Consider the following 230686-nt stretch of genomic DNA (forward strand, 5'->3'; position numbering starts at 1 on the left):
GCTTGAATATCGGCATCAGCCAGTAATTGGTCATCCACAACTGCGCCGTTGCTGTGAACTTCTTCATGCACCAACCAGCTACGGTTTTCTTTTGCGTCTGGGAGCTTAGTTAAACAATCTAAATTCAAAGCTTGGGTTTTGGTGAGATTGACATGAGAACGCACTGTTAACAAATCTCCCCTCCCAATCAATTCTGATAGAGAACGATAACCCAGCCTCGCTAACAGACTACGGACTTCTTCTGCGACAAAATAGAAGAAATTAACAACGTGTTCTGGGATACCGCTAAACCGTAAACGTAGTTCTTCTTTCTGAGTAGCAACACCCTTGGGACAAGTATTTAAATGACATACCCGCGCCATAATACAGCCTTCAGCAATCATGGCGATTGAACCGAAACCGAACTCCTCAGCGCCCATTAATGCAGCGATGAGAACATCCCAGCCACTCTTGAGACCGCCATCTACTCGCAGGATAACGCGATCGCGCAAACTATTTTCCATCAACACCCGATGGACTTCACTTAATCCGAGTTCCCACGGGCTACCAGCGTGTTTAATAGAACTCAAAGGTGATGCCCCAGTACCGCCATCATGACCAGAAATTTGGATAATATCAGCGTTGGCTTTGGCTACACCAGCCGCAATAGTACCAATTCCAATTTCTGCGACTAGCTTCACGGAAACTTGTGCTTTGGGGTTAATTTGATGCAGATCAAAAATCAACTGCGCCAAATCTTCAATTGAGTAAATATCATGGTGTGGCGGCGGCGAAATCAAAGTTACACCAGGCTTAGAACGCCGCAACATGGCGATATAAGGACTTACTTTTGGCCCTGGTAGTTGTCCACCTTCACCTGGTTTTGCACCTTGGGCGATTTTGATTTCAATTTGCTTGGCGCTGGCTAGATATCCGGGAGTTACACCAAAGCGACCTGATGCTACTTGCTTGATGGCACTGGCAGCCGTGTCACCATTCCGTAACCCATTTAAATGGGGGAGAGTGGGTGAATGACCAGATGAGTCAACATCATTTAACACATTGTAACGAACTGGATCTTCGCCACCTTCACCAGAATTAGATTTACCACCGATGCGATTCATCGCAATGGCAAGTGTCTCATGTGCTTCCCGTGACAATGCTCCTAGGGACATTCCCCCAGTACAGAAGCGTTTGACAATCTCGCTAACTGATTCTACTTCTTCAATGGGGATAGATGGGCGCTCGCTTTGGAAATCTAACAAATCTCGCAAAGCCGTTGTTGGTCTACCTTCTAAATGTTTTTTGTAAACTTCGTAATGGTCATAATGCTTACCGTCTACAGCCTTATGCAGCGCCTTAGACAGTTCCGGGCTATTCATGTGGTATTCACCACCGGGACGGTACTGGACAAAGCCCAGATTTTCTAACTTTTTGGTTGTTAGTTCTGGGAAAGCCTTGGAGTGGAAAGAAAGCACCTCTTGCGCTAATTCCATGCAACTCAGACCACCAATCCGGGAAGTAGTCCCCCAGAAACCCAAAGCTAACAAATCTCCACCGATACCAATGGCTTCAAAAATTTGTGCGGCTTGATAGCTAGAAAGCAGGGAAATTCCCATTTTTGAGAGAATTTTCAGCAAACCTGACTCTACAGATTGACGATAATTAGCGATCGCTTGTTCAAGAGTCAACAGATTAATTTTACCCCTTTCCATAAACTGTTGGGTTTTCGGGTCAGACCACCAATCCCGCACAGTATCCAAAGCCATATACGGACAAACCGCACCAGCACCGTAGCCCAGCAGACAAGCAAAATGATGAGTACTCCAACATTGAGCAGTATGCACTACCAGGGATGTTTTCATCCGCAAACCTTGGCGGATTAAGTAATGGTGGACAGCACCCACAGCTAACAAAGGTGGAATATAGGTTAATTCTGCACCAATCCCTGCACCTGCTTGATCACTCAATATCAAAATCTTCGCACCAGCCTGGACTGATTCTGCTGCTTGTTTTTGTAAAGATTTCACCGCAGCTTTCAAACCATCTGGCCCCGAAGCAATAGGGAATAAAGTTGATAACTCAGCCGTTGCAAATCCTGATAACTTAATTGCATCCAATTCTGTATCAGTTAGCACTGGTGACTCCAGCTTTAGTCTGCGGGCGTGTTCAGGCTTGGGTTCTAACAAGTTACCTCTCTCACCCAGTTCCACTGTCAAGGACATCACCAGTTTTTCCCGTAAAGGGTCAATTGGTGGGTTTGTCACCTGTGCAAAACGCTGTTTAAAATAGTCATACAGCAGATGTGGTTTTTCTGACAGCACAGCCAAGGGAATATCATCACCCATGCAAAAGGTTGGTTCTGCACCCGCACTAGCCATGGGCTGAATTACCATTTCCACATCTTCTGATGTGTAGCCAAAAGCAATTTGCTGTTGCAGTAAAGTTTGTTTATCGATTTTTTCAGTGATTAGTTGCTCGTTGTCAGTTGGATGATGACCGTTACCATTACCATTCCCGTTACCATTAACAGATGACGGTTTTACTAACTGTTTTAATTCTTGGCGGTACTGTTGCAGCCATTCTCCATAAGGATACTGTTTCGCAATCCGCTGTTTAATTTCCCAATTCTTGAGAACTTCCTGGGTTGTCAAATCTACCGCAATCATTTGTCCTGGCCCCAGTCGGCCTTTTTCAAGAATATTTGCTTCTGGGAAGTCCACTACACCAGCTTCAGATGCCACGACGATATAATCATCTTTGGTAATCACATAGCGAGCCGGTCTTAAGCCATTTCGGTCTAGTGTCGCACCAACTTTTTTGCCATCACTAAATACTAAAAGTGCTGGTCCATCCCAGGCTTCTTGCAGACCGCTGTAATATTCATAAAAATCAACAATTTCTGGATAATTCTGCAAAGAAGGTTGATTTTTGTAAGCCTCTGGAACCATCATCATTAAGGCTTCCAACGGGCTACGTCCAGAACGCACCAGCAACTCCAGGACATTATCGAGTGTGGCTGAGTCGCTACTGTCAATATTTACCAGTGGTTTGAATTCGTCAGCACGTCCATTCCACACCGGATGATTTAAAGTGGCTTCTCGTGCCATCATCCAGTTAATGTTACCCAACAGTGTGTTGATTTCACCATTGTGACCCAACAGCCGCATTGGTTGCGCCAAAGGCCACTTGGGCATAGTGTTGGTACTAAAGCGGCGGTGATAAACTGCAAAAGCACTTTTGAAAGCCGGATTTTTCAGATCCTCATAAAATTCTCCCAACACTGCTGAACGCACCATGCCTTTATAGACAATTGTCAGGTTTGACAAGGAGCAAACATAAAATTCTTCAGAAATATTTTTGGTTGCTTTAGCAATACGACGACGAGCAATATACAGTTCTCGTTCTAATTCATCACCACTTTTATCAGCCGAAGCTAGAAAAACCTGTTCTATTTGGGGTTGATTTTCTCTTGCTTGTACACCCAACAAATCTGCACGCACGGGGACTACTCGCCAGCCCAATACAGTTAAATTTTCCGACTCTGCAACTTGCTCAAATGTGGCTTTTGCTTGTTGGGCAGCAAGCTGATCTTGGGGTAAAAATATCATCCCCACAGCTATTTTATCAGTGTCGGCAACATTAATTCCTTCTTGTTGGAACAATGCCCAAGGAATTGCTGTCAAAATCCCTGCACCATCGCCTGAGTCTTGGTCGGCGCTACATCCGCCTCTGTGTTCTAAGCAAGTGAGGGCTGTTAACGCTTTTGCCAAAATTTCATGACTAGCTCGATTTTGGCGTTGGGCTATAAAACCCACACCACAAGCATCTCGTTCTTCTACTAACCATCTTTGTCCTTGGTATGTATCCTTGATTTCCATCTCTGATAATGTAATGTTCTGACCCTGATTCAACGATTGACGATTCATACTCTATTCCTGAAATATTGAGTTACGGATTTTGCCAATATTGCTACTGCTGAGAAGAAAAATTGCTAACTGTAACGATGGAGAAATACATAATCACGAAAATTTAGGGAAAAAAAATTTTAACTTCGGGGTTACTTTTATTGATTACCCTTGTTAAAACTACCGCGTTATTTTTTTAAGTGTTTATGTACTGTTAGAAAAGCTATCTTTGTCTGGATAATTTAGTTTCCCTGACATTACTTGTATTTAGATGCTGAATTTAAGTATTTCTATGCTTTTTGCAACTATTACACTATATGCCCATTTGACAATTCCTAAAATATCTCTGTTGTCTATATTATTGCTGCTTGCCCATTCCTACTAATTTTATTGGCAACTATACTTCACTGAATTTGCAACAATAGCAGCCATCGGTGAGGTTGGAAGATAATTTCAGTTGGCTTTAAACACTGGGACTACTATTATAGACTTTTTTTTTTAAAGTCTCATTTAGAACACTGACTGATAGTAGTCTTGGGGGAAAAGTTGGTTGCCAGTTTTTACTAGTTATAAAAATCCACCTTAAATAATATCACGGTTGTTGAAAAATAAAGTCATAATTTTTTAAGATTTCCTCATCATTGTTCAAGTAGCGCTGAGGGTGGTAATTTTCATAAGTACTGAAGTTAAGGATCGTAAAAATGCCGAATTCTTGCCGACGAGCAGATTTTAATACCATTACCCTCATTCTTAAGAACCGATTTTTCCGCTGTTCTGTGTCGCCAATTTTGTCAACAGCACTGTGCTTAACTGCTACTTATGCTACTAACGCCCAACCAGTTCGCATTCTTACTTCTCCGTTACCTACTTCCAGAGAAATCATCCCATCTGGTAATCAAATTTTACTCAACGGCCGGACTTTAACCGGGGCTTGGTTACAGCAATCGGGGGATACCGGTCAGGTGACAACTCATTTGAGTGATGGGGCATTAAGACAATTAATCGGGGTAGATTTATTAAATACCAGTAACCCTGCTCAACAACCAGTGGAGTGGTTTTCGTCAATCAAACCACCATTAGCTTTAAACGCCAAGTTGTCGGGAGGATATCGTTATTTAGATATTTCTAGTTTTGCACAAACAGCAGGCTGGCAAATGCAGGCTAATGGCAATATCTTGGTAATTTCTACCCCCCAAGCCAAAATCAACAATCTTCGTCTGGGAAAACGACCTGTGGGTGAAAGACTGGTTGTGGATTTAGATATTCCCACTCCTTGGCAAGTTTCACAAGGTCAACCTATCAAAAGACCTATCAACCCCAAGGAACCAACTTCCTCAACCACCAGACCCCTAAATAGAGAATGGACAATTACTCTAGATGGGATAGCAGATCCGGCCTTAATTAAACGTTATACTCCCCAATCAATAATATTACCGCCAACCAAGTTAAAACAATTACCATCAGCACCAACTCCTGACCCACTGATTCAAAAAGTGGAGATGGTCAATAATCAAACTATTATCAGTCTCAGTGTTCCCTTTGGTCTATCTCCGCGTCTTAGTGCGATCGCTAACCCGAATCGCTTAATTATAGATATTCAACCTGATGCTTTGGTAGCAAAGGATATAACTTGGGCAAAGGGATTGCGCTGGCAACAAAAGTTTGTCACTTTAGGTAAAGACAACTTTCCAGTTGTATGGTTAGAAATTAATCCCCGTGTAGTAGGTTTAACACTTAAACCTATGTGGGTAAATTCAGATATTTTAGCGGGTACTGCCCCCTTGATTCAAACTGCACAGCGTTATTTAGCAGTAGCAGGTATTAATGGTGGTTATTTTAACCGCAATAATAGATTACCTTTAGGAGCTATTCGTCGGGATAATCAGTGGATATCTGGGCCAATTTTAAACCGGGGTGCGATCGCTTGGAATGATTCAGGACAATTTTACTTTGGCCGTCTCACCTTAAATGAAAATTTAATCAGTGCCAATAACCAGTCTTTACCCATTCTTTTTCTTAACAGTGGCTATGCCCAAACTGGTATTGCCCGTTATACATCGGTTTGGGGCAGTACTTACACACCTCTCACAGACAACGAAATCCTTCTAGTTGTCCAAAATGACCAAATTACCAATCAGCTACCAGGTGGTAAAGCAGGTGTCACCCCCGTTCCCATTCCCCAAAACGGCTACCTCCTCACTTTACGCGGTACTGCTACTACTAACGCCAATAAATTGCCTCTTGGCACAAAAGTCAGTATTACCAGCAATACTACTCCCAGCGATTTTAGCCGTTATCCCCACATTGTCGGAGCCGGTCCACTCTTGATTCAAAATCGGCAAATTGTTCTCGATGCCAAAGCCGAAAAATTTAGCGCCGCTTTTATCTCCGAAAAAGCAGTTCGTAGTGCTATTTGTACCACCAATACAGGTAATTTGATGATTGCTGCCGTACATAATCGCGCTGGTGGAGCAGGGGCTACCTTAGCCGAACACGCCCAATTAATGCAGGTTATGGGCTGTGCTAATGCCCTGAATTTGGACGGTGGTAGTTCTACAAGTTTATACTTGGGAGGGCAATTACTCGACCGTTCTCCTAGTACTGCGGCTCGTGTCCATAACGCTATTGGTATTTTCCTGAACCCACAACCATAAGCCAATTGCAACTTAAAATGCAAAATTATAGAAAACATTTTTCATAATTTTGCATTATGATTCTTCCATCCCTTTTTAAAGCTGAGAACAAGCTGGCATTTTCTTTGATGAAGAGTTAGTATAGACCCAAAAGTTTTACTGGTAATGAGTTACGCCATGACATTTAATTTTGCTATGGTTAGCAAAGTGAAATTAAATTGCTAATTTTCACTCTTTAAATATCACGTCAAATTCTTGCATCCATTATTGAGAATAATAACTTTTTTGTATGTCTCCATCTGAGGTAACTATGGCTTCATTTACAGAAACAACCCCAACAAACACTCTTACCCTCAACGCCCCCCTCAATTCTAGAAGTATCGCTGCTAGTGAATTACGTCCTTGGGGTTCTTTTACAGTTTTGGAAGAAGGGCGCGGATATAAAATTAAGCGAATTGAAGTTAAGCCTGGACATCGCCTCAGTCTACAAATGCACCACCACCGTAGCGAACACTGGATTGTGGTTTCAGGTACAGCCAAAGTAGTTTGTGGTGATAAAGAAGTTTTACTCAGTAATAATCAGTCAACTTATGTCCCTCAATGCACTGTTCATCGTTTAGAGAATCCTGGGGTAATTCCCTTAGTCTTAATTGAAGTCCAAAATGGCGAATATTTAGGTGAAGATGATATTATTCGCTACCAGGATGACTATGCTCGTACTGAAAAGTAACTCTGGGAAATTAAAACAGCGCTGATATCCTTTCCAATTAGCTTACTTATCGGGAACCGCACGAGGACAAGGAGAGTTTTTGATCAGCAATTAGCCGCACTTGATATGATTGGACACTTCTCCTCCTCCAGTCCTGAACTTCTTGTCCCCAAGTGTCAAGTCGCTTCTCTACGAGACGCTGCGCGAACAGCAAGCCCCAATTAAAAATTAAAAATTATTAATTAAAAATTGCAATCAGCGGGGGCTTTTACCCACCACTGATTGTAGACCACTGAATCTTTGAGTCAGTGGGGGCTTGCACCCAAAATTAATTAATTAAAAATTATTAATCTTAAATTTTTAATTTTTAATTTTTAACTTTTAATTAAAAAAAGGTTCAACTGCCGTTAATATGATTATGGAGTTTGTGCAACAAAAATTCCATGATTCATTTGAGTTCAGCAGCCGCGAATGAAATTGGGCGATTAAAATCCAAGCAACAGCCAAATATCTTGTTTCGCTTGCAAGTAAAACCTGGTGGCTGTTCTGGCTTATTTTATGATATTTCTTTTGATGAAGTCATCAAAGTGGAAGATCAGGTTTTTGACGTTAATGGTACTCAAGTAGTCCTAGACGCTCAAAGCATGAATTATATCACTGGCTTGGTATTGGATTATTCAGAAGACCTGATGGGTGGAGGTTTTCGCTTCCATAACCCATTAGCGATCGCTACCTGTAGCTGTGGAAATTCTTTCTCTACTAACGTCAGTTGCTAGTTATAACCGTCAGAGAGCGATCAGGGGAGAAAAAAAATTCAGGCTTACGAAAGCACTCCAGATAGCGATGCATAGCGTAAGTCATACTAACAGCTACAGGATTTCCCTTAGATGTTGAGAATATACGTAGGGTGGACATTATCTACACTACTGAAAATTTTTCACAAATGATTTAGGATTTATATATAGAAATGCTGGCTGAATTTGTGAACACCTTGTAAGTTGGCTTCTTAGGCGGTAACTAACAGATACATGACCAAACCGCGCGGCCACGCTACATCCACTATCAAATATGTGTTCACAATTCATGTAGAGGATGTTTAGCAAGTAATAAAGTTTACCTAAAAACCTCTTTCCATATACCTGATAACTGACAAATGACGCAATGAGAAAATAATAATTGACAGAAAATCATGAAAAACGCTATAATCAGGATTTGTTAAAATAGACTATAAGCAGCAACACGCGCTGTAACTCATGCCAACAATACAGCAGCTAATACGTAATGAACGCGAACAAGCGCGTCAGAAAACAAAGTCCCCGGCTCTGAAACAATGCCCTCAACGTCGAGGAGTCTGTACCAGAGTCTACACAACTACACCAAAAAAGCCGAACTCAGCGCTCCGCAAAGTAGCAAGGGTCAGACTTACCTCTGGATTTGAAGTTACAGCTTACATTCCAGGTATTGGCCATAACTTGCAAGAACACTCTGTCGTGATGATTCGTGGTGGTCGGGTAAAAGACTTACCAGGCGTGAGATACCACATTATCCGTGGCACGTTAGATACAGCCGGAGTTAAAGACAGGAAGCAAGGTCGTTCCAAGTATGGAACTAAGCGTCCGAAAGCAGCAAAAAAATAGTAATAAAGCGATTAATCGCCTCAATTACGATTAATCGCCTTATTAACTAAAACTGCTTTCAACCCCAAGCAACAAGCGGCTTACTCTTGTTTAATAAAAAAAGTTGCTCTGTGCGCTAAACGAGCAAGTGTAGGGTTTTCAAGCAGAATAAGGTCAGCAATAGCAGCACTTTAATGTAAATATTAAAGTTTACTATGTTTTCGCCTTGTGTATGTGGTAGGGGAGCAGCAAGCCAATTAGTTGAGCCACGCTGCAACTAGAGCCAAAAACTCAAGGAAGTTAAAGCGGCTACTTACACCGCTTTTAGGTTCCTATGTTCTGATAGCATATAATTTCGTTGCCAAATTCCGAATTTAAGGATGAAGTATGTCTCGTCGTGGTGTTAGTCAAAGACGCCCAGTTCCGTCTGACTCAGTGTATAACAGTCGTCTGGTCAGCATGATTATCAGACGGATCATGCGTCATGGCAAGAAATCACTTGCCGCAAGAATCGTTTATGAAGCCTTGAAAACTATCGAGGAACGCACTGGTAATGGTGCTTTAGAAACCTTTGAAAGAGCAGTGCGGAATGCAACGCCTTTAGTAGAAGTTAAAGCTCGACGAGTAGGTGGAGCGACTTACCAAGTACCGATGGAAGTGCGAACAGAAAGAGGTACTACCCTAGCCTTGCGTTGGCTAGTGCAATATTCTAGAGCTAGACCAGGACGCACAATGGCTAGCCGACTCGCAAATGAGTTAATGGATGCTGCTAACGAAACAGGAAGCGCGATTCGTAAGCGGGAAGAAACGCACCGGATGGCTGAAGCCAATAAGGCATTTGCACACTATCGTTACTAACTAGAGCTAACGATATATCGCCACCGGAAAGCGGTATATCGTACAATTTCCCAAAAAGACGGTTTTCCGTAAAAGTATAGAATCTTAACAAAGAGTAATATACAAGATATCATGAGGCAAAAACTATAGGAGGTAACTGTGGTACGCACGAACCCGCTAGAGAAAGTACGCAATATCGGTATTGCGGCGCATATAGATGCGGGCAAAACAACGACAACAGAGAGAATATTATTTTACTCTGGGATAATTCATAAGATTGGCGAAGTTCATGAAGGAACAGCCGTAACAGACTGGATGGAACAGGAGCGGGAGCGGGGAATTACCATTACTGCCGCTGCGATCAGTACCAGCTGGAAAGATCATCAAATTAACATTATCGATACTCCCGGTCACGTTGACTTCACAATTGAAGTTGAACGTTCCATGCGCGTGTTAGATGGTGTAATCGCTGTATTTTGTTCTGTAGGTGGTGTGCAACCCCAGTCAGAGACAGTATGGCGGCAAGCAGATCGCTACAAAGTGCCTCGGATTGCCTTCATTAACAAGATGGATCGCACAGGAGCGAACTTTTATAGAGTTCACGAGCAAATGCGCGATCGCCTGCGGGCTAATGCCATTGCCATTCAACTGCCAATTGGTAGTGAAAATGACTTCTTAGGGATTATTGACTTGGTGCGGATGTGTGCATACATTTACAACAACGACCAAGGTACTGATATTGAAGAAACAGAAATCCCGCCAGACTTGCTAGAACAAGTAACTGAATACCGCACCAAGCTGGTAGAAGCAGTATCAGAAACAGATGATGCTCTGATGACTAAGTACTTCGAGGGTGAAGAACTCACAGAAGCGGAAATCCGTCTTGCCCTGCGTAAAGGCACAACTGCGGGTACGATTGTGCCAGTATTATGCGGTTCAGCATTCAAAAACAAAGGCGTGCAGTTGATGCTGGATGCAGTCGTAGATTATCTACCAGCACCAACTGAAGTGCCACCAATTCAAGGACTCTTGCCCACTGGTGAGGCAGTCGAACGCCGCGCTGATGACAACGAACCTCTAGCAGCTCTGGCATTTAAGATTATGGCTGACCCTTATGGTCGCCTGACTTTCGTTCGTGTTTATTCTGGTGTCTTGAAAAAAGGCAGTTATGTCCTCAACGCCAGCAAAAACAAAAAAGAACGGATTTCCCGCTTAGTGCTGATGAAAGCAGATGACCGACAAGATGTCGATGAACTGCGGGCAGGTGACTTGGGAGCAGCATTAGGATTAAAAGATACCTTGACAGGTGACACTTTATGTGATGAAGGATCACCAGTAATTCTGGAATCCCTATTCATTCCTGAGCCGGTAATCTCGGTAGCGGTGGAACCCAAAACCAAGAACGACATGGACAAATTGTCCAAGGCGTTGCAATCGCTCTCAGAAGAAGATCCCACCTTCCGTGTGCGTGTAGATCCCGAAACCAACCAAACCGTAATTGCTGGAATGGGAGAACTACACCTAGAAATTCTTGTAGACCGGATGTTACGGGAATTTAAAGTGGAAGCAAATGTCGGTGCGCCACAAGTGGCTTACCGGGAAACGATTCGCAAAGCCGTAAACAAAGTTGAAGGCAAATTCATCCGCCAAAGCGGTGGTAAGGGTCAATACGGTCACGTTGTCATCAATTTGGAGCCAGGAGAACCAGGCACAGGTTTTGAATTTGTCTCCAAGGTAGTTGGTGGTACCGTACCTAAAGAGTACGTTGGACCAGCAGAACAAGGAATGAAAGAATGTTGTGAATCCGGTGTTGTCGCTGGATATCCACTCATTGATGTCAAAGCTACTTTGATCGATGGTTCTTACCACGATGTAGACTCTTCGGAAATGGCTTTCAAAATTGCTGGCTCAATGGCAATGAAAGAGGCGGTATCGAAAGCTTCACCTGTCATCTTAGAGCCTATGATGAAAGTTGAAGTGGAAGTTCCCGAAGACTATATTGGGAACGTTATTGGCGACCTCATCGCCCGCAGAGGGCAGATTGAAAGCCAAAGCACAGAGCAAGGACTGGCTAAGGTGGCATCTAAAGTTCCACTGGCAACCATGTTTGGCTATGCCACTGATATCCGGTCGAAAACCCAAGGTCGGGGTATCTTTACAATGGAGTTCAGTCACTACGAAGAGGTGCCTCGGAGCGTAGCTGAAACTATCATTGCCAAAAGTAAAGGGAACGCTTAATTAAAAAAGGAAACGAGCATTCATGGCACGCGCAAAGTTTGAAAGAAATAAACCCCATTTAAATATCGGTACTGTTGGCCACGTTGACCACGGCAAAACTACTTTAACCGCAGCCATTACTATGACTTTGGCTGCTAATGGTCAAGCCATAGCCAAGGGCTACGACCAAATCGATAACGCACCGGAAGAAAAGGCACGTGGTATTACCATCAATACCGCTCACGTTGAGTATGAAACTGGCGATCGCCACTATGCTCACGTAGACTGTCCCGGACACGCTGACTATGTGAAGAACATGATCACAGGTGCGGCACAAATGGATGGCGGTATTCTTGTAGTTGCTGCTACCGACGGTCCTATGCCCCAAACCCGTGAACACATCCTGTTGGCAAAACAGGTGGGTGTTCCTAGTTTGGTTGTCTTCTTGAACAAAGAAGATTTGATGGATGACCCAGAACTGCTGGAATTAGTAGAACTAGAACTCCGGGAACTGTTAACTAGCTACGATTTCCCCGGTGATGATATCCCCATTATCAAAGGCTCTGGTCTACAAGCTCTCGAAGCAATGACCAAGAATCCTAAGACTCAACGGGGTGAAAATCCTTGGGTTGATAAAATCTACGAACTAATGGATGCAGTAGATGCCTACATTCCCACTCCTGAGCGGGATGTAGACAAGCCTTTCTTGATGGCTGTAGAAGACGTATTCTCGATCACAGGTCGTGGTACTGTGGCTACAGGTCGGATTGAACGGGGTGTAGTCAAAGTCGGCGATAACGTCGAACTAGTAGGTATCAGAGATACTCGCGCCACCACCGTAACTGGGATCGAGATGTTCAAGAAGAGTCTTGATCAAGGTATGGCTGGAGATAACGCTGGCGTACTGCTACGGGGTATTCAAAAGGCTGATATTGAACGGGGCATGGTAATTGCTAAACCCGGTTCTATTACACCTCACACTCAATTTGAAGGTGAAGTATACGTACTAACCGAAAAAGAAGGTGGTCGGAAAACACCATTTTTCGCTGGATACCGTCCTCAGTTTTATGTCCGGACAACTGATGTAACTGGCACTATCAAAAGCTACACCTCCGATGATGGCAAAGAGGTGGAAATGGTTATGCCTGGAGACCGGATCAAAATGACAGTAGAACTGATCAACCCGATTGCGATTGAGCAAGGTATGCGCTTCGCTATTCGTGAAGGTGGCCGCACTATTGGTGCTGGTGTAGTATCCAAAATCCTGAAATAGTAAGCACCTTTTTGCTTCTCATCATCAAGGAGCAGGGATGGTTTGACGCATCTCTGCTCCTTTCTCTTCCCCAAAACAATTTTGGAGTTTAAATTTTGGATTTGGCATTGCATCTAAAATTTAAAATCTAAGCTCTAAAATCTAAAATCTAAAATCTAAAATTCACAGAACCTGGAAAACTTTCATATGGCAACTCTACAGCAGCAGAAGATTAGAATTCGCTTACAGGCTTTTGACCGACGTTTATTGGATACATCTTGCGAGAAGATTGTAGATACAGCTAACCGCACCAACGCTACAGCTATAGGACCGATTCCTTTACCAACAAAACGGCGGATCTATTGCGTACTGAGATCCCCTCACGTGGATAAAGATTCCCGCGAACATTTTGAAACCCGCACCCATCGCCGGATTATTGACATTTACCAGCCTTCTTCTAAAACTATTGATGCGCTAATGAAGTTGGATTTACCATCTGGTGTAGATATCGAAGTCAAATTGTAAATTAATCATTAATCATTAGTCATTAGTCATTAGCACTAGGACAAATGATTAATGAAGTTTTTTGGTATGAATATTTACTTTGTCCTGGATAAAATTATCGAAAAGACGCTCTCAGAGGGAGACTCGCTGACAGGGAGATAAATTTCCCCTTGTCTACTTTCCCCGGTAAACTTGTCTCTTCTTCCACTCAGGGCTTTTTATTCGCTATTAAACAAATGATAGAATATAAAGAAATTACAGAAAAAGTAGGGAAAATAAATTTTTTAAGAATTAATAAGAATTAAATTTATACTCAACTAACAATGACATCTTCTTCTAAAATAGCAGTCCGTGAACTACCTCTTTTCCCTTTACCTGAAGTGGTTCTCTTTCCCACTAGACCTTTACCCCTACATATCTTTGAATTTCGCTACAGAATCATGATGAACACGATTTTGGAAAGCGATCGCAGGTTTGGAGTCTTAATGGTCGATCCAGTTAAAGGCACAATTGCCAACGTCGGCTGCTGTGCGGAAATTATTCATTACAAGCGAATGCCTGACGACCGCATGGAGATGCTAACTTTAGGACAGCAAAGGTTTCGCGTTTTAGAATATGTCCGCGACAAACCTTATCGTGTTGGGTTAGTGGAGTGGATTGAAGACCAACCACCATCCAAAGATTTGCGGCCTTTGGCTTCGGAAGTGGAACAATTACTGCGAGATGTTGTCCGTCTTTCAGGTAAGTTAACTGAACAAAATATTGAATTACCAGAAGATTTGCCTGATTTACCCACAGAGTTATCCTATTGGGTAGCCAGTAACCTCTATGGTGTTGCACCAGAGCAACAAGCATTACTAGAGATACAGGATACTGCTGCTCGCTTAGAACGGGAAGCCGAAATTTTAACTTCTACTCGTAATCATCTGGCAGCGCGTTCCGTTCTTAAAGATACATTTAAAAATTAATCCTTAATAGAGTCTACGTCACGAAGAGGAAAAGGGGCAGGGGGCAAGGGGGAAGACCGGGATGGAGCTTGGACTCCGCCCCGGATAAGCTTCCTAGAAGGACGGGGCTTGTACCCATGTTCCGCACCGAAAAGCGCGTTGGAGGAAAAGGCTTGTTCCCCCCTGCCTCTTGCGGTCACGATACGCGAACGTAGGCTCTATTAGGAATTAAGAATTATCTATTAATGTGACACTATAGCTACCAAAAAATTTTAGTATTTCTGTGTAATCACGTAACTCAGATAAAGCTGTTTGCACTTGAGTTGCACTTGTTTCTATGTCAATGAAAAATAAATATTCACCCAATGAGCGTTTTGTGGGACGAGACTCAATTCGACTGAGGTTAATACCTAAATGAGCAAATACTTGCAAAGCCTTAGCTAGTGCGCCAGGGACATTAGCAGGTAAGCTGAAAGCTATTGATGTGTGAGTAGGAGCGATTGCGCGAAGCGCAGTGCCAAAGGCAATCGCTCTAGAAGATATTTGATCACCAGCATCTCCTTGGCTGTGACTAATTACCCAAAAGCGAGTACAGTTGTCTGGATAGTCGTTAATACCAGTAGCTAATATAGGCAGATTATAAAGTTGCGCTGCTCTGCTAGAGGCAATCGCTGCGGTTTTTACCTCTTGTTTGAGTCCCTGAAGAGCCTCAGTAGTAGAGTTGCTAGGAATCAAATTCACATTAGGCAAAAATTGCCTCAACCATCCCTGACATTGTGCTAAAGCCTGGGGATGAGAATAAACAGTTTCAATGCTCTCTAAGTTATCAGCACAGGAAATTAAGGTATGGGAGATAGGCAGCACTAAAGCCAATTGAATTTGTAAAGTTTCCAACTGCCACAATGTATCCATTGTCATGGTGACACTGCCTTCAATGGAATTCTCAACAGGCACAACAGCTAACTGGGCTTGCTGTGTAGCTACCGCTTGCAGTGACTGGGCAATTGTGGGATAAGCACATAAGGTAGCCTTAACTGCTTGCGTTTTTTTCAGCCAGTTGAGATAAAAAAAAGCAGCTTGTTCTGCGTAAGTTCCAGGAGGACCCAAATGTGCGATCGCTAAAGGTGAACTTTTCTCCATGATTACAGTCATGCTTTTCGCCTGAAGTTACAAGTTTGATCGATAATTAATAAAGTTATAGTTTTTTGTAAACAAATTTAATTTATTAAAAAATATTAAAATTATAAAATAAAAGTTGTAATCTGCTCATGGGTACTAAGTTTACTGCCTCCCAATCGCTCGAAATTGCTGTCCCTAAGCAGCCTATTTCTATTCACCACTATTTGCGTCAGCCTCAACGTCTGGTGAAGACTTTGGCTGATAACAGCCGAATTGAACAGCTTTCTGAAGAAGTATTTCGCTTAAAAATGCGTCCTCTAGCTTTTATGTCACTAAGTATTCAACCTACAGTAGACATGAGAGTTTGGGCTGATTCCCAGGGAACAATTTATTTGCGATCGCTCGGTTGTGAAATCCTGGGTTTTGAGTACATCAACCAACGCTTTGCGCTGAATTTAAAAGGATACTTATCACCCTATCAACTAGGTGGTGAGACTCGCTTACAAGGCAAAGCCGATCTAGAAGTGCTGGTGGATATTCCCCTACCATTTTCCCTGACTCCAAAGTCGATTTTAGAAGCCACAGGTAATGGTTTGCTCAAAAGCGTGTTGTTGACTATCAAGCAAAGATTATTACATCACCTTTTAGCCGATTATCGTCGTTGGGTAATATCACAAACCGACAAAACAAGTATTGCAGATGATCATACTGAATTACCAATCCTGAACTTTGATTGACAAGGGAACGGGGAATTTTTAAAGGAGTTTACATCAAGTCAGGCGGCTAATTGCTGATCAAAAAACTCTTCGCGCCAGCCCTAATGCTCAGTATTGAACCGGACAAGATATTACATCATGTTCGTTTAATTACTTATTAAAAAAACTCTCCGCGTCCCCGCGTCAGTCCTAACTATAAGTCTTTAACCGAACACGATATTACCCACTTTTCCCTGCCTCATGACTGAATTTGGCAAGGACGAAAAGATAGACGATGCAGGGGTGAAGTTCCGTATTTTTGGAGAGCCAGTAAATGTTTCTGACTCCCATAACCTTTATTTTGCTCCAAGTTATACATGGGATACTTTGATGCCAGACGCACTACTAGATCATCACGCCAAACTTTTGCCATAATACTAGCAGCTGCAATGTTGAGCGATCGCTCGTCTCCCTTAACGATTGTTTGTTGTGGTATAAATAAATCCTTTACTAACTGATTACCGTCAACTAAACAGAGAGCAGGCTTTACCTTCAACTTCAGTACGGCCCGCTTCATTGCTAACAACGTTGCCTGTAAAATATTTAACTGATCAATTTCCGCAACTGAAGCATAACCAATTTTCCAATCTAAAGCCAGCCCATCAATTTGCTGCGCTAGTTGAGTCCTTCGAGAACTAGACAACTTTTTGCTGTCCTTTATGTTAGCTGCGATCAAATGTGACCAAGCCTGTTCTGGTAGGATCACAGATGCGGCGACTACAGGGCCAAATAAAGCACCTCGCCCCACTTCATCTATACCCGCAATCGACCCCTGAATACCTAAGCAGGTGGAAAACTCCAGCCAACTAGATTCACCTAAGGGTGCGGTTGACCAAACATCTGCATCTGTTTGCTCTGTTTTGGCCATAAATCCCGTTAGCTTTCCTCTAAGCTTGACGTATCTGCGTCTAATGCTGAGGAACGACGACGACGACGGCGATTAGCAGTGGAAGCGCTATTTATTTCATTTTCATCTGCGAAAGTCTCAAATTCTGTTCGCGGCGGATCTGGAAAAGAAGGCTCGATTGCTAATTTAGGGAAAGATGGTTCTTCTAGGTCAACTTTTGGTGTAGGCTTTTTGACTGCACTGACTTCAGGACTAGTTCTTTGAAGAACAGTTGGTTCGGCAATAGATTCAGTTGGTGAAGTTGGTATTTGTCCAGGTTGAACAATATTAAAAATCACTGATTTGGAATTCTTCACCTCTTGATCTAACTTCACCCCAGGAGAAATTCCCATCAAGGCAAACATATCTTGTTCCTGAAGTGTCATTTCTACAGAAACAATTTGTGGAGGCTCTACTACCGGTTTGACTGGATCAATCTTAACTTTTGTCCGTTCTACTCTTTCTGTCCATCCAGATTTGCCCAGACTAGGTGTGCGGGTAGCGTCTCTTGTTTCTCTCAGAGGAACTTCGCTAATACGTCGCGTTTCCGAGAGCAGAGAGGGAATTTCTGGTATTGCTGTTAGTTCACTGTCACTATCCAGATCCAAGTCTGGCTCGTTTACAAAACCCAGTGGATTAGGAACTAACCGGGATTCATCTTTTCCGTTAGCGCCATTGATACCAATGCGACTACGGCGAGTACGGGTACGACGCTTATTGTCGCCCAATTCTTGATAGCTGGGATGGTTAATCAAATGCATAGCACTCAATTCTGAGTCACCTTCAAATCCTTCCCCAAAGCCATCATAGGTTTCTCTTTCCCGTGGTTCTGGAATGCGATTAGTTGACAGACGCGGTTCTCTTTGCGGCGGTGGTGCAAACCGTTCTGGTATATCTGCTGCTGGGATTGGTAATCGGTTTTCTATTTCTCCTGGTAAGCGTACAGTATGCCCTAAACCGCCACAGGTTGGACAAGTTTCTCCAAACAATTCGTAAATGTTTTGACCTTGCCGCTTGCGAGTTAGTTCTACTAAACCTAGTTCGGTGAGTTGGGCAATTTGAGGACGAGCTTTGTCTGCTTTCAGAGCTTTGTTAAAGTGTTCTAATACTTGTAGTTGATCACGCCGTGATTCCATATCAATGAAGTCAACGACGATGACACCAGCAATATTTCGCAACCTTAACTGACGAGCAATTTCTGTTGCCGCTTCGCAGTTTGTCCACAACACTGTTTCTCTAGCTGTTGCTGATCGAGTGAAGGAACCTGAGTTAACATCAATTACTGTTAATGCCTCTGTCGGCTCAATAATGATGTAACCTCCAGAAGGTAAGTCTACTCTGGGCTTAAGGGCTTCACGAATAGCGGCACTAATGCGGAAGTATTCTAAAATAGGAGAGCGATCGCGATGGTGGTCAATCAGCAATCCCTGTGGTGTTTGTCCGCCGCTCCAGTTCTGTAAATACTGTTTCACGCGTCGCAAACCAGTACTGGAATCGACGACAATTCGATTTACATCCGCGCCATACATATCTCGCAACACGCGCTGGATAAAGTCATCATCCCGATTCAGCAATGCCGGAGCGCGGGTAGATTGAGCTTCTAGCTGGATTGCTTCCCACTGCCTTTGCAGTACTTCTAAGTCTTCAATAATTGCTTCTTCGGGCTTGCCTTCAGCTTCTGTCCGCACCAGCACACCCATACCAGCGGGTTTAATTAAAATTGCTAGGGCGCGTAAGCGGTTGCGTTCACTTTCGCTTTTAATCCGCCGAGATAAATTTACACCTCTGCCATAGGGCATTAGCACTACGTATCTTCCCGGTGAGGTGATGTTACCAGTGAGCCTTGGGCCTTTTGTTCCCGTTGGCTCTTTCATCACTTGCACCAATACTTTTTGCTGTGGTGTCAACAGTTCGGTAATGGCTGCGGCACTACGTTTGAGCTTCAATGGTCCCAAATCAGTGACATGAATAAAGCCGTTGCGTTCTGGGTCGCCAATATTTACAAAAGCCGCATCTATGCCTGGTAATACATTTTCTACTACTCCTAAGTAGATATCACCAATTTGGTGATGCCCCGTGGCGACAACCAGTTCTTGTATTTGATCTTCAGAAAAGACGGCAGCAATCTGATGCTGCTCCGCGATAATAATTTGTTTTGGCATTCAAGTTCCTCAAAAATTGGTAGCACCAACGGGTATTAGAAGAAGATCCTGTTATACCTCTAGTCCCTACGGTCACTGCTACAATGCGCTACTGGTAATAAAAATTGCAAATCTGGGGTAGCTTCCTATAATTGGAAGCTATGAAAACTGTAATTGCGTTTACACGCCTGATTATTCCAGAACGACTGCATATAGTTTTAAGTAGTTAAATCAACCGTCCGTGGTTGATTTCTAATGCAATACCTTCACCATCTAGGGTCATGGTATTAGTGCAGGTGTTGTAAAAAGCATAGAGTTAGATGTCAGGCGTGGAGCTATTGTCAGTTAATGATTCACGAGGTAGCTATAGAGTGTCTTCTTTAATCTGCTTTAGTTTGTCTGGGATACAATCCTAGAAGTTGCACTCTCATATCTTTGCTTTCGCTCCCTGGGTATCAGGGCAGTGAACCAAGTCATTCAATGCAGCGCCAGAAAATTTCTCTTCACTTCATTCTAACGCAACCTTGCTAAAAATCAATTCCCATGATGATGCTCATTCAGGACAACTACTAGCAAGTTGCCCTCTAGGGATTAGATCCCTAAAACTAGTCGATTGCGGTGGATATGCAGGAGGTGAAATTCTGCACTAACCACGATTTCTAGTATAGACAAAATTTGCTCAGGGCGCAATATTACTCCATCAGGGCGACAGCTACCCAAATAACGCAAGACGGCTTTTGATTCTGTTTGGGTGTTGTCTACCTCTACTAGTTCAAGCTCAAACAAGCGATCGCGCAGATTTATGATTTGGTGTTTTCCTGATTTGGTTATATGTTCTGACAATATCTCGTTTTTAGCTTTGATAGCCGCAATCCAGTCTTGCCATTCGGTTGCTGGTACTTCCCCAACTGTAGACACTGTTAGCAAATACTCTGCCGCTTCCATTGTTTGGGTAGCTGCACTAGCTTTTAAATCTATCTCTTCCACATTATATATGGCTATGTCTGTGGGCAATTGGCTCACTAGTTGCTCACGAAAACTTTCCACATCCATTGGTTGAGTTAATTCAAAATCGACAATTTCACCGCTGCTAGTAGCTCCCAATGCTAAGGCGCTGGTTAGGGAAATACGGGGATTCGGATGAAATCCACCACTAAAGGAGATTGGTAAACCTGCTCGGCGCATTACTCTGTCAAATAAGCGCATTAAATCGAGGTGACTTACCAAAGCCATATCACCCTGTTTCCCAAACCAAACCCGCAAGCGTTGTGCTTTGGTGGTGTTGGGGATAAAGGAGCCAGCAAATGGCGGAATTGCAGGTGGCTCAATCACGATATTATGCCCAAAATCAGTGCCACAGACACCGCAATGAGAACAACCTTCAAAAGAGCAATCGGGAACAATTGCCGCTTCTAGAGCGCGTTGTAAGTCTTCTTGCAGCCACTTTTTGTCAATGCCGGTGTCGATATGATCCCAAGGTAAAGGAGCGTCCAGAGGTGACAGGATTTCCTGTTCTCTGTTTTCTACAGAAAAAACATTCCATTCACCGTTTTCGACTAAGCGGTATTTCCAGTCTAGTCCAGCTTCAGCAATCGCACTTCCCCAAGCTGTAAAAGCCTGTTCTACATTGTCATACCACGAATCCATGCCTGCTCCCAATTGCCAAGCACGGCGCAAGACTTTACCTAAAGAGCGATCGCCCCGACCTATAAAGTCTTCCATTGCCGAAAGGCGAATATCAGTAAAATTCACCTTTGTATTCCGTATTCTCCTGAATTCTTGCCGCAGTAAGTTTTGCTTGCGCTTAAACTCTGAGGTAGAAACTGAATGCCATTGAAAAGGGGTATGTGGCTTGGGCGTAAAATTAGAAATCGTCAAATTAAAGTTGAGTGATCTTCTGCCTTTAGCCCAACATTCTCGCTGTAACCAGCTGACCGTCTCCGCAATCCCTAAAACATCATCATCAGTTTCACCTGGCAAACCGATCATGAAATACAGCTTAATTTTATCCCAGCCTCGCTCCCAAGCTGTTTTTACTCCTCGCAATAATTCTTCATTTGTTAAACCCTTATTGACAATATCCCGCATCCGCTGGGTTCCCGCTTCTGGAGCAAAAGTCAAACTCCCTTGGCGTGTTCCTCCCAGGATATTAGCAATATTCTCATCAAATCTGTCTACTCTCTGACTGGGTAAGGTTAGAGAAATATTTTCATTTTTTAACCGATTCTTGATTTCCATCCCTACTGCGGGGAGGGCTAAATAATCAGAACAACTCAGAGATAACAATGAAAATTCATTGTAACCTGTTGCCCGCATTCCTGCTTCAATCGCTTCTACTACTTTTTCTGGTTCTACATCCCGTGCTGGACGAGTTAACATTCCTGGTTGACAAAAGCGACAGCCACGAGTGCAACCGCGCCGAATTTCGATTGTCAAGCGATCGTGTACTGTCTCAACATAGGGAACTAAGCCAATAGAATAGGCCGGAATGGGTGTTGCTACTCTGCGGAGAATGCGTTTTGGTACATCTGGACGCAATGGATATACTGCACCTCCCTCTCCCATTTCATAAAACTGAGGCACATAAACACCAGGAATTTGTGCCAAGTCTAGCAACAGTTCTTCCCGACTCAAGAGAGCTTTTTTCCCTTCTTCTAATACCAAGCCAATTTCTGGTAAAAGTTCTTCCCCATCTCCTAAAACAATAAAGTCGAAGAAGTCGGCATAGGGTTCAGGGTTAGATGTTGCAGTCTGTCCACCAGCAAAAATTAGAGGAAATGCAGAGGAATCTTTATCTGTCTCTTGCCCCCTGCTCCCTGCCCCCTGCTCCCTGCCTCCTACTCCCTGCTCCCTGCACCCTGCCTCCTGCCTCTCTCTCCAAGTCAGCGGAATTCCTGCCAAATCCAACATTTCCAGGATGTTGGTTGCCCCTAATTCATAACTGAGACTAAAACCTAAAATATCGAATTCTGTTAGCCAGCGTTTAGACTCTACAGCAAACAAGGGTGTTTGGGTAGTACGGAGTTTAGCTGCTAAATCTGTCCCTGGTAAATAAGCGCGATCGCACAACTGATTTGGCTGGGCATTCAAAATGTTATAAAGAATGATATGCCCCAAATTAGATGCGCCTACTTCATATACCTCTGGATAGGTTAACACCCAGCGTATAGTTGCCGTATTCCAAGGCTTATGTGCTGCTAAACGCTCATTACCAAGGTAACGAGCGGGTTTTAAAATATCCGATGTTATTAATTGTTCGACTAAAACAGCCACCGATGCTCTCTTTTAGCTATCTTAAATTACAGCTAACCAAACATAACTTAGCATTGATTTAGGTTTTTAAATCGCATTCATCGTCTTAAATTACAACTGTTTTACAAAAATTTACTTCTCATCTGAAATTTAGGCTCATACACTACTTTGATTTTGGATGGCTTGCGTGGCGTAGCCACATTTAGTTGGGTAGGTAGAAGAGAATAGGGAACAGGTAACCAGAAAAGAAGCTTCTTCGCGTTGTACTGAGTTTTAAAGCGTCCGGCGCAGTCCATTGTGGCTTTAGCTGGCGTGGCGTAAATTATACGCTTCCGTAAGGGATACACAAAAATAAAATTAAATCAAAGTTGTAAATGATGCCAAAGCCAGCCAATACTAGAAGCTTTTTTTACTTTCAGACTTTGAGTTGTCAAATCGGAATCAGCTTAAAATATCTCAAAAACCCGATCAAGTTGGGTTAATTCAAAAATTATTCTGATCGTCGGGGACATAGCACTTAACCGAAAAGTCTGTCCTAAACTATCTGCGAGCTTGTGTGCAGACACCAAAGCCATTAAGCCTGCACTGTCTATGGCTTCTACTGAGCCTAAATCCACAAGTACAATTGTATTTGTATCTTGCGCCAAAGCAGATTTCATCTCTTGTTCAAATTCCCACGCGTTTGTGGCATTTAAACAGCCTTGGGGACGAATCACTGTAAGTTTTGGCTGGTTGAGAGTTTTCAACATAGTCACATCCTGATTCAAGCTGGTGAACTCCAGAGCGTAGTTTACTTGAACATAAACTGTTTTTCCCGGATTGGCTATACGTCTTTAGTTACTTTGCTGAATCTTTATTACTTTAGTGCTTCTATTTAAAGATTGTCATAATTACAAGATAAAATGTATTCTTATATACATTTTTTTTGTGCGAGTTAAAAAACAATCAACATAGACAGCCCAAATGCAGATTAATTTTATGTAGATATAGTGATAAACTCTGCCATATCTGTAAATTAAGAGGATCTGAGCAAAAGTATATGTATATCTCAACCCTAATTGTTACCTTTTGCAATGGCAAGAAACAGGGTTAACAACAAAGCGTGGGTTGAAAATTCGATAGTGATCTAAATCACTATACATCATGCATCCAGATCACTTTTTATACCGAAGTTTATCTTGGATAATGAGTAATAATGACAGTTGGTTTATTCCCTATGAACACTCGATACGCAATTCGTCAACTGGTAGAAAAAGCGTTACACATCAAAAAACTAACCCCAGAAATAGAAAACGAAATCAACTCAGAACTGACGCAACTGGGTTACATATCCGATGTTGACTACGAAGCCCTAGAATTGCTAATGGCAGAGATGGATGCTGGTCGAGTTAAACTAGTCCCTACCTGGGGATAATCATCCAAAATAAATCCTGAGTTATTAAATCTAGTATTTATAACTTCACAATTGTTTACCCTCTGGGAGAGATTGCCAAAATTGGTGAATAAACTGATTAAGATGAGCCTGAGCAACTGGGTCTATGTCAGCTTTTGGTTGTTTGGGTGAAAGTTGGCTGAATAGGGTAATGACTTCTGTATCCATAGCCGGTCGAAATAAATTTACAGGCCAAAACAGGTCAGGTGCATCTCGCAAATCGTTGATTAGCGGTGGTTCGTAGGTGAAGTTAGCCAACAATAAAGGACGAACCCAGCACAAATCACGAGAAATCACAACTTGAACGACTTCTGCGTAAAGATTTCTGTCACCATCATCCAAAGATACAATTTGTCCCGGCTGAAATTTGGGGCTAATATCCATAATCAGGAAGCCGCAGTGAGGGATAATTGTGTTGCAGCTTTCTTAATTTTAGAAGTCGGAAGGTAGTATTTTTGATAGATATTTTCGTACTACCCATGTAGTATAATGTAAGCGCCGAGGATTTCTTAGTTGTCACCACAAATAATATCCTGACAGCAAACATTTTTCTGCCTGGAATTAGAACAGAAATGTTATAAGATCAAGTAAACAACTGTTAAGCAAATGCTAAACAGAAACCTTGTTGTCATAAATCAAGTATAAAAGAGCAAAGAGTAGTGTCAGTCGAAACCATTGAGAAGCGTTCCACATCCCGCAAGCTCGCGCCTCGGTATCGCGTTTTGCTCCATAACGATGACTATAACCCTATGGAGTATGTGGTTCAAGTGTTAATGACTACTGTACCGAGCATTACCCAGCCTCAAGCTGTAAGCATCATGATGGAAGCCCATCAAAACGGGTTAGCCTTAGTAATTACCTGCGCTCTGGAACCGGCTGAGTTTTATTGCGAAACACTGAAAAGTCATGGTTTGAGTAGCACCATTGAACCTGACGAATAGTCATTAGTCATTAGTCATTGGTCATGAGGATAAATACATATACTGGACTAATGATTATTGACCTTTTTTTAATTTTTAATTGGAGCGTTCGCGCAGCGTCTCGTAGAGAAGCGACTTGACCCACTTATGATGAAAATCAACTTAGCTAAACTCGCCCAACGACCCGTCCTGGTTAGGTTGGGTTGTTTTATATTGGTTTTGTTATTATTATGGCTACCCCTAGCTGTACCAATTTACCGATTAGTGCCTGATACTAATTTAGCAAGTATCTTGACAATAGTGGCGCTGTATGTAGAGTTTATTTTTCTGCTCACGCTATGGGGAAAACAAGTCTATCAGCGATCGCAAATATTCAGCTATTATGGATTAGAATTTACACGCTTAAATGGCGTATATGCATTGCGTGGGTTAGCTATTGGACTACTTAGTGTTTTAGTTTTATTTAGTTTACAAGGTTTGCTAGGTTGGTTAGTATGGCAACAACCGAAAGTTTTTCTGCTAAAAATAGTTTTAGAAGGGTTGTTGGTAAGTTTAGGTGTTGGTTTTGCGGAAGAATTGTTATTTCGGGGCTGGTTACTAGATGAGTTGCAGCGAGATTACAAACCAGCTATAGCAATGTGGATCAATTCTATTTTATTTGCTATTGCCCATTTTATTAAACCTTTAGAGGCAATTATTCATACTTTGCCACAATTCCCAGCTTTAGTATTGCTAGGTTTAACGCAAGTATGGGGGAAAGATTCTTGTAGAGGGCGTTTGGGTTTACCAATTGGTTTACATGGTGGTTTAGTTTGGGGTTATTACATTATTAATGTGGGAGAATTAACAAAATATTCGGGAGTAGTTCCTGACTGGGTGACAGGTGTAAATAATAATCCTTTACAGGGAATAATGGGAGTGCTATTTATGAGTGGGTTGGCTTGGTGGATGCGAAGCAGAAGTACTAAATTTAATTAGGGCTTGCTGAAAAAGTCTTTCCGTTAGGGTTAGGAGTCAGGAGTCAGGAGTCAGGAGGAAGAATTAGAAGCAGCTTTTGAATAGTTGCTTTGGCGGAAAAGTGATAAGTTTTTGATGGGTAAAATGTCTATTCCTTGCACCAACTTAACTTTTTTAGCCCTGAATCCCTTGAGCTATCTAGGTTTTACATTTATATGCCTAACGGCACGCTCCGCGAACAGCAAGCCCTAATTATGATTAAATATCTTGTGATTTTACTGTTATTAATATGTTCTTTTTCTTTAGCATCTCCAGCTTGGGCTATAGTTTGTCACAATTATGATGGGCAGAAAATTTGTATTTTGAGTATCAAACGCAGTGCAAAAAAATATTGGGAATATAGAGCGGCTGTAAGTGTAGATGGGATGAAAACACCTGTGGAAATTTACAATTGTCGCGCCAAGTTTAAGGTGAATAAAGACGGGAGTTTAGCCCAATTTACAGAGAATAGTCCTGGTGAGATGATTTGTAGTTTTTTTAAGAAGTAACTATCATGTCTAGCCATTCAAACAGAATTAGGTTCATTCAGACAAGAAGAACAGGAGGACGTTATGCAAATTGTCACTAGTTGGATGAGACAAGGGATTGAGCAAGGGATTCAAAGAGAAAAAGATTTGGTTGTGCGTCAAATCAAGCGCAAACTAGGTGAAATTAATGCTGATTTAGAAGCTCAAGTTAGGGGTTTGGATGTTGAAAATCTTGAAATTTTAGGGGAAGCATTATGGGATTTTGCAACTGTGGAGAATTTGCGGGATTGGTTAGATAATCTGTAACCATTTAGCTGTCAGCAAATCAACTAAAAAATTGAGATGTTATTGCTCATTTCAGAAATACTCTAAAAGCGATACCTTTTCTACGAGTCACGTAAGGGAGACAGTCAGCTTCGCTATCGAACTCTCATGAAACAAATTCATAGATTCACTCAGCAACGCCATTTTATTTATTTTCAGGTGCAAATATACGCCAAATAATAAATAATGTAATCCCTAAATAGGCGAATACAGTTAGCCATTCTTGCCAACGACTTGATATATCATTCATAAGAAAAAATCAGAATTAAGAAAATACCTCCAGCATTGTACCTACCAAACAAGCCCGATCTAAATTAATTCCTCGCAAATTTGCAGCTTCTAACTCTGCACAAAGTAAATTAGCTCCTGTCAAATTCGCCCCAGCCAAATTTGCACCTCGCAAGTCGGCTTCTTCCAGGTTAGCTTCACTTAATAACGCCCCTTGTAAATCAGCACAACTCAAGTCTGCACCTTTGAGATTTGCCCCTGTCAGGTTAACACCACGTAAGTCAGCGCCTCGCAAATCAACGCCTTGCAAGTTAACACTCATCAAATTAGCACCACTTAAAAAAGCACCTGCTAAAGATGCGTCGCTGAGTGTAGCGCCCATGAAGTTAGCACCACGCAAATTACTACCTCGCAAGTCAGCACTAGTTAAGTCTGCTTGCATCAAATTTGCTCCCATGAGGTTAGCCCGCAAGTCAGTTTCTTGCAGGTTTGCTCCCATTAAGTTAGCACCTTCTAAATGCCCACCTTCCAGTTTAGAACCAGCGAAGTTAGCACCCACCAAGGTAGCACCGGCTAAGTTGATGCGGTTTAAATCTACTTGGGATAGTTCCTCATCTTCTAAGTTTGCCCCTGCCAGTTCTTTGATTTTTCCTAATCTAATAGCTTCAATGTTCATTTGGGGTAACTATTAATCTCCTGACTACTTTTGCTATGGCTATCCCATCGGGAATCAAGTAACCACATACTACTACTGACTTTGGGTGTCATTAGGGGTAAGTCTAGTCCCTGTTGTAAACCCATGACTAACAAAGTTAGGGTATCTACAAGTTTAGGATCAAAACGGGTCGATTGTTGCTTTCGACAATAATCTAAAGCTTGAGCAAATATATCTTGTCCGCTTTGTTCTGAATATTGTTGTTGACAAACTCGCCATTGAAAGTCTGCTGCTAAGGCTAAAATTCTTGATTCTAGGGGAATTTCATCTCCAGCTAAACCTGCTGGTTCTCCTGTTCCATTCCACCACTCTGTTTGGTGAGTGATAATTTGGGCAATTGCGCGCAGTCGTGGCATTGTTCTTAATACCTGCGCCCCTGGTACTAGAGGACAAGTTAAAGGACAACTGGGGGCTTCTTCATAACCTGTAGATGCACCGGCAGTGAAGACGCTTTCTGCTTTTTGTAGTGGATCTATGCGGTGTAATAAACCAGCAAGGCGCAATCTTTTAATTTGCCATGCGGGTAAATCCAACAACTGCCCCATTGTTTCACAAATTGCCACAACTTCTGCGGCAGCCATAGGGGTGTTGATATCTGCTAAATCCATTAATTGTGCCATTCGCAAAAATGCCTGGATTTCGTTAGAAACCAAGTTACGATCTAGGGCGACGGGAATAGAATTCTCTTGTCCAGTTTGCAGGTAATCGACAACGCGAGAAACGACTACACCTAAGTCTTTTGGTGAAATAATCGCAGCCTGAATTGCTTGTTTATGGGCGGTGAGTTTATTTGCCAGTTCTGGGTTATATTTTTCGATGTGAGCGATCGCAATTTCTGCTGTCTCTCTCACCAACTCCGGTTCAAATGTCCATAAACCATAAAATTTACGTTCTAAATCCGATGCTGGTAAACCACCAATCCCATAATCACCCTCTGATAATTCTTGACAAATTACCATCGCTGTGTATTTAGGTGAGAGAATAATTAAGTGCCACTCTTGTTCTACAGGATCACCCGCTTCTATAGGCACTAAATGGACATTAGGTAACTGGCTTGTAGTGTGTTCTGCAAAACCAGCATCGGCAGAGGCCATAATAGCAATTTCACGGCTGCGCTGGGCAATCTCTGCATATCTATTTGCTTCTTGCAAATACCATTTACCCATTTGGAAGGCCGTAATCACTAAAGGCTCTCCGTCCTCAGTTAATATATGGTCTTCTAAAGCATGACACAGAGCTACTAGGGTATTTTTATAGTACACGCCAAAGTGAATTGGCCTGGTGCTGTGACGGTGGGCTGTTTCCAGTTGTTGGAGAATTGAACCTTCTAACATGGGGATTGGGGAGAAAGAGGTGACAGGTGACAGGTGACAGGTGACAGGTGACTAGAGTTCAGAATATTGAATTTTCCTGTTCCCTGTTCCCTGTTCCCTGTTCCCTAGTTAATAGCTACAAGTTGCTTTTCTTTTGCTTCTATTGGCGCAGAAAGTGCTGTTTCTAACTCAGCACAACCCAATTTTTCTTCTAAGATGTTCATCACTTCTCGTCCGAAATCGTTGGGGTTGCGTCGCCAAGCTTGTAAACAGACTTCTCCAAAAAATGAACCGAGTGGTTCCGGGTTCCATAAGAGTTTTTTAGCTGTCCAAGGCATCAAACTCATCGGATCATAACCTGGTTTGAGGATACCTTCTTTGAAAGCATATTCTTCTAAATGGGTATGAGGTTGCAATCCAATGAAGAAAATAGCAGGTTCGACTTTATCAGCACCGAAAATCCGTTCTAATTCCCGATGATAAGCGATCGTTTGGCGAATGGTTTCATGACGTTCGTCAATGACGTTAAATGAGTAATTGACGGAAACTAAATCATTAAAGCCCGCTGCTTTTAAGTCACGACAGTTTTGTAACACAGTTCGCAGATTGTAACCCATCCGCATTTTACGTACAAGTTCTTGAGAACCGCTAGTAATGCCGATTTCAAAATAGTTCATCCCCGTTTTAGCCATCAACTCACACAATTCTGGTGTTAAGTTGTCTGCTCTAATGTATGCTGCCCAGTTAATATCTGTCATGCCAGAATCGACAATTTTCTGTAAAAGTTCGACAGCATCATCAATATATTTGCGGGCGGGGATAAATTGAGCATCGGTAAACCAGAAGTTACGAATACCACGATTGTATAATTGTCGCATCTCAGCTACGACTTCATCGGCAGGATTAATACGTACTTGTTTACCTTCAACCACTGTGTAAACGCAATAACAGCAGTTATGAGGACAACCACGTTTGGTTTGGACACCAACGTAAAAATCCTGATCTTGCAGGTAATAATTAAATTCCGGCCAGATGGTTTCGATATAGTCGTAGTTACAAGCAGTTTTTTCTAAGGGTGTCGGTTGTTCATGAATGAGGCGTTGTCGTGGTTGATTTTCTCCCACTACGTAACAGCGTTCATCTCGAAATTCTTGTCCACCCAGGAATTTTGTCAGCAAAGTTTCTCCTTCACCTACAGAGATTATAGTCCCTTTGGGTAAGCTTTTACCCAACTGCTGATAAAATACACTGACTGCACCACCACCAAGAACTACACGCGCTTGAGAGTGATATTGTTGGGCGCGTTTTAAACCACGTTTGACTAAGCCTAAGTTACGCCACAATTCTACATAGTAGGCGATAAAAATTCGTAAACCGCCTAATGCACCGCGTAATTTGATGAATGGGTTTTTGGCATAGTAAAATTCAAAGGCGTTTTGTAACGGATTGCCGCCCCGTCCACCCACTGGGGCATATATTTGAATATCTCGCCAAGAAAAGACTAGGAGTGTGGGTTTAAATTCATCAATACAGGCATCTAGGGCAGTATTGTATTCTAAAGGTGGTACTGTGCCTAAGTCAAAAATCCGCTGTTCAATATCAGGAAACTGCTTGTGGACGTGATCTGAAAGATAAACAACCCCAATAGGAAAGATGGGGTTACAGGGAAGGCGAACGTAAAGTATTCGGTTTTCCGTCATAGTTGTTTTAACTTCCATCTTACCGATTTTGAGGGAATTTGTGGGCTTAATATTAATTTACCAATATTTATTTTTATTTTGCTTGATTTATTGAATCAGCTAATTATTGAACTACGTAAATTTACTCGCTACCAAGAAAATTGCTTGCTCAATTGCTACTACTTTGGGGTGACAAGAAAGACAACAGAATCATATAAAATTTCGATAAAAATACTAGACACACTTGTTGTTTTTTTTTACAATGCAGTTAATACCTCAATGCTTGGGTGTCGAAGTTGTTTTCTGGACTTTGAATTACCGCTTGCTTTTTGTGACTGACGTTATTTGCATTGCAAACAAGAAAATAAAGGACAATGTGATGAAATTATCTCGAATTCTGCCATTGGTTGTTGGTAGTGCTGTGGCTGGTATGGTGGTTAGTGGTGCATCTCCAGCGCAAGCTTTGGATTGGACTTGGAGTTATACTGGTACGGGAGTTAATGCTGCGGGAACATTTACCACAAACGACACTCCAAACGGTTCAGGTTTTTACACTATTTCTGCTATCACTGGTACTAGAAATAGTAATACCATAAACTCCTTACTAGGAGCGGGAGTTTTTGGAAATAATAATCTGATTTCTCTGTCTTCACCTTACCTAACCAATGGCGGTGCTTTTGCTTACTTTGCAGGGGGTAATCCGTTCAATGTGTCTTATTCTTCTGCAACAGGCTGGAGAGACTCTAATATTAGTGTAACTTTCACCGCATCTGCATCAACACCCGTCCCCTTCGACATTCCCGGTGGTGCAACCATCCCCACAGTCGGTTCTCTATTTGCTCTAGGATTGATGAGACAAGCTAAAAAACGTCTAGCAGCAAAAACCCTCGTTGTTAACCCTGTAGTTTCATAGATTAACTGTCAGAATCAGGATGTCCAGGATTTAAGGATGTACAGGATGGTTTATTAGGGTGCGTTGGATATTTAAGAATCTGTTTATTTGATAGATTCTTGTAGTCTGATGCACTCTATTAACTGACTATTAAATCAGCCAGTTCTTAATAACCGTAAATTTACTTACCACAAAAAAATTGCTTGCACAAGTTCTGCTACTGTGCAGTGACGTGAAATATAACGAAACATAATAAATACTCATATAAAACTTCAGTAAAGATACTAGACAACTTTGTTGTTTTTTTTACAATCTAGTTAGTATCTAAATGCTCAGGTGTTCAATTTTTTTTCTCAACTTTGAATCACTGGTTGTTTTGTGCGGTTGATGTTATTTGCAAACAAGAAAAAAGGGAAACAGTGATGAAATTATCTCGGATTTTGCCATTAGTGGTTGGTGGTGCTGTTGCTGGTATTGTCATTAGTAGTGCATCTCCAGCGCAAGCTTTAACGTATAACTGGAATTACACGGGTTTATCAAACACTAGTGGAACATTCGATCAGACTGGTGGAACAATAACAAGTTTTACTGGTACAGTGGGTGGTACTGCCATAACTGGGTTGTTACCTATCGGTACTATAATTGGGGGAGCCGGTGTGGATAACTTATTTCCTCTTACAGGGCGTGGCGTGGGGTTCTCTACTGCAAGTGATACCTTTGCAATATATTTTTCTGGGGGTCTAACAAGTATATGGCAAGAGGGTTTAGAAGATATTATTGGGACTGGAGTGTTCAATGCCACTCCCGTACCCTTCGACATTCCCGGAGGTGCAACCATCCCTACAGTCGGTTCTCTATTTGCTCTAGGGTTGATGAGAAAAGCTAAAAAACGTCTAGCAGCAAAAACCCTCGTTGTTAACCCTGTAGAGACTGTCTGAATCAGGATGTCCAGGATTTAAGGATGTACAGGATGGTTTATTAGGGTGCGTTGGATATTTAAGAATCTGTTTATTTGATAGATTTCTGTAGCCTGACGCACTTTATAAACTGACAAAAATTCCTATCTTCTCAAATCCTCACACCCACAAAAAACCATCCTGTAAATCCTTAAATCCTGATTCAGACAAAAGCACAAAAAGAGAGTATTTAGGGGTTGACAACTGATTTGAAATTTGTTATCATGAACTCGATAAGGAAGAAGTATTTTAAATTAAATATGATAACGATAAATTGGATAGGGGTTTAGCAATGCTAAACCCCTAAATTAGTTTGATTCAAAAATGTGAAATTGATGTTTCTTGTGAGAATCAGGATTTAAGGATGAACAGGATAATACAGCAGATTGCAGATCAATGAGGTACAGAATCAAAATTGAAACTTAGACACCAAGCCAGTTTTACTCCTGACTCCTGACTCCTGACTCCTGACTCCTGAATTCTGCTGTAACAGGAATTAAAATTTGATGACTCGCTTTATACATGACCAATTCGCCAAACAATATCTAACACAACTATTAACACCTTACGGAGAAGTAGAAACCAGCAAAGATATCACCGCAGAAGTCAGACAAGTTGACGTATTGTTTATACCCTCACCCCAACCAACACAAACTTTAGAAACACTAGGAATTCTAGGACGAATGGCGACAAATTATGCCATATTTGAACCATTTCGTAACCCTGTCAGCAAAAGTGAAATTCGCAGTTGTATGGGTAAATTGTTTGACGTTCATGCAGACTTAGAACGGGAATCTAAACGCAATGATACGCGAATAACCGAAACAGAATTACCCCAATTATGGATTTTTACTCCTACAGCATCAGTAGAAATTCTAGAGAGTTTTAATGGTACTGTGGACGAAGAAAACTGGCAAAAAGGTCTTTATTTTTTGCCAAAAGGATTAAAAACCGTAATTGTTGTAATTCATCAACTTCCCAGTACACCCGAAAACCTGTTCTTGAGGATATTAGGTAGAGGAAAAGTACAAAGACAAGCAGTAGAAGAATTAGAAGCACTAGCAAATAATAGTCCGTTTCTTGCAGATGTCATAGAATTAGTACATGACCTAATTGCTGTGTTATCTGCACGTCAACGACAAGAACAAGATATTGATCAAGATGATCAGGAGTTAATTATGAAATTATCCCAGATGTATCAGCAACAATTAGAAGAGATTAAAAAACACGAACGACAAGAAGGACTTCAAGAAGGACGACAAGAAGGACGACAAGAAGGTATAGAAAGAGAACGACGCGCTATGATTGAAAGTATCCTGCAAGTACGGTTTGGTGCAGTTGATTCACAGTTAGCGACAATTATCAACCCTCTGATTGCAATGTCCAGAGAAGAATTTACTCCTTTGCTTTTACAATTATCTCGTGAGGAGTTATTAGCTAGATTTGCACAATAAACATCTGTTACAGAGGAAGAAGGACACTTAAATCTCTTTGAGAAACTTTTGGCTTTCCATCATTTCTGTTGTTGAACATAAAGTGTATTGGGGGATTGACAACAGATTAAAAATCTGTTATCATTAAATTGATAAGGAAGAACTATTTAAAATTCTAAAATATCCAGATACCCGGTTTCCTTGAGAAATCGGGTATCTATTCTTTTTGTCAGGAAATTTTTATAAAAAAGACATAACTTTAGATAGAAATAATGCAGAAAATACTAGTTGGTAGTCGGAGTTACAGCAACTGGGGATCGGGCGATGTTAGTTTTGCTTGTGTAATGTAAAATTGTGGCGTAAAAGCTCCTCAGCAGTTATGGCTCAAATATTAGATCCTCTACCACCAGAGCAATCGGGGAAAATTCTCTGCTGCTACGTCAATGCCACGAGTAAAATGCAGGTGGCTCGCATTTCCAATATTCCTAACTGGTACTTTGAAAGGGTCGTGTTTCCTGGACAAAGGTTAGTTTTTGAAGCCCCGAAAGAAGCTCAGATGGAGATTCATACGGGAATGATGGCAAGTGCAATTTTATCAGATACAATTGGGTGCGATCGCCTTGCTCTCAGGGAAACTACTAGTGATGAGTGTGATGATACAGACTCTTCAGAAGAAATAAACTCGATAAATAACACTTCGATGGGTTCTTCCATAAATACAAAAGTTGAAGATTCTACAAAACCCTTACAAATTCTGGGATTAGCATCGGTTGATTGAAAAAAATTTTCTCAATTTTTAGGGTTGCTGAATTCAGCAGCCTTTTTTGTTTAGCTTAAACAGTAGAAACCTCTCACCTACCCGAAAGAGAGGTGATGAACACTTCTTGGTTTTTTGACAAAATGATATAATTTTATACAGATGGGTGTAACTCAATTAAATGCTGAAAAGCAGCCTATCAAAAAAAGTTAAAAATTATCTCCAAAAGTCCCTAGGGCATAGGGCTTTAAAGCTCGGTTAATGTCTTTATAGAAGAGTCGCCGAGAAGCCCACACTCACCTGTTCGCGTAGCGTGCCGCAAGGCATAAGGGGGTATGTGGAGTATGTCACTAAAGTGATCTAAACTCTGATTACTTTGTAATTGGAATATGACTTATCCCTCTGTCAACTGGTTCGCTAAAACATTCGCCAATTTGCCTCTACGAACCCTGTTGATTGTGCCGTTTGTTTTGCAAACTGTGGGAGTGGTGACGCTAGTGGGTTATTTTTCCTACCGTAGCGGAGAGGAGGCTGTAGAGAAGCTTGCAGATCAGTTGATGATGGAGGTGAGCGATCGCATTGATCAACATCTGAATAGTTATTTAGGGAAAGCCCAGGAAATCAACCGCATAAATGTAGATGCCTTCGAGTCGGGAATTTTAGACTTGAATGATTTTAACACCTTGGGAAAATATTTTTATCGTCAGGTGCGATCGCCTATGGTGGGGCGTAGCCCATCGCTCAATTTTGGTTATGTTAACTTTGGCAGTGAAAAGGGAGGATTTATTGGTGCTGGTTATGGACTGGGTAATAAGTTAGAAATAGCAGAAATTCCCCTATCTGACCAAAGCAAATTCCGCTTTTACTCAGTAGATGACCAGGGTAATAGGCTCTCTTTAGTAGCTACGCTGAAAAACCCCCAATATTCTAATTTTGCCTGGTATTCAGATGCAGTCAAAGCTGGTAAGCCGATTTGGAGTTCAATTTACACCTGGGGCGGTTTACCTAATCGCATCAGCATTTCAGCAAGCACTCCAGTGTATGACGAGCAGAAAAAGCTGCTAGGTGTACTCGGTATTGATTTGGAACTCTATCAAATCAGTCAGTTTCTGAAAACACTGGATCATAAAAGATCCGGTCACACTTTTATTATGGAGCGATCCGGGCTAATTGTTGCTAGTTCCGAAGATGAATCTCCAGCCCCCATCATCAATGGTACAGCTACAAGACTCAAAGCCTTAAATAGCAGTGAACCTGTGATCCGCGAGGTAACGCAGGATTTAATGCAGCGGTTTGGCAGTTTAAATACCATTACTCAGCCTCAAAATTTCCGCCCTGATTTAGAGCAAAAACCCTTTGTGAGAGTTACGCCTTACCGCGACGATTACGGCTTAGATTGGCTCGTGGTGACGGTGATTCCTGAATCAGAATTTACGGCAGAGATTCATGCTAATGCCCAAACAACCTTTCTGTTTTGTGGTTTAGCATTGGTAATTGCTATTGGCACGGGTAGCCTCACTGCATACTGGATAGCTAAACCGATTTTGCGATTGAGCCGAGCTAGTCAAGCTATGGCTAAAGGAGAGTGGCAAGAGCCTTTATCTGAAGATATAGCCATAGCAGAACTGAAGGTTTTAGCAACATCCTTTAACCAGATGTCTGCTCAAGTCAAAAAATCATTTCAGGAATCGGAAAGCAAATTTTCGACCATTTTTCATACCACTCCTGACCCCGTTTGGATTGCTACATTAGCTGAAGGAAGGTGTTTGAATGTTAATGAAAGTTTTTGTAATTTTTGGGAAGATACCCCAGAAAATATCATCGGTAAAACCTGCGTAGAATTGGGATTGTGGGAAAATATAGAAGATTTGCACCACTTCAAACAGACGCTAATTAATAAAGGAATTCTCCAGAATTTTAAAGTAGTGATTCGCACTTACTCAAAGCAAAGCAAGACCGTTCTCATGTCAGCTAGGGTGGAACGTTTAGATGGCCAGGATTGTGTGATTGGGATGATGAAAGATGTCACCGATCTCTACAACGAGCTTCGTTTACGCAAACAAACCGAACAAATTTTATTAGAGAGTGAATATCGATTTAGAAGTTTATTTGAAAATTCCCCTGTTGCTTATCAATCCCTCGATGAACAGGGATGTTTTATTGATGTCAACTCGCAATTTTGTAACTTATTGGGATATACCCCAGCAGAACTCATAGGTAAGCCTTTTGGCGAGTTTTGGTCACGGAAGACACAATTATATTTCCCAGAAGCATTTGCACATTTCAAATGTAATAAAAAGGCAAGTGCAGAATTGTATCTAACAAGAAAGGATGGTAGTGAGATTGTCGCTCTGCTCGAAGGTCGTGTTCAGTATGAACCAGACGGTCAATTTGTGAGGACACATTGCGTTTTATACGACATCACCGAACGCAAGTACATGGAGGAAGCATTACAGTATAGCCAGAATTTACTCCACACATTAGCGTCTAATATCCCTGGAACTATGTACACTCTTGTACAACATTCTGATGAATCTGCAACTTTTGAGTACGTCAGCTTGGGTTGTCGATATCTTTTAGAATTAGAACCAGAAGAAATTTTAGAAAATGCTAATCTTTGTTTTGCACAAATTCATCCTGATGACCGGGTGGGATATCATGCAGCAGCAGCCCTTAGTGCCAAAACTCTCAAGCCATTTTTTTACGAATGGCGACTAATTACACCTTCGGGAAAACTCAAGTGGGTACAAGCAAATTCTCGTCCTGAACTGCGACAGAATGGTGATATTGTTTGGCATGGTGTTTTACTCAATATCACTAAGAGTAAACAAGCAGAAGAAGCTCTGCGCCAGAGTCAGCATTTTATTGAACGGATTACAGAACTAACGCCAAACCTACTTTATATTTACGATCTCACCGAACAGCGTAATGTTTACATAAATCGCTCTGTTGCGGAAATATTAGGATATTCAGCCGCAGAAATTCATAAAATGGGAGCTAATTTGTTTCCCACTATCTGTCATCCTGATGATCTAAATCGGGTCTATACGGCGATACAACAGACTATTTATCTGCAAGATCATCAGTTCATTGAAATAGAATATCGTGTTAGGGATACTCAAGGTCAATGGCGTTGGCTTTATAGTCGCGATACGGTTTTTTCTAGAACTGAGAATGGCAACGTTAAACAAACTTTAGGAACATCCCAAGATATTACTGATCGCAAACAAGCAGAGTTAGAACTAAGGAAAAGTCGAGATTTTAAAGAAGCTATTTATAACGAATCTACCGATGCTATTTTTCTGGTTGATGTTCCCAATCCATTAATTCTTGATTGCAATAGCCGGGCTGTGGAGATGTTTGAAGTTGCCAACAAAGAAGAACTGATTGGCACACTAGGGCAAACTTTACAAAAACAGCGATTTACCGATGATGAAATGGTAATGATTGTTGACGATATAGCTAAATTAGGCTTTTGGAGTCAAGAAGTAGAATATGTGACTAAAAAAGGTAATATTTTCTGGGGCAATCTGTCGGTAAAACGCATCAATATAGCGGATCAAATTATTGATTTGGTGAGAGTTACGGATATTAGTAAACGCAAGCAAGCAGAATTAGCCTTACTGAAAAGCGAAAAGCGATTCAAAGAGATTTCTGCATCTTCGCCAGGAGTAATTTATATTACGGTTAGTGGGTTGGACGGCTCTTGGTATTATGAATATATGAGTCGTGCGTTTGAGGATATTCATGAAATTACTGTTGAACAGATACTTGAAAATCCCCATCTCTGTTTTGAGCAGTTTCATCCTGATGATTGCCTTGGCTATGAGGAAGCAGTGGCTCACAGTCTGGAAAATATGTCTCCTTTTAACTATGAGTGGCGCATTATCACCCCTTCAGGAAAACTCAAATGGATAAAAGCGAATTCAAGACCAGAACGGAGGGAAAATGGAGAGATTGTATATTATGGTGTTGTGTTAGATGTGAGCGAACGCAAACAAGCCGAATTAGCTTTGCAGCAAGCGGAATATAACCTCAGACTGGCAAATCAGGAACTGGAACAACTGGTAAATACTGATGGATTAACGCAAATTGCCAATCGTCGCTGTTTTGACAATCGCTTAAAGCAAGAATGGCAGCGACTCTACCGAGAACAGCAACCGCTATCTTTACTGTTATTTGATGTTGATTATTTTAAACGCTATAACGATACCTACGGTCATCAAATGGGGGATGAATGTCTGATTAAAATCGCTCAAGCAGTGCAACAGGTAGTGTGCCGTCCGGCTGATTTAGTCGCTCGCTACGGTGGGGAAGAATTTGTGGTTATTTTATCTAATACTAATGTTGAAGGGGCGATAGCGATCGCTCAACGAATTCATTCTGCAATTAAAGATTTAGCAATTCCTCACCAAGCCTCGGAAGGGCGCGATACAGTTACAATTAGCCTTGGTATTACTAGCCAGATACCTACTTTTCAAACATTACCAGCCCACCTAATCGAGCAAGCAGATCAGGCACTCTATCGCGCCAAACAACAGGGACGCAATCAGTCTGTAATGTTCTGTTAATCTCTAGGACTAGCTGACCAGGAGGAACTATTATTTGTTTTAGAAAACTCAAGAATGACCAAGCCCCGAAGGGGCGAGAACAGGGTTGAAAGTCTTTTGTTATATGGCTTTTTTCTGAAATTTTGTACTTCATTTACCTGAAATCTGCTGTATTTGTAAGTAGCCATCATAAACTGCGTACACCAGGACACATGAAAAAACTTCTTATTCCCCTCCTTGCTTGCGGGGAGGGGTTAGGGGTGGGGTCTTATTTTCAAGTCAGGTGAACAGAAAAAATTAAAGGTATGTGAAGAAAAGCAAAGCAAGCTGAAACTCTTTTCCCCTGCGCCCTGCTCCCCTGCCTTATCTCAACGACAATTTTTAACGCTCACTTACTTATGAGTTTAATTTTCCAATGCAGAATTATAAGCTTTAACTAACAAATCAATCCCCGTAATTGCCCCACCAACAACAACAGCATTAGCACCTAAATCTAAAGCTTTTCTGGACATTTCTGGTGAAGAAATACCGCCTTCACAAATTATAAAGGCATCAAGATTTTCTACTATCTGTCTGAGTAATTCCCAACCAGGAGGAGCAAAAGTTTTAGTTTCCGCAGTGTAACCAAAAAGAGTAGTCCCCACAATATCCGCACCAGCATCAACCGCTAATTTTGCTGCTGCAAATGTATCCACATCTGCCATCACTGGTTTACCCAATTCTTGATGAATACGGTTAATAATATCAATTAACTTTTCATCACCGGGACGATTTCTGGTAGTTGCATCTATAGCAATAATATCTGCACCGGCTTGTGCGACAGCAACAGCATGGTGAAACTGTGGTGTAATGTAAACATCAGAACCAGTTATGACTTGTTTCCAAAGTCCAATAATTGGTACTTGTACTTTTTCTCTCACAGCTTTAATATGGTTTGGCGTATCAATTCTCACACCAACAGCACCATTATTAACCGCAGCTTGTGCCATTGCAGCAATTACATAAGCATCATGTAATGGAGAATCTACAGGTGCTTGACAGGAAACAATTAAACCTTTTTGTAAATTAGTCATTTTTGATTTTTATTTTTAATTGTTTAACAAATTCTGGAAGTTTAATTCAATTTACGAATTACGAATTACGAATTATTTTAATTGATTTGGTATCCAAACAGTAAAAATTGAACCCATACCTACAGTAGATTCTACTTCAATTCGACCGCGATGAAGTTCTACAAGTTGTTTAGTTAAAGCTAAACCAACTCCTGTACCTTCGTAGCGACGACGATAGGGTGTATCCAGTTGCTGAAATTTCTCAAATAGTAGTGGTAATTGATCTTCTGGTATGCCAATTCCAGTATCTTCTATTTGAAAGATGGCAGTGTCATCTTCTACCCACAAACGCAAAGTGACGCTGCCACTTTCTGGGGTAAACTTGATCGCATTAGTTAATAAATTCCAAAGAATTTGTTCTATTCTTCCAGAATCGGCTGTAAAGCGATCGCGCAAAGGGTTAATTTGCAAATCGAGTTTAAGAGTGACTTTTTCGCTCTTGGCTTTTTCTAATAAGCATTCTAGGGTATTTTCTGCTATCTTGATTAAAGAAAATTCAGAAATATTTAATACTGTTTTTCCAGCCTCAATTTGCGATAAATCGAGGATGTCATTAATCATTTCTAATAAATGTTCACCACTATCATGGATAGTTTGTAAATAATTCCGTTGTCGTTGACTTAACTCACCTAAAGGCCAACGTAATAATGTCGAAGACATTCCAATCACATAAGTTAAAGGTGTCAGCAATTCATGGCTGATTGTAGCCAGAAATTCACTTCGGAGACGACTTGCAGCTTCAGCAGCTAGTAGTGCTTCCCGCAGTGCCATTGTGCGTTCAATAACTCGTTGTTCCAGAGTTTGTTTTTCTTGAGTCAGTATTCGCGTAGCGTCTTGCAGAGATTCCATTAGCTCAGTTTGATGAATAGCGATCGCTAATTGTTCTGCAATTGAGTTTAACAAGTTTTTTTCACTTTCCTGCCACTCACGGGGAACGTGGCACTGGTGAGCAATCAATAACCCCCAAAGTTTTTCTTCAAACATAATCGGGGCTGCCAATTTTGCCCGAATTTGGTTCGCTCGTAAAAAATTTAATAAGCACTCTTCTAGTGCATAGGTTTTTTCTACATCATCAACAGCTAAAATAAAACCTTGACGATATTTTTCCCAACAGTGAGAAATGCGCGTCAGACAGTCTTTTTCTTGATAATTTAATACTGAGGTAATATTGTCTGTAGCCATTGCTTCATAAACTATACAACCCCAGCCATTTTCATTATTCTGTTCTAAGGATTGAGAATTAACTGAACTTAGGATTAAATCTTGTGTATGTTGAGTCTTGACTTTAAGCGGCTCAAATTTATAAATTACTAATCGGTCTAATTCTAGAAATTCACGTACTTGTGTAATTGCCGTAGCCATAATTAATGGCAAGTTTAGGCTTTTACGGATTTGCGTTGTTACTTGATTCAACAGACGTTCCTGAGCAATCTGTTTTGTCAAGGCGTTTTCCACCGACTGACAACTAAAACCCTCTGGAGGAATTGAACTTGCAGGTACTGTTAAATTTGGGTTGAAATCAGGGAAAAAATATTCTAACAATAACAGAGTAAATTTACTTTGGAGCGTGACATCATTAGGAGCAAGAAGTTGCCGATAATGTTCAAGATTTTGGTATGTGTAAGAATTACAGCCAAACAAATCTCGCAATTTCGAGACAAAAGCAGCGATCGCTTCTTCATTAAATGTCAAACTAGCATTTAGGGCTGAGTCAATTTCTTGCTTCCCCGGCTTTTGGGTTCCCACCAACAGTGCATTAAATCCCTGAGAAACCACCAGCTTAAACCTTTGCCCTTGCCACTCTACAGGCAGTTTCATCCGCACCAGCACAGCTTCTGTCAACACTAAAGCATCACTTTCTACCGCCTGAACCATTTGCTGTAATAATTCTCCAAGCTGATTAAATACACTTAAAGGAAAGGTTCGAGAAAAGCCCAAATCAGGAGAAATAAGCATTTTCAAAAATGTAGTGAGAGGGGCTAAAAGCTGGATTGAGAAGTTGTTTTTGATTGTGTACTAACCAACAGTGTAAAACGGTAAAAGAGAATTATGCATCGTATAAGTGCTACACCAGGGGGATGGAATCAGTCGGAAGGCTTAATTTTCCTTGAACAAACCCCATCACCTTTTGTGTTAATCACGGCTGCCGATACCGACATTCAAACCCTAGCAGCTGTCGTTACAAAATTACCTGCCCAATTTCCACAAATTAGAGTAGCCAACTTATTACAACTACAGCAACAAATAAGTATAGATGCTTATGCTGAACAAGTATTAGAATCAGCCCAAGTGATCGTTCTCCGTTTAATTGGCGGAAGTTCCTACTGGGGTTATGGCTTAGAAGTGGTACAAGAAATTGTGCAACGTAATAGTACAACCCTTATTGTAATGCCAGGAGACGACGGACTTGATCTTGATTTAATCTCTAAATCTACGATTTCTTTAGAAATTGTTCAGCAAATTTGGCAATACTTTCAGGAAGGTGGTATAGAAAATTTCCTGAACGCCCTCCAATTTATCGCTGATACAGCCTTGTCTACCTCGTTTAATCCCCCACCACCACAACCTGTTCCTCGTGTGGGAATGTATGAGTGGGGAAGCTCTTGTGCAGGGAGCAGGGTGCAGGGTGCAGGGGAAGAGCTTTCTTCTACACTGTCACCTGTCACCTGTCACCTGTCACCTGTCACCTGTCACCTGTCACCTGTCACCTGTCACCTGTCACCTGTCACCTGTCACCTGTCACCTGTCACCTGTCACCTGTCACCTGTCACCTGTCACCTGTCACCTGTCACCTGTCACCTGTCACCTGTCACCTGTCACCTGTCACCTGTCACCTGTCACCTGTCACCTGTCACCTGTCACCTGTCACCTGTCACCTGTCACCTGTCACCTGTCACCTGTCACCTGTCACCTGTCACCTGTCACCTGTCACCTGTCACCTGTCACCTGTCACCTGTCACCTGTCACCTGTCACCTGTCACCTGTCACCTGTCACCTGTCACCTGTCACCTGTCACCTGTCACCTGTCACCTGTCACCTGTCACCTGTCACCTGTCACCTGTCACCTGTCACCTGTCACCTGTCACCTGTCACCTGTCACCTGTCACCTGTCACCTGTCACCTGTCACCTGTCACCTGTCACCTGTCACCTGTCACCTGTCACCTTCCAAAGTTGGTATTTTGTTCTATCGCGCTCATTATTTGGCGGGAAATACCAAGGTTATTGAGGCTTTATGTGCGGCTTTGGGGGAAAAAAATTTACAACCTGTGCCAGTGTTTGTATCGTCATTGCGTGAACCTGGTGTGAGCGAACAGTTGTATGAGTTGTTTCAGCCGAAAGATGGACAGCATATTGATTGTTTACTTAATACCACCAGTTTTTCCCTAGCGCGGTTGGAAACAGAAACACCACAAATCGAACTTTGGGAAAAATTAGATGTACCGGTTTTACAAGTAATTCTCTGCGCTAGTTCCGTGGAGCAGTGGGAGTCACAGTCACAAGGTTTGACTCCCCGTGATATGGCGATGAATGTGGCATTACCAGAGGTTGACGGGAGAATTATTAGTCGGGCTGTGTCTTTTAAAACTTTGCAAACTCGCAATCATGACTTAGAAACCGATGTGGTAGTTTATGAACCAGTGAGCGATCGCATTGAGTTTGTCGTACAGCTGGCAGCTAATTGGGTTCGATTAAGAGTGAAACCACCCCAAGAACGTCGTATAGCCTTAATTTTAGCAAATTACCCCAACACCAATGGTCGCCTTGCTAATGGCGTAGGACTCGACACTCCCGCCAGTTGTGTAGAAATTCTCAAAGCTTTACAGTTAGCTGGTTATGAAGTGGGAGATATCCCAGCTACAGGAGATGAATTAATTCAACTTCTCACATCTGGCGTTACCAATGATCCAGAAGGAAGAGATTGGAAACCAATACAGCAAAGTCTTTCAGCCGAAGAATATCAAAAGTATTTTGCAACTTTACCAGAATCTGTACAACAAGAAATTATTCAACGTTGGGGATTTTTTGGAGAAACGAACCGCAGAGGCGCTGAGGTCGCAGAGGATGGGGAGATTTTACCTATTTCTGGGATTCAATTTGGTAACATTTTCGTAGGAATTCAGCCTTCACGGGGTTACGATCTTGACCCTAGTTTAAATTATCATGCACCAGATTTAGAACCAACACACGCCTATTTAGCTTTTTACTATTGGGTGCGGGAAAAACATTCCAGTTGTTTTGGGGCTGATGCGATCGCTCATGTCGGCAAACATGGAAACTTAGAATGGCTACCTGGTAAAAGTATTGCTTTATCTAATACTTGTTATCCCGAAGTTGCTTTTGGGGCAATGCCGCACCTGTACCCATTTATTGTCAATGATCCTGGAGAAGGTTCTCAAGCAAAACGTCGCGCCCAGGCGGTAATAATCGACCATCTCACACCGCCCATGACTCGCGCTGAATTGTATGGACCCTTGCAACAGGTAGAAAATTTAATTGATGAATATTATGAAGCCGAAAGTTTAGATCCTACCCGTTTACCAACAATACGCGATCGCATTCAGGAACTAGTCATCAAAGAAAATCTCTATAAAGACTTAGGAATTACCGACGAAAAAGACATCGCCAACTTTGAAACCTTAATCTTAAATTCCTTAGATGGCTATTTATGCGAACTCAAAGAAGCCCAAATCCGCGATGGCTTACACATTTTCGGTCAATGTCCCCAAAATAGACAACTCCGAGACTTAATAATAGCGATCGCTCGCCTCCCCAACCGCCATTCCATCGGCATTACCCGCGCCATAGCCCAAGACTGGGGCTTAGACATAGACCCCCTCACCTCTAACTTCAGTAACCCCTTTATCCCACCGATAACCCACTTTGCGCCTCTGCGCCTTTGCGTGAGACTTAACTCTTCCCGCATCATCGGCGATGTCGTAGAACTCCTAGAACAAGAAGCCGCCTTTTTAGTAGAAAAAATTACTGAGGAGTCAGGAGTCAGGAGTCAGGAGTCAGGAGAAAGAATAAAATTACCAATTACCCAAACTCTTAACTGGATAGAATCCAAACTCCTCCCCGCACTGCAAAAAACCGACGAAGAAATCACCAACTTCTTACGCGGACTTGATGGAAAATACATTCCTAGTGCAGCTTCCGGCGCACCCACACGCGGCAGGCCAGAAGTCCTCCCCACAGGTAAGAACTTTTACGCCGTTGACATTCGCGCCATTCCCACAGAAACCGCTTGGGATATCGGCAGAAACGCAGCCGAAACCCTCATTGAAACCTACACCCAAGAACATGGAGAATATCCCCAAACATTAGGTTTATCATTATGGGGAACTGCTACCATGCGGACTGGTGGCGATGATATGGCCGAAGCTTTGGCTTTAATCGGTGTTCAACCTGTTTGGGATGGTGCAGCCAGAAGAGTAGTAGATTTTGAAATTCTGCCCTTATCTATTTTGGGTCGTCCCCGTGTGGATGTGACTTTAAGAATTTCGGGATTTTTCCGAGATGCTTTTCCCAACTTGATTGATTTATTTTCCCAAGCTGTAACAGCCGTAGCCGCATTAGATGAACCGGCAGCAGAAAACCCCTTAGCAGAAGCAGTTCGTCAAGATACTGACTTATGGACTCAACAGGGTTTAAGTTTAGAAGCGGCACAAGAGCGATCGCAATATCGCGTCTTTGGTTCTAAACCAGGTGCTTACGGTGCAGGACTTCAAGGCTTAATCGCCTCCCAAAACTGGCAAGATGACAAAGACTTAGCCCGCGCCTACATGAATTGGAGTTCTTACGCTTATTCTGGGGGAACAGGGAACAGGGAACAGGGAACAGAAAATATTGCTGTCACCTCTACCGCCGCATTTGAGCAACGCTTGAAGCAAATGCAAATTGTGTTGCACAATCAAGACAACCGGGAACATGACTTACTCGATTCCGATGATTATTACCAATTTCAGGGTGGTTTAACCGCAGCGGTGCGTTCTCTCCAAGGAAAAAATCCTCAAACCTATTTTGGTGACAATTCCATTCCCAGCCAGCCAAAAGTCCGCCAACTCAAAGCAGAAATTGCGCGGGTATATCGTTCTCGTGTAGTTAATCCCAAATGGATTGCGGGCGTTATGCGTCACGGTTACAAAGGTGCATTTGAAATGGCCGCGACTGTAGATTTCTTATTTGCCTACGATGCTACCGCTCAATGTGTAGAAGATCATATGTATCAGGGTATCGTCCAGGCATATTTACAAGATCCAATTGTCTGTGAATTCATCCAAGAAAAGAACCCCTGGGCGTTGCGTGATATTTCTGAAAGGCTACTAGAAGCACATCAGCGCGGTTTATGGCAGGATGTCAGCACACAGACATTGGACGATTTGCGAAACCTAGTACATCAAGCTGAAGCAGCAATTGAATAAATATAAAGTGGTGTAGGAAACAAATATGGAAAATATAGCGTATTTGCACCTAGCTTTTGCCTATGAAGATAGTGAATTTGGTGAATTAGCTTTTCTATTTCACCCAGCAGCCGTACCAGATTGGAAACGTCTTTCTAGCAAGGCTTGGAAGTATATGCTTCCCCTTGTTTTAATTCTTTCTATTTTCAGTGCTGTTGGTAGCGTTTTAGCATTAGAAAAAGGCGATCAAGGCCCTTCTGTCAAAAATCTGCAACAAAAGTTAAACTCAGCCGGTTTTTATCGAGATCCTATCACTGAAGTCTATGATTCTCCCACAGAAGATGCTGTCCGACAGTTTCAAAAAGCTGCTGGTTTACCGATTAATGGTGTTGTTGAAGTTAAAACTTGGCAAAAATTAGAAAGTTGGCAGAAAAAGCCAGAGAGTAAAAAAACTAAAACTGCTACAGCACCAACACAAAGAACCACAACCAGTACTCCTCGTTCAGCAACTAACAAGCGCCAAAATCCCAACCTCATTACTAAAGGTGATGAAGGTGAAAATGTCAAAGTTTTACAAGCACGCTTGCGAATTGCTGGTTTTTATTTTGGGAATCCGAGTGGCATATTTGGTCCAATTACCGAAGAAGCTGTCAAGAGATTCCAAAAAGCTTATAAGTTAAGCGCTGACGGTGTTGTTGGACCGACTACACTCGCCAAACTACCCCCAGTAAATGCAGAAAGTGGCGAAGATACTTCCCAACAGGAAATTAATCGAGATCAACTTAGTTTAGGCGATCGCGGTGAAGCTGTCAGAATTCTCCAAGAACAATTAATCAAAGCCGGATATCTAGACGGACCGCCCAATGGTTACTATGGTTCCTACACAGCAGATGCTGTTAGTCGCTTTCAAAAACATCATCACTTAGAAGCCAACAGCATTGCGGGAACTACTACTCGCTCTAAGTTACATAACTTAGTCAAAACTTCACCTAAGAGTGATTTTAATGTCTTAGAAGTTCAAATGCGACTACAGGAGAAAGGTTTCTATAAAGGCCTACTCAACGGCATCATGGCAGAAGACACCAAAAAAGCCATCAAACGCGCCCAAGAATTTTACGGCGTTAGCCCCGGTGACATCATCAGCGGCAACTTCTAGCACAGTACGACGGAAGTAGCTATCCAGTTAAAAAAGGTTAAAAAGCTGATGAAACAAACTTTATGTCCTCCAGTAATACTGGCTCATTTCCATTAAATTCGCTTAAACGTGGCAGATGATTCCCCCACTCACTGATTATATCGTGTCTGCTTAAATACTAATAATTAGGCTGACACGGAGACACAGAGGATTTTTATCTAGTTATCCCACCTCGGTGCTAAAGCGGCATTAATGCCCTTTGGCATTTGGGGCAGACTGCATGAATTGTCAGCTGACAGTCAAGTAGGTGAAACCCTTCTTTTTGGGCTGTTTTTGTGCCAATTTTTAAAATTGACTCGTTTTTGAACTCAATAGTAGCGTTGCACTTGACACAAATGAGGTGATGGTGATGATGGGGGTAGGGCTGGTTAAGTTCATAATGTTTATGCCCTTCACCCAGTTCTAGTTCCCGCAAAATCCCCATTCTCGCCATCAACTTCAACGTCCGATAGATAGTTGATAGACTTATACCTTCACCGTCAGTTTCTAAGCGATGATAAAGATCCTCGGCGCTTAAATGTTCACCTTGCGGAAGTTCTTGGAAAATATGTAGAATTATTTCTCGCTGTGGTGTTAAACGCCAGCCTCGGTCGTTTAGTTCTGCCTTGAGTGAACCAGTTGTGTAGACAGTCATACTAAATTTTCTCAACAAAGCCTGTTAATTGAGAATATAGCAAATGTTAGGCTGGATTTGCAACAATTACAGCTTAATGATAATATTTGCTATTTGTCTTTTGTCAGATGACAATCTTAAATCTCAAGGTTAAAATTCGATAATGATAGCTGTTGCCAGGTATCGCCTTCACACCTGTTAAGATTTCCTGGCCATAGTAGAGAATAGCAAAAATAACTTAAATCCAGAAAGGTAGCAAAAGCTGATTTCACCAGCTTTTCACCTTCTGTCTATGGTACTAAGTTAGAGACTCTAAATAGTCGCGGATGAGGTTACGGCGTTTGGGTTGGCGCAACTTTTGCAAAGCCTTAGATTCAATTTGCCGGACACGTTCTCTGGATAAGTCTAGGGCGCGACCAATCTCAGCTAAAGAGTAAGAATGACCATCGGATAAACCAAAGCGCATGAGGATGACATCACGCTCACGGCTAGTTAAATCTTCTAATAAATTGTGCAAATCTTTTTGTAAAGATTCGCGCATTAACATCTCTTCTGGAGTGACACTATCAGTCTCCAGCAATTCGCCCAACTCAGTATCTTTATCTTTACCAACTTTGGTTTCTAAAGAAACTGAACGAGGTACACGCAACAAAACTTCCCTGACTTGGGCAGGTGTCATGTCTAATTCAATTGCTAAGTCTTCTAAGGTAGGAGTGCGACCTTTTTCTTGAGCAATTTTCCGTTGGGCTTTTTTAATTTTGTTAAGTTTTTCTGTAATATGAACAGGTAAGCGGATTGTGCGGCTAGAAGTAGCGATCGCTCTGGTAATTCCCTGCCGAATCCACCAATAAGCATAAGTACTAAAACGATAACCCTTGGTGGGGTCAAATTTTTCTACGGCTCGCTCTAAACCTAGAGTACCTTCTTGGACTAAATCCAACAATTCTAAGCCCCGATTTTGATACTTCTTGGCCACAGAAACCACAAGGCGCAGATTGGCCTTAATCATGTGTTCTTTGGCTTGGAGTCCTTGGGACTGAACTTTTTCTAGTTCTTCCACTGTCAATTTAGCAATTTCTGCCCAGCGACGTTTACCTTCTGATAAAGTCGGCTTGAGATCTGCTAAGTTCAAACCAGCCGTAGTAGCCCATCTTTCTAAAGACGGCCGATGTCCCAGCGAAGATGCTAACTGCTCCTGAACTTCGATTAACCGAAGATAAGGTACAATCACAGCATCACCTTCCTTGGCAGCGTTAGCAAGCACTATCCGCATCCGCAAATATCGCTGCACTTTTTGGGCTTCTGCAACTTCTTCATCTCTTCCTAATAACCTTACCCGACCAATTTCTTGAAGATATAGACGTACTAAGTCTGTACTCCGACGGTTGTTGTTAGCCGCTAAATTATGAGAATCAACAGCAGCTATTTCCAAATCTTGCAGATCATCTAGGGACAAATCACTGTCATCAATCGTTAGATCAGAGTCTAATGTGGGTTTAGACTTTTGAGAATCGTAGGCGGCATCTGTATAAAAAGAGGTTGCTGGCATAATGTCTTAATTGCTCCAGGTGACAATAGATTACGGTCAGCTAAAATTACGGTCAGCTAATCAACTGTTGCTATTATTCCCGTAATTCACGATGAACTAACATTGTTGATGTTTACAGTACAATTCTTTGCAAATTATTGTACTATGTTATTTTTATTACACTTTACTTATTTCGATAACTATGGTTTTTTGATTAAACCAATAGCTATGATGAGCTAGGGCTATTACAGCGCTGCGTCAATCAGCCACTCATGGGAAATGTCTAAAGCCCTGACGGAACAGTCATTCAAAATTACAAATTCCGCAAAGCGGTACTAGGCTGTAAATTAGGAATTACTGAGTTAACATTGCACTTTTGAGCTAAATTAGCTGTTATTTTTATAACCCGGTATAAACATATTCCTAGTAATTTTGCTGTTTATAAAGTACATAGTTATATTTACACGACTGGGGAGGTAATTTCCTGACGATTTAACACTTTTTTTTAGTGATTAATTGGTCATGAGTTGAGGTGAGTTACGAAATAATGCTGATAGCGCGCAGTGTGAGGCATAACTCTATTGGTTATACTCTGGCTTGATATCTCGTAACATGAGTTCATCCAATGCTTCTTGAGGTGTAACCTCAGCCTCAAGTAACCGATAAACTTGTTCAGTAATAGGGATAGCGATATTTTGCTGCTGGGATATTTGCATCAAAACCCGGCAAGTGTTCACTCCTTCAGCGGTTCCTGGTAAAGTGGCGAGAATTTCTGTGAGCGTTTTGCCACCAGCTAATTGGTATCCAACTTGGTAATTGCGACTTAAGGGACTATTGCAGGTGGCTAACAAATCCCCTAGACCCGATAAACCGTAAAATGTTTCCGTCTTTGCACCAAAGATGTTACCAATGCGAACCATTTCTGTCAAGCCACGAGTGACTAAGGCTGCTTTAGCATTGGTTCCTAGGTGCAGTCCATCACATACCCCAGCTGCGATCGCTATGACATTCTTGATTGTACCCCCCAGTTCTACACCCACGGGGTCAGGGTTCGTATACACACGAAACCGATTGGAAGAAAATACCAGCTGCACCATTTGGGCAGCAGCAGTATTTTTGCTGGCTACTACCGTTGCAGCTGGTAATTCCTGTTCGATCTCTTGAGATAAATTTGGACCAGACAGCACAACTATTGGATGATCAGGAAATTCGGTTTGCCAAATTTGCGACGGTGTGCAAGTAGTTTGCGGTTCTAGTCCCTTTGTGGCTGTGACAAAAATTGTCTCTGGAGATAAGGGGAAAGACTTGACTAAAGCGGCTACACTACTTACCCCTTTTATGGAGATAGCAGATAGGATGATTTCGGCATCTGATAACACTGTTTCTAGAGTCTGGGAACCCTGACGCGACCACAAGCACACTTGATGACCGTTTATCTGTGCCAAATTTGCTAAGGCTGTACCCCAAGCACCAGCACCCAGAATAACAACAGATTTTCGATTTTCGATTTTAGAATTAGTCATTGGTCATTAGTCATTGGTCATTGGTAAAAGACAACAGGTAATAAAGTACTTCTTCCCCCTGCTCCCTGCTCCCTGCTCCCTGCTCCCTGCTCCCCTGCCCCCTTATCGCGGATAGCGTTCTATTAATTCCCTAACTTGCTCCGCATGATATGAGCTTCTTGTCAATGGTGAAGAAACAATTTGTAAAAAACCTAGTTCTTCCCCGTACTCTTTCCAATCTGCAAATTTTTCTGGAGTGATAAAATCTGATATTTGCAAATGTTTTTGACTCGGTTGGAGATATTGCCCAATTGTCAAAATATCACAATTCACTGCTCGTAAATCTTGCATGACTTGGCGAACTTCAGCATCAGTTTCACCTAAGCCTACCATGATACCGGATTTGGTATAGGTGCTGGGAGCTATTTGGTTCGCTCGCTTTAATAATTCCATGCTTCGCTCATAATTACCTTGAGGACGTACCCGACGATACAAGCGTGATATCGTTTCTGTGTTGTGGTTGAGTACCTCTGGTGCAGCTTGGAGAATGATTTCTAGTGCATCCCAATTTCCGCATAAATCAGGAATTAGCACCTCAATTGTAGTATTAGGTGAGACGCTACGAACTGCGGTAATACAATGTACAAACTGAGATGCACCACCATCTGCTAAATCATCCCGATTGACAGAAGTGATCACCACGTGATTAAGTCTCATTCGCCGCACAGCTTCGGCCAGTCGCGTCGGTTCGGTAGGATCTAATGGTTGAGGTTTTTTCTCAAAATCAATATCGCAATAAGGACAAGCCCTGGTACAAGCTGGCCCCATAATCAAAAATGTAGCAGTACCAGCATTAAAGCATTCACCAATATTTGGACAGGACGCTTCCTCACAAACCGTATTGAGGGCTAAATCCCGCAAAATTTCTTTAACGTTACCAACGCGCTCCCACTGAGGCGCTTTTACCCGCAACCAGTCTGGTTTTACAGTCACAATCCACTCTTACCACTGAAGTTCTACACATCTAATCCTAGCAAGCAAAGACCTCTGTGAAAGATAGAATATTTGTGATTTTTTGCTGATTGTGGTATACTTTTCTTAAATTGTCATATTTATAGCGGGATGTGGCGCAGCTTGGTAGCGCACTTCGTTCGGGACGAAGGGGCCGCTGGTTCGAATCCAGTCATCCCGATTTGTCACTTGCCAAATTATTTGACCGCGTTGCCAAATTACCTAGTCATTACGGTGTATTGGCGTTGAAGGCTATTACAATGATAGCTTTTATTTATTTGTATTGCTTTAGTCAGGGAAAATCCTGAACGAAGTGCGCCTTTCAACCCACCTAAAATTTTTTATATCCTTTCATGAAGTTCTTTCAACCCACCCCACTCCGGGAGGGGTGTTAAAACCAGAAGCTACATTTTGCTCGATATCATTTCTAGCCTCACATCTTTCAACCCGCCCCACTCCGGGAGGGGTGTTGAAACATCCATACTACAACGCGCCCAAATTTGTGGATTGCGCCTTTCAGTTCCTGTAATTAGTGATACGGGTACGGGACGCAGTATTTATTACTCCAGGTCTAATTTGGTGGAACTGGCTGCTTTGGTATATTAGCTGTCTACGGGGATAAGTTTTGATATTGCCTGTGAAACGCTGAAACAACTGAAGGAACAAGAACCGGAGTTGTTTATTTCTGGTCAGGGGAAGCGGTTTATGTTGTTATCGGCACAGGATGCTTCGCTTTCTTTGGTAGAATTTGACAGGAAAAGAGCGATTCCTACGGAGCGCTTCGCTATCGCATCTCTGGATGAAGGTAAGGCTGTGATTCCTGTGTGGTTAGATGTAATTTATCAGAGGTTAGCAAGCAAGTTACCAAGGTAGCGATTCCTACGGATCACTTTGCGATCGCATCTCTGGATGAAGGTAAAGCTGTGATTCCCGTGTGGTTAGATGTTATTTATGAGCAGTTGACAAGCAAATTGTAGGTTATAACATTTTCACTAAATTTATTGAAGCAGTTAATTCTCAAACCAATTTTCCTGGCGTGCTACTTCTCCAACTTTAACTATCTTGGATGCAACAAGATTCCTACATTTTGCCTCAGCAGTAGCAACTAAAAAGCCCGGATAATTTTCTGGTTGTCTGGCAATTTTCTGTGCAATATCATCAGATAGGCTTTCTATTGATACTGTACGAATAAATCTCTGATAAGCATAACGTTCGCAGTCCGGCTAAACCTTGTTCTTCCCATTTTTTAACCAGTCTGCGGACTGTTCGGACTGACTTACCCAGTTTTGCTGCTACCTCCCTTTGTCTTTCTCCATAGGTTTTGCGTTAGCGAAGCTTACCGAAGGTATCGCATGGTTCGAGTAATTTTTGGATTAGTTCCAAATAGGATATTTAATGATGCTGTAGGTTTACTTGATCTCTTAGCTCGGTTTCTACATTTGCAAACAGAAGAAAAACGAGACGATGATGGACGCAAATTCAAAAAAGAAACCATGATATTTCCCCGCTATCATCAACTTAAAATCTTCCAAAAAACATTTTTCCAATAATTTTTATTTTTTTATCCAGATGTAGAGTTATTGAAGTATTCAATTATTTTGGCGTTTTCTGGTAATTTCGCATTTCGTTGTCCCTGAGAACGCGCATTAGCAGTAAATAAACCAATGGGAGTATCTAATAAGTCTACAATACCAGCTTTACCAAGAATATTTTTAATAATTGCTTTTGGTAATTCTTTTAATAACCAACGTAATACGCGATAACGATATTCTCCTGGTGTCATCTCTCGCATTAAATCTACACCATGTAATTCATGTAAATAACGATTAGAACGTCCATAACGTCGCCATTGACTGGCTAATTCTTTCATTGTCACTCGGTGACGGTGCTGAACAATAGCATTCGGCGCAAATTCTAATTTCCCTAAATTACCTTTGAGAATGCGCCAACAAATATCTGCATCTCCCCCTGTGCTAAGATAGGGACGAAATAATCCTGAACTGTTAAAAATGCTACGACGAATTGCTAAATTTGCAGTTTGTCCGTAGGGGCAAAATTTATGAGCAAGGGTATGTTTTTGGGATAACGTTTCTTGTTTATCTGCGAATTTTTCCAGAATGTTTTTTCCTGGTAACGCCTCAATTTCACCAGCGACAATTACAACTTCTGAATTAATAAAAGGCTGAATTAATGTGTTTAGCCATTGGGGTTGAGGACGACAATCGGCATCGGTAAAAGCGATAATTTCACCAGTAGCGGCTTTAATACCTGTATTGCGTGCAGCGTAGGAACTTTGAATATTATTTTCACTTAAGGGACGGATAGTAATGGGGGAATTTTCAGCGGTTGTGTTGAGAATGGAGAGAGTGCGATCGCTGCTGTTATTATCTATGAGTAAGTACTCTACCCGGTCTTGGGGATAAGTTTGCCCTAAAAGACAACTCAGTAATTCTGGTAACTCTGTTTCACCATTATAAATAGGAATCACCACCGAAACTTTGGGGAGAAAGCTTTGAGAGGTTTTTTGCATAAGTCCTATATCTGTCTCAATCATTGTTCAGGTTGGTATTATATTTATAACAGGAGTCAGGAGTAAAACCCTGTTGTAGTGGGAGTTTCATTATCAATTGATTATAAAATCTAGACACCAAAAGACTTATAAGACTGTCACCTGCTATATCTGTGGGAATCCGTATTTGGTTGTTTTTGAAATCTAAAATTCCTAAAGAAATCCCACCCTTGATTCTCAGAGTGGGAGCAAGTTAATCACAAAAATACATGAACACCTGATCACAAAGCTTAAAATTTCAAGTCTTCAGCACGACTGCTCAGAGGTTGTGAGTTAGGAACTGTCACAGGTTGAGCAAATTTGCTATTAGAAAGAGCAGCAATAGCACGGGCATATTGAGGATCACTCTGAGTCCCGATTAAATCTGGATTAGAAGCTAATTGACGCTCTTGTGCTTCTGTCAACTCTAGTTTGATATCGGGGGTAATTCCCTTATGGTTGATATCTGTGCCTTTGGGGGTGTAATAGTGGGCAATCGTGACTGCTAACCCAGAACCATCAGCCAATTCATGAACTGATTGAACTAAGGCTTTACCAAAAGTTTGACTACCTACAACTACTGCGCGTTTATTGTCCTTGAGTGCGCCGGTCAAAATTTCACTCGCACTAGCGGAGTTACCATCTACTAAAACTGCCAAAGGACGATTTGTTAAAGCTGTGCGATTGGCTTTTGTTTCTTCACTACTGCCTACACGATCTACAGTTTTGACAATTCCACCATTGTCATACCACATCCGCGCAATTTCTATGCTTGCTTGCAGTAAACCTCCTGGATTTCCTCGCAAATCTAAAACATAGGAATCGGCTTTTTGATTGTCCAAGTTGCGAATAGCCCGTCGCATTTGATCAGCTGCGTGGGCGCTAAATTCTCTTAAGCGAATATAGCCAATCCGACGACCACCTTCTTGCTTGAGGGTATAACGGACTGTGGGGACTTCAATTGTTGCCCTTGTCAGTTTCAAATCAAAGGCATTTTTTCCGGTTCTTCCCAGTTTCAATGTGACGGGGCTACCGGCTTTACCGCGAATAAGACTAGAGGCATCATCTACTTTCATCTTGAGAGTAGGTTTACCGTCAATTGCCAAAATCTCATCACCGGTTTGAATACCTGCTCTGAGGGCGGGGGAATTTTCGATAGCTTCGATGACAGTTAAGCGCTTGGTTTTTTCATTTATTTCCATGCGAATGCCAATTCCTGAAACTTCCCCAGATGTTTGGCTGGTGAGGGTTTCAAACTGTTTAGGCTCCATAAACCTTGTGTATGGATCTCCCAATTTTTGTAGGGCTTCGCGGATAGCTACATAAGCTTGTTCGTTAGAAGTATAGTTTTTGCTTAACAGACTCTGCCTGGTTGCTTGCCAATCTTGTTGATTAAATTTGCCATCAACATATTCACGATTCACAAGTTGCCATACTTGGTCAACTAACGCTTTGGGACTATCTTGTAAAGCAGCGTGAACGGAGCGAGTCCAAGCTTGACTAAATACAGATAGAGTAGCAGTTGTAGCGATCGCTCCACCAATCAAGGCTGCTTGGAGCGGTGAGTGACGTTTCACAGATTGGTTCATGTATGGAGATAGTTGTATTGTTGACAGTTTAACAATCAGGCTTTCCTGAGATTTTCAAGCTTTTATACCCTCAATTTCAGCTATGCTTAATTCATCATTTGTTCCTTTGTAAATGATGTGGATATTACTGTCTATTTTATTAGCAATAATTGCTTTTTTTCAGTTTTACAGTAAAAATAAACACGGCACTCTTGTGACAGGGGTCACTGTTTCATCTTTACACCCTAAATTCTTTTACTAAGATAGCACTTTGTTGAGTTGATGGCAGAATTTTTCAATATTAGATAATAAAGCTTTATTTTTTTATGTTATGAAGCACAAATTTACCATTAATTTATCAATTTCTTTGAAGGGTAGATTTAGAAAAATCAGGAGTTTATTAAAAAATATTACTTTTGCTGTGTGCTTTATCCTGGTTAGTTGGTTAACTTTCACCACTATAACCTTAGTTTCTGCTTCTTCACAGCAGGTAGATGCCTTTTTTGTGCTGGGAGGGAGCATTCGTAGGGAAATTTATGTAGCCCAACTAGCAAAACAATACCCACAAACCCCAATTTTAATTTCTCATGGTTCTCCAGATCCATGTATTTTGCAAATTTTTCAGCGAGAAGCAGCAGATTTACAAAATATCTGGTTAGAAAATTGTGCCAATTCTACCTTTGAAAATCTTTATTATGGAATACCAATTTTGCGGGATTGGGGTGTGCATAAGGTAAAATTAATTACTTCAGGAACTCATGTGTTCCGAGCCAAGTTGATGGCGCAAATCACTTTAGGCGCTCATGGTATCTGGGTAGAGCTTGATGTTGTTAAGGAAAAAGGTATTCCTGGTAATCGTGAGTTTTGGCTAAAAACTTTCTTAGACGTTATCCGCAGCTTATTGTGGGCGATTTTAAGTCAAATCATTCAACCCCAATGTTCACAAATTACAAAACTGGTTGATGTGGATATGCACGCTTGGGAACAGAGAGGCTTTCAGTGTGAATATCAGGGGAGAATAATTAACAGGATTCAACATTAAGTTGTTGCTAAGTGAGAAGATGATTTTATCTGACGCTCTAGATGCTCCAGACGCAGATAGTAAGAGTTTGTGAATAGTTGTGTGCTGGGTTAGTTTTGACTTACGGATATTTGCGGTTAATGCCTTTGCATAAAAAATAAATTATGAAAAGATGAAAAAGGTCTAAAACGACGTATTGTCAAACCTTGCAAAGCTTAAAACTTTTGGAAGTAATAAGGTATAAACAAATATTAATGTATATTCCGAGTACGTATTTATCCTTTTTGTATAACTACCTCAAAGAGTATGGAGATTTTATCTAATACCGTAGCGTTATCGCGGATGCAATTCGCATTTACAGCGATTTTTCACATGATTTGGCCTGTATTAACTACAGGTATGTCTATCTACTTAATTGTAGTGGAAGGATTATGGTTAAAAACCAAAAATCCTACTTATTATCATCATGCTCGTTTTTGGTCAAAACTGTATTTACTAAACTTTGGAATCGGTGTTGCATCAGGTTTACCAATGGGTTTTCAGTTTGGGACTAACTGGGCTCCATTATCAGAAGCGGTGGGAGATTTCTTAGGTAGTATTCTGGGGTTTGAAGGCTCAATGGCATTTATGTTAGAGGCTTCTTTTCTGGGAATTATGATGTTTGGTTGGGAACGAGTTCCTCCCGTAATTCACTATTTAGCAACTATTCTCGTAGCTTTTGGGGCGAATCTTTCCACATTCTGGATTTTGGTTGCTAATTCATGGTTTCAAACTCCTAGTGGTGGAGAAATGGTGAATGGTAAGTTTATTGTTGATGACTATTTTCAAGCAATTTTAAATCCCTTCATGGTGAATAGTGTTCTCCATATGTTCTTAGCAACATTGGAGACTTCTTTATTTGTCATTGGTGGCATTAGTGCTTGGTATATTCTCAATAATCGCCATCAAGAATTTTTTAGCAAATCATTCAAAATAGTTTTAGCGATCGCACTTTTTGTCGCTCCTTTACAAGTGTTAATTGGTCATGCTAGTGGCGATCAAGTTTATCAATATCAACCAACTAAATTAGCAGCAATAGAAGCTCAATGGGAAACTGTACCTGCTGGTGAATCTGCCAAATGGAATATATTAGCAATTCCTAATAGAAAGGCAGAAAAAAATGATTGGGAAATTTCTGTTCCTAATGGTTTAAGTTACATTTTAGAACTAAAACCCAAACTTTCTCAACCTGTATTAGGACTCAAAGAATGGAAACCAGAAGATCGTCCCCCAATGATTCCTTTGATCTTTTATTCTTTCCGAATCATGGCAGGAATCGGATTTTTCTTAGTAGGATTAATGTTGTGGAGTATTATTCAATGGCTCAGAGGTAAATTGAGTGAAAATAATATCAATCAACAAAAATGGTTGTTACGGGCTTGGATTTTAGCTGCACCTTTAGGCTATTTGGCAATTGAATCAGGCTGGATTGTGCGCTGTGTAGGAAGACAACCTTGGACAGTATATGGACAAATTCGTACTACTGATGCAGCGTCTCATTTAGAACCAGGTGAAGTATTATTTTCACTCACGGTTATTGCCCTTCTTTACAGTGTTTTGTTTGTCTCAGCCATGTTTTTTGGTAGCCGCATTATTCGCAAAGGACCAGATTTGAATTTACCCATACCAGGAAGTGAGATCAAAACAGTAATTGCTACTGAATCTGTGAGTCATATTCCCGATAGTCGTCCTTTGGAAACACCGCAATAGGAACAATTACATGGAAGCTTTACTACACTTTTTACCACAAGTTTGGTTTGTAATTCTGGGGTTATTTCTGTTTCTTTACGTGCTTTTAGATGGCTTTGATTTAGGCGTTGGTATCCTCTCTTTGACTTCTTCTGATGAGAAACGCCGTAGTTTATTAATGACCAGTTTAGGCAACGTTTGGGATGCTAACGAAACCTGGTTAGTTTTGATGGCAGGTGCATTATTTGGAGCTTTTCCTTTAGCTTATGGAACAATTTTAAGTGCGCTTTATCTGCCTTTGATGGTAATGGTTGTAGGGTTAATTTTGCGGGCAGTTGCTTTTGAATTTAGGGAACATTCTGATAATAAAAGTTTCTGGAATTTTGCCTTTGGAATTGGTAGTTTTATTGCTTCTCTATTTCAAGGATTTGCCTTGGGTGGTGTATTAGCAGGAATCAAAGTTGATGCGGCTGGGCATTTTATTGGTGGGATATGGGATTGGTTAAGTTGGCAATCATTACTAACAGCATTGACACTTGTGCAAGGTTATGTATTGATTGGTTCAACTTACCTGATTCTGAAAACAGAAGGTACATTACAGGAAACTCACTTTCGCACAGCCAAATTAGCAGCTTGGACAACTTTCATTGGAGCAATTTTAATTACAATTAGTACACCAATTGTCTATGAAAATGCCAGAGCCAGGCTATTTCATCAACCAGAGGTTTATATTTTTGCTTTGATTCCTTTGTTGGGTATGCTGTTGATTTGGTTGCTGTTGCAAAGCCTAAACCGGAAAGAGGAAGTTGCCTCATTTGTCTATACAGCATTAGTCTTTCTCCTGACATTTATTGGTTTGGGATTTATTGCCTTTCCCTACATTATTCCCCCGACTATTACCATTTATCAAGCAGCATCTTCTGCCACTTCAATGGTATTTATGATTACGTTCATTGGGTTTTTGATTCCAATTATGTTGTTTTACAACATCTACAATTACTTTGTCTTCCGAGGTAAGGTAGTCACCAGTGAGGAAAGAGAATAAATTTCTAGTGATTTGAAAAGATTCTCGATTTCTTGGAGAAGTCGGGAATGTTTTTTTTTAAATCACAACTATAAAAAATCCAAAAATTTCATGAGTTCATATAAAGAATAATGTGTAGACACAGTTTTATATTTCCTGACTTTCCAAAAAACCTCTTGAGGACTAGAAATAACTTCTACTGTGATTTGTGCAGATTTACCACCTTGTAAAACTGTAAATCCAACTCTTTGTAAAGCACGACTAGTCCAAATAGCAGCAACACCTTCACCTATCAAATTAACTTCCCCTTTGTATGGTATATGCAGATTAAATTCCCCAGAAAAAATATTAAATTCCACACCCTCACTGCGGAAAGTATCAGCAAATGCACCACTTAATATCAAATCTTCTGGTGCGCCAACATGGAGAATACCATTAATCCCTAACAGCCAAATTTTATCAGCAAGGCGCAAAGCTAAATCTAAATCATGGGTAGAAAGCAGAATCGCTTGATTTGTATCCCGCGCTAACTGACGTAACAATTGCATAATTTCTACCCGACGTGGTAAATCTAAAAATGCTGTTGGTTCATCCAATAACATCACCATAGGTGACTGTGCTAAAGCACGAGCAATCATAATTTTCTGTCGTTCACCATCACTTAATTCGCTAACATTACGGTGGGCTAAATTTACCGCTCCCACAGATTTTATCGCCCAATTAATTATATCTTCATCTTCAGATGATAACTTTCCCCACCAGTCAGTATAAGGATATCTTCCCATAGTTACCAAAGCATAAGCTGATAACATTCCCACATCAACTTTTTCAGTCAATACCAAACTTAAACGTTTTGCTAATTCCTGTGGTGGTAACTTATAAATATCATCTTCTAAAAGTTTAACTTCCCCAGCAATTGGTGGTTGCATTCCTGCCAGAGTTCGCAATAAAGTAGACTTACCCGCACCATTAGCACCTAGTAAACAAACCAACTCCCCCGCTTGCAAAGATGTAACAATATTAGATGCAACATTCCGAATAGTTTTATGGGAAGTCTTATAACCAATAGTCAAATTATGAGTTGTCAGAATTGAATTACTCATGAAGGGAAAGATTTTTTTGAATTACGTTTGAGAATTACCCAAGTAACAACAGGAGTTCCTATCAAAGCAGTAATAGCATTTAAAGGTAAAACCATCTGACTGATTAAAAGCTGGGAAAACAAATCAGCAAATAAAGCTAAAATTGCCCCCATAATTATGACACTAGGAATTAATATCCGATGATCTGAAGTATTAAAAAAACTGCGGCAAAGATGGGGAATTGCTACACCTAAAAATGCTATCGGTCCACAAAAAGCAGTAATCGCTCCCGCTAATATAGAAGCACTACTAATCACAGAAAATCTAGTTTTCTGCACTGTTAACCCTAAACTGCGTGCATAAGATTCACCTAATAAAAGTGCATTCAGAGATTTTGATTGCAGCACCGCTATTAATAAACCTACACAAATAACTGGAGTTAAAATAGCTAATTGTTGCCAAGTTACCCCAGTGAAACTACCAAAAGTCCACATTATATAACTTTGAATCCGTTCTTTTGAACTAAATTGCAACAAAATACTTACCATTGCACTTGTCGCATATCCAAATAATAAACCTAAAATTAACAGCGTCATTGTGTCTTGCACACGACGAGAAACAACTAACATTAACCCTAATACTGATGCTGCACCAAAACTTGCCGCTATAACTAAACTAAAATCACCAATCATTCCTAAATCAGTTAATAACGTCGGTACAGTCAAACTTGCTGTCAGTAAAACCAACGCTACTCCTAAACTTGCACCGGAACTAATTCCTAATACAAAAGGACCCGCTAAAGGATTTTTAAATAGAGTTTGCATTTGCAAGCCACTTACCCCTAAAGCTGCACCGGCTAACGTTGCAGTTAAGGCTTTAGGTAGACGAAATTTGAGAATAATATTTGTCCATGTTGTCTTTTCTGCTTCTTGTCCCAGCAAGATATTCATAACCTCATGAATGGGAATATTCACAGCCCCAAATCCTAAATCCAGTAAGAATGCCAAAATTAAACATAGTAGTAAAATCGAGAAAATCAAATATTTCTTATTAATAAATTTCCAGAGTAAAAATTTATTAATAACCTCATGCTTTTTGATTAACATTATTTATTCACTTTTTGATAGTAAAATAGGTTATAATTTGGTAATATTTCTGGATGAAATATTTTAATTAAATCAGATAAAACTACATCTGGGTTACTAATTCCACTTTGCCAGTAGTCATTACCACCATTAGCATTAACACGAGCATTATTATTATAAAGATTTCCTTTTTTGAAAGCATTAAAATCACCATAACGATTATCTTCAGTCACAACATCTTTTAAACTTAGCCAAGATTGTCTAAGATTCAACCAATAATCAGCATTAGCAGCGCGTTCAAACACAGCTTCAAAAGATATAGGTAAACTACCAGAAGATTTATCCTCACTCCAAAGATAATTTGCACCTGCGTCAGCGAGATATTTGGCTACATAACTATTACCACCTGGTGTGTGCCAAGTCCCTTTAAAATTGAAGCCTACAAACACAGTCGGACGATTTTTAACAGCTTTAGCTTTAGTCGCAATATCTTCGTATTTCTTAGCAATTTCAGCAAATATTTTCTCCACCTCTTCCTCCTTATTAAAAAATAAAGCAGTAAATTTTAACCATTCACTTCTTCCCAATGGTGTATCTTCCATATATTCAGCATTTATAGCCACCTTTAACCCAGCTTCCAACAACTTAGGAAAACTATCAGTTTGTTGATTTCCAGTACCAAAAGTGGTAACTAACTCAGGATTAAGTTCTAAAACTTTCTCCACATTCACAGTAGAATTATTGCCAACAGATACCACCTTACCAGCCTTGATTCTGTCAATAAAATCTGGTGTAGTTACTTGTTTAATATCGCTAACACCGATTAACTTATCAACAACATTTAACTTAGAAAAATGTGGTAAATGAGTTGTAGAGAGAGAAATCACAGAACTGACAGGTGTAGTAAATACTTGGGACTTTTCAAACCCTGGTGGTGTCGGTGTACCGCATTGAACCAAAACATATTTAAAACCTGTTTTAGCATCTTTCCAGGGATTTTTAATCGTCACGACTTTGTAGTTTTTATAATATTCAACTGCAAAGCCGATAGCATGATTAACCTTCACCTTATTGGGAAAATAATCAACATTAGGATCATACTTTTGAACACAACCATTATTAGCAGAACTAACAACCAGACTATTCTGAGAACCTTGACAAGAAACAACCAAAACAGCAACTAAAAACAACTGACATAGAAAAATAATAACCTGATACTTCCTAAAAATCATCTTCCATATTTCTCTCTGCGTCTCTGCGTCTCTGCGTCTCTGCGTGAAAAAATCACCCTACCCAAACACCAACTAAGGATATATATATTCAACAACCTTATTTCCCTCAACCAAATGTTCCTGTACAATTCTTTCCGCAACTTCCGGTTTAACACGACTATACCAAGTTCTATCAGTAGAATGATAAACAACAGGACCTAACTTACAAACTTGTAAACAACCACTTGTTCTCACTTCCAAATCTAATTCCGCTTTTTCAACAGCAGTCTTTAAAGCCTCAAAAGTAGGTTGCCATTTTCGAGAAGGATAACAACGTCCAGAAGTACAAACTGCAATATAGGCACATTTGAGAGGATTTTTAGCAAAAGGAATCGGCTTTTTACCTAATACATAAATATCCCTAAGTTCCTGATAAAAATCCAACTTTGTAAAATCTCCCTTCCCTTCAGGAAGCAAATTTTCATCTTCTACATAGGGATTAGGTAAAAATATCGTCATGGCTTTTTCACCAGCACCATTCCAAAATTGAATACCCCAACTTCTCGGTTCACCTTCGGGATTTATCCTTCTATAAAATGCACCCTTATTAATCAAACGTTGCTGTCTTACTTCGATAGAAGTTTCAGCATTAGGACCACCTAAAGTTTCCTCAATACATAAATGAAAATGCCAATCTCTAGTAATAACAGTTAAATATCCATCATAGAGAACGCATTTTTTAGGTGCTTCGTGAAACTCCAACTCTAAAACACTACCTTGTTCCAAATGTCCTAAACCAACTTGATGCCAATTTTCTTGAAATAAAGTATAAGATAAACAAGCCAGAACATCACCTTGACAATCAAAAAACTCATATTCAATTTGCCAATCATTTCCCGTCGCTTCAATTGTCTTTTCATTTACTGGTGTTACCCAACAATTAAAATCAGCCATAAACAACCCTCCTTGTATTAAACTTTTGTATTACTCTCTGCGTCTCTGGGTGAGAAAAAATATTAAAACGTAGAACTCAAACCAACTTGAAAACCTCTACCTCCGTCAGGAAAACCAGGAAACAACTGATAACGCTGATTAAAGATATTTTCCAAACTACCTGTAACTACCAGTTTATCACTTAAAGGTACACGCAGTTTAAAATCAAAAGTCGTATAACCAGATAAAAATTCTGTATTTGTATTATTAGTAGGATATCCATTTAAGGAATTCATTAATAAACCCAAATACAAACCTTGAGGATTTTCATAAGAAACTCCCAAATTTAATTTATCCGCACCAGCAAAGCGTAGTTCTTTGTCAATTTCCGCCGCATTAGAACTTTTCAAAATACGTGGATCATTTGCCGTGTAATTAACAAAAGTATAAATATTTTTGGCAAGTTGCAAATTCAAACTAGCCTCAATTCCTGTAGTTTCCACCAGTCCGATATTTTCCCAAGTTCCTGTATTACCATTTACTGGTGGTGTCAGTCGCTTAAAGGCAATCGTATCTGATACACTATTGTTGAAAAAAGTTAATCTTAGCAAACCAATATTACCAAGTTTTTGGTCAATGCCAATATCAAAACTATCACCTCTTTCGGGTTTAAGTTCTGGGTTGCCAATATTGCTAGGATTGACATTAAATAAATTAGCAATAGTAGGAACTCGGAAATTTTTGATGTAATTTGCTCTTAAGGTAGTTGAATCAGAGACAGCAAATTTTGTTCCTACAGATGGAGATGTAACAGAACCATTTACTAAGCTACTAAAGTCTTGACGTAACCCTAAATTAACAGTCAAATTAGGGATTAATGCTACTTCATATTTGCCAAATAATGCTCCTTGATTAATATCATTATCATAATTCAATCTTTCTATATTAGTAGCATAACTAAAAGAAGTATTACGAACATTGACAGTCCGATAATCAAAGCCATAAACTAAACTTTGATTTTTAGAAAAATTCCAACTATGTGTAGTTTGAATTCCGTAGGAAGTTTGATTAGTCTCAAAGCGATTTTGAAATGAAATTGAACCAATAGGATCAAAACGAGTATTCAAAAAATCACCATAAACTCTAGCTGTTAATAAAGAATCATCCCCACCTCCTAATTTTGAATTCCAGGTTAAATCAGTCAAAACTTGATCTGTATATTTGCGATTTCTATCTGTAAGCGAATTAAAAAACCCTTGTCCATTGACAGGAAAAGGAATTGGCACTCCTCCCGGTGTTCCTTGTTCTTTATTTAAGTATAAAGTCGAGAAACTGAGAGTATTTCGTTTTCCTAAATCTGCCTCTAATTTGACATTGAAATTGTTATAAAGTGCATCATTATTCTTCCTTGTTCCTGAAAAATTAGCTTCAGGAATAGAAAAAGGATAATTATTTTCTGCTTGGGTACGGTTATAACCTACAACCCAAGAAATATCACCTTTTTTACCGCTATTTTGAATACTTTGTTGATTGAGTCCATAAGCACCAATATTGACTTTTGCCTCTGTGGTAATTTTCTCTGTAGGACGACGGGTGATAATATTAATTACTCCCCCAATTGCATCAGAACCATAAAGAGTTGAACCTCCCCCCGGTAATACTTCAACTCTTTGAATATTATTAGTTGTAAATTCGGAAAGATCGAAACCACCACTTCCTACATTATTAATTGGTCTACCATCAAGTAATATTAATACTTGACCAGTATTAGAACCACGAATAAGTTGACCACTTAAAGCATTAACTTCTGTTCCCACTGTACCATCACCTAATATACCAGGCAGAAATTTAAGTGCTTCTCTGATGGTTCTCGCACCTTGTGCTTCCATTTCTTCACCAGTAATTACATAAATTGGCCGGGTAGAATCTTTCACTGTTCCTTCCTGACGAAAGGGTGAAAAAACAGGTTCATTTAATAGCTTCTCAATGACATTTATTTCAATATCAGCTTCTTGTTCTTCCGTATCTGCTGATGTATTTTGAGTAATTTCTGCCGCGACTGGTTGTAAATCTTTTGCAGAACCTTCGTGTTGGGGAATTTCTACTCCTATAACTTTGTAGTTATCACATAACATACCCAAAATTATAGTCACACTAGATGCAACAATTTGAACTCTCCGTTTTACCACAAAATTGGTAGACATTTTTGATCTAAACCCCTGTATAACTAAAAATTTAAACAAGACAAAGTTGCAGTCTTTTTCATGAACAAAACGGTAATTAACTAAATTACACCTCAGAAAAAAACTGCGACAATCTATCAAGAAAGAAGCCGCACTATATTTAAAGAATAATAATCATTCTCACACAGAAAATCAAAAATAGCAATAGACATCTGGTGACAAAGATTATACAGAACTGAATATTCTTTTTATACCGATATTAAGCGAGCAATTAACTACAAGTGATGGTCAATTGCGCCCACTTATTTAGTGCAGGAATTTTTGCTAAAATGCCCTTTTTTAAAGGTTCTGGTCGTTCTGACCAAGGTAGTGAACCATCCGTTTTAGCATAATATTTAGTTGCACATTCTAGTATTGCAGATGTACTTCCATCTACGGGTAAATCACCAAAGAGATAGGTTGATTTTCCTTCTCCTGTCAAAGCAATGACGCAAGAATGACTACAAGCACTCATACATTCAACCCCTTGAATGCAGAATTTATTGTGGAGTTCGCTATCTTGTGCCAGTTCTTGAAGTTGTAGTAGTAGTTTTTCTCCACTACTTTCACCAACTCGCTTACCGTCTTCCCACTTTCCACCACAAGTTGTGCAGACAAATAGAGTATGTTTTTGATTGAGCATTGATTGAAAAATGTGTAAGAATTAGTCGAGAACGCAAACATGAAAGTTTTTACAGCAAAACTACACCAGCAAACTCTCCTGCAAACAAATAATGTTTGAAATCATTGCTTCCCAAGCTAAAAAAGGGCTGATATCAATTGATACAGCGGTTCCCAATTATATAAGGTGTATCATAGCCCCCCTCATCGCTTGCGGGGTGGGGTTCTTGTACCTCATAACACCGGAAAGTGCTGTATATTTGATTGAATGGAAAACTGCTATGTCTATTTAAAATTGGCAGAAATCTATTGAAGATATGAGTAAGCGTCACTCATATACGCTTCCCGTCTTCTTGGATAAAAGGTTGCAAAAAATTCAATTGACTATTAATACTCTCAGAGTAATACACAATCTGTAGCGAATCTCTGGAGCGAAACTGATTAATTTTGATAGAAATATTCATGATTTTACTCATCTGTACCACGCAGATGGATGTGAGTTGTTTTACTTTCGGCGGGCATTCTGACTTAGAGACGTAAGTCTCATTACAGCTGCGGGACAGCGCTGGATTTACACCAGACTTTCCCCCTTGCGTTTAATGGTTGCTTTCCATTAAAACCGACATATAGATGAAGCTACTATACTTTTTGTCTATTGTCAACAGGCATGGCAGAATAATATTTGTTTATCCTTTTTGTGAAAGGCTTTTTGGGAATAAATTAATCATGATGATGCTGGATTCTATAAAAGAATTGTAGTCAAATTGAGTAGTACTTTGGAGAAAAAAATTTTGGAAAGGACTTGTAAATCTATTTGAATCCTAAGCTTGATAGTTGAATATGAATATCAACTTCCCAAACCAAATACTCTCAAATATTACACTCTATGACTCTGAACCACTGGGGGCTATTATAATTTCATCGCACACAAATCAGCCAATTCACAAACATTACAACCAGGAGAACGCGCCTTACAAACAGCCCGTCCGTGATAAATTAGACGAATTGACCAATTTTCCCAATCTGGTTGGGGTAATAACTTCATTAAATCTTTTTCAATTCCTACAGGTTCAGTGTTTTTTGTTAAGCCCAAACGCTGACTCAATCGTTTAACATGAGTATCTACTGTCACTCCCGCATTGATACCATAAGCATGAGCTAAAACCACATTTGCAGTTTTCCGCGCTACTCCTGGAAGCTTTAAAAGTTCTTCCATATGATTAGGAACCAGAGAATTAAAATCACTGACAATCATTCGACAAGCGCCTTGAATATTCTTGGCTTTGTTGCGATAAAAACCAGTCGAACGCACCAATTCTTCTAACTCTGATAAATCAGCATTTGCTAAACTTTCAGCATCAGGAAATCTACCAAATAATGCTGGTGTCACCTTATTCACACGCTCATCTGTACATTGTGCAGAAAGAATAGTTGCTACTAGCAGTTGTACAGGTGTTGAATAGTCCAAAGAACAAGTCGCATCTGGATAAAGAGACTGGAGACGCGAAAGTATTTCTAAAGCGCGTTGTTTTTTAGATAATGATTTAGGAGTCAATCAATTTTAGATGTTGAATTTTGAATTTGTTTCCTAGTTTAAACTAGATTGGTATATTTTTTTAGATTGGGGATTTTTAATGATTTAATCTCATCTCAAATCCTCAATCTAAAATTCCGTTATGATTACTGTAACAGTTTTTGCACCCAATCTAACTGGAAGGTTAACTGAGTGGTTTCTTTAACTATCAGGAAAATTCCTAATCCTAAGAGTAACACCAAACCAGTTTGCATCACGCCTTCTTGAATCTTGGTCGGTAAAGGCTTACCAAATAAACCTTCAATGAGCAGGAAAGCCAGTTGACCACCATCTAAGGCTGGTAAAGGCAAGATATTGATCACTGCCAAGTTAATGCTAATAATTGCGGCAAAAGAGAACAAATTAGCAATATTATCAGATGCTAATTTTGCCCCAATTTTGACAATATTAACTGGGCCAGAAACTTGTCCAACGGTTTGTTGAAAGTTGGTAGCTAATTGTCCAAAACCTTTAACTGTGCCGACGATTAACTGTTCAAATCGATTAGCTGCAACGCTGAAAATCTCACCAATATTTTGGGGACGACGATAAACTGCTTTACCATTAGGGCCAAGTTCTATCCCAACTAAACCTTTACCATCTGCACCCAGTTGGGGAGTTAATGTTAAGGTTCTTTGTTCGTTTTGATGTTGAACTTTTAGGTTGATTTGCTGATTGGGATGAGTTTGGATTTCTTTGGTCAGCAATAAGGTGGAATTGCTACCAGCAACTAGTTCTTGACCATTAACAGCCAGAATAATGTCTCCTTCTCTAAGCCCTGCTTGGTAGGAAACAGATTGTTCATTCACTGGTTTGACAATTACACCTGGTTGATACTGGAATTCCTGGGGGATACCGACGATACCAAGTTGCAACGCCAACATCAAATAGGCGAAAATTAAATTGGCGATGACTCCGGCACTAATGACAATGGCTCGATCTAAAACTGGACGGTTCCGCAGCAGATTTGGGTCATTGGGGGGAACTTCACTATCTGGGTCATCATCAGGAAAGCCGACAAAGCCACCCAAGGGGAAAGCGCGGATAGCATATTCCGTTTGTGATCCTTGGTACTTGAAAATCACGGGGCCAAAACCGAGGGAAAAGCGGTTAACGTAAATACCTTGAGAACGAGCGGCTATAAAGTGTCCAGCTTCGTGTACCAAAATCAAAATAGCCAAGACTGCGATCGCTGCTAAAACTGACATAGAGCAAATTTAGTCAAAATATTGAAATATATATTCTTATTGTAGTTTGCTTGGCAACGGTCAGACAAACCCTGTTGGCGGTGTTGGTTCTGTTTCAACTTGATCTCAATGTTCTCTTGCCGTTATGGTAATCGGATTTTCACGGGTGAGTGAATATTGCTTTTTTTCGCGCCTTAGCGAAGCGTATCCCTAACGGGAGCAGTAGGCTCTAGTACGAAGTATGTTAGTTGCAAAGGAAGAGGAGATAGCTTTTTTACCTCACGCAGAGACGCATTAGAAGCTGAGTATTGGGAAGAAATTCGGACTGCTTTGGATGTGGTTTTGGGGTTTAAATTGAGCGAACTGACAAGTCAGCGATCGCATATCTTCCCCCAACATCCCTTTTTACCTCACGCAAAGACGCAAAGTAAGAGCGATACCTTCGGTCAGCTTCGCGATCGCACTCCCTCAACTTCCCAAACAGCGATTCCTACGGAGCGCTGAGTGCAAGGCACTCCCGTCAGGGATACGCTATCGCACTCCCTCACTCCCCAAACGGCGAACGGCTATGAAAATAAAAGCACTTATTTGGGAAGAAGACGGTGTATGGTGTGGTTCTGTACCAGCTTTACCAGGATGTCATACCTGGGGTGAAAATTACGAACATTTATTAGAAATGTTGAAAGATGCTGTTCAAGGTTGCTTAGAAGTTGCTAGTCAACAAGAATTGGATTAAATTTTATATAGTTAATGATGATGGAATTGGTATTTTACCAAGGAGAAAACTATGACACATCAATCTATGATATTAACTAATAATCTTTATGCAGAAGATTATAATTTATGGATTGAAAAAACCGCTTCTTTATTAAAGAATAAGCAGTTCTTAGAATTAGAATTAGAAAATTTAATTGAAGAAATTGAAAGTATGGGAAGAAGTGAAAAAAATGTTTTAAAAAGTAATTTACGAGTTTTAATTATGCACTTGCTTAAATACAAGTTTCAACCTCAAAACAGGTCAAATAGTTGGTTGTATACAATATATGAACATCGTCAAAGATTACAAGAAACGTTTTTAGATAGTCCTAGTTTAAAAGGCTATTATCTAGAAGTTTTGGATAATTGTTATCAACACGCTCGTAAAGAAGCATCTATTGAAACTGGACTTCCTTTATCTATTTTTCCTCAAGATAATCCTTTTTCCTCTGATGAAATTTTAGATGCTGATTTTTTTCCAGTTTAATTATATTTGTTGTTCTATGCGATCACCTACAATAACCTACGCGATCGCACTCCTTCACTCTCCTAACAGCGAACTGACAAGTCAGCGCTTACGCTATCGCACCCCCTCCAACTTCCCAGCATCCTTTTTTTTACGTTCGCGTAGCGTGCCGTAGGCATACTACTTCCAGACACAGAGTATTTGCAAATTGTCAAAAAAGTGGTATGATTGATTGGTAAGATGAATGAGTCATACACAATGATGAAAGTCACAATTACTTTAGAAGAAGACATTCTCCAATTTATTGATCAACAAGCAAAAGGTAATCGTAGTGCCTATATTAACGCACTATTAGCAGAACAAAGACGCAAAATTTTAGAGACAGAAATAATTGCAGCACTCCAAGAAGATGCGAAAGATTTAGAATATCAAAATGAGATTTCTGCTTGGGATAATGTAGCTGGAGATGGTATTAATGCCAGAGGGTAATTTAACTTATAAACGGGGTGAAATTCGCTGGGTAAATCTTGATCCAACTGTGGGAGCAGAAGCACAAAAAATCCGTGCTTGTTTGATAGTTCAAAATGATATTATGAATCAACATGGATTATTAACTATTGTGATGCCATTTCGACCAGGAAGTAAGCAAGCTCCCTATATTGTCAATATCAAAGCAACAGCAACTAATGGATTAGATAAAGAGCGTTTTATTGATGTTGCTCAAATTCGTGCTGTTGATTATCGTCGGGTTTTAGGGTTTGTGGGTATTTTAGAAGCTGAATATTGGGAAGAAATTCGTACTGCGTTGGATGTCGTTTTGGGTTTTGGGGTTTAAGTTGAGCGAACTGACAAGTCAGCGCTCGCGCTATCGCACCCCCTTAACCTCCCAAACAGCGATACTTCGGTGTTTAAATCTGATATACTTTTAATAGATCAAGTTAATCATAAGTTTTACTTGATATTAATTAACTAGAATCTAAGAAGATGAAACAACATAAAACTATACAGCTACAATTGAAACCAGAAATAGAAGCTCGTCTGATTACCCAAGCTACTAAACAAGGTTTATCAATTGAATCTTATCTTGAATCTTTGATTGAAGATAGTTTAAAAAATCAAGAGGAAAAATCTTTTTCTCAAGTAACAACTGAGGAAGATTGGGAAACAGCACTAATGAATTTAATCAATAGTCCTGCTTTTGCTGTAGCACCACCACTTTCAGATGCAGCTATTAGTCGGGATAGTATTTATACCAGAGAAGACGAAATGTTATGAAATATCTGGTAGATACTAATATTTTACTGCGTTTGGTACAAAAAAATAGTCCCATGCACCTTGATACTCAAAGAGCAATTTTAACGCTCAAAAAGCAAGGTGATTTTTTATGTATTATCCCACAAAATATAATTGAATTTTGGGCTGTTGCTACAAGACCTCTTGATAAAAATGGCTTAGGTTTATCTATCACTCAAGCTGAAGAAGAAAGCGAAAAACTTAAAAAGATATTTATATTAGAATTGGATACACCACAAATTTTTACTGAGTGGGAATCTCTTGTGATTAAATATCAAGTGATGGGAAAACAGGTACATGATGCTCGTTTAGCTGCGGCTATGTTAGCTCATAATATCACACATTTATTGACATTTAATGTTGATGATTTTAAACGGTTTTCGGATATTGTAGTTGTTGATCCACGTAGTATTGTTTAATTATATTAGAAAAGCGATCGCACTCCCTCAACCTCCCAAACAGCGAACTGACAAGTCAGCGCTTACGCTATCGCATCCCCTCAACTCCCCAAACAGCGATAGCGAAGCGCGACCTAGGAATCGCTTGACAAAGTTACAAGTTTTTATAAACTTCATCATCATTACGTTTACCAACCCGAAAAACATCAACTAATTTATTATCATCATCAATGGTGTACAAAATTCTGTATTCACCCTGATCAATACGATAACCACCTTGATAACCTTTTAAAGCTGCATAGTCTTGAGGACGAGGATTACCCTGAAGTGATAGTATTTTAGAAACAACTTGTTTATATTGTTTTGGTTGCAAGTCTAATAAATCTTTTTCCGCAGTTCTAGCAATCCTCAATGTATAACGTTCACTCATTGGGATATTTGGCGATGATTTCTTCTATGGTGGTAAATCCTTCATTTTCTTCAATTGCACGTCTCAATTTAGCAGAATCAATTGCATCTTCCATTGCTTCTAATAGTTTTAAATCTTCAATACTAATCATCGCTACCGCAGGTTTACCATGACGTTGTATTAATATTCTTTCTCCACGATATTCTGCACGGTTCATAATATCGGGAAAGTTAGCACGCGCTTCACTTGCACTGATGACAGACATAGCGCCTCACAAAATTTATAGTGTTAAATATGATTATAGATTGTTTGTCTGTTTTTTGCAAATTGTACAAAATTTAAGTTTTTGAGCAATAGTGGAGCGATCGCACCCCCTTCAACTTCCAAAACAGCGAACTGACAAGTCAGCGCTTACGCTATCGCACCCCCTCGCTCCCCAAACAGCGATTTTTACGGAGCGCTTCGCTAAAGCCTGAGTATATGATATAATTGTACTATTAAGATTAATTAGTATTTACTAAATATTATCAAGAAAACAATGCCAGCAAAAGATATTTACCATGATGCTGTTAAAAATGCTTTAATTAAAGATGGTTGGACGATTACGGCTGATCCTTATAAAATCAAGTATAAAGATGCTGAATTATTTGCCGATTTATCCGCAGAAAAACCGATTGCAGCCGAACAAAGTGGACGAAAAATAGTTGTTGAAATCAAAAGTTTTCTTAGTCCTTCTCCTATGAGAGATTTTGAACTAGCTTTAGGGCAATACATTTTATATCGTAATTTAATTAACCTCACAGAACCAGACTATACAATTTATTTAGCTATTAAAGAAAGTACATACGAAAACTTTTTTACCAGAGATTCAATCAAAGAAATTGTCCAATTAAATCAAATTTTGATGATTGTAGTTAATATAGAAAAAGAGGAGATATTACAATGGATAAACTAGAACAATATCAAATAGCAATTAAACAAGTTCTCACAGAATATCATAATTGGGTTTCTGGTGCAGCAAATTTAACTGATGAAAGTTGTTTGATTTTTGATGATAATAATCACCACTATATTTGGTGTTTTTTGGGTTGGGATGGCAAAAAAAGAACAAATAATATCCAAGTTAATATCAGAATTAAAAATGATAAAATTTGGATTGAAGAAGATTGGACTGAGGAAGGAATAGCGAATGAATTAATGAAGTTAGGTATTTCTAATCTTGATATTGTCTTAGCTTTTCATCCTCCTGAAGAAAGGAAATATACTGCATTCGCTACTGCTTAAATGTTATAGCGATCGCACTCCCTCAACCTCACTAAAAGCGAACTGACAAGTCAGCGCTTACGCTATCGCATCCCCTCAACTCCCCAAACAGCGCTCGCACTCCCTCACTCTCCAAACAGCGAACTGACAAGTCAGCGCTTACGCTATCGCACCCCTTCAACTCCCCAAACAGCGATTCCTACGGAGCGCTTCGCTATCGCACCCCTTCAACTCCCAAACAGCGAACTGACAAGTCAGCGCTTACGCTATCGCACTCCCTCAACTCGCCCAAAGTATCGTTATTTGGGTAAGTTACACTTGCTGATTCTGATCTGATATACTGATAATATGTAAAAATAATCAAATCTAGTATTTTATGATTAATAATCACCAACTCATCACAGAAACATCCTCAACTACACCCTGGAATGATTTATTATTAGAAATTGCTCAAACTCCCCAAGAATATATACCGGAAATATTGGAAATTGTCCGTTTATTTCGTCAAAATTTGATCAATAAACCAACAACTTTGATAACTACAGAAAAACACAAATTAGACTGGCAAGAATTTATTAATCAAACAGCAGGTAGTTGTGCTGATGATCCAATTATTCTGGATAATTTAGGAATTGATGATAGTTTAGAAGAAATGATTAATAGTTAGGAATACAAACTGATGAAATATTTATTAGATAGTAATGTTTGTATTCAATATTTGAATAAAAGATCAGAAAAGATTATTCAGCGTCTTCAAGATTTATCTGATATAGATATAGTAGTTTGTTCTATTGTAAAAGCTGAGTTATTTTATGGTGCAATGAGAACTCATAATCCTGCGAAAACTATGCAAAAGCAGCAGGAATTTTTAAATCGTTTTATTTCTTTGAAGTTTGATGATGAATGCGCTGTAATTTATGGTGAAATTCGTAGTAAATTGGCTGCTAAAGGTACTCCTATAGGAAATAATGATTTACATATTGCTGCTATTGCTATAGCTAATAATTTAACTTTAATTACTCACAATACTAGAGAATTTAGTAGAATTGATAATTTAAAATTAGAAGATTGGGAGATTTAGTAAACAGCGATCGCATCTCCTCAACTTCCCCAAAAGCGAACTGACAAGTCAGCGCTTACGCTATCGCACCCACATCCCTACAAAACATTTGACATCCCAAACAGCGAACTGACAACTGACAAGTCAGCGCTTACGCTATCGCACCCACATCCCTACAAAACATTTGACAAAAATTGACAATATTTGCCATAATTAAAGAATCAGAAATATAAAGACTTATTAGCTATGACTACAGTAAATATTTCTCTTCCCGATTCCATGCGGGACTTTATCAATGAACAGGTTGCAAAATGTGGCTACAGTACCACAAGCGAATATATTCGACATTTGATTCGTCAAGATTTAGAAAAAGTGGCACAAGCACGACTAGAAACATTGCTATTAGAAGGCTTAGATAGTGGTGAAGCGATTGAAATTACGGATGAGTGGTGGCAACAAAAACGCACTCAGCTTCTGGAGAGACTCCGCAAGTAATAGCAATGACTAGACGAATTGTAATTAGACCAAAGGCTAGTGTTGACCTTGATGAACAGTTTGCTTATATTGCTGACAGTAATTTTGATGCAGCATTGAGTTTTTTTGATGCTACGAGGCAGACTTTTTCACAATTAGCACGACTACCTGGTATTGGTAGTGTTTATAATGTTAAAAATCCGCGTTTAGTTGGTTTGCGGAAGTGGGGAGTTAGAGGATTTGAAAAGCATCTAATTTTTTATTTAGAAGGGGATGAGTATATTGAAATTGTTCGGTTAATTCATTCTGCACGGGATATTTCACAGATTTTAGCAGAAGAAGAATAGCTATAGTCATCAGCTATGCGATTCATAGGTCGCGCTTCGCTATCGCATCCCTTCAACTCCCAAACAGCGATACCTTCGGTTTTTAAATCTGATATACTTTTAATAGATCAAGTTAATCATAAGTTTTACTTGATATTAATTAACTAGAATCTAAGAATATGAAACAATATAAAACTATACAGCTACAATTGAAACCAGAAATAGAAGATCGTCTAATTACCCAAGCTAATAAACAAGGTTTATCAATTGAATCTTATCTTGAATCTTTAATTGAAGATAGTTTGAAAAATCAAGAGGAAAAATCTTTTTCTCAAGTAACAACTGAGGAAGATTGGGAAACAGCACTAATGAATTTAATCAATAGTCCTGCTTTTGCTTTAGCACCACCACTTTCAGATGCAGCTATTAGTCGGGATAGTATTTATACCAGAGAAGACGAAATGTTATGAAATATCTGGTAGATACTAAATATTTTACTAATTTTTTGATATACTGATAATATACTAAAATAATGAAATCTAGAATTTTATGATTAATAATCACCAATCCATTACAGCTAAATCATCAGCAAAACCCCGCAATGATTTATTACTAGAAATTGAACATACTCCAGAAGAATACATACCCGAATTACTACAAATTGTCCGGTTATTTCGTCAAAGTGTGACGATGAAACAGTTATCTTTAAAAAACTGGGAAAATGCCATTAATGAAATTAATGAAAGTGACGCAATTAAAAAAGAATACAGAAAAACTAATATTAAAAGATTATTCGAGTCATGGAATGAATCAGATGATCAACAAGAACAACAAGAAAATTTAGAAATTATTGAATCTATGAAGGGTATTTCAATTTAAAATAAAATGAGTAAGGTTATTGTTTTAGATTCTGCACCTGTGGGATTAATTACTAATCCTAAAGCGAATCCTCTAGCTGTGCAATGTCAAGAATGGTTTTATAGTCTTTTTGAAAGAGGTTATGAAGTAATTTTACCAGAAATTATAGATTATGAAATTAGACGGGAATTATTAAGAGCAAATAAGTTATCAGGGATTAGAAAACTGAATCAACTTAAATCAGAAATTATTTATCTTCCTATTACCACAGAAGTAATGTTAAAAGCAGCAGAATTGTGGGCTGAGGTGAGAAATAAAGGTAAATCTACAGCAGATAATAAAGCTTTAGATGGTGATGTTATTTTAGCTGCTCAATCTATTTTAGTTGCTAATTATGGAAATGAGGTAATTATTGCCACGAGTAATAAAAAGCATCTTTCTCTTTTTATTGATGCTAGAGAATGGGAAGAAATTTAAACGGTGAGAGCGATCGCATCCCTCACCCCCCAAACAGCGATCGCATCCCTTCAACCCCCCAAACAGCGATCGCACTCCCTACAACTTCCCCAAACAGCGATCGCACTTCCTCAACTTCCCATCATCTCTTTTTAAACGAACCGCAGAGACGCAGAGAACGCAGAGGAAGAAGAGAAGAGAGAGCGATCGCACTTTAGAAGTTTTGGACATTGCAAGCCCTCAGTAGTATACTTTAATTAAAGCAAGATTTTTGGTATAATAAATAAATTACTTTACAAGTATCGGCTATACAATTTTATTCTTTCCATTAATAGCTAATAGTAACCAAAATGAATCACAATAAGCAGCCTGGGTGTTTATCTACTATCTTAATGTTATTGTCTTTGATATGTTTTATTTACTGTTTGTATCTGAATTGGTGGGTTACTATAATACTGATGATGTTTTCTGTATTTATAGCTGATATGATCACTCAAAGAATAACTGGTAAAAATTCCGAGCAGATAAAGAAGGATGAGAAAGCTAAAGACCTCAGTTTAAACTTAACATTGGTAATTTTTCTTTCAATTATAATCTCTGGGGTGCTTTATGTAATGATGAATCCCCAGCAATTTGAAAAGTCTTCCTATCAAAAGTATCAAGAATGCTGGGAACAAGATAGACGAGAAAGAGCCAAACAAATGTATGGAGGTGTTCCTAATTCACGTCAATGTGATGAATATAAATAATGTTAAATTTTATAGGGAAAATTATAAACTATTAGGACTTACGCATTGACAAAAAATATCATCTATGTAGTCTAGATAATGGCATCCTTGCGAAGGTTGGCAAAAATATGCTCACGGACAACAGAAGTAAACAGATTCCTTTGTACTTCATACCAATTGCTAATTATATTTTCAGAGCGCATAAACTCCAATTTCACAAAAGCTTGAAGTGAACAAAATATATGAGTTTTGATTGCACAGGTATCTCTAACCATGAACCGACAAATTCCACATACTTGTTTTATGGCTCGATGAAATGTTTCAATACCCCAATGGGTATCATGAATTGTGATAAAGGTACTTCTGGTTATGTCTTTGATTTTCTCCTCATCTAGTAGATATAAAATATAATGTCTAGAGTCTTCCTTTTTAAAGTCTTTCCTAAACAATTTTATAAATCCAAATTCTTTCAGATGAGTCCTTAATCCTTCTTGGGGAATAGCCAGAGTGCTTACTTGACAATACTTGTGTGGCTCATTTGAAACAGTTCTATTTTTTTCAATTCCGAATAGGAAACCCAATTTCTGGTTTTTTAGAAATTTCAAGTTTTCTACTCCAGAATACCAACTATCTCCTGTTACCATTCTGGGTTTGACTCCCCAGCTTATTATTTCAATTACCATTTCTCTAAAATAATCGTTTTTTGTTTTTCCCTCCTTTTTATCATATATTCTATAATTTATTGGTACTGAATTACCATTAATATCACTGTAATATAGACTAATTAAATTTAAGCCAATAATAGTTTTATGGGCTTTCCCTGACCAAAAATAACTGATTAATTCCGCATTTTTAGGGTCGCTGTAAATCTTTTCTATGACTGTATCGTCTACACTTAATATCCCTCCTTCCAGATTGATAATTTTCTCTATTATGCTGAATAAATCTTTGGGTTCGTATCTCTCTCTCAATAAAAAGCGGTTTACACTATCATGTGAAACATCTCCCAATATCTCCGCTAACCTACTGCACCCTCCATACTTTGGCTCTGACAGCAAAAATAAGGTGTAGATGTCTAGATTGCATTGTGCTGTCGAGGGTTTAGTAATTTCTCTCATTCTCTCATACCCATTACTCGACGACTCTTATTTATCAATGCACTATTTTGTTATTCTGTCAATGCGTAAGTCCTAACTATATTTATTATATAAGACTAACCAAGGTCTTTACTTATGTTACCTTTAAAATGTATATAAATTGAGTTCAAAAATTTCTAAAAAATGAGCATTACTACCAACTTTTATCCTAGTTTTCCTGTATCCAATTTTGAGCGTAGCTTGGCTTTCTATGATATTGTAATGGCAACATTAGATGTTCCACGCTGTAATCAACTTGAATCACAAGGTATACGTGAAGTAGAATACGGTTTAAATGAAGATTTAAAAAGGTTGTCCATTATTGAATCTCCAAATTATTCTTCTGAAAATATCCAAATTTTTAGCCGTTCGGTTAGTTTTCAAGCTAAGGATAAAAGTGCCATAGATGCGTTTTTTACAACTGCTATTGCAAACGGAGCTAATGAAGTTCAAAAACCTGGCTTCAGCGCAGATAATTCTTATAGTGCTTCTGTTAAAGACCCAGATGGTCATGAAATAGGAGCTTATTGGCCTAACTCAAATTGATTATGCCAACGAATCTACCACTTCTTTACTTAAATAAAAAACTTGCCTTTTAATTTGAGAATTAAAAGGCAAGTTAATTCTTTCGTTCTTTTTCTTCGTGTTCTTCGTGCCTTCGTGGTTCGTTTCTCTTAAAGTTGCTTCACCTCCGAAACCAACTTAGCCACCATATCCTTAGCGCTACCAAACAACATCGTCGTTTTAGCCTTATAAAACAACTCATTATCAACACCAGCAAAACCAGCACTCATACCGCGCTTAATCACAATAGTCTGCTTTGCGCGATCAACCTCCAAAATCGGCATCCCATAAATAGGACTATTCTTATCACTACGCGCCGCCGGATTGACCACATCATTAGCACCAATCACCAACGCCACATCAGCCTGTTCAAACTGGGGATTAATATCCTCCATATCATACAACTGCGTATAGGCCACATTAGCTTCCGCCAATAATACATTCATGTGTCCCGGCATTCTCCCCGCCACCGGATGTATCGCATATTTCACATCTACACCCATGCGCTCTAATTGATCAGCCAACTCCCGGACGCTATGCTGTGCTTGAGCAACCGCCATACCGTAACCTGGGACAATCACCACAGAACGGGCATAACCCAACATCATCGCCCCTTCTTCCGCATCAATACTGCGAACAGGTTGATTACTAGCACCAGCAGCCGCACCACCAGTAGCAGTAGAAACAGAACCAAAAGCACTAAATAAGACACTGAACAAAGAACGGTTCATAGCCTTACACATAATTTCCGTGAGGATTAAACCAGAAGCCCCCACCAAAGCACCGGCGATGATTAACATATTGTTCATCACCACAAACCCAGCCGCAGCCGCAGCCACACCGGAGAGGGAGTTTAACAGGGAGATAACAACCGGCATATCACCCCCACCAATGGGGAGAACGAACATGACACCCAACACCAAAGAAACAGCCACCACTGCTAAAAATACGGGGAGGCTATCTGGTGTGATAATTAAATAGGCACTTCCAGCTAAATAAGAACCCAAAAGCAGGATGTTAAAAGGTTGTTGTAAAGGAAAGGTAATCGGTGTACCGCTAATTAAACCTTGCAATTTGGCAAAAGCGAGAAAACTACCTGTTAAAGTCACGCCACCAATTAACACATCCAATAACATGGAAATGTTGACATCGAGGGGGATAGGTTGAGAACTATCTAATAACCGCCAAAATTCAGCTACAGCGATAAGTGCGGAAGAAGCACCACCCAAACCGTTGAGTAAACCCACCATTTGGGGCATTTCCGTCATTTGCACTTTGTAAGCAATAACTGCGCCAATTACCGAACCAATAGCCAAGCCTACCAAAATCATCTCGTAATTTAATACGTGCTGATCTAGCATTGTGGCAACAATTGCTAATAGCATTCCCACCGCAGCGACAAGATTACCGTTTCTTGCACTAGCGGGAGAACCGAGTTTTTTCAAACCCAGGATAAATAACGATGCAGCGACTAAGTAAGTTAGCTGTATCCCAGTTGGTAAAAAGTCGCTCATGCTTTAACTTCCTTTTTTTTGAACATTTGCAGCATTCTGTCAGTTACCAAAAAACCACCGACAACGTTAACCATTGCCAATATCACTGCAATTAAGCCGAGAATTACGGATAAATTGGTGTTTCTCTCCCCAGCAGCGAGAATTGCACCAATTACGGAAATCCCGGAAATGGCGTTTGAACCGGACATTAAAGGAGTGTGTAACGTCGGGGGAATTTTGTTGATGACTTCAAAGCCGATAAATGAGGCTAAGACGAGTACGAATAAAGCGGGAAGTAATGCTTGTGTCATGTGATTTTTGGATTTTAGATTTTGGATGTTTAGAGGATATTTGTAAAGTCAAAAAGTTTACTAAAAAACCTCTCTCCAAACCTCTCTCCTACCTCTCCCTAACCCTCTCCTACAAGGAGAGGGAAAAGGAATAACTTTTAATACTGGAGAGGCTTTAAAATCCCCATTCCCTTGTAGGGAAGGGGGGTAGGGGGGTTAGGTTTTTCATTAAACTGCTACCGCTTGCAAAGCGTCTTTTACTCGTTGGTTTCTAATTTCTCCACCATGAGTCACACAAGCAGCGTCAACGATATCGTCACCAAAGTTGATTTCTAAGGCTTTGTCTTTAATCAACAGTTGCATTAATGAGGTGACGTTTTTTGCATACAGTTGGCTGGCGTGTACTGGCATGGATGAGGGTAAATTAATTGGTCCGATAATAGTTACGCCGTTCCAAACAATATCTTTACCTGCTTCTGTACAAGCGCAGTTTCCACCTTGTTCTGCGGCTAAATCCACTATGACTGAACCGGGTTTCATTTGCGCTACCATTTCTTCTGTCACCAGTCTGGGGGCTTGTCTTCCTGGTACTTGGGCTGTGGTAATGACGATATCGGAGTTTTTGACGTGGCTGGCTACTAGTTCTTGGGTACGCTTTTTACTGTCTTCTGAGATTTCTTTGGCGTAACCACCGGCTGCTACGGTTTCTTCTTCGAGTTTGACTTCGACGAATTTCGCCCCTAAGCTTTGCACTTCTTCTTTAACGGCTGGGCGAATATCAAAGGCTTCTACTACTGCACCTAATCTTCTGGCTGTAGCGATCGCTTGCAATCCTGCCACACCTGCTCCCATAATAAATACTTTGGCGGGAGCAATTGTCCCCGCAGCGGTGGTTAACATCGGGAAATATTTCGGTAATGCCGCCGCCGCAATCAATACGGCTTTATAGCCTGCCAGTGAAGCTTGGGAGGATAAAGCATCCATGCTTTGCGCCCTGGTGGTACGGGGGATTAATTCCATACTCAAAGCTGTAATTTGCCGATTTGCCAATTGTTGAGCGACTACGGGATTTCCTAGGGGATTAAGGAAGCTAATTAATACAGATCCGGATTTGAGTAAATCAATTTCTGAACGTCCATCTTCTCTTTCTTGAGGAGGACTAACTTTGAGTAAAATATCTGCTTCACTCCATAATTGAGCAGAATCGCTGATAATTTTGGCTCCTGCTGCTTCATAATCAGCATCACTGAAAAATGCTTTTTCTCCCGCACCTGTTTCTACAAAAACTTCTAAGCCTTGTTTGACTAATTTGGCTACGGTGTCGGGAATTAAGGCTACACGACGTTCACAAACTTCAATTTCTTTAGCAACTGCTATTTTCATGCAATCTCCTGAAGATAAATACCTAAATATCTACTAACTATGGAATTTCTCTGTTGATGAAGGATTCACCGCACTTATAGAAGAGCATAGGTGAGTAATCTCAGCCCTGAGTTTTTCTGGTGGATTTAACCTTGAACTTTGTCTTTCTCACTCTTATTTTTTCCAAGCAAAGTTTTACTCTGCCGCTTACATAAGTCACAATTCCAGATATTTACACACAAACTATTTTACTTACTGCACATCTTATGGTGATTTCCTGATGTTATATCTATGTCTTCAGATTATTTTTGGGATTGATAATTTCTTGGGATTCGTTTCTGGCATCTTGCAGTATTCATCAAATTTTGCCAAATTGATATTTTTTCAATTAATTCTTAATGATTGAGACTGGCTTTCCTGTAGTTGAAAACTTTACAAAGTCCACAAACACTGACAATTTAGATCATATCCGGCACATTAGTTGTAATTCTCGTGTTTGTGCCGATAAATATCAGTTCAATCTCTTTCACCCTGCAAGAAAGCACCCTGCCCCCTGTCCCTAGTCATCGCTAAAGGCATAATTTAACATTACTGGGAAAAAATAAATTTAAATCCTGTTGTTTCGGCACTTTTGGCGGCCATTTAACGTCTATTTTCACTCATACAGTAGTAAAGTTTGTTTACAAATACTAAACTCTTTGTTACGTAAGCTGATAAATCTACTATCCACTAAAGGAAGTCCAACTATGAGACGTGTATTTTCTGCCTTAGCCGTAACTAGCTGTTTGTTGACTAGTTTTTCGGCTACGACTTGGGCGCAGAGCCTACCTGGTTTAACACTGTTTAGCGGTGTCAAAAGCGAAAATCAACTGCCGTATCGGTTAGATTTTGGCGGACAAACCAATAGCTGGGATAGATATATATTAAGACTTCCAGCAAAAAAAATGAAATTGGCAGTGGCTCAATTTGCCATTACCTATCCTAATTATTACAAAGGAACTTTTGATCCCAAAAAGGTTGAAGTCAGAGTCAAAGGTAAAAAGGTTCCCCTGTCAGAAGTGAAATGGGACAAGGAAGGCCGGGTGTTGGAGATATTTCCCGAAGAACCAGTCCCAGCCGGTAGTGCTGTTGAGTTAGTCTTATCCAACGTCCAAAATCCAGCCTTTGGGGGAATTTACTATTTCAACTGTCAAGTTCTTTCCCCAGGTGAGGTGCCATTACTGCGTTACCTCGGCTCGTGGATTATCAGTATTTCTTAAGAAGGGAACAGGGAACAGGGAACAGGGAACAGGGAACAGGGAACAGGGAACAGGGAACAGGGAACAGGGAACAGGGAACAGGGAACAGGGAACAGGGAACAGGGAACAGGGAACAGGGAACAGGGAACAGGGAACAGGGAACAGGGAACAGGGAACAGGGAACAGGGAACAGGGAACAGGGAACAGGGAACAGGGAACAGGGAACAGGGAACAGGGAACAGGGAAATACAAGCCTCTGGCTTTAAATATAGCCGTGGACAGGGTGGTTAGGACATCAATTGATAATGAAACTCCCACTACAAGAGGGTTTTACTCCTGACTCCTGACTCCTGACTCCTGACTCCTGACTCCTGCTATATGACAACTCCATCCAGAAATATGTTTCTATTGCCTGTAAAGTGGTAATATTGCAGATTGTGACTTTTTATAAAAATCGTCTAAGAGGAGAAGGGTATGCAAAGAACGCTAGGCGGCACTTGCCGTAAGAGAAAAAGAACCTCTGGATTTCGCGCCAGAATGCGGACACCAGATGGCAGAAACGTGATCAGCGCTAGAAGAAGAAAAGGTCGTCATCGTCTGAGCGTTTAGGGTAAATCTAGCAAATACAGCAGCTGTGCCTTTACCCAAAGCACATAGATTAAAATCCCGCAAGGATTTCCAGGCAGTTTTCCGAGAAGGAATTCGGCGACATAGTTCTCATTTTACTTTGAGAGCCTTAAGTCCGTCGCGTTCAAGAGAACCTTCTTTGGATACTGCCCCTAACAATCCACAACCAAATGGCTGTGAAAGTTTAGCCAGCACGCAAATTGGAATTTCCATCAGCACCAAAGTTAGTAAACGAGCAGTAATTCGCAACCGAATTAAACGGCAAATTACAGCAGCTTTGTATAAATTGTTGCCTCAAATATCCCCAGGATGGCGGTTAGTGCTAATTGTTAAGCCAACAACAGCAGAATCTGAGTGCGTAAGCCAACAATTTCTGCAAGAATTAGAGCAGTTGTTGGCAAAAGCTGAGGTCTTCGATGGGCATTCGTGAAGAAATTTATTATGAAGGTGGTCCCCATATAGGGGATTTAATTCAAAACCTAGTCATAGGGCTAACCATCATTGGTATACCATTAACGATTGGGGCTATTGTGAGGGCATTGTGGCTGCGCTTCCGCATCACCGACCGGCGAATTTCTGTGATTGGTGGTTGGATGGGAGGCGATCGCACTGACGTAATTTATTCAGAAATTGTCAAAGTCGTGAAAGTCCCTCGTGGCGTTGGCCTGTGGGGAGATATGGTACTTACCCTCAAAAATGGAACTCGGTTGGAAATGCGGGCTGTTCCCAAGTTTCTGGAAGTCTATGACTACATTAACGAAAGAATCGCTGCTAAAAACCCCGAATATAGCAGTGCCAATTAGTAAAAGTTCTGATTTTCCAGTGATGAGTCCTGAGTTAAAAGCTTTCTCATCTGCGGCTTTTTTACTCTTTCACTATTTACTGAGTCAGCACTCATTACGCTCATTTAGCATTCTTTTTTTCAAATCATGTGCGGCTATCCGTAGCTTGTGATAGTCGCGCCCAAATCACGATTTAGATAAATTAGATTCAGTTCAGTTTACAGTACCTCAGGTTGAATTCAGAATAATGGATTTTGGTATCGGGTTTCTCTCGAACAACGTGATGCTGCCAATCATAGACTTTTTCTATGGTTTTTTCCCCAGCTATGGATTGGCGATCGTTGCCTTAACATTGATAATCCGCTTTGCGCTCTATCCCCTGAGTGCTGGCTCCATTCGCAGTATGCGACGAATGCGGGTTGTCCAGCCTGTCATGCAAAAGCGGATAGCAGAAGTCAAAGAGCGCTATAAGGATGATCCGCAAAAGCAGCAGGAGGAAATGGTTAATGTCCAAAAAGAATTTGGTAACCCATTAGCAGGATGTTTGCCTCTGCTGCTACAGATGCCAGTATTACTAGCACTGTTTGCGACTTTACGGGGTTCGCCTTTTTCTGGTGTTAACTATTCAGTTAACCTAGAAGTCTTTCCCGCTGAACAAATTGAACGTATTCAACCCCAAGCCTTTGCCACAGCCCCACAAAACATCTACATTGCCGATGGGGAACACACAAAAATCACAGCGATTTTACCTGGTGGCAACAAGTTGGTGGTAGGAGAAAAGACTAAGATTCAATATCAGACAATGGAGGGCAAACCATTTGATTTGCTCTTAGCAGAACATCCAGAAACTAAGTTGACCCCTGAATGGAAAATCATGAAAGGGGAAGATCGAGTTAAAATTGATGCAGAAGGTAATGTAGAAGCCTTACAGCCGGGAGATGTGACAATTCAAGGCTCTATCCCTGGACTGGCAGCTGATAAAGGATTTCTGTTTATTGATGCTTTAGGTAGGGTAGGCGCACAAGATCCAGATGGCACAATCCACTGGGATATTGTGGCGATGATTGTCTTCTTTGGTATCAGTCTTTACGTTAGCCAATTGCTTTCTGGGCAGAATTCCAGCGGTGGCAACCCACAACAGGATACAGTAAATAAAATCACACCAGTTATTTTTTCTGGGATGTTTTTGTTCTTCCCCCTGCCAGCTGGTGTGCTGATGTATATGGTGATTGGTAACGTTTTCCAAACTCTGCAAACTTACATTCTTTCCCGCGAACCGCTACCAGAAGAATTACAAAAGCTGGTGGAAATACAAGAGAAAGAAAAAGAAGCAGCCAGCGCCGAACCAAAGAAATTGCCGTTTGAACCAAAAAGTTCTAAGAAAAAAGCTACAGGCTGATCATGACTAATATTCCCATGCAGCGGGGTGAGCAGTGGTTAAAAACACTGCTGCATTTCACTAATATATCTACTGAAGTCAAGTGTAATTTAGAAACTGCTCCGTTGTTAGACGCAGAGTCTCCCCAATCTGATAGCTATTGGTTGACGATTGATCAAACCAGCTTGATGTCAGAACAAATCAGGATTTTAATTGGTGCTGATGGTTCTGTGCTAGATGCGATTCAGTATTTAGCCAATTCGGTTCTTAACTTGAACCAACCAGAGGAGCAGCAGGCATCTTATACCATTGAGTTGAATGGCTATCGTGTCAGACGAGAAGCGGAAATTCGCACCTTAGCAGAAGTGGCTGCCCAAGAGGTGCGCTTAACTGGTAAAGAGGTGGAAATTAAATCGCTTAGTTCGGCTGAACGGCGACAAATACACACGTTTTTCCAGGATTTTCCTGATTTAGAAACCTTTAGTCGGGGTAAAGAACCTCATCGGCTGTTGGTAGTTCGTCCGGCGACGGAATCACCAACAGATCCGGGCTATTAGAGCTAAAATCAGAGATGTAGTATCAGCACAATTGCTGATCATCAACCCTACTTTTTCGTGAGGATGTCTCACAAGTCCTATGGACGCTATTTTTATTCCGCAGCTAACTAAAGCCCCGGAGCGAACAGAGGAAATTCAAGTTAATGAGTCTCTGCCTGGTTTGGAAACTTTAACCCCGGTGCGTGGCACTATCCGTGTGCAACATCTAGGTACTTACTTAGAAGTTTCCGGTCAGGCAGAAGCAATTATTACTTGTACCTGTAACCGCTGCTTGCAGCAATATAATCAACGTTTGGCTGTTAATACTAAAGAAATAATTTGGTTAGAGGAAAATGCTAATCAAGCGGAACAGTTACCTTTAGAGATGGAAGTGGCTGTAGAAGATTTAGTGGAAACTTTATCACCTGATGGTCATTTTTATCCCACAGAATGGCTGTATGAGCAGATGTGTTTAGCAATTCCTCATCGTCAGTTGTGCGATCGCAAATGTCCAGGTATTTTGGATACTGTTGCTAGTTCTGAGGAGATTATTGATAGTCGTTGGGCTTCTTTACAAAGCTTGAAAAAGCAACTTCCAGAATAATTGTAATTTGATAGAAACTTGCGAGGCGAAAAAGGGTTAGAAATGCTGTATGAATCCTCATTTCTACCTACTGTATTCGCTTTTTTTTATATTCTTTTATTGTACTATTGCTAAATATTCCTTTCTTTAAGATCATCACCTTCTAATGGCTAGTTAGTTTCAAACAGAGAACGAGGTAAACCAGACTGTCTGATAATGGATTGAAGTGTGCCAATCTTAATTTCTGAGTAGTTAGGAACAGGAACTGTAATTGTGGAATCATCAATTTCCTTTTGCATAATTATATGACTACCTCGCTGTCTGACTTGTGCGAAACCATGCTCAGTTAGGATTTGACAAACTTCTTTTGCAGAAAGAACTCGTAGTTTACCCAATTGCTACCTCAATCTGCGTTACATAAATTTCTGAGTAAATCTTGGCTAAAACCTCATTTGGACTTGCTGTTTCAAAGAATAATTCAATCGCTTCAATCAAATTATTTTTTGCCTCTTCTACTGAGTCCCCTTGACTGGCAATATCTATCTGTGGGCAAAGAGATACATAGCCATTGCCTTCACGTTCAATAATGCAGGTTAGTTGTTTAACTTGTTTCATAGTTTTATAGCTCCTTCTTTCATTATTTTACATTGAGTCGCATCGCTCCTTATTTCTGCACCAATCATTTGCTTTTTATACTTATTATTCTCTTGTTCTAACTAAATATTGACTCAGATTATGTAATAATCTTTGATGCCTTTCTGTTGAAATTGAGCCAATTGAGCCAATTATATTGTTACGAGTGATGACAGTTAAAAAACTTAATCTAATCACAGATTGACTAACTAACCCACTGGATTGAAAATCATCATCATTAGGTGAAACTATTTCATCAAAATTAGAAATATATTGTTTTAATTGGCTACTAATTCCACAGACCAAAAAGTCTTGATATTTTGGCATTTCTTTCAAAATCAGCGCAGGACGGTTTTTTATTTCTCCATTTGCTTGCGGAATAGGAGTTAATATAATATTACCTTCTTTCATAATTAGGGTTATATTCTTTTATTGATTCTAGAGTATATTCTGGTTCATTGTCTGCATAACATTGATTTAAGTTATTTAAAGAAAAAATTTCCCAATTTTCTCTTTCTTCTGTATCGGGTTCTAAAACAATAGGAATAATAAATACTTTTGTTCCTTCTGGGATAGATACGGGATCGAGTAATTCTATTTTCCCATCTTTAACAATTGCTAAATGTCCTGATGTCATTGTGTTAGCTCCTTGTTTTTCTGTATTTTAGCACCATTAAAATTCAGCCAAACCACGGGAAGATTTTATTATAGCCAAACATTCTTTAAGATCATCACCAACCCACTTTCCAGCATGACGTAGAATTGATTTACCTGATCCTTGACGATGAGGTGGTTGAGGTTTTGAGAATTTGGTAGACTGTTTGTTTTTTATTGATTGGATAATATTAAGCGTTTCTATAAGCTCTGTTTCTGACATTGAGCTAATTTCTTGTATAAGTAATTCCTTAGTTGACATAATTTTTATCTCCCTATTTTCTGTATTTTAGCATTTTTGATATCAGCGATATCTACGGTAAGCTAGGTTAACTCTATTCGTCATTAACATCTGTCAAGTGTCTAACGCACTACTATACTGACTTTATTTAATTTTACTTGGCAAATTAGGTGAAATCGCCAATAATATAATTAACTGAGTAAATAAATGACACAAGATGTATATCAATAAGCTGCGAGTATATAATTATAAGTCTTATTTCGACTCTGGGGTAATGGAATTTACACCAGGTGTCAATATTATTGTTGGAAAAAATAATGCTGGTAAAACATCTTTACTTGAGGTGCTGACTCTGGATTTTGAAAATCAACCGCATAGAAGTTTAAAAACTTTGCCAAATAAGAGTTCTAGGATAGAAGAAAAGTCAAGAATAGAAATTACTTTATGTATAGAAAAAGAGGAATTGCAAAATTTTATTAAGGAGATTTATTCTAATACTCATATTGGTCTTCCTCAACTAGACTATGATGATTATGAATATCATTGTGCAACTTCGCCAGGAGAACCATTAACGGAAGTAGAATTTTTTAATGACAAAACAAAGGAAGCATTTAAAAAATTTCAAGATTTTCTAAAAAACTCAGATACTTGTAAATTACATTTAACTCTAAATAGCTCTAAACAATTAGAGACAACAAGTCTCATTAAATTACTTAATTTTGATTCTTATGAAACAACTTTTAATTTTGATAGCGGAACATTTTACAAACTTAATTATGATGATAATGGAAAATTGAAACTTGAAACTATTGAATATGATGATGATGATGATAGATTAGGAGGAGAATTTTCTAATTATAAAGGAACAGTTGAGGACAGCATAGGCAAGAAATTATTTGACATTTTTGTAAGCCGTATTTATAGGTTTAAAGCTGAACGCCTCAATATTGGTAGTTGCAAATTTGAAAATAATGAACAACTAAAATCAGATGCTTCTAATCTGGCTGAAGTATTATTTATATTGCAGGGTAAAAAACCAGGAAGTTTTGCACAATTTAATAAATTTGTTTCAAGTATTTTAGATGAAATCAAGTATATTTCTGTAGTAATGGGAGATAATTCAGAAGTTGAAATTAAGGTTTGGATGACCGAAGAACTTAATAGAGATGATTTATCCTTTCCTCTCTCTTCATGTGGAAGTGGAGTTGGTCAAGTATTAGCAATTGTATATATTTTAGTTTCTTCAGAAGAACCTAGAACATTAATTATTGATGAACCACAATCATTTTTACATCCAGGTGCGGCTAAAAAGCTGATAGAGACTATTAAACAATTTCCGCAGCATCAATATTTTATTACTACTCATTCACCAGACATTATCACAACGGCAGATCCTTCTAATATTATCAAGCTGAAATATAAAAATTGTGAAACAACTGCATCAGTTATAGATGCAAAAGATATAGAGTTGCAAAAAGAGATTTTAGATGAACTAGGAATTAGATTATCTGACGTTTTTGGTGCTGATAGTATTCTTTGGGTTGAAGGAGAAACTGAGGAAGAATGTTTTCCAATCATCCTTGACAAAATATTAGATAAGCAGTTGAGAGGTATTAAAATTCTTGCAGTTCAGCAAACTGGTGACTTTGAAGGGACAAAGGCTAATCTTGTATTTGATATTTATAAAAAATTGAGTGAAGGAAGCAACTTATTTTCTCCTGCAATTGGCTTCTTATTTGATTCTGAGGGGAAATCAGAAGAAGAGAAAAAAATCTGGCAAGAGAGAAGTGAAAAACCTGTTGAATTTTTGTCACGGCGAATGTATGAAAATTATCTACTTGATCCAGAAGCAATAGCAGCAGTCTTTAATGAAGAAAATCAAGCTCGACGAGAACCACTATCAACAGATATTACTAAAGTTGATGTTGAGGAATGGCTAGAGAAGAAAAAGCAAGAAGAAGGACTTTCAGAAGAAGAATGGTTATATAAAGTTCATGCGTCTAATATTCTTAAACAACTTTTCTCAAATTTTTCTCAAAGAAATATTAAGTTTAGAAAACCTAAACATCCCTACCAACTTACAAAGTGGCTAGTTGAGAACAAACCTGATTCTTTGTCTGGACTTGCTAACGAAATTGCAAATATGCTTAATTATGAAGAGCGATCGCACCGACAACCATAATTATCGACTATCGCCCATATCCGCCTGAGATTGAAATCTCAGGCTAATAGCAAAAGTCGTCTTTAGACGACTGAGAAAATATTGAATTATTAAGCTGAATTATTGAGTCCGTTTTAACGGACTTCCGCTATGAGACTGGGAATTAATTCCCAGGTGAATCTAATTTTGTTGACTACGCAATAAACGCAAAATTTCATCTATACTCGATTCTAAATTTCTGATATCTGACTTTATTTGCCGGATGTCACTTTTAACCTCTTTCATATCTGAAGTCAAGCCAGTAGCTAAAGTTAATGTTGTAGCGATCGCAACTTGAGCAGTCATAAACACTCAATAATTCTAGTTCTGCATTCTATGTTGACATGATTTCAACGCAAATCATCAACCCCCTCTTCCTCTGTGGTTCATTACCTTAAAAATAGGAAAATAACAAAAACCACCAAAAACCTAGATCATGAACTTCCGAGACGAATTTAAACTCCTCCTCCGCGCCCGCTACCCGCTAATTTATATCCCCACCTACGAAGAAGAACGGGTAGAAGCCGCTATCCGCGAAGAAGCCACAAACCAAGGAAATCGCCCCGTATATACCTGGGATTTTGTCGATGGTTATCAAGGAAACCCCAATGATGTCGGCTTTGGAAAACGCAACCCCTTACAAGCTTTAGAATTTATCGAAAAATTACCAGCTTCCGCCCCAGCAGTGTTGATTCTCCGGGATTATCACCGCTTTTTAGATGATGTCGCCATTTCTCGCAAACTCCGCAACTTAGCCCGACTCCTGAAATCCCAACCGAAAAATATTGTTTTATTATCGCCACGTATCGCTATTCCTGACGATTTAACGGAAGTGTTGACGGTGGTTGAGTTTCCCTTACCCGCAGCACCGGAAATTAAAGCCGAGGTAGAACGATTATTACAAGCTACTGGTAACTCTCCATCTGGTAAATTTCTCGATGACTTGGTGCGTTCTTGTCAAGGATTATCTATGGAACGGATACGCCGAGTTTTAGCCAGGGCTGTAGCATCCCACGGACAATTACAACCAGAGGACGTTGATTTAGTTTTGGAGGAAAAACGCCAAACTATCCGCCAAACCCAAATCCTGGACTTTTACCCAGCCACTGAGCAGATTTCTGATATAGGAGGACTTGATAACCTTAAAGATTGGCTGATTCGTCGGGGTGGTTCATTCACAGAAAAAGCTCGACAGTACGGATTACCGCACCCCCGTGGTTTAATGTTGGTGGGGATTCAAGGAACAGGTAAATCATTAACAGCCAAAGCGATCGCACATAATTGGCATTTACCTCTGTTACGCTTGGATGTAGGGCGGTTATTTGGTGGTTTAGTTGGTGAATCAGAATCCCGCACTCGCCAAATGATTCAGGTAGCTGAAGCCCTTGCACCTTGTATTTTGTGGATTGATGAAATTGACAAAGCCTTTTCTGGTTTAGGTAGTAAAGGTGACGCAGGAACAACTAGCCGGGTATTTGGTACTTTTATCACCTGGTTAGCAGAAAAAAAATCCCCCGTGTTTGTCGTCTGTACCGCTAACGATATTCAAGCCTTACCCCCAGAAATGTTGCGGAAAGGGCGATTTGATGAAATTTTCTTTGTCGGTTTACCCAGCCAAGAAGAGAGAAAAGCCATTTTTAACGTCCATTTGTCCCGATTGCGTCCTCATAACTTGAAAAGCTATGACATTGATAGGTTAGCCTACGAAACCCCTGATTTTTCAGGCGCAGAGATTGAGCAAACCTTAATTGAAGCGATGCATATCGGATTTAGCCAAAATCGTGACTTCACCACCGATGATGTTTTAGAATCTGCTAGTCAAATTATCCCTTTGGCGAAAACTGCGGTGGAGCAAATTCAAAAACTGCAAGAATGGGCGGCTGCGGGGAGAGCGCGACTCGCTTCCAAGTATAATCCTTTGAATGACACCTTCTCTTCGAGACGCTAACATCTTCAGCGCCATCAGTAGACGTATTCAATGCCAAATGCCATCATACAAGGAGGTAGTCTGGCGGGAGGCTGAAGACAGCTATGCAGCAGGGAAGAACGCTTGTTTAATGAGATGAGTAAACCTTTTTTAAGTGGATAGTGATTTTTGCCCTGCCGCACCCATAATAATTTAGTCAATCTTACTTAATCAATAGTTCGTAGTTAATCATGAATTAATTAATCATGAATTAATATGGACTATTGATTAAAAAAGGCAACAGGGAACAGGTGACAACTGATAACTGTTAACTGTTAACTGATAAATGACTAGAGGTTATAACTATGCTTTCTGGCTTACTTAAATTTATACTTGGTTTTGTCCTAGCGATCGCAGTCTTATTAGGTAGTGGACTGACAGTAGCGCTCTATTTTGTCAATCGCAACTCTATACCCCCGGAAAGACCTAAATTTGCTAACGATAATCCCAAACCCAAACCTGACAAACCAAAACCAACTCCGGTAAAAACCACATCCACTCCTAAGCCTACACCTAAGACAGAAGCTACTCCCAGTCCTACTCCTACCCCCACAGAATCACCTGATTCATTACCACCAGGGGCTTACCGAGGAATTGTCACTTGGTCTCAAGGTTTACGTTTGCGAACCGAACCGAAACAAGATGCTGAACGTAATGGTGGTGTTGGGTTTAATCAAAAAATCATTGTTTTAGAAGAAAGTGCAGATAAAGTTTGGCAAAAAATTCGCGTTGAAGATAGTGGTCAAGAAGGTTGGGTAAAAGCAGCCAACACTAAACGATCTGAAGAAGAACCAGACACAACAGAACAACCAGAGAACCCACAATAATAACATTGACAATTCCGGTTGAATACTTATCATTAGGACTGACACTCCGACGCGGAGAGTTTTTTTTGATCAGCAATTAGCCGGACTTAATATTAGATACAGCAGATTGCAGATCAATGAGGTACTCAAAATTGAAACCTAGACACATTCGCCAGTTTTACTCCTGACTCCTGACTCCTGACTCCTGACTCCTGACTCCTGACTCCTGACTCCTGACTCCTGACTCCTGACTCCTGACTCCTGACTCCTGACTCCTGACTCCTGACTCCTGACTCCTGACTCCTGACTCCTGACTCCTGACTCCTGACTCCTGACTCCTGACTCCTGACTCCTGACTCCTGACTCCTGACTCCTGACTCCTGACTCCTGACTCCTGACTCCTGACTCCTGACTCCTGACTCCTGACTCCTGACTCCTGACTCCTGACTCCTGACTCCTGACTCCTGACTCCTGACTCCTGACTCCTGACTCCTGACTCCTGACTCCTGACTCCTGACTCCTGACTCCTGACTCCTGACTCCTGACTCCTGACTCCTGACTCCTGACTCCTGACTCCTGACTCCTGACTCCTGACTCCTGACTCCTGACTCCTGACTCCTGACTCCTGACTCCTGACTCCTGACTCCTGACTCCTGACTCCTGACTCCTGACTCCTGACTCCTGACTCCTGACTCCTGACTCCTGAATTCTTAAAATTTTCCTGATCAACCTGAAGATAATTCTATACAACTAAAAAGGAGTTCCTAACTCTTTTTGGTTGATATTCTTTCAGCATGATTGTGGCATCCTCTGCTGATAAGGGATAACTAAACAGATACCCTTGCATAACTTCACAGTCTAGAATTCGTAATAAATCAAATTGTTCTTCAGTTTCTACTCCTTCGGCAACCACTGCTAAATTCAGTTCATTAGCCAATGCAATTATCGCTGTTATAATTGCTGTATCGCTATTGCTATTTGCTAGATTGCGGACAAAAGACCGATCAATTTTTAATGCATGAATGGGAAAATCTTTTAAATAACTTAAGGAAGAATATCCTGTACCAAAGTCATCTATTGAAATAGTAATTCCTATATCACCTAATTCACTTAAAATTTTTTTAGTTAATTCAACGTCTTGCATAGCAGCAGTTTCCGTAAGTTCTAGCTCCAAGTATTGGGTTTTTAATTTTGTTTCTGATAATATCTGTTTAATCATGCCAACCAAGTTTGGTTGCTGGAATTGTCTAGTTGATAGATTGACAGCAATTGATAGAGATGGCAAATTCAAATCATTTTGCCATGCTTTAGTTTGTAAACAGGCAGTTTTTAAAACCCATTCAGAAATCGGCAAAATCAATCCAGTTTCTTCAGCAATAGGGATGAAATTTGCTGGAGGAATTAAACCTATTTCTGGATGTTGCCAACGCAACAAAGCTTCCATTTTGGTAATTTCACCTGTAGAACTATTTATCTGCGGTTGGTAATAAACTTCAAGTTCTTGTCGCTCTAAGGCATTATGCAAGCTATTTTCTAACATGAACAATTCTGAAGCTTGTGGATTTATACCTGTGTGATATAGTCCGTAATTATTGCGTCCCTGTAATTGCACACTATATAAAGCTGCATCAGCATTTTTCATCAATGTTTCTGCATCTTTTCCATGCAAAGGATAGATAGCAATCCCAATACTAAGGCTAATATTTAAGTGATGATTTCCAATCTTAAATCCTTGTTTAAAAGCTGCAAATATCTGATCTTGAATGAAATTTACATCCTTGACATCACTTATTTCTGGTAACAAAATAGTGAACTCATCACCTCCCCAACGCCCAACAATGTCACCTTCACGCAAACATTCAGTTAAGCGTTGGGAAACCATTTGTAATAGTTGATCACCAATAGCATAACCTAAAGTTTCATTGATTTTTTTAAAGCGATCTAAGTCCAAAAAACACACAGCTAATTTACAATTTTTGCGGATTTTTTCTAAAGATGCGATGAGGATATTTTTGAATAATTCTCGGTTTGGCAAATGAGTTAAAGAATCATGTAAATTTTGATAATTAACTCTGTCCAATACTAATTTTTCAGCCGTGATATTGTGAAAACTCCAAACTGTGGCAAATTTTTTTTCACTAATATAAGTCCATTGGGAATAAGGTTCAAATACTTTTCCATTTTTAAAAAAAATAGCATCAACAATTTGTGTATCTGGATTTTGACTAATTTTTCGGAAAATGGTCAAATAATGTCTGGGATTTTTGAGTTGTTTGATTGCTAATCTTAGTATTTGGCTATAACTTTCTGACTTAATTAATAATTCGGGAATCTGCCACATTTGCAGAAAAGTTTGATTATAGGCTAAAATTTTACCTAGATTATCTACTATTAAAATACCGTCTGTAGTTGAGTTTAGCGTTGCTTGTTGTAAAGCTAAAATTTTTTCTAATTCTATTTGCAGGCGCTGGCGTTCAGCACTTTCTAATCGCATTTTTTTAAATAAAGACTCTTCATATTTATGGGAAATTTCATAATTCTCTAATGTTTGATGGCGAAATTTAGATAATACAAAATTTAAGATGCCTAAAATAATTAATTGAATTCCCAAGCAGATGAATACCCCAAATATTAAAATCATCATAGTAGTCTTTGCTCTAGTAGAATGCTTTTGTTTTTTATTTATTTTCGATTCTGCATGAATAACCCTGATTGATAACCTAGTACAGTTTCCTAAAAGCTAAAATTCCTAAAAGTTAAAACAATCGCCAGGAATATACTTGTCTAAACAAACTGATATGCAAAAAGCTGATAAGGTTCGCTTTTTGTTAACTTTGTGGGTGACTTTCCCATAGTAATATGTGTTTTAATTGCAGCTTTTATCTACTAACAGAGATGGGTTTAATCACACTCTGTAAACGCACTAATATGTATGTTTTTTGTAATTAAAACTTATTGTATAAAATGCAACAAGATTATTTAACCCTGTTCAGATGCTTCAGGTGATTTATTGATAAGCTAGATTGCATATACAATCAGTTTCTCAAACAGTTGTTTTTTAGGGAACACTATCATAAATAGGGAAGACAAAAGCATCACATCACAGACGTGCAGTAATATACAGTGTGTACGATGTGATTGCAGCGTAATCTGCAATATTAAATGCTTGTTAGTGAACGTTTAGCTCTAGCACCCGTATTATTACTAATAAACTTACATAATGTCAAGTTACAGCAGTTTTCATATTTTAGACCGCACGCTTGATTTTTTAGGAAGACTTGTCAAAATCATTTTTTTTTAACTAACCACAGAGGCTTAGAGGACTCAGAGACAGAAGAAAGAGAAGGAAAAAATTGCTTAACTGAAGTGTATTGCGGTATAATTGCTTCTCAAAAATAAATTTGCGTAGTTGAAGTAAAAAATGCATTAACAATTGTTTAAAAAAACAGAATACTGATTTAGTAGACTAAATGAGCAAAGATATCTGTGAACCTTGCTGAGTTTTATTAACTTCAATCCGGGCTTGAAAAGCTTCTTTGAGGTGTGGCATATGGGTTACAGTGAGGATACAGGCGAAATCAGTAGCGATCGCATTAATCGCTGCAATCAAGCGATCGCAGCCTTCCCCATCCTGAGTTCCAAACCCCTCATCAATAATCAACAACTGCAACGCCGCACCCGCACGCTGCGCCAATAATTTCGCCAACGCTAACCGAATCGCAAAGTTAATTCTAAAAGCTTCCCCACCAGAATAAGTTTCATAAGCTCGCGTCCCCCTAGCATCAGCAATTAAAATATCTAATGTATCTATCAACTTGGCATTTTTCTTACTAGACTTCCCACTCCTTCCCGCCTTCTGTGTCACAAATTGTACGTGCAACTGATTTGCACTCAATCGCGAAAGTAGTTGATTTGTCTCAGCTTCCAGTTGCGGTAACACATTTTCAATCATCAAAGCTTGGATACCATTTTTACCAAAAGCCTGCGCTAATTCCTGAAAAACACGCTGTTGCTGCTTAGACGCTTGCATCTGCTCCTGCTCTTGCTCATACTGACTTTGCAGCATATCCAATTGGTGCGCCATTTGTTCTAAACGCCCCAACTTAGCGATTTTTTCATCAAGTTCGCGCCTACGAATTGCTAATTGCTGCTCTAAAGCCTGAATTTGGGCGACGGGATTAGCTGTTGCTTTTAACTGCTCGACAATAGCGTCAATTTGTGCAGCGAAATTTTGCCGTTCTGCTAATCTGCTCTGTTGAGAAGTTGCCAAATCTTGCAATTTTGTTTGTAATTGAGGATACTGCTCCTGAGCAGATAATAATTGTTGATAACGCAAATGCCAAGATTGAAGCTTACGTACAGCTTGGCGGAGGCGATTATGTTCTTCACCACTATAATTAAGTTCAGCAATTTCCTCAGTTAAAGCTTCTATCTGTTTAGCAATATCAGAATTTGTTTGTTCTTCTTGAATTCTAGTTTTAAGTTGGTCAATATTAGTTTGCAGTTCCGGCTTTCTAGCAGCTAATTTAGTTTGACGTTTAATTGCTTCTTTAATTTGCCCTTGTTTAATTTCTGCCCACCGCCAACGCTCAACTTCACTTCGAGCCAAAGCATGATCTTGTTCACTATAATTAAGTTGTTGCAAATATTGGTTTAACTGTTGAAGTTCTGCTTGTTTTTCAGGTGCGTAATTACCTTGCAAAGAACTCTCTAAATGTTCTTTTTCTAATCCAATTTGTTGTAGTTGTGTTTGGATATCCGTTGTCGCTTGCAACTGTGCCGCTAATTGTCCCCGTTTTTCTCTTAAAGCATCATAAGCTGATAATTGCTGGGAGATATCCCGATATTCTTGTCTTAGCACCTGAATTTCTTTATCTGAAACCGCCATTTGTTCTCGCACTACCCAAAATTGTCCTTGGGTATCGTCGTATTCAAGTTGCGTTTTTTCAATGACTCGATTCCAGTGATGTTCGTCTAAAGGACGTTCGCACAATGGACACAGTGCATTGGGATTTTGGAGCATTTGCAATTTTTGCTCTAGTTCTGAAAGTAATTTTTCGTAGTCCCGTTGGTGAGCTTGCAAACGTTCGATAAAATGTCTGCGTTCCTGTCCTTTTTCTTGCACTCTTTGTAAATAAACCCGTTTTTTCTCCAATGCTTCAATTTGGACACCCACATCCATTACAGCTTGTTGTAGTTGGGGTTGACGACGATGTTGGTTTTGAAGTTGGTTTTCTGTATTTTGCAGTTGTTCTAGTCGCGCTAATAATCCAGCATGAGTGCGATCTAATTGACTTTGTAAAGTGGCTCGTTGTTGTAATAAAGGATTCACTTGCATTTGCAATTGATCCAAATTAGTCAAATGATGGCGTGCGGTAGCTAATTGCGCTAAAGCCGTTTCTACTTCCGAGGATTTAGTGAGAGTTTGCTGAATTTCTCGCTCTTGTTGTTCTAAAGCTTCTAATTGAGCTTCGGCTTGTTGCAGTTGACGTTCAATTTCTTGAATTTGTTTATTCAGCTGTTTTTGCTGTTGTTGTTGCAAACCTGTAGCGCGGGTATGTTGTTCAAATTTAGCAGCAAAAGCTTCTTCTTGAGAGCGCAGACTTTGATATTCGCTGTATCCAGCTTGAATTTCGGCTGTTTGACTGAGAATTGCTTGTAAATCTGCAAGTTGGGATTTTGCAGCTAATTGGTCTTGATGCAAGCGATCGCAATCTTGGCTAAGATTCTGATATTGTTGCCGCACAAAACTCAGTTGTTGTTCCCAGTTTTGGTGTTGGTGTTGGACAACTTGCAAACTTTGTAATTGAATATTGTCCAAAGCTTGCATCTGTTGCAGGTTATTCAGTTGAACTTCTAACTCTGTTCTTTGCGTCTTTGTCATCTCCCGTTGTTGGAGTTGAGTTTTAATTCCCTCCAAAGAACGCTCTAAATCCTCGATTCGGAATTTGTACTTTTTAAAACTGTCCTTGGCTCGTTCTTCTAATTCATCATATTGATTGAGTTTTAATAACTCCGCCAAAATTTCCTTGCGCTCATTGGGACGTTTGAGCATGAATTCATCGGCTCGTCCTTGACGTAAGTAAGCAGAATTAATAAAAGTATCGTAATCGAGCTTGATATGTTGTATGATCACATCCTGGGTTGCTCTGACTCCTTTACCAGTTAGGGGACGAAAGCCCGCAGGAGTTTCAATTTGAAATTCTAAGACGCTAGTTCCACCTCGCAAACGGGTACGAATCACCCGATATTGTTGTTGGTTATTATGGAAAGTAAAATCAACTCTGACTTCTTTTGCTCCAGAATAAATCACATCATCTTCCACCGTGGCACGGCTTTCACCCCAAATTGCCCAAGTGATAGCTTCGAGCAAAGAAGATTTACCCGCACCATTGGAACCGCAAATACAAGCCGTATGCAAACCGCCAAAATCTAAAGTTGCATCACGGTAACTAAGAAAGTTTTTGAGGATAAGTTGTACTGGGATCATTCAGGCTATAGCGCCACATTTACAATTTTCATAATTAACAGTACAGATGCACTTCTTTGTTAGTTTAGCGATTCAAACAACAGGTTTCTAGTCTTGAAGACATCTATTTTACAAAAATTTACAATACACATCTCCAGAAATGAAATATGCGTATCCTATAGGACTAATATTTGATTTTTGAAAGATACGTAGGGTGCGTAAAGCCCTTGCGGGCATGGCTACGCTTAGAGCGATAGCGTAACGCACCGTAAACTTGATTAATAGTGCATCAGGGCTTTGCCTAACGCACCCTACAAATACTTAGATGTTTTCAAAATTCAAATACTATTGCTATAGAAAACGCATATTTGATTTTCACTGCTATGTCTAATAGAAAAAACTTCAGGAACAATCTCTGCAACCTTACGTCATAGGAGACTCTAATCAGCCATTACTAGACTCACATTAGATAAGCTCAAAAGTTGGCGTAATAATCGCACATTAACCACATCATTCAGACTTCTGGACAGGAGGAAAATGTGGAATCTACAGTTGAAAAAATATCAGAAACTATCCTAGTAAATCCACGTCAAAACAGATATCAATCAGACATTATTGGAACCCACCTTATGAGTCGTCTTCATCGTTGGAAATCTAGCACTGCTGCACTCATGGCAATAGCAATTACAACTGGTGCAGCTACACCCTTCTTTACCTTTGCTCCTGTTCAAGCACAAGGATTCAATCTTAATCAATCCAGAACAACTACTATTCGTGCAACAGCCACCTTACCTGTGACTTACGAAAAAGAGAAAGTAATTGTCACCCCTGGGGAAACTTCACCCCTAACATTGAAAATACGCAACAACATTATCGACAGTAACAGAAATGTTTTAATTCCCGCTAATACACAAGTTGTGGGACAGCTAGAACCTATTAACCTGTACAATAATTATCCGAACGGTAACAATAATAATAATAAAGGTGTACGCTTTGTAGCCAAAGAATTAGTATTTTCTTCTGGACGGCGGTTACAGATTAATGCCAATTCCCAAACAATCACCCGAACTCAAAGAATCTCCAAAGGAAGCGATACTGGACAAATATTAACTGATGCTGCAATTGGTGCTGGTGCTGCTACCGTCATTTCATTGCTGACAGGTAACAAAAAAATTGAAGCGTTAGAACCCATTGCCGGTGGTGCTGCCGGTGCTTTAGCCAGTGTGCTGCTGCGGAAAAAATCCGTTGATGTCTTCGTTCTCCAGCCAGAACAGGATTTATCTATCACACTTCAGTCCAATTTGGTGATACCTCGTAACTAGACTTAACTTAACTTAAATTAAGTCGTGACTTTAATAACTCTTAAATAGCGATCGCCACTGTAAATATTGTGTGCGATCGCTTGATTTTATGGACTCAGTCATGTCTACTAAGCTTATTGCTCAAGACCTACAGCCCAAAACCCATATCATAATTTCCGCCTTTCCTTCCCAGTTACTGTGTCAATTCCAATGATTAAGTATTCAACCAGACATGATACTATGACTATTGGTACAGAAGCTATCAGTAAAAGTAGTTACCAAATATATAAACTGGTGGGAACCGTTTATTGTCAAAATGGTCTAAGTAGTTAACAGATGTAGTTAACAGAAAGAAAAAATAATTTTAGAGGAGTAATACCAATGTTTACTTTAAATCGATGGCAATCAAAAACAGCCCTGATCATGGCTATGAGTGTAACAGCAGGTACTGTAGCACCCTTATTTACAGTTACACCCACATACGCTCAAACTAGTTTTTCTGATGTTTCCTCTAACTACTGGGGATCACAGTTTATTCAGCAATTATCGCAGCGGGGTGTAATTGCCGGATTTCCTGATGGTACATTCCGTCCAGAAGAGCCGGTCACACGCGCCCAATTTGCGGCGATGATCAATAAAGCTTTTAACAAATCAGCACAACGGCCAGCAATCAATTTTAATGACGTACCCAGAAATTTCTGGGCTTACAACGCCATTCGCCAAGCCTACACCATCGGTTTCTTATCTGGATATCCTGGCAACCAATTCAGACCTAACCAAGCTATTCCCCGTGAACAGGTTCTAGTTTCCCTTGCCAATGGTTTAGGATATGCTACCACTGGTAATGTGGAAACAACTCTGCAATATTTCAACGATGCCTCTAGTATCTCTGGCTATGCTCGTAGTCCTATAGCAGCGGCAACTGATAGAAGAATTGTCGTCAACTATCCTAATGTCAGGTTCCTCAATCCCACCGTAACAGCTTCTAGAGCGCAGGTAGCAGCCTTTATTTACCAAGCCTTGGTGAGTTCTAATCAAGCCACAGCAATTAACTCACCTTATATTGTCTCTCTGGTTACAACTCCACCACCACCCATATCTGTCACCATTCCTCAAGGAACTAGTATCCCTGTGAAGTATGAACAGGCAGAAAAAATTCTCGTCACTAAAGACGAAACCGCACCTTTAACTCTGACAACATCACAAAATGTAATTACCCAAGATGGCACAGTGGTGATACCCGCTGGTAGTCAAGTTATTGGTAAACTTCAACCGGCTCAAGGTGGTTCTCAATTTGTGGCCGAGAAATTAATTTTGACCACAGGTAAAGAATATAACCTTAATGCTTCTTCTGAAGTAATTACCAGAACTGAAACTGTCAGAAAAGGCAACAGTACTAGTTCAATTATCAAAAATACCGTCTTGGGAGCAGCAGCAGCAGCAGGGGTATCTGCGGTTACAGGCGATCGCGCTATTGCCACAGAAGAAGTTTTAGGTGGTGCTGGTATTGGAGCCTTAATTGGTCTGTTCTTTGGTAAAACTAGTATTGATTTAATTGCCATTGAACCTAACACCGATTTAAACATGACAATTAATCAAAATCTCGTAGTTAATCTTCGATAGTGATTGGTTATTTGCTCATGTCCCATAAATCATGATTAATAACTGATAGACAAAAGATTCAGAGGGAACTCTTAACAGAAAAAACTCATGTTTAAAAACATGAGATTGAATAATGACCGGAGGCGGAGTGGCTCCGGCTCCGCACTGTTTTTTTTTGACTGAGCTTTAAACTCAGAACTAAAGTTTCTTATCTGTTCCCTGTTCCCTGTTCCCTATTCCCTGTTCCCTTTTTTTGTAAGAAATACCAAAAAAAGAATAATTAACAGCAGCTGAAATACATTTTTCCTAGGTTTCTATTCTTTCTTGGCACTTTCTAGTGAATTACTTCAAGCAACCAAATTATCACAGTGGTTCCTGGAGTTGATGAGGAAGTAAAATCTGATGAAAGTGCAGGGCTAAAAACCTCAATTTCGCCCTGCATTTGCTCTATTAATTGTTTAGCAATCGCTATCCCTAAACCTGTACCAGGAATTTCTGTTTGCGCCTGTACACCTCGGTAATGTCTTTCTCCCAAATGAGCTAAATCTTCAGGAGGAATACCAGGGCCAGTATCACTAATAGCTATACCTTGAAAATTTCCTCTTTTTTGTCCGGCTTGAATCCCAATCTTCCCGCCAGCCGGAGTATATTTTAAAGAATTATCAATAATATTACTTAGCACTTCTCGTAATGCTTTGATATTAGCCTGTACCACTGGTAAGTTGTCAGGAATATCTGTGATCAATTGCAGATTTCGCTCTTGGGCAACAGCTTGAGCCGATACTATTAATGGTGCTAATAAATCTGCTAATGAACAATCAGTGATCTTTTCTCCTGTACCAGGCAATAATAATACTACTGGCTTGGGAGATTTTTGCACAGATGCCTCAACAACAAACTCTGATTCTGGCAAAGAAATTGCTGTTAAATCTGCTTCTGTTAAGTCAATGACTTGATCAAACTGTTGCAGCAACTCTTGGAGGCGATCGCTCTCTCGCACTATACTAGTCGCTACATCTCGGTTAGGCTCTGCCAATCCCAGTCGCTTCAATAGCAGTTTACCAAAAGTTCTAATAGTTGTTAAAGGGTTACGAAACTGGTGTAAAAGGTTATCTAATAAATCTCGTTGCTGTTCTTGCAGAATCTGTTGTTGATGTAGCTGCTGCTGCAACCAAGCTCGACGTTGATCTAAAATACAAGCGATCGCCATACTCTGAGCTATCCGCTGGATTTGACTTTCTTCCCGTTCATTCCAGGCTCTGTCTTCCCTAGCAGTCACCAATAACCCCATCATCACACCTTCATAAATCAAAGGTAAAACAATTTGATTACCACTGAGTAGATATTCTTCTTCCTGAAAATTATTTTTATCTGTATTCCTCTTCCCAGAATCCTGTGATGAATTAGAAGACAATCCTCCGGCTGTCAGTAACTTGCGACGATGATTCGGTAATGCCAAAACATTGCCAGTTTTTATTTGCCTGTGTACAGTTCCCTCAGCCGATTCATCCCCAGGCCTTAATACTCCCGTCTCTGGATAGACAACCACAGGAATCAATTGCGCCTCACCTGTTGACGTTTCTACCAATTCTTGAGTTAAATAGACAACACTCAAAGAAGCTCCCAGCCCTTGAGTTAGTAACGATATTTGCTCTCGACACAGAGCAATAAAATCCGAACTGGCAGACATTAACATTTTTTAGCTCTTGCTCAGGATTACAGACTTGCCGGGAAAATTTAAAAAATTCTCTGTTTTTCCGACCTCATTTCATACAGCTTAACTAAATCTTCTCCCTCATGCTTTATTCTGGGGAATGATATTACCACTATAATTTGTCAGCAATGCTGCCAGCAAAAGGGAATAAAGCTTGTTTTTTGAGAAGGATGAACAGTTTTAACTAGATATTTATTTATTTTTACCCGGCGGCACTAGTACATGACGGTGCAAATAAACCAACCATTTAAAATATACCAAAAGCCTCCGTCATCAGCTTTGCGAATTTTGTATCCCTGACGGCAGATGTAGGCTCTATTTTGAATTCACGGTGGTATTAGTTACTCTTCGAGCAGATGAAATAGCTACTGAGAATTACTCTAAATTCGAGCATATTATATTCCTTGTATCAAAACATTAAAAACCATTGATTTTTTAAAATATAACTTATATAATTACGACGGGTTTTGTAGCTATCACTACAATCTTATAGCTTGAAAGAGGAGGACAATAGGTTGGCAAGGAGACGTAAAAGGAAAAGTCGTCGTCGCCAGGAAGGACGGCGAATTCTGGAGCATGTGCCTCAATATAGCATCGAAAGCGGCGAAGATAAACCTGTGACAGCAGCACGAAAATTCATTCAAGCTGAAGGTATTTTGCCACCTGCCTTGCTACTTGTAAAACGGAACGAACACACAACAGACCGTTATTTCTGGGCAGAAAAAGGACTGTTTGGCGCTCAATACGTAGAAGAGAATCATTTCTTGTTTCCCAGCCTGCGAGTTCTAGAACCTCCGACTGGACAAGAACTAGTTGCTGTAGCTAGTCGATAACCTGTAAATGGTTATTTACCGGATTGAATGTGACTTCTGACTTCTAACTTCTGACTCTGACAATAATTAACTGGCCAAATTGATCAGTTTATGCAAAAATTCCATTTTTTTTAAGTTTGTAGCTGAAAAACCGCCAGTCAAGCTTCTCCACATTAGAGGATCAACTCCTTTTCAGCCTGCTTAGTTGGGGGAGTTGATATCTAGTATGCTGATGCAGCGGGGAGTAGCGACAGAGCCAAAGGCATTAAAAAGCGAAACTGTAGAGTGGTACTCTCATAGCTTAAATCGCCAAGACACTCAGTCAACGAATCTCAATTTTCCTTACGAAACTACTCGTCAGGCAAACTGGCAATCCCCGATTTGTTTTGCCTCCTCCCTACTATTTCATGTCCTCAAAAGTCAGTCAGAAGTCTCCCTCATTAATTGAGTGATGATTTGAAAACCCAACCTTCAGTCATCCGTCTTTAACTGTAAAGCCTTTTGTAACTCAGCAAGTTCATCTCGATGGGCAATTACAGTGATTTTGGTTGAGGAGTGTTGTTCGCCCTGGATTGTTTCCAATTTGAGTGACACTTTCTCAATTCTTCCAGCTTTTTGCCAATAAAATAACCCGCTCAAAGGTGAAAGTAGGACTAGTAACAACAAAAATTTACTTTGGCTAGAAAAAAGAAACGACAAAACCAGGGATAAGCAAACAAGACCTACCGCTGCCAATAACGTCAAAAATATGGCTAAAAACCAGCTAGGTCTAACAAAACCTTCAAAAGCTACTTGGTTCTTTTCTCTGTCTACGGATGTTACTTGGTAAGAACGAGAGCGAAAATACTCCTTTAATTGGTTCATCAGCGTCGTTTCATCTTGCTCAGAAACTAATTGCGCTCTTTCGGTCCGGTCTTTGGTAGCAGCACGAATAAAGAAAAATAGTCCAACCGATAATAACAAAGTTAGCAGCAGCGTAGATTGCACAATAGCAGTATCCATAAATAATTCTTAATTTTTGACTGTTCAGATTTATCTATTATCAATTATTCTGGAATTTACGGACAACAGAAAAAAACCCGCAAATTTATATTTGGGGTAATTTTTAAGTTTTAAGTTTTAAGTTGTAAGTTTTAATTTTTAATTTATCCCCAGTCCCTTATGTCACAAAACTCCGAAGCTCCATCCTCTAATCTCCGGATCATTGCCCAAACGTTTCGCTTGGCAGGTTGGATTAGTTTTTGGATTCAACTAGTACTGGGTGTTATCTCTGGGATTATAGTTTTATTATTCGCCATATTCAGTCAAAGAGCAGGTAGTCCCAATAATAATCCAGGAACAGGATTTGGTGTATTTCTGGCAATTTGTGGAATAGTGGTGTTAGGTGGGGGCATTTACTTAGCCTATCGTTACACTAGAATTGGCAAACAACTAGAATCCCCCAATCCTAGCAATCGCCCGCGTAAACTTGAAACTATGCAGGTAATCCGCTTGGGACTATGGGTGAATTTAGGAGGGATACTAGTGACTTTGTTGGGGGCGCAAGCAATAGTCGGTACACTGGTAGCGAGATCGATATCTCCCCAAGCTGTAACTACCCAACTATTTGACCCCACCCGGATTATTAGCGGTTTAGATATGCTGGTAGTGCAGGCAAACACAAACACTGTCTCAGCCCACTTTGCAGGACTGGTTGTGTCCCTGTTTTTACTAAATCGCATTACCAAGTGAGAATTTGACAAAGAAATGATATAACAACTTAGAACCGGACAATAACAACCAAAAAATGCTAGATATTAAACAAATAAGAGAAAATCCTCAACTCGTACAAGACAAGTTGAACACTCGTAGTGGTAAATACGATATTCAGCCTATTTTAGATTTAAGCCAACAACAACGGGAATTAGAAGGAAAACGGAATCAACTCCAAGCGCGTAGTAATGAAATTGGTAAACTGGTCGGACAAAAGGTAAAATCTGGTGTTAATCCTCAAGATCCAGAAATTCTCGCTTTAAAGGAAGAAGGTAACTCTCTCAAAACCACATTAAGCGAACTTGAACCCCAGGAAAAAGATTTAAAAGCACAAATTCAAGATTTACTTTTAGCACTTCCTAACTTACCCAGTGATTCTACCCCCATTGGTCAAAGTGAAGAAGATAACCCAGAAGTGAGAAAATGGGGAGATGAATATAAACCCGAAAACCCGAATATTTTACCTCATTGGGAAATTGGCGAAAAGTTGGGAATTTTGAATTTTGAAAGGGCGGTTAAAATTGCCCAAAGTCGGTTTGTGAGTTTGATAGGTGCGGGTGCAGCTTTAGAAAGGGCGTTAATTCAATTTATGCTTTCTAAGCATATTGAAAATGGCTATATAGAAATTAGTCCACCGTTGTTAGTAAATACAGATTCTTTAACGGGAACCGGACAATTACCGAAGTTTGCAGAAGAAAGTTTTAAATGTGCAGATGATGAATTGTGGTTAATTCCAACTGCGGAAGTTCCTGTTACTAATTTTTATCGGGGGGAAGTTATCAACGCAGAAGAATTACCAATTTATCACTGTGCATATACGCCATGTTTTCGTCGAGAAGCGGGAAGTTATGGACGAGATATGCGGGGTTTAATTCGGTTGCATCAATTCAATAAAGTGGAGTTGGTGAAGTTAGTAAAACCGGAAGATTCTTTTGAGGAATTAGAGAAGTTAGTTGCTAGTGCAGAGTCAATTTTACAGGGTTTAAAGTTGCCTTATCGAGTGATTAATTTATGTACTGCTGATTTAGGTTTTGGGGCAACAAAGACTTATGATTTAGAGGTTTGGTTGCCATCTTCTGGGAAGTATCGAGAGATTTCTAGTTGTTCTAATTGTGTGGATTTTCAAGCGAGAAGGGCGGATATTCGGTTTAAGGAAGCCGGTAAGAAAGGGACGCAGTTTGTACATACTTTGAATGGTTCTGGTTTGGCTGTGGGAAGGACTATGGCGGCTATTTTGGAGAATTATCAGCAACCTGATGGGACGATTCAAGTACCGGAGGTGTTGCAGGTTTATTTGGGTAGAGAGGTTTTGTAACAAAGAAACGTTACATAGAGAAGGATACTTATAGGGTAAAATTCTGTATAATCACCCTTAACAAAGTGATTATACAGAAAAATTTTGTATATTTTGTTAGAATTTTCTATAGTTTACTAGATAAATAGGAGTAGCTACTATAAATGCCAGCCAATCGCCCCTACCGGAGAACTTATCGTCAGTTTGTGGATGGAAATTACACTGAGGGTGGACGTTCTCAGTACATAGTTCATCCCAAATTTGCTCAATCTCCTAAAAATTATATTCGTGGATTTCTTCTCTTACAAAATGATCTACAAGAACTCTTTGATTATATTGAACCATCATACACAAATCGAGACTGCTTTTCATATAGAATTCATGCTCTTTTGGTTCGAGCGTGTATAGAGGTGGAAGCAAATTTTAAGGCCATTCTGAGAGAAAATGGATATAGTAAACGTTGTATGAATATTGAAAAAGACTACTATAAAATTAATAAAACGCATCTACTTTCTTATTATCAGGTAGAAGTTCCTTACTGGAAGGGAGAACACAATATACGGCAACCTTTTTCGGCTTGGTTGTCAACTAATTATAACCCTCTACCTTGGTATCAAGCTTACAATAATACAAAACATGATCGGCATTCTAATTTTGAACAAGCAAAGTTCGAGAATCTAATAGATGCCTGTTGTGGCCTGCTTGTACTTTTATCATCACAGTTTGGAACAGAGGACTTTTCTCCAGGAAGTGCTTTCTTAGCTTTAGAATCTTCAAACGATACTATTGGTAGTTACTTTAAGGTTACGTTTCCAGAAAACTTTCCGCTAGAATCGCGATACGATTTTAATTGGCAAGTTTTAAAACATCAAGATGATCCTTTTGAGAATCTTAATTACTCAACCTAAGGACTGTATTATGTTCTTCTGAAAATGTAATGCACTATTCTTTATCTAGATTTAACTTGTGTGGAATAAGAATGAATTATCTAATACATCATAAAATGTATTTCAAAGTTGCTAGAGAAAATCTAGAACAAGCTCTGTTATCTGAAAAATCAGTAAGAAGCTGGATGCTAGATTCTAGTAATTGGATCAAACAAGAGTCAATTGATAAAAGCTATTCTGAGTTTTCGGAGTCCGCTATAACCTCCATTATTTTCTCTGGACTGACTGTTGAATCTTTTATAAATTATTATGGGATATCCAGGCTTTCTAAAAACGAGTTTGATAACTATTTGGATAAGCTAGATTTACTTTCTAAGTGGATTGTTATTCCAAAATTCGTAACAGGTAACTCGATTGACACGGGATCTCATGCTATTTCCTTATTAAAACAATTAATACGGAGCAGAAACAAGTTAGTCCATTACAAATCATCAAAAATTAGTCCTCATGATTTCTATAGTAGTTTGAAAAATTTCCAACCTACTGATCCTAAAAGTCGTCTTCCTTGGATAGAAGATGCTGAAATAGGCATTCAAGCAATCTATAAATTATTGAGTGAGATTGTCAAAATTGATAGCAGTATTAGCCGTGAAGAAACCGAATGGGAGGAGGAATCTGACAAATGTTTTCAGATGTGGTCTATTTTTGATTAGTGCGATCGCTCATCTTGTAGAGTGCGTTAATGAAATGTAACGCACCGTTTTTTATTAATATTTAACTATCTGAATCAGGATATCCAGGATTAAAGGATTAACAGGATTATATTTGAGTTCGATATTCTGGGGTGTTTGAATTAGTGCAATTTCTGAAAATGTAGAGGAATATTAAAAAACCATCCTGTACATCCTCAAATCCTGCACATCCTGATTCTGACAAAAAGCAACTTCTGAAAATATAGATGAATTTAAAAAAAACATCCTGTACATCCTGATTCTGACAAAAAGCAACTTCTGAAAATATAGATGAATTTAAAAAAAACATCCTGTACATCCTGATTCTGACAAAAAGCAACTTCTGAAAATATAGATGAATTTAAAAAAAACATCCTGTACATCCTGATTCTGACAAAAAGCAACTTCTGAAAATATAGATGAATTTAAAAAAAACATCCTGTACATCCTGATTCTGACAAAAAGCAACTTCTGAAAATATAGATGAATTTAAAAAAAACATCCTGTACATCCTGATTCTGACAAAAAGCAACTTCTGAAAATATAGATGAATTTAAAAAAAACATCCTGTACATCCTGATTCTGACAAAAAGCAACTTCTGAAAATATAGATGAATTTAAAAAAAACATCCTGTACATCCTGATTCTGACAAAAAGCAACTTCTGAAAATATAGATGAATTTAAAAAAAACATCCTGTACATCCTGATTCTGACAAATAATGTTAAAAATTCTATTAGCGGAAAATGGTAAAAAAAGATAAACTGATTGAAAAATTAACAAATAGTCCCAATAATGCCAAATTTAGTGATATTCGTAAACTGTTAGAATTAGATAACTTTGTATTAGATAGAATTACAGGTAGTCATCATATCTTTATCAAAGATGATATAATTTTAGTAATTCCCGTACATAATAATCGGGTAAAATCAGTTTATGTTAAACGAGTATTAGAATTAATAGAAGGAGCGTAATTATGAATTATCCCATAGTTGTTTATCCCTGTGAAGAAGGCGGTTTTGTAGCTGAAATTCCAGCATTAAAGGGATGTTTAGCACAGGGAGAAACTTTAGAAGAAACATTACAAGAATTGATCATTGTCAGAGATTTATGGTTAGAAACAGCAGAAAAACATGGTCAACAATTACCAGATGTTGAACGTGCTATTTCTCAAGTTAAAGCACTCAGTAATGTATAACTAACTGTCAGAATCAGGATAACCCGGATTAAAGGATTAACAGAATTATATTTGATATTGATATTCTGGGATATTTGAATTATCGCAATTTCTGAAAATCAATGATTTTTTGACTTTTGACTTTTGAATTTTGACTTCCCGAAGGGTGTCCTGATTCTGACCAAAAAATGATATACTAAAATATAGTGATTCAAGCAAATTAGCTAGATAAAATAATATGTTAACCCTGAATTACCCGCATATTGAAAAAACCGAGAATCAACCAGCAAGATTAAAGCGTTTTCCAAGAATTAGAGTAGCACAAATTGTCATGGATTATCTTGCTTATGGTTGGTCAGTAGAAGAAATGTGTCGTCAGCATCCTTATTTAACTCAAGCTGAAGCTCATGCTACTATGGGTTATTACTTTGACCATCAAGAAGAAATTGACCAAGAAATTAAAGAAGAATGGGAACAAGTACAACAAAGCAAAAATGAATTAGTATCATCTCCATTTTACAGCAGAATGAAAGCCAAAGGACTGTTGTAAATGACTATTGCTTTATATATGGATGTTCACGTACCTCAATCTATTACATCACAATTGCGTCGTCGGAGTGTAGATGTATTAACTGCTTTTGATGATGAAACCCAAGAACTTCCTGATGATAAATTATTAGAAAGAGTGACGGAACTTAAACGAGTTCTATTTACTCAAGATATTCGTTTTCGAGTTTTAGCGGAAACTTGGCAAAAAGAAGGAAAACAGTTTTCAGGATTAATTTTTGGACATCAACTAGGTGGTACAATTGGTCAATTTGTGCAAGATTTAGAATTTATTGCTAAAGCTTCAGAGATTGATGAATGGATGAATGTTGTTGAATATATTCCTTTTAAATAATATTGCTCTTAGGGTGCGTTAATCAATTTTATTTAATGCACCGTTTTTTATTATTTTTATAATATATTTAACTGTCAGAATCAGGATAACCAGGATGAAAGGATTAACAGGATTATATTTGATATTGATATTCTGGAATATTTGAATCAGTGCAATTTCTGAAGATGTAGATTAATATTAAAAAATCATCCTGTACATCCTCAAATCCTGAGCATCCTGATTCTGACAAATTTGGTATAATTAACATAATCATTTACTAATTAAGTAAACTATGAAAACACTAGACATAAAAGTAACTATAACAAATGATGGCAAATTATTAGTCAATTCTCCTGTAGATATACCAATGGGAGAATATAACGCTGTTCTTGTATTAGAAGATCGCCCAATTGATCATCATGTTCAAACTTCTGTACAAAATGCTCAGGCTATTTTTAGAAAATATATTCCTGCTAGTAGAAAACTTTCTGAAGAATTAATTCAGGAACGCAGAGAGGAAAGTTTGAATGAGTGAAGTTGTTGTAGATGCTTCTGCTATTTTAGCTTTACTCAATCAAGAAACTGGTAGCGAAGAAGTTTTAAAATTTATTGGTAAAGCTGCAATTAGTACAGTGAATTTATCTGAAGTTATAGCAAAATTAGCCGATGCAGGAATCCCTGAAGAAGATATTAGACAGATTATTTATAATCTCAATCTTGAAGTTATTAATTTTAATGAAGAACAAGCATTAAAAGCGGGAATGTTGCGCCCAAATACTAAATCAATTGGGCTTTCATTTGGGGATAGAGCTTGTTTAGCATTAGGTATTATTCTTAATCAGCCTGTTCTCACAACTGATCGGTTGTGGGGTAGTATTAATGTGGGGGTTGAAGTTAGAGTAGTGCGTTAGGTGTTAATGAAATGTAGCGCACCATTTTTTATTAGTATTTAACTGTCTGAATCAGGATAACCAGGATTAAAGGATTAATAGGATTATATTTGAGTTTGATATTCTGGAATATTTGAATTACTGCAATTTCTGAAGATGTAGATTAATTTTAAAAAAACATCCTGTACATCCTGATTCTGACAAAAAGTGATAATCTATAATATAATTACACTATAATCCTAGAGGTAAAACTATGACTATTGAACAAGCAGTTTTAGAGAACTTCCGAGAATTACCAGCCGAGAAACAACAAGAAGTTTTAGATTTTATTCAATTTCTCAAACATAAATTACCATCAAAAAAACGCCGCATTCCTCCTAGTTCCATTGCTGGTAAAGGTAAAACATTGGGTGATATTATTAGTCCTACTGTCAATGAAGAAGAGTGGGAATGTCTCAAATAATAGTCCTTGATACTCATATCTGGTTTTGGTTTATTAATCAACAATTTGATAAATTTCCTACCTACTGGAGAGAAGCTATTGAAAACGCTCGGTTTTATATTAAAATTTAACGCGAAACAGGATGCTAGAGATGAAATGGGTAAAAAACCAGAAATTATTGCTTTAAGTTGGGATGAGGTTTTTGAAGAAATCTATACACTTTGGGAGGATTAGAAAATTTATATCTAGGAAAAGTCACAAATCCAATCATCTAAAATGCCGAATCACCTCAGCCACAGACCAAGCTTGAGCGATCGCTCCCCTAGATATATGCGGTGCATCACCATCAAAAATTTCCGAAATCGAATTAATACAAGCACTAGCGAGAAAATGATTTATTAGTGGTTCCCAATCAAAAGGTAAAGTTTTCTCTGGGTAAAAACGTTCCCAAGCCCGGATGTATGAACCTATCAACCAAGTCCAGACAGTACCTTGATGATAAGAACGATCGCGCTTTTCTGAATTCCCATCATATATGCCTACATATTCTGGATCACCAGGATCAAGACTACGCAAACCATAGGGAGTCAATAAACTAGACGTAGCCAAATCTAATACTAGACGACCTTGCTGCTCAGAAAAACCACAATGGCGTAAAGATAACGCCAAAACTGCATTAGGGCGAATTTGCGAATTCCGTCTATCATCTGGAGCAATGAAGTCGTAAAAATAGCCTAACTGGGGATTCCAGAACTTTTGCAACGAAGCTTTTACTTGCTGTGCTTGCTGTCCATAGCGTTGGGCTTGATTATTTAAACGTACAGAATTGCCTACATCTATTTGGCTCAAACGTTCTGCCCATTGACTCAACCAACATAAAGCTGAATACCATAAAGCATTGATTTCTACTGGCTTACCACGACGGGGTGTAACAGGTAATCCCCCCACTAACGCATCCATCCAAGTCAGCGCGACACCGTTAGCATCCCAACAAATTAGCCCATCAATGGCATCCACTTGAATATTGTAGCGAGTACCACCAACAAAGGCTTTGTGAATTTGCTGCACAACTGGGAATTGCTCTATTAAAAACTGCCAATCTTCAGTAGCTTCTAAATAAAGTCCTAAAGTTTCAATCCACCACAACGCTGCATCAATACTGTTATAGAACGGTTCGCTGTCAACATTGGGAAAGGCATTGGGAATAAGTCCATGACGACAGTAACGCCCAAAAGTTTTTAATATACCTTTAGCTAAATCAAAGCGCTGTGTAATTAGTGTCAATCCCGGTAAAGCAATCAAGGTATCTCTTCCCCAATCATTAAACCAGTGATATCCAGCAATTACTGTCGGTCCGGTAATGGAAGCACGATAGACAATAAATTGATCACTAGCTTTAAGCAGTTGTTCCCTCCTTCCTGCCCCCTGCACCCCTGCTTTTTCTAGTCTCCAGCCGAAAATTTGCGAAAGTCTCTCTTGTTCGGCTTCTACGGCTTCTACAAAGCTATCAGAAGAGAGAATAGGTTGCTGGGGGTTGGGTAAACCTACGTTTGCTTCTAGGGTGACTGTATCTCCTGGTTGGAGATTAGCTATTAAATAACCAGGACTATAGAGGTCTTCTCGATCTCCTAGCCCCCGTTTTGTTTCTTCTGGTAAACTATAATTCCTGTACCAAAATCCATCGGCTTGATATTTTCCTTGTGTCCAGCGCAAATACCAAGGTGTAGCAAATTCCCCGCCAATGTTCGCTTGTAGACAAACTAGGTGTTGATTGACCAATTGGGAAAATTGCAATTTCTCGCTTTCAGATTGCTGATGATGAAAATCGCGATCGCCTATCAACAGTCTTAACCTCAAAATCCCCTCTTGTTTACCCTCATACCGATACTGGATTAAAGTCCTTTGGGCGTTGGGCATTGGTAATTTATTCTCCCTACCTGCCCCTACCCACCCATAAGGCATCACCAACTGTCTACTTAACTGCCAATTCTCCTCACCCCAAACCCATTTGGGAATTGGGTTAATATCAAAATTGTGCAGCAGTTTATAGCCTTGTGGCTCAATTTGACCACCACCCCAACAATTTGTCCCCAGTGCTATGACTTTTCCTGGTATTTCCAGACTTGCTTCCAAGTGAGAAAGCAGTAATTTCCGCCCAGTAGGGGGATTTGTCGCCGCGAACAACCAACCATGATAAGTCCGTGTCCGAACATCAGAAACTGTACCACTGGCAAAACCACCCAAGCCATTGGTAAGTAACCATTCTCTTGTGTCTAAATCAGTCATTAGCTACTCAAAATCGTTATGACTATGATATAGTCGTAATAGATCGTAATTAAACTGTGATAGCTTGGCTGGGTGAGTTTTTACTGACCCGAATCCCAACGCTGAAAAATAGATATAAGTTGAAGGAGAACTAGGTTAATGACCCTTACTTACGGAACAGAAGGATGCCTCCGCGTTGGCCAACAGGCTCCAGACTTTACAGCAACAGCTGTGGTAGATCAAGAATTTAAGACCATTAAACTTTCCGACTATCGCGGTAAGTATGTCGTCCTGTTTTTTTACCCCTTAGACTTTACCTTTGTTTGTCCCACTGAGATTACAGCATTTAGCGATCGCTACGAAGAATTCAAAAAGCTTAACACGGAAGTACTTGGTGTTTCCGTTGATAGCGAGTTTTCTCACCTAGCTTGGATTCAAACAGATCGCAAATCTGGTGGTGTCGGTGACTTAAATTATCCTCTAGTTTCTGACATCAAGAAAGAAATTAGTAGCGATTACAACGTCCTTGACCCCGCAGCTGGTATTGCTTTGCGCGGTCTGTTCATCATTGATAAAGATGGTGTTCTCCAACACGCTACCATCAACAACCTAGCCTTTGGTCGCAGTGTTGATGAAACCTTGCGGACATTACAAGCACTTCAGTATGTTCAATCTCACCCTGATGAAGTTTGCCCCGCTGGTTGGCAACCTGGTGACAAAACCATGAATCCTGATCCAGTGAAGTCTAAAATCTACTTCTCTGCTGTTTAAGAAGTAAGAGTTTTTTAATTTTTCAAAATTTTGAATTTTGGGTTGAAAGATTCAAAATTCAAAATTTAAAAAGTTTCAATATTAACATTGATACAGCGTTTTCCTTTGCTGTATCTCGACTTTATGAGGATAACAAAACTCAAAGCGAAAACTTCAATAAAAACTCTGCGTCACTTTGCGTTTACCTCAGCGAACCTCTGCGTTTAAAACAAAGTGTACCTCATTACACCGGGAATTACCGTATTATCTAATATTTGTTAATTGCTGTAATTTTATGCTTACCTCCACAGATTTTACAGGTTTATTTAATGAGCGTTTCTTTCGTAATTTTTTACCAAAACCAGCATTAGATGATATTCGACTGGGAGTAGGAACGCCAGATTTTAAGTTGACAGATATTACAAATAACCGCACATTAAAATTATCTGATTTTAAAGGTAAACAACCGGTTGTCATTGCCTTTACGCGGATTTTTACCGAAAAACAATATTGTCCATTTTGCTATCCCCATATCAAAGATTTGAATGAAAAATATGAACAATTTAAAAATCGCGGCATAGAAGTTTTACTGATTACTAGTACTGACAAAAAGCAAAGTCAAATAGTTGTCAAAGATTTAGACTTAAAAATGCCATTGTTAAGTGACCCAAGCTGTTATGTATTTCGTACCTATCAAGTAGGACAAGCTTTAGGAGCGCCTTTACCAGCACAGTTTGTATTAAATCAAGAAGGAAAATTAATCTATCGACATTTATTCTCCTTCTTAGATCACAATGCTTCTGTAGAAACATTGTTAGAACAATTTAATTAATTGGAGTTTAAACTCCAATCCGGTTAATTTCAAACATTAACGCACCTCGTTCAGACTCTCGATTTGCTTGGTAAACATCTCAGTGAACAAACTCATTACTGTTCGTTCTTCACGCACTTTAATATTGGCAGTAATTGACATACCGGACTGTAAAGAGATATTTTTACCTTGCGTTCCCAGGGATTGTCTATCCAAACTGACTTTCGCGGGAAATCTGTAAAATTGATGATTTTGATCTGGGGGTAAAGCATCTGAACCAATATTAATTACCTTACCTTTGATATCTCCAAACTCGCTGAAAGGAAAAGAGTCTATTCTCACATCTACGTTCATGCCTTTGCGTACAAACCCAATATCTTTATTGGTGATAAATACCTCAGCGACATATTTATCATTTGGCACGATTTGCAGTAGCTTTTGTGTGGGGTTCGCTACAAAGCCAGGATTCTTAGCTTGCATATCAAATATAGTCCCCGCAACAGGAGCGCGGAGTTCTTGATATTTGACATTTAATTGTGTCTGGGAAATCTTGCTGGTGATATCTGCCAAACGCTGCTCGTTATCGAGAACAACCTTCATAAATTGGCTATCAATTTCCGCAATGCGTTTTTTGTTGTCACCTATCCTATCCAGAATGTTTTTATCAGAGGCTGCTACTGTATTAGTTGCTTCCTGTTGTCCTTTCTGAATATCAAACTGGAGGCGTTTTTCTTCTTCAAATAATTGTGAAATTTCTGCCTTGAGAGTTTGTACCTGTTGTTGCTGATTCAGGTATTGAAGCTGAGAAATTCCCCCTTCTATTGCTAATATTTTTATTTTCTCTAAAATACCTTGTTGAATTACCAAACTATTTTGAGTATCTTTTCTTTTGAGTATTGTTTGAGATAGTTGTTTTCTGGTTTTTTCAATTTCTAACTTGGCTGCGGCGGACCGAGAATCTAATTCTGTTTTAGCGGTGATGAGAAGTTGTTCTTCATCGATTCCGTTCCCTGCATTAGGTGCTGAATTTCTTAATTGAGCGCGCAGTAGTTCATTTCCTGCTACTAATGAGGCTCTACTTTTGAGAAGAAAAGCAGCTTCGGCTGGCAATTTACTGCGTAAAAAGTCCAATTCTGATTCTATACCTGTACTTGCTCCCATTAAACGCCGATAAATATTGTTTTCTTGAATTAAGGCGCTGCGAATTTTATTTAACGAACTTAATTCAGCTAAGGTGGCAATAGAATCGAAAGTCAAGAGTAAATCTCCTGGCTTTACTGATTGTCCATCTTTAACATAAACAGCTTTAACAACACCGCTAATAGGAGCTTGTACTTCTTTGACTGTTCCTTCTGGTTTTAATTGACCTGTGGCAGGAACTGTTTGCTCGATTTTGGCAAAATTAGCCCACGCAATCCCAAAACAGGCTAACCCCATCAAGGTGATCATGATGGTACGTGACCACATGGGAGATTGACGCAAGACTACAGACGACTCAAAGTTATCCTGATAGGCATTAATTAAAGAACTTTTGGCCGCTTTTTTTGGCAGTGTCAGCATCTGGGAATCTTGCTTTTTTCCGTTGCCGTTACCGTTACCGTTGATGTGATTACCATTAAGTTGAGTCATAACAATTTTAGATTTTAGATTTGGGAATGAAAATTTAAGTCAACAGTTTAAATAAATAACTTCAAGGGTGAGGAAATCCCACCCTTACAAATTACAAATTGACTTCTTGTTGTTGATAAAGATAGAAATAATGACCTTTAGCCGCCATTAATTCGTGATGGCTACCTTGCTCTATCACCCTACCGGCATCCATGACGATAATCGTATCTGCATTACTAACAGTATTCAGACGGTGAGTAATAAAGAAGACGGTAGTTCCTTGAAAAGCTCTAGCTAAATTTAGTCCTATTTGTCTTTCGGTAGGATAATCTAAGGCGCTGGTAGCTTCGTCTAAAACTAATAATTTGGGTTTTTGTAAAATCGAACGGGCGATCGCAATTCTTTGTCTTTGTCCACCAGATAGGGCTGAACCTCTTTCTCCTACTCGCGTGTTGTAACCATTGGGTAAATTCATAATAAACTCATGGGCTACAGCAATCCGCGCGGCTTCGATAATTTCCTCGGTTGTCGCTTCGGGATTTGTCAGGGCAATGTTTTCTTGAACTGTGCCATCAAACAACAATGGATCTTGAGGAACAACACCCATTTGCCGGCGTAGAGAATAAAGTTCTACTTTGCCAATGTCGTAACCATCGATTAAAATTCTGCCGGACTCAACATTGTAAAGTCTCAGCAGTAACTTCATCATTGTGCTTTTACCTGAACCGCTCTGCCCGACAATACCCACAAATTTACCAGCCTGGAAATCGAGGCTAACATTGTTCAGTTGCAGTGGTCCACTAGGGGCAAATCGGAAGGAAACATTTTCATATTTGACTGCACCAGTAATTGCAGGTAAGGGAATGTTGTTTTTGTCTATTTCTGCTTCTTGTGGTGTATCAACAATATCGCTGAGACGTTCTAAAGATAACCCAGTTTCTTGGAAGTTTTGCCAGATTTGTGCCAAACGTAATATTGGGCTAGTAACGTAACTAGAGATAATTCTAAAGGCGATTAATTCCCCTAAAGTTAATTCTCCTTGCAATACTAAATAAGCTCCCACCCATAAAACTAGTAAGCTGCTGAGTTTGTTGAGAAACTGACTAGTTGAATTAGCCAGGGTGGAAGTGATCACAGTTTTAAAGCCTGCGGACACAAACCGAGCATAACGTTCTTGCCAGGAAAAGCGCGATCGCAATTCGATATTTTGCGCTTTCACTGTTTGAATACCTGACATGACTTCAACCAAATAAGATTGAGTCTCGGCGTTGCGTTCAGCTTTGGCACGTAACTGTCGGCTGACTGTGGGGGCGGCAATTAATGTAATCACCACAAATAGGGGAATTGTTCCTAAACCGACTATGGTTAGTTGCCAACTGTAAAACACCATGACGACGATATAAACTACCGAGAACAATGCATCTAATCCCACCGTTAGCGCCGTACCTGTGAGAAACTGGCGAATATTTTCTAATTCATTGATGCGAGTAGATAGTTCACCAACCGGTCGCCGTTCAAAATAGCGGAGTGGTAATCGGAGTAAGTGGTCAATAATTTGTGACCCCAAACTCATATCAATGCGGTTGGTGGTATCTACAAATAAGTAAGTCCGCAGTGTAGTTAGTATTGCTTCAAATACACCAACTGCTAATAGTAAAACTCCTAAAATATTCAGGGTACTAATACTATTTTGGACGATGACTTTATCAATAATCAACTGAATAACTAGGGGATTGGCTAAAGCTGCTAGTTGTACGAAAAAGGAAGCAATGAAGACTTCTATGAGGACGCGTCGGTATTTTGATAAATAGGGTAAAAACCAGCGTAACCCAAAGCGTTCTTGGGGCGTTTCTTGGGTGGCACTGAGTAATAATACCCTAGCTTGCGGCTGCAAATTACTGTCATCAGTTTCTAATTCTTCTAGTAGTTTGCCCGGTTTGCAGCGGATAATCCCTCTAGATGGCACACCTAAAACTACTGTATGGGCATCGACTGCATAGATAACAGCATAACTATCACTATATTGAATTAGTGCTGGTGTAGGGATGCGTGTGATGGAAGCAGCGGGAACATCTACTAATTGGGATCTGAGTCCGATTAATTCGGCTAAATAAGCGCAAAGTTGAAAGGATATACCACCTTGGCGTTGAATTTGCTCGTTTAAGATGCGACGCACTACCTCTTTCCGCAAGGGAATTTCTAAGTGCTTGGCGACCATTTGAAAGCAAGCCAGGGTAGAATTTAATTCGCCCTGTCCGCGAAAAAATGGGTAGTTTTGATGTTTTTGCTTAACTTGTGGTGTGTCAGATGGTGATGGAAAAACTTCCTCTGTTGTGGCGTAGGGAATTTCTAAGTCATCGATAATTACGCTTTGATGGGCGGGAATTTCTGCCTCGGTTTGATGATCATCCAGGAATAATAAATCTATGGGATTTATACCCACTAAACGGGCGGGAACATTCCCCGTTACTTCCAAAACATCTTTGGCGCTACTAGATTCTATCCGAGAACTAGGAGGAAAATTAGTTACTGTACCACCACCGCTGACAAACCAGATCCGGTCACTGTCTAGTTTGCTAACAGGGGTTTTTCCCGGTGGGAGTTGATGTATTTTCGCTCCTAATAATGCTTGTTGAGTGATTTCTTTGAGATTTAAACCAGCGTTAGCTTGTTGGGCTAACTGCGGGCTAATAACATCGAATAGTTCTATAATGTGACTACAGTTTTGACGCGCCTGGGCAAATGCTGGATTCTGAGAAAGAAGACGTAAATAATCTGCTGTACTAAAAGTTAAGCAGATAACTTCGGTCGATGCGATCGCTGTTTCACAAGCAATTTGCCGCAATAAACTCATCTCACCCAGTATTGCTCCTGGTTCTAGGATTTTTAAAGTAATTGGCAATTGGGTCTGAGGGTCATATGCCAACAGCCGCACTCGTCCTTCGTACAGAATTGCTATGCGGTCGGGTAGCCTTTCTTTACTAATTATTTTTTGACCTATACGGTAGCGTAAAGCTTGCTGTTGTGATAATAGATTGTTTGCTTCCGCTGCTGATAATTGCTCAAAGCCTTCAACAGTGCTGAGAAATTCTTCAAAAGTATTCTTAATATAAGTCATGTTTATGAAAATTAATTAATTTACTATGGTTTATATTCCAGCTAATTCACACCTCTGATGTTTGAATTTGCCAGTTTTGTGCAGCTATTTGTGTTTGCAGCCAAGTTTGAAAACGTTCGTTTAGTAATCGTTGACGGGTTCCTCTATCCATTTGCGCCGGTAATAGCCTTTCTAATCGCACTATTACTATGCGATCTCCTATTTGAGTAGGCGGAAAAACTTGCTGTGGTTGGCTAACAGATAAAATTTTCACCAGAGATTGATGGAGCGATTGTAATTCTACAGGACCGACTAAACCATCTGTCTGGGCTTCAGGTCCTTCGGCGTATTCCCGCGCTAGTTGAGCAAAGGACTGTTCTCCTTCTTGGATGCGGAAGTAGATTTCTTGGGCGATACCGATATCAGAAGTTGTAATCAGCGAATATATAACTCGATCCAACTGAGGTTTGCGTTGGTAAAAGTAAGAGTCTATATCTTGTCCCCAAGTCGCTTCTTTGAACTTCTCTAGTTTTAATTGGCGAATAGCGAGGATATTCAACTGTTCGGAACTTATTCCCTGTTCTTGTCGCCCTTGATATTGTTGGGCTAACTGTTCACAGGCCAGTTGCTCTTCTTGTGGCGTACACTCAATCTGTGCGATCGCTTGATCAATCACCACCTCTTTGAGCAATAGCGGCATTAACTGATATTTTGCCAATGATTGCAGAACGTCTGAGGCTGTGAGTATGCTATCGCCAAATTGCAGAACTGGATTCATATCACTTGTAAGCAGATTTACCACCGTTATTAGTCGTTGTCAAAAAAATAGTAGAAACAGATTGCAGCTAGTTTATCTATGGGTTAAGGTTACATATTTATCTATAACTTAGTCCCATTACTTTTTCACTGCGTACTTAGATGTTTGCTAAACATCATGACAAAAACCGAATATGCTCTTGTCAAAGTTAATAACAAGGGCATCCGTATTTGCATATTATCGTACCAAACTATCACAATTTTTTGAATTTGCAAGCTTAAACTGGCAGTAAATCCACAAAACTTTCAAATCTAGCTGGTAACTTCACGAAATCCATTATCTCCTGACAATACCTTCACCAAATTCTGAAAAGCTTTTCAGAATCAGCGCCTGTGGCTAAACTCCAGTAGGATCAGCCGGAGAGGAGGGTAATCCTCTTGCGTGGCTAAAAGCCTTACAGCCAGAGGAGATTGGCTTTTTACTAAGCCCCCCACTCTTTTAAAGTGAGGACTTGTGGTGAAGGTTTTGTGTGTATAGCGGCGACTGTAGTTGCCAGGGCTAGTATGAAATTAGACTTCTCCCATTAGGCAATCACAAAGAAGTCACTATTACTGAGAGTAGGTAGTCCAGAGAGTATGGCAATTTGAATCTTATTGCTAACAGTGCCATTACCGTCAGCATCAAAGAACAAAGCACCGTTGCTAGTGTTGTAAATAAATCTTTGGAATTCATTATTAGCTGCGGTTATCCCTGCACCAAAACGGAAAGCAGAAGGATCAAGAACCGCGTTTGGAGTTAAAATATTACCAAACCCACTAGCAGATATCTGAATAACGTCATTACCAACTACAAAGTCTTGAATTCTATCAATACCTTCATTCAAGGTAGCGTTATTGAAGCGGAAAATATCATTACCCGCACCACCAAAGAGGTTGTCATTACCCAAACCACCAATGAGGGTATCATCACCTGCTAGACCGTAAAGATAGTCGTTGCCACCATTACCAGTCAGGGTATTATTGCCAGAATTGCCTGTGAGATTGTTATTCAGGACATTACCTGTACCGTTAATATTGCCGATTCCAGTTAAAGTCAGACGTTCTACGTTGTTGCTTAAAGTGAAGTTGACAGTGGAGTTAACTGTGTCTATGCCCTGATTGAGATTTTCGGTAACTGTGTCACCGGCATCGTCAACAAAGTAAATGTCGTTGCCGTTACCACCAATGAGAGCATCAGCACCTTCACCACCAAAAAGGTTGTCATTACCATCACCACCAATGAGGGTATCATTACCTGCTAAACCGTAAAGAGAATCGTTACCACCACGACCATCAAGGATATTATTGCCTTCATTACCTGTGATATTGTTATTCAGGGCGTTACCTGTACCGTTGATATTGTTGGTTCCACTTAAAGTCAGACGTTCTACGTTGGCGGGCAAGGTGTAGCTGACTGAGGCTCTAACTGTATCTGTGCCACCATTCAAAGCTTCATTAATGTTGTCACCTATACTATCAACGATGTAAGTGTTATTGCCACTATTCCCCACAAAAGCATCTCCGGTCGTTGTATTCAACAGCACCGAAATAGTGTCGTCGAGTTCGTTACCTACGACTAGATCAAGTTTGCCATCATCGTTAAAGTCTGCTACAGCTACAGCGCGAGAACCATCTGCCGCAGCATAGTTAGTCGCAGCGCCAAAACTTCCTGTGCCATCGCCTAATAGTAATGAAATATTATCATCATCACTGTTTGCTACTAATAAGTCGAGAAATCCATCACCATCGATGTCAGCTATGGCTACTGACCGAGGTTGTGCGCCTACGTTGAATCCACCGGGAGTCTTAGAAAAGTCAAAGGAAGTTGGTTGACCAAGGTTATCTGGGTTACGTCCTAATCCCACGAAAACTTTGCTTAGACCAGACTTGACCTGTGCTATGTCTACAATGCCATCATCGTCGAAGTCAGCAAGAGCGAGCGCATGGGTAGTATTACCAATAGTATAATCAAAAACAGTTGAAAAGTTGGATACACCATCGCCCAAGAAGATTGAGACATTATTGCTGAAAATTGTACCCGCTGCCAGGTCTAAAATGCCATCGTTGTTGTAGTCTCCTAATGCGATCGCATTCAGTCCACTCAGTCCAGAAACATCATAGTTGGGATAGTTGGGATTTGTGCTGAAAGTACCTGTACCATCACCCAATAATATGGAGACATCACTGTTAGCAACAAGAAGATTTGACAAGTTTACGTTTGCTGATGCTAAGTCTAGGTTGCCATCACCGTTCAAGTCTAATACAGCTATGGAAATCGGATTCCATGTAGACCCTACATTATAGCTACCGGCTGAGTTGAAACCACCTGCACCATTACCCAATAAGATGGAGACAGTTTTATCATCAGCGTTTGCTACTGCTACATCGAGGTTGCCGTCTTTGTTAAAATCTGCTATCGCTACAGAATAGGGGCGATCGCCGGCAGACAAGTTGTTGGGTGCGCTAAATGATATTGTCATTTCTTTGTTCCTTGTTAAAAATTCAACACTGTATTGATTTAAACTGAAAACTGCAAAATCTGTCTGGATGACGGTCACTTATAAATTAATATTCTTACTTCTGGCTCTTGACAAATCCTGCCTTTGCTTAACTTCCCATCGATTACTGTAGGATGAAAACTTTTAATAGTCGAGAGATAACATGATATTTTTACTAAAAATTTATACTAGTTAGTCTTTAAGGCTAATACAAGGCAAAAGCTTCTTTATAGATACATATAAAGAAGCTAAAACTGTATTTATTAATAATTATTTCACCGGCAACAAACTAATTAAGATACAGCATACATCAGCGGAATAACCGAGGATTGAGGATAGTACGGTTCCGTGGTGGAGACTGACGACCGATAGATACTCCATTGCGGAGATTTTTGGCTGTACCACCATCTTTGGGATCTAGAAAAGGTTTCAAATTAATGCCACGTCTGGAGGAATTTACCCGGTTGTTACCACCTAGAAGGGTGCGACCTAAGTTGAATAATTCGTTTGTGCCTCCCCTACTGCGATTAGCATAAGTATTCACAGCTACGGTTTGTTGTCCGTTGTCAGCAGTAGCTAAATTATTGAAAACACTGCTGCGAATAGCGTAGGGGTCTTTATTGCGGGGGACGGTGAGCAGAATTCGACAAGCGGAGTTAGCTTCAGTGGTGACACAGATAATGTTTTCGTTATTTTCTCTGGCTATATCCAGTTCTTGTAAGCCATCGGGGCGATATAATTCTAAGCGAGATGCGATCGCTTCACAACGTTTTTGGGGAGTCCAACCACCACCGAGAGAAGCAGGTGCAGCCCAAGCAAAAAATTGCCCTGGTTGACTTTCTGGCTGATACATGACAGTATATCTACCATTGTAGGATTGGCAGCTAAATCTTGCTCCACTGTTAGATGTGGTATCAATGGGCGTACCTCCTGTAGATGTATCAACTGGTGTTGATGAGCCTGATGGTACTGTTGGCACAACAACACTGTCAGTTTGGGCAAAGGCTACAGAATTACCAAGAAGCAAGGATAAGCTCAAACTACTCAAAAATAAAACTTGGCGTGATGGCACTAACATAATACAACCTCTAAAATCTCTTCATACCTCCAGTGACGGAAAATTTTAGAATTGGTTCATTTTAAAAGTGTATTTTTTTCTTCTGGTTGAGAACTTACGCAGGAGTTACGGAATAGCTAACCGCAGATAAGGCAGAATAAAGAGAGGAATCAGAAGAAAGGAAGAGTTTTTGCATAAGTCCTATTTTAATTTTTAATTCTCCAGAAAGCGGTACTAAGTAGGTGGACGGGGAAAAACAGAAATATGTAACGAAAAGTAAAATTGGCTCAAAACCTCTTCCCTGTTCCCTTTTCCCTGTTCCCTTGTCATAACGACAATTTTTAACGCCAACCTGACTTGAAAATAAGACCCCACCCCTAACCCCTCCCCGCTGTTTCGTGGAGGGGAATAATAAGTTTTTTTTCATGTGTTCTGGTGTACACAGTTCATGATGGCTACTTAGTGCCTTAACCCTGCATGACTGCATCTAACAACATACCACCACCAAAACGCACCGGATCTGTACAAGGTAGACTGGTTTCGGCTATAGTTTGAGCGATCGCATTCTTTGCCCCAGATTCATCCAAATATCTAGTATTCAAAGCTATCCCCACTACAGGAACTTTAGCAAAAGCACCTCCCCCACTAGCCACCATTTCATACATCCGAATTACTTCTGGTAAAGGTGGAATGGGGACATGAGGATTATTGCGGTTATGAGTTTGTCCAGCTTGATGAACTAGTATTAAATGGGTTGGTTGAGAACCACGAATTAGAGGTAAAGTGGCTGTTGAACCAGGATGTAACAGAGAACCTTGTCCTTCAATTTGCAGAATATCGTAGTGTTTACCAAAACGCATTACCAACTGTTCTACAGCACCAGCTGCAAAGTCTACGCGGACAGCATCCAAAGCCACACCATCACCTTCTAACATTAACCCAGTTTGACCGGTTGCCAAAAACTTAGAACGCCAACCTCGCAATTTTGCAGCCCAATGCAATTCTAAACTAGTGGACATTTTGCCAATAGCCATATCTGTACCCACCGTCAATACCCGACGACAGGGAAGAGTCCGTGCTAACCCCGAAGCGACATCTAAATTAGCAGGTTCTTTTCGTACATCCCAAATTATTTGTCCTGGTTTTAGGAGATCATTTAAATCCGGGATATTAGCTAGAGGTGTGTGTAAACCATTCACCAAAGACATTCCTGCTTTTAGAGCATCTTTAATGTCAGGCCAGTAATGATCTGGGACTAAACCACCTTTGGGAGCGATTCCAATTACCAGCACTTCCGGCTGATACTGTAACGCTGCGGTTAATGATGCCACAATTGGCACATCACGCTTGATACCTGTTAATTCTGGTAAAAATTTACCAACAGATTCCCGATCTATGACTGCGACAACTGGGGCTTCACTGTAGCGTAAAATTGATAACCCCGTTTTACCATTAGCCCCACTCAGTCCTTCATGTAATAAAATTGCTGTTTTTTGATTAAGCGGCAAACGCACTGTATTGTACCCCCAAACCAGGTAAATCGTTCGGCAAAATTCGCCCTTCTTTAACTAATGCACCCGTAAATGGGTCATCAATTAAGTTAAGGTGACTATCTAAATCTAAATAATCAGCTAGGGGTGCAAGCTGTGATGCTGCTGTATTTGCCAGAGTACTATCAGAATAACAGCCAAACATCACTTTTAAATCATGCGCCTTTGCTGTATGTACCATTCGCATGGCTTCACTCAATCCCCCGGATTTCATCAATTTGATATTAATTCCATCTACATAATTGGCTAATTCGGGAATATCTGCGCTAGTAAAGCAACTTTCATCGACAAAGATTGGTAAAGGTGAATGCTCCTTGAGAGTGGCTAAATGTGTTTCCTGTCCGCGTGGTAATGGCTGTTCTATATATTTTATACCCAAATCAGCTAACCAAAGAGACATTGCGATCGCATCTGCTAAACTCCAACCACCGTTAGCATCTACAAATAACTCTTTTCCGGCAATTTCTTCACGCACAGCTAATAGCATTTGTCTATCGGCATTTATCCCTTCGATTGAACCTAACTTCACTTTGAACAAACTCACATCCATAAATTGTAACCAGTCTCGCGCTCTAGCCGCTGCACCTGCTGGGGAATTAATGCCAATTGTTACCGAAGTTGGGACTATAGCATCTCGATTTAACCCCCAGATTTGCCACAGAGGTAAGTTTATACTCTTACCCATCCAATCATACAGCGCCATATCCAAAGCCGCCCTCACAGCCGAAGGAACCCGCTGTTGAGTTAATAATTCTTCAATTTCCTGCCTTTGCCAAGGGTGGAATTTTTGCAATACTGGTGTTATTTGCAGCAAACTTTGTTGGATCGTATCAGTAGATTGCCGATGATTACCCACACCAAAGGGTGATGCTTCTCCCCAACCTGCAATTCCATCTTCGGAAATTTGCACCCATATATTTGTCGTTTGTACCGTTGTTCCTCGACTAATTGTTAAGGGAAACCGCTTGTTAACAGTAAATATTTTGACATTAATTTGCATAAATATACTATTTTATTCGAGTTAGGGCAAGAAAACAGTTTAGTTTCTGATTGTAGATTATTTAGGGTGTCTGTTATACTTTTTTACATTTTATTATCCAATTTTTTATACAACTATTGATAATTTTCTATTTTTGCTAGAGTGAGAAGTGTCAGCAGTGCTGATATGAATAACAGTTCTTGCTCTGTTGTCTTTAGTTAGGAAAGTTATGTTGAAGAGCGTAAAAATAGAGAATTTTCGAGGTTTCAAATCTTTTGAGCTTCAGCAGCTTGGTAGAATTAATCTGCTTGTATAGTTCAAACGGTTGGAAACTTTACTTTTAAACGCAGAGGTTCGCTGAGGTAAACGCAAAGTGACGCAGAGTTTTGATTGGAGTTTTCACTTTGAATTTTGTTATCCTCATAAAGTCGAGATATTAACCGTTTTTAGTATAGGTGAAAATAATAGCGGGATATAAATCCACATATTGATAAAGCTTTCATTGACTCTTGGTTAGCATGGCAAAATGAACCAGGAAAACAAATACATCAAGCTATCAAGTACAATATTTTAAATCCACATTTTAAATCCACAAACTCCCAAAGTACAAGGATTTATAAATTGGTTTAAGAATTTATACGACTTATAATTTTGTAATATTTTGAATAAGCAAACCCCACCATATTCATAAAAACTTAGATACAATCAATAAACTGATATAACCTCGACTTAACCAAAATGACAAGCATCTCCACCCCTATCCTCAAACTCCCCGAACTCCTAGCACCTGCGGGTAATTGGGAATGCGCGAAAGCCGCAGTAGAAAATGGTGCTGATGCAATTTACTTTGGTTTAGATAAGTTTAACGCACGGATGAGGGCTGAAAATTTCACAGAAGCAGATTTACCTGAATTAATGGAATTTCTGCACCTGCGAGGAGTCAAAGGTTATGTCACCCTGAATACCCTGATTTTCCCCCAGGAACTGACGGAAGCACAGCAATACCTCAAAACTATCATTTCTGCGGGTGTAGATGCTGTCATCGTTCAAGACGTAGGAATCTGTCGTCTTATTCGTCATCTTTCCCCCGACTTTCCCATTCACGCTTCCACTCAAATGACAATTACCAGCGCTGCGGGGGTAGAATTTGCAAAATCTCTCGGTTGTCAATTGGTAGTTTTAGCGCGGGAATGTTCGATTACAGAAATTAATAAAATTCAACAACAAATTACCCAAAAGAATACTTCTTTACCTTTAGAAGTTTTCGTCCACGGTGCTTTGTGCGTCGCATATTCTGGACAATGTTTAACCAGCGAAGCATTAGGAGGACGTTCTGCAAATAGAGGAGAATGCGCTCAAGCTTGCCGAATGCCTTATGATTTAATTGCAGATGGAGAAGTTGTCAATTTAGATAATCGCAAATATTTATTAAGTCCTCAAGATTTAGCAGGGTTGGAAGTATTACCTGAATTAGTAAAATCTGGAGTTACTTGTTTAAAAATAGAAGGACGTTTGAAAGCACCAGAATATGTTGCTAACGTTACCCAAGTTTATCGAAAAGCGTTAGATAAAATAATGAAAACGAATGTAGAGATGTTTCATGAAACGTCTCTACAACATAAATCATCAGGGTTGGGTAAAGACCAATATAATTTAGAAATGGCATTTTCTCGCGGACTATATACAGGTTGGTTTGAGGGAATTAATAATCAAGAACTCGTTCACGCAAGATTTGGAAAAAAACGCGGTGTTTATTTAGGAGAAGTTACCCGCATTTACAATGAACAAATTACCGTGAAACTGGAAGCACCAGTTAAACCAGGTGACGGGATTGTTTTTGATTGTGGACATCCAGAAACGAAGGAAGAAGGAGGAAGAATATACGCAGTTATCCAAAAAGGTAAAGACGCAATATTAAGTTTTGGCAAAAATAATTTGAATTTTCGACAGATAAATATAGGTGATAAAGTTTGGAAGACAAATGATCCAGAACTGGATAAACAAATCCGTCAAAGTTATGCTGGAGAAAATCCCCAATTTCCCAAACCTATTAATATAGCTGTATATGGGGAAATTGGCGAGAAATTAATAGCGATCGCTCGTGATGAATTTGGTAATATAGTTCAAGTAGAATCAGAAATATTGGTGGTAGAAGCACACACCAAACCCCTGACAACAGAAAGGATAAAAGAACAATTTGGACGTTTAGGGAATACTCCTTTCTATTTAGACACTTTCATCAATCATCTCAACGGTAATATCATGTTACCCGTGAGTGAATTAAACCGAATGCGTCGGGAAATAGTCTCCCAATTAGAAGAATTAAGAAAGAAACCCAAATTTTGGCAATTAAATCATCATGGGAAATGGCAAGATTTAATTAGTTCTAAATCTACAACTATTCCAGCTTCTCCTTCCCTGATTATTTTAGTTAGAAATATCAAACAACTAAAAGCAGCATTAACAGCAGATATCAAAACAGTTTATTGTGAATTTGAAAATCCTCGCAATTATCAAGAAGCAGTAAAAATAGTGCGGGAATATGAAGAAGATGTCAGCATCTTTGTAGCACCACCTCGGATAACTAAATCTGGAGAAACCTGGATTTTAAAACAAGTTCGTGCTGCTAATGCTGATGGTTATTTAATCAGAAATTATGATCAATTAGAATATTTTGCCAATGAAAGATGTGTGGCTGACTTTTCCTTAAATATTGCTAATCCCTTAACAGCAGATTACTTTAAACAACGCTTTAATTTAGAACGATTAACAGCATCTTACGACTTAAATATTAACCAACTAGAAGCTTTAATTACAAATTACCCAGGACAAAATTTTGAAGTCACAATACATCAACATATACCTATGTTTCATATGGAACATTGCGTATTTTGTGCTTTCCTCTCTACAGGAACAGATTACACCAACTGTGGTAGACCTTGTGAAAAACAAGAAGTCAAAATTAAAGACAGAGTAGGTAGTGAACACATCCTCAAAGCCGATTCAGGATGTCGAAATACAGTATATAACGGCACTGCACAAACTGGTGCAGAATATGTACAAAGATTAATAAGTTTGGGTTTACAACATTTGAGAATTGAATTTCTTAATGAAACCCCAGAACAAGTGATAAAAACAATAGATTATTATCAACAACTTTTGCAAGGAGAAATCACAGGTTCTCAAATTTGGAGAGAGTTGAAATTGCAAAATCAATTGGGTGTAACTCGTGGTTCTATGAGGGTGATGTAGCTAAATTAATTGGTGAAGAAGAGGTATAATATTTTGGGTGAATTCAGGGTTTTTCTGTGTTCACCTATGATGTGATTTTCTCACGCAAAGGCGCAAAGACGCAAAGGAAGAAGAAATGGAAGATAAGTTTCAAATTTTAAATTCTGAACAAGGTGATATTATTATTGCTTTTGAAAATAGAAGTTTCAAATTAAGTCAATTAGTCTCCTTGATGACTGAAGTAGTTTTAACTAATCAACTAAAAGAGTTGAATGATAAACTAAGTTATCACGGTAGTGGGAAATTTCCATCTTATAAAGATTCATATTGGATGGATAAAGGTGTTTCTTGTGAAATTTTAAAACCTGGTAAAAATTGGCGGAAAGGAAAAGCAAGAATCAAAGTTACTCTTGAATTTTCTCCTGATGAATTGGAAGTTGAAGAAACAACAGAAATTGAAGAAACAACAGAAATCCAAGAACCAGAATCACCTCTTGATGATTTACGTCGTATGATAAATGATGCTACATCATAAATTAATTAGTCCACGTAGGTGGACTTTGTTTGTGTAGACGCGATTTATAATCGCCGGGTTCAAGATAAGAATTTTCTCACGCAAAGAAAGAAAGAAAGAAATGGAAGATAACTTTAAGTTGATAGAGTTTAATGAAGATGATGTGATTGAATGCAATGATTTAATATATAAAGTTAGTAAATTGCAAAAAGCATTAGAAATACTTGCTGATAATGAAGAATTTTTACAACAATTCTGGAATTTATTAAGGGAGGAAAATATTGATTATTTAGAAGAAGGAGATTATAATACCGAATGTTTTACAGAAGGGATGGATGTCAAAATACTAAACTTAGGTTCTAAATCTTGGAAGAAAGGTAAATTAAAATTTAAACTCAGCGTTGAATTTTATGCTGAAGAAGAGATAGAAGAATCAGGCGAGAAAGACGTAATCACAGAACCAGAATCACCCCTTGATGATTTACGTCGTATGATAAATGAAACTACATCATAACTCTTACCTTTGCGTCTTTGCGCCTTTGCGTGAGATAAAAACATGACCAAAACCCCACGTATCAACATACCCCCAGAAGTCAGAACATACGTTTTCCAAAGGGATAAATATCAGTGTCAAAGCTGCGGTAAAATCTCTGGAGAAACTCATCTCAGCATTGATCATATTATCCCTTTGTCTCGTGGTGGTAAAAACGATATTAGTAATTTACAAACTCTCTGCTTAACTTGTAATCAGCAAAAAACAAATAATATCGACAATCGCTTTCACCGACATTTCGATATTTAACCCAAAATGCAACCAGTACGCGGGGGAATGGTTAAACCCACAAATTTACCATTCCATTCTACCTCTCCATTACCAAATAAAACTTGATGCGGTTGAGTTTGTAAACTGCTACAATCTACGTTACCCTTTGCAGTTTCTGTACCCACATTAACCGCAATAATTAATTCCTCAGTTCCCAAAGTTCTGGCAAAGATATATAATTCTCCTAGTGCATAAAGAACTTGATATTCACCAATTCGCAAAGCTTCGTATTTGTGACGTAGAGAAATTAATTGTTTGTGAAGATTGAGAATTTCTAAATTCCAATTTTCTGCTGACGGAAAACCACGACGACAATCTGGATCTAATCCACCAGGTAAACCAACTTCATCACCATAATACACACTTGGCGCACCAGGAAAGGTTAATAAAAGCAAAGTTGCTAATTCCACACTTGCAATATCACCACCCGCAATGGTAATCAATCTGGCTGTATCATGACTTGCTAATAAATTAAGTTGTGTTAGCTGAATTTCCCACGGATAAAGTTTTAATAAATCTTCTATTTTTTCGGCGTAGTCAGCAGCAAATAACGGTGGATGAGTTTTATAATCACGTCCTTTTACTTGTTCTAAGTTTACACGATCACCTGCGGTAAAGGCAATAGTTGGCCCAGTAAATAAATAATTCATTACCCCATCAAATTGGTTTCCATCTAACCACTCACGGGAATCTTTCCATACTTCTCCGACAATATAAGCATCTGGATTTATGGCTTTTACTCTTTGCCGAAATTTTTGCCAAAATCCAGGAGTTTTGATTTCAAAAGGTACATCCAAACGCCAACCATCAATACCGAATTTAATCCAATATTCGGCAATTTCCATAATGTATTCGCGCACATCTGGGTTATCATGGTTGAATACTGGTAAAGAACGAATTCCTGCCCAAGCTTCGTAGTTAGCAGGTGCATCACCTGTGTAAGGTGCAAGTGGCCAACCTTCGATTTTAAACCAATCTACCCAAGGTGAATGTGGTCCATTTTCTAATATGTCGTGAAAAAAGAATATACCCCGACTCGCATGATTAAAAACGCCATCAAGAACTACTTTAATATTACGTTGGTGGGCTGCATCTAGCAATTCTTTAAATGCTTCATTTCCTCCCAATATCGGATCAACTTGATAGTAATCATGGGTGTGATAGCGGTGATTACAAGCTGATTGAAAGATGGGAGTAAAGTAAATGGCATTAATTCCTAAACTTTGAATATAGTCTAATTGTTCTAAAATTCCCCATAAATCTCCACCTTTATAACCTTGGAGTGTGGGTTCTGCATCCCAATCTTCCCATTTTGCATTATTTAATAATCGTTTGTGTGGTTGTTGGCTTTTAGCGAATCTATCGGGGAAGATTTGGTAGAAAACTGCGTGTTTAACCCAGTCTGGTGTTTGAATTTGCATAATTACTAAGAAATCATGAACCTATCAATATATCCAATAAATTCTCCAAGACTAGGAACACTATTAGCAAGTTTTATATATATAAATTCATAATCTAAATTAGCTGCTAGTCTATTAAGTTGTTTTTCACTTTTATCGTAACCTTTTCCTACGTAATTATAAATGTTTTTGATATCATCTGAAGGCTTAAGTCTCGCTTCCATATCATCTGTTTGAGGATTAAAATGAAAAAGTTCCTGAATTTTATCTGGTGTTAAAATGGTATCTATTTTAAGAAAATGATTATATTCTGCTAAAAACCACGCTTCGATTTCCATAACAGCAAGAACTATATTTATAGGGATTGATCCTTTTGGTAAAGAATAATTCAAACCTCTTTGCAGTTTGGATTTTTCAGCTATAGGTATGGGATAAACATCTCTTAATCCTATAATTCTTTCATATCCTTCTATAGATAAAGAATTATGTAGTTCTCTAATGTCTGAAACAACAGTTTCATCATTACATGAATTATAAAGTAAAACATAAAATTTTGTTACTGAAGTAACAGAATCTTTCATGATTACTTTCGCTGAGTTACTGTTTTTTCTGGATTTAATCTCTATAAAAATATGTAATTTACCAGCAATTTCTGTTAATAATTTTTTGACAAAAATCTGTTCTGTTTTCCCCTCTACAAAAATAGCTAATTTTTTCACTGTTCTATATTATCCTCATTACCAAATCCTTCAATGTAGAATTGAGTTGCAAAAAAATCGAAATTATTTAGTCCAGTGAATTTAAAATCATCAAATATTTCTTTTGAATTATGTATATTATGAAGTTTGGCTAATCCTGGTTTTCTCTCAATCACTGACCAATATTCCAAAGGAATACCATTCATGATAAATCGGTCATTTGTTGTCATGATTAACTGAACTAATCCATTTTCGGCTTCAGCTTTATTAATAAGTAACTTAATCATTGCTGATGATCTTTCAAAGTCCAGTCCTTCTCCAATATCATCTATTAAAATACAACTAGGTTTTTTAGCTAAAAGTGCGTAGTTTAATTGAATAATCAGGGATAATACTCTAAACATCCCTTGGGAAATTAATCCTTGTTCAGTTTTTGCTTTTAAACCGCTTTCCTGAACATAAAGACATTGTAATTTCATGGGTATTTCATTATCTTCTGCAAATAGAAATGCGCCTGGTGCTTTAGTTTCTATTTCAGATATATTGTAACCTATAGATAACATATCTGATTTTATAGCTGTAATGAAATCCACTCCAAATTCATTTTGTCCTGAAATGAATATATCAACTACTCTATCTGTATCTTTTAAATCTATATTTTTTGCCTTAGCGTTAGCTGAACCAAGATATCTTTTTCCTAATTCTGTCCCAAATTCATAATATCTCAATAGGGTCGCCCAATTGTAAATTTCTTCAAATTGAGGATGCTGGATAGAATCTCTACGTTTGAAAATAGCTACTCCATCAAGGGGAGTTTGAAAATCCATATCTTGTCCTAATTTTTCAGCCCAAACTTTACCCTCTCCCGATTCTTTTCTATCCAGGTAAGTTTTAGAACCAATGGTAAAAATTTCTTTGACTACCTGACCATTTTCAATTGTCAAAATGTAGATTTTTTTCTGTTCTTCCTGATCAGAATCAAAAATTAATTTCCACTCTCTTAACTTACCGTCAGGTTGAAGAACTTCATCACCTGAGAGTAAATTAGATATTAGGTTAATAGCTTTGAGGGTTCTCGATTTCCCAGAGGCATTTTTACCAACTATTAAGTTGACATTACCTAATTGAAAACCATCTAAACGCCACTCACTTGGTAAATCTTTATCTTGACAATATTCTACTAAGTCTAATCTCATACAGTTACACTTTTTACGCTGAATTAAAGGAGATAAGAGCCTATTATAGTTCTTTCGCAATTATGCTGATTTTATTTAATGCTATAGGAAAACATTAGTTCGTCGTTTAGGTTTCCCTATTGCTTAAGCTAACATAATCAGCTTGGTTGTTTGTAATGCGATCGCATTCCATTCCCCCCATCCTTCCCCACCATTAATACATCAGTTCTACTTTCCGTACCTAAGCCCCATCTCAAAAATTCCTTCTCAAGATTCTTTGATCCCCCCTTATCAGCTGCCACATACAGTCCTAAACTGTAGGTGAGAGTTGAAAGGCAGTTCGGAGAAATTTTGTGAAAAAAGTCTTAGCAATCATTCTTGGTGGGGGTGCGGGTACTCGACTTTATCCGCTAACCAAACTCCGCGCTAAACCAGCAGTACCAGTTGCTGGGAAGTACCGCTTAATAGATATCCCTGTTAGCAACTGTATCAATTCAGAAATCTTTAAAATCTACGTTCTCACTCAGTTTAACTCAGCTTCTCTGAATCGGCATATTGCCCGTGCTTACAACTTTAGCGGGTTTAGCGATGGTTTTGTGGAAGTGTTAGCAGCACAACAAACCCCTGAAAATCCTAACTGGTTCCAAGGTACGGCTGATGCTGTGCGTCAGTACATCTGGATGTTACAGGATTGGGATGTAGATGAATTTCTGATTCTTTCTGGTGATCACTTGTATCGGATGGATTACCGCCAGTTTATCCAGCGCCACAGAGATACAAATGCTGATATTACCCTTTCTGTCATCCCCATAGACGATCGCCGGGCTTCAGATTTTGGCTTGATGAAAATCAACGATTCTGGTAGGGTGATTGACTTTAGCGAAAAACCCAAAGGTGAGGCTTTAGCCCAAATGCGTGTAGATACTACCGTACTGGGGTTGACAAAAGAACAAGCCGAATTACAGCCATATATCGCCTCGATGGGGATTTATGTCTTTAAAAAAGATGTTTTGATCAAGTTATTGAAAGAATCTTTAGAACGGACTGATTTTGGCAAAGAAATCATCCCTGATGCGGCAAAAGATCACAACGTTCAAGCGTTCTTGTTTGATGATTACTGGGAAGACATTGGAACCATAGAAGCTTTTTATGAAGCGAATTTAGCTCTAACCCAGCAACCAATGCCGCCCTTTAGCTTTTACGATGAAAAAGCACCAATTTATACTCGCGCTCGGTACTTACCCCCATCGAAACTGCTAAATTGCCAAATCACAGAATCGATGATTGGCGAAGGTTGCATTTTGAAAAATTGCCGGATTCAGCATTCAGTGTTGGGAGTGCGATCGCGTATTGAGTCAGGCTGTGTGATTGAAGAATCCCTACTCATGGGTGCAGATTATTACCAACCCTCTGTAGAACGCCAATGTAGCCTAGAAGTAGGTGATATACCTGTAGGCATTGGTACAGACACGATCATTCGTCGTGCCATTATTGATAAAAATGCCCGCATCGGTCACGATGTGAAAATTATCAATAAAGACAACGTGCAAGAAGCCGAACGAGAAAGTCAAGGTTTCTACATTCGCAGTGGGATTGTCGTTGTACTGAAAAATGCTGTAATTCAAGACGGTACAATCATTTAGTTAGTTGTCATTAGTCATTAGTCATTGGTCATTAGTTAAGGACGAAGGACAAAGGACAAATGACAAAACTGATCTTACTGATTGGTCTTCCTGGTAGCGGTAAGTCAACGTTAGCAAAACAATTACTGACAGAAAGCCCCCAGATGCAGCTAATTTCTACAGATGCTATCAGGGGGCAACTCTTTGGCTCAGAAGCGACTCAAGGGGCGTGGCTGTTGATTTGGGGAGAAATACAGCGGCAATTTCAACAAGCTATAGAGGCAGATAGAGGAGTAATTTTTGATGCCACTAATGCCAAAAGATGCGATCGCCGTAAACTCATTATCCAAGCCCGTAATTTGGGTTTTACTCACATTACAGGGATTTGGGTGAAAACCCCAGTTTGGCTATGTTTAGCACGCAATAAAAGGCGGATTCGCCAGGTTCCAGAGGAAATTATTTTGCGAATGCATCGCCAACTCCGGGATGCACCCCCCAGCTTAGAAGAAGGATTAGACAGGCTGATTTACTTTCCTGAAAGCGAAGTAGTACGGGAATTGCCCTGGCAGTGAGAGCGAGAACCCCACTTGAGTTTTGAGATTGTTTGTTAATTTATTATCAGAATCTTTTGCCCAGAATTATAGTAGCTGGCAAAGAGTAAATCTCATATCTTAGAAAAAAACATAACGGAAATTTGTATAGGAGGCTGGTAGATGGCTGCAACCGACTTTAAAGACTATTACGCAATTTTAGGAATCAGTAAGACTGCCACGCCAGAAGACATTAAACAAGCTTTTCGTAAACTCGCCCGCAAGTTTCACCCTGATGTCAACCCCGGTAACAAACAGGCAGAGGCAAGCTTCAAAGAAGTAAACGAAGCTTACGAAGTTTTATCAGACCCAGAGAAGCGCAAAAAGTACGACCAATTTGGTCAATACTGGAAACAAGCTGGGGAAGGCTTCCCCGGAGGCGGTGCTGGTGTTGATATGAACGGTTTTGACTTCAGTCAATACGGCAGTTTTAATGACTTTTTAAATGAATTATTTGGTGCTGCTGGCCCTCGCAGTGGGCGACAAAGTTCTTCTTATCGCACTTCCGGCAGACCTGGTGGTGTCGGCGGTTTTAATGATTTTGGGTTTCCAGATGCTGGTGTAGGTGCTGCCCAAGATACGGAAGCTGTAATCAAGTTAACTTTTGCAGAAGCATTTGCTGGAGTTCAAAAGCGGTTTAGCTTGGGTAATGAAACAATTGATGTCCGCATCCCCGCTGGTGCTAAATCTGGTACTCGTCTCCGGGTGCGAGGTAAAGGTCAAATCAACCCCATGACTCAACAACGGGGAGATTTATATTTAAAGGTGGAACTCCAACCCCATTCTTTTTTCCAAATTGAGGGTGATAATCTAGTTTGTGAAGTGCTAATTACACCAGATGAAGCTACATTAGGCGCTACCATTGATGTACCTACACCCGATGGCAATGTCAATGTTAAGCTGCCGGCAGGTGTGCGTTCTGGTCAATCCCTGCGCTTACGTGGTAAGGGTTGGCCTCTAGCTAAAGGTGGACGTGGTGATCAGCTTGTAAAAGTAGCGATCGCACCTCCAAAAGACCTCAGCGCCCAAGAGCGGGAATATTATGAGAAAATCCGGGCTATCCGTACATATAACCCCCGTAGTCATTTGGAGCAAGTTAAATTATAACCACCATCAAACTAAACCATTTTCGCTAGTTCATCTTGGAGACGGGAAATTTCCCGTCTTTATATTTTTTTATATTTGTAAAGTTTTGTAAAGATATAGATAACATAACTCTGCATTCACAGAAGAACTCATAGAACCAAAAATTAATTCCCAAAATCTATGAATCTTCAACCAGCAGAATTATATCAACGTCTCCAAGAATTTTCTTTAGATGAACAAAACGTTTCCTTCTCTTTTAGTCAGAGATTAGCAAGGGAAAATAACTGGACAATTGAATATACTCGACGTGTAATTGATGAATATAAAAAGTTTGCAGTTATTGCAGTTTTCGCAGGACATCCAGTTACACCATCTGATCAAGTAGATCAAGTTTGGCATTTACATTTAACCTATACTCAATCTTATTGGGATGATTTTTGCGAAATATTGGGTACACAACTAGATCATGGTCCTACTCGTGGTGGTGACAAGGAATATAATAAATTTAATAATTGGTATCTAAATACTGTAGCCAGTTACGAACAGTTTTTTGGAGAAACTCCACCCATAGATATTTGGCCAGCTTCTCATATTCGTTTTGATAAAGAAGCTAATTTTCAGCGTGTAGATACTCACAAAAATTGGGTTTTACCCAAACCTGTATTTAAGTTACCAAACATAAATATTTCTCGTTTTCTTCCCCAAAGATTGTATCTGGCATTTTTGTTTACCTTGACATTAATTCTCATCAATTCTCGGATTTTATTAGCATCAAATAATAGTAATTCCCAAAGTTTTCAAAGTTCTCAAAATTCCATAGGATTCTGGTTTTTCTTGATAGTAGTTGGTTCTGTGATCTTTGTGATATTTACATCTGCTAGAAGTGGTGGTGGTGGTAGCGGAGGAGATGGTGGCTGCGGTGGTGGCGGTTGCGGTAGTAGTGGTTGCGGTGGTGGAGGTTGTGGTGGTGGCGGAGGTTGTGGTGGTGGTGGCGGTTGCGGTGGTGGTGGTTAATCGTTTTCTAGGCTATTGATTTTTGTCTCACGCAGAGAAAAGGAAAATATGAATAAATTTTTGATGAGAAAAATTGGGTTTTCTTTAATAGCTGTATTAATGACAGTTCTGATTACATTTACTCATGCTGTTGCTCAGGAATTGCCATTTTATTGGGACTATATCAATGTTAACATCGACGTGCAAACAAACGGAGATATGTTAATCACAGAAACACAAAAATATGTATTCAAATCTGATCACTCAAATCAACGATATCGCTATATTCGTTTAGATAAAGTTGATGAAATTAAAGATGTAACAGTTGAAGAAAATAATCAAATTATTCCTAGTGAAACCGGAATTGAAAATCATCAATTTTGGATTCGTTGGCAACATCCATTAAAAGCACCAGAAACACATATATTTGTTTTGAAATATCGTTTAATTGGTGGATTACAAATTAATAATGATAATACTCAGGTTTCCTGGAAAGCGATTTTTGCAGATCGCCAAGCCCCAGTTCAAGCAGCAAAAGTTCAGGTACAATTACCGGAAGCTGTATCTGGTAAAGTCTTAGAATTTAAGAATTTTGGTACTGCGGCTACAGCCCGTCAAGTAAATCAGAAAACATTCGAGTTTGTTGCTAATCAGCCTATTCAACCACAAGAAAACTTAGAAGTTCAGATTACATTTCCTAGCAACATTCTCAATATCACTAAACCTAATTGGCAACAAGGTAACTTCTGGGACATTATAAGCTTTTTGTTTCGGATAATTATGATGATTTTGCTTGCGCCCTTAGCCATTGTTATAGGTTTATTTATACTGATGGTTGTTGTACAGATTGTTTTTTTCATAATACAATATATTGCTATGATGATTGTTATGGCAATCATGATAATAAGCAGCATTACCGGTAAATGAGGTACAGATGTTTATGATTCCTAGATTTATAGCAATCTCAAAAAAAATGGTATTATGTATCACGATTAAATTAACCTAATCAAATGGATGAATTAGAAGCAAAAATCCTGCAATTTATTCAAGAAACCTGTCAACATCCTAGCGGTAGTCTTGCCCGTCAAAAAGGACTCAATCAAATTATTTTACTGATTCAAAAAACAGGTAAATTATTGCGCGGAGTTGGTATACCTGATGCAGAAGAAGCTTTACAGGAAACTTGGTGGTTTTTTTGCCGAAATCTTTGTGAAGCGACTACTGCAAAAGAATCTTATAATCCTGAGAAAAGTAGCGTTATCACTTGGATTAATAATTACTTAAGTTATCGTTTACAAGATAAAAGAATCAATTATTATGAACAAAAAAATAAATTTGATTTATTCCTAGAAGACAATGAACAACAAATAGATCCTGCAAATTTAATTCCTGCACCACCAGAACCAAGACCAATATTAAATGAAATTCAAGAATGGTTAAAAACAAATTCTCTAGAACTACAACGTATTCATATAAGAGATCGTCCAGATGTTAATTGTTACGTTTTAATTGCCCGTCGTTTACCACCGGAAACATCTTGGATAGATTTATCTGTAGAGTTTGATATACCTGTAGCAACTCTGAGTAATTTCTATCAACGTCAATGCTTTCCCCGTCTCCTCAACTTTGGTAAATCCCAAGCTTATTTTGATAGCGAAGGTTACTTTGATATATAACAAGTCATGAATTATCCTACTGAACAACAAAGCATTTCTATTCCTATTTCCGCAAAGTTCCGAGATACAGCCTTACAATTTGCCCAAGAACAACCAAATCAACAAAAAGCTAAACTCGTATATCTGAATACTTTAGCTGTGCAAGTTGTAAATAATTATTTGCAAATGTTAGATATTTCTACAGCATTAGAAGCCAGCTATAGTTGGGATTGTTGGGGAAGAATGGGTGCAGATGTGGCAGATTTAGTATTAACTGGAATCGGACATTTAGAATGTAGATATATCAGAACAGGAGAAGAAGTTTGTTATATTCCTCCTGAAGTTTTGAATCATCGTTTTGGTTATGTGGTAGTTGAAATTAATCAAACTTGCCAAGAAGGTAAAATTAGAGGATTTTTACCCGAAGTTACCACAACGGAAATTAACCTAGAACAGTTACAAACATTAGAATTTTTCATAGAACATTACCATCAATTTTCGGGTGTTCAATTAAGACAATGGTTAGAGGGAATATATACATCTCAATGGCAAGGTATTGAGGAATTAGCTTTACAAAAAATCCCACAATTAGCCTTTCGTTCTTTAAAAGTGCGGGGATTTGAAATAGATACACCTAAAAAAGTTTGGCAAGTTATTGAACAATTATATCCTCAGCGCAGTTGGGAAAAAATCTTGCCATCAACATTATTACCTAATTCAGATGTAGAAGTAACGGATATTCTTGTTCATCTTTTACAAACTACCAACGATGAAGAAATTCGTTGGACTCTAGCAGAAGTGTTATGGACAATAGCACCAAATCATCCTGTAATTACTGCTAGACGAATTATGGATTTAGGAATGCAGTTAGCGGGAAATCCTGTAGCTTTAATGGTGGCTATTTTACCCAAACAAGATAAAAGTTTGGCTGTGCTTTTGCGGGTATATCCAATGGGAAATCAATCTTACTTACCAACAGGTTTAAAATTAGCAGGATTATATGAAAATGGAGAGCCATTTTTAGAAGTTCAAGCTAGACAACAAAGAGATAATTACATCCAATTAAAATTTTGTGCTGAATTAGGTGAAAAATTCCAAATTCGGGTTACTCTAAATAATGCAACTATTACAGAAAAGTTTGTCATTTGAACCAATACAGTTTAGTTAAGAAAATTGTAGGTTGGGTTGAACAACGTGAAACCCAACATTAGCGGTAGGAGAGTAAGAGTTGTTGGGTTTCGTTCCTTAACCCAACCTACATGGACTATTATAAAAAGTTTGTCATTTAACCAGACGAATCAATAAGGTAACAACAGTGGGTAAGCTGGTAATATTTGAAATTGGGGAAGGTAGTTTTGAAAAAGGGTTTCCTGTTAAAATCAGAATTGGGGAAGACGGTAAACCCCATTTCGCAGAAATTTCTGGTAGGTTTCCAGCAGATTTGGAAATTCCTCAAACTTATTATGAATGGCAATCAGCTTATTATAACTTACCTGGTAATTGGTTAATTACTGTTCCCGAAACGCAAATAACTAATGTATCTACTACTGAAGTTTGTGATACTGCTGCTCAAAAATTCCAATCTAGTTTTCATGATTGGTTAAATCAACCATCTGTAAGAAAGTTAGAAAGGCAATTTTTACAAAAAATTGGTGACTGGGATAATGTCCGTTTTATTTTAGAAACACAAGATTCACTGTTAAGAAGACTTCCTTGGCATTTATGGGAAATATTTCATACCAGTCATATTCAACCAGAGGTTGTGATTAGTTCAGAGTATAAACCATCAAAAATCCAATTAAAAAGTCCGGTGAAAATTCTGGCTATTTTAGGTAATAGTCAAGGAATTGATATTCAACCAGATTTACAAGCGTTGACAGCAAAATTACCAGGTGCAATTATTGAACCTTTGTTGCAACCTTCACGTCAAGAAATAGTAAATAAATTATGGCATCAATCTTGGGATATTTTATTTTTTGCTGGACATAGTTCTAGTAAAAAGGATGATGCTTGGGGAGAAATTCAAATTAATGAAAATGAAAGTTTATCACTTTTAGATTTACGTCATTCTCTGGGATATGCTCTTAAAAAAGGATTGAAATTAGCAATTTTTAATTCTTGTGATGGTTTAGGATTAGCACGCAATTTAGCTGATTTGCGAATTCCTTATATAATTGTGATGCGAGAACCTGTTCCTGATATTGTCGCTCAACATTTTCTAGAATATTTTCTCACAGTTTTTGCATCTGGTGAATCTTTATATACTTCTGTTCAACAAGCGCGTGTGCGTTTACAGGAAGAGTTAGAAAATCAATATCCTTGTGCTTCTTGGATACCTGTAATTTTTCAAAATCCAGCCGCAGCATTACTTAAATATCCCCAACCTCGTAATTTACAAAAGATAGCTTTACAGTCAATCATAGCTACGATGTTATTCGCAATCATTGGTGTTGTTTTTTGGCTGAGTTTAAAGGAAATCAAATTGCAAAATCGGTTTAGTTATGGGGAGAAAATATTATTTAGTTCGGTGACTAATTTAGATAAAGAAGAAGCTATAAAAGCATTTTGGTGGAAGAATTACAATCAAGCAATTAGAAGATTTACTACTTATTTACAGGAATATCCCCATGATCCAGAAGCGAAAATATATTTAGAAAATGCGAAGATAGGTAATAAAGAAGTAATCAAAATTGGTGTAGCTGTACCTATAGGTAATAATCCTCTTGTAGCGCAAGAAATTCTGCGAGGAGTTGCACAAGCGCAACAAGAGATAAATAATAATGGTGGGGTGAATAGTAAGTTTTTACAAATCCAAATTGCTAATGATGATAATAATCCAGAAATAGCAAAACAAATTGCTCAAAGATTTGTAAAAAATGCGGATATTTTAGCGGTAGTTGGTCATAATAGTAGTGATGCAAGTGTACCTGCTGCTGATATATATCAAGCTGGAAAGTTGGTGATGATTTCCCCAACTAGTAGCTCTACAAAATTAACAGATCGTCAAGATCGAACTCACGGTAATTATATTTTTAGGACTGTAATTAGTTTTAATGCTACTGCGGAAGCTCTGGCTGAATATGCCAAAAACACTAAAAACAGTAAGATTGTTATTTGTAGTGATTCTAAAGCCACAGATCAGTCTTTTGATCAAGCTTTTGTTAATGCTATGAATAGCAGAAACTTGGAATTAGTGAGTGAGATTAATTGTGATTTTGCCTCTGAAAATTTCCAAAGTGAGCAGATTATTCAAAAAGCAATTGAGCAAAATGTAAATACTATTCTGCTGAATCCTCAAGTTGACAGAATTAATCAAGCTCTTGAACTTGCTAAAAGTAATCAAGGCAAATTATTATTATTAGGAAATCCCAGTTTACAAACTCAAAAAACTATTGCGGCTGGTAATGCAGTTAATGGTATGATATTGGCAGTTCCTTGGCAAATTACTGTTGCCCAAAATCAACAATTTGTGCAGAATGCCAAACATCTTTGGGGTGAACAAAGTTTAATTACTTGGCGTACAGCTACGGCTTTTGATGCTACTAAAACAGTGGCTATTGCTATCCAAAAAAAAGGTAGTACGAGATTAGATATTGAAAAGGCTTTGATTAATAATTTTTCCTTTCCAGGTGCTACAGGTACAATCAAGTTTTTATCATGGGGCGATCGCACTGGTGATAGAATCGGTAAAGCTGTTTTAGTCCAAATACAACCAGATTCTAGTACAGGCACTGGCTACAACTTCGTAGCAAAATAGGTGATTTCTGATGTGTAGAGACGTTATAGCAGGTGCCAAGTGACAGAGTTGAAAGTCGGTTTGTGTGTAAGTTTTATCCTCTGTTGATGTCCTAACCACCTTGGCGGTTGCTATATATACATCACACATCTGGTGATAAATAATGTAGAGACGTTCCATGGAACGTCTCTACAAAGATTCTAGAAAATGCACATTTAATTCTTGAAGATGTTTAACATCGTCTACAGAGGTTGAAGGTAGCTGAATTATCTCAAATGATTACGCTGTAACCTTTTCACTTTCCAGACGAGCCAATCTTTCTGCTAGTAGTTGTTCTAAAGCAACTAGTGCTTTGGTGAAACCATCAATACCTTCTGAAAGTTTATCAGATGCCATGCGGTCAGCAGTGTGCATCTTATCAAAGGTGGCTTTATCAACGGAGATTTTTTCAAGAGACAAACCTGATACCTTAGCGGGGTCAAGTTTGCGGGGTAATTCGGCAACAGTATTTTGCAATTCTGTCAACAAACCTGGAGAAATAGTCAACAAATCACAACCAGCAAGTTCAGTAATTTCGCCGATGTTACGGAAGCTTGCGCCCATAACTTCAGTTTTGTAACCGAACTTTTTGTAGTAGTTATAGATTTTAGTGACTGATAATACACCTGGGTCTTCCGCTGCGGGGTAGTTGTCCCGTCCGGTATCTTTCTTGTACCAGTCAAGAATGCGACCAACGAAAGGAGAAATGAGAGTGATACCAGCTTCCGCGCAAGCGATCGCTTGATGCACACCAAATAGTAAAGTCAGATTACAGTGAATACCTTCTTTTTCCAGAATTTCCGCAGCCTTGATACCTTCCCAAGTAGCCGCAATTTTAATCAAAACGCGCTCTTTAGAAATACCAGCCGCTTTATATTGAGCAATCAAATCCCGTGCTTTAGCCAGAGTAGCTTCTGTATCGTAGGATAAACGAGCATCTACTTCAGTAGACACCCGACCGGGGATAATTTGCAAAATCTTCAAGCCAAAGGATACCGCCAAACTATCAAAAGCTAAAGAAACTACCTGTGATTGGGTAGCACCTGCACCCGCATCTTTCTTAGCTTTGAGTAAAGTTTGATCAACAATTTCCTGATATTCTGGCATTTGTGCCGCAGCGGTAATCAATGAGGGATTGGTGGTAGCATCTTGGGGCTTAAACTTGCCAATAGATTGGATATCACCTGTATCCGCTACTACTACGGTTACTGCCCGCAATTGTTCTAGTAAATTCTTAGGCATAACATACTCCATGATTTTTTTTGGTTTAGGATTTACCCAATCCCCAGTTATAAGGAAAATGCTGAAAACCCCTGAGAAACAGCAACACAGTTGCATATTTCGTGCTTTAGACAGGGGATGAAAGCTAGTGGCAGGATAAATCCTGCTTCGATGGTAGAATAGTATCAACAGGAACGGTAATCAACCTGTATAAAAACCCAACTGCTTAACAGCAATCTGTACCTTGACAATTGAAAATATAGGGTTCTATTCCATAGTTTTAGTTCCTTCCCAGGAATAGGTAAAATTTTCATGGGGACTAAACGACACAGAATTCAAACAAAACAAATTTTGGAGCAATCCAACTACCAAGGGGCATTTGGAAAGTTAACGCTTGAGGAGAGAACCACCTCTGTGTTAGATACCGCAAGGGGTCTAATGTAAGTGGACTCGTTGAACCAAGAATCTCCGTGTCTTTAGACCTGAGAGTGTCAATTAAACTCTTTCATCTTCCACACAATTCCGATTCTGGCAATTTTTCTTAACGATTGCCTAATTTTCCTGACTTGGCTTAGGCCTCAGCCCTATTTTAGATGCGTCATGCTGTAATTGGCTGTCCAATAGAATGCACTTTAATTAAACTAGTTGTTCCTGATTGACCAACTGGGATACCAGAGGTAATGACCACTTTATCACCGTCCTTGGCAAAACCCCCTTCCACAACGCTGTTGACGACTTTCATAAACATCTCTTCAGCACTATGTACAGGTGGAATCAGTAAAGGTTCCACACCCCAAGATAGTGCTAACTGACGGTAAGCAATAGCCTCTGAGGTAAGGGTAATAATCGGAGTCAGAGGACGATATTTAGAAATCAGTCTAGCTGTATTCCCAGAAGTGGTGTTACAGAGAATTGCTTTAGAACCGGTTTCATAAGCAATCCGACAAACTGCTTGGGCTACAGATTCGGTAACACTCAGACAACCGGCTTCATGATTCCAGGAATGTCTACTACCCGGTTTGAGCGCCGTTTCTGTTTGTACAGCGATATTGTGCATCATCTGCACAGCAGCAATAGGATATTCTCCCACAGCAGTTTCTCCAGACAGCATCACAGCATCCGTACCATCTAAGATAGAGTTAGCAACGTCGGTAGCCTCTGCGCGGGTGGGGTCCGGGGCGCTAATCATCGACTCTAACATTTGGGTAGCAGTAATTACCGGCTTACCAGCATGATTACAGCGACGAGTGATGTCTTTTTGAATTAAGGGGACTTCGTGAATTGGTACTTCCACTCCCAAATCGCCACGAGCGATCATAATTGCGTCAGCAGCATTGAGGATAGAATCTAGCTGTTCTACGGCTTCTGCGCGTTCGATTTTGGCAATGAGGCGGATTTTTGCACCAGCAGCTTCAATCATTCTTTTGGCAGGTTCGAGGTCTTGAGGCGATCGCACAAAAGAAACTGCCACCCAGTCTACACCCAACTGAATCCCAAACCGCAAATCCATTAAATCCTTTTCTGTAATCGAACTTACAGGTAAAGGAGTTGCGGGTAAATTCACACCTTTATGAGTCGAAACCAAACCCCCAGTATTGACATGAGCGCGAATTTTATCAGCATCACGACTCGTCACAGTCAACTTCACCCGACCATCATTAATTAAAATTGGTTCACCAGGACGCACCATAGCGAACAACGTTGGTAGCGGTAGAGGTAATTCATCAATAGTTTCACCCTTATCTTGCAACAGAAAAGTCACTTCGCTACCAGCTTCTAACATTAATCCTTCTGGTGGTAACTTCCCCAGACGGATTTTCGGACCACACAAATCTTGCATAATAGCGATCGGTCTTTGTAAGTCGCTACTAATGCGCCGCAAATGGTGAAAAGTTTGGGCGTGAGCCTCATAAGCCCCATGAGAAAAATTCAGCCGCGCCACATTCATTCCCGCCCTCACCAAAGCTTCTAGCTTTTCAGGTGTACAAGTAGCAGGACCAACAGTACAGATAATTTTAGTTCGACGCATAACAAAAGTAGGGAGTAACGGTAAAGTAGCGCACCCCGTTAAGCCCGTTTCACTTTAAGATTGATACAAATGGACAGACGCGGGGACGCGGGGATGGGGAGACGCGGGGACGTGGGGACGTGGGGACGTGGGGATGGGAAGAATAACCTTCTAACTCTTGCCTACTCCCAGTTCCCCATTCCTTATTCCCTTCTTAACTGTCACCTGTCACCTGTCCCCTGTCACCTAAATCAATCCTTCTTTCTGTGCCATTGACAACATCAAATCAACAACACGGTTGGAATAACCCCACTCGTTGTCATACCAGGAAACAACCTTAAAGAAATTGGAATTCAGTTCAATTCCTGCACCTGCATCGAAAATGCTAGAGTGGGCATCACCTTGAAAATCAGTAGATACTACCTCTTCATCTGTATATCCCAAAACACCTGCTAACTCACCAGCAGATGCTTTTTTCATCGCCGCACAGATTTCTTTGTAAGTAGTAGCTTTGGTAGTTTTGAAAGTTAAGTCAACCACCGAGACATCGGGTGTAGGAACTCGGAAAGCCATACCAGTTAACTTACCTTTCAACTCTGGTAACACCAAAGCCACCGCTTTCGCAGCACCTGTAGCTGAGGGAATAATATTTTGAGCCGCACCCCGTCCACCGCGCCAGTCTTTTTTGCTGGGGCCATCTACCGTGGGTTGGGTGGCTGTTGTCGCGTGAACTGTAGTCATTAACCCTTCAGCTAAACCGAAGTTATCATTAATAACTTTAGCAATAGGCGCTAAACAATTTGTAGTACAACTAGCATTGGAAACAATTAAATCCTTTGCTGGATCAAACAAATGATGATTTACACCCATCACCATTGTTTTTACTCGATCTGGTTCTTTGGTAGGTGCAGAAAGTATAACCCGCTTTGCACCCGCTTTGAGATGGTTTTCTGCACCAGCGTAATCTGTGAAAAGTCCTGTAGATTCCACAACATAATCTACACCCAATTTAGCCCAAGGCAATTCCGCCGGATTTCGCACCGACACACAAGGGATAAAATGACCATCAATGACCATTCCATCTTCTCTAGCTTCCACCTTACTTTTTAATCTACCGTGTGTAGAGTCGTACTTTAAAAGGTAAGCGAGATTATCAGGTGGAACTAAATCATTAATTCCTACAAACTCAATATTGGGGTTAGTAATACCAGCACGAAGTACCAACCGTCCAATACGACCAAATCCATTGATACCAACTTTCAACTTCGTCAAAATTAAACCTCCTGTTTTTGGAACTGCAACCAAGGATGATTGGCCGGGTTAATTCTAATCTGACTTAGCTGATCGTTACAGTCACAAAAGGCATAAAGCCGATTTAGCTGGCATATTTTAAGGTTTAGTTATTGGTCATTGATCATTAATCATTGGTCATTAGTGATTATTGGATACATCATTTAAATAACGGTGTATCTGTGTTAAAAATAAATCTGTTTATAATTTTACCTTTTACCTAACTTCCAATCTTCACCACCAGGTAATTGAATTAAAAGTTGAGCAATAGCGGCTGGTAACTCCTTAATAGAATGTGCATAAGTCAATTCTATAAATTTCAAAGCAGTAGAAATTACCTGATTTTTATCTACCATTTCTGCTAGTTGAAATTCATTATAAACTCCATTTAATACTTCTAAACTTGCATCAGCTATTGCTAGTTCAATTTCATCTTCTAACCAACTATCCCATTCATCTTGATTGATATAATAGGATTTTTTATTTTCTTTGAGATTTACTTTTTTAATTTCTATGAGCGAATTACGAATAGATGCAACCCAAGAATTAGTTAAGCGTTGTTCCACTTGATTCTTAATCAAATGAATTAACAGAATCCTTAAAAAGGCTTGGATATTCCGTAAAATAGCTTGTTTACTCATCCCCTCCAACTCATCCACAATAGCCAAAGCATCAGCATAACGTCCTGTTAAAATACTGTTTCTGAGGTCTATTAATTCCTGAGTCATATTTTATTACCTCTTAGCTTTTACCTAATTTCCAATCTTCACCACCGGGTAAATCACCTAAATATTCATCTATTGTATCAGGTAATTCTTTGATTTGATAGTTATAGGTAAATGTGAGTAATTCTGTAGCGGCTAATATTAATTGTTCATGATTTAAAAGTTGTGAAAGTTGTTTTCTAGTAAATTTACCATTCATCACTTCTAAAGCAGCATCAGCTATTGCTAATTCAATTTCTTCTTGTAACCAACTATCCCATTCATCTTGATTAATGTAATAGGATTTTTTGTTTTCTTTCAGATTAATATCTTGAATTTCCACCAGGGAGTTACGAATAGAAGCAACCCAGGAATTGGTTAACTGTTGTTCTATTTGATTTTTTATTAAATGTATTAACAGCACCTTGAGAAAAGATTTGATTTGTCGTAATATCGCTTTTTTACTCATCCCCTCTAACTCGTCAACAATAGCTAAAGCATCGTGATAACGTCCTGCTAAAATACTATTTCTGAGGTCTATTAATTCCTGTGTCATCTCTATGAACCTTGAATTTAAAACTTACTAATATCAATATAACAAAAATATCAAGAGGCAGATCCCCGACTTCTTCGAGAAGTCGGGGATCTTTAGCATCTAGGGTCTAATAAGTCCACTTCCAATCGCGGATTTCTGGCATATCTTCGCCGTGAGTCTCGATATAATGCTTATGTTCAATCAAAGTATCTTGTAATCTTTGCTTCACATAAGCAGCTTTAGAACCTAATTTTGGTACACGATCTATGACATCCATTACTAAGTGGAATCTATCTAAATCATTCATCACCACCATATCAAAAGGTGTTGTTGTTGTTCCTTCTTCTTTATAACCACGAACATGAAGATTTTTGTGGTTAGTATGACGATAGGTGAGACGATGAATTAACCAAGGATAACCATGAAAAGCAAAGATAATTGGTTTATCAGTTGTGAAAATAATGTCAAAATCTTTGCTGCTTAAACCGTGAGGATGTTCACTTTGTGGCTGTAGTTTCATCAAATTAACTACATTCACTACCCGCACTTTTAAATCTGGGAAGTTTTGGCGCAAAATATCTACTGCTGCTAGAGTTTCCAAAGTAGGAATATCCCCAGCACAAGCCATAACTACATCAGGTTCACCATCTAAATCACTGCTCGCCCATTCCCAAATTCCTAAACCTTTAGTACAGTGTTTAATGGCTGCATCCATGTCTAAATATTGTAATGCAGGTTGTTTGCCGGCAACAATAACATTGACATAATGACGACTTCTTAAACAATGGTCAGTAACAGATAGCAAAGTATTAGCATCAGGTGGCAGATAGACGCGAACAATCTCGGCTTTTTTGTTAATTACGTGGTCAATAAAACCGGGGTCTTGGTGTGAAAAACCGTTGTGGTCTTGTCGCCAAACATGGGAAGTGAGAAGATAATTTAATGATGCAATTGGTCTTCTCCAGGGAATTTCCAGAGTTGTTTTTAACCATTTGGCGTGTTGGTTAAACATCGAATCAATGATGTGAATAAATGCTTCATAACAGGAGAAGAAACCATGACGACCTGTAAGCAGATATCCTTCTAACCATCCTTGACAATTGGTTTCACTAAGCATTTCCATGACTCGACCACTTGCTGATAAATGGTCATCTTCCGGGAGAGTTTCGGCTACCCAAGTGCGGCCTGTGACTTCTAATACTGGATCAAGACGATTTGATGCGGTTTCGTCAGGACCAAAAACTCGGAAGTTGCGGCTTTCTTCATTGAGTTTCATGATATCCCGCAGGAACTTACCACTAACTTTAGTAGCTTCTGCGATCGCTTTCCCAGGAGAAGGAACAGCTACAGCATAATCTTCAAATTCGGGCATAATCAAGTCACGCAGCAATATACCGCCGTTGGTGTGGGGGTTGTCTCCCATGCGACGTTGACCTTGGGGTGCTAGTTCTGCAAGTTCAGGAATTAGTGTACCGTTAACATCAAAGAGTTCTTCTGGTTTGTAACTCTTCATCCAGTCTTCGAGGAGTTGCAGATGTTCTGGATTACCAACTACATTACCAAAGGGGACTTGATGCGATCGCCAATAATCTTCTGTTTTCTTCCCGTCAACTTCTTTCGGCCCAGTCCAACCTTTAGGAGTCCGCAAAATAATCATCGGCCATTGCGGGCGTTCTTTGAAACCATGTACCCGCGCTTCTCTTTGGATACCTTGAATTTCTTGAATGATTGTATCTAAAGTTGCCGCCATTTTTTGGTGAACTTCAGCAGGATCTGAACCTTCCACAAAGTAAGGTTTATAGCCATAGCCGATAAACAAGCTTTCTAATTCATCATGAGGTATCCGTGCTAATACTGTAGGATTGGCAATTTTATACCCATTCAAATGCAGAATTGGTAAAACCGCACCATCAGTAACAGGGTTGAGGAATTTGTTAGAATGCCAACTGGTAGCTAATGCGCCAGTTTCTGCTTCTCCGTCACCAACAACCGCAGCGACGATTAAATCAGGGTTGTCAAAAACAGCACCAAAGGCGTGTACCAAAGCATAACCGAGTTCTCCCCCTTCATGGATAGAACCGGGGGTTTCGGGTGCGACGTGGCTGGGAATACCACCAGGGAAGGAGAATTGTTTGAACAGTTTTTGCATTCCTCCAGCATCTTGGGTGATGTTGGGGTAATATTCGCTATATGTTCCTTCTAAGTAAGTGTTGGCGACAAGTCCGGGTCCACCGTGTCCGGGTCCAGCTATGTATATGGTGCTGAGGTCGTATTTTTTAATGACTCTGTTCAGGTGGGCGTAAATCAAGTTTAGCCCTGGGGTAGTTCCCCAATGTCCTAATAGTCTGGGTTTGACGTGTTCTTGTTTGAGTGGTTCTTTCAGTAGGGGGTTGTCGAGGAGGTATATTTGTCCGACTGAGAGATAGTTGGCTGCACGCCAATAAGCATTGATTTTCTGTAGTTCTGTATCTGATAATGGCTTGATTTGTGGAGTGCTGGCTAATGTCATTTGAAACTCCGGTAAGAGGTAGTTACACCAATGTCAGTGTAATGCTTTGCTATTGCTGTGTCATCTTACCTATGATTAGTTTTTCTGGGGGGAAGTTACATATTTTTTTTATCTCACGCAGAGGCGCTGTGTTTATTAGGCGTTTGCGTAGCCTGTCATAATTATTCATGAGTTTTTATCTTAACTTATTGACTTTTATTCCTAAAACCTCTAAATTCATTTATGGAAATAGTTGAAACTAATTTGCAAAAATACTGGGAATTATTCTTAATGAAAAGTCAGAAAATGAGTGTGAGCAAAAAAGGCTTATTATTGGGTGCTAGTGGGGCATTTGCAGCCCTCACAGGTTTTTTTGTCAGCACCTTGGGGGGAATGCAAGCCACAGTGGCTAACCCCAATTTGAATCAACCAACACCACGCTTACTTGCCCAAAAACTCAAAACTTTAACAATAGTTTTTCCTAGTCGTTCTGATTCTACAGATTTGCAAACTAAAGCCAACGCTGTAGGTAGCTTTTTGTCAAAAGAATTGGGAATTCCTGTCAAAGCCCAGATCGGTGATGATACAGCAGCAGTGGAAGCATTGAGAGCAAATCGCGCTGATGTGGCTTTCTTGAGTAGTCGTCCCGCTTTGAAAGCTGAACAATTGGCAAATGCTCGTATGTACTTAGCTGAAGTTCGTGCCAATTATTCTGGTAGATTTACTTACGACTCCATATTTGTTGTCCCCGCAAACAGCCAACTGAAAAGTAAGACTACCCCAAAAGCAACTTTAGAACAACTGCGGGGTAAAAAAATGGCTTTTACTTCTCCTACATCCGGTTCTGGGTTTATTTTCCCCGTGGGTGAGTTGGTAAAGCGGGGTTTTGTGCCTAATAAAGACCGCATGGATGGTTTCTTTGGTCAAATTACCTACGGTGGTAATTACAGCAAAGCTTTAGATGCGGTAGTTCGCGGTCAAGCAGATGTGGCTGTTGTATCAGAATATGCTCTGTTCCCTCCCTATATCTCCGCTGAAGACAGAAGTAAGTTAAGAGTTCTGCATAAAGTTTCTGGTGTTCCTGCTCATGGTATTGCTATTGATGATGATGTTCCAGTAGTAATGCGGGAAAAAATTATTAATGCTCTCCTGAAGTTAAACAAGCCAGAAAATAACGCCATGTTCAAGAGCTTGTATAATTCTACAGAATTGGTCAGAGTTGATCACAATCGTCACCTCAAACCTGTCCGCGAAGCCCTCAAAAATGTAGGTATGGAACCATAATTAAGAAGGGGTAAAGCGCAATGCTCAACCCCTAAAATAATTACTCCCTAAGTCAAATTACCAATTACTAATTAACTGATACCAGCGTGAAACTGATTGAATGTCATAATTTAGAGACAGCTTATACTGCATCTTTGAACCGTCCCATCCTCAATGATATTAATCTTGATATACATCAAGGTGAGTTTGTGGTGTTATTGGGACTCAATGGTGCTGGTAAGTCTACATTATTGCGATCGCTGGTAGGGTTAGTGCCATTGGTACAGGGAGAAATTCACATTAATCATCTACAAATGACCCCCCAAACATTGCCGAAAATTCGCCGAGATATTGCCATGTTATTTCAAGGTGGTGGACTAATTCGCCAATTATCAGCAATTGAAAATGTTTTGTGTGGTCGTTTGGGTGTGAGAACAACTGCACAAACTTTGTTTGGTTTTCCTAAACGCGATCGCATTCTTGCTCAAGAATTATTAGAACAATTGGGTTTAAAAGATAAAATATATCAAAAAACCAGTCAACTCAGCGGAGGACAGCAACAAAGAGTAGCGATCGCTCGTGCTTTAATTCAATCCCCACAAATACTGTTAGCAGATGAACCTATTACCGGTTTAGATGTAGTTGCATCCCAACAAGTGATGGAAACTTTATCTCAACTCAATACCCAGCAAGGCTTAACTATTATTGCAGTTTTACATGATTTAGGCATCGCCGCAGCATACGCTCACCGAGCTATAGTTTTAGATGCGGGACGTATTATTTATGATGGAAATTGTGATAATCTACAAGAAAAATTTGCCCAGGTTTTAAGTTATTAGAAATATAGCCTTGGACAGGGTGGTTAGTACATCAATTGATAATATAACTCCCACTAAAAAACATTTTACTCCTGACTCCTGTACGGGCGAACGGCCGTTCGCCCCTTCTGACTCCTGACAAAAACCTTATGAAAAAATCTGTTAAACCACAATTACTACATAATTACTCTTGGTTAATTAATCTAGCCATTCTATTCTTAATAATAGGGGTTTATATTTGGGCTTTACAAGGCTTACAAGTTGATTTTAATCTACTAAAAGATAGCTGGCCTTATATAATTGATTTTATTGTCAGGTTATTTCCCCCAGATTGGAAAGTTGTAGATATAGCAATTAAGGCATTAATTGAAACTGTGCAAATGTCACTGTGGGGAACTTCTATTGGTGCTATTCTCTCCCTACCAATTGCGATCGCTAGTGCTAATAATATTGCTCCCCTCTGGTTACGCTGGTTAGCAAATTTACTGCAAAATGCCGTTCGTTCCGTTCCCTCTATTATCCTGGGTTTAATCTTCGTTGCCGCTACAGGCTTAGGCGCACCCGCCGGAACTTTAGCATTATCAATCTATACTATTGGCTACCTTGCTAAATTTTATCAACAAGCAATTGAAGACGTAGATTCTCGTTCTTTAGAATCTTTACAAGTTGTTGGTGCATCGAGAATCCAAATAGCCCAATATGGAATATTACCCCAAGTATTACCCTTGGGATTAGGTTATACTTTTTGGATGTTTGAGTACAATATCCGTGCAGCTTCTGTACTTGGTGTAGTTGGTGCAGGTGGAATTGGTTTTCAGTTAAAAAGTTATATAGATGGTTTTGAGTATAATAAAGCCACAACTATGATGTTAGTGCTTTTGGTGGTGGTGACGCTAATTGATATTTTTAGTAGCAAATTACGTCGTTATTTGGATTCAATGTAGAGTTATCTTTAATATTTTTGTGGTGGGATGTTAGAGATTTTTTTTATGTCACGCAGAGGAGGAGGAGTTAAGTATTTAAGCATCTTTAAAAAAGACAGCAGGAGAAATATGAAAGAATTTAGCTAGTTTTTCTATGTGATTTACTGTCATTTGTTGCTTTCCACTGAAAATGTCAGATAAAACTGTTTCTTGTTCAAAAATTGGTATTAAATCTTGGGGTTGTAAATTTAATTCTTCAAGTAATACTTTTAATAATTCGCTTCCATAAATATCAGCTACAGGATAATGTTCTTCTTCATATTCAGATACTACCAATCCTAATAGATGAAGATAATCTCGTTCGTCAGGAGTTAGCCTTTCTTGATCTAGTAAGGAATCAATGATATTTTGAGTGGTAGCTAGTTCTTCCTCTGATGTAATTTTGCGGGGAGGAAAAGCGGTAATCAATTCTAGATAGGTTTTAGGTGTACCAAGGGTCTTGTTTCCAATTTTGTTTGTCATATTCTGCATGGGTAAGGATATGGCGAATATAAACTTTTGCTGATAATGTGCATATCTAGAAGTTAAGCAATTTTTTGATAAACAACATTAATTTTAGGTTGAGATGTTTCTGTTTCTTGAGTGTCAAATAAATTAGCGTCAACTTCAATATAATCATTTAAAACATTAACAGGTAATAATTCTGTTAAACCTAAAATATCTACAGAATAACCATCCCTGATAAAAATAGTAATAATTTCTTGAGTATTTTTAACTAAAGTAGCTTCTAAATCTATGACTTGTCCTTCCTCCTGTAAAAGTTGTAAAAAATCTGGAGAAGAAATAGTGATATTTTCTTGATTATTCAAAATAGATGTTAAACGATTTCCTAATAATTCTGTTGCATCTATTTCAGTAATCAGCCATTGTGATTCAGGAGAGGTTTTAGCTAGATCATCAACAATAATATAAACACGATTTTCTATTTTTTCTTCTGGTTGAATAACTAGGGTAAAAGCCGATTTTTGGAAGTTATTCATAGAGGTTGTGGTTGTTTACTACTGAAACTAACCAGCAATCACCTTTTTATCAAGACGTTCAGCCAGCCATAATTTAATAATAGAATCAGAAGTTACACCTAAACGTTTGGCTTCTTGTTCTAATGCTTCTATCATCCACACAGGAAAATCAATATTCACTCTTTTTTGTTCATAACCGGGACGACGTGCTTGAGATAGGTCTAAAAACTCAGTGATATCTTCATCATTATCAAATTTAGTATCAAATTCTTCAGCTTTCATAAATTTTTACCTCTTCAGTACGAGAACGACGAACAGAAATAATCCTTATTTTATCACTACGATAGGTAATGACTGCTGACCAATGTTTATCGGATAGTACCAATCATAGAATGTTGCTTTTATAACCCTGTCTCTGTATATCATAACTCAGAGATCCCCGACTTCTTCAAGAAGTCGGGGATCTGAAAAATTTACTGATTATTATTAAATCGGAAGAATTACAAATTAACACTTTACCAAAAAACGAAAAATGCAAATTGTTAAACGCAATATTGAATTAAGAGTAGATGATAGTTTAATGCGGGTTTATGTCGCATCTCCTAAACCAGAGGGTAAATATCCAGGAATTGTTTTTTACAGTGATATTTATCAATTAGGTGATGCCATAATTCGGTTAGTTAATTATTTAGCTGGGTTTGGTTATGTTGTCGCAGCACCGGAAATTTTTCACCGGATAGAACCTGTGGGTTCAGTAATTGAACCTAATGATCTTGGCAGAATGCGCGGTAATGATGATGCACGACGGACGTTAATTTCTGAATATGATGCTGATACTCGTGCTGTCATTGATTTTCTCAAACATGACAGTTCAGTTATTGCTGATAAAATCGGAACATTGGGTTTTTGTATTGGTGGACATTTAGCTTTTCGTGCTGCTTTTGAAAGTGAAATTGAAGCCGCTATTTGTTGTTATCCTACAGGTATTCCTAGCGGTAAATTAGGTAAAGGTGTCGCAGATACTATTCACAGAGTTAATGAAATTAAAGAGGAAATGTTGTTAATTTTTGGTACTCAAGATCCGCATATTTCTGAACATGACAGACATACAATAATTAATGCTTTAGAAAATGCTAAAGTACCTCATCAACTTTTCTGTTATGAAGCGGAACATACTTTTATGAGAGATGATGGTTATCGTTTTGATGCTGTTGCGGCTACTTCAGCTTGGAGGGAAATTATCGCTTTTTTGGAGAGGAAGTTTAAAAGGTAATCATAAACATAATTGTAGGTTGGGTTGACGTTAGGAAACCCAACATTTACAGATTTTTGTTGGGTTGCGCTGTCGCTTAACCCAACCTACAATTATCTAATCATTAATTGACAACAAACCGGGGGGAGGAGTGATTTCAACTCGACGGGTTTCTAAATCGACAACAGGAACAATTTCCATAACAAAAGGAATTAAAACATTTTTTCGTTCTTTTTCTGTTGTTGGTTCTTCGTCATTAGCTGCAAAAGCTGGATCTAATTGTACTTCTAATAAATCATGACCTGAAGGTAATAAATCCACCACCGTTCCTACAAATTCCCCCGATTCCTGCATAAAGACTTGCAATCCTATCAAGTCTAAAACATGAAATTCACCTTCGTCTAATTCTGGGCGATCGCTAATTGGCACAAAAAATCGACAATCACGCATATTTTCAGCAGCAGTGCGATCGCTTACTCCCTTCAATTTAATCACATAAAGATTCTTATTCTCAATATACCGCCCATCTAATAACTCTACCTGTTGCAGTTCTGTTTCTCCTGGACGTAATAACCAGCGTGTTCCCGGTTCCTCAAAGCGTTCGGGAAAATCAGTATTAGGATAAACCCGCAACTCCCCAGTTAAACCTTGAGGAGAGACAATTTTACCAATTTCCAACCAATCATCAAGATTAGGGCTTGGTTGAGAACGGGGTTTCTCAGCCCTTACAGCACTAGGAACAGATGCTTTTTGAACCTTCCCCGGCTGTTCCCCCGCTTCCCTACTTCCTTGCTTTTTCTTCTTCGCGTTCTTCGTGCCTTCGCGGTTCATTTCTCTTACACACTCACAGGCGCAACTTGATAAACTCGTTCAGCAACCTTAGCTAAACGCTGCATACCGATAGTAATATCCTCATCACTACCAGTTAAACTAATTCGCAGACATTGATGCTTGTGTTCCCACTCTTCTTTTAAACCAGGGAAGAAACTACTACCAGGAACAACAATCACACCCACCTTCTTTAATTCCTGGTAAAATTCCCAATCAGTCATAGGTAAATCTTGCAACCACAACCACCCAAAAATTGCTCCTTCACCACGATGTAAAAACCAAGGTAAATTTTTGGGCATTGCTGCTTCTAAAGTGCTTTCTAACACATCAAACTTTTTCTGGTAGAAAGGACGAATTACATTTTCAGCAATATTCGCTAATGTACCTGATTCTATCGCTCTGGCTGCGATCGCTTGACCATAACGAGAAGAATGAATTCCCACATTGGTTTGGAAACATTCCAAAACCTGAATTAGCTTTTCATCTCCAATCGCTACCCCAATGCGTTCCCCCGGCAAACCCGCTTTTGATAAACTCATACAATGCAGGATATTTTCCCCAAATACCGGAGTCATTTCTGTGAAATTCAACGCTGGGAAAGGAGGTGCATAAGCTGAGTCTATAAACACAGGTACATCATAAGGTGCAGCTAAAGCCGCAATTTTATGAACTTCATCATTAGTTAAAACATTACCCGTAGGATTACAAGGACGGGAGAAAATCACACAACCAGTATTTTCCGTAATCGAAAGTTGGTTAAAATCAGGACGATATTTAAATCTGTGTGCGGCTGCATCAATATCTAAAGTAGGCTTGTAAGCTACCAAGGCTTCTGGGAATAAACAAACACCACCATAGCCAGTATAATCTGGACTTAATGGCAGCACAATTTCTTTTAAACTGCCGTTTTCAGTATATCCACCAAAAGCATTAGCTGCGTAAAAATAGATAGTTTGACTACCCGCAGTGATTAAAATATTCCGCTCAGTTAAACTTAACCCATAACGCTGGTTAAAATCCTTGACAATTGCGTCAATTAATGGTGAATAACCTTGACTAGAACCATAACGACAAACAACTTCACCATATTCAGAACTAGCTAATAAATCTGCCGTGCAATCCCGCCATAACTGTTCTACCTCTGGTAAAATCAACGGATTGCCAGCACTCAAATTATATAATTCCTGTCCCTTACTTGCTCTGAGGGTTTCGTTAATATCTTTCATAATCGCTCTCACGCCAGTTAAGTTGGACATTTGAGCGCCAATTTTAGTAAGGGCAGGTTTCATAGGCTTTTTTACAGACTTAAATAATCGCAAAAGTGGATAGTTGATTGAGTGATTGCAGCTAATACCAAGTTTATTATAGTTGCCAAAACAGCCAATCCCTTTAACCAATCTAAACCAGTGAATGCGATTTTAACAAAATCTGGTAATTAATAAAGCCCCACTTGTGAGGGTGGGGGATTTCTCTTGTAATAGGTACTAATGTACTATACATAGAATCACTTGACAAGCAATTATTGAAAATATTCCTCTCTGAGACTCTGCGCCTCTGCGTAAGATAAAATTACGTAAATCCTAACAAATACGGAGAACTATATCTTGGAAGTCAAAGCAGCAGTAGCTTACAGCGCAGGTAAACCCCTAACTATCGAAACCGTACAATTAGCAGCACCACAAGCTGGAGAAGTATTAATTGAGATTAAAGCCAGTGGAGTTTGTCATACTGATGCTTTTACCCTTTCTGGTAATGATCCTGAAGGCTTATTTCCGGCAATTTTAGGACATGAAGGGGCTGGTATAGTTGTAGAAGTGGGGACTGATGTCAAGAGTGTAAAACCTGGAGATCATGTAATTCCTTTATACACGCCTGAATGTCGGCAATGTGATTATTGCTTAAGCTTCAAAACTAACCTTTGTCAAGCAATTCGCGGCACACAAGGACGGGGTTTAATGCCAGATGGTACTAGCCGTTTTAGTATCGGTGGCGACATGATTCACCATTATATGGGTACATCCACTTTCGCTAATTATACGGTATTACCAGAAATCGCCGTTGCTAAAATTCGGGAAGATGCCCCCTTCGACAAAGTTTGTTATATCGGTTGTGGTGTCACAACAGGTATAGGTGCGGTGATATATACAGCTAAAGTAGAAGCAGGCGCAAATGTGGTAGTTTTCGGTTTGGGTGGGATTGGTTTAAACGTCATCCAAGGGGCGCGAATGGTGGGCGCAAATATGATTATTGGTGTCGATATTAATCCCAAAAAACGGGCTTTAGCTGAAAAATTTGGCATGACACATTTTGTCAATCCTAATGAAGTTGCAGGTGATTTAGTTCCTTATTTAGTAGATTTAACAAAAGGTGGTGCTGACTATTCTTTTGAATGTATTGGTAATGTCGATATCATGCGTCAAGCATTGGAATGTTGTCATAAAGGTTGGGGTGTCAGTGTCATTATTGGAGTTGCTGGTGCGGGTAAGGAAATCAGCACTCGTCCCTTTCAATTAGTGACTGGTAGGGTTTGGAAAGGTTCGGCTTTTGGTGGTGCAAGGGGGCGGACTGATGTACCAAAAATAGTAGATTGGTATATGGATGGTAAAATTAATATTGATGATTTGATTACTCATGTGATGCCGATTGAAAGGATTAATGATGCTTTCGATTTGATGCACAAAGGGGAATCTATTCGGAGTGTGGTGACTTTTTAGGTTTTATGTCTCACGCAAAGGCGCAAAGGCGCAAAGGAAGAAAGGAGTTATAATTAATTCAAGTTTGCTAGGTTTGAATTATGCAGTCACCAAGGGCGAAAGAATCGGCAGTAAACTTGAATGATAATCTTTATGAAAGCGATATTCACTCACCTCGCCCACTGCTTTAATATATAATCGTAAAAAGCTTTTTTATCTACTTGATCCATAGCATAAATTTTTCTGCCACCGGCGACTACTTTTGTTCGCCCTTGACTCACACCACTAGTGACAATTTCTGTTTCCCATTCTTGCAATTGATAAAATTCTGGATGTCCGAGATAAGCAGTTGCTAGAACATCCCAAAAGTAATAATCTTGGGGAATAACTAAAGCATAACATTGTCCAGCTAAATCAGAAATAGGATAATGTCGTTGTTTCCCCATTTTCTGCACTAACTCTGATGTGACAGGTACATTGTTAGTTAAATCCAAAGGACACATAATAATTTCAATTTGGGTTTCCCATACCCGCGCTGCTGAAACTGCATCCCAATAAACGTTCCATTCGGCAGAACCATCTTGTCCTACTTCGATACTTTTTTCCACATTACCAGGAACATTTAATGCACCACCCATCCAAATAATCTTTTCAATCTTGGTTTCAATTTCTGGTGCTATATCTAATGCAGTTGCTATTGTTGTTAAAGGTCCTGTTACCATCAATGTTACAGGTTCCGGTGCTTCTCGCAATACCCGCACCATAAAATCTTGCCCTGTTTCTGCAACCAAAGTCGTGATTATATTTTCCTGTTGATTGAGAATTGGTAAATGATCAACAATCACAGAATCACGACGATAAAGACGAGGGAAAGGATTAATTCCGCGCACCGTACTTTCTGCAACCGGAATGTGAGAGAATTTCATTAAATCTATAATTTTTCTAGTTGCGCTAACAGCGGGTTGAATATAGCAATCTGCTGGAGTAACGACAATACCAAGAAGTTGGATATGTTCCATTGTCAATAACAGCATAGTTGCTAAATAATCATCTACACCGCCATCATGATCCATTAACACAAGTTGTTTTTTCATATTGAGGAGAATTTACAAATGGACGAATTTATGCAAGCTGCCATTAGGGAAGCACAACAAGGTAGGCAAGAAGGAGGAATTCCCATTGGTTCTATTCTAGTCAAAGATGGTAAAATTCTCGGCAGAGGACACAACAAACGTGTGCAAGATGGTGATCCTGTTACCCATGCGGAAATTGATTGTCTTCGCAATGCTGGCAGAATTGGCAGCTATAGAGGTACAACATTATATTCAACTTTAATGCCTTGCTATTTGTGTGCTGGTGCTGTGGTACAATTTGGCATTAAAAAAGTAATCGCTGGAGAATCAAAAACTTTTCCGGGTGCGAAAGAGTTTATGGTTTCTCACGGTGTGGAAGTTATAGATTTGAATTTGCATGAATGCGAACAAATGATGAGTGAATTTATTCAAGAAAAACCCGAATTATGGAATGAGGATATTGGGAAATAAACATATTTCATAAAATCCCTTTTTCTTTTAAGAAATTATCAAAAGTCACTCGTTCAGGAAGTGATGTTTGTGCGCCTCTTTTTGTAGTTGCTAAAGCCCCTGCTGCTGCACCCCAAACTACTGCTGTTCGTAAAGGTAGTTTTTGAAAAAGTGCTGCTGCTAAACCACTATTAAAAGCGTCACCAGCGGCAACGGTATCAACTGCATGAACTGGGAAAGCAGGTGTAAAGAAAGCTTCTTCAGCATTGGCACAATAAACACCTTTTGCACCCAATTTTATCACTGCACACTTTACTCCCCGTTGCAGTAAAATACCTGCGGCTTTTGCGGCTGTCTCTTCTCCATTTACAGGAAAACCCACCAACTTTTCTGCTTCTAGTTCATTGGGTGTGATAATATCAATTAAGGGGTAAAGTTCATCTGGAAAATGAGTTTGTGCCGGTGCAGGATCGAGAATGACGCTAATATTGGCATTTCTCGCCGCTTTGGCAGCAGCAACTACTGTATTGATGGGAATTTCCAATTGTAAAAGTATTGCGGTTGCTTCTGGTAATAAATGGGATAATCTTTCTACATCTTCATCATTTACGCGCCCATTTGCACCGGGAATAATAATAATTTGATTTTCTCCACTATCCTCAACCGTGATGATAGCAATTCCCGAATTAATGTTTTTATCTATGAAGATATTTGCAGTTTTTAAGCCTGATGATTGCAAATTTTCAATTAATTCTACACCGAACGTATCCCCACCTACACGCCCTACTATATGGGTAGGAATTCCCAATTTTGCCAGTGCTACGGCTTGATTTGCACCTTTACCTCCAGGTGTTGTCAAAAAATCTTTCCCCGTTAGTGTTTCTCCGGGAACTGGTAAGCAAGGTGTTGTGACTACTAAGTCTATATTGATACTGCCGAATACGATAATGGTCATCATAGTGGTTTAATTGGCAAAGATATTAGTACACATTTACTAAAATATGGTACTCTAGTATTAATGATAAATTGCTATCAGTACGCGTTCTTTGGTATTCCCTCGGTTGGTTACTGGGGGATTTTTATCGAATAGAATTCAGGAGTCAGGAGTCAGGAGTCAGGAGGAAGAATTAGAAGCATTAACTGCTATAAATGGCGAATAATGTGGCAAGGATTACCCGCAGCGACGACATTTGCAGGTATATCTTTAATGACTACACTACCTGCCCCAATGGTAGTATTATCACCAATGGTGACACCTGGACAAATAATTACACCACCACCTATCCAGACATTATTACCAATTTTAATTGGTGCAGTTAGTTCTCTACCCGTTAGTCGAGTTTCTGGGTCTGTGGGATGATAAGCTGTGTAAATCTGCACGTAAGGAGCTATTAACACATTTTCGCCAATATGAACTGTATTGCAATCTAAAATTACACAACCATAGTTTATGTATAAGTTATTGCCAGCGTAAATATTACCGCCATAGTCGCAGTGGAAAGGTGGAATAATTTTGATTTTTTCTCCTATTTCCGCAAATAAGTCTTGTAAAATTTGCTGTCGCTGCTGTTGTTGTTCTGCGGTTGTTGAGTTGTACATTTGCAGTAGACGACTAGCACGCTGACTTTCAGCAACTAATTCCGCATCTTCTGATAAATATAACTCTCCTGCCAGCATTTTTTGTTTTTCTGTTTATTCCATGACATGGTAGTTAATTAGACTTGCTTCGTGTTAACTCAATGCTAATTTTGCCACTAAAGTCAGGTATGGGTGCAGCGGGTTTACTGAGAATGACTTGTACTTGATTAATACCATCGCTATCTTCTAAAATACTATCTGCGATCGCACCTGCTAATCTCTCTACCAATGCAAATTTTGAGGTTTTGACTAAATTTTGAATTAAACTAATTGTGCGACGATAATCTATTGTATCTTCAATATTATCTGTGTTAGCGGGTTGAGAAAGATCTAACCATAATCTCACATCTACCTCAAACCATTGTCCTAATACCTGTTCTTCTGGTAAAAACCCAGTATAGCCGTAGCAGCGAATTCCTGTTAAATGAATAGAGTCCATAAATTAATGATAGGTGACTGGTGATAATTTTACCTAATTAGCAATTACTTAATAAATGCAACTTAGTTTTTATAATCTTAATCAACTTTGGTCTTATGTATTAACGGAAACCCTAAAACGCTTGGGTTTAAATTGTGCTGTTATTTGTCCTGGTTCTCGTTCTACACCTTTAACTTTAGCATTTGTCCAGCAAACGCCGGCAATTGAAGCTATTCCGATTTTAGATGAACGTTCTGCGGCTTTTTTTGCATTGGGACAAGCTAAAGTAACGGCAAAACCTGTAGTATTAGTTTGTACTTCGGGAACAGCGGGAGCAAATTTTTACCCTGCGGTAATTGAAGCTAGAGAAAGTCGTGTACCTTTATTAATTTTAACCACTGATAGACCAGCAGAATTACGAGATTGTCATTCTGGCCAAACTATCGACCAAGTAAAATTATACGGTAATTATCCCAATTGGCAAACCGAGTTAGCCACACCTGTTGCTGAGATAGAAATGTTAAGTTATCTCAGACAAACGATAATTTATGCTTGGGAACGTTGTCAATTTCCCAATGGGGGAACAGTGCATCTAAATATACCATTTCGTGATCCGCTTGCGCCAGTTCCTGATGGTATAAATTTTACCTTAGATGTTGAAGATTTCTTCTCTGGAATAGTATCGACTCCATTACCAATTACCCATTACCAGCTACCGATTACCCATCACCAAAAAGGTATTATTATTGCTGGTGTAGCTCAACCACAAGCACCTGAAGAATATTGTAGAGCGATCGCACAACTTTCTCAATCTCTCCAATGGCCTGTTTTAGCAGAAGGACTTTCCCCAGTTAGAAATTACGCAGATTTAAATCCCTATTTAATTTCTACCTACGATATCATTTTACGTAATCAGCGACTTGCTGAAGAATTAACACCAGAAATGGTAATTCAAATCGGAGAAATGCCTACAAGCAAAGAATTGCGTAATTGGTTAATTGCTACTAAACCTCAACGTTGGATAATTGATAGTTGCGATCAAAATTTAGATTCTTTACATGGGAAAACTACACATTTAAGAACATCGATAGAGTATTTAAAGACTGAAAATTGGAAACTAGGAAATGAGAACTTAGAATATTTACAAAAATGGTGTGATATAGAAGCAAAAGTTAGAAAAAATATTGATGTTAATTTTGGAAAGATGGAAGAATTAATTGAAAGTAAAGCAGCTTGGTTAATTTCGCAAATTATCCCAGATGAAACACCGCTATTTATTGCTAATAGTATGCCTGTGCGAGATGTGGAATTTTTCTGGAAACCAAATAATTTAAGAATCAAACCTTATTTTAATCGAGGTGCAAATGGAATTGATGGTACACTTTCCACAGCTTTAGGAATATCACATTATCAAAGAAGTAGTGTAATATTAACAGGAGATTTATCTCTATTACATGATACAAATGGTTTTTTAATTAGAAATAAATTTATTGGACATCTGACAATTATCTTAATTAATAACAATGGTGGAGGCATATTTGAAATGTTACCAATTTCCAAATTTGATCCACCTTTTGAAGAGTTTTTTGCCACTCCACAAGATATTAATTTTGCTCAGTTATGCGCTACTTATAATGTACAGCATGAGTTTATTAGTTCTTGGGATGATTTGCAGGAAAGGTTGAATGTTTTACCAAAGACAGGAATTCGGGTTTTGGAAATCAAGACAAATCGGAAAAGGGATGCGATGTGGAGAAAGGAGAATTTAGGAAAGTTTAGTTTTGATATTGGGATTTAATTATTAAGTTGGGTTTGACTGAATGCTGGAACATCACATTTTCTACAATTATTATATCGCATCAAATTTTTCAACAATTACAGCGGTTTCCGCTCTTATGAAGTACATCTTAGCCCCCTCATCGCTTGCGGGGAGGGGGTTGGGGGTGGGGTTCTTGTACCTTATAACATCGGGAAACGCTATATATTCCTCAACTTGGATGAAAATAATCATAAATATCTTGTGCTAAACGCGTCCCAATTCCCGAAACTTCAGCGAGTTGTGCAGGTGTCGCTTGACGGATATAATCAACAGAACGAAAATGGGCTAAAAGCAACTTTTGACGATGATTTCCTAAACCGGGAATTTCATCTAAACGCGATCGCTTTAATTTATCACTTCTCTGCTGACGATGGAAACTCACAGCAAACCTATGTGCTTCATCTCGCAACCTTCGCAATAACTGTACTCCCGGTTGTTCTGCGTCTGTTTTTAAAGGTTGAGATGAGTCTGGTAAAAAGATTTCTTCTCGCTTTTTTGCTAAACTGACAACCCGCAAATCTTCTAATAAATTCATTTCTTGCAAAATACCAACAACCGCAGATAACTGACCTTTACCACCATCAATCATAATTAAATCAGGCCAGTCAGCATTCCCCACTCGTGATAATTGGGGATTTTCAATATATTTTCTAAACCGTCTATTAATAACTTCCGATAAACTTGCAAAATCATCTGAATGTCCGATCGTAATATCGGGATTTTTGATTTTGTAATGACGGTAATATTGTTTAGCAGGTAAACCATCAATAAACACAACTTGAGACGCTACCGCATTAGAACCTTGAATATGAGAAATATCATAACCTTCAATACGATGGGGTAAATCTGGTAAATCAAGAATAGCAGCTAAATCTTCTAGAGATTGTTGATTAATTGCACCCAATTTTTGGCTTCTCTGTAATTCATATTGAGCATTTCGCTCCACCATCTCTATTAATTCTGCCTTAGTTTGTCGCAAAGGAGCTAAAATTGTCACTTTTCTACCTTTGCGTTCAGTCAAAACATCTGCCAAAATTTCACTATCTGGTAAATCATGTTGTACCAAAATTTCGCTAGGAATTTCTACACTTTCCGCAGTTTGATAATGTTCTTCTAAAACTCGTTGTAAAATAGCTCCAGGTTCAGCGTGAGAGTCAGCCATAAAAGCTAATCTTCCTACTAACTGACCTGCACGAATTTGGAATAATTGAATATGGGCGTGTTGGTCATCTGTTGCTAAAGCAATCGCATCCCGTGATACAGTATCATCTGGTAAAGATACCTTTTGCTGTGCATTCAGAGATTTTAAACCGGTAATTTGGTCACGAATTCTCGCTGCATTTTCAAAATTCAATTCTTCTGCTGCCCCTGCCATTTGTGCTGTTAAAATATCAATTAGTTCCTGAGTTCTCCCTTGAAAAACCATCGCCACTTTTTGGACAATTTTCCCGTATTCTTCAGCCGAAACTAATTTTTGACAAACACCAGGACAGCGGCCAATATCATAATTTAAACAAGGACGGTCTTTAAATAGAGGTTGGGGTCTTTGTCGCAGGGGAAAAATGCGTTTACACAAATGAACAACTTCCCGTAATAAACCAGAATCTGTATAAGGTCCGTAATATTTATCTTTGGCTTTACCTAATTGACGTTTACGGGTAATGAAAATGCGCGGATATTCTTCTGACCAAGTAATGCAGAGATAGGGATATTTTTTATCATCTTTGAGTAGGACGTTAAAATATGGCTGATGCTGTTTAATTAAATTTGCTTCTAGTGCTAAAGCTTCTACTTCCGTATCGGTGACAATGAATTCAATCTCTGTCACCAGCTTAACCATTGTGTTGATGCGTTCCGTCTTGTTAGTGGAGTCACGGAAATAGGAACGGACACGCGATCGCAATTTGCGAGATTTACCTATATATATTATGCGATCGCTCCCATCCCGCATCAAATAAACCCCCGGTTCTGGGGGAATCTCCCCAAGACGGTTTTCCAGTCTTTCGGGATTTTTAACTAGTGGTAGTGTTTGAGCAGATAAAGTCACGGTTAAAGTTAGGTAATTTTATAAATATACCCCAACTCTATTTTAAGAAATATTTCTGGAAAATTGGCTAACCCAATGATAATGTCAAAGAATTGTTTGTAATACATAAAATTTGTAGGGGTTTAGCACAATCGCTTTACCCCTACTTGCTGGACTTATAATAATCAGTCTTAGTTAAGCAGACGCTTTTTTCAACTTGCGTTTTGCAGCAAAGATACCAGCGACACCAAGGATACCAAAAATAGCAGAAGGTTCTGGTGTTGTTTTATATCCAGGTGTATTCCAGGTATAAATTGCGTTGTAAGATACGCCGTCATCAGAGGCTGTAATTCCAGATGCAGTCGGGTTAAAACTGTAAGCGTAGTAAGTTTGACCACCAGTTACAACCTTAGCAATTTCACTCGCTTGGAGTAGACCTTGGTATCCGTTTAAGGTTGTTTGTAAAGTCAGTACGTCCTTGAAGGATGTCAATTGGGTTGTTTGAGCTTGCAGGGTTGAGTTTAGAATATTTAGGACATTTATTCTCGTTGTCAGTTGGGTTTTCACCGCTGCGGGTGTAGTAACAGCATCTCGAATCGCTGTAAGTTGTGAAATCTGATTTGGAAGTGCTTCAATTTTTGAACTCAGGTCTGTAATTTGTGAAAGGGTTGGTAAACTGGCTTGGGTTGAAAGCGTTGAAAGCAGTGTTGAAAGTGCTGAAAATTGTGTCGAAAGGGTTGAAAGTGCTGGAAGTGCTGGAACACTGGGAAGAGTTTGAAGTGTTGGAAGTTGTGAAAGTTGTGATTTTACTCCATTCCATGATTCAGAAGCTTTACTAGAAATGGTAGTCGATAGTTTGGATTTCACATCCAAGTGACCAATCAATTTCAGTTCCACACCACCATTTTGACCAAACTCAAAATTACCAATGTTAGGATCTCCCATGCCCAATAGAGGAAAATAACCTGTAACTAATGATTTGGTATTTGCCGAAAAACTATTCCATACTGATTCAAATGGTGTGTATGTACTTAATAAATCACCTAGCCATTGAGAGCCAAAAGTATTCCAGTCACTAGCTGTAACACTGCTGACGGTAGCACTATATGCTCCTTGTGTAGCGGTAAAGCCAACATTGGCTGTAGGATTTTCGTCAGAATACCAAAGCTCTACGTTTGAGGTAACATCACCATCCGTCAGGGCTTTGGTCGCTGCTGCGGTATTATTGGGGATGAAAACTCCATCTGACCCACCTGTGTAGGTTTTAATTTGATTGGGGCTGTTGTAACTAAAGGACACAGCTTGTGCTGGGGTAGCAGCAACTACACCGAAACCAATAGCCATTGATGCACCAACTAACAATTTCCCAAAAGTGTTTTTCATTTTTTTAGAGTTGTGTTTAATACTGTGTCTATGTTTGAGCCGAGTTAGCCTAATATTGCTTTATTAATAGGGTTGCGAGAAAGCCGCACTGCTATTACCGATTTAGTAGCTGAACACACAAATATATCTTACGAGAATCTAGCAGCTTATTTGATAAAGATACTGTATTTTTTCTATAAAAAGATGAGGAATATAGCTAAATATTCCTACGTCGAATTACTTAAATTACTCAACCACGTGAAATTACGGTTGCATGATAGCCGTTGGAAGTAAACTCTATCCGAATATTATTTGGCGTTAAGAAAATTGTAGGTTGGCTAAAACGTAGACACCGAAAGGGGAGGGGGTAGAGGGTGGGGTTAAAGTATCTCACTCAACCGAGAACCGCTATATACGTAATTTATTTAAGAAACTCAGCAATTCTTTCTACTGCCATTTCTAAGATTTTTGGTTCTTGTACCAACGCAAAGCGAACATAGCCTTCCCCAGCTTTACCAAAGCCTGCACCAGGGGAAGCCGCAACACCAGTCTTTTTAACTAATTCTGTACAAAATTCAATGGAATTATTACTCCATTTTGTAGGTAATTTTGCCCAAATGTACATTGTGGCTGGGGGTGTGGGGACATTCCAACCAATGCGGTGTAAGGCATTAATGAAAGCATCTCGACGTTGACGGAATGTATCAACAGCAACTTTGACACTCTCTTGATTTCCTGTCAGCGCGGCGATCGCACCGTTTAATATTCCTAAATACTGATTAAAGTCAACAGCAGCTTTTACTTGCCTTAAAGCTTGAATTAGTTCTGCATTACCAATCGCATAACCAATACGGAAACCGCCCATATTGTAAGACTTGGACAGGGTAAAAAATTCAATTGAGACGCTTTTTTCTGGGTCAGCTTGCAAAATTGAAGGAACTGGAGATTTTAGATTTTGGATTTTGGATTTTGGATTTTGGAATTCGGTTTCTGTAAAAACTAAATCGACGTAGGGGAAATCGTGAACAAGAACAATATTATGTTGTTGACAAAAAGCCACAGCTTCTTGGAAAAACGATAAAGGAGCGATCGCACTGGTAGGATTGTGGGGATAACTCAACACCATCAACCGCGACTGAGCCAAAACTGAAGCGGGAATATCAGCCAATACTGGTAAAAAATTATTTTCTGCCTTTAATGGCATTGAGTAAATTTGCCCACTAGCTAAATAAACTCCGCCCATATGGGAAGGATAACCAGGATCTAATAATAGAGCAAAATCGCCGGGATTGAGGATTGCTAAAGGTAAATGGGCTGTTCCTTCCTGAGAACCAATTAGGGGTAAAACCTCAGTTTCGGGATTTACTTTGATACCAAATTTTTGTTCATACCATTGGGCTGCGGCTTGGCGAAATTCTTGCGTACCGCGAAACAGCAAATAGCCGTGAGTACTGGGATCATAGAGAGATTTAGCGATCGCTTCAATTACATGATTCTGGGTTGGCAAATCCGAAGATCCCAAAGACAAATCAATTAATTCTCTTCCAGCAGCCACAGCCGCAGCCTTGGACCTGTCCATATCGGCAAATACATTAGATTGTAGAGGTTGTAAACGCTTTGCAAATTGCATTTTAGTTATTAGTCATTGGTCATTAGTCATTGGTCATTAGTCAGTTGCTAAGGGACAGCCAATTTTTTGTCTTCCCTAAAGATTACTGACCCCTGACCATCGACTAGTTTTTATTTAATTTAAATGCTGATCTAGAATACTGAGTAATTTCACTTTATTAACCACTCCCTCAATTGATTCTAATAGTTTATCTCCTTTCACTAGTCTGAGAGCGGGGACACCTTCCACCTGGTACTGTTTGACAGTTAAGGGATTAGGGTCAATTTCCATTTTTACGATTTTCAAGCGATCGCTGTACTTAGTAGCAGCTAAGTTAATCACTGGTGACATCAATTGACAAGGACCACACCAGGAAGCCCAAAAGTAAACTAATACAGGCTGCTCGGCTTTCAACACTTCGGTTTCAAATTCGGCATCAGTGATAGTGATTACACCCTTACTCATGACAGTCTCCATTAGGCGGCATTGATCAAAGTTGACACACAGAATACTCTATCCCAAAAAGTGCTGAGTTCCGAGTCCTGAGTTGTTAGAAATCAGCATCTATATTGTTTTTTCCTACTAACTAATAAGTAGCCATCATGAACTGCCTACACCAGGATGGATGAAAATAAGTCCTTTCACCTTCCCCGATTTTCAAGTCAGGTCGGCGTTAAAAAATATAATATAAACCTAACCCCCCAACCCCCTTCCCTACCAGGGAAGGGGGAGTCAAAGCCTCTCCAGTATTAAGAGTTATTCCTTTTCCCTCTCCTTGTAGGAGAGGGTTAGGGAGAGGTAGGGGAGCCAGTGCGTTGCGGGGGTTCCCCCCGTTGTAGCAACTGGCGTGAGAGGAATGGAAGCGAGGTTTTATATTTAATTGTGCCAAGTTACTTAAGTAGGTCGGTGTAAATGTTTGTCGTTGGGCTAAGGGAGGGGGCTGATCTTGTAGGGAGAGGAAAAGTTGTTTTGATTCTGTGAAATGGGATAATTTATTTTTTGGAGTTCTCTAAATACTAATGTAAAATCCCACAACCAAGAGGCGTGGGATTCTCTCCAATGATGTTTCTGCAAAGGTTACAGTTGATCTAATTGCTTCTTCAGGGCTTCCAAATCACGATCAACAGGTTCAGCAGGTTTAGCTGTACTTGTTGGTTGTGTTGGGGATGCGGTACTTGGTTGTTCTGGGGTGAGTAATTTTGGCTCTGGGGCAGGTGCTAAGGATGCTTTTAACGCTGCCAATTCATCATCTACATCACTACCAGATTCTAATTTTGCAAATTGTGTTTCTAAATCTGCACTTGCCAACTCTCCCATAGACTGATCTTACGAGAATCTAGCAGCTTATTTGATAAAGATACTGTATTTTTTCTATAAAAAGATGAGGAATATAGCTAAATATTCCTACGTCGAATTACTTAAATTACTCAACCACGTGAAATTACGGTTGCATGATAGCCGTTGGAAGTAAACTCTATCCGAATATTATTTGGCGTTAAGAAAATTGTAGGTTGGCTAAAACGTAGACACCGAAAGGGGAGGGGGTAGAGGGTGGGGTTAAAGTATCTCACTCAACCGAGAACCGCTATATACGTAATTTATTTAAGAAACTCAGCAATTCTTTCTACTGCCATTTCTAAGATTTTTGGTTCTTGTACCAACGCAAAGCGAACATAGCCTTCCCCAGCTTTACCAAAGCCTGCACCAGGGGAAGCCGCAACACCAGTCTTTTTAACTAATTCTGTACAAAATTCAATGGAATTATTACTCCATTTTGTAGGTAATTTTGCCCAAATGTACATTGTGGCTGGGGGTGTGGGGACATTCCAACCAATGCGGTGTAAGGCATTAATGAAAGCATCTCGACGTTGACGGAATGTATCAACAGCAACTTTGACACTCTCTTGATTTAGTAGGTCGGTGTAAATGTTTGTCGTTGGGCTAAGGGAGGGGGCTGATCTTGTAGGGAGAGGAAAAGTTGTTTTGATTCTGTGAAATGGGATAATTTATTTTTTGGAGTTCTCTAAATACTAATGTAAAATCCCACAACCAAGAGGCGTGGGATTCTCTCCAATGATGTTTCTGCAAAGGTTACAGTTGATCTAATTGCTTCTTCAGGGCTTCCAAATCACGATCAACAGGTTCAGCAGGTTTAGCTGTACTTGTTGGTTGTGTTGGGGATGCGGTACTTGGTTGTTCTGGGGTGAGTAATTTTGGCTCTGGGGCAGGTGCTAAGGATGCTTTTAACGCTGCCAATTCATCATCTACATCACTACCAGATTCTAATTTTGCAAATTGTGTTTCTAAATCTGCACTTGCCAACTCTCCCATAGACTGAGCGCGGGCTTCCTGGATCATAACTTTTTCTTCCATTCGCTCAAAGGCGGACATGGCGCTGCTGGTATTCATACCACTGACCATGCTTTGAAGTTGCTCTTGGGCTTTGGCGGTTGTAATCCGAGCCTTGAGCATTTCTTTCTTAGTCTTAGCTTCCGAAATTTTGCTCTCTAACTGGATTAAATTGCGTTTGATGGTATCTACCTGAGTAACTTGCTGATCAAGGCTGGCTTTGAGAGCGATACTAGTTTCTGTGTAAGTCTTTTTGCGCTCCAAAGCTTGGCGTGCTAGGCTTTCATCACCTTTTTGGAGAGCTAGTTGGGCATTACGTTGCCATTTATTGATTTCATTTAGGGCATCATTGTACTGTTTCTCAGTGCGTTTTTGGGCAGCGATCGTTTGAGCAACGCCCTGACGCAACTGCACCAAGTCTTCCTGCATTTCCAGGAGAGCTTGTTCCAGCATTTTTTCTGGATCTTCGGCTTTACTAATCAAATCGTTAACATTAGCACCAACTACTCGTTTAAGGCGATCAAATAATCCCATAACTTTTTTTCCTTTTGAGGTTTACGCGCTTTGTTGGACAATTAGCTTTTTTACTGTTTAATAGCTACCTATTTCAATTTAATCTTTTCTGTTTGGCTTGGTATTCTCTCTCCATTCTGAATCATGATGCGATGAATCAGCCACATTAACTTTCAAATTTATAATTCTGGACTTTTGGGTAACTCCTGTTCCTGTGTCAGCACCTGACTGGTTTCTGCTTCTGTGTTGTTTACCTCACCTAAAATCTGAGTTTTCATCACTGCCAGTTCAGCATCAATGTTATTCATAGATTTCAACTTAGCAAATCTTGTTTCCAGATCGTCACTACTGAGTTGAGAAATTGCTTCGGATTGCGCTTCCATCTGTAAAACTTTTTCTTCCATTCGTTCCCATGCATTCAAACTTGTTGTAGCAGAAACTCCCTTGAGCATTTCCTGAAGTTTATACGATGCTTCAGCAGAACGAGCGCGAGCAATATACATATCTTTTTTGGTTTTTATCTCCACAATTTTCAACTCCATCGTCCGCATATCTTGTTTGAGCTTGCCTACCACATCTTTTTGCTGCTCTATTTGCTTAAACAGGGCTGTAGCAGTTTCTTGGTAAGCTTGGCGTTTTGTGAGAGCTTCCCGTGCTAGATGTTCACTACCCTGTTGCAGCGCTAGTTGGGCGCGGCGATACCATTCTTCAGCTTGGGATTGGGCGGCTGCGGCTTGGCGTTCGGTGCGTTTTTGAGTAGCGATCGCTCCAGCTACACCTTGCCGTAATTGCACCAAATTTTCCTGCATCTCCAGAAAGGTTTGTTCGAGAATTTTTTCCGGATCTTCTGTACTGCTGACCAAACTATTGAAATTAGCACGAATCACCCGCAGGATACGCTTCATCACTTCCATCTTGGCTTTGCTCCATTCACTTTTTGCCAGCTGCTGCTCCCTCAATTGAAGAAGACACGGGGACACGGGGATAATCTCTCCGCGTCACCGCGTCTCCCCATCTGAAGCGTCCTCTTCGGTCATTGCTGTACGCGGGCTTGAATTCCATTTGCCTGTAGCTGCTGCAACCTCTGTTTTACTTCATCTTTGGTCTTCAATGCACCTAAATAAATATACTTTTGGTTAGGAGATAAATAAGCATCAGGAACAACTTGCTGCGCCTTAGCTAAAGCACCATCTCCTTTATTATCAATTACTACATAATAGAATCCATCCGCTGACGGTTTAATTTCTGCATTTGCTGCTATTGAGGTTTCTGGTTTCTGAATCTCAGGTATGGGTGTAACAAGAGGAACTGAAGTGAGGGGGGGAACTGGTTTTAGGGATGGTTGGATAGTGATAGGTTTAGGTATTATTGTCGGAGTTGATTGAACTTTCGGTTTTAAAGCGACAACATCATTAGGATCTCTCACCTTGGGAAATTCACGAGCAGCTAAATCAGGATATTTCGGTATAGAGGTGATTTCTGGAACTGCTACAGGTTGGGCATTATTAATTTCTTGAGGGTTTTGAGCAGGTGGCAAAGAACTGTTATTAAAAAATTTACCTATATTCAACTGTGGCCAAGTTTTGGGATTCAGGACGACATAGCCTAACATCAGGCTGGCTAATAATAGCAGCAACATAATGCCCAAAGGAGACAGTAGACTGTCGCTGACAGGACTAGATTTCTTGGGTTGTGGTGGTTTTTCTTTCAGACTCCGCAGCAGTGCTTCACTAGATTCTAAATAGTCATCTGGGTGTTGGGGAGGATCTTCTTCTGTGGGCAGGATATTTTCGCTTTCAGCAGCCTGAATTTTGGTGGTAACTATACTACTGCTGAGGGATTTTGGCGCTGGTGGAATTGGGGTTTGGGGAGACTCTGGTAGAGGAGACATCAGGAGATGATTTAGCTCCGGGGTGTCTTCCTCTGCTGGTTTTTCCCAAGAAATTGCGCTAGTGTTGATTTCGGCTACAGATGGCTGAGTGTTTCCCACTGTGGCAGTCATAGCCTTTAGCTGTGGGGATGGGTTAGTACTATAAGTTTCTGTACTGAACTGTTTCGACTGCCTCAATACATTGCGTGTGCGTCGGTATCTGGTTAACTCTTGATCTAGCTGCACTTCTAAACTAGCCAGTGATAAAGCTAGTGCAGGCTTTAAGCCTGGTGTTTTTTTAGACGATGGACTGCCGGAATCGATGATGGGATTTTGACTCATTGCCACTGTGCCTGAAACGAAGACTGCTGGATGAATTTTAGTTGATTTGAGAATTAAGCTAAATTTTTGCTCTTTTGAACAATGTCGTTGAAATCAGTTAATAGTATTTTAGGCATTCTGGAACAAGAAGCCAAATGGCAACAGCAACCGTTTCAACTTTTGCTCAAATCTTGGGGAGACGTTGTTGGTACTGTGGTTGCTGCCCAAACTCGGCCTTTGTCAATTCAACGTGATGTTTTGTGGGTGGCAACTGCTAGTGCTGCTTGGGCGCAGAATTTGACTTTTGGACGCAAAACTATACTTTTGAAATTAAATCAAAAGCTACCTATGGCTTTGATTGATATCCGCTTCTCTACTGCTGAGTGGAAGATCTCGCCGATTACACCAAAACCACAGACTGTTACACCTCAAGAACATCCTAGTTATTTAGGGGCGAGAATTGGTGATTTTGCGGTTAAAACCTCTGTTAACAATGCTAATGCTGCTTTTGAGGATTGGGCGAGGGTGAGGCAAGAGCGATCGCAAGGTTTGCCCTTTTGTCCTCATTGTCAATGTCCCACGCCACCAGGTGAACTCCAGCGCTGGGGTGTTTGTTCTCCCTGTGCCGCCAAGCAGTCGTCAAATACGTTTTAGAATAAATTCATCCAATTTTTTGCGAACAGACTAAAATTATCTGCTACTATATCCATCCCTGTTTAAGGATAAATACTAATTTAGGTCATATAAAGTGATTTTAGTCTGTCTCAAGGATGAGTTGAAAATCCTAGTGAAATGTAAAATTAGAGTTTTAGCCTTGATCCCCAATCAGTTTTAGTTAAATCTTTGTATGTGAACACTCCCATAATCATTTACAAATATAACAAGATTATAAAGACATCCTAAAGTTTATTTACCTACAAAAATGGCTGGAACCCAGATAAAATAATCACTTGTCGGCTTTGATCCCCGTTTTGTAATAGAAGGAAAATATTAAGTGTGAAAGTTAGCCCTAAATGACACTAAAGATGAACCCAAATGAAACCTATTAAACATTTAACATCTGCCTGTCGATATTGCCGTCATTACCAGCCAGAGGGTCGTCGCGGTGGAATGTGTCAACAGTTAGGCGCACCAGTGCAAGCCTGTTGGAAAGCGTGTCCTTTAGCTCTACCTGCTTTTGCTCCTTCCTGGGAAACTTTAGAAGATGCTTGGAGTTTACCGGTAGCACAACCGCTGGTATCGGCTTCTCACACTATAAATTCAGATTTAGACAATCTTGCACTTCCTCCTGTGGAGGTAGCACCTACTTGTTCAACACAAGAGGTAGCAGCCAAGGCAATCCTCATTTAACTACCCATCATTACTGTAATAAATTTTTTGTTCACTTAACATAATATTTGATTTTAAATTTTTGATCCGGTCAAAGTTAATATCAACAAATATCGCACCTTGTCGTAAGGTGCGATTTTAAACAATTTTTAAGGCAACCAAGGAAAATCCCGAAAATTCGGAGGACGTTTTTCTAAAAATGCTTGTTTTCCCTCTGCTCCTTCTTCTGTCATGTAATAGAGGAGGGTAGCGTTACCGGCAAGTTCTTGTAAACCAGCTTGTCCGTCACAGTCAGCGTTAAATGCTGATTTTAGACAACGAATGGCAATGGGGCTTTTTTCTAAAATTTCTTGCGCCCATTGTATACCTTCTGTTTCTAGTTGTTCTACAGGAACGACGGTATTAACTAAACCCATTTCTAAGGCTTGTTCGGCATTATATTGACGACAGAGGAACCATATTTCTCTGGCTTTTTTTTGTCCGACGATTCTAGCTAAATAACTTGCACCAAAACCACCATCAAAACTGCCAACTTTGGGGCCTGTTTGTCCAAAAATGGCGTTATCAGCGGCAATAGTCAAGTCACAAATTAAATGTAAAACATGGCCTCCACCAATAGCATAGCCAGCAACTAGGGCAATGACTACTTTGGGCATGGAACGAATGAGACGCTGTAAGTCTAAGACGTTTAAACGGGGAATGCCTGCGTCATCTACATAGCCGGCTTGTCCGCGTACACTTTGATCACCACCTGAACAGAAGGCGTATTTACCGTCTGTGTGGGGGCCAGCACCCGTAAATAGAACTACTCCAATACTGGTATCTTCACGAGCGTCCCAAAAGGCTTCGTATAGTTCAAATACGGTTTTAGGACGGAAAGCGTTACGTTTGTGGGGACGGTTGATGGTGATTTTGGCGATACCATCGGCTTTTTGATAGATGATGTCTTCGTAGGTTTTGACGGTTTTCCAGTCGATTTGCATGGTTATAAGTAGGTGGGCGTTAAAAATTGTCGTTGGGGCAAGGGAACAGGGAATAGGGAACAGGGAACAGGAAGAGAGCTTTGGGCGATTTTACTTTTCTTCACATACCTTTAAATTTTTCTGTTAACCTACTTACACAGTCATATCCTGCTTTTTCAAAGCCTAATCTAAAACCTCCAATACCTGCGAAGAGATCAGCAAATTTAAGTTTAAATTTTTCCATAAAAAATCAGTCAAATAGTATTTTATACAAAGAGATTTAGTATTATAGCAAAGTTGAGGACAACATCGTCAAAAGTAGAAATCATTTGGTATATTTATCCACTCAGTTTCAGGAGCTACAATAATCCTCAACAGCACTGTATCAATTCCATTTTGGTGAGACGCTCACCGAATACAAAATATTAATTAAATATAAAAATACACATTTTGTAACTTGGGCTACAGTTTTTCCTATCTGGTAGCGCTTGAATACAAAAACAACTAATTTTTCTAACAAGAGGAAAAACAAGACTATCTCAAGGATAAAGTGATAGGGATCACCATAAAACTAAGAAATAGTTACAATCAAGTAAATTTATATATCTGAAGTGTGATGACAAAAACTATAAGATTTATGATAGTAAATGTAAATATCAATATCAATTTTTTTCACTGTTAAAGTTTCTTAAAAAGAATTAGCCGATATTACGGCTGAAATATTGACCGACGAAAGATTCTTTTTTTTTCAAATTTTCTAAAGTTTTATTAAATCCAGGGGTTTTAAAATGCACGTATCACAAAAGATTCACTGCCCAAATTGCGGTAGTTCAGCTGAACGTCACTATATTGCTGAGAGTCAAGTCACAAGAACACAATGCCCAAGCTGTGATTATTTGATGATCACCTGCACTCGGACTGGTAAAGTAATTGAGGCTTATGCCCCAGGCATTTACGCCAAAAGATAGGGGATTGAGAATTGGGGACTGGGAAAAATTAAGATATTACCTTCTTGCTTCTTGCTTCTTACTCCTATTACCTGTCATCTGTCACCTGTCATCTGTCATCTGTCACCTTTTACTTGTTCTTAATTGTCCACAAGCTGCATCAGCTTCTAAACCGCGAGAATAACGGACACTAACAGCAGTATTTTGTTGTTGGAGAACGTTAACAAAGGCTTGAATGCGATCGCGGTTTGGTCTTTTGTAATCTACTTCTTCAATGGGATTATAGGGAATCAAGTTGACATGACTTTGAAAACCTCGCAGGCGTTTTGATAGTTCTAAAGCGTGTTCTGGTAAATCATTCACCCCAGCTAAGAGGATGTATTCAAAGGTAACTCTGCGTCCTGTAATTTCTACATATTCTCGACATTCGTCCAGTAAATCTTCTATGGGGTAGGGTTTAGCACTGGGGATGAGTTGTTCACGTAGTTCTTGGTTTGGTGCGTGGAGACTGACAGCGAGGGTAACTTGTAATAGGTGTTCGGCTAGTTGACGAATGCGATCGCGGATGCCTACAGTAGAAACAGTCAGCGATCGCGCTCCTATTCCCACATCTTGATTAATAGACTTTAGCGCAGAGATGACATTTTCCGTATTCAGCAACGGTTCACCCATCCCCATAAACACCACATTACTTACCCGTTCCTGAAAATCTTCTTGCACAGTCAAAACTTGATCAACAATTTCTGCACAGCTAAGATTACGCTTATAACCACCTTTACCAGTAGCGCAGAAATCACAAGCCATCGGACAACCAACTTGAGTAGAAACACAGACTGTTAAGCGCTTCTCGCTAGGTATACCCACGGTTTCCACAATTTCGCCATCTGCAAGCTTGAGCAAATATTTTACTGTATCATCAGGAGCAACAGAACGGTAATGTAGAGTTGAGCGGCCAATGGGGACATCTGCAACTTGTGTGCGCCAATTTTTCGGGAAGACAGAAATATCAGCGAGCGATCGCACTCCCTTATTATAAATCCAATCATGCAATTGCTTTCCCCGATAACCAGGCTGCCCCTGTTGCTGCACCCAAGCAGTTAACTCCCCTACCGAAGCACCGAGGAGGGGGGGAATAAGTTCAGATTTTTCGGAATTGGGTGAATCTACTGGAGATACAAACGGTGTAGCAGACATAAAAAATCACGAATTGATGCTGGATCTCTATCCTACACCTGTCAAAATAATTCGTAATTGATAATTCGTAATTCGTAATTACAATCAGTGTCTTAGCCTGATATATCAAGAGCTTTAGATGGTGCGTTACGCTGCGCTCTAAGCGTAGCCATGCCCGCAGGGCTTTACACACCCTACTAATACTTAGATTATTTCAAAATTGAAATCGGATTCCTTTATCAACCAAAAGTTGTGCTATTCCAACCCCACATTGCACCTTTAGCATCTGCAAATTCTATGTAAATTCGATTTTTTGGTATACCCAAAACTTGGTTAATTTGCTGGCAAAAATCCTGGCTCATAGCTGCGGTTTGCTCAGGCTTCATTGTGCCAACACTTTTAATTTCAATATAGCAAACTGGGTCAGTAGTTCCGCCAAAAGTCATAGGAATTTCTGGCTCAAAAGCCGTCATCACATAAGATTCTTGTTTACCTGTGTGTTTAGCTAATTTAGCTGACAGATTTTTGAGCATTGACTGAATTACAGTTGCTTCAGGAGCAGCTACAGAAGTTTGGACTTTAATTAATGGCATAATAGGAACTTGAAAATTTGAACTTGAAAATTTGAACTTGAAAATCTAAAATTGCTAACCCAAATAGTAGCAATGGTGCTATTAATTTTACCTTTCTCTTTCTTATTTAGTGATGAGATGAGCGAAATAAATGATTATGTTCAGGATGGTATAAACGAGAGCGACCGGTTGCTGGTAAAAGTGCAGGACTAATTATATAAAGTGTAGTCCGTAGTAATTGTTCTTCATGGGTACAACTAGCCATTTCCTCTAGTGGGACAACTCGGATTTTTTCATCAGGCCACCCGACACGAAAACAAATCGCTACTTGAGTTTGTGCTGGGTAATGTTCTAGTAGTTTAGCTTGAGCCTCGACAACATGACGCGCACTGAGGTACAAGCAGAGACTAGCTTGATGTGCTGCTAGGCTGGCTAATTCTTCTGTAGCGGGAACCTCTGTGCGTCCACTAATGCGAGTCAGGATGATAGTTTGTACTAACCCAGGGATAGTTAATTCGATTTTCAGTTTAGCAGCTGCGGCTTGAAAGGCACTGATACCAGGGATGACTTCAAAAGGAATATTAGCTGCGGCTAAAAGCTGCATTTGTTCGTGGATAGCACTGTAGAGACTAGGATCTCCCGAATGAAGACGAACCACAGATTTGTGCGATCGCACTCCCTCAATCATAATCGGCAAAATCTCTTCTAAAGTCTGATTTGCTGTTTGAATTATCTCAGCATCTTGACGACAAATATCTAAAATCTGTGTTGGTACTAAGGAATCAGCAAATAAAATCACATCAGCCATAGCCAGCAGTTTGTGAGCCTTAACCGTTAATAAATCAGGATCTCCGGGTCCTGCACCCACAATATAGACGGCTGATTCTAGGCAATCTAACTTAGTTTTATCACTCAAATTACTCATATATTCATTTTTCTTCTACGAGATACCCCGTGTTCAGCGAAGCAACACGGGGAGCGGGCTAACCCTCCTGCACCGCTGGTTCACTGCGCCTCTGCGTGAAACAAAATCATACTCTTAATCAGCAACACCAAAAATTCTTTTGGCAAATCTTTCAGCACCTTTCCGGATTACCCCCTTTGACGTTGTAGAAAGAAATGGTAGATGCACCCTGGTTAAGCCCTAGAGAAAACTCTGGGGCATTTTTTATTTTTGGGGACAGGAGGGAAAGAGCAAGGGAGCAGGGAGCAGAGGGGAGGAAAAGTCAAATGAATTGCAGAAATTTGGAAGTCCGTTAAGAATCAGTATTCAATCAGACACGATATCACTTTTTGAGGGTGGAACTACATCGGGTAAAGGACGTTTCAGCCAATAAAGCCAAGCTAAACCAGTTAATCCAAAAATAATTCCGCTTAAACTGACTATTTGTGCAATCCGTAATGAACCTAGCATCAAGCTATCTGTGCGTAAGCCTTCAATCCAAAAGCGTCCTAAGCTGTAGGCTACCCAGTAAACTAGAAATAGCGTTCCTAGCCTTAACCGTGGTTTATGAGATAAAGCGCGAAAAAATAAAGTCAACAGCAGAGTAAACACCATTAAATCCCACAAAGATTCATAGAGAAAGGTGGGATGAAAGTATTCAAAACTAGCCAAGCTGGGGGGACGACGCTCTGGGGGAATATACAATTTCCAAGGTAAACTTGTCGGTCCGCCAAAAGCTTCAGAGTTGAAAAAATTTCCCCAACGTCCGATCGCTTGCCCTAAAATCAGTGAAGGCGCTACCAAATCAGTTAGTTGCCAGAAAGATATGTTTTTAAGTTTGGCAAAAATTAACGCCGCCGTCACACCACCGATAATTGCACCATGAATGGCAATACCTCCTTGCCAAATGGCAATTATTCGCTCTGGGTGTTGGGAGTATTCTGACCATTGAAATAAAACATAATATATTCTGGCTGCTGGAATAGCGCCAATTACCAGCCAAATTGACAAATCACTCAGCAACTCAGGATTAACGTGACGACGCTTGGCCAGATACTGGGAAAGACTCACACCAATTAACACAGCCGAGGCAATCAACAAGCCATACCAGCGGATCACTAGGGGACCTATTTCTACCAGAATTGGTCCTGGAGAAGTAAATTGAAACGCTAAGGGCAAAGCGGAAAAATCCAGTTCCATGCAAAATTACCTAAAAGATTTGATTACGGGAGGATTTTAAAATTCTTAGGCGCTACCCACCCTCAAAATCATAAGCTGTCATGATTTGAATTTGCACATCTTGGGGAAATGGGGAAAAATCTATTCAAAATTGTAAGGAGTCAGGAGTCAGAAGGGGCGTATTGCAATACGCCCGTACAGGAGTTAGGAGTTAGAAAGAAGGATGAAGAATATTTTCTCTTCTGTTCCATGTTAAGAGTTCCCTGCTATCAAACATTCTGTATTCTGAATCCTTACTCAAAATTCAAAATTCAAAATTCAAAATTCCCAAGCACTCCTACCGTCTGCATCCTGCTTCTTACCTTCTGCCAGAAATGTTAGATTTAAGTAAGTTAAAGTAGATTCTGTCGATATAATCACCTAAAGTACATTGATGTATCTACAATTGTGATTGCGATTTATCCTGGTAGTTTTGATCCCATCACCTTGGGACACCTTGACATAATTCGGCGCAGTAGTCGGCTGTTCGAGCAGGTGATAGTCGCTGTCTTGGGAAATCCTAACAAAGTGCCACTGTTTACAGTGCAGCAAAGGTTAGCACAGATTCGCCTAACTACAAAACATTTACCAAATGTGGAAGTAGATAGCTTTAACGGTTTGACTGTCAACTATGCCAATGTGCGACAAGCACAAGTTTTGATCAGAGGTTTAAGAGCAGTTTCCGACTTTGAAATCGAGCTACAAATGGCTCACACCAATAAAACACTTTCTACTCAGATAGAGACAGTTTTTCTGGCTACCTCGAACGAGTATAGTTTTTTAAGTAGTAGTGTGGTAAAAGAGATTGCAAAGTTTGGTGGCTCTGTCGATCATCTCGTTCCCCCACACATTGCCCTGGATATATACCAATGCTACAACCAAAACTCTCCAGCCCTGAGTCCAATCACAACGGCAACAATCATCTCCCCCAAGAGCATCCCAATGGACAGCCAGGGGTAGATATTCAGCAGGAACTCAACCGTTTAGAGGATATGGTTCTCTCTAGCTTGCGGATTCCGCTGACGGGGCGTACCCTCATAGATGAAGAAAAGCTACTAGAACAGCTGGATTTTGTCCGTCTTTCCTTACCATCTGTGTTTCAGGAAGCAGCAGAACTACTCCAACAAAAGGAGGAAATTATGCTGGAAGCTGAGGAATATGGACAGCAAGTGGTGGAAGCAGCACAGGCTAAAAGAGCGCAAATTTTAGCGGAAAGCGATATTATCAGACAGGCCGAACGGGAAGCGGAACAACTGCGGCGAAAAGTGCAGCAAGAGTGTGACGCGATGATGCAAGACACGGAGGCGGAAATTGAGCGCAAGCGGCGTGCTTGTATGCAAGAATTGGAGGAACTGCGTCAAAGTGCGATCGCACAAGCTCAAGAAATTGAAGATGGTGCTGATCAATATGCTGATAATGTCCTGGAAAATATCGAACAGGATCTTCAGGAAATGTTGCGGATTATTACTAATGGCCGTTTACAACTGCGAGGAGATATTCCCAAGCAGCGTAATTCACCCAATCCTAAAAAGAGATAATCATTCGTAATTCATAATTATGGCGAAGTTGAAAATCATCTTGATGCCTTACCTTTCTTGGTATTGCATCCAATTTTTAGTACATTGATGATTATCTATTATAAACATTAAAATGTCAGAATCAGGATTTACAGGATAACAGTAATATCTTCCTCGATTATGATATCAATTACCAAAAGGATTTTCGATTTTTAGTCCAGCAATTCCTTTAAAATCGCTGACATTTCTTGTTACTAAGAATGCGTCTTGATTCATTGCTGTAGCAGCGATAATTGCATCAGGAAGCTTAATTTTATATTGTCGTTTGAATTGGATTGTCTGATTTTCAATTTCTCGTAACAATGGAACTGTGTTAAACTGGGATAGTAAATCTTCAATAGACTGTTCCTCTTCTTTTGATAAGCCGGCAAAACTCAGTAATTCAATGCGGATAATCGGTGAAAGTAGAATTTCGTGCAAATTCAAAAATTCTTCTGTAAACCATGAATTAACTGTTATATCATCGGCTAGATAGTAAATAAAAATATTGGTATCATAAAGATATTTCATTCTTCCCATTCCTGACGCAGAGTATCTAAATGAGCTAACATTGCTGCTTTTTTATGCTTTAAAATTCCTTTAGCTTGAATAATTTTTTCATAGTCTTTTTTCCAATGTAATAGCATTGATTCTGGTACATCTACTGTAATTGAATCTTCATCTTGAGATACAAGATAATGTCTTGGTATTTTGATTAATGGCATAGTTTTATGCTCCTGTTTCTCTCAATTCAGATTGTAACATATTGTTTGAATCAGGATTTTCAGGATTATATAGCGGTATGCACTTGAATGAGATACAGTCATAAGCCCCCTCCTCGCTTGCGGGGAGGGGGTTGGGGGTGGGGTTCTTGTATTTCACTCAACCAATAACCGCTTTAGTAGTTTGTTCTATAGTCCATCCTAAGCCATTAACATTAACAGGACGAGTAGCAACAACCCAAAATTCAATAATTACTTGAGAGGTAATAAAACATTGATCACCTTGTAATAAAATTTCAGAAATAGTATTTTGTATAAGGTTGTATTCCTGAGATTGAGAATTTGCAAATCTAAGAACAATATTGGTATCCAGTAAATAGCTTTTCATATTCCTCTATCATCATAAATATTTTCTCGACGCAGTGCTTCATCTGATAGGGTAATACTGCTTTGAGGAAATTGAGATAACCATTCTTGAAATTGTGCTACTTTTCCTCTGATGTTAAATTTTGCTGTTCTGCTAACGGAATTATATTTCTATGAGAAAGTTTAGATAAAAAAAGTTTTTGATCTTCGGGAGTTAACTTGGAAACAATTTCTACAAGGGAGTCAACAAGTTGTACATTCATAATTATTTATGTCATTTACTAGGTTATAAGCAATATTTTACTGTATTTTAATTATAATCTGTCAACTGTCAGAATCAGGATACCCAGGATTATAGGATTGACAGGATGATTATTTGATGATTACTAAACGTGAATGATGTATTGATTATTACAGTAATTTCATAAAAATTAACCTTTCTCCATACTAACCATCAACAACTAACCAATAATCAAACAATCACATCCTGTACATCCTGATTCTGACAATATATTAGAAAAGATGGTTTAGTAATATGAATCCTGAATAACAAATATAGCATTAATCAATAATTCACTTGATCAATATCGGTGTGAATAAAATCATTACCTTTGAATAATAAAGGTTGATTTGTAGATTTTGCTAAAGCATAAGAAAAGCAATCTCCCATATTAAGTTTTGCAGGATGACGGCCTTTACCAAATTTCAAAAATGCTGCATTTGGTAATTGTGCCTGTTCTACAGTAAAAGGTACAATAGTTATAGAAAATGCTGCAATTAATAAATTCAGATTTTCTACACCTTGCTGACCATGTTTAGTACCTAAAACAATGGATGCTTCCACATAACCTGGAGAAGAAAGTAAACAATCTGCACTTTCGTTAATCAGTTCAATAAATATCAATTCTTCAGGTTCATCATAAATAATTGCCATAATAGCAGAAGTATCAATAACCATTATTCTGGGATTCCAAACTCGTTATAACCAATAATTTCATCAGGAGTTCTGCTATCAAGAACTGGTAAATTTCTAATCTGATGACAAATACTCCGAACAAGATTAATATCAATTTTATTCTCTTTTCGATTGGGTAAGGAAATAGGATGAGCTTGATATAAAAGTTTTCCTGTTATTTCCATACCAGCAAAATTTGGGGGAAGTTTCAGATATAAACAACCATTTTCATCTACACGAGCATCAAAATTAATTTGTTGCATTGTCTTTTCTGATCAATTTAATTACGGAATTGCTGATTTTACCTCTATTTCGATTGTAACATATTGCCAGATATTATAAAATTGTCTGGATCAGGATACCCAGGATTAAAGGATTTACAGGATGTTTATTACAAAATTTCTTTAGTCCGTTTTAACGGACTTTCGCTATGAGACTGGGAATTTATTCCCAGGCTAAATATGCTAATCTAATTTAGATTCTCCAGCTAATTTGAGGACATCATTAATAATGCTATCTGTCAACCACATTCCTTGTTGACGTAGTATGGTAATTACAGAAGCAACAGAAGACAAATAACCCAGTTTTTTCGCCTTAACTAAAACACCCAATGTTCCTGTATATTTTAAGTGATATATATTAGCAATTCTTCGGGCTAATTGATCATCAAAAATCAACAAACTACCAGGATTTTCTAATCCTAATGCTAATACTTCTGCTTCTCCTTGTCCCAAATCTATAACAGCAGGAATTAAACTAATTGATTTAACAGGAGTAATAGAAATCCATTCAATAGAATGAATATCTGGGACATTAATTCCTTGATTTTTGCCAACTGCTAATTCTTCAATTACCGCAGGAGGTGTGATAACTTCTCCATACAATTTTTTCAGTAGTTCTAAATGACCGACTTGATGAAGATATAGCAGAGGAGAAGTATTGACAATCACTAAAGAATCAGGCATTGTTAACATCTTGTTCTAATTGTTCTAAAGTTAAAGAAAAGGGAGAAACTTGATAACGTCCTAAAATTGTTAAAAATTCTACCCGTGACATTCCCGCTAATTGTGCTGCTCTTCCTGATGAAAGTTTACCAAGTTCAAAAAGTTTAACTGCTGCTAAAATTTGTATTTCTTTAGTCAGACTTTCTGGAGTTTCTTTGAGACTAATTAAAATTTCTTCAGGTATTTCTAAGGATACGGTACTCATAATATGATTCTCTAATTGGGTTTGCGGTGTTGATTAATCTTTATTATAGTCTGAATCAGGATTATAGGATTTACAGGATTGTTATTTGATGGTTAATGACTCAGTTTATAATATTTTGTCTGAATCAGGATAACCAGGATGATAGGATTTACAGGATGATTATTTGATGATTACTAGACGTGAATGATGTATTGATTATTACAGTAATTTCATAAATATTTACTTTTATCTATACTAATCATCAACAACTAAACAAATAATCAAACAATCACATCCTGTACATCCTCAAATCCTGGACATCCTGATTCAGACAACCACAACATTCACCACACAACAAATAATCATCCAATCACATCCTGTACATCCTTAAATCCTGGACATCCTGATTCAGACAATAATATGCTATTTTATATACAGCATACATGAAACCAACCATTAACCAGTCATGAATAATCCACAACAACCGCGAGAATACGATGCTGTGCTTGGTGGTAATAGTCCATCATTAGAAGGTGCAGCCGTTTTAGGTGGAATTGAAGGGGTAAAATTGCGGTTGCAAAATCCAGATTCAAAGGTGAGAATTGCTGCACTTGAGCAAGCCTTAAATTATGGAGAACAGGGTTTAGATTTAGTAATTGAATGTTTAAATTATCAATCTTGGGATATTCAAATTGCGGCTTATTTAATATTAAATTCTAGAACAGAACCAAAAATTAAACAAATATTAGATAAACCTAATGACGAAGGTTTAAAACTAGAACAAATAGAAGTAGTAACAGTCAACAATTTTGGTGAAATTATTCAACGTCAGCCGCGTGTAGCTAGATATTTCATGGAAGATTTAGGTAATGGTGTGACATTGGAAATGGCTGCAATTCCTGGTGGTACTTTTATGATGGGTTCACCAGAAAATGAAGATGGAAGAAGTGATAGTGAAGGTCCTCAGCATGAAGTTACTATTCCTAGTTTCTTTATGGGAAAACATCCGGTAACACAAGCACAATATCAAGCTATAATTGGGCGTAACCCTTCTTGCTTCAAAGACAACAATCACCCAGTTGTATGGATCAGTAGAAATGATGCAGTAAAATTCTGTGAAAGATTAAGCCAAAAAACAGAAAAAAACTATAGGTTGCCAAGTGAAGCAGAATGGGAATATGCTTGTAGAGCCGGAACAACTACACCATTTTACTTTGGTGAAACTATTACCCCAGACTTAGTAAATTACTATGGTGCTGATACCTACGCATCTGCACCAAAAGGTCAAAACCGAGGACAAACTACAGATGTAGGTTCTTTTCCCCCCAATGTTTTTGGGTTGTACGATATGCACGGTAATGTATCGGAATGGTGTCAAGATAAGTGGCATGAAACTTATATAAATGCGCCTATAGATGGTACTGTTTGGGATAGAAGAAACGGTTATAGTCCTATACTTCGGGGGGGTTCTTGGTGCGACTTTCCTGAGGATTGCCGTTCGGCACGTCGTTTCTATGATGGTGCGTCAGGTAGCAGCCATATCGGTTTTCGGGTTGTATGTAGTGGTGCGGCGAGGACTTAGTAGCACTTAGCACTATGCACTTTTGCTCTTTTCTTGTCTTACCTATTTCACGTGGCGAGAAATTTTTTTGTCTGAATCAGGATATCCAGGATTAAAGGATTTACAAGATTGTAATTTGATGGTTGATAGATGAGATTCATATATTTATTCTTCCATCTCACTTCATTAATATTCACTTTCCTCCATACTAATCATCAACAACTAACCAATAATCAAACAATCACATCCTGTACATCCTCAAATCCTGGACATCCTGATTCTGACATTTATTATTCTTTGCAACTTTGCGCGAAATAAAAACCCAATAAATTAACAACTAATCCCCCTATTTATACATAATGAATAACCCCCATCAACAACTACTCCAACAAATAGACCTCATGCTTCGCGCCCGCTATCCCCTACTATATATAGTCGGAGTCGAAGAAGAACCAATAGAACAAGTCCTGCAACAACTCACCCAAATATCCCAGACACCACGACAACTATTATTATGGGATATCGTCACCGGTTGGGATGACAACGGAACTGATAAAGGTTCAGTCATGGGTGCATTATCAAGAATTACCAAAACCCCAGAAAATACAACCACAATCTTTGTATTGCGAGACATACATTTTATCCTCAAAAACCCCGAAACAGAAAAAAATGCTCCCGTAATTCGTGCTATCAAAAACCTCACCCGTCAACTCAAACGCACACGCCAAACCCTCATTCTCACCAGTTATACTTTAAGCATTCCCCCAGAAATACAAGAAGAAGTTACAGTTATTGATTTTCCCTTACCCAACATCCAAGAAATAGATTATTTAATTCAGCAATTAATAGTCCCCGAAAAACTTAACTTAAATGGACTAGGAAAAGAACAATTAATCAAAGCCTGTCAAGGATTAAGTCGTGCGAGAATTAGAAGAGTTTTAGCCGCCGCTTTAGCAGCCAAAGGACAAATCAATGAAACAGATATTGATAGAGTTTTAGAAGAGAAAAAACAAGCAGTTAGACAAACAGGAATATTAGAATTTTACAACACTACTGAATCCTTAAAAAATGTCGGAGGATTAGAAAATCTTAAACAGTGGGTAAGAATGCGTCAAGATGCTTTTACCGAAGAAGCACGACGTTATGGCATACCCAACCCCAAAGGCGTTTTATTAGTAGGAATACAAGGAACAGGAAAATCATTATCAGCCAAAACTATCGCCCATGAATGGCGTTTACCATTGTTACGTTTAGATGTGGGAAGATTATTTGGGGGAATAGTGGGAGAAAGTGAAAATCGCATTCGCCAAATGATTCAATTAGCAGAAGCAATATCACCCTGTGTATTATGGATGGATGAAATAGATAAGGCATTTGGTAATATTAATAGTGGTGTAGATGGCGACTCTGGAACATCGCGCCGGGTATTTGGTACACTCATTACCTGGATGCAAGAAAAAACCAGTCCGGTGTTTATGGTGGCTACTGCTAATAATGTGCAAATATTACCAGCCGAGTTATTAAGAAAAGGGCGATTTGATGAAATTTTCTTTTTAAATTTACCCACAGAAAAAGAACGCCATGATATTTTTAAAGTCCACTTGCAAAAAATCCGTCCTTCCCGACTGCGAGAATTTGATTTACAAAGACTCGCCAAAAATAGCGAAAACTTTAGCGGTGCAGAAATTCAACAAGTAATTATTGATGGTATGCACCGCGCTTTTGGTAGTTTAATAGATGGTAACAGGCGGGATTTTAACACAGAAGATATTTTAGCTGCGGTATCGGAAACTGTTCCTTTAGCAGCCATAGCTAAGGAACAAATTACCAGTTTAAAACGCTGGGCTGCGGAAGCTGGCGCAAGAACGGCTTCTATTGATACACTGTTAATTGAGGAGTTAAAGGTTTATTCTCAGCAGCAAGGTTTGGGTTTTTTGGAAGTTGATTAAATAATTGATAATTACTCGTTCCTTGTCTCTGACAAGGAATGCAAAAAAGAGGCTCTGCCTCGATATAAAATAGAGGTAGAACCTCTAAAACTGCATTCCCAGTCTGGAGACTGGGAACGAGGAAATAATTGATAATTGATATTTCATAAATGAAAAAAGGAGTTGATTTTTTATGTCTCATTTTACAACTATCAAGGTGCAAATTAAGCAGGGTGAAGTGCTGTTTCAAGTATTAAAGGAGTTGGGTTATCAGGTTGAACAAAATACTCAAGTTCGGGGTTATAGGGGTGATACAATTAGTGCGGAATATGTGATTAAGCAATCTAATGGTTATGATTTAGGTTTTCGTAAAAGTGGAGAAAGTTATGAGTTAGTGGCAGATTTTTGGGGTGCGAAAATTAATCAGCAGGAGTTTATTAATAATATTAGTCAAAAGTACGCCCATAAAACTTTGATGGAAACCATACAAACTGAGGGTTTTAATGTGGAGGAAGAGGAGGTTTTAGCAGATGGTACGGTGCGGGTTTTAGTTGGTAGATGGGTTTAAATAAGAATTGATCCGCCCAACCCCCCTTATTAAAGGGGGCTAAATTCTTCAAAGTCCCCCTTTTTAAGGGGGATTTAGGGGGATCTAAAATGTTAACATTAATTACCAGGAAAAATCATTATGGCTGAATATCAAAAGATAGAATATCGCATTGGTAAAGATGGTAAAATTGTGGAACGGGTTTTAAATGCAACTGGTTCTAGTTGTGTGGAAACTACAAAAGGCTTAGAAAAATCTTTGGGAGAAATAGAATCTCAGGAATTGTTACCGGAATATTATCAAGATGATGAGTTAATTACCACTTCAGAAAATCAATCTTTACAACAACAGTAAACTAGATCCCCGACTTCTTTAAGAAGTCGGGGATCTGAACACACACCAACTACATAAATAATATGCTAGAACAAGTTAATAATATTGCTTTTGCTGTAATTCTCGTATTCATTGTTTATATTATTCTGCGGATATTATTTCCAGAAACTAATGAAAATAAATCAATTAATAATCAATCTGTAATTTCTCCAGATACAGAACAAAAAATAAACGATTTAGAAATTCAATGTCAACGACTGCGAGAAGAATTAAAACAACAATCTCAACAATTACAAGACGATTTTCAATATGAAACTTTCACTCAATTACAAACTTTACTCAGCAATTATCCCACAGTCAAAAAAATGGCTTTAGCTAAACCAGAGTTACCAGCTAAAAATCTTGTTTCTCTATTTACATCATTAGATAATTTAATTACTAATTGGGGTTATACTGCGATTGGTGAAACTTGGGAACAAGTTAATTATAATCCCCAATTACATCAAGCTGATAGTGATGATATTCAAGAAGGTGAATTAGTCTATATTCGTTTTATTGGTTATCAAAATGGTGATAAAATTCTCTATCCTGCTAAGGTTAGTCGCACTTTACCCGGAGGATTCAATTAAAATAAAAAATCAAATAAATTGTAGGTTGGGTTGAGGAACGAAACCCAACATTTATTACTCACAAAGTTTTAAATAATTTATCTATTTTCTTTGAACCCAACGTAAAATATTAATTATCTATCGTTTTTGTTGGGTTGCGCTTCGCTTAACCCAACCTACTAATGATTTATGACAACTATCGCAATTGATTTTGGTACAAGTAATACTGTAATTAGTATTTTAGAAGCTGATACCCAACAACCTAAAAGTTTGCGTTTCCCTAATTTATCCCGTGTATTTGTGGGTGTCACTTCTCAAGGTGAAAGATTGGAATATCCCGTTATTCCTAGTTTATTATTTATTAAATCAACTGATAATATTATATTAGGTGAAGGTGTCCGTAGTCAAAGATTAGGACTTTCTCAAAATTACCCTCCTGAACGGTTATTTAAAAAGTTTAAACGTGATTTGGCTGGAGATTATCAACCACCACCACGTCAAATAGAGGGAATTAATTATAATTCTGTTTCCGTTTCTGAGTTGTTTATTCAAACTATTTGGACAGAAATTAAAAAGCAAAATATCGAACCTAGTCATTTAATTTTTACTGTTCCTGTTGGTGCTTTTGAACGTTATTTAGATTGGTTTCGAGATTTAGGAAAAAAGTTAAATGTTCCAAAAGTGTCAATTATTGATGAATCTACAGCAGCAGCTTTAGGTTATGCGGTAAAAAGTCCCGATAAATTGATTTTGGTAGTAGATTTTGGTGGGGGAACTCTCGATTTAAGTTTAGTTAAAACTGTAAATAATTCTGATAAAAATAATAGTTTACGTGCTGAGGTTTTAGCTAAGTCGGAAGCTTATGTAGGTGGTGAAGATATTGATGTGTGGATAGTTGATGATTATTTGCATTCTCAAAATTTAACACCGGAACAAATTGGAAAAATTGGGTATCAAAATCTCCTGGAAATTGCAGAACGTTTAAAAATTCAACTTTCTAAAAATCAATCTGTTTCTGAAAGTTGGTTTGACGATGAATCTTTTATGTCCTATGAATTAAAAATAGACCGGGAAAAATTAGAGGATATTTTAGAATATAGACAGTTTTTACAACAGTTACGAGATGCGTTAGATGAGGTTTTAGCTTTTGCACTCAGAAAAGGTATTTCTAAAAATGATATTGAACAGGTTTTATTAGTAGGAGGAAGTTGTTTAATTCCCGCAGTTCAACAATTAATTCTTTCTTATTTTGGTAAAAGTAAGGTAAAATTAAATAAACCTTTTGACGCAGTTTGTCATGGTGCATTAGCAATAACCCAAATTACAGAAATAGATGATTTTTTACGTCATAGTTACGCGATTCGTTTATGGGATAATTACAGCCAAAGTTATATTTATCATCCTATATTTAGTAAAGGTACAAAATATCCTTGTCAAAGTTCCCAATGGTTAACTTTACAAAGTGCAAATAATGGACAAAAAGAGATTCGTTTAGATATTGGTGAAGTAGGTGACATAACACAAACAGAAATTGCTTTTGATGCTTCAGGAAGAATGACTTCCAGCACTCTTCAACATCAAGAAAGTTACCGTTCCCTAGATAATCAAAATCAACAGGTTTGTGTGGCAAAACTGAACCCACCAGGAGCAGCAGAATTTGATAGAATATCCGTGTTATTTGAGGTAGATTTTCGACGTATTTTATTAGCAACTGTGAAGGATTTATTGACGGGAGAGATGTTAGTTAATAGGGGTGCAATTTATAAGTTAAACTAATTTGTAATTAATAATAAATTTTCATTAAATGTGATAGCAAATATGAGTTGATTCACACCAATTTACAAATAAATTTTTCATGAAAAAGCCCTCCATGTTTAGATTTAAAAATATTACCCATCGGTTGATATTTAGTTGTGTTGTGGCAGCGATCGCTATTTATGGAGTTTCTTATTGGCAAGCCCACAAACTGTTGCACAAAAGTGTAGATGCTTGGTTGATTGATTTAGCTCAGTCCCGGATTGACACTGTTGCAAATGAGATGGAAGGGAAACTGCAAGCCATTGAAAGAAGTATTCTGCTGTCGATTTATGGTATTGAAAAATCAGCACAAAATTCCAATGCTGTTAATCAAAATTAACTGTTACCACTACTAAAAACCCTAGTCGAAAAACAGCCTCAAATTCAGGCAATTACACTCATCAATGCCAGCAATATTTCTGAGACTGGATGGTACTATGACCGACAGGGAAAATACACCAACCTTAATCCCGAAACAAGCAGAAATTGACTTACCCGTTGCCAAATCAAGGACAATAACCCAATTTCATCTTTTTGGACACAACCCTATCCTCTCAATCATCCATCAGCTATCACTTATTGCGTTCCTTTATCTGCTAATAGTAATAAAAATGATGCATTTAATGTCGATGTTGGTAGTTACGGTTGGGTGAAGACAGCGCAACTACAAACTATAGTAATCCGTTTTGATTTGTGAACTTATTTGTGTGGGTAGGGAACAGGGAACAGGGAACAGGAAAGAAGGGTTTTAGTGTGTACTGAGTCTTGTTCAATAATCAAATAGGAGTCCTATATATTTTTACAAAGTATAAGTGAAATCGTTTACCAACATCCCCGGAACTAAACTACCACCTAATTGCCGGCTTTCATAGGTTCCGACTTCGGGAATAAATTCTTGAAAATCGGTTAAATGTACTAAATTTTCTGCACCCCAGAAACGATAGAGACTTTCATCAAAACGCAGATTTTCAATGGGGGCGACTATTTCGCCATTTTCTACCCAAAAACAGGCATAACGTGTCATACCTGTAATTCTACCACTAGGGCGATCGCTCCAATTTAAATAATGTAAATTAGAAACATATAATCCTGTATTTAAACTGGGTAAAATATCATCAAATGCTAAATTACCAGGGCTGATTTCTGGAGAACGTAATGTTTCTGAACCATTAGCACCGTTAGCAAGTTTATTATATTCTTTAGCGGTGCGAGAATTAACAAGAGTATTGCTCAAAACTCCTTTTTCTATTAAAGGTAATTCCGGTGCAGCCATTTCTCCTAATTCATTAAATCTGGGAACTAAACCGAGTTGGAAGTTTTCTTGCAAATTAAACTTTGGTGAAAGTTGTTTTTCTTGACGTGATAAAACAGCTAAAGCACTATTACCTTGTTGAATGTCTGCTTCACTGATAGCACCCCAAGAAAGCATAGCCAATAAATCAGCAACCGCAGCAGGTGCAAAATAGGTTTTATATTTTCCTCTTGGTAATTCTTGGACTGGACGAGATAGCATTGCTAATTGCTTTTTTCCATCATTTATTTTGGCTAAATAAGCAGATTCATCCCAATTGCTGCCAGCAAAAGTTCCTTTAACAGCTTGTCCTGATTCCATAAACAAAGAATAGTCTAACGTAAAAGAATCAGTAGCAAACCAGTGTTTTTGTCCGCTAGAATCACCATAAGCTCGAATAATAACACCACCAGCATAAAGTCCAGTAAAATCTAAATCAGCTACTGATTCTAAGATATTAGTAACAACTATTTCTGGAGTTAATAATTTTCCTAGATTTACTTCTCGACTAGTATTAGTGCCTGATGGTAAAACTAAATAAGGATCAATAGGTAATAAAGGCAATTCATCACGTAATTCTTGTAAAGCCGAGTATGCTATTTGCCAATCTATTTCCCAATTTCCACTAAAGGGAAAATGACGAAAACTCCGGCGCTTATCTGCCATTAAAGTCAGTACAATAGAAGCATCAGCCACAAAACCCGTTTGTCTAACCTTGGCATGATTGAAGCGAGTAAATTGACTGCCTTCACTATTCAACCTAACAGCAAAACTTTCACCTTCCGCTTTTTTAATCAGCAGAGTTTCTATTAATTGATTAAAATTACTTTCTAAAATCGATAATTCTTCAACTTTCATAAATTACCCTAAAATCACAACAAGCAAATAGACAAAAACCCTCTGCGTACCTCTGCGTTTAAAAAACTCCTCTTAACCTCCCCCAAAAACCTCCACATTAGCAAATACACAAACAGGAGAACCATGTCCAACCCAAATAGCCTGATTAGGTTCTCCCTTACCACAGAAAGGAGTCCCGTACATTTGCCAATTAGAAGCATTACCAACTTGAATTAAGCTATGCCAAAATTCTGGTGTTGTCGCTCGATAGTTGGGATTACGTAAAGTTTTGGTCAATTTACCGTTTTCAATTAACTTAGCATATTCGCAACCAAACTGAAATTTATAACGTTGATCATCTATTGACCAAGAACGGTTAGATTCCATATAAACGCCTTGTTCTATTCCTGATATAATTTCCTCAAAAGTGGCGTTTCCTGGTTCTAAATTTAAGTTGGCCATTCTGTCTATTGCCGGTCGATTCCAGGAAGAAGCACGAGCGCAAGCAACACCTGGTAAATCTGCTCTGGCTTGACTTTCTAAACTGCCTAAACCGCGTTGGAGAATGCCTTTTTTAATGACATATTCTTTGGTAGCTACTGCACCAGTATCATCAAAACCATAACTAGCAAATTCACCTTCAACTGTGGGATCAAAGGTAATATTCATTAATGGCGAACCATATTCTAGTTTACCAAAATCCTCTTTGGTGACAAAGCTACCGCCAGCATAGTTGCGTTCATCTCCTAAAATGCGGTCAATTTCTAATGGATGACCGATACTTTCATGGATTTGCAGCATCATTTGGTCTGGTGCTAAAACTAAATTAGTGCGAATATTTGGGCATTCTTCCGCAGTTAATAATTCTAATGCCTGTTCGCCAACTTGCTGCACTCGATGCCATAAAATATCGGTTTTTAAAAGCTCCCATCCACCTTGATAAGAGTTTGCATGAGCGCCGTTATTGGTACGTGGCTGGACGATTGCACCATCTTGAGCGATCGCACCAAAATGCGTATTAAGGGCGATAATTTTCTGATATACTTCTGAGCCGTTGCTGCTGACAAACCAAGTTTCTTTATCGCTAGTAGCTACAGTGGCGGTGGTTTGAACTATTTTGTCGTTGATTTTCAGCTTTTGGCAAATGCGAATTAGTAAATCGTTGATTTCTCCTGGACTAATCGCATCTAATGGTTCTAAAAAGGGTGATTTATATTCACCTACCACTTTGGGGCGTGTACTTTCACTAACGGGATATATCCACCATGCACTAGCTGCTAATGCTTGTTTATAGGCTATTTCGGCGGCATTTTGCAGGGATGGTAATGCTAAGGAGTTGGTAGCAGCATAACCTAAACAGCCATTTACCATCACTTCTAGCATGGCTCCCATTGTCAAGGATTGGCCGTTGCTTTGGGGTAATCCGTCACGAACATAATGGGATCTCGATGTCTCTTTTACGGCTCTAATCCCAATCCAATCAGCAGGAATGTTGAGTTGAGAAATTGCTTTTTTAAGTTCAAATAACATAGTTACAATTCAAAATTCTGAATTATTTTTTTCACGCAGAGACGCGGAGGCACAGAGAGGAATTTTTTAATTGATTATCTGTGCCAACGTGTACCTTCTTTGCTATCTATTAAGGTAACGCCTTTTGCTAATAGTTCATCACGAATTCTATCTGATTCTGCAAAATTCTTGGCTTTTCGCGCTGCTTGTCTTTCTTGAATTAAATCTTCAATTTCCCCATCACTTAAACTATCTTGGGGATGAGTTTCGGCTTCTGGTTGGGCAGTTAAACCTAAAACATCTGCTAATGTAATTAGGGTTTGCCATGTTTTAAGTAATTCATTGGCTGGGGTTTCTGTTCTTCCTTGATGAACAATGATATTTCCCTCCCGATTTAGTTCTTTGGCTAATTCAAAAATTACTGCTAACCCACCGGGGAAATTAAAGTCATCGTCAACGGCTTCTTTAAATCTCTCAATCTCCGCATTTTGGATTTTGGATTTTGGATTTTGAATGAGGTTAGATTCGTCCCAGCCTAGTTTTTTACTATGTTGATAACCGAAAAGTAAACCTTCTTTGATAGTATGCCAGCCGTTGGTTGCTGCTAATATGGCATCATCGGTAAAATCTATAGGCTTGCGATATTGTGCCATCATCACAAACAACCGCACCGCCATTGGATCTACACCTCGATCTAGCAACTCGCGGATAGTGATAAAATTACCCAATGACTTGGACATTTTTTCACCATCTACCTTCACCATGCCGTTGTGTAACCAATAATTAGCCAGAGGTTTACCAGTTACTGCTTCAGATTGGGCAATTTCGTTTTCATGGTGTGGGAAAATTAAGTCAGCACCACCAGCGTGGATGTCTATAGTATCACCCAAGCGATCGCGTACCATCGCCGAGCATTCAATATGCCATCCTGGGCGGCCTTTTCCCCACGGAGACTCCCACGCAGGTTCGCCGGGTTTTGCAGCCTTCCACAGGGCAAAATCAAAGGGGTATTTCTTCTTTTGATATTCTGCGTCTTCAACATTTACCCGTTCACTCGCACCGGCTTGCATATCTTCTAATTTGCGTCCTGAAAGTTTGCCATATTCTGCAAAACTTTGTACCGCATAATACACATCACCCTGAGATGGATATGCAAAACCTTTATTTTCTAAATCGTGAATTAATCTTTGAATACCATTCATGGTGTGTGTAGCACGGGGATATTCATCAGCTTCTTTAATTCCCAACCGTGACATATCCTCAAAATATGCTTGAATATAGCGTTCTGCCACAACTTCCATTGAAGAATTTTCTTCTCTTGCGCGTCTGAGAATTTTATCATCAATATCCGTAAAATTTTGGATATAACGCACATCATAGCCGATAAACTGAAGATAGCGACGCACTACATCCCAGACAATACACGCTCTAGCATGACCCAAATGGCAGTAATCATAAACAGTCACGCCGCAATAGTACATCTTAACCTTGCCAGGTTCGACGGTGGTAAAAGGTTCTTGACGACGGGTGAGAGTATTGTAGAGAGTTAGGGTCATAACAGAGTAATGGGACAATCAGACGATAAACAATAATAACGCAAGTTGCTGGCGAGGGAGCAGATGAAAATTTTGTAAACTAATAATGGTTGTGAACATCTTGTAGGTTGGGTTAGACGCGGTAATTAATTGATTTAGCACAAATAAATCATAAAACTGCGTCGTAACCCAATATTGGTGTTCACGGTTCATTTATGATCGCTATAGTAATCTTGTCAACACCCGGAGGTAAAGTATGATTCAAGCATTACCCAAAACCAAGCCAGTAACTTTTGAGGAATTTGTACAATGGAAACCAGAAGGCAAGTATTATGAATTACATAATGGAGTAGTTGTTGAAATGAATCAACCTTTAGGCGATCATGAGTGGATTATCATTTTTTTGAATGACATAATCTTTTCAGAATATAAACGGTTAGGTTTGCCCTATGGTATATCGAAAACTGTCTTGGTGAAACCACCTGAAAATGAATCTGCTTACTCACCAGATGTTTTACTACTCAATCCAGCTAATTTACAAAATGAATCTTTCTGGAAAAAATCAGCTACAGTTACTCAAGCTGCATCAATACCATTAGTTATTGAAGTTGTGAGTACAAATTGGCGTGTTGATTATTTAACAAAAGTTAAAGACTATGAAGAAATTGGTATTCTTGAATATTGGATTGTTGATTACTTAGCTTTAGGTGGAACTCCCTATATAGGAAATCCCAAACAACCAACTATTTCTATTTATAATTTAATCAATGGGGAATATCAAGTTAGTCAATTTAGAAAAAATGAAACTATAGTATCACCAACTTTCCCAGAATTGAGCTTAACTGCTAACCAGATTTTTCAAGCTGGTATGTAAATATGTCACCAATGATGCCAACTAGCTAAAATCAAGATAACATTTAAAATACACCAATATCCTACTTCATGATTATGCAAACAACTACGACTTCCGAATCTCACCCAATGGACGCTCCTAAACAAGGTTTACCAGTAACCATTATTACGGGGTTTCTTGGTAGCGGTAAAACTACTTTACTCAACCATATTCTCACAAATCAGCAAGGTGTGAAAACTGCTGTTTTAGTGAATGAATTTGGTGAAATTGGTATCGACAACGAATTAGTTGTTTCCACTGATGAAAATATGGTGGAATTAAGTAATGGCTGTATATGCTGCACCATTAATAATGACTTAGTAGATGCCGTTTACAAAGTTTTAGAAAGGGAAGACAAGCTAGATTATTTAGTTGTAGAAACAACTGGTTTAGCAGATCCTCTACCTGTAGCTATGACATTTCTAGGTTCAGAGTTGCGAGATTTGACCCGATTGGATTCTATTATTACTGTAGTTGATGCGGCAAATTATAGCTTGGATTTATTTAATTCTCAAGCAGCTTTAAGTCAAATTACCTATGGTGATGTAATTATTCTTAATAAGACAGATTTGGTTGATGAAACCACTTTGCAGGAATTGGAAAGAAAAATCAATGATATCAAGGAAGGTTCAAGAATTATTCGGACTACAAAATCCCAAGTTCCACTTCCTTTAATTCTCAGTGTGGGATTGTTTGAGTCTGATAAATATTTCGATTCAGAGGAAGAAGAACACGAAGAACATCACGACCATGATCACGATCATTCTACCTGTGGACATGACCATCATGATGATCATTCTAACTGCGAACATGACCATCATGATCATGAACATCATCACCATCATTCTGACCATTTAGAAAATGATGGTTTTATTTCTATATCTTTCCAAAGTGAAAAACCTTTTTCTATTCGCAAGTTTCAATATTTTCTAGATAACCAACTACCCACAAATGTCTTCCGTGCTAAGGGGATTATGTGGTTTGATGAAAGTCCCCAACGTCATATTTTCCACCTTTGCGGTAAACGCTTCACCATTGATGATGATGAGTGGAAAGGTGAAAAGAAAAATCAATTAGTGCTAATTGGTCAAAATCTAGATAGTGAAACTTTGCTCCAGCAAATAGAAAACTGTATTTGTCTTCCTTCTACTAGTAGAGGTAAAGGATTTGGTAAATAGTAAGTAGCCATCATGAACTGCGTACACCAGGACACATGAGAAACTTCTTATTCCCCTCCACGAAACAGCGGGGAGGGGTTAGGGGTGGGGTCTTATTTTCAAGTCAGTTATTTCCCAGTTATGTAGGTTGGGTTGACGCAAGGAAACCCAACATCTAAAAACTTTATTTATGCGGTTGGTGCAACCTCAGATACAATTAGTACCTCTCATTTAATCGCTGCAAGTTGAGTTTGATAAATGTGGATTTGATCTACCAAACCCTGAATACCAGGAACATCAAAACCATAACTCTGAAAACCCTTCCCGATAGAATTAGTTAAAACCTCTGCACCTTTCCCTTGATAATAAACAGGAACTGGACGGTTTGCATGATTTCCCCAACCATATTTAACTTGAGGTTCAGAACCCCAAAAATGACCAGCTTTTATAGGTTCAAATTCAACAGTTAAAGCTTCTGCACCCTGGTTTTTGAGAAGTTCCCCAAAGTTGGGATTTAAAGTTAGGTAATGATCATGATCTGCGGTGACAATGAGGAGGTTATTTTCCCAACCACCGTTATTTTTAATCCAGTCAATTGTGGTTTTGACGGCTTTATCAAAATCCAAGACTGTTCCAATTAAATTATCTAAGTTATCATCATGAGCAGCCCAATCAATATCACCACCTTCTACCATTAACCAAAATCCATCTTTGTCTTTAGATAAAACTTCTAAAGCGGCTTTAGTTAAATCCTGGAGAGTGGGATTTTCATTAATTTCTCTAGCAATAAATGATTTATCGGTTTCTCCAGGAAGCAGCGGACGAACTGTATCGGGTTTTTGTCCTTGAGAACCAAACAAAGAAAAGATACTCAAACCTGTATTGCTGTAGTCTCCGTTAGCGGTACTGACAGGGAGATTTCCCTCTTGTCCTCTGGCTCCATATAATCCTAACAAGCGATCGCCTTTTTGAGGATCTAACTTACTCGCAGTCCTGGCTAACTTAGTCGCCGCATCTTTCCCCCGTTCTAAAAATGTATAATCGTAGCGGTTTCCATTCGGGTTTTTACTCAATTCTGCGTAGGTTGATTTCGTAATATATTCAAACTTTGTCGGAGGTTCTACTCCCATTGGTAAAGATTCACTATCAGCACCTGTGAGGGGATGACCACCACCTAAAATTACAGTAGGTTGATAAATGCGGAGTTCCTGCTGTAAAATGTTATCCAAACTGGGAAAATCAGCGTCATATTTATTTCGACGATTGACGTTAGCTGCTGCTGCACCAGGAGTAGCATGATCAATGGGGACAGAAGTGACAATCCCTGTAGATTTACCAGCATCAGCCGCAGTTTTGAGAATTGTTTCTAGTGGTTTCTCAAATATATCTACGGAAATAGCGTTGTTATAGCTTTTAACTCCGGTATAAAGAGTAGTAGCTGTATTTGCTGAGTCAGGATAACTGTGCTTGATGTATGCAGGGTCATTTCCAGGTGTCCAAGGATTGATCCCCCCACGAACAGGATCATAACCGACTAAGTTACCAACTGCATCAGCACTGAGGTTTTCTGTACCACCTGATGGTTTATTCCCTGGGTTAAATATGGGTTGAAATTTGAAACCTGGTAAAACTGGACTAGCACCTGTCATAGAAATAGAGTTATCTAGTGCAGAGTTACCAGTACTAAACACGCCATTACCAGGAGCAACAGTTGTACCATAGGTTGTAGCTAAGGCGTAATTATCTAGGGTTTGAAAGCTGAGTCCTTCTCCTTTCCCTGATGTGTAATTATATCCTTTGGCAACAGCAGCAGCGCGAGCCATTTCCCACCCCATACCATCCCCAATCATCAGAATTACGTTCTTGGTCTTGGTTGTGGTTGTAGCTGGGCTGGAATTAGAAGCTATCGCTCCCACTATAATAATCGCTAGGGTTAAGATTCCAGCCAGTAAACTACCTGTTAATCGAATTTGTGAACTAGATTTAACTGTCATAGGTAAAATGCCTCCTCTATGATGAGAGAATATTACATAATGATCACAAAACTTAAAATTCATTTATCATGGCAAAAATTCAGTTTTCTAAAGGCGTTGACGAAGAAGTAATTCCAGAGGTACGCTTGACGCGATCGCGCAGTGGTGATCAAGGTACAGCAACATTTATTTTTACCAATCCACAAATTTTGGGACAAGGTAATACTGAAGAAATCACCGGGATGTACATGATTGACGAAGAGGGAGAAATAATTACCCGCGAAGTTAAGGGTAAATTTGTTAACGGTAGACCAGAAGCTTTAGAAGCCGTTTACCTGATGAAAACCCCCGAAGAATGGGAGCGATTTATGCGCTTTATGGATCGTTATGCCAAGGAAAACGATCTAGGATTGAGTAAATCCTAAGTAGTCACTTAGTCATTGGTCATTGGTCAAACAGGTCATTGGTCACTGGCTAAAACTTATACCATTTTGGATTTTGGATTTGGGATTGTCAAAGATTTAGTAAACAAGTGTTTTACCACTTTCATCTGTCGTTATCATTTTTCTTTCTTGGTATCAAATACCTATGAAACTCCAACCACACCCAGATTCAGTGGGAATAACTGTAACTTGCGCTGTTATTACCGTCAGCGATACCCGCACCACGGAAACAGACAAAAGTGGTCAACTGATTCAACAATTGCTTTTGACTGCTAACTATGCTGTGGGAGTCTACAAAATTATCAAAGATGAACCCGCAGAGATTCAAGCACAGATAGAATTGCTGGGTAAAAATGCTAATTTAGATGCTGTAATATTTAATGGTGGGACAGGAATTGCCCCTAGAGATACCACCTACGATGCTATAGAAAAGTTGCTAGAAAAGACTTTACCGGGATTTGGTGAGTTATTTCGCTTTTTAAGCTATCAAGAAATTGGTTCACGAGCGATCGCATCTCGTGCTGTAGGTGGTATTTATAAAAATAAACTTATCTTCTCTCTTCCCGGTTCCAGTACTGCAGTACTATTAGGAATGGAAAAACTGATTTTACCCGAACTCGTTCATCTTGTTACTCAAATGCAAAAGCTATAATAACAAGATCCCCGACTTCTCAAAGAAGTCGGGGATCTATATTCCCCACATATCAAAAATCTCAAAATTTAATCATTGTTAAGCAGATGGTAGCTAAAATCGCGGCGATTATATAAAAGACCGCAACTACTTGCAATTCTGACCAGCCAGTTAACTCTAAATGATGATGTAAAGGAGCCATTTTGAACAGCCGCTTACCTTTACCATCTGGCCCCTTTGTGGCTTTGTAATAACTAACTTGCGCCATTACAGACAGGGTTTCCACAAAGAAGATCCCACTGAGAATAAACAGGGCTACTAAACTGTTAGTCAACAACGCTACAGCAGCTAAAGCACCTCCCAGGGCTAGGGAACCAGTATCTCCCATAAAAACACGGGCTGGGTTCCGGTTATGCGCTAAAAATCCCAAGCAACTACCACTCATAGCCGCACAGAAAATCATTAATTCCGGTGAGGTGGGTGCAATTATAGCGCCTAATGCGAAAATAGCGATCGCAACTGTTCCCCCTGCTAATCCATCAATTCCATCTGTTAAATTAGTAGCATTACTTTCTGCTACTAACACAAAACCAGCCAAAGGCCAGAAGAAGAATCCTAAAGGTAGGGTAAAACTCACCCAAGGTAAGGCGATATTTGTTATAGTAAAATCTCGGTTAAAAATTATCCACACACAGAAACAAGCCGCAAAAATTATCTGCAAAGCCAGTTTCATCTTTGGAGATATACCTTTATTTGATTTCCGGCGCAAAATTTGCCAATCGTCAATCCAGCCAATCAAACCGTAGCTAATTGTTAAAGCCGAAACAGCCAGTACGTCTTGATGAAAATTAGACAATATACAGCCAACTACCACTGCAACAGGGATGAAAAAAATACCACCCATAGTTGGCGTACCAGCTTTTTTTAGATGGGCTTGGGGACCATCTTCCCGGATGATTTGCCCTGTTTTCAGCGCTTGCAGTAGAGGTACTACCCATTTTCCCACAGCCGCAGCACCTACAGCACATAATAACAAAGGCAACGTCAGCGATGTAGCTTGCCAAGGTAGTCTATTCCCTAGCCAATCTAAAGTCAAGGCTGCTGTACTGAGCAAGAGGGCTAACATAGAGGCCAGCCCAATTCCAGAAATATTTATACTTTGGTCAGGAGATAGTTTAGCGTCCACAGAAAATTTTCCTTCACTCCACACTTAAAAAAACCGACAAACAGAGACTATTGATAAAACTCAGTCTCCACACCTCTTAAGGCTCATCCTCACCTATGCTGATATCGTCGTCATCAAAATCAAGATCGCCAATTCCGTCTTCTCCACCCAATAAATCGGATATTACTGCTTCCGCTTCCGAAAAATTAGGTTCGTGAACATCACGCGCTATAAGACGACGGCTAGACTGCAACCAATCCAGTATAGAGGAATCTTGCTTTGAGGGAATTACAGTAGCTCGCTGGTTGCGGGGTTCCTCACGTAGGGGCGAATTTAACATATCAACGAAGACACGAAGAGGTTTATGTAACTAGACATTAAGAGTCTATCATTTGATACGGCATAATTTAATTAATGATTCAACTCTTTGATTGATAAATCCGAATTAAACAAAAAAGATTATTTAATTACCCTATCGCTAACAGTAAGCCCTTCAACAGATGAATTGCATAGCTATATACATAAAGCATTAATATCTTGTTAATTCTGATTTCATAGGCATATTTTGAGGTAAAAGGCGATGATGACAAAATCTACTCTTCTGGATGCAATCGCTGGTACAAATCGCGGGTTGCTGGCAACTGAAACCCAAAAACAGGCTATCCTAGCAGCGATCGCTAGTTTGGAGGATTTTAACCCCACACCACGCCCTTTGGCAGCCAGCCACTTACTAGAAGGTGATTGGCGATTACTTTACACCACAAGTAAGGCTTTACTAAACCTTGATCGTTTTCCCTTTTACAAACTTGGACAAATTTACCAATGTATTAGAGTAGAAACTACTAGCGTTTATAACATAGCAGAAATTTACGGACTACCTTCTTTGGAAGGATTAGTTAGCGTAGCTGCTAAATTTGAACCAGTCTCAGAACGTCGAGTTCAAGTAAAATTCCAGCGTTCTATTATTGGCTTACAAAAGCTAATTGACTATCAGTCACCTGCAACTTTTATCCAGCAAATTGAATCCGGAAAAAAATTTACTGCCCTTGACTTTCCTATTCAGAGTGACCAACAACAAGGATGGTTGGACATCACCTATATAGATAATGATCTACGCATTGGTAGAGGTAACGAAGGGAGCGTGTTTGTTTTGAGTAAGGCATAGGCGGTTTATTCGCAAGAAGTGTTTGCGAACGACCTTATTCTATTATAAGTACTTTGTCAAGTGGGGTCTGATATTGTTTTGTGTACGGGACAAGGAGATTTGGGGAGATTAACCTGTTAACAGTTCCCCGTTCCCCAATATGACAAATAACTTAACAAACACTCTAGCAACGACCTTCAGGTTGTAGAGTGAAATCAATTAGCCCTAATTTATTGGCAATTGATAATTCAAAGGGAAAATAATCATGGTTCAACGTGGTTCTAAAGTACGTGTTCTTCGCCCCGAATCCTACTGGTTTCAAGATGTAGGAACTGTGGCCTCTATTGACCAAAGCGGTATCAAGTACTCCGTAATTGTCCGGTTTGATAAGGTCAATTACTCTGGTATCAATACCAATAACTTTGCTACTGATGAATTACTAGAGGTTGCACCTCCAGCAGCTAAAGCAGCGAAAAAGTAAACAGTCGCACAGTGTTGGGTGCTGAGTCCTGAGTATAAAAATTGGAAAAAGCAGTAAAATAAATATGCTGGTTCCATCTCCTCGATTTATTTCGTGAAGCATTGCTCCGAACTCAGCACACCCTGCGGTTCGCCTCCCTCTGGGCTTGTACCGCCATCATTACTCTAGAAATGCCTGAACTACCTGAAGTTGAAACAGTCCGACGGGGTTTAAATCAATTAACCCTAAATCAAACAATTACGGGGGGAGATGTGTTGCTACAACGCACCATCGCCTACCCGTTTTCTATTGAAGAATTTATAGAAAGTATTAAAAAAAGCACCATTAAATCTTGGCATCGTCGCGGTAAATATCTTTTAGCTGAACTTTCTCCTCCTTCGACCTGGTTAGGAGTGCATCTGCGAATGACCGGACAATTATTATGGTTAAATCGAGATGAACCTTTACATAAACACACCAGAGTTCGGTTATTTTTTGGGGAAGAACAAGAATTACGCTTTGTTGACCAACGCACCTTTGGGCAAATGTGGTATGTTCCCCCAGGTGTGGCTGTAGAAAGTATTATTACAGGTTTGGCAAAACTGGCTGTAGATCCATTTTCACCAGAGTTCACCGTTGAGTATTTAGCGAATAAGCTGAAAAAATCTCGTCGTCCCATTAAAACTGCATTGTTAGATCAGTCGATAGTTGCAGGATTGGGTAATATATATGCTGATGAGGCTTTATTTAAAAGTGGAATTTTACCAACTACTATCTGTGCAGATTTACAAAGCCCACAAATTGAACCTTTAAGAACAGCGATAATTGAAGTTCTATCCGCAAGTATTGCCGCTGGTGGAACAACTTTTAGTAATTTCCTCAATGTTAAAGGTGTAAATGGCAACTATGGCGGTGAGGCGTGGGTTTACAACCGCACCGGGAAACCTTGTAAAGTTTGTGGTAATGTCATCCAGCGAATTAAGTTAGGTGGGCGTTCTAGTCATTTTTGTTCTCAATGTCAGAAATGAGGGGGATTAAGAAACCTCTCTCTAAATCTCTCTCCTACAAGGAAAGAGACTTTGATTTTAATTCCCCCACTTCCCTTGTAGGGAAGGGGGTTGGGTTCTCCTCTTCCACAAGTGGAAATTGGAATTTATACAGGTCTGGTGGATTGAATTTTTTGAATGGGCAGCGTTTTGTAGTAGGGTCTTTTAGCGCCGTAGCCACCGAAGTAGTTCCAGTCCCCTTCGATATCCCCGGAGGCGCAACCATCCCCGTAGCCGGTTCCCTACTAGCCCTGGGAGCAATGAGAAAAGTTAAAAAGAGCATAGCATTAAAAACCCGCATCGCCAACCCTGTAACCACAACGGTTAGCTAGGATAAACTTTTCTACCTCCACGTTTTCCGTTTTCGATACCTGGCACTCCACCAAAGGATATTTGATCAATAATTATCGGGTAGGGGTTTAGCATTGCTAAACCCCTACATTTTCGTTGTCACTAAATATTACCTAAAGAGTGTAAAATTAATATTTCTTGTCTGAATCAGGTGGTTATCGAGCGAAGTCGAGATAATGTCCAGGGTTAAAGGATGAACAGGACGAAAATAGGCATTTCAGTACCCATTATCCATTACCAGCCTCAACTAGATAACTAGCAACTTGAGTTATTAGTGAAAATTCAATTAAATGACCAATAATTCCTTGATTATACTTTTCACCCGGATTTATTCGTGCAATCAATCCGAAATCCAAAATCCGAAATCCGATGACTCGCTTTATACATGACCAATTTGCAAAACAATATCTAACAGAACTATTAACACCTTACGGACAAGTAGAAACCAGCAAAGATATCACAGCAGAAGTAAGACAAATTGACGTTTTGTTTATTCCTTCACCTCAACCTACACAAAGTCTAGAAATACTCGGACTACTAGGACGAATGGCGACAAATTATGCTATATTTGAACCATTCCGCAATGCCGTCACCAAAAGCGAAATTCGCAGTTGTATGGGTAAATTATTTGACATTCATGCGGACATAGAGCGTCAATCTAACCGCAACAATACCCGTATAAATGAGGCAGAATTACCCAGGTTGTGGATTTTTTCTCCTACTGCTTCAGTGGAACTACTAACAAGTTTTAATACTACAGTCGATGAAGAAAACTGGAGTAAAGGCATTTATTTTTTGGGAGAGGGCTTAAAAACCGTCATTATTGCTATTCACCAACTCCCCAGCACACCAGAAACCCTGTTTCTCAGGATATTAGGTAAAGGGAAAGTTCAACGACAAGCAGTGGAAGAATTAGAAGCAATACCTAAAAACAGTCCGTTCCTTTCCCATATCGTACAATTAGTACATGACCTGATTGCTGTTTTATCGGCTCGTCAACGTCAAGAGCAAGATATTGATAAAGATGACCAGGAGTTGATTATGAAACTATCAGAAATTTATCAACAACAATTAGAAGAACTAAAAAAACAAGGACTCCAGGAAGGACTCCAGGAAGGACGACAAGAAGGTATAGAAAGAGAACGACGCGCTATGATTGAAAGTATCATGCAAGTACGTTTTGGGGAAGTTGATTCAGAATTAGCAGCAATTATCGACTTTCTGATTGCTATGACTAGGGAAGAATTTACTCCTTTGCTTCTACAATCATCTCGTGAAGAATTATTAGCTAGATTTGCCAAATAATTGATGGAAAAATGGACAAATCTGCAATTTCTAAAATAATTTAAAAATTAATCAAAATCCAGAATATAGAGTATTGGGGGGTTGACAATGGCTTGGGGATTTGTTATCATGAAGTCGATAAGGAAGAACTATCTAGCAATAAAAATATAATTTCCTCCTCAACCGCTTACCACCAGAGTAGGCGGTTATATTTGTTTGGGGAAAGAAATTATGCCTTTGGGTCTGGGCGCGAGATAAAATTTTGAGTAAAAGCGTTTATTTTGGAACAAGGGGAACTCATGGCTGTTAAAAAAGGAAATATGGTGCGGGCTATCCGCGAAAAGTTGGAAAATAGTCTAGAAGCTAAAGCTAGTGATTCTCGCTTCCCTGCTTATTTATTTGATAGTCAAGGGGAAGTAGTAGATATTAAGGGTGATTACGCTTTGGTGAAGTTTGGAAAAGTGCCAACGCCAAATATTTGGTTAAAATTAGAACAATTGGAAGAGTTTGCATAACAAACATACATCGTTCTTAATAGTGCTTTAGCTTAAAAGTCAGCAGCATGGTGGGTTACTTTGTCACTAACCCACCCTACTATGATTGAATAATTGCAATTATAGAAAAATTATGTCTTATTCCCCATCTTCCCCAGTTTTGTGTAAATCTCCCCGTGTAACTATTGTGGGTGCGGGTAGAGTAGGTAGCACTTTAGCCCAACGCATTGCGGAGAAAAATTTGGCTGATGTGGTGTTATTAGATATTGTAGAGGGAATGCCTCAAGGTTTGGCTTTAGATTTGCTAGAGGCCAGGGGACTGGAATTACATAATCGGCAAATTAGCGGAACTAATAATTATGCAGATACGGCTAATTCAAATATTGTCGTGATTACCGCTGGTTTTCCTCGCAAACCGGGAATGACGAGAGATGATTTGCTGAAAATTAATGCCAAAATTGTAGTTGATGCCGCCAAAAATGCGATCGCACATTCTCCCCATGCTATCTTTATTGTCGTCACAAATCCTCTGGATGTGATGACTTATTTAACTTGGCAAGCGACAAATTTACCCAGAAATCAAGTAATGGGCATGGCTGGAGTGTTAGACTCAGCTAGGTTTGAAACTTTCATTGCTTTAGAATTGGGAGTTTTACCTGCGGACGTAAAAGCAATGGTTTTAGGTAGCCACGGTGATTTAATGGTTCCTTTAGCCCGTTACGCAACTGTCAATGGTATTCCTATTACAGAATTATTAGATACAGCCACAATTGAACGTTTAGTAGAAAGAACCCGTAACGGTGGCGCAGAAATTGTGGAATTAATGCATACAGGCGGCGCGTTTTTTGCTCCTGCTTCTGCTACTTCTTTAATGGTAGAATCAATTTTATTAAATCAGTCGCGTTTGTTGCCAGTTGCAGCTTATCTGCAAGGTGAATATGGTTTAAATGATATTGTCATTGGTGTTCCTTGTCGTTTAGGATACGGTGGAGTTGAGAGTATTTTAGAATTAACTCTCAGTGATCAAGAAAGTTCAGCTTTGCAGACTTCAGCCCATTCTGTACGCCAAAATATTCAAAGGGCGCAGGAAATTTTAGATACGAAATCATAGAGTTTTTGCCAAAAGAAAGATACAGATAAAATTCACTTATACAAGATGTTTGTTCACGAATTTATAGAACCCCTATCCAAACAATACTGTTCGGTTAAGGATTTTTGTAGGTTGGGTTGAACAAAGTGAAACCCAACAAATGCCTGTAAATGTTGGGTTTCGTGCCTCAACCCAACCTACGTAATTTCATTTTTTTGAGCTTAACCGACAAGTATTGCCTATCCAAACCTCTCCCCGCACCCCTCCCCTACAAGCAAGGGAAGAGGAGAAACTTTTAATACGGGAGAGGCTTGAATCTCTTAATTTTTTTCGTTCTTCACAAATGATTTAACTGCCCCTCTCCGCGTCGGAGAAGGGTTGGGGAGAGGTTCATCGAATTTTTTTCAACTTAAATTCATCAAATTTAACAACTTCAGAATTAGGCTTTCTCGTATCAAAACGATAGCTGCTAATAGTACCTGTTCCTGTGTCGAAAATGCTAAAAACTGTAATCTCATTACTAGCAATATAAGGCATCGGTTTACCATCTTCTCCTAACAATGGAGAAATAGTTGGTATGATTGGTTCTAAACCATTAGGATCGCCAATTGCTGTATAATCTTCTTGATAGTTTGTTGGTACTTCTCGCTTTCTTCCACCCCAAGCAGCACCGTAAGAATTACCAACATTAGAAGTCTCTAGAAAGTGCATCCCACTCGAACTTACAAAGCGATTCCATAAATGGGAATGTCCATAAAATACTAACTGCACTTTTGCAGCTTCTAATAAAGGGAGAACATCACGAATTATATAATCTGCACTTTTGGGATAGTTATAACTAACTGCTTTGATATTTCCTTCGTTATCTCTTTCAATTATACTTACTGGATTAGTATAAGCTGGAATAATATTATCACCCAATGTATGCGGCGGATGATGAAACATCACAACTTTATATTTTGCTTGTTCAAATTCAGGACTTTTTAATTCTTGTTTCAGCCAATTATATTGTTGACTACGCTCAAAAATCGGCTCATAAATCAACTGTCCATAACCCCAATTTTCAGGATAGTTAAAATCTTTTTTGGGTTCTATATATCTACCTTTAATTTGCGAATCTAATTGAGGATGTCGCCACATATTAGTAATGTACAATACTACTAAGCGGACATCACCAAAAGTAACTGCATAATATGTTTTGCCCCCGGCTTTAGTTTGGGGTAATGTAAAAATTTCTTCGTAAGTGTCAGTATTGAAAGAATTATTTTTTAGTGTTGTTTCCCCATACAATTTTTGGGCAACTTCACGAGGAATAGTATCATTAAATTCATCATCTAAACTTGCTGTTCTCGCAAATCTCCCCATGACTTCATGATTACCAATAGAAGTAAACATAGGTGCATTTTGAATAATCTTCCCTCCGGTGTAAGTTACTTTTGCACCGTTGTTTTCCATTTGATAATTAGCACGACCTTGCAAACCTGGAAATAAAGCATTTCCTCGGTTATCATCAAACCATTCGGAAGCGCGGTCTGGAACGTTGACTAAATCTCCTGCAAACCATACCCCGTCCACATTTCCCACTGTTTCTACCACTTTTTGCAGATTCGCTGCTGTCATGGGTTTAAGCTGGTGGTCGGAAGTGAGGAGAATTTTTAAAGCTGTACCAGGTTTGGGAGTGGGTACAAGGGTAAAAACTTCGCTGCTAACGCTTGCTCCATCTTCTCGTATACTAGTAACGTGATAGGGAATCCGCACATTAGCAACTAAACCTGTAACTTCGGCTTCGTGTCGCCAAATTTCACGTTTGACAGGTTTTTGATAAATTTGCCCGTTCTTGGTTTGATTTGCTACTCTTGATTGTTGGTCTTCTCTAGTGCGGCTGAGTTTAGTAGTTTTTGCAATTGCACTTTGATCAAGTTTTTCACCATAGATGACTAAGTGTTTATCACCTACAAACTCAGTAAACCAAACTACTCGCACTGAAGTTTCAGTTGGTAGTTGCAAAAACGGGTCTGTCAGCAGTTGGGGTGCTGATATCATGATTGTTTGCCCAAAAGAATACACGCTTAATAGAGTAAGGCATAACAACAGGATAAGTACAGCGGTTAAAGAGCTTTGATAGCTGCTTATGCTTTTAAACATAACTGTTATACGAATGATACAGAAATGCTTTTTAATTTACGACTTTTCAATTAATCGGAGCGGCGGGATTCGAACCCACGACCTCCACTACCCCAAAGTGGCGCGCTACCAAGCTGCGCTACGCCCCGTCTACTTAATTTTAGATTCTAGATTTTGGATTTAGGGTTTATCCAAATTTGTTTATCTAAAACTTATTTAAGTCACTCTTACGAGAGTATCACAAGCTTCGGGAAAATAGCAAGCTTTTTTCAAAAAACTTTGAGAATCTCTGTTGCTTGCACTAACTCTGGCACGGCGGCAGCATCCCATTTACCTTCAACACATCGTCCTGTATTGAGTATGAACCGCAGACTATAGGCGTGAGCATAGCCTTCTACCTCCATCCATAATAAATCGCTTTCCGCTTCACAGGCAATTTTTTCTTCATCCATTAATTCTGTGGCTAGATGCTTGATGGTAGCGGCTAATTTTGCGAGAAGTTGGCAAAAGTCATTTAATTCCGCTTCGGTTAATTCTAGCGCCCAATCGTCTGTACCCACTAAACCTTTAAATTCTGCTGCGTCAGGATTCCAGCCAATACGCCAACCTGTTCCGCTTTTGATAACTCGTTGCATGAATGCTTTTTTAATACCAAAGGATGCTAAGGAGATTCTCGCCAATTTTAATTTTTAATTTTTAATTTTGGACAGGATTAAAAATATCAACTAAGACTTGGACTAAGTTATTGCGTTGCTTGCGGGTAAGTTTAGCAATAGCAGTGCGATCGCCTTCTATCGGATTTTGCTGTAATGTATCATTACCTGGATAGGATGGTTCATACACCGTTTCATTGGCATTTAGATAATCTGCCAAGGTTAACTTCCAATCTAAGCGATATAAGGGTGATCTCCCTTTCACGTAAATGTGGTAGCGAATCATCCGACTAGCTAAAGTGTTGTTTTCAGCAACTTTTTTAGTCTCTTTACTGATATATTGATTTTCTTTTGGCAGGTCGGGCAATTGCTGATACACTAGTTGCCAAACATCGCTAGGACTGATTCTCTGAGCTACTGCGGGTGAAATGCTGAGTAAACTCGTACTTACTGTACCTGTAATTATCACACTCACTGCTATTACGGCTATGATGAGCGCTGATTTGAACCGCAAAAATAAAAGTTTTTTCTTTTGCATAGCTTCAAAGATTCTGAGATGAAAGTGATACTGAGAGTTTTTTACTCAGAATGGGTAATTTTCATCTCAGTGTTAATTGACGGAGTTATTTTAGAGTTCGCCGATAATTTCTGGTTGAGTCATTTCGTCAGACATCTCCAGAATCGCTCTGAGTACGGGTTTCATAATCGCATCTTCGTTATTTTCAAAATCTTCATAACGCCTACGTTTGGCGCGATTCGCTACCTGAACCGTAATGCGGTAGCGATTTGAGGCGGCACTAATAAGCTCCTCAGCACGGAGCATAATCTGAGACTGAGTTGTCTCGAACTTGGAACGCTTAAGCATAGTTAGTGACTTTTGAGATTCTACCCTAGTTTAGCAGTACTGAATTACATATTTTGGAAACAATAGAAGACTTTTTTAAATCTAAATATTCAAATGGAGAATTCACTCACAATTTCAAATATAGAATTAAGTTATGCCTAAATACAATGTAGCCAGTAAACAAAAATCGCTGACACTATTACTAACCCTGAGTCTCACTACTTTTTGTCTGTCACCAATCCCGCCTTCAATTGCAAAAAATATACCCCAGCCTTCTGATGCACCACTGGAACTAAATTTATTGAATAGGCCAAAAGGTTCGGTAATCACAGCTAACACTATTAACCCAGAAAGATTAACTGTTCCTAGTTTATGGTGGGCGAAAGAAAACTCAGAAAACAAACTCTTAGATAACTGGATTGCATATCCAAAAGCTGAAAAACAATCAGCCCGTGTTGATTTGATAGTAAACCAGCAAATTTGGAGTTTATTAGACTATCTCGAACGCTACAACTTTGTCAACCAAATGGGCAGTATAGCTAGAAATTTTGGTTATAATATCCGAGTTTTCAATTATCAACAAGAACCTTTAGCAACTTACACTTGTAACTTTAGCAATAGTCCAGAGTTATGCAATATCCAAATGAACAATCAAAGTAGGTTAGGCTTACGTCAAGTCATTCAGGAAAATTAAAATAATTCATAATTCGTATACTAAAAACGGTTAATATCTGAACTTTACCAATACCTTGTCCAAATCGAAAAAAGTCTTGATTTGTAGGTTGGGTTGAGGTACAAAACCCAACAAATGCGTCGGGTTGCGCTGTCGCTTAACCCAACCTACAAAAAATGGACAAGGTATTGATAGAGCCTCCGGTAAATCATCCCAAGTTTTTCATTTTTATAAATAGAGACTCATACTGTTTGGTTGTTGCCGGTGATAATGGCAGTAAAAATTCGCTTTTTTCCAATATTTCCTGATTCTTTAATAAAAGGTCATGCAATGGTTTCTGAACTTCATCAGTAGAAATATTTGTGGCAATAGGCGAATTACTTTTAGTGAGGATTGCAATTTGTTTAGCTATATTTGGTTGCCAACAAAAATTAATCCATTCAGATGCTAAAGCCTCTTTTGCCACACCTGCTGGACTTACCCATAAATCTGCCCAAATTGCTGTTCCTGATTGGGGAATAACTGTAGTGAGTTTTGGATAGCGATTTAGTATAGGAAGGATGTCACTTGACCAACCAACTGCTAACCAAGTATCTCCAGTAATTAGCGGTTCTAGGTAGGTAGTAGAATCATAGAATTTTACCTGTTGATTTAAAGCCTGTAATTCTGTTTCCAGGGAGGGGATTTGGTCAATATTTTCTGTATTGTAAGATTTTCCGAGTTTCTTTAAAACCAAACCGATGACTTCTCTGGGCTGATTGAGTAGAGAAATACGCGATCGCAATTCACTTCGCCACAAATCGTCCCAATCCTTTGGTTGCCAATCAAACTCTTTAAATTTATCACGATTATAAACAATTACTGTATTGCCCCAGCGATAAGGCGCACCCCAAACTTTTCCTTGCGGATTTAGATTTCCTTGATCGTCACGCTGTATAAGTTGCTGCCACTTTTCGTTTAAGCTTGACCACTCTTTGATCTGTTGTGTTTCTATTGGTTGAATTATTTTTTGTTCAATCGCAGCTTTGAGCCAATAATCTCCCAATGTCACCAAGTTAGCTTTTGGTGCTTTTTGATTGGGAAGCAGTTGGAGAAAACGAGTCAATCCTTTCTGATTTTCGGCTTTTGGTTGCTGCCAAGTTTGTAATTGCTGAAATAAATTTTTAATCTGATCAATTGGCGAGAACTTTAACTCTACCTTTGACTTGAGACTTTTGCGAAATTGATTAACTACCTGACCAGGGATGGAACCTTTTAATAACTGCACGTTGAGTTGGATCTGGTTTTTTCCAGCGCACCCAATCAGCAGTTGAGAAACTGCTAGTCCACTTGTACCTAGTAAAAAAGACCGTCGATCCATTGATTTTGAAATTTGTAACTATACTTAGTATATTAAGTAATTTTCAAAAAAGATCTGCAACGCTTATTTGAATTTTCCTCCCTCTGCTTCCTACCCTCTCCCACCTACCTTAAAAACAATGGAGTATTTTCTCATTTGCAAGTCTCCTACCTCCACGAGTCACTATGGCTGCACTACGCAGGCTATCACAACTCAATTGGGATGATTCGGATTACTATCTGAAAGATTAAATAAATCATAAGTATTGTTAAGATTGCCGGTAAATTGAATAACATAGAAAAACTATTTTTAAACGAGAGTATTAAATGGAGCCATTACAAAAACAGATACTGACTTTAAGCCAGAAACTGGATGCCCTCTGCCAAGTGATTGAAAAACTTGACACGAAAGTATCTCAGGGATTATCAGTGTGTGCCTTAGAGCAACTACAGGCAAGAGATCATTATCAGGAAAAGAACGAAAATGAACGTTACCAGTTAAAAGGACGGATCAGTTTTAGTTCTGAATTAGAGCATAAAGATATCTTGATAGATAGCATTTGTCCAGACATGAATTTTCAAGCTGGAGATAAGCAAATAACCCCAGAAATTCAAATCCAACGACTGACAGCGCAATTAACAGCAGCATACAATCGTATTGCCGCTTTGGAAGAACAATTAATGCGAGAAAGAATCCACTAATTGCTCATTGCTTATTGGTGATAATTTGACGATGACTTAATTGCTGAAGTTGGTCTTCAATGGCTGCCAAAAGTTGATATTGCTGCCAATTGTGACTCAGATAGGCAGCTATACAAGCGGCTCCTGCACCAACACCTTCCTTCACAAAACCCTGCTCATAAGCTTGGAGTTGGGGATAATGAGAATCAGCAAAACTCAATTGTGTCGCTAACAGGGGAGGAATTGTATTACCCTGGTTTGTGGTTTTTTTACCTAAGCTCAGGGCTAAGTCAACTGTACCGCCGGTGGGATCTTCTGCTACCCAACGGGTTGTACCTACAACTATTGCTTCTGGTTGCCAAGGTAAAGAGTAAGTTTGAGCGATCGCTTGAATCAGAGCATAAACAGCCAGCATTTGTGTACCACCAGCTAATAAAACTCCACAACGACGACTGGCTGCGATCGCCATCCCAGCCACTACCACTTGCATGGGATCTCCTACCGCTGCCACAAGTTGTAAAGGGTCTATAGGATTTTGGATTTTTTCTAGACCTGCTTGCACCAACGCCCACTTTTGTTCATGGTTACAAATCGGATGACTGCTGTTGACTTTTCCGGCGGCATCAATACCCAAACCCGATAAAATTGCCAAAGCCGTTGTCGTCCCACCAACCACACACTCACTTAAAATCACATACCCATTTGGAATCTCAGCACTCAGTCGAGAACCCCACAGCAACCCCTGTTCCAGCAAATGTTTTACCGTTGCTATTTCCAGAGCCACACCTGTACTTAAACACCTAGCAGGGCTACCACCTAAATCAATTATTGGCACAGCCGGAATCTTGAGCAATCCCCCATTAAATAAATACAATGGGATGTTGAGGGCAGCAACTACAGCACGGGAAATTAACACAGGAGATGCCCCAGCCGTCAAGGGTGGTAAGGGATATTGGGGCTGATGTTCTGCACCGTAATATAAAAATTCAGCATCCGCACAAGCCGTATATTTCCGATCCTCTGGAGTCAAACCTGCTGCGGAAATCCCTGGGATTAAACCAGTTTCTGTAAAACCTAAAATACAGGCAAAAACAGGTAAACTACCGCGATAATGCCGTAACCATTTTTCACCCTGTTTTATTTGTGTATAAATCTTAATCATTATCGTCAAGTCGCTTCTCTACGAGACGCTGCGCGAATGCTCCAATTAAAAATTAAAAATTATTAATTAAAAATTGCAATCAGTGGGGGCTTGCACCCAAAATTAATTAATTAAAAATTAAAAAAGCAGGCGACACAAGCTTTTTGAGAATTTTTAATGGTTGGTTAATTTACGCAGTTATGTACTAGTAATGCTTCCCTTAATTTGTAATGCCTCGAAACTCACCGCGTCCCCATCTCCGTGTCCCCCCATCTCTTCTTTTATTTACGCCGTGTTGTACTAATAATTCAAAACTCACCGCGTCCCCATCTCCGTGTCCCCCCATCTCTTCTTTTATTTACGCCGTGTTGTACTAATAATTCAAAACTCACCGCGTCCCCATCTCCCCATCTCCCCATCTCCCCATCTCCCCATCTCCATCCCCCATCTCCCCATCCCTAACCCTCATAATCCATTAGCACTTGCACCCAGCGTGGCGGACGGGGAATCGGATTTCCCAAACGATCCAACAAGAACCATGCTGCCAGATGTACCACAAATAGGTAAATCAGGTTGTTGAATGCAATTAATACTACTGCCCCCACTTGAATCACAAACACACTGGGAGTTGCCAATATTTCCAACTTCAGGAATATCCACTCGATAATTTCTGTCACCTGGGTAATTACATAAACCCATAAATCTTCACCCGATAATACCGACAGCAACCACAAGCGAAAAAATACCCCCAAAGTACTTAAAAGCATACCTAAAATGATAGAAACAATCCAGGGTACTCGACGATGCCACGTCGCCCCCAACAGCACCCCCATCAATCCAAAGGGCATTACAAACAAAATACTGCGAACAGGCCCCATTAGCACCGCCAATAGTAAGCCAGAGGTGAGAGCAGCCATCCAAGCAGCACGTTTACCCCAGCGCAAGTAAACTAGAGCAATCGGTACTGGAAAAAAGATCCGTAAAACAGGACCCAAGGGAAAATAAAAATTAATAAACCATATCAAACTAGCAGTACTGGCTAAAAACGCCGTTTCTACCATCCTCAAAGGAGCATCAACCTTGAGAAAAGGTCGGGTTAACGGCTCTTGTTGATCTAACTGATGACTAGAAAGTGAAGATTCAGGCGATGTATCTTCCTCCGGTTCATCTGGCACAGAATCTAAAATACCCATACTGAACGAGGTGTTAAATTATCATTTTTTCTAAAGCTGACAAATCGGGAATACACATAATATCTTGATCCCGTACAATCAAGCCTTTTTTTTCCAGTCTTGTCAATACTCGTGTCACTGTTTCCCGTGCCAGTCCACTCAAACTACTCAATTCCCGGTGAGGTAAATTGGGAATTTCCGTGCCAGTGTCCCCTCTTTTTCCCTGTCCTTCTGCTAAAAATAGTATAGTATCTGCCACCCGCGATTGACTATCCGATTCCCGCAGACGTAATCGCCGATTTACTTGCCGTAACCGACGTGCCATTAGTTGTGCTAATCTCAGTCCTGCCAAAGGTTCTGTATTTAATAACTTCACAAAATCTTGAGCAGGCATACTGCCAATCATCGTTGGAGTTAGAGTAATTACATCCGTAGAGCGCGGAACTTCATCGAGTGCCGCCATTTCCCCAAATAATTCTCCTTGGCCAATAATATTTAGTGTTACCTCTTTACCTTCTAAATTATATGTGCGGATTTTTACCCATCCATCCACAACAAAATACACAGAACCACCCCAGTCATTTTCTAGCAGAATCACTTGATTGGCTGGGTGAGTACGAGTAACAAGATGGGTGAGGGCTTTTTCAACAATCGATTCAGGCAAACCTTGAAAAAAGGGTGCTGAAGTTATCCAACCATGAGCGGTTGTCTGCAAGCTATATCGATCTTCCATTAGGACATATTTATTAAAGCTGCTATCAATACAACAAGCAAGATCGCTGTTTTAAAAATAAGCTATCAAATAACAGCCGCTTTTCAAGAGGAAACTAAACTATGTTACACAAGAAAACGACAATATAGTTTTTTCTCAGCAATCTTCATCTTAATCTATAAATTTCAGTGATCGGCAATTACTTTCCTCCAGTGCAGCATGACAAAAATAACTATTAACCCTGATGATGCAGTTGCATCTCCCAGTAATTCATCACATAATTGCCGTCAGAAGTCAGAGCAATAACTTTTGCTACTGAGAATTTAGGCAATTTTAAATACCATAAGAATCACAGTACATTTTTAGCTAAGGTAATTTAACGTGACTTCCCGTGCAGATGAAATTCACAACCTGATCGCAGATATTGACAACTTACTTGCCAATAGTGGCAACCGTTTGTCGAAGCTACTGTCTGGTCAAGGGACCGAAGACAAAGAAGTTTTACACCGAGTTCGTGACTTTCTGATGAAACTCACCGAAACTGAAGTATCTGAAGACAGCACCCCCAAGCAGTACGCTACACAACCACTATCCTCTTTATTGGCACGATTTGTGGAGCAGGAGAATAATCAATCAGCATCACATTATAATCAAACCCAAGAGGAACAGAGCAATGTTGTCGCTGGACAATTAAAAGATGAACTTTTATTTTTGCTTCAGCCCTTGCAAGCGGAATTATCAGGACTGTTGCAAGAGAGAGCGACTCTTGTGCAAGAAATTAGGCAGCTAGAACAAAAGCGACTGCAAAACTACTCCTTAGCGCAGCAGTTAGCAAATCAAGAGCAGATAATCGCCGAATTTTTACAAGTTTTAATAAGTCGCTTAATACCAAGTCTAACACCTCATTTGAAACAAACCGGTTCTAATCCTCCCAGTTCTGCCACAGATGAACAGAACCAGAATCTGGAAGTAAGTACTTATCCAATACCGTCTAGTTTAGAATCAGCGGAGGGGGTAGACAGGTTAGCTAGTCTGGCAACAGAATTGGATCAACGCTTGTTGTCACTAGATGGCACTGTTAATGTTGTCTTTGGTTCACTAGAGCGTAACATCAACTCCTATCATCAATCCCTATCTCAAGCACTGACGAGAATGCACAGCCAGGGGATACAAGGTGAACAGTTGATGGTAAACTTTTTGAATAATTTGACCCAGTATTTACAACAACAATCCCCAGATACCCAGACTTTATTTTCTGGGGTAGATACTGAATTAGAGGTAGAGCCAGTTTCAACTAGTACTGAAGTGGTAAGTCAACTTTTACCATTAATTGAGTTAGAAGATGACTCTTCACCTCATCTTGCTTCTGCAATAGAAGATACTGAGACTGTAGAGAATCTGGATGTAGTACTGTCATATCTTGCCAGCGATGAGTTTCTGGCTTCAAACCATGCTGTTACCACTTCACAGGAATTGCAGTCTGAGGGTGTTGAGGAGAATCTAGATACAGTACTGTCAGAAATTACCACAGATGATTCTTTCTCTGATGATTTTGTCGCTCTTACCACCCCAGAGCAATTACAGTCAGAGACTTCTAATGCCGTAGACCAACTTTATGCGAGTTTGTTTGGTGCTGAAAATTCTACTATTTCCAAAGAGTCGATGATAATCACACCTGAGTTATCGGCTCCAGAAATAACTCCATCTTCAGCTATTTCAGGGCAACAAGATGCAAATATCTTAGAGCAAAGCAGCAATCCCGTTACGGAACTGCCCCATGCTCTGATAGAGTCCACAGAGCCATCATATGAGTTATGGGAAGGCTTGTTGTTAACCGAGGATACACAGCCACAAGCCGAAGTTACCACAACAGATACTGCCCCCACACTACTCGACTCTCTGCCAGATAGTACTGATACAATTACAGTTCTTACTGATTTATTGGTTGATGCCAGCAGTGACCAACAACTTTTAGAAGTATTATCCATTGAGGATAATTTAGAAATTACAGGGGAGGAAACTCTGATAGTCTCCTCGCCAATAGAGATACCAACAGAGGCGCAAGATTTACTGGTATCTACTTACATTACCGCTTCACCCCAGGAAAATTTACTGTCTCTAGAAAATAATGAGGCACAAATTGTACCGGACATTGTTCTAGACGAAGAGCAGTTGCAGCAATTGAATCGAGATTTGGCTAACTTTGATTGGCAATTTAATTCTGCCTCACAGTCTCCTACTCACTCGGAAAGTTTCCAGAATTCTCTCAATACAGTTGTGACGATAACTGAAAATCCTAGCAGCCAATCAGTAGAAAATATACCAACTGCTGTTGTTTCTGATTTGGATATTCCTCAATTGGAAGTTGGGGGAGATTTGAATCAAACAACTGAAAAAAAAAAGGAACCGACAATTTTTTTCCAGGACGCTTCTTTGCCTACCAATAACAATTGGAGTGCTACTTCTGAAGCGACAGTCTCAAATTTGGATTCAATTTGGTATTTAGGAATTGATTTGGGTACAACTGGGATTTCTGCGGCGCTATTGAATCGTTCCCGATCCGTTGTTTATCCTATTTATTGGTCAGCACAAATCCAACTAGGCGAAACTGTTTTTGAGCAATCATTTCGCTTACCCGCAGAAGTTTATCTACCTACGGCTTCTATACCTCATGCAGAAACTATTGAGCAGACAACACCTGCGGCTGTAGCTAAGGATAAAGTCTCTGACAATCTGGCTCAAAATTCTTCCCTCCATGAATCACCAGAAGAGCCAAAGCAACATCTTTATTCTACCCATTTAAAGCCCTATTTACACGTAGCTATCCCCTACAAGAATGCCCAGCAAAAATGGGAACCTGTGTTGCAGTTAAATGAATTTTCAGCCGGACCATTGATTTGGGTGGTGCGATCGCTCTCTAAACTCCTATTAACTCTCAAATCTGAGCAAAGCAGTACTACTCCCGCTTTAATTGCTCAAGCTGTGGGGATCGATACACAAACTTTCTCTAACATCATCAATAACCTGACTGGTGTTGTTTGTACTTGTCCCTCTAATTGGTTAGAACAATATCGGTTCAATGTGCGGGAAGCTATTCTCACTAGTAAACTTGTCTCCCATGCCCAACAAGTATTTTTTGTTGAGGAAGCGATCGCTAGTTTACTCCCAGAACTTGATAGCGGTGATTCTCAACCAGTCCAATTGAGTGAAAATCAGGGTTTGCGTCCTTTAAAAACTAGCGAACATCTTCTTTTGGGTAACACTCTGGCACTGAATATTGGCGCAACCTCAACAGAAATGGTACTGGTTGATTTACCAGGTGACTTAAGCCAATTAACATACAGAGATTTTATGCTCCACAGTTTTGCCTATGCGGGTAAAGGCATTGAGCAGGATATTATCTGTCAGTTACTGCTACCACCAAAATCTCGTCAACCCCGTGAGCAAGCGCAGGCCAATAGCAACACAGGAATCAGTAATCCTACTCAAAGGCATTGGCAACCCTCTATTCCTGGTTTAGATCAGCTGCACTTGTCTAGTTTGGGGTTGGAAGCATTAGAACTACCACGAGTTGGAGAACCAGATCTTGCTGCCCGCATTCGCTTTCAGCAGCGGTTAGAAAGTTCTCTGTTAGGACAAGCTCTGTTAGAGGCTGCTACCGCCCTGAAACTGATTTTGCAACACCAAGAATCTTTTACTCTAGAATTAGCTGACAGCTTGTGGGTATTGCAGCGACGGGATTTAGAGAGCCAAGTATTTGTGCCATTTGTACGTCGTCTCAATCGCGAACTCAATAAGTTATTAGTGGCTCCTGGAAGTTTTACACCGAGTTCGTGACTTTCTGATGAAACTCACCGAAACTGAAGTATCTGAAGACAGCACCCCCAAGCAGTACGCTACACAACCACTATCCTCTTTATTGGCACGATTTGTGGAGCAGGAGAATAATCAATCAGCATCACATTATAATCAAACCCAAGAGGAACAGAGCAATGTTGTCGCTGGACAATTAAAAGATGAACTTTTATTTTTGCTTCAGCCCTTGCAAGCGGAATTATCAGGACTGTTGCAAGAGAGAGCGACTCTTGTGCAAGAAATTAGGCAGCTAGAACAAAAGCGACTGCAAAACTACTCCTTAGCGCAGCAGTTAGCAAATCAAGAGCAGATAATCGCCGAATTTTTACAAGTTTTAATAAGTCGCTTAATACCAAGTCTAACACCTCATTTGAAACAAACCGGTTCTAATCCTCCCAGTTCTGCCACAGATGAACAGAACCAGAATTCTCTCTGGCGGAGTGGCATCTGTGGGTACAGTCAACCGTTGGTTAAGGCAAAAACTTCCTAAC

General features: G+C 39.4%; 228 protein-coding genes, 2 tRNA genes, 4 pseudogenes and 1 riboswitch (1 of these 235 cut by a window edge). Of the genes and pseudogenes, 124 read left to right on the top strand and 110 right to left on the bottom strand.

Annotation, left to right across the window (positions count from 1 at the left end):
• The coding region (locus A9Y75_RS04180) for a glutamate synthase-related protein (protein WP_071188815.1) at positions 1–3908 on the bottom strand (3908 nt) is incomplete at its 3' end.
• Between the two features lie 680 nt (positions 3909–4588).
• Between A9Y75_RS04180 and A9Y75_RS04185 the strand changes: the two genes are divergently transcribed.
• The 9 genes from A9Y75_RS04185 (at position 4589) to A9Y75_RS04225 (ending at position 14623) form a co-directional block, all read left to right on the top strand.
• Positions 4589–6541, top strand: coding sequence for a phosphodiester glycosidase family protein (locus A9Y75_RS04185; RefSeq protein ID WP_071188293.1), 1953 nt, complete (start codon positions 4589–4591; stop codon positions 6539–6541).
• Between the two features lie 289 nt (positions 6542–6830).
• Positions 6831–7250 (top strand): phosphomannose isomerase type II C-terminal cupin domain, encoded by a 420-nt coding sequence (locus tag A9Y75_RS04190; RefSeq protein WP_071188294.1) that lies wholly within the window; start codon positions 6831–6833, stop codon positions 7248–7250.
• 422 nt (positions 7251–7672) lie between these two features.
• Positions 7673–8005, top strand: coding sequence for an iron-sulfur cluster assembly accessory protein (locus tag A9Y75_RS04195; protein ID WP_071188295.1), 333 nt, complete (start codon positions 7673–7675; stop codon positions 8003–8005).
• 477 nt (positions 8006–8482) lie between these two features.
• Complete coding sequence (gene rpsL, locus A9Y75_RS04200; protein ID WP_045868172.1) at positions 8483–8866, top strand: 30S ribosomal protein S12; 384 nt, start codon at positions 8483–8485, stop codon at positions 8864–8866.
• 366 nt (positions 8867–9232) lie between these two features.
• A complete protein-coding gene (gene rpsG, locus A9Y75_RS04205) occupies positions 9233–9703 on the top strand; it encodes a 30S ribosomal protein S7 (RefSeq protein WP_071188296.1) in 471 nt (156 codons plus the stop codon).
• Positions 9704–9841: 138 nt separating this feature from the next.
• Positions 9842–11920: an elongation factor G gene (fusA, locus tag A9Y75_RS04210; protein ID WP_071188297.1), complete on the top strand. Its 2079-nt coding sequence runs from the start codon at positions 9842–9844 to the stop codon at positions 11918–11920.
• 22 nt (positions 11921–11942) lie between these two features.
• Positions 11943–13172, top strand: coding sequence for an elongation factor Tu (tuf, locus tag A9Y75_RS04215; protein ID WP_071188298.1), 1230 nt, complete (start codon positions 11943–11945; stop codon positions 13170–13172).
• A 186-nt stretch (positions 13173–13358) separates the two neighbouring features.
• Positions 13359–13676: a 30S ribosomal protein S10 gene (gene rpsJ, locus A9Y75_RS04220; RefSeq protein ID WP_008232935.1), complete on the top strand. Its 318-nt coding sequence runs from the start codon at positions 13359–13361 to the stop codon at positions 13674–13676.
• A 302-nt stretch (positions 13677–13978) separates the two neighbouring features.
• On the top strand, positions 13979–14623 hold the full coding sequence (locus A9Y75_RS04225) for an LON peptidase substrate-binding domain-containing protein (RefSeq protein WP_071188299.1): 645 nt from the start codon (positions 13979–13981) through the stop codon (positions 14621–14623).
• 207 nt (positions 14624–14830) lie between these two features.
• On the opposite strand, the gene pheA is transcribed toward A9Y75_RS04225, so the two are convergent.
• On the bottom strand, positions 14831–15754 hold the full coding sequence (pheA, locus tag A9Y75_RS04230) for a prephenate dehydratase (RefSeq protein ID WP_177176102.1): 924 nt from the start codon (positions 15752–15754) through the stop codon (positions 14831–14833).
• 116 nt (positions 15755–15870) lie between these two features.
• Between pheA and A9Y75_RS04235 the strand changes: the two genes are divergently transcribed.
• Positions 15871–16458, top strand: a complete 588-nt coding sequence (locus tag A9Y75_RS04235) for a DUF1997 domain-containing protein (protein WP_071188300.1) — start codon at positions 15871–15873, stop codon at positions 16456–16458.
• Between the two features lie 217 nt (positions 16459–16675).
• On the opposite strand, the gene A9Y75_RS04240 is transcribed toward A9Y75_RS04235, so the two are convergent.
• The 4 genes from A9Y75_RS04240 to A9Y75_RS04255 form a co-directional block, all read right to left on the bottom strand.
• Positions 16676–17344: a ribonuclease HII gene (locus A9Y75_RS04240; RefSeq protein ID WP_071188301.1), complete on the bottom strand. Its 669-nt coding sequence runs from the start codon at positions 17342–17344 to the stop codon at positions 16676–16678.
• Between the two features lie 8 nt (positions 17345–17352).
• Positions 17353–19524 carry an Rne/Rng family ribonuclease gene (locus A9Y75_RS04245; RefSeq protein ID WP_071188302.1) on the bottom strand — a complete coding sequence of 724 codons (2172 nt, stop codon included), beginning with the start codon at positions 19522–19524 and terminating at the stop codon, positions 17353–17355.
• Positions 19525–20094: 570 nt separating this feature from the next.
• Positions 20095–22776 carry a TIGR03936 family radical SAM-associated protein gene (locus tag A9Y75_RS04250; RefSeq protein ID WP_071188303.1) on the bottom strand — a complete coding sequence of 894 codons (2682 nt, stop codon included), beginning with the start codon at positions 22774–22776 and terminating at the stop codon, positions 20095–20097.
• Positions 22777–23201: 425 nt separating this feature from the next.
• Positions 23202–23504: an STAS domain-containing protein gene (locus A9Y75_RS04255; RefSeq protein ID WP_071188304.1), complete on the bottom strand. Its 303-nt coding sequence runs from the start codon at positions 23502–23504 to the stop codon at positions 23202–23204.
• A 467-nt stretch (positions 23505–23971) separates the two neighbouring features.
• On the opposite strand from A9Y75_RS04255, the gene A9Y75_RS04260 reads away from it, so the two are divergent.
• A complete protein-coding gene (locus A9Y75_RS04260; protein ID WP_071188817.1) occupies positions 23972–24169 on the top strand; it encodes a hypothetical protein in 198 nt (65 codons plus the stop codon).
• Positions 24170–24214: 45 nt separating this feature from the next.
• On the opposite strand, the gene A9Y75_RS04265 is transcribed toward A9Y75_RS04260, so the two are convergent.
• Positions 24215–24571 carry a hypothetical protein gene (locus A9Y75_RS04265; RefSeq protein WP_177176103.1) on the bottom strand — a complete coding sequence of 119 codons (357 nt, stop codon included), beginning with the start codon at positions 24569–24571 and terminating at the stop codon, positions 24215–24217.
• A 275-nt stretch (positions 24572–24846) separates the two neighbouring features.
• Here A9Y75_RS04265 and clpS point away from each other — a divergent pair, with 275 nt between their 5' ends.
• From clpS to A9Y75_RS04285, 4 genes are all read left to right on the top strand, one after another.
• Complete coding sequence (gene clpS / locus A9Y75_RS04270) at positions 24847–25128, top strand: ATP-dependent Clp protease adapter ClpS (RefSeq protein WP_071188305.1); 282 nt, start codon at positions 24847–24849, stop codon at positions 25126–25128.
• A gap of 129 nt (positions 25129–25257) precedes the next feature.
• Positions 25258–26085 carry a type II CAAX endopeptidase family protein gene (locus tag A9Y75_RS04275; RefSeq protein ID WP_071188306.1) on the top strand — a complete coding sequence of 276 codons (828 nt, stop codon included), beginning with the start codon at positions 25258–25260 and terminating at the stop codon, positions 26083–26085.
• A 194-nt stretch (positions 26086–26279) separates the two neighbouring features.
• On the top strand, positions 26280–26612 hold the full coding sequence (locus tag A9Y75_RS04280) for a hypothetical protein (protein WP_236721324.1): 333 nt from the start codon (positions 26280–26282) through the stop codon (positions 26610–26612).
• 63 nt (positions 26613–26675) lie between these two features.
• Positions 26676–26897, top strand: coding sequence for a DUF4351 domain-containing protein (locus tag A9Y75_RS04285; protein WP_071188307.1), 222 nt, complete (start codon positions 26676–26678; stop codon positions 26895–26897).
• A gap of 283 nt (positions 26898–27180) precedes the next feature.
• On the opposite strand, the gene A9Y75_RS04290 is transcribed toward A9Y75_RS04285, so the two are convergent.
• The 3 genes from A9Y75_RS04290 to A9Y75_RS04300 form a co-directional block, all read right to left on the bottom strand.
• Positions 27181–27819 carry a pentapeptide repeat-containing protein gene (locus A9Y75_RS04290; RefSeq protein ID WP_071188308.1) on the bottom strand — a complete coding sequence of 213 codons (639 nt, stop codon included), beginning with the start codon at positions 27817–27819 and terminating at the stop codon, positions 27181–27183.
• On the bottom strand, positions 27816–29192 hold the full coding sequence (locus A9Y75_RS04295) for a DICT sensory domain-containing protein (protein ID WP_071188309.1): 1377 nt from the start codon (positions 29190–29192) through the stop codon (positions 27816–27818). The genes A9Y75_RS04290 and A9Y75_RS04295 overlap by 4 nt, the downstream gene beginning before the upstream one ends.
• Positions 29193–29296: 104 nt before the next feature.
• Positions 29297–30889, bottom strand: a complete 1593-nt coding sequence (locus tag A9Y75_RS04300) for a photosystem II high light acclimation radical SAM protein (protein WP_071188310.1) — start codon at positions 30887–30889, stop codon at positions 29297–29299.
• A 340-nt stretch (positions 30890–31229) separates the two neighbouring features.
• Between A9Y75_RS04300 and A9Y75_RS04305 the strand changes: the two genes are divergently transcribed.
• The 5 genes from A9Y75_RS04305 to A9Y75_RS29330 all read left to right on the top strand — a co-directional run bounded on the left by A9Y75_RS04305 (position 31230) and on the right by A9Y75_RS29330 (position 39459).
• Positions 31230–31763 carry a PEP-CTERM sorting domain-containing protein gene (locus A9Y75_RS04305; protein WP_143046354.1) on the top strand — a complete coding sequence of 178 codons (534 nt, stop codon included), beginning with the start codon at positions 31230–31232 and terminating at the stop codon, positions 31761–31763.
• Positions 31764–32164: 401 nt separating this feature from the next.
• Positions 32165–32680: a hypothetical protein gene (locus A9Y75_RS04310; protein ID WP_143046355.1), complete on the top strand. Its 516-nt coding sequence runs from the start codon at positions 32165–32167 to the stop codon at positions 32678–32680.
• Positions 32681–33204: 524 nt separating this feature from the next.
• A complete protein-coding gene (locus A9Y75_RS04315) occupies positions 33205–34152 on the top strand; it encodes a hypothetical protein (RefSeq protein WP_071188313.1) in 948 nt (315 codons plus the stop codon).
• Positions 34153–34510: 358 nt separating this feature from the next.
• On the top strand, positions 34511–34909 hold the full coding sequence (locus A9Y75_RS04320; RefSeq protein WP_071188314.1) for a DUF1830 domain-containing protein: 399 nt from the start codon (positions 34511–34513) through the stop codon (positions 34907–34909).
• Between the two features lie 368 nt (positions 34910–35277).
• Positions 35278–39459 (top strand): PAS domain S-box protein, encoded by a 4182-nt coding sequence (locus A9Y75_RS29330; protein ID WP_071188315.1) that lies wholly within the window; start codon positions 35278–35280, stop codon positions 39457–39459.
• 383 nt (positions 39460–39842) lie between these two features.
• Here the strand turns inward: A9Y75_RS29330 and A9Y75_RS04330 are convergent, their stop codons facing one another.
• Positions 39843–40511, bottom strand: coding sequence for an N-acetylmannosamine-6-phosphate 2-epimerase (locus A9Y75_RS04330; RefSeq protein ID WP_071188316.1), 669 nt, complete (start codon positions 40509–40511; stop codon positions 39843–39845).
• A gap of 72 nt (positions 40512–40583) precedes the next feature.
• A complete protein-coding gene (locus tag A9Y75_RS04335) occupies positions 40584–42506 on the bottom strand; it encodes a GAF domain-containing sensor histidine kinase (RefSeq protein WP_071188317.1) in 1923 nt (640 codons plus the stop codon).
• Between the two features lie 93 nt (positions 42507–42599).
• Here A9Y75_RS04335 and cobN point away from each other — a divergent pair, with 93 nt between their 5' ends.
• Positions 42600–46973: a cobaltochelatase subunit CobN gene (gene cobN / locus A9Y75_RS04340; protein ID WP_143046356.1), complete on the top strand. Its 4374-nt coding sequence runs from the start codon at positions 42600–42602 to the stop codon at positions 46971–46973.
• A 25-nt stretch (positions 46974–46998) separates the two neighbouring features.
• A complete protein-coding gene (locus tag A9Y75_RS04345) occupies positions 46999–48108 on the top strand; it encodes a peptidoglycan-binding protein (protein ID WP_071188318.1) in 1110 nt (369 codons plus the stop codon).
• A 217-nt stretch (positions 48109–48325) separates the two neighbouring features.
• Here the strand turns inward: A9Y75_RS04345 and A9Y75_RS04350 are convergent, their stop codons facing one another.
• The 4 genes from A9Y75_RS04350 to lipA all read right to left on the bottom strand — a co-directional run bounded on the left by A9Y75_RS04350 (position 48326) and on the right by lipA (position 52783).
• Positions 48326–48781, bottom strand: a complete 456-nt coding sequence (locus A9Y75_RS04350; RefSeq protein WP_071188319.1) for a transcriptional repressor — start codon at positions 48779–48781, stop codon at positions 48326–48328.
• Positions 48782–49058: 277 nt separating this feature from the next.
• The gene (gene sigC / locus A9Y75_RS04355) at positions 49059–50309 is read right to left on the bottom strand and encodes an RNA polymerase sigma factor SigC (protein WP_071188320.1); all 1251 of its coding nucleotides are present in this window, start codon (positions 50307–50309) and stop codon (positions 49059–49061) included.
• Between the two features lie 557 nt (positions 50310–50866).
• Positions 50867–51811 (bottom strand): NAD(P)H-dependent glycerol-3-phosphate dehydrogenase, encoded by a 945-nt coding sequence (locus A9Y75_RS04360; protein ID WP_071188321.1) that lies wholly within the window; start codon positions 51809–51811, stop codon positions 50867–50869.
• A gap of 102 nt (positions 51812–51913) precedes the next feature.
• Positions 51914–52783: a lipoyl synthase gene (lipA, locus tag A9Y75_RS04365; protein ID WP_071188322.1), complete on the bottom strand. Its 870-nt coding sequence runs from the start codon at positions 52781–52783 to the stop codon at positions 51914–51916.
• Between the two features lie 125 nt (positions 52784–52908).
• Here lipA and A9Y75_RS04370 point away from each other — a divergent pair.
• Positions 52909–52982: transfer RNA gene (locus tag A9Y75_RS04370), tRNA-Pro, on the top strand.
• 643 nt (positions 52983–53625) lie between these two features.
• On the top strand, positions 53626–53778 hold the full coding sequence (locus A9Y75_RS29335; protein WP_236721325.1) for a hypothetical protein: 153 nt from the start codon (positions 53626–53628) through the stop codon (positions 53776–53778).
• A gap of 181 nt (positions 53779–53959) precedes the next feature.
• On the opposite strand, the gene A9Y75_RS29340 is transcribed toward A9Y75_RS29335, so the two are convergent.
• Complete coding sequence (locus tag A9Y75_RS29340) at positions 53960–54085, bottom strand: helix-turn-helix domain-containing protein (protein ID WP_083389513.1); 126 nt, start codon at positions 54083–54085, stop codon at positions 53960–53962.
• Positions 54086–54153: 68 nt separating this feature from the next.
• Between A9Y75_RS29340 and A9Y75_RS28230 the strand changes: the two genes are divergently transcribed.
• Positions 54154–54351, top strand: a complete 198-nt coding sequence (locus A9Y75_RS28230; protein WP_071188323.1) for a hypothetical protein — start codon at positions 54154–54156, stop codon at positions 54349–54351.
• Between the two features lie 11 nt (positions 54352–54362).
• On the opposite strand, the gene A9Y75_RS04385 is transcribed toward A9Y75_RS28230, so the two are convergent.
• On the bottom strand, positions 54363–55331 hold the full coding sequence (locus tag A9Y75_RS04385; protein WP_071188820.1) for a glycosyltransferase: 969 nt from the start codon (positions 55329–55331) through the stop codon (positions 54363–54365).
• Between the two features lie 269 nt (positions 55332–55600).
• Complete coding sequence (gene ctpB, locus A9Y75_RS04390; RefSeq protein ID WP_071188324.1) at positions 55601–56938, bottom strand: carboxyl-terminal processing protease CtpB; 1338 nt, start codon at positions 56936–56938, stop codon at positions 55601–55603.
• A 310-nt stretch (positions 56939–57248) separates the two neighbouring features.
• Between ctpB and A9Y75_RS04395 the strand changes: the two genes are divergently transcribed.
• From A9Y75_RS04395 to cydB, 3 genes are all read left to right on the top strand, one after another.
• Positions 57249–57959: a YdcF family protein gene (locus A9Y75_RS04395; RefSeq protein ID WP_071188325.1), complete on the top strand. Its 711-nt coding sequence runs from the start codon at positions 57249–57251 to the stop codon at positions 57957–57959.
• Between the two features lie 285 nt (positions 57960–58244).
• Positions 58245–59687, top strand: a complete 1443-nt coding sequence (locus tag A9Y75_RS04400; protein ID WP_071188326.1) for a cytochrome ubiquinol oxidase subunit I — start codon at positions 58245–58247, stop codon at positions 59685–59687.
• A 10-nt stretch (positions 59688–59697) separates the two neighbouring features.
• Positions 59698–60711, top strand: coding sequence for a cytochrome d ubiquinol oxidase subunit II (gene cydB / locus A9Y75_RS04405; RefSeq protein WP_071188327.1), 1014 nt, complete (start codon positions 59698–59700; stop codon positions 60709–60711).
• A 68-nt stretch (positions 60712–60779) separates the two neighbouring features.
• On the opposite strand, the gene A9Y75_RS04410 is transcribed toward cydB, so the two are convergent.
• The 8 genes from A9Y75_RS04410 to rseP all read right to left on the bottom strand — a co-directional run bounded on the left by A9Y75_RS04410 (position 60780) and on the right by rseP (position 70625).
• On the bottom strand, positions 60780–61793 hold the full coding sequence (locus A9Y75_RS04410) for an ABC transporter ATP-binding protein (protein WP_071188328.1): 1014 nt from the start codon (positions 61791–61793) through the stop codon (positions 60780–60782).
• Positions 61790–62878: an iron ABC transporter permease gene (locus tag A9Y75_RS04415; RefSeq protein ID WP_071188329.1), complete on the bottom strand. Its 1089-nt coding sequence runs from the start codon at positions 62876–62878 to the stop codon at positions 61790–61792. The genes A9Y75_RS04410 and A9Y75_RS04415 overlap by 4 nt, the downstream gene beginning before the upstream one ends.
• Positions 62878–64089, bottom strand: coding sequence for an ABC transporter substrate-binding protein (locus tag A9Y75_RS04420; RefSeq protein WP_071188330.1), 1212 nt, complete (start codon positions 64087–64089; stop codon positions 62878–62880). Before A9Y75_RS04420 ends, A9Y75_RS04415 begins: the two co-directional genes overlap by 1 nt.
• Positions 64090–64161: 72 nt before the next feature.
• A complete protein-coding gene (locus A9Y75_RS04425; RefSeq protein WP_071188331.1) occupies positions 64162–65022 on the bottom strand; it encodes a (Fe-S)-binding protein in 861 nt (286 codons plus the stop codon).
• 62 nt (positions 65023–65084) lie between these two features.
• Positions 65085–67205, bottom strand: a complete 2121-nt coding sequence (locus tag A9Y75_RS04430; RefSeq protein ID WP_071188332.1) for a TonB-dependent receptor — start codon at positions 67203–67205, stop codon at positions 65085–65087.
• A 250-nt stretch (positions 67206–67455) separates the two neighbouring features.
• Complete coding sequence (locus A9Y75_RS04435) at positions 67456–67866, bottom strand: DUF1636 family protein (RefSeq protein ID WP_071188333.1); 411 nt, start codon at positions 67864–67866, stop codon at positions 67456–67458.
• Between the two features lie 473 nt (positions 67867–68339).
• A riboswitch (cobalamin riboswitch) is annotated at positions 68340–68483 on the bottom strand.
• Between the two features lie 271 nt (positions 68484–68754).
• The gene (gene nth, locus A9Y75_RS04445; RefSeq protein WP_071188335.1) at positions 68755–69399 is read right to left on the bottom strand and encodes an endonuclease III; all 645 of its coding nucleotides are present in this window, start codon (positions 69397–69399) and stop codon (positions 68755–68757) included.
• Positions 69400–69524: 125 nt separating this feature from the next.
• Positions 69525–70625: an RIP metalloprotease RseP gene (gene rseP / locus A9Y75_RS04450; protein ID WP_071188336.1), complete on the bottom strand. Its 1101-nt coding sequence runs from the start codon at positions 70623–70625 to the stop codon at positions 69525–69527.
• Positions 70626–70958: 333 nt separating this feature from the next.
• On the opposite strand from rseP, the gene A9Y75_RS28235 reads away from it, so the two are divergent.
• The 7 genes from A9Y75_RS28235 (at position 70959) to A9Y75_RS04475 (ending at position 73538) form a co-directional block, all read left to right on the top strand.
• Positions 70959–71108 (top strand): hypothetical protein, encoded by a 150-nt coding sequence (locus tag A9Y75_RS28235; protein WP_177176104.1) that lies wholly within the window; start codon positions 70959–70961, stop codon positions 71106–71108.
• Between the two features lie 64 nt (positions 71109–71172).
• Positions 71173–71340 carry a type II toxin-antitoxin system HicB family antitoxin gene (locus A9Y75_RS27275; RefSeq protein ID WP_143046357.1) on the top strand — a complete coding sequence of 56 codons (168 nt, stop codon included), beginning with the start codon at positions 71173–71175 and terminating at the stop codon, positions 71338–71340.
• A 51-nt stretch (positions 71341–71391) separates the two neighbouring features.
• Complete coding sequence (locus A9Y75_RS04455) at positions 71392–71847, top strand: DUF29 domain-containing protein (protein WP_071188337.1); 456 nt, start codon at positions 71392–71394, stop codon at positions 71845–71847.
• A gap of 237 nt (positions 71848–72084) precedes the next feature.
• Positions 72085–72315 (top strand): CopG family transcriptional regulator, encoded by a 231-nt coding sequence (locus tag A9Y75_RS04460; protein ID WP_071188821.1) that lies wholly within the window; start codon positions 72085–72087, stop codon positions 72313–72315.
• Positions 72302–72661, top strand: coding sequence for a type II toxin-antitoxin system PemK/MazF family toxin (locus A9Y75_RS04465; RefSeq protein WP_071188338.1), 360 nt, complete (start codon positions 72302–72304; stop codon positions 72659–72661). The genes A9Y75_RS04460 and A9Y75_RS04465 overlap by 14 nt, the downstream gene beginning before the upstream one ends.
• A 149-nt stretch (positions 72662–72810) precedes the next feature.
• Positions 72811–73101, top strand: coding sequence for a hypothetical protein (locus A9Y75_RS04470; protein ID WP_016948905.1), 291 nt, complete (start codon positions 72811–72813; stop codon positions 73099–73101).
• A complete protein-coding gene (locus A9Y75_RS04475; protein WP_071188339.1) occupies positions 73098–73538 on the top strand; it encodes a PIN domain-containing protein in 441 nt (146 codons plus the stop codon). Before A9Y75_RS04470 ends, A9Y75_RS04475 begins: the two co-directional genes overlap by 4 nt.
• Positions 73539–73671: 133 nt before the next feature.
• Here A9Y75_RS04475 and A9Y75_RS04480 read toward each other — a convergent pair whose 3' ends face one another.
• Both A9Y75_RS04480 and A9Y75_RS04485 read right to left on the bottom strand, forming a co-directional pair.
• The gene (locus A9Y75_RS04480) at positions 73672–73947 is read right to left on the bottom strand and encodes a type II toxin-antitoxin system RelE/ParE family toxin (RefSeq protein WP_071188340.1); all 276 of its coding nucleotides are present in this window, start codon (positions 73945–73947) and stop codon (positions 73672–73674) included.
• Positions 73940–74191 (bottom strand): type II toxin-antitoxin system Phd/YefM family antitoxin, encoded by a 252-nt coding sequence (locus tag A9Y75_RS04485; RefSeq protein ID WP_071188341.1) that lies wholly within the window; start codon positions 74189–74191, stop codon positions 73940–73942. The genes A9Y75_RS04480 and A9Y75_RS04485 overlap by 8 nt, the downstream gene beginning before the upstream one ends.
• 273 nt (positions 74192–74464) lie before the next feature.
• On the opposite strand from A9Y75_RS04485, the gene A9Y75_RS04490 reads away from it, so the two are divergent.
• The 11 genes from A9Y75_RS04490 to A9Y75_RS04535 all read left to right on the top strand — a co-directional run bounded on the left by A9Y75_RS04490 (position 74465) and on the right by A9Y75_RS04535 (position 79112).
• On the top strand, positions 74465–74881 hold the full coding sequence (locus tag A9Y75_RS04490) for a XisH family protein (RefSeq protein ID WP_071188342.1): 417 nt from the start codon (positions 74465–74467) through the stop codon (positions 74879–74881).
• A complete protein-coding gene (locus tag A9Y75_RS04495; protein ID WP_071188343.1) occupies positions 74869–75210 on the top strand; it encodes a XisI protein in 342 nt (113 codons plus the stop codon). The genes A9Y75_RS04490 and A9Y75_RS04495 overlap by 13 nt, the downstream gene beginning before the upstream one ends.
• 355 nt (positions 75211–75565) lie before the next feature.
• Positions 75566–75856: a hypothetical protein gene (locus A9Y75_RS04500; RefSeq protein ID WP_071188344.1), complete on the top strand. Its 291-nt coding sequence runs from the start codon at positions 75566–75568 to the stop codon at positions 75854–75856.
• 12 nt (positions 75857–75868) lie between these two features.
• Entirely contained in the window at positions 75869–76270 is a 402-nt protein-coding gene (locus tag A9Y75_RS04505; RefSeq protein ID WP_071188345.1) for a type II toxin-antitoxin system VapC family toxin, read from the top strand.
• Positions 76271–76495: 225 nt separating this feature from the next.
• Entirely contained in the window at positions 76496–76744 is a 249-nt protein-coding gene (locus A9Y75_RS04510; RefSeq protein WP_071188346.1) for a type II toxin-antitoxin system ParD family antitoxin, read from the top strand.
• A gap of 5 nt (positions 76745–76749) precedes the next feature.
• Entirely contained in the window at positions 76750–77070 is a 321-nt protein-coding gene (locus tag A9Y75_RS04515) for a type II toxin-antitoxin system RelE/ParE family toxin (RefSeq protein WP_039203371.1), read from the top strand.
• Between the two features lie 158 nt (positions 77071–77228).
• Complete coding sequence (locus A9Y75_RS04520) at positions 77229–77519, top strand: hypothetical protein (RefSeq protein WP_071188347.1); 291 nt, start codon at positions 77229–77231, stop codon at positions 77517–77519.
• 79 nt (positions 77520–77598) lie between these two features.
• Positions 77599–77928 carry a hypothetical protein gene (locus A9Y75_RS04525; RefSeq protein WP_071188348.1) on the top strand — a complete coding sequence of 110 codons (330 nt, stop codon included), beginning with the start codon at positions 77599–77601 and terminating at the stop codon, positions 77926–77928.
• 6 nt (positions 77929–77934) lie between these two features.
• The gene (locus A9Y75_RS04530) at positions 77935–78384 is read left to right on the top strand and encodes a nucleic acid-binding protein (RefSeq protein ID WP_071188349.1); all 450 of its coding nucleotides are present in this window, start codon (positions 77935–77937) and stop codon (positions 78382–78384) included.
• Positions 78369–78581: a hypothetical protein gene (locus tag A9Y75_RS27280; RefSeq protein WP_143046358.1), complete on the top strand. Its 213-nt coding sequence runs from the start codon at positions 78369–78371 to the stop codon at positions 78579–78581. Before A9Y75_RS04530 ends, A9Y75_RS27280 begins: the two co-directional genes overlap by 16 nt.
• Positions 78582–78824: 243 nt before the next feature.
• Positions 78825–79112, top strand: coding sequence for a hypothetical protein (locus A9Y75_RS04535; RefSeq protein WP_071188350.1), 288 nt, complete (start codon positions 78825–78827; stop codon positions 79110–79112).
• A 71-nt stretch (positions 79113–79183) separates the two neighbouring features.
• Here the strand turns inward: A9Y75_RS04535 and A9Y75_RS04540 are convergent, their stop codons facing one another.
• Positions 79184–80149, bottom strand: coding sequence for a transposase (locus A9Y75_RS04540; RefSeq protein WP_083389514.1), 966 nt, complete (start codon positions 80147–80149; stop codon positions 79184–79186).
• Positions 80150–80371: 222 nt separating this feature from the next.
• On the opposite strand from A9Y75_RS04540, the gene A9Y75_RS04545 reads away from it, so the two are divergent.
• A complete protein-coding gene (locus A9Y75_RS04545) occupies positions 80372–80773 on the top strand; it encodes a hypothetical protein (RefSeq protein ID WP_071188352.1) in 402 nt (133 codons plus the stop codon).
• 128 nt (positions 80774–80901) lie between these two features.
• Here the strand turns inward: A9Y75_RS04545 and A9Y75_RS04550 are convergent, their stop codons facing one another.
• The 3 genes from A9Y75_RS04550 to A9Y75_RS04560 all read right to left on the bottom strand — a co-directional run bounded on the left by A9Y75_RS04550 (position 80902) and on the right by A9Y75_RS04560 (position 83957).
• Positions 80902–82305, bottom strand: coding sequence for an NAD(P)(+) transhydrogenase (Re/Si-specific) subunit beta (locus tag A9Y75_RS04550; protein WP_071188353.1), 1404 nt, complete (start codon positions 82303–82305; stop codon positions 80902–80904).
• Positions 82302–82595 (bottom strand): NAD(P) transhydrogenase subunit alpha, encoded by a 294-nt coding sequence (locus tag A9Y75_RS04555; protein ID WP_039199511.1) that lies wholly within the window; start codon positions 82593–82595, stop codon positions 82302–82304. The genes A9Y75_RS04550 and A9Y75_RS04555 overlap by 4 nt, the downstream gene beginning before the upstream one ends.
• Positions 82596–82802: 207 nt before the next feature.
• Positions 82803–83957, bottom strand: coding sequence for a Re/Si-specific NAD(P)(+) transhydrogenase subunit alpha (locus A9Y75_RS04560; protein ID WP_071188354.1), 1155 nt, complete (start codon positions 83955–83957; stop codon positions 82803–82805).
• Between the two features lie 725 nt (positions 83958–84682).
• On the opposite strand from A9Y75_RS04560, the gene A9Y75_RS04565 reads away from it, so the two are divergent.
• The 8 genes from A9Y75_RS04565 to A9Y75_RS04595 all read left to right on the top strand — a co-directional run bounded on the left by A9Y75_RS04565 (position 84683) and on the right by A9Y75_RS04595 (position 89101).
• Positions 84683–85195: a DUF2808 domain-containing protein gene (locus tag A9Y75_RS04565; protein ID WP_071188355.1), complete on the top strand. Its 513-nt coding sequence runs from the start codon at positions 84683–84685 to the stop codon at positions 85193–85195.
• On the top strand, positions 85174–85440 hold the full coding sequence (locus A9Y75_RS04570; protein ID WP_177176105.1) for a hypothetical protein: 267 nt from the start codon (positions 85174–85176) through the stop codon (positions 85438–85440). Before A9Y75_RS04565 ends, A9Y75_RS04570 begins: the two co-directional genes overlap by 22 nt.
• Positions 85441–85648: 208 nt before the next feature.
• Complete coding sequence (rpmH, locus tag A9Y75_RS26155; RefSeq protein ID WP_015209090.1) at positions 85649–85783, top strand: 50S ribosomal protein L34; 135 nt, start codon at positions 85649–85651, stop codon at positions 85781–85783.
• 25 nt (positions 85784–85808) lie between these two features.
• A complete protein-coding gene (rnpA, locus tag A9Y75_RS04575; protein WP_071188356.1) occupies positions 85809–86231 on the top strand; it encodes a ribonuclease P protein component in 423 nt (140 codons plus the stop codon).
• On the top strand, positions 86218–86604 hold the full coding sequence (locus tag A9Y75_RS04580; protein WP_071188357.1) for a PH domain-containing protein: 387 nt from the start codon (positions 86218–86220) through the stop codon (positions 86602–86604). The genes rnpA and A9Y75_RS04580 overlap by 14 nt, the downstream gene beginning before the upstream one ends.
• A 226-nt stretch (positions 86605–86830) precedes the next feature.
• Complete coding sequence (gene yidC / locus A9Y75_RS04585; protein WP_071188358.1) at positions 86831–87982, top strand: membrane protein insertase YidC; 1152 nt, start codon at positions 86831–86833, stop codon at positions 87980–87982.
• Positions 87983–87984: 2 nt separating this feature from the next.
• Complete coding sequence (locus tag A9Y75_RS04590) at positions 87985–88518, top strand: R3H domain-containing nucleic acid-binding protein (protein WP_071188359.1); 534 nt, start codon at positions 87985–87987, stop codon at positions 88516–88518.
• 79 nt (positions 88519–88597) lie between these two features.
• Positions 88598–89101, top strand: a complete 504-nt coding sequence (locus A9Y75_RS04595) for a YceD family protein (protein WP_071188360.1) — start codon at positions 88598–88600, stop codon at positions 89099–89101.
• Positions 89102–89250: 149 nt separating this feature from the next.
• Here the strand turns inward: A9Y75_RS04595 and A9Y75_RS04600 are convergent, their stop codons facing one another.
• From A9Y75_RS04600 to A9Y75_RS04620, 5 genes are all read right to left on the bottom strand, one after another.
• Entirely contained in the window at positions 89251–89475 is a 225-nt protein-coding gene (locus A9Y75_RS04600) for a type II toxin-antitoxin system HicA family toxin (RefSeq protein WP_071188361.1), read from the bottom strand.
• The gene (locus A9Y75_RS04605) at positions 89468–89695 is read right to left on the bottom strand and encodes a hypothetical protein (RefSeq protein WP_071188362.1); all 228 of its coding nucleotides are present in this window, start codon (positions 89693–89695) and stop codon (positions 89468–89470) included. The genes A9Y75_RS04600 and A9Y75_RS04605 overlap by 8 nt, the downstream gene beginning before the upstream one ends.
• Positions 89696–89779: 84 nt before the next feature.
• Positions 89780–90124, bottom strand: coding sequence for a type II toxin-antitoxin system PemK/MazF family toxin (locus tag A9Y75_RS04610; RefSeq protein ID WP_071188363.1), 345 nt, complete (start codon positions 90122–90124; stop codon positions 89780–89782).
• Complete coding sequence (locus A9Y75_RS04615; RefSeq protein WP_071188364.1) at positions 90111–90350, bottom strand: glycosyl hydrolase family 31; 240 nt, start codon at positions 90348–90350, stop codon at positions 90111–90113. The genes A9Y75_RS04610 and A9Y75_RS04615 overlap by 14 nt, the downstream gene beginning before the upstream one ends.
• A gap of 36 nt (positions 90351–90386) precedes the next feature.
• Positions 90387–90629 (bottom strand): hypothetical protein, encoded by a 243-nt coding sequence (locus A9Y75_RS04620; RefSeq protein ID WP_071188365.1) that lies wholly within the window; start codon positions 90627–90629, stop codon positions 90387–90389.
• A gap of 196 nt (positions 90630–90825) precedes the next feature.
• Between A9Y75_RS04620 and A9Y75_RS04625 the strand changes: the two genes are divergently transcribed.
• On the top strand, positions 90826–92790 hold the full coding sequence (locus A9Y75_RS04625; RefSeq protein WP_071188366.1) for an AAA family ATPase: 1965 nt from the start codon (positions 90826–90828) through the stop codon (positions 92788–92790).
• A gap of 159 nt (positions 92791–92949) precedes the next feature.
• On the opposite strand, the gene A9Y75_RS28240 is transcribed toward A9Y75_RS04625, so the two are convergent.
• Complete coding sequence (locus tag A9Y75_RS28240) at positions 92950–93114, bottom strand: hypothetical protein (protein WP_177176106.1); 165 nt, start codon at positions 93112–93114, stop codon at positions 92950–92952.
• A 130-nt stretch (positions 93115–93244) separates the two neighbouring features.
• Between A9Y75_RS28240 and A9Y75_RS04630 the strand changes: the two genes are divergently transcribed.
• Together A9Y75_RS04630 and A9Y75_RS04635 are read left to right on the top strand one after the other, a co-directional pair.
• A complete protein-coding gene (locus A9Y75_RS04630) occupies positions 93245–94756 on the top strand; it encodes an AAA family ATPase (protein ID WP_071188367.1) in 1512 nt (503 codons plus the stop codon).
• 323 nt (positions 94757–95079) lie between these two features.
• Positions 95080–95601: an SH3 domain-containing protein gene (locus A9Y75_RS04635; RefSeq protein WP_071188368.1), complete on the top strand. Its 522-nt coding sequence runs from the start codon at positions 95080–95082 to the stop codon at positions 95599–95601.
• Positions 95602–95739: 138 nt separating this feature from the next.
• On the opposite strand, the gene A9Y75_RS28245 is transcribed toward A9Y75_RS04635, so the two are convergent.
• The 3 genes from A9Y75_RS28245 to A9Y75_RS04650 form a co-directional block, all read right to left on the bottom strand.
• Positions 95740–96309 carry a hypothetical protein gene (locus A9Y75_RS28245; RefSeq protein ID WP_177176107.1) on the bottom strand — a complete coding sequence of 190 codons (570 nt, stop codon included), beginning with the start codon at positions 96307–96309 and terminating at the stop codon, positions 95740–95742.
• Between the two features lie 13 nt (positions 96310–96322).
• On the bottom strand, positions 96323–98221 hold the full coding sequence (locus A9Y75_RS04645) for an EAL domain-containing protein (protein WP_343232355.1): 1899 nt from the start codon (positions 98219–98221) through the stop codon (positions 96323–96325).
• Positions 98222–99046: 825 nt separating this feature from the next.
• Complete coding sequence (locus A9Y75_RS04650; RefSeq protein ID WP_071188370.1) at positions 99047–102070, bottom strand: SMC family ATPase; 3024 nt, start codon at positions 102068–102070, stop codon at positions 99047–99049.
• A gap of 608 nt (positions 102071–102678) precedes the next feature.
• On the opposite strand from A9Y75_RS04650, the gene A9Y75_RS04655 reads away from it, so the two are divergent.
• The gene (locus tag A9Y75_RS04655) at positions 102679–103371 is read left to right on the top strand and encodes a conjugal transfer protein TrbI (protein ID WP_071188822.1); all 693 of its coding nucleotides are present in this window, start codon (positions 102679–102681) and stop codon (positions 103369–103371) included.
• Positions 103372–103731: 360 nt separating this feature from the next.
• Positions 103732–104973, top strand: coding sequence for an S-layer homology domain-containing protein (locus A9Y75_RS04660; RefSeq protein ID WP_071188371.1), 1242 nt, complete (start codon positions 103732–103734; stop codon positions 104971–104973).
• 313 nt (positions 104974–105286) lie between these two features.
• Here the strand turns inward: A9Y75_RS04660 and A9Y75_RS04665 are convergent, their stop codons facing one another.
• Entirely contained in the window at positions 105287–106648 is a 1362-nt protein-coding gene (locus A9Y75_RS04665; RefSeq protein WP_071188372.1) for an ATP-binding protein, read from the bottom strand.
• A 533-nt stretch (positions 106649–107181) separates the two neighbouring features.
• Here A9Y75_RS04665 and A9Y75_RS04670 point away from each other — a divergent pair.
• Together A9Y75_RS04670 and A9Y75_RS04675 are read left to right on the top strand one after the other, a co-directional pair.
• Positions 107182–107499: a DUF3155 domain-containing protein gene (locus tag A9Y75_RS04670; RefSeq protein ID WP_071188373.1), complete on the top strand. Its 318-nt coding sequence runs from the start codon at positions 107182–107184 to the stop codon at positions 107497–107499.
• A gap of 205 nt (positions 107500–107704) precedes the next feature.
• Entirely contained in the window at positions 107705–107926 is a 222-nt protein-coding gene (locus A9Y75_RS04675; protein ID WP_071188374.1) for a hypothetical protein, read from the top strand.
• 23 nt (positions 107927–107949) lie between these two features.
• Here the strand turns inward: A9Y75_RS04675 and A9Y75_RS04680 are convergent, their stop codons facing one another.
• Complete coding sequence (locus A9Y75_RS04680) at positions 107950–108480, bottom strand: cofactor assembly of complex C subunit B (RefSeq protein ID WP_071188375.1); 531 nt, start codon at positions 108478–108480, stop codon at positions 107950–107952.
• Between the two features lie 159 nt (positions 108481–108639).
• Between A9Y75_RS04680 and A9Y75_RS04685 the strand changes: the two genes are divergently transcribed.
• The 12 genes from A9Y75_RS04685 (at position 108640) to A9Y75_RS30045 (ending at position 115764) form a co-directional block, all read left to right on the top strand.
• The gene (locus A9Y75_RS04685; RefSeq protein WP_071188376.1) at positions 108640–109209 is read left to right on the top strand and encodes a DUF3611 family protein; all 570 of its coding nucleotides are present in this window, start codon (positions 108640–108642) and stop codon (positions 109207–109209) included.
• A gap of 55 nt (positions 109210–109264) precedes the next feature.
• Complete coding sequence (gene serS / locus A9Y75_RS04690; RefSeq protein WP_071188377.1) at positions 109265–110545, top strand: serine--tRNA ligase; 1281 nt, start codon at positions 109265–109267, stop codon at positions 110543–110545.
• A gap of 143 nt (positions 110546–110688) precedes the next feature.
• Positions 110689–111432 carry a hypothetical protein gene (locus tag A9Y75_RS04695; protein WP_071188378.1) on the top strand — a complete coding sequence of 248 codons (744 nt, stop codon included), beginning with the start codon at positions 110689–110691 and terminating at the stop codon, positions 111430–111432.
• 71 nt (positions 111433–111503) lie between these two features.
• Positions 111504–112124: a hypothetical protein gene (locus A9Y75_RS04700; RefSeq protein WP_143046361.1), complete on the top strand. Its 621-nt coding sequence runs from the start codon at positions 111504–111506 to the stop codon at positions 112122–112124.
• A 763-nt stretch (positions 112125–112887) separates the two neighbouring features.
• Positions 112888–113115 carry a type II toxin-antitoxin system HicA family toxin gene (locus A9Y75_RS04705; RefSeq protein WP_071188380.1) on the top strand — a complete coding sequence of 76 codons (228 nt, stop codon included), beginning with the start codon at positions 112888–112890 and terminating at the stop codon, positions 113113–113115.
• Positions 113116–113117: 2 nt separating this feature from the next.
• The gene (locus A9Y75_RS04710; protein ID WP_071188381.1) at positions 113118–113339 is read left to right on the top strand and encodes a type II toxin-antitoxin system HicB family antitoxin; all 222 of its coding nucleotides are present in this window, start codon (positions 113118–113120) and stop codon (positions 113337–113339) included.
• A gap of 217 nt (positions 113340–113556) precedes the next feature.
• Positions 113557–113868 carry a DUF433 domain-containing protein gene (locus A9Y75_RS04715; protein ID WP_071188382.1) on the top strand — a complete coding sequence of 104 codons (312 nt, stop codon included), beginning with the start codon at positions 113557–113559 and terminating at the stop codon, positions 113866–113868.
• Positions 113869–114219, top strand: coding sequence for a DUF5615 family PIN-like protein (locus tag A9Y75_RS04720; RefSeq protein ID WP_071188383.1), 351 nt, complete (start codon positions 113869–113871; stop codon positions 114217–114219).
• Between the two features lie 271 nt (positions 114220–114490).
• Entirely contained in the window at positions 114491–114733 is a 243-nt protein-coding gene (locus A9Y75_RS04725) for a hypothetical protein (RefSeq protein WP_071188384.1), read from the top strand.
• Positions 114726–115109, top strand: coding sequence for a type II toxin-antitoxin system VapC family toxin (locus tag A9Y75_RS04730; protein ID WP_071188385.1), 384 nt, complete (start codon positions 114726–114728; stop codon positions 115107–115109). Before A9Y75_RS04725 ends, A9Y75_RS04730 begins: the two co-directional genes overlap by 8 nt.
• Before the next feature lie 232 nt (positions 115110–115341).
• Entirely contained in the window at positions 115342–115551 is a 210-nt protein-coding gene (locus A9Y75_RS04735; protein ID WP_071188386.1) for a DUF2281 domain-containing protein, read from the top strand.
• Between the two features lie 78 nt (positions 115552–115629).
• Positions 115630–115764 (top strand): hypothetical protein, encoded by a 135-nt coding sequence (locus A9Y75_RS30045; RefSeq protein WP_269086263.1) that lies wholly within the window; start codon positions 115630–115632, stop codon positions 115762–115764.
• A gap of 33 nt (positions 115765–115797) precedes the next feature.
• Here A9Y75_RS30045 and A9Y75_RS04745 read toward each other — a convergent pair whose 3' ends face one another.
• Positions 115798–117816, bottom strand: a complete 2019-nt coding sequence (locus A9Y75_RS04745; protein WP_071188388.1) for an amylo-alpha-1,6-glucosidase — start codon at positions 117814–117816, stop codon at positions 115798–115800.
• 138 nt (positions 117817–117954) lie between these two features.
• Between A9Y75_RS04745 and A9Y75_RS04750 the strand changes: the two genes are divergently transcribed.
• Together A9Y75_RS04750 and A9Y75_RS04755 are read left to right on the top strand one after the other, a co-directional pair.
• Entirely contained in the window at positions 117955–118566 is a 612-nt protein-coding gene (locus tag A9Y75_RS04750) for a peroxiredoxin (RefSeq protein WP_071188389.1), read from the top strand.
• A gap of 274 nt (positions 118567–118840) precedes the next feature.
• Entirely contained in the window at positions 118841–119377 is a 537-nt protein-coding gene (locus tag A9Y75_RS04755) for a redoxin domain-containing protein (RefSeq protein ID WP_071188390.1), read from the top strand.
• A gap of 36 nt (positions 119378–119413) precedes the next feature.
• Here A9Y75_RS04755 and A9Y75_RS04760 read toward each other — a convergent pair whose 3' ends face one another.
• The 8 genes from A9Y75_RS04760 to A9Y75_RS04795 all read right to left on the bottom strand — a co-directional run bounded on the left by A9Y75_RS04760 (position 119414) and on the right by A9Y75_RS04795 (position 130961).
• Positions 119414–120985, bottom strand: a complete 1572-nt coding sequence (locus A9Y75_RS04760; RefSeq protein ID WP_071188391.1) for an HlyD family efflux transporter periplasmic adaptor subunit — start codon at positions 120983–120985, stop codon at positions 119414–119416.
• Between the two features lie 91 nt (positions 120986–121076).
• Complete coding sequence (locus A9Y75_RS04765; RefSeq protein ID WP_071188392.1) at positions 121077–124082, bottom strand: peptidase domain-containing ABC transporter; 3006 nt, start codon at positions 124080–124082, stop codon at positions 121077–121079.
• 46 nt (positions 124083–124128) lie between these two features.
• A complete protein-coding gene (locus tag A9Y75_RS04770; protein ID WP_071188393.1) occupies positions 124129–124839 on the bottom strand; it encodes a peptidylprolyl isomerase in 711 nt (236 codons plus the stop codon).
• A gap of 562 nt (positions 124840–125401) precedes the next feature.
• Positions 125402–127414, bottom strand: a complete 2013-nt coding sequence (locus A9Y75_RS04775; RefSeq protein WP_269086264.1) for an FG-GAP-like repeat-containing protein — start codon at positions 127412–127414, stop codon at positions 125402–125404.
• 250 nt (positions 127415–127664) lie between these two features.
• On the bottom strand, positions 127665–128432 hold the full coding sequence (locus tag A9Y75_RS04780; RefSeq protein ID WP_071188394.1) for a COP23 domain-containing protein: 768 nt from the start codon (positions 128430–128432) through the stop codon (positions 127665–127667).
• Between the two features lie 94 nt (positions 128433–128526).
• Positions 128527–128838: a hypothetical protein gene (locus A9Y75_RS04785; RefSeq protein ID WP_071188395.1), complete on the bottom strand. Its 312-nt coding sequence runs from the start codon at positions 128836–128838 to the stop codon at positions 128527–128529.
• Between the two features lie 40 nt (positions 128839–128878).
• Positions 128879–129925, bottom strand: coding sequence for a DUF1611 domain-containing protein (locus A9Y75_RS04790; protein WP_071188396.1), 1047 nt, complete (start codon positions 129923–129925; stop codon positions 128879–128881).
• Positions 129909–130961, bottom strand: coding sequence for a dipeptide epimerase (locus A9Y75_RS04795; RefSeq protein ID WP_071188397.1), 1053 nt, complete (start codon positions 130959–130961; stop codon positions 129909–129911). The genes A9Y75_RS04790 and A9Y75_RS04795 overlap by 17 nt, the downstream gene beginning before the upstream one ends.
• A 480-nt stretch (positions 130962–131441) precedes the next feature.
• Here A9Y75_RS04795 and A9Y75_RS30360 point away from each other — a divergent pair, with 480 nt between their 5' ends.
• The 5 genes from A9Y75_RS30360 (at position 131442) to A9Y75_RS04815 (ending at position 135487) form a co-directional block, all read left to right on the top strand.
• Positions 131442–131570 (top strand): DUF3226 domain-containing protein, encoded by a 129-nt coding sequence (locus A9Y75_RS30360; RefSeq protein WP_343232369.1) that lies wholly within the window; start codon positions 131442–131444, stop codon positions 131568–131570.
• A 108-nt stretch (positions 131571–131678) separates the two neighbouring features.
• Positions 131679–134192, top strand: coding sequence for a U32 family peptidase (locus A9Y75_RS04800; protein WP_071188398.1), 2514 nt, complete (start codon positions 131679–131681; stop codon positions 134190–134192).
• A 115-nt stretch (positions 134193–134307) separates the two neighbouring features.
• Entirely contained in the window at positions 134308–134706 is a 399-nt protein-coding gene (locus tag A9Y75_RS04805) for a KGK domain-containing protein (protein ID WP_071188399.1), read from the top strand.
• A gap of 100 nt (positions 134707–134806) precedes the next feature.
• Complete coding sequence (locus A9Y75_RS04810; protein ID WP_071188400.1) at positions 134807–135199, top strand: KGK domain-containing protein; 393 nt, start codon at positions 134807–134809, stop codon at positions 135197–135199.
• A gap of 42 nt (positions 135200–135241) precedes the next feature.
• Complete coding sequence (locus A9Y75_RS04815) at positions 135242–135487, top strand: HNH endonuclease (protein ID WP_071188401.1); 246 nt, start codon at positions 135242–135244, stop codon at positions 135485–135487.
• Here A9Y75_RS04815 and A9Y75_RS04820 read toward each other — a convergent pair.
• From A9Y75_RS04820 to A9Y75_RS04830, 3 genes are read right to left on the bottom strand one after another with little or no spacing between them, the layout of a single operon-like run.
• Complete coding sequence (locus A9Y75_RS04820; RefSeq protein WP_071188402.1) at positions 135484–136929, bottom strand: glycoside hydrolase family 13 protein; 1446 nt, start codon at positions 136927–136929, stop codon at positions 135484–135486. The two genes, A9Y75_RS04815 and A9Y75_RS04820, sit on opposite strands and share 4 nt — an antisense overlap.
• A gap of 5 nt (positions 136930–136934) precedes the next feature.
• Positions 136935–137627 carry a DUF4276 family protein gene (locus A9Y75_RS04825; protein WP_071188403.1) on the bottom strand — a complete coding sequence of 231 codons (693 nt, stop codon included), beginning with the start codon at positions 137625–137627 and terminating at the stop codon, positions 136935–136937.
• Positions 137624–138802 (bottom strand): ATP-binding protein, encoded by a 1179-nt coding sequence (locus A9Y75_RS04830; protein ID WP_071188404.1) that lies wholly within the window; start codon positions 138800–138802, stop codon positions 137624–137626. Before A9Y75_RS04830 ends, A9Y75_RS04825 begins: the two co-directional genes overlap by 4 nt.
• 332 nt (positions 138803–139134) lie before the next feature.
• Here A9Y75_RS04830 and A9Y75_RS04835 point away from each other — a divergent pair, with 332 nt between their 5' ends.
• The 8 genes from A9Y75_RS04835 to A9Y75_RS04870 all read left to right on the top strand — a co-directional run bounded on the left by A9Y75_RS04835 (position 139135) and on the right by A9Y75_RS04870 (position 148484).
• Entirely contained in the window at positions 139135–140424 is a 1290-nt protein-coding gene (locus tag A9Y75_RS04835) for a glucose-1-phosphate adenylyltransferase (protein WP_071188405.1), read from the top strand.
• Positions 140425–140483: 59 nt separating this feature from the next.
• Positions 140484–140975 (top strand): AAA family ATPase, encoded by a 492-nt coding sequence (locus tag A9Y75_RS04840; protein ID WP_071188406.1) that lies wholly within the window; start codon positions 140484–140486, stop codon positions 140973–140975.
• Between the two features lie 141 nt (positions 140976–141116).
• Positions 141117–142100, top strand: coding sequence for a J domain-containing protein (locus A9Y75_RS04845; protein WP_071188407.1), 984 nt, complete (start codon positions 141117–141119; stop codon positions 142098–142100).
• Between the two features lie 159 nt (positions 142101–142259).
• Positions 142260–143093: a hypothetical protein gene (locus A9Y75_RS28250; RefSeq protein ID WP_071188408.1), complete on the top strand. Its 834-nt coding sequence runs from the start codon at positions 142260–142262 to the stop codon at positions 143091–143093.
• Positions 143094–143141: 48 nt separating this feature from the next.
• Complete coding sequence (locus tag A9Y75_RS04855) at positions 143142–143999, top strand: DUF2207 domain-containing protein (protein ID WP_083389489.1); 858 nt, start codon at positions 143142–143144, stop codon at positions 143997–143999.
• An 83-nt stretch (positions 144000–144082) separates the two neighbouring features.
• A complete protein-coding gene (locus A9Y75_RS04860) occupies positions 144083–144748 on the top strand; it encodes a hypothetical protein (RefSeq protein WP_071188409.1) in 666 nt (221 codons plus the stop codon).
• A 6-nt stretch (positions 144749–144754) separates the two neighbouring features.
• Complete coding sequence (locus A9Y75_RS04865; RefSeq protein WP_071188410.1) at positions 144755–145876, top strand: DUF1822 family protein; 1122 nt, start codon at positions 144755–144757, stop codon at positions 145874–145876.
• Positions 145877–146042: 166 nt separating this feature from the next.
• Positions 146043–148484, top strand: a complete 2442-nt coding sequence (locus tag A9Y75_RS04870; RefSeq protein WP_071188411.1) for an ABC transporter substrate-binding protein — start codon at positions 146043–146045, stop codon at positions 148482–148484.
• 258 nt (positions 148485–148742) lie between these two features.
• Here the strand turns inward: A9Y75_RS04870 and A9Y75_RS04875 are convergent, their stop codons facing one another.
• The 6 genes from A9Y75_RS04875 to A9Y75_RS04900 all read right to left on the bottom strand — a co-directional run bounded on the left by A9Y75_RS04875 (position 148743) and on the right by A9Y75_RS04900 (position 156769).
• On the bottom strand, positions 148743–149744 hold the full coding sequence (locus tag A9Y75_RS04875; protein WP_071188412.1) for a transaldolase: 1002 nt from the start codon (positions 149742–149744) through the stop codon (positions 148743–148745).
• Between the two features lie 577 nt (positions 149745–150321).
• Positions 150322–151752, bottom strand: coding sequence for a pyruvate kinase (gene pyk / locus A9Y75_RS04880; protein WP_071188413.1), 1431 nt, complete (start codon positions 151750–151752; stop codon positions 150322–150324).
• A gap of 225 nt (positions 151753–151977) precedes the next feature.
• Positions 151978–153003, bottom strand: coding sequence for a type I glyceraldehyde-3-phosphate dehydrogenase (gene gap, locus A9Y75_RS04885; RefSeq protein WP_071188824.1), 1026 nt, complete (start codon positions 153001–153003; stop codon positions 151978–151980).
• Positions 153004–153230: 227 nt separating this feature from the next.
• A complete protein-coding gene (locus tag A9Y75_RS04890; RefSeq protein WP_071188414.1) occupies positions 153231–153749 on the bottom strand; it encodes a DUF29 family protein in 519 nt (172 codons plus the stop codon).
• A 13-nt stretch (positions 153750–153762) separates the two neighbouring features.
• Complete coding sequence (locus tag A9Y75_RS04895; protein ID WP_071188415.1) at positions 153763–154281, bottom strand: DUF29 family protein; 519 nt, start codon at positions 154279–154281, stop codon at positions 153763–153765.
• 106 nt (positions 154282–154387) lie between these two features.
• Positions 154388–156769: a phosphoketolase family protein gene (locus A9Y75_RS04900; protein WP_071188416.1), complete on the bottom strand. Its 2382-nt coding sequence runs from the start codon at positions 156767–156769 to the stop codon at positions 154388–154390.
• Positions 156770–157054: 285 nt separating this feature from the next.
• On the opposite strand from A9Y75_RS04900, the gene A9Y75_RS04905 reads away from it, so the two are divergent.
• The 3 genes from A9Y75_RS04905 (at position 157055) to phnE (ending at position 159773) form a co-directional block, all read left to right on the top strand.
• On the top strand, positions 157055–158032 hold the full coding sequence (locus A9Y75_RS04905; protein ID WP_071188825.1) for a phosphate/phosphite/phosphonate ABC transporter substrate-binding protein: 978 nt from the start codon (positions 157055–157057) through the stop codon (positions 158030–158032).
• An 86-nt stretch (positions 158033–158118) separates the two neighbouring features.
• On the top strand, positions 158119–158850 hold the full coding sequence (locus A9Y75_RS04910; protein WP_071188417.1) for a phosphonate ABC transporter ATP-binding protein: 732 nt from the start codon (positions 158119–158121) through the stop codon (positions 158848–158850).
• 128 nt (positions 158851–158978) lie between these two features.
• Positions 158979–159773 (top strand): phosphonate ABC transporter, permease protein PhnE, encoded by a 795-nt coding sequence (phnE, locus tag A9Y75_RS04915; RefSeq protein WP_071188418.1) that lies wholly within the window; start codon positions 158979–158981, stop codon positions 159771–159773.
• 75 nt (positions 159774–159848) lie between these two features.
• Here phnE and A9Y75_RS04920 read toward each other — a convergent pair whose 3' ends face one another.
• The 3 genes from A9Y75_RS04920 to A9Y75_RS04930 all read right to left on the bottom strand — a co-directional run bounded on the left by A9Y75_RS04920 (position 159849) and on the right by A9Y75_RS04930 (position 161053).
• Positions 159849–160274, bottom strand: a complete 426-nt coding sequence (locus A9Y75_RS04920) for a transcriptional regulator (protein ID WP_071188419.1) — start codon at positions 160272–160274, stop codon at positions 159849–159851.
• 62 nt (positions 160275–160336) lie between these two features.
• Positions 160337–160792, bottom strand: coding sequence for a hypothetical protein (locus tag A9Y75_RS04925; protein WP_071188420.1), 456 nt, complete (start codon positions 160790–160792; stop codon positions 160337–160339).
• 27 nt (positions 160793–160819) lie between these two features.
• Entirely contained in the window at positions 160820–161053 is a 234-nt protein-coding gene (locus A9Y75_RS04930) for a CopG family antitoxin (RefSeq protein WP_071188421.1), read from the bottom strand.
• Between the two features lie 250 nt (positions 161054–161303).
• On the opposite strand from A9Y75_RS04930, the gene A9Y75_RS04935 reads away from it, so the two are divergent.
• Complete coding sequence (locus A9Y75_RS04935; RefSeq protein WP_071188422.1) at positions 161304–162044, top strand: dienelactone hydrolase family protein; 741 nt, start codon at positions 161304–161306, stop codon at positions 162042–162044.
• Positions 162045–162140: 96 nt separating this feature from the next.
• Here A9Y75_RS04935 and rimM read toward each other — a convergent pair whose 3' ends face one another.
• Both rimM and A9Y75_RS04945 read right to left on the bottom strand, forming a co-directional pair.
• Positions 162141–162854 (bottom strand): ribosome maturation factor RimM, encoded by a 714-nt coding sequence (rimM, locus tag A9Y75_RS04940; protein WP_071188423.1) that lies wholly within the window; start codon positions 162852–162854, stop codon positions 162141–162143.
• Positions 162855–162859: 5 nt separating this feature from the next.
• On the bottom strand, positions 162860–164143 hold the full coding sequence (locus tag A9Y75_RS04945; protein WP_071188424.1) for a valine--pyruvate transaminase: 1284 nt from the start codon (positions 164141–164143) through the stop codon (positions 162860–162862).
• A 315-nt stretch (positions 164144–164458) separates the two neighbouring features.
• Between A9Y75_RS04945 and A9Y75_RS04950 the strand changes: the two genes are divergently transcribed.
• Positions 164459–165568 carry an S-(hydroxymethyl)glutathione dehydrogenase/class III alcohol dehydrogenase gene (locus A9Y75_RS04950; RefSeq protein ID WP_071188425.1) on the top strand — a complete coding sequence of 370 codons (1110 nt, stop codon included), beginning with the start codon at positions 164459–164461 and terminating at the stop codon, positions 165566–165568.
• 149 nt (positions 165569–165717) lie between these two features.
• Here A9Y75_RS04950 and A9Y75_RS04955 read toward each other — a convergent pair whose 3' ends face one another.
• Entirely contained in the window at positions 165718–166641 is a 924-nt protein-coding gene (locus A9Y75_RS04955) for a nucleoside hydrolase (protein ID WP_071188426.1), read from the bottom strand.
• 18 nt (positions 166642–166659) lie between these two features.
• Between A9Y75_RS04955 and A9Y75_RS04960 the strand changes: the two genes are divergently transcribed.
• Positions 166660–167091, top strand: a complete 432-nt coding sequence (locus A9Y75_RS04960; protein ID WP_071188427.1) for a nucleoside deaminase — start codon at positions 166660–166662, stop codon at positions 167089–167091.
• A 7-nt stretch (positions 167092–167098) separates the two neighbouring features.
• On the opposite strand, the gene rbsK is transcribed toward A9Y75_RS04960, so the two are convergent.
• From rbsK to folB, 3 genes are all read right to left on the bottom strand, one after another.
• On the bottom strand, positions 167099–168025 hold the full coding sequence (gene rbsK / locus A9Y75_RS04965; protein ID WP_071188428.1) for a ribokinase: 927 nt from the start codon (positions 168023–168025) through the stop codon (positions 167099–167101).
• A 188-nt stretch (positions 168026–168213) separates the two neighbouring features.
• The gene (locus A9Y75_RS04970) at positions 168214–168747 is read right to left on the bottom strand and encodes a sugar O-acetyltransferase (RefSeq protein ID WP_201788383.1); all 534 of its coding nucleotides are present in this window, start codon (positions 168745–168747) and stop codon (positions 168214–168216) included.
• A 34-nt stretch (positions 168748–168781) separates the two neighbouring features.
• Complete coding sequence (folB, locus tag A9Y75_RS04975; protein WP_071188429.1) at positions 168782–169147, bottom strand: dihydroneopterin aldolase; 366 nt, start codon at positions 169145–169147, stop codon at positions 168782–168784.
• Positions 169148–169202: 55 nt separating this feature from the next.
• Between folB and menD the strand changes: the two genes are divergently transcribed.
• Positions 169203–170924, top strand: coding sequence for a 2-succinyl-5-enolpyruvyl-6-hydroxy-3-cyclohexene-1-carboxylic-acid synthase (gene menD, locus A9Y75_RS04980; RefSeq protein ID WP_071188430.1), 1722 nt, complete (start codon positions 169203–169205; stop codon positions 170922–170924).
• Between the two features lie 51 nt (positions 170925–170975).
• Here menD and A9Y75_RS29350 read toward each other — a convergent pair whose 3' ends face one another.
• The 10 genes and pseudogenes from A9Y75_RS29350 to A9Y75_RS05030 form a co-directional block, all read right to left on the bottom strand.
• Positions 170976–171137, bottom strand: coding sequence for a hypothetical protein (locus A9Y75_RS29350; protein WP_177176108.1), 162 nt, complete (start codon positions 171135–171137; stop codon positions 170976–170978).
• Positions 171115–172992, bottom strand: coding sequence for an excinuclease ABC subunit UvrC (gene uvrC / locus A9Y75_RS04985; RefSeq protein WP_071188431.1), 1878 nt, complete (start codon positions 172990–172992; stop codon positions 171115–171117). The genes A9Y75_RS29350 and uvrC overlap by 23 nt, the downstream gene beginning before the upstream one ends.
• A gap of 174 nt (positions 172993–173166) precedes the next feature.
• Positions 173167–174354, bottom strand: coding sequence for an NF038130 family PEP-CTERM protein (locus A9Y75_RS28260; RefSeq protein ID WP_177176109.1), 1188 nt, complete (start codon positions 174352–174354; stop codon positions 173167–173169).
• Between the two features lie 400 nt (positions 174355–174754).
• Positions 174755–175963 carry an LL-diaminopimelate aminotransferase gene (locus A9Y75_RS05000; RefSeq protein WP_071188432.1) on the bottom strand — a complete coding sequence of 403 codons (1209 nt, stop codon included), beginning with the start codon at positions 175961–175963 and terminating at the stop codon, positions 174755–174757.
• Between the two features lie 114 nt (positions 175964–176077).
• Positions 176078–176407, bottom strand: coding sequence for a thioredoxin family protein (locus tag A9Y75_RS05005; protein WP_071188433.1), 330 nt, complete (start codon positions 176405–176407; stop codon positions 176078–176080).
• A gap of 612 nt (positions 176408–177019) precedes the next feature.
• Positions 177020–177265 (bottom strand): annotated as a pseudogene (locus A9Y75_RS05010) (PspA/IM30 family protein); the annotation flags it as partial.
• A gap of 275 nt (positions 177266–177540) precedes the next feature.
• Positions 177541–177849 (bottom strand): annotated as a pseudogene (locus A9Y75_RS26180) (aminotransferase class I/II-fold pyridoxal phosphate-dependent enzyme); the annotation flags it as partial.
• A 184-nt stretch (positions 177850–178033) separates the two neighbouring features.
• Complete coding sequence (locus A9Y75_RS05020) at positions 178034–178825, bottom strand: PspA/IM30 family protein (RefSeq protein WP_071188436.1); 792 nt, start codon at positions 178823–178825, stop codon at positions 178034–178036.
• A gap of 158 nt (positions 178826–178983) precedes the next feature.
• Positions 178984–179718 carry a PspA/IM30 family protein gene (locus A9Y75_RS05025; RefSeq protein WP_071188437.1) on the bottom strand — a complete coding sequence of 245 codons (735 nt, stop codon included), beginning with the start codon at positions 179716–179718 and terminating at the stop codon, positions 178984–178986.
• 119 nt (positions 179719–179837) lie between these two features.
• Positions 179838–181016 carry a hypothetical protein gene (locus A9Y75_RS05030; protein ID WP_071188438.1) on the bottom strand — a complete coding sequence of 393 codons (1179 nt, stop codon included), beginning with the start codon at positions 181014–181016 and terminating at the stop codon, positions 179838–179840.
• Positions 181017–181097: 81 nt separating this feature from the next.
• Between A9Y75_RS05030 and A9Y75_RS05035 the strand changes: the two genes are divergently transcribed.
• Both A9Y75_RS05035 and A9Y75_RS05040 read left to right on the top strand, forming a co-directional pair.
• Positions 181098–181649, top strand: a complete 552-nt coding sequence (locus tag A9Y75_RS05035; RefSeq protein ID WP_071188439.1) for a DciA family protein — start codon at positions 181098–181100, stop codon at positions 181647–181649.
• Between the two features lie 381 nt (positions 181650–182030).
• Positions 182031–182345: a hypothetical protein gene (locus A9Y75_RS05040; protein WP_071188440.1), complete on the top strand. Its 315-nt coding sequence runs from the start codon at positions 182031–182033 to the stop codon at positions 182343–182345.
• Positions 182346–182473: 128 nt separating this feature from the next.
• Here the strand turns inward: A9Y75_RS05040 and menB are convergent, their stop codons facing one another.
• Both menB and A9Y75_RS27295 read right to left on the bottom strand, forming a co-directional pair.
• Complete coding sequence (gene menB / locus A9Y75_RS05045) at positions 182474–183307, bottom strand: 1,4-dihydroxy-2-naphthoyl-CoA synthase (protein ID WP_071188441.1); 834 nt, start codon at positions 183305–183307, stop codon at positions 182474–182476.
• 100 nt (positions 183308–183407) lie between these two features.
• The gene (locus A9Y75_RS27295) at positions 183408–183530 is read right to left on the bottom strand and encodes a DNA cytosine methyltransferase (RefSeq protein ID WP_201788384.1); all 123 of its coding nucleotides are present in this window, start codon (positions 183528–183530) and stop codon (positions 183408–183410) included.
• A gap of 544 nt (positions 183531–184074) precedes the next feature.
• On the opposite strand from A9Y75_RS27295, the gene A9Y75_RS29355 reads away from it, so the two are divergent.
• Positions 184075–184254, top strand: coding sequence for a replication restart DNA helicase PriA (locus A9Y75_RS29355; protein ID WP_083389491.1), 180 nt, complete (start codon positions 184075–184077; stop codon positions 184252–184254).
• Positions 184255–184356: 102 nt separating this feature from the next.
• On the opposite strand, the gene rlmN is transcribed toward A9Y75_RS29355, so the two are convergent.
• The 4 genes from rlmN to lgt all read right to left on the bottom strand — a co-directional run bounded on the left by rlmN (position 184357) and on the right by lgt (position 188121).
• Positions 184357–185427 carry a 23S rRNA (adenine(2503)-C(2))-methyltransferase RlmN gene (rlmN, locus tag A9Y75_RS05050; RefSeq protein WP_071188442.1) on the bottom strand — a complete coding sequence of 357 codons (1071 nt, stop codon included), beginning with the start codon at positions 185425–185427 and terminating at the stop codon, positions 184357–184359.
• 218 nt (positions 185428–185645) lie between these two features.
• Positions 185646–185999 carry a phenylpyruvate tautomerase MIF-related protein gene (locus A9Y75_RS05055; protein WP_071188443.1) on the bottom strand — a complete coding sequence of 118 codons (354 nt, stop codon included), beginning with the start codon at positions 185997–185999 and terminating at the stop codon, positions 185646–185648.
• Positions 186000–186105: 106 nt separating this feature from the next.
• Positions 186106–186903, bottom strand: a complete 798-nt coding sequence (cobM, locus tag A9Y75_RS05060; protein WP_071188444.1) for a precorrin-4 C(11)-methyltransferase — start codon at positions 186901–186903, stop codon at positions 186106–186108.
• Positions 186904–187248: 345 nt separating this feature from the next.
• The gene (gene lgt / locus A9Y75_RS05065) at positions 187249–188121 is read right to left on the bottom strand and encodes a prolipoprotein diacylglyceryl transferase (protein WP_071188445.1); all 873 of its coding nucleotides are present in this window, start codon (positions 188119–188121) and stop codon (positions 187249–187251) included.
• Positions 188122–188547: 426 nt separating this feature from the next.
• Here lgt and coaD point away from each other — a divergent pair, with 426 nt between their 5' ends.
• Both coaD and A9Y75_RS05075 read left to right on the top strand, forming a co-directional pair.
• Positions 188548–189099, top strand: coding sequence for a pantetheine-phosphate adenylyltransferase (gene coaD / locus A9Y75_RS05070; RefSeq protein ID WP_071188827.1), 552 nt, complete (start codon positions 188548–188550; stop codon positions 189097–189099).
• Positions 189009–189677 carry a DivIVA domain-containing protein gene (locus tag A9Y75_RS05075; protein WP_071188446.1) on the top strand — a complete coding sequence of 223 codons (669 nt, stop codon included), beginning with the start codon at positions 189009–189011 and terminating at the stop codon, positions 189675–189677. Before coaD ends, A9Y75_RS05075 begins: the two co-directional genes overlap by 91 nt.
• Positions 189678–189842: 165 nt before the next feature.
• Here A9Y75_RS05075 and A9Y75_RS05080 read toward each other — a convergent pair whose 3' ends face one another.
• The 8 genes from A9Y75_RS05080 to A9Y75_RS05115 form a co-directional block, all read right to left on the bottom strand.
• Positions 189843–190226: a type II toxin-antitoxin system VapC family toxin gene (locus A9Y75_RS05080; protein WP_071188447.1), complete on the bottom strand. Its 384-nt coding sequence runs from the start codon at positions 190224–190226 to the stop codon at positions 189843–189845.
• Positions 190223–190420, bottom strand: coding sequence for a hypothetical protein (locus tag A9Y75_RS05085; RefSeq protein ID WP_039200944.1), 198 nt, complete (start codon positions 190418–190420; stop codon positions 190223–190225). The genes A9Y75_RS05080 and A9Y75_RS05085 overlap by 4 nt, the downstream gene beginning before the upstream one ends.
• A 157-nt stretch (positions 190421–190577) precedes the next feature.
• On the bottom strand, positions 190578–190805 hold the full coding sequence (locus A9Y75_RS05090) for a hypothetical protein (protein ID WP_236721327.1): 228 nt from the start codon (positions 190803–190805) through the stop codon (positions 190578–190580).
• Positions 190806–190902: 97 nt separating this feature from the next.
• Positions 190903–191046: a hypothetical protein gene (locus tag A9Y75_RS29360; protein ID WP_236721328.1), complete on the bottom strand. Its 144-nt coding sequence runs from the start codon at positions 191044–191046 to the stop codon at positions 190903–190905.
• A 302-nt stretch (positions 191047–191348) separates the two neighbouring features.
• Positions 191349–191741 carry a type II toxin-antitoxin system VapC family toxin gene (locus A9Y75_RS05100; protein ID WP_071188448.1) on the bottom strand — a complete coding sequence of 131 codons (393 nt, stop codon included), beginning with the start codon at positions 191739–191741 and terminating at the stop codon, positions 191349–191351.
• Positions 191741–192001: a hypothetical protein gene (locus A9Y75_RS05105; protein ID WP_071188449.1), complete on the bottom strand. Its 261-nt coding sequence runs from the start codon at positions 191999–192001 to the stop codon at positions 191741–191743. Before A9Y75_RS05105 ends, A9Y75_RS05100 begins: the two co-directional genes overlap by 1 nt.
• A 201-nt stretch (positions 192002–192202) precedes the next feature.
• Positions 192203–192703 carry a DUF3368 domain-containing protein gene (locus A9Y75_RS05110; protein ID WP_071188450.1) on the bottom strand — a complete coding sequence of 167 codons (501 nt, stop codon included), beginning with the start codon at positions 192701–192703 and terminating at the stop codon, positions 192203–192205.
• The gene (locus tag A9Y75_RS05115) at positions 192696–192947 is read right to left on the bottom strand and encodes a UPF0175 family protein (protein WP_071188451.1); all 252 of its coding nucleotides are present in this window, start codon (positions 192945–192947) and stop codon (positions 192696–192698) included. Before A9Y75_RS05115 ends, A9Y75_RS05110 begins: the two co-directional genes overlap by 8 nt.
• Before the next feature lie 766 nt (positions 192948–193713).
• On the opposite strand from A9Y75_RS05115, the pseudogene A9Y75_RS05120 reads away from it, so the two are divergent.
• The 7 genes and pseudogenes from A9Y75_RS05120 to A9Y75_RS29365 all read left to right on the top strand — a co-directional run.
• Positions 193714–194508, top strand: a pseudogene (locus tag A9Y75_RS05120) (formylglycine-generating enzyme family protein); the annotation flags it as partial.
• A 338-nt stretch (positions 194509–194846) separates the two neighbouring features.
• On the top strand, positions 194847–196436 hold the full coding sequence (locus tag A9Y75_RS05125; protein ID WP_071188453.1) for an AAA family ATPase: 1590 nt from the start codon (positions 194847–194849) through the stop codon (positions 196434–196436).
• A 172-nt stretch (positions 196437–196608) separates the two neighbouring features.
• Positions 196609–196983 carry a DUF1257 domain-containing protein gene (locus A9Y75_RS05130; protein ID WP_071188454.1) on the top strand — a complete coding sequence of 125 codons (375 nt, stop codon included), beginning with the start codon at positions 196609–196611 and terminating at the stop codon, positions 196981–196983.
• Between the two features lie 120 nt (positions 196984–197103).
• The gene (locus A9Y75_RS05135; protein ID WP_071188455.1) at positions 197104–197316 is read left to right on the top strand and encodes a DUF2997 domain-containing protein; all 213 of its coding nucleotides are present in this window, start codon (positions 197104–197106) and stop codon (positions 197314–197316) included.
• 62 nt (positions 197317–197378) lie between these two features.
• Complete coding sequence (locus tag A9Y75_RS05140) at positions 197379–197924, top strand: molecular chaperone GrpE (protein ID WP_071188456.1); 546 nt, start codon at positions 197379–197381, stop codon at positions 197922–197924.
• A gap of 168 nt (positions 197925–198092) precedes the next feature.
• Complete coding sequence (locus A9Y75_RS05145) at positions 198093–199679, top strand: Hsp70 family protein (protein ID WP_071188457.1); 1587 nt, start codon at positions 198093–198095, stop codon at positions 199677–199679.
• Positions 199680–199758: 79 nt separating this feature from the next.
• Positions 199759–200040 carry a hypothetical protein gene (locus A9Y75_RS29365; RefSeq protein WP_236721329.1) on the top strand — a complete coding sequence of 94 codons (282 nt, stop codon included), beginning with the start codon at positions 199759–199761 and terminating at the stop codon, positions 200038–200040.
• A 459-nt stretch (positions 200041–200499) separates the two neighbouring features.
• Here the strand turns inward: A9Y75_RS29365 and A9Y75_RS05160 are convergent, their stop codons facing one another.
• From A9Y75_RS05160 to cysS, 3 genes are all read right to left on the bottom strand, one after another.
• Positions 200500–201849: a TldD/PmbA family protein gene (locus tag A9Y75_RS05160; RefSeq protein ID WP_071188460.1), complete on the bottom strand. Its 1350-nt coding sequence runs from the start codon at positions 201847–201849 to the stop codon at positions 200500–200502.
• 72 nt (positions 201850–201921) lie between these two features.
• Complete coding sequence (locus A9Y75_RS05165) at positions 201922–203358, bottom strand: TldD/PmbA family protein (RefSeq protein ID WP_071188461.1); 1437 nt, start codon at positions 203356–203358, stop codon at positions 201922–201924.
• 74 nt (positions 203359–203432) lie between these two features.
• Positions 203433–204893, bottom strand: a complete 1461-nt coding sequence (gene cysS / locus A9Y75_RS05170; RefSeq protein ID WP_071188462.1) for a cysteine--tRNA ligase — start codon at positions 204891–204893, stop codon at positions 203433–203435.
• 235 nt (positions 204894–205128) lie between these two features.
• Between cysS and A9Y75_RS05175 the strand changes: the two genes are divergently transcribed.
• Complete coding sequence (locus tag A9Y75_RS05175) at positions 205129–205746, top strand: Uma2 family endonuclease (RefSeq protein WP_071188463.1); 618 nt, start codon at positions 205129–205131, stop codon at positions 205744–205746.
• Positions 205747–205820: 74 nt separating this feature from the next.
• Complete coding sequence (locus A9Y75_RS05180) at positions 205821–206942, top strand: GTP-binding protein (protein WP_071188828.1); 1122 nt, start codon at positions 205821–205823, stop codon at positions 206940–206942.
• A 206-nt stretch (positions 206943–207148) separates the two neighbouring features.
• Here the strand turns inward: A9Y75_RS05180 and A9Y75_RS05185 are convergent, their stop codons facing one another.
• Positions 207149–208915: an alkaline phosphatase gene (locus A9Y75_RS05185; protein ID WP_071188464.1), complete on the bottom strand. Its 1767-nt coding sequence runs from the start codon at positions 208913–208915 to the stop codon at positions 207149–207151.
• A gap of 68 nt (positions 208916–208983) precedes the next feature.
• Between A9Y75_RS05185 and psb28 the strand changes: the two genes are divergently transcribed.
• Positions 208984–209319 (top strand): photosystem II reaction center protein Psb28, encoded by a 336-nt coding sequence (psb28, locus tag A9Y75_RS05190; RefSeq protein WP_071188465.1) that lies wholly within the window; start codon positions 208984–208986, stop codon positions 209317–209319.
• 163 nt (positions 209320–209482) lie between these two features.
• The gene (locus A9Y75_RS05195) at positions 209483–209989 is read left to right on the top strand and encodes a molybdenum cofactor biosynthesis protein B (protein ID WP_071188466.1); all 507 of its coding nucleotides are present in this window, start codon (positions 209483–209485) and stop codon (positions 209987–209989) included.
• Positions 209990–210050: 61 nt separating this feature from the next.
• Here the strand turns inward: A9Y75_RS05195 and mraY are convergent, their stop codons facing one another.
• Positions 210051–211154: a phospho-N-acetylmuramoyl-pentapeptide-transferase gene (gene mraY, locus A9Y75_RS05200; RefSeq protein ID WP_071188829.1), complete on the bottom strand. Its 1104-nt coding sequence runs from the start codon at positions 211152–211154 to the stop codon at positions 210051–210053.
• A 76-nt stretch (positions 211155–211230) separates the two neighbouring features.
• Positions 211231–211473, bottom strand: a complete 243-nt coding sequence (locus tag A9Y75_RS05205) for a DUF3134 domain-containing protein (protein WP_071188467.1) — start codon at positions 211471–211473, stop codon at positions 211231–211233.
• 240 nt (positions 211474–211713) lie between these two features.
• Between A9Y75_RS05205 and A9Y75_RS05210 the strand changes: the two genes are divergently transcribed.
• From A9Y75_RS05210 to mdh, 7 genes are all read left to right on the top strand, one after another.
• Positions 211714–212298: a PAP/fibrillin family protein gene (locus tag A9Y75_RS05210; protein WP_071188468.1), complete on the top strand. Its 585-nt coding sequence runs from the start codon at positions 211714–211716 to the stop codon at positions 212296–212298.
• A gap of 244 nt (positions 212299–212542) precedes the next feature.
• Entirely contained in the window at positions 212543–212758 is a 216-nt protein-coding gene (locus tag A9Y75_RS05215) for a photosystem I reaction center subunit IV (RefSeq protein ID WP_071188469.1), read from the top strand.
• Positions 212759–212928: 170 nt separating this feature from the next.
• Positions 212929–213765, top strand: coding sequence for a DNA-formamidopyrimidine glycosylase (locus A9Y75_RS05220; protein ID WP_071188470.1), 837 nt, complete (start codon positions 212929–212931; stop codon positions 213763–213765).
• Positions 213766–213917: 152 nt separating this feature from the next.
• Positions 213918–214115 carry a hypothetical protein gene (locus A9Y75_RS27300; RefSeq protein WP_143046363.1) on the top strand — a complete coding sequence of 66 codons (198 nt, stop codon included), beginning with the start codon at positions 213918–213920 and terminating at the stop codon, positions 214113–214115.
• A 388-nt stretch (positions 214116–214503) separates the two neighbouring features.
• On the top strand, positions 214504–215439 hold the full coding sequence (locus A9Y75_RS05230; RefSeq protein ID WP_071188472.1) for a hypothetical protein: 936 nt from the start codon (positions 214504–214506) through the stop codon (positions 215437–215439).
• A gap of 278 nt (positions 215440–215717) precedes the next feature.
• Positions 215718–215933: an NAD(P)H-quinone oxidoreductase subunit O gene (locus tag A9Y75_RS05235; protein WP_071188473.1), complete on the top strand. Its 216-nt coding sequence runs from the start codon at positions 215718–215720 to the stop codon at positions 215931–215933.
• Between the two features lie 112 nt (positions 215934–216045).
• On the top strand, positions 216046–217023 hold the full coding sequence (gene mdh / locus A9Y75_RS05240) for a malate dehydrogenase (RefSeq protein ID WP_071188474.1): 978 nt from the start codon (positions 216046–216048) through the stop codon (positions 217021–217023).
• Positions 217024–217392: 369 nt separating this feature from the next.
• On the opposite strand, the gene A9Y75_RS05245 is transcribed toward mdh, so the two are convergent.
• From A9Y75_RS05245 to A9Y75_RS05265, 5 genes are all read right to left on the bottom strand, one after another.
• Entirely contained in the window at positions 217393–219045 is a 1653-nt protein-coding gene (locus A9Y75_RS05245; RefSeq protein WP_071188475.1) for a metallophosphoesterase, read from the bottom strand.
• Between the two features lie 156 nt (positions 219046–219201).
• Positions 219202–219275: transfer RNA gene (locus A9Y75_RS05250), tRNA-Pro, on the bottom strand.
• A 120-nt stretch (positions 219276–219395) separates the two neighbouring features.
• The gene (locus A9Y75_RS05255) at positions 219396–219761 is read right to left on the bottom strand and encodes a DUF1818 family protein (RefSeq protein ID WP_071188476.1); all 366 of its coding nucleotides are present in this window, start codon (positions 219759–219761) and stop codon (positions 219396–219398) included.
• A gap of 61 nt (positions 219762–219822) precedes the next feature.
• Positions 219823–220317, bottom strand: coding sequence for a hypothetical protein (locus A9Y75_RS05260; protein WP_177176111.1), 495 nt, complete (start codon positions 220315–220317; stop codon positions 219823–219825).
• Between the two features lie 90 nt (positions 220318–220407).
• The gene (locus A9Y75_RS05265) at positions 220408–220644 is read right to left on the bottom strand and encodes a DNA-directed RNA polymerase subunit omega (protein ID WP_026104076.1); all 237 of its coding nucleotides are present in this window, start codon (positions 220642–220644) and stop codon (positions 220408–220410) included.
• Positions 220645–220777: 133 nt separating this feature from the next.
• On the opposite strand from A9Y75_RS05265, the gene A9Y75_RS05270 reads away from it, so the two are divergent.
• Entirely contained in the window at positions 220778–221317 is a 540-nt protein-coding gene (locus tag A9Y75_RS05270; protein ID WP_071188477.1) for a hypothetical protein, read from the top strand.
• Positions 221318–221504: 187 nt separating this feature from the next.
• Here A9Y75_RS05270 and A9Y75_RS05275 read toward each other — a convergent pair whose 3' ends face one another.
• Complete coding sequence (locus A9Y75_RS05275) at positions 221505–222656, bottom strand: extracellular solute-binding protein (RefSeq protein ID WP_071188478.1); 1152 nt, start codon at positions 222654–222656, stop codon at positions 221505–221507.
• 305 nt (positions 222657–222961) lie between these two features.
• On the opposite strand from A9Y75_RS05275, the gene A9Y75_RS05280 reads away from it, so the two are divergent.
• Positions 222962–223336 (top strand): hypothetical protein, encoded by a 375-nt coding sequence (locus A9Y75_RS05280; RefSeq protein WP_071188479.1) that lies wholly within the window; start codon positions 222962–222964, stop codon positions 223334–223336.
• Between the two features lie 4 nt (positions 223337–223340).
• On the opposite strand, the gene cobT is transcribed toward A9Y75_RS05280, so the two are convergent.
• From cobT to A9Y75_RS05295, 3 genes are all read right to left on the bottom strand, one after another.
• A complete protein-coding gene (gene cobT, locus A9Y75_RS05285) occupies positions 223341–224477 on the bottom strand; it encodes a nicotinate mononucleotide-dependent phosphoribosyltransferase CobT (protein ID WP_071188480.1) in 1137 nt (378 codons plus the stop codon).
• A 437-nt stretch (positions 224478–224914) separates the two neighbouring features.
• Positions 224915–225649 (bottom strand): DUF2232 domain-containing protein, encoded by a 735-nt coding sequence (locus A9Y75_RS05290; protein WP_071188481.1) that lies wholly within the window; start codon positions 225647–225649, stop codon positions 224915–224917.
• 13 nt (positions 225650–225662) lie between these two features.
• Positions 225663–226361 carry a Crp/Fnr family transcriptional regulator gene (locus A9Y75_RS05295; RefSeq protein WP_071188482.1) on the bottom strand — a complete coding sequence of 233 codons (699 nt, stop codon included), beginning with the start codon at positions 226359–226361 and terminating at the stop codon, positions 225663–225665.
• 360 nt (positions 226362–226721) lie between these two features.
• Here A9Y75_RS05295 and A9Y75_RS05300 point away from each other — a divergent pair, with 360 nt between their 5' ends.
• The 3 genes and pseudogenes from A9Y75_RS05300 to A9Y75_RS05310 form a co-directional block, all read left to right on the top strand.
• Positions 226722–230177, top strand: coding sequence for a hypothetical protein (locus A9Y75_RS05300; RefSeq protein WP_236721330.1), 3456 nt, complete (start codon positions 226722–226724; stop codon positions 230175–230177).
• A gap of 7 nt (positions 230178–230184) precedes the next feature.
• The gene (locus A9Y75_RS05305) at positions 230185–230685 is read left to right on the top strand and encodes a hypothetical protein (protein ID WP_071188483.1); all 501 of its coding nucleotides are present in this window, start codon (positions 230185–230187) and stop codon (positions 230683–230685) included.
• Positions 230621–230686: pseudogene (locus tag A9Y75_RS05310) on the top strand (hypothetical protein); its annotated part runs 606 nt beyond the window's last position; the annotation flags it as partial. The gene A9Y75_RS05305 and the pseudogene A9Y75_RS05310, both read left to right, overlap by 65 nt.

This window comes from Trichormus sp. NMC-1 (genome assembly GCF_001858025.1).
Taxonomy (GTDB): domain Bacteria; phylum Cyanobacteriota; class Cyanobacteriia; order Cyanobacteriales; family Nostocaceae; genus Anabaena.

What these genes read in the sequence shown, in the direction of transcription:
- A9Y75_RS04185 (WP_071188293.1), top strand. Translation starts at nt 4,589, where the DNA reads ATGCCGAATTCTTGCCGACGAGCAGATTTTAATACCATTACCCTCATT.
- A9Y75_RS04190 (WP_071188294.1), top strand. Translation starts at nt 6,831, where the DNA reads ATGGCTTCATTTACAGAAACAACCCCAACAAACACTCTTACCCTCAAC.
- A9Y75_RS04195 (WP_071188295.1), top strand. Translation starts at nt 7,673, where the DNA reads ATGATTCATTTGAGTTCAGCAGCCGCGAATGAAATTGGGCGATTAAAA.
- rpsL (WP_045868172.1), top strand. Translation starts at nt 8,483, where the DNA reads ATGCCAACAATACAGCAGCTAATACGTAATGAACGCGAACAAGCGCGT.
- rpsG (WP_071188296.1), top strand. Translation starts at nt 9,233, where the DNA reads ATGTCTCGTCGTGGTGTTAGTCAAAGACGCCCAGTTCCGTCTGACTCA.
- tuf (WP_071188298.1), top strand. Translation starts at nt 11,943, where the DNA reads ATGGCACGCGCAAAGTTTGAAAGAAATAAACCCCATTTAAATATCGGT.
- rpsJ (WP_008232935.1), top strand. Translation starts at nt 13,359, where the DNA reads ATGGCAACTCTACAGCAGCAGAAGATTAGAATTCGCTTACAGGCTTTT.
- A9Y75_RS04225 (WP_071188299.1), top strand. Translation starts at nt 13,979, where the DNA reads ATGACATCTTCTTCTAAAATAGCAGTCCGTGAACTACCTCTTTTCCCT.
- pheA (WP_177176102.1), bottom strand. Translation starts at nt 15,754, where the DNA reads ATGACTGTAATCATGGAGAAAAGTTCACCTTTAGCGATCGCACATTTG.
- A9Y75_RS04235 (WP_071188300.1), top strand. Translation starts at nt 15,871, where the DNA reads ATGGGTACTAAGTTTACTGCCTCCCAATCGCTCGAAATTGCTGTCCCT.
- A9Y75_RS04240 (WP_071188301.1), bottom strand. Translation starts at nt 17,344, where the DNA reads ATGGCCAAAACAGAGCAAACAGATGCAGATGTTTGGTCAACCGCACCC.
- A9Y75_RS04245 (WP_071188302.1), bottom strand. Translation starts at nt 19,524, where the DNA reads ATGCCAAAACAAATTATTATCGCGGAGCAGCATCAGATTGCTGCCGTC.
- A9Y75_RS04255 (WP_071188304.1), bottom strand. Translation starts at nt 23,504, where the DNA reads ATGTTGAAAACTCTCAACCAGCCAAAACTTACAGTGATTCGTCCCCAA.
- A9Y75_RS04260 (WP_071188817.1), top strand. Translation starts at nt 23,972, where the DNA reads ATGAACACTCGATACGCAATTCGTCAACTGGTAGAAAAAGCGTTACAC.
- A9Y75_RS04265 (WP_177176103.1), bottom strand. Translation starts at nt 24,571, where the DNA reads ATGGATATTAGCCCCAAATTTCAGCCGGGACAAATTGTATCTTTGGAT.
- A9Y75_RS04275 (WP_071188306.1), top strand. Translation starts at nt 25,258, where the DNA reads ATGAAAATCAACTTAGCTAAACTCGCCCAACGACCCGTCCTGGTTAGG.
- A9Y75_RS04280 (WP_236721324.1), top strand. Translation starts at nt 26,280, where the DNA reads ATGCCTAACGGCACGCTCCGCGAACAGCAAGCCCTAATTATGATTAAA.
- A9Y75_RS04285 (WP_071188307.1), top strand. Translation starts at nt 26,676, where the DNA reads ATGCAAATTGTCACTAGTTGGATGAGACAAGGGATTGAGCAAGGGATT.
- A9Y75_RS04290 (WP_071188308.1), bottom strand. Translation starts at nt 27,819, where the DNA reads ATGAACATTGAAGCTATTAGATTAGGAAAAATCAAAGAACTGGCAGGG.
- A9Y75_RS04295 (WP_071188309.1), bottom strand. Translation starts at nt 29,192, where the DNA reads ATGTTAGAAGGTTCAATTCTCCAACAACTGGAAACAGCCCACCGTCAC.
- A9Y75_RS04300 (WP_071188310.1), bottom strand. Translation starts at nt 30,889, where the DNA reads ATGGAAGTTAAAACAACTATGACGGAAAACCGAATACTTTACGTTCGC.
- A9Y75_RS04305 (WP_143046354.1), top strand. Translation starts at nt 31,230, where the DNA reads ATGAAATTATCTCGAATTCTGCCATTGGTTGTTGGTAGTGCTGTGGCT.
- A9Y75_RS04310 (WP_143046355.1), top strand. Translation starts at nt 32,165, where the DNA reads ATGAAATTATCTCGGATTTTGCCATTAGTGGTTGGTGGTGCTGTTGCT.
- A9Y75_RS04315 (WP_071188313.1), top strand. Translation starts at nt 33,205, where the DNA reads ATGACTCGCTTTATACATGACCAATTCGCCAAACAATATCTAACACAA.
- A9Y75_RS04320 (WP_071188314.1), top strand. Translation starts at nt 34,511, where the DNA reads ATGGCTCAAATATTAGATCCTCTACCACCAGAGCAATCGGGGAAAATT.
- A9Y75_RS29330 (WP_071188315.1), top strand. Translation starts at nt 35,278, where the DNA reads ATGACTTATCCCTCTGTCAACTGGTTCGCTAAAACATTCGCCAATTTG.
- A9Y75_RS04330 (WP_071188316.1), bottom strand. Translation starts at nt 40,511, where the DNA reads ATGACTAATTTACAAAAAGGTTTAATTGTTTCCTGTCAAGCACCTGTA.
- A9Y75_RS04335 (WP_071188317.1), bottom strand. Translation starts at nt 42,506, where the DNA reads ATGCTTATTTCTCCTGATTTGGGCTTTTCTCGAACCTTTCCTTTAAGT.
- cobN (WP_143046356.1), top strand. Translation starts at nt 42,600, where the DNA reads ATGCATCGTATAAGTGCTACACCAGGGGGATGGAATCAGTCGGAAGGC.
- A9Y75_RS04345 (WP_071188318.1), top strand. Translation starts at nt 46,999, where the DNA reads ATGGAAAATATAGCGTATTTGCACCTAGCTTTTGCCTATGAAGATAGT.
- A9Y75_RS04350 (WP_071188319.1), bottom strand. Translation starts at nt 48,781, where the DNA reads ATGACTGTCTACACAACTGGTTCACTCAAGGCAGAACTAAACGACCGA.
- sigC (WP_071188320.1), bottom strand. Translation starts at nt 50,309, where the DNA reads ATGCCAGCAACCTCTTTTTATACAGATGCCGCCTACGATTCTCAAAAG.
- A9Y75_RS04360 (WP_071188321.1), bottom strand. Translation starts at nt 51,811, where the DNA reads ATGACTAATTCTAAAATCGAAAATCGAAAATCTGTTGTTATTCTGGGT.
- A9Y75_RS28230 (WP_071188323.1), top strand. Translation starts at nt 54,154, where the DNA reads ATGGTTCGAGTAATTTTTGGATTAGTTCCAAATAGGATATTTAATGAT.
- A9Y75_RS04385 (WP_071188820.1), bottom strand. Translation starts at nt 55,331, where the DNA reads ATGCAAAAAACCTCTCAAAGCTTTCTCCCCAAAGTTTCGGTGGTGATT.
- ctpB (WP_071188324.1), bottom strand. Translation starts at nt 56,938, where the DNA reads ATGAACCAATCTGTGAAACGTCACTCACCGCTCCAAGCAGCCTTGATT.
- A9Y75_RS04395 (WP_071188325.1), top strand. Translation starts at nt 57,249, where the DNA reads ATGAAGCACAAATTTACCATTAATTTATCAATTTCTTTGAAGGGTAGA.
- A9Y75_RS04400 (WP_071188326.1), top strand. Translation starts at nt 58,245, where the DNA reads ATGGAGATTTTATCTAATACCGTAGCGTTATCGCGGATGCAATTCGCA.
- cydB (WP_071188327.1), top strand. Translation starts at nt 59,698, where the DNA reads ATGGAAGCTTTACTACACTTTTTACCACAAGTTTGGTTTGTAATTCTG.
- A9Y75_RS04410 (WP_071188328.1), bottom strand. Translation starts at nt 61,793, where the DNA reads ATGAGTAATTCAATTCTGACAACTCATAATTTGACTATTGGTTATAAG.
- A9Y75_RS04415 (WP_071188329.1), bottom strand. Translation starts at nt 62,878, where the DNA reads ATGTTAATCAAAAAGCATGAGGTTATTAATAAATTTTTACTCTGGAAA.
- A9Y75_RS04420 (WP_071188330.1), bottom strand. Translation starts at nt 64,089, where the DNA reads ATGATTTTTAGGAAGTATCAGGTTATTATTTTTCTATGTCAGTTGTTT.
- A9Y75_RS04425 (WP_071188331.1), bottom strand. Translation starts at nt 65,022, where the DNA reads ATGGCTGATTTTAATTGTTGGGTAACACCAGTAAATGAAAAGACAATT.
- A9Y75_RS04430 (WP_071188332.1), bottom strand. Translation starts at nt 67,205, where the DNA reads ATGTCTACCAATTTTGTGGTAAAACGGAGAGTTCAAATTGTTGCATCT.
- A9Y75_RS04435 (WP_071188333.1), bottom strand. Translation starts at nt 67,866, where the DNA reads ATGCTCAATCAAAAACATACTCTATTTGTCTGCACAACTTGTGGTGGA.
- rseP (WP_071188336.1), bottom strand. Translation starts at nt 70,625, where the DNA reads ATGTCAGTTTTAGCAGCGATCGCAGTCTTGGCTATTTTGATTTTGGTA.
- A9Y75_RS27275 (WP_143046357.1), top strand. Translation starts at nt 71,173, where the DNA reads ATGAAAATAAAAGCACTTATTTGGGAAGAAGACGGTGTATGGTGTGGT.
- A9Y75_RS04455 (WP_071188337.1), top strand. Translation starts at nt 71,392, where the DNA reads ATGACACATCAATCTATGATATTAACTAATAATCTTTATGCAGAAGAT.
- A9Y75_RS04460 (WP_071188821.1), top strand. Translation starts at nt 72,085, where the DNA reads ATGATGAAAGTCACAATTACTTTAGAAGAAGACATTCTCCAATTTATT.
- A9Y75_RS04465 (WP_071188338.1), top strand. Translation starts at nt 72,302, where the DNA reads ATGCCAGAGGGTAATTTAACTTATAAACGGGGTGAAATTCGCTGGGTA.
- A9Y75_RS04470 (WP_016948905.1), top strand. Translation starts at nt 72,811, where the DNA reads ATGAAACAACATAAAACTATACAGCTACAATTGAAACCAGAAATAGAA.
- A9Y75_RS04475 (WP_071188339.1), top strand. Translation starts at nt 73,098, where the DNA reads ATGAAATATCTGGTAGATACTAATATTTTACTGCGTTTGGTACAAAAA.
- A9Y75_RS04480 (WP_071188340.1), bottom strand. Translation starts at nt 73,947, where the DNA reads ATGAGTGAACGTTATACATTGAGGATTGCTAGAACTGCGGAAAAAGAT.
- A9Y75_RS04485 (WP_071188341.1), bottom strand. Translation starts at nt 74,191, where the DNA reads ATGTCTGTCATCAGTGCAAGTGAAGCGCGTGCTAACTTTCCCGATATT.
- A9Y75_RS04490 (WP_071188342.1), top strand. Translation starts at nt 74,465, where the DNA reads ATGCCAGCAAAAGATATTTACCATGATGCTGTTAAAAATGCTTTAATT.
- A9Y75_RS04495 (WP_071188343.1), top strand. Translation starts at nt 74,869, where the DNA reads ATGGATAAACTAGAACAATATCAAATAGCAATTAAACAAGTTCTCACA.
- A9Y75_RS04500 (WP_071188344.1), top strand. Translation starts at nt 75,566, where the DNA reads ATGATTAATAATCACCAACTCATCACAGAAACATCCTCAACTACACCC.
- A9Y75_RS04505 (WP_071188345.1), top strand. Translation starts at nt 75,869, where the DNA reads ATGAAATATTTATTAGATAGTAATGTTTGTATTCAATATTTGAATAAA.
- A9Y75_RS04510 (WP_071188346.1), top strand. Translation starts at nt 76,496, where the DNA reads ATGACTACAGTAAATATTTCTCTTCCCGATTCCATGCGGGACTTTATC.
- A9Y75_RS04515 (WP_039203371.1), top strand. Translation starts at nt 76,750, where the DNA reads ATGACTAGACGAATTGTAATTAGACCAAAGGCTAGTGTTGACCTTGAT.
- A9Y75_RS04520 (WP_071188347.1), top strand. Translation starts at nt 77,229, where the DNA reads ATGAAACAATATAAAACTATACAGCTACAATTGAAACCAGAAATAGAA.
- A9Y75_RS04525 (WP_071188348.1), top strand. Translation starts at nt 77,599, where the DNA reads ATGATTAATAATCACCAATCCATTACAGCTAAATCATCAGCAAAACCC.
- A9Y75_RS04530 (WP_071188349.1), top strand. Translation starts at nt 77,935, where the DNA reads ATGAGTAAGGTTATTGTTTTAGATTCTGCACCTGTGGGATTAATTACT.
- A9Y75_RS27280 (WP_143046358.1), top strand. Translation starts at nt 78,369, where the DNA reads ATGGGAAGAAATTTAAACGGTGAGAGCGATCGCATCCCTCACCCCCCA.
- A9Y75_RS04535 (WP_071188350.1), top strand. Translation starts at nt 78,825, where the DNA reads ATGTTTTCTGTATTTATAGCTGATATGATCACTCAAAGAATAACTGGT.
- A9Y75_RS04545 (WP_071188352.1), top strand. Translation starts at nt 80,372, where the DNA reads ATGAGCATTACTACCAACTTTTATCCTAGTTTTCCTGTATCCAATTTT.
- A9Y75_RS04550 (WP_071188353.1), bottom strand. Translation starts at nt 82,305, where the DNA reads ATGAGCGACTTTTTACCAACTGGGATACAGCTAACTTACTTAGTCGCT.
- A9Y75_RS04555 (WP_039199511.1), bottom strand. Translation starts at nt 82,595, where the DNA reads ATGACACAAGCATTACTTCCCGCTTTATTCGTACTCGTCTTAGCCTCA.
- A9Y75_RS04560 (WP_071188354.1), bottom strand. Translation starts at nt 83,957, where the DNA reads ATGAAAATAGCAGTTGCTAAAGAAATTGAAGTTTGTGAACGTCGTGTA.
- A9Y75_RS04565 (WP_071188355.1), top strand. Translation starts at nt 84,683, where the DNA reads ATGAGACGTGTATTTTCTGCCTTAGCCGTAACTAGCTGTTTGTTGACT.
- rpmH (WP_015209090.1), top strand. Translation starts at nt 85,649, where the DNA reads ATGCAAAGAACGCTAGGCGGCACTTGCCGTAAGAGAAAAAGAACCTCT.
- A9Y75_RS04580 (WP_071188357.1), top strand. Translation starts at nt 86,218, where the DNA reads ATGGGCATTCGTGAAGAAATTTATTATGAAGGTGGTCCCCATATAGGG.
- yidC (WP_071188358.1), top strand. Translation starts at nt 86,831, where the DNA reads ATGGATTTTGGTATCGGGTTTCTCTCGAACAACGTGATGCTGCCAATC.
- A9Y75_RS04590 (WP_071188359.1), top strand. Translation starts at nt 87,985, where the DNA reads ATGACTAATATTCCCATGCAGCGGGGTGAGCAGTGGTTAAAAACACTG.
- A9Y75_RS04595 (WP_071188360.1), top strand. Translation starts at nt 88,598, where the DNA reads ATGGACGCTATTTTTATTCCGCAGCTAACTAAAGCCCCGGAGCGAACA.
- A9Y75_RS04605 (WP_071188362.1), bottom strand. Translation starts at nt 89,695, where the DNA reads ATGAAACAAGTTAAACAACTAACCTGCATTATTGAACGTGAAGGCAAT.
- A9Y75_RS04610 (WP_071188363.1), bottom strand. Translation starts at nt 90,124, where the DNA reads ATGAAAGAAGGTAATATTATATTAACTCCTATTCCGCAAGCAAATGGA.
- A9Y75_RS04615 (WP_071188364.1), bottom strand. Translation starts at nt 90,350, where the DNA reads ATGACATCAGGACATTTAGCAATTGTTAAAGATGGGAAAATAGAATTA.
- A9Y75_RS04620 (WP_071188365.1), bottom strand. Translation starts at nt 90,629, where the DNA reads ATGTCAACTAAGGAATTACTTATACAAGAAATTAGCTCAATGTCAGAA.
- A9Y75_RS04625 (WP_071188366.1), top strand. Translation starts at nt 90,826, where the DNA reads ATGTATATCAATAAGCTGCGAGTATATAATTATAAGTCTTATTTCGAC.
- A9Y75_RS28240 (WP_177176106.1), bottom strand. Translation starts at nt 93,114, where the DNA reads ATGACTGCTCAAGTTGCGATCGCTACAACATTAACTTTAGCTACTGGC.
- A9Y75_RS04630 (WP_071188367.1), top strand. Translation starts at nt 93,245, where the DNA reads ATGAACTTCCGAGACGAATTTAAACTCCTCCTCCGCGCCCGCTACCCG.
- A9Y75_RS04635 (WP_071188368.1), top strand. Translation starts at nt 95,080, where the DNA reads ATGCTTTCTGGCTTACTTAAATTTATACTTGGTTTTGTCCTAGCGATC.
- A9Y75_RS04645 (WP_343232355.1), bottom strand. Translation starts at nt 98,221, where the DNA reads ATGATTTTAATATTTGGGGTATTCATCTGCTTGGGAATTCAATTAATT.
- A9Y75_RS04650 (WP_071188370.1), bottom strand. Translation starts at nt 102,070, where the DNA reads ATGATCCCAGTACAACTTATCCTCAAAAACTTTCTTAGTTACCGTGAT.
- A9Y75_RS04655 (WP_071188822.1), top strand. Translation starts at nt 102,679, where the DNA reads ATGAGTCGTCTTCATCGTTGGAAATCTAGCACTGCTGCACTCATGGCA.
- A9Y75_RS04660 (WP_071188371.1), top strand. Translation starts at nt 103,732, where the DNA reads ATGTTTACTTTAAATCGATGGCAATCAAAAACAGCCCTGATCATGGCT.
- A9Y75_RS04665 (WP_071188372.1), bottom strand. Translation starts at nt 106,648, where the DNA reads ATGTTAATGTCTGCCAGTTCGGATTTTATTGCTCTGTGTCGAGAGCAA.
- A9Y75_RS04675 (WP_071188374.1), top strand. Translation starts at nt 107,705, where the DNA reads ATGCTGATGCAGCGGGGAGTAGCGACAGAGCCAAAGGCATTAAAAAGC.
- A9Y75_RS04680 (WP_071188375.1), bottom strand. Translation starts at nt 108,480, where the DNA reads ATGGATACTGCTATTGTGCAATCTACGCTGCTGCTAACTTTGTTATTA.
- A9Y75_RS04685 (WP_071188376.1), top strand. Translation starts at nt 108,640, where the DNA reads ATGTCACAAAACTCCGAAGCTCCATCCTCTAATCTCCGGATCATTGCC.
- serS (WP_071188377.1), top strand. Translation starts at nt 109,265, where the DNA reads ATGCTAGATATTAAACAAATAAGAGAAAATCCTCAACTCGTACAAGAC.
- A9Y75_RS04695 (WP_071188378.1), top strand. Translation starts at nt 110,689, where the DNA reads ATGCCAGCCAATCGCCCCTACCGGAGAACTTATCGTCAGTTTGTGGAT.
- A9Y75_RS04700 (WP_143046361.1), top strand. Translation starts at nt 111,504, where the DNA reads ATGAATTATCTAATACATCATAAAATGTATTTCAAAGTTGCTAGAGAA.
- A9Y75_RS04705 (WP_071188380.1), top strand. Translation starts at nt 112,888, where the DNA reads ATGGTAAAAAAAGATAAACTGATTGAAAAATTAACAAATAGTCCCAAT.
- A9Y75_RS04710 (WP_071188381.1), top strand. Translation starts at nt 113,118, where the DNA reads ATGAATTATCCCATAGTTGTTTATCCCTGTGAAGAAGGCGGTTTTGTA.
- A9Y75_RS04715 (WP_071188382.1), top strand. Translation starts at nt 113,557, where the DNA reads ATGTTAACCCTGAATTACCCGCATATTGAAAAAACCGAGAATCAACCA.
- A9Y75_RS04720 (WP_071188383.1), top strand. Translation starts at nt 113,869, where the DNA reads ATGACTATTGCTTTATATATGGATGTTCACGTACCTCAATCTATTACA.
- A9Y75_RS04725 (WP_071188384.1), top strand. Translation starts at nt 114,491, where the DNA reads ATGAAAACACTAGACATAAAAGTAACTATAACAAATGATGGCAAATTA.
- A9Y75_RS04730 (WP_071188385.1), top strand. Translation starts at nt 114,726, where the DNA reads ATGAGTGAAGTTGTTGTAGATGCTTCTGCTATTTTAGCTTTACTCAAT.
- A9Y75_RS04735 (WP_071188386.1), top strand. Translation starts at nt 115,342, where the DNA reads ATGACTATTGAACAAGCAGTTTTAGAGAACTTCCGAGAATTACCAGCC.
- A9Y75_RS04745 (WP_071188388.1), bottom strand. Translation starts at nt 117,816, where the DNA reads ATGACTGATTTAGACACAAGAGAATGGTTACTTACCAATGGCTTGGGT.
- A9Y75_RS04750 (WP_071188389.1), top strand. Translation starts at nt 117,955, where the DNA reads ATGACCCTTACTTACGGAACAGAAGGATGCCTCCGCGTTGGCCAACAG.
- A9Y75_RS04755 (WP_071188390.1), top strand. Translation starts at nt 118,841, where the DNA reads ATGCTTACCTCCACAGATTTTACAGGTTTATTTAATGAGCGTTTCTTT.
- A9Y75_RS04760 (WP_071188391.1), bottom strand. Translation starts at nt 120,985, where the DNA reads ATGACTCAACTTAATGGTAATCACATCAACGGTAACGGTAACGGCAAC.
- A9Y75_RS04765 (WP_071188392.1), bottom strand. Translation starts at nt 124,082, where the DNA reads ATGACTTATATTAAGAATACTTTTGAAGAATTTCTCAGCACTGTTGAA.
- A9Y75_RS04770 (WP_071188393.1), bottom strand. Translation starts at nt 124,839, where the DNA reads ATGAATCCAGTTCTGCAATTTGGCGATAGCATACTCACAGCCTCAGAC.
- A9Y75_RS04780 (WP_071188394.1), bottom strand. Translation starts at nt 128,432, where the DNA reads ATGTTAGTGCCATCACGCCAAGTTTTATTTTTGAGTAGTTTGAGCTTA.
- A9Y75_RS04785 (WP_071188395.1), bottom strand. Translation starts at nt 128,838, where the DNA reads ATGAAAAAAAACTTATTATTCCCCTCCACGAAACAGCGGGGAGGGGTT.
- A9Y75_RS04795 (WP_071188397.1), bottom strand. Translation starts at nt 130,961, where the DNA reads ATGCAAATTAATGTCAAAATATTTACTGTTAACAAGCGGTTTCCCTTA.
- A9Y75_RS04800 (WP_071188398.1), top strand. Translation starts at nt 131,679, where the DNA reads ATGACAAGCATCTCCACCCCTATCCTCAAACTCCCCGAACTCCTAGCA.
- A9Y75_RS04805 (WP_071188399.1), top strand. Translation starts at nt 134,308, where the DNA reads ATGGAAGATAAGTTTCAAATTTTAAATTCTGAACAAGGTGATATTATT.
- A9Y75_RS04810 (WP_071188400.1), top strand. Translation starts at nt 134,807, where the DNA reads ATGGAAGATAACTTTAAGTTGATAGAGTTTAATGAAGATGATGTGATT.
- A9Y75_RS04815 (WP_071188401.1), top strand. Translation starts at nt 135,242, where the DNA reads ATGACCAAAACCCCACGTATCAACATACCCCCAGAAGTCAGAACATAC.
- A9Y75_RS04820 (WP_071188402.1), bottom strand. Translation starts at nt 136,929, where the DNA reads ATGCAAATTCAAACACCAGACTGGGTTAAACACGCAGTTTTCTACCAA.
- A9Y75_RS04830 (WP_071188404.1), bottom strand. Translation starts at nt 138,802, where the DNA reads ATGAGATTAGACTTAGTAGAATATTGTCAAGATAAAGATTTACCAAGT.
- A9Y75_RS04840 (WP_071188406.1), top strand. Translation starts at nt 140,484, where the DNA reads ATGACAAAACTGATCTTACTGATTGGTCTTCCTGGTAGCGGTAAGTCA.
- A9Y75_RS04845 (WP_071188407.1), top strand. Translation starts at nt 141,117, where the DNA reads ATGGCTGCAACCGACTTTAAAGACTATTACGCAATTTTAGGAATCAGT.
- A9Y75_RS28250 (WP_071188408.1), top strand. Translation starts at nt 142,260, where the DNA reads ATGAATCTTCAACCAGCAGAATTATATCAACGTCTCCAAGAATTTTCT.
- A9Y75_RS04855 (WP_083389489.1), top strand. Translation starts at nt 143,142, where the DNA reads ATGAATAAATTTTTGATGAGAAAAATTGGGTTTTCTTTAATAGCTGTA.
- A9Y75_RS04860 (WP_071188409.1), top strand. Translation starts at nt 144,083, where the DNA reads ATGGATGAATTAGAAGCAAAAATCCTGCAATTTATTCAAGAAACCTGT.
- A9Y75_RS04865 (WP_071188410.1), top strand. Translation starts at nt 144,755, where the DNA reads ATGAATTATCCTACTGAACAACAAAGCATTTCTATTCCTATTTCCGCA.
- A9Y75_RS04875 (WP_071188412.1), bottom strand. Translation starts at nt 149,744, where the DNA reads ATGCCTAAGAATTTACTAGAACAATTGCGGGCAGTAACCGTAGTAGTA.
- pyk (WP_071188413.1), bottom strand. Translation starts at nt 151,752, where the DNA reads ATGCGTCGAACTAAAATTATCTGTACTGTTGGTCCTGCTACTTGTACA.
- A9Y75_RS04890 (WP_071188414.1), bottom strand. Translation starts at nt 153,749, where the DNA reads ATGACTCAGGAATTAATAGACCTCAGAAACAGTATTTTAACAGGACGT.
- A9Y75_RS04895 (WP_071188415.1), bottom strand. Translation starts at nt 154,281, where the DNA reads ATGACACAGGAATTAATAGACCTCAGAAATAGTATTTTAGCAGGACGT.
- A9Y75_RS04900 (WP_071188416.1), bottom strand. Translation starts at nt 156,769, where the DNA reads ATGACATTAGCCAGCACTCCACAAATCAAGCCATTATCAGATACAGAA.
- A9Y75_RS04905 (WP_071188825.1), top strand. Translation starts at nt 157,055, where the DNA reads ATGAGTGTGAGCAAAAAAGGCTTATTATTGGGTGCTAGTGGGGCATTT.
- phnE (WP_071188418.1), top strand. Translation starts at nt 158,979, where the DNA reads ATGAAAAAATCTGTTAAACCACAATTACTACATAATTACTCTTGGTTA.
- A9Y75_RS04920 (WP_071188419.1), bottom strand. Translation starts at nt 160,274, where the DNA reads ATGACAAACAAAATTGGAAACAAGACCCTTGGTACACCTAAAACCTAT.
- A9Y75_RS04925 (WP_071188420.1), bottom strand. Translation starts at nt 160,792, where the DNA reads ATGAATAACTTCCAAAAATCGGCTTTTACCCTAGTTATTCAACCAGAA.
- A9Y75_RS04930 (WP_071188421.1), bottom strand. Translation starts at nt 161,053, where the DNA reads ATGAAAGCTGAAGAATTTGATACTAAATTTGATAATGATGAAGATATC.
- A9Y75_RS04935 (WP_071188422.1), top strand. Translation starts at nt 161,304, where the DNA reads ATGCAAATTGTTAAACGCAATATTGAATTAAGAGTAGATGATAGTTTA.
- rimM (WP_071188423.1), bottom strand. Translation starts at nt 162,854, where the DNA reads ATGAACCGCGAAGGCACGAAGAACGCGAAGAAGAAAAAGCAAGGAAGT.
- A9Y75_RS04945 (WP_071188424.1), bottom strand. Translation starts at nt 164,143, where the DNA reads ATGAAACCTGCCCTTACTAAAATTGGCGCTCAAATGTCCAACTTAACT.
- A9Y75_RS04955 (WP_071188426.1), bottom strand. Translation starts at nt 166,641, where the DNA reads ATGAAAAAACAACTTGTGTTAATGGATCATGATGGCGGTGTAGATGAT.
- A9Y75_RS04960 (WP_071188427.1), top strand. Translation starts at nt 166,660, where the DNA reads ATGGACGAATTTATGCAAGCTGCCATTAGGGAAGCACAACAAGGTAGG.
- rbsK (WP_071188428.1), bottom strand. Translation starts at nt 168,025, where the DNA reads ATGACCATTATCGTATTCGGCAGTATCAATATAGACTTAGTAGTCACA.
- A9Y75_RS04970 (WP_201788383.1), bottom strand. Translation starts at nt 168,747, where the DNA reads ATGCTGGCAGGAGAGTTATATTTATCAGAAGATGCGGAATTAGTTGCT.
- folB (WP_071188429.1), bottom strand. Translation starts at nt 169,147, where the DNA reads ATGGACTCTATTCATTTAACAGGAATTCGCTGCTACGGCTATACTGGG.
- menD (WP_071188430.1), top strand. Translation starts at nt 169,203, where the DNA reads ATGCAACTTAGTTTTTATAATCTTAATCAACTTTGGTCTTATGTATTA.
- A9Y75_RS29350 (WP_177176108.1), bottom strand. Translation starts at nt 171,137, where the DNA reads ATGATTATTTTCATCCAAGTTGAGGAATATATAGCGTTTCCCGATGTT.
- A9Y75_RS28260 (WP_177176109.1), bottom strand. Translation starts at nt 174,354, where the DNA reads ATGAAAAACACTTTTGGGAAATTGTTAGTTGGTGCATCAATGGCTATT.
- A9Y75_RS05000 (WP_071188432.1), bottom strand. Translation starts at nt 175,963, where the DNA reads ATGCAATTTGCAAAGCGTTTACAACCTCTACAATCTAATGTATTTGCC.
- A9Y75_RS05005 (WP_071188433.1), bottom strand. Translation starts at nt 176,407, where the DNA reads ATGAGTAAGGGTGTAATCACTATCACTGATGCCGAATTTGAAACCGAA.
- A9Y75_RS05020 (WP_071188436.1), bottom strand. Translation starts at nt 178,825, where the DNA reads ATGGGATTATTTGATCGCCTTAAACGAGTAGTTGGTGCTAATGTTAAC.
- A9Y75_RS05025 (WP_071188437.1), bottom strand. Translation starts at nt 179,718, where the DNA reads ATGGAAGTGATGAAGCGTATCCTGCGGGTGATTCGTGCTAATTTCAAT.
- A9Y75_RS05030 (WP_071188438.1), bottom strand. Translation starts at nt 181,016, where the DNA reads ATGAGTCAAAATCCCATCATCGATTCCGGCAGTCCATCGTCTAAAAAA.
- A9Y75_RS05035 (WP_071188439.1), top strand. Translation starts at nt 181,098, where the DNA reads ATGTCGTTGAAATCAGTTAATAGTATTTTAGGCATTCTGGAACAAGAA.
- A9Y75_RS05040 (WP_071188440.1), top strand. Translation starts at nt 182,031, where the DNA reads ATGAAACCTATTAAACATTTAACATCTGCCTGTCGATATTGCCGTCAT.
- menB (WP_071188441.1), bottom strand. Translation starts at nt 183,307, where the DNA reads ATGCAAATCGACTGGAAAACCGTCAAAACCTACGAAGACATCATCTAT.
- A9Y75_RS27295 (WP_201788384.1), bottom strand. Translation starts at nt 183,530, where the DNA reads ATGGAAAAATTTAAACTTAAATTTGCTGATCTCTTCGCAGGTATTGGA.
- A9Y75_RS29355 (WP_083389491.1), top strand. Translation starts at nt 184,075, where the DNA reads ATGCACGTATCACAAAAGATTCACTGCCCAAATTGCGGTAGTTCAGCT.
- rlmN (WP_071188442.1), bottom strand. Translation starts at nt 185,427, where the DNA reads ATGTCTGCTACACCGTTTGTATCTCCAGTAGATTCACCCAATTCCGAA.
- A9Y75_RS05055 (WP_071188443.1), bottom strand. Translation starts at nt 185,999, where the DNA reads ATGCCATTAATTAAAGTCCAAACTTCTGTAGCTGCTCCTGAAGCAACT.
- cobM (WP_071188444.1), bottom strand. Translation starts at nt 186,903, where the DNA reads ATGAGTAATTTGAGTGATAAAACTAAGTTAGATTGCCTAGAATCAGCC.
- lgt (WP_071188445.1), bottom strand. Translation starts at nt 188,121, where the DNA reads ATGGAACTGGATTTTTCCGCTTTGCCCTTAGCGTTTCAATTTACTTCT.
- A9Y75_RS05075 (WP_071188446.1), top strand. Translation starts at nt 189,009, where the DNA reads ATGCTACAACCAAAACTCTCCAGCCCTGAGTCCAATCACAACGGCAAC.
- A9Y75_RS05080 (WP_071188447.1), bottom strand. Translation starts at nt 190,226, where the DNA reads ATGAAATATCTTTATGATACCAATATTTTTATTTACTATCTAGCCGAT.
- A9Y75_RS05085 (WP_039200944.1), bottom strand. Translation starts at nt 190,420, where the DNA reads ATGCCATTAATCAAAATACCAAGACATTATCTTGTATCTCAAGATGAA.
- A9Y75_RS05090 (WP_236721327.1), bottom strand. Translation starts at nt 190,805, where the DNA reads ATGAAAAGCTATTTACTGGATACCAATATTGTTCTTAGATTTGCAAAT.
- A9Y75_RS29360 (WP_236721328.1), bottom strand. Translation starts at nt 191,046, where the DNA reads ATGAATGTACAACTTGTTGACTCCCTTGTAGAAATTGTTTCCAAGTTA.
- A9Y75_RS05100 (WP_071188448.1), bottom strand. Translation starts at nt 191,741, where the DNA reads ATGGTTATTGATACTTCTGCTATTATGGCAATTATTTATGATGAACCT.
- A9Y75_RS05105 (WP_071188449.1), bottom strand. Translation starts at nt 192,001, where the DNA reads ATGCAACAAATTAATTTTGATGCTCGTGTAGATGAAAATGGTTGTTTA.
- A9Y75_RS05110 (WP_071188450.1), bottom strand. Translation starts at nt 192,703, where the DNA reads ATGCCTGATTCTTTAGTGATTGTCAATACTTCTCCTCTGCTATATCTT.
- A9Y75_RS05115 (WP_071188451.1), bottom strand. Translation starts at nt 192,947, where the DNA reads ATGAGTACCGTATCCTTAGAAATACCTGAAGAAATTTTAATTAGTCTC.
- A9Y75_RS05125 (WP_071188453.1), top strand. Translation starts at nt 194,847, where the DNA reads ATGAATAACCCCCATCAACAACTACTCCAACAAATAGACCTCATGCTT.
- A9Y75_RS05130 (WP_071188454.1), top strand. Translation starts at nt 196,609, where the DNA reads ATGTCTCATTTTACAACTATCAAGGTGCAAATTAAGCAGGGTGAAGTG.
- A9Y75_RS05135 (WP_071188455.1), top strand. Translation starts at nt 197,104, where the DNA reads ATGGCTGAATATCAAAAGATAGAATATCGCATTGGTAAAGATGGTAAA.
- A9Y75_RS05140 (WP_071188456.1), top strand. Translation starts at nt 197,379, where the DNA reads ATGCTAGAACAAGTTAATAATATTGCTTTTGCTGTAATTCTCGTATTC.
- A9Y75_RS05145 (WP_071188457.1), top strand. Translation starts at nt 198,093, where the DNA reads ATGACAACTATCGCAATTGATTTTGGTACAAGTAATACTGTAATTAGT.
- A9Y75_RS29365 (WP_236721329.1), top strand. Translation starts at nt 199,759, where the DNA reads ATGAAAAAGCCCTCCATGTTTAGATTTAAAAATATTACCCATCGGTTG.
- A9Y75_RS05160 (WP_071188460.1), bottom strand. Translation starts at nt 201,849, where the DNA reads ATGAAAGTTGAAGAATTATCGATTTTAGAAAGTAATTTTAATCAATTA.
- A9Y75_RS05165 (WP_071188461.1), bottom strand. Translation starts at nt 203,358, where the DNA reads ATGTTATTTGAACTTAAAAAAGCAATTTCTCAACTCAACATTCCTGCT.
- cysS (WP_071188462.1), bottom strand. Translation starts at nt 204,893, where the DNA reads ATGACCCTAACTCTCTACAATACTCTCACCCGTCGTCAAGAACCTTTT.
- A9Y75_RS05175 (WP_071188463.1), top strand. Translation starts at nt 205,129, where the DNA reads ATGATTCAAGCATTACCCAAAACCAAGCCAGTAACTTTTGAGGAATTT.
- A9Y75_RS05180 (WP_071188828.1), top strand. Translation starts at nt 205,821, where the DNA reads ATGCAAACAACTACGACTTCCGAATCTCACCCAATGGACGCTCCTAAA.
- A9Y75_RS05185 (WP_071188464.1), bottom strand. Translation starts at nt 208,915, where the DNA reads ATGACAGTTAAATCTAGTTCACAAATTCGATTAACAGGTAGTTTACTG.
- psb28 (WP_071188465.1), top strand. Translation starts at nt 208,984, where the DNA reads ATGGCAAAAATTCAGTTTTCTAAAGGCGTTGACGAAGAAGTAATTCCA.
- A9Y75_RS05195 (WP_071188466.1), top strand. Translation starts at nt 209,483, where the DNA reads ATGAAACTCCAACCACACCCAGATTCAGTGGGAATAACTGTAACTTGC.
- A9Y75_RS05205 (WP_071188467.1), bottom strand. Translation starts at nt 211,473, where the DNA reads ATGTTAAATTCGCCCCTACGTGAGGAACCCCGCAACCAGCGAGCTACT.
- A9Y75_RS05210 (WP_071188468.1), top strand. Translation starts at nt 211,714, where the DNA reads ATGATGACAAAATCTACTCTTCTGGATGCAATCGCTGGTACAAATCGC.
- A9Y75_RS05215 (WP_071188469.1), top strand. Translation starts at nt 212,543, where the DNA reads ATGGTTCAACGTGGTTCTAAAGTACGTGTTCTTCGCCCCGAATCCTAC.
- A9Y75_RS05220 (WP_071188470.1), top strand. Translation starts at nt 212,929, where the DNA reads ATGCCTGAACTACCTGAAGTTGAAACAGTCCGACGGGGTTTAAATCAA.
- A9Y75_RS05230 (WP_071188472.1), top strand. Translation starts at nt 214,504, where the DNA reads ATGACTCGCTTTATACATGACCAATTTGCAAAACAATATCTAACAGAA.
- A9Y75_RS05235 (WP_071188473.1), top strand. Translation starts at nt 215,718, where the DNA reads ATGGCTGTTAAAAAAGGAAATATGGTGCGGGCTATCCGCGAAAAGTTG.
- mdh (WP_071188474.1), top strand. Translation starts at nt 216,046, where the DNA reads ATGTCTTATTCCCCATCTTCCCCAGTTTTGTGTAAATCTCCCCGTGTA.
- A9Y75_RS05245 (WP_071188475.1), bottom strand. Translation starts at nt 219,045, where the DNA reads ATGATATCAGCACCCCAACTGCTGACAGACCCGTTTTTGCAACTACCA.
- A9Y75_RS05255 (WP_071188476.1), bottom strand. Translation starts at nt 219,761, where the DNA reads ATGCAACGAGTTATCAAAAGCGGAACAGGTTGGCGTATTGGCTGGAAT.
- A9Y75_RS05260 (WP_177176111.1), bottom strand. Translation starts at nt 220,317, where the DNA reads ATGCAAAAGAAAAAACTTTTATTTTTGCGGTTCAAATCAGCGCTCATC.
- A9Y75_RS05265 (WP_026104076.1), bottom strand. Translation starts at nt 220,644, where the DNA reads ATGCTTAAGCGTTCCAAGTTCGAGACAACTCAGTCTCAGATTATGCTC.
- A9Y75_RS05270 (WP_071188477.1), top strand. Translation starts at nt 220,778, where the DNA reads ATGCCTAAATACAATGTAGCCAGTAAACAAAAATCGCTGACACTATTA.
- A9Y75_RS05275 (WP_071188478.1), bottom strand. Translation starts at nt 222,656, where the DNA reads ATGGATCGACGGTCTTTTTTACTAGGTACAAGTGGACTAGCAGTTTCT.
- A9Y75_RS05280 (WP_071188479.1), top strand. Translation starts at nt 222,962, where the DNA reads ATGGAGCCATTACAAAAACAGATACTGACTTTAAGCCAGAAACTGGAT.
- cobT (WP_071188480.1), bottom strand. Translation starts at nt 224,477, where the DNA reads ATGATTAAGATTTATACACAAATAAAACAGGGTGAAAAATGGTTACGG.
- A9Y75_RS05290 (WP_071188481.1), bottom strand. Translation starts at nt 225,649, where the DNA reads ATGGGTATTTTAGATTCTGTGCCAGATGAACCGGAGGAAGATACATCG.
- A9Y75_RS05295 (WP_071188482.1), bottom strand. Translation starts at nt 226,361, where the DNA reads ATGGAAGATCGATATAGCTTGCAGACAACCGCTCATGGTTGGATAACT.
- A9Y75_RS05305 (WP_071188483.1), top strand. Translation starts at nt 230,185, where the DNA reads ATGAAACTCACCGAAACTGAAGTATCTGAAGACAGCACCCCCAAGCAG.